At 64.9% G+C, this 204263-nt stretch carries 180 protein-coding genes and 1 other RNA gene (1 of these 181 only partly in view); 60 read left to right on the forward strand and 121 right to left on the reverse strand.

Features of this window, described 5'->3' with window-relative positions:
• A protein-coding gene (locus LK540_RS13825; protein WP_307729180.1) for a TonB-dependent siderophore receptor crosses the window boundary here: on the forward strand, positions 1–1616 show its 3' portion. The gene continues 454 nt to the left of window position 1, outside the view; the window shows 1616 of its 2070 coding nt (coding positions 455–2070); its start codon lies off the left edge, out of view; it ends in the stop codon at positions 1614–1616.
• 65 nt (positions 1617–1681) lie between these two features.
• On the opposite strand, the gene LK540_RS13830 is transcribed toward LK540_RS13825, so the two are convergent.
• From LK540_RS13830 to LK540_RS13845, 4 genes are all read right to left on the reverse strand, one after another.
• On the reverse strand, positions 1682–2755 hold the full coding sequence (locus tag LK540_RS13830) for a porin (RefSeq protein ID WP_229437875.1): 1074 nt from the start codon (positions 2753–2755) through the stop codon (positions 1682–1684).
• A gap of 121 nt (positions 2756–2876) precedes the next feature.
• Positions 2877–3179, reverse strand: coding sequence for a hypothetical protein (locus LK540_RS13835; protein WP_229437876.1), 303 nt, complete (start codon positions 3177–3179; stop codon positions 2877–2879).
• Positions 3180–3181: 2 nt separating this feature from the next.
• Positions 3182–4519, reverse strand: coding sequence for an acyclic terpene utilization AtuA family protein (locus tag LK540_RS13840; protein WP_229437877.1), 1338 nt, complete (start codon positions 4517–4519; stop codon positions 3182–3184).
• A 20-nt stretch (positions 4520–4539) separates the two neighbouring features.
• Positions 4540–5877, reverse strand: a complete 1338-nt coding sequence (locus LK540_RS13845) for a CitMHS family transporter (RefSeq protein WP_229437878.1) — start codon at positions 5875–5877, stop codon at positions 4540–4542.
• A 128-nt stretch (positions 5878–6005) separates the two neighbouring features.
• On the opposite strand from LK540_RS13845, the gene LK540_RS13850 reads away from it, so the two are divergent.
• Positions 6006–6911 carry a LysR family transcriptional regulator gene (locus tag LK540_RS13850; protein WP_229437879.1) on the forward strand — a complete coding sequence of 302 codons (906 nt, stop codon included), beginning with the start codon at positions 6006–6008 and terminating at the stop codon, positions 6909–6911.
• A gap of 3 nt (positions 6912–6914) precedes the next feature.
• On the opposite strand, the gene cydX is transcribed toward LK540_RS13850, so the two are convergent.
• From cydX to cydD, 5 genes are read right to left on the reverse strand one after another with little or no spacing between them, the layout of a single operon-like run.
• On the reverse strand, positions 6915–7019 hold the full coding sequence (gene cydX, locus LK540_RS13855) for a cytochrome bd-I oxidase subunit CydX (RefSeq protein ID WP_229437880.1): 105 nt from the start codon (positions 7017–7019) through the stop codon (positions 6915–6917).
• A gap of 26 nt (positions 7020–7045) precedes the next feature.
• A complete protein-coding gene (gene cydB, locus LK540_RS13860; protein WP_229437881.1) occupies positions 7046–8200 on the reverse strand; it encodes a cytochrome d ubiquinol oxidase subunit II in 1155 nt (384 codons plus the stop codon).
• A gap of 19 nt (positions 8201–8219) precedes the next feature.
• Positions 8220–9821: a cytochrome ubiquinol oxidase subunit I gene (locus LK540_RS13865; protein ID WP_229437882.1), complete on the reverse strand. Its 1602-nt coding sequence runs from the start codon at positions 9819–9821 to the stop codon at positions 8220–8222.
• Positions 9822–9858: 37 nt separating this feature from the next.
• Complete coding sequence (locus LK540_RS13870) at positions 9859–11550, reverse strand: amino acid ABC transporter ATP-binding/permease protein (protein ID WP_229437883.1); 1692 nt, start codon at positions 11548–11550, stop codon at positions 9859–9861.
• Positions 11547–13280: a thiol reductant ABC exporter subunit CydD gene (gene cydD, locus LK540_RS13875; RefSeq protein WP_229437884.1), complete on the reverse strand. Its 1734-nt coding sequence runs from the start codon at positions 13278–13280 to the stop codon at positions 11547–11549. Before cydD ends, LK540_RS13870 begins: the two co-directional genes overlap by 4 nt.
• 506 nt (positions 13281–13786) lie before the next feature.
• On the opposite strand from cydD, the gene LK540_RS13880 reads away from it, so the two are divergent.
• Entirely contained in the window at positions 13787–14302 is a 516-nt protein-coding gene (locus LK540_RS13880) for a GbsR/MarR family transcriptional regulator (protein WP_229438047.1), read from the forward strand.
• 129 nt (positions 14303–14431) lie between these two features.
• Positions 14432–14665 carry a hypothetical protein gene (locus tag LK540_RS13885; RefSeq protein ID WP_229437885.1) on the forward strand — a complete coding sequence of 78 codons (234 nt, stop codon included), beginning with the start codon at positions 14432–14434 and terminating at the stop codon, positions 14663–14665.
• Positions 14666–14976: 311 nt separating this feature from the next.
• Here LK540_RS13885 and LK540_RS13890 read toward each other — a convergent pair whose 3' ends face one another.
• The 7 genes from LK540_RS13890 to LK540_RS13920 all read right to left on the reverse strand — a co-directional run bounded on the left by LK540_RS13890 (position 14977) and on the right by LK540_RS13920 (position 25133).
• Positions 14977–17646 carry a nitrate reductase gene (locus tag LK540_RS13890; protein ID WP_229437886.1) on the reverse strand — a complete coding sequence of 890 codons (2670 nt, stop codon included), beginning with the start codon at positions 17644–17646 and terminating at the stop codon, positions 14977–14979.
• A gap of 10 nt (positions 17647–17656) precedes the next feature.
• Positions 17657–18871 carry an NAD(P)/FAD-dependent oxidoreductase gene (locus tag LK540_RS13895; protein ID WP_374041360.1) on the reverse strand — a complete coding sequence of 405 codons (1215 nt, stop codon included), beginning with the start codon at positions 18869–18871 and terminating at the stop codon, positions 17657–17659.
• Complete coding sequence (gene nirD, locus LK540_RS13900) at positions 18868–19209, reverse strand: nitrite reductase small subunit NirD (RefSeq protein WP_229437887.1); 342 nt, start codon at positions 19207–19209, stop codon at positions 18868–18870. Before nirD ends, LK540_RS13895 begins: the two co-directional genes overlap by 4 nt.
• Before the next feature lie 10 nt (positions 19210–19219).
• Positions 19220–21745: a nitrite reductase large subunit NirB gene (gene nirB / locus LK540_RS13905; protein ID WP_229437888.1), complete on the reverse strand. Its 2526-nt coding sequence runs from the start codon at positions 21743–21745 to the stop codon at positions 19220–19222.
• A gap of 10 nt (positions 21746–21755) precedes the next feature.
• Positions 21756–23051, reverse strand: coding sequence for an MFS transporter (locus LK540_RS13910; RefSeq protein ID WP_229437889.1), 1296 nt, complete (start codon positions 23049–23051; stop codon positions 21756–21758).
• A gap of 259 nt (positions 23052–23310) precedes the next feature.
• The gene (locus LK540_RS13915) at positions 23311–24474 is read right to left on the reverse strand and encodes a CmpA/NrtA family ABC transporter substrate-binding protein (protein WP_229437890.1); all 1164 of its coding nucleotides are present in this window, start codon (positions 24472–24474) and stop codon (positions 23311–23313) included.
• Entirely contained in the window at positions 24471–25133 is a 663-nt protein-coding gene (locus tag LK540_RS13920) for an ANTAR domain-containing response regulator (RefSeq protein ID WP_229437891.1), read from the reverse strand. The genes LK540_RS13915 and LK540_RS13920 overlap by 4 nt, the downstream gene beginning before the upstream one ends.
• Before the next feature lie 775 nt (positions 25134–25908).
• Between LK540_RS13920 and LK540_RS13925 the strand changes: the two genes are divergently transcribed.
• The 4 genes from LK540_RS13925 to LK540_RS13940 all read left to right on the forward strand — a co-directional run bounded on the left by LK540_RS13925 (position 25909) and on the right by LK540_RS13940 (position 33075).
• Positions 25909–28263: a S9 family peptidase gene (locus LK540_RS13925; protein WP_229437892.1), complete on the forward strand. Its 2355-nt coding sequence runs from the start codon at positions 25909–25911 to the stop codon at positions 28261–28263.
• Positions 28264–28386: 123 nt separating this feature from the next.
• Complete coding sequence (locus LK540_RS13930; RefSeq protein ID WP_229437893.1) at positions 28387–30672, forward strand: hypothetical protein; 2286 nt, start codon at positions 28387–28389, stop codon at positions 30670–30672.
• Positions 30673–30778: 106 nt separating this feature from the next.
• Positions 30779–32512, forward strand: a complete 1734-nt coding sequence (locus tag LK540_RS13935; protein WP_229437894.1) for a VWA domain-containing protein — start codon at positions 30779–30781, stop codon at positions 32510–32512.
• Positions 32513–32883: 371 nt separating this feature from the next.
• Positions 32884–33075 carry a YqaE/Pmp3 family membrane protein gene (locus tag LK540_RS13940; RefSeq protein ID WP_229437895.1) on the forward strand — a complete coding sequence of 64 codons (192 nt, stop codon included), beginning with the start codon at positions 32884–32886 and terminating at the stop codon, positions 33073–33075.
• Here the strand turns inward: LK540_RS13940 and LK540_RS13945 are convergent, their stop codons facing one another.
• From LK540_RS13945 to LK540_RS13955, 3 genes are read right to left on the reverse strand one after another with little or no spacing between them, the layout of a single operon-like run.
• Positions 33076–33318 (reverse strand): H-NS family nucleoid-associated regulatory protein, encoded by a 243-nt coding sequence (locus LK540_RS13945; RefSeq protein ID WP_229437896.1) that lies wholly within the window; start codon positions 33316–33318, stop codon positions 33076–33078.
• Positions 33319–33367: 49 nt separating this feature from the next.
• Positions 33368–34621, reverse strand: a complete 1254-nt coding sequence (locus LK540_RS13950) for a M20/M25/M40 family metallo-hydrolase (RefSeq protein WP_374041361.1) — start codon at positions 34619–34621, stop codon at positions 33368–33370.
• Positions 34618–35856 carry a urate hydroxylase PuuD gene (locus LK540_RS13955; RefSeq protein ID WP_229437897.1) on the reverse strand — a complete coding sequence of 413 codons (1239 nt, stop codon included), beginning with the start codon at positions 35854–35856 and terminating at the stop codon, positions 34618–34620. Before LK540_RS13955 ends, LK540_RS13950 begins: the two co-directional genes overlap by 4 nt.
• Before the next feature lie 120 nt (positions 35857–35976).
• On the opposite strand from LK540_RS13955, the gene LK540_RS13960 reads away from it, so the two are divergent.
• The 3 genes from LK540_RS13960 (at position 35977) to LK540_RS13970 (ending at position 39211) form a co-directional block, all read left to right on the forward strand.
• The gene (locus tag LK540_RS13960) at positions 35977–36915 is read left to right on the forward strand and encodes a LysR substrate-binding domain-containing protein (protein WP_229437898.1); all 939 of its coding nucleotides are present in this window, start codon (positions 35977–35979) and stop codon (positions 36913–36915) included.
• Positions 36916–36989: 74 nt separating this feature from the next.
• Positions 36990–38744: an allantoate amidohydrolase gene (locus LK540_RS13965; RefSeq protein WP_229437899.1), complete on the forward strand. Its 1755-nt coding sequence runs from the start codon at positions 36990–36992 to the stop codon at positions 38742–38744.
• The gene (locus LK540_RS13970; RefSeq protein WP_229437900.1) at positions 38741–39211 is read left to right on the forward strand and encodes a GNAT family N-acetyltransferase; all 471 of its coding nucleotides are present in this window, start codon (positions 38741–38743) and stop codon (positions 39209–39211) included. The genes LK540_RS13965 and LK540_RS13970 overlap by 4 nt, the downstream gene beginning before the upstream one ends.
• A 7-nt stretch (positions 39212–39218) precedes the next feature.
• Here LK540_RS13970 and LK540_RS13975 read toward each other — a convergent pair whose 3' ends face one another.
• The 11 genes from LK540_RS13975 to LK540_RS14025 form a co-directional block, all read right to left on the reverse strand.
• On the reverse strand, positions 39219–40085 hold the full coding sequence (locus LK540_RS13975; RefSeq protein WP_229437901.1) for a DMT family transporter: 867 nt from the start codon (positions 40083–40085) through the stop codon (positions 39219–39221).
• On the reverse strand, positions 40078–40887 hold the full coding sequence (locus tag LK540_RS13980; protein WP_229437902.1) for a DUF2182 domain-containing protein: 810 nt from the start codon (positions 40885–40887) through the stop codon (positions 40078–40080). Before LK540_RS13980 ends, LK540_RS13975 begins: the two co-directional genes overlap by 8 nt.
• A complete protein-coding gene (locus LK540_RS13985) occupies positions 40884–41486 on the reverse strand; it encodes a DUF1326 domain-containing protein (RefSeq protein ID WP_229437903.1) in 603 nt (200 codons plus the stop codon). Before LK540_RS13985 ends, LK540_RS13980 begins: the two co-directional genes overlap by 4 nt.
• 461 nt (positions 41487–41947) lie before the next feature.
• A complete protein-coding gene (locus LK540_RS13990) occupies positions 41948–42283 on the reverse strand; it encodes a hypothetical protein (protein WP_229437904.1) in 336 nt (111 codons plus the stop codon).
• Between the two features lie 75 nt (positions 42284–42358).
• Entirely contained in the window at positions 42359–43600 is a 1242-nt protein-coding gene (locus tag LK540_RS13995) for a Zn-dependent hydrolase (RefSeq protein WP_229437905.1), read from the reverse strand.
• Positions 43601–43706: 106 nt separating this feature from the next.
• Positions 43707–45086, reverse strand: coding sequence for a dihydropyrimidinase (hydA, locus tag LK540_RS14000; RefSeq protein ID WP_229437906.1), 1380 nt, complete (start codon positions 45084–45086; stop codon positions 43707–43709).
• Positions 45087–45122: 36 nt separating this feature from the next.
• Positions 45123–46613, reverse strand: a complete 1491-nt coding sequence (locus LK540_RS14005; protein WP_229437907.1) for an NCS1 family nucleobase:cation symporter-1 — start codon at positions 46611–46613, stop codon at positions 45123–45125.
• A gap of 87 nt (positions 46614–46700) precedes the next feature.
• Positions 46701–48065, reverse strand: coding sequence for an NAD-dependent dihydropyrimidine dehydrogenase subunit PreA (gene preA, locus LK540_RS14010; RefSeq protein ID WP_229437908.1), 1365 nt, complete (start codon positions 48063–48065; stop codon positions 46701–46703).
• On the reverse strand, positions 48053–49423 hold the full coding sequence (locus LK540_RS14015) for an NAD(P)-dependent oxidoreductase (RefSeq protein WP_229437909.1): 1371 nt from the start codon (positions 49421–49423) through the stop codon (positions 48053–48055). Before LK540_RS14015 ends, preA begins: the two co-directional genes overlap by 13 nt.
• 372 nt (positions 49424–49795) lie before the next feature.
• Entirely contained in the window at positions 49796–51310 is a 1515-nt protein-coding gene (locus LK540_RS14020; protein ID WP_229437910.1) for a CoA-acylating methylmalonate-semialdehyde dehydrogenase, read from the reverse strand.
• A gap of 12 nt (positions 51311–51322) precedes the next feature.
• Positions 51323–52639: an aspartate aminotransferase family protein gene (locus tag LK540_RS14025; RefSeq protein ID WP_229437911.1), complete on the reverse strand. Its 1317-nt coding sequence runs from the start codon at positions 52637–52639 to the stop codon at positions 51323–51325.
• 331 nt (positions 52640–52970) lie between these two features.
• Here LK540_RS14025 and LK540_RS14030 point away from each other — a divergent pair, with 331 nt between their 5' ends.
• From LK540_RS14030 to LK540_RS14045, 4 genes are all read left to right on the forward strand, one after another.
• Positions 52971–53558: a GNAT family N-acetyltransferase gene (locus LK540_RS14030; protein WP_229437912.1), complete on the forward strand. Its 588-nt coding sequence runs from the start codon at positions 52971–52973 to the stop codon at positions 53556–53558.
• Positions 53559–53654: 96 nt separating this feature from the next.
• Positions 53655–53906 (forward strand): hypothetical protein, encoded by a 252-nt coding sequence (locus LK540_RS14035; RefSeq protein ID WP_229437913.1) that lies wholly within the window; start codon positions 53655–53657, stop codon positions 53904–53906.
• 2 nt (positions 53907–53908) lie between these two features.
• On the forward strand, positions 53909–54799 hold the full coding sequence (locus LK540_RS14040) for a histidine kinase (RefSeq protein ID WP_229437914.1): 891 nt from the start codon (positions 53909–53911) through the stop codon (positions 54797–54799).
• Positions 54796–55569 (forward strand): LytTR family DNA-binding domain-containing protein, encoded by a 774-nt coding sequence (locus LK540_RS14045; protein ID WP_229437915.1) that lies wholly within the window; start codon positions 54796–54798, stop codon positions 55567–55569. The genes LK540_RS14040 and LK540_RS14045 overlap by 4 nt, the downstream gene beginning before the upstream one ends.
• A 237-nt stretch (positions 55570–55806) precedes the next feature.
• Here the strand turns inward: LK540_RS14045 and LK540_RS14050 are convergent, their stop codons facing one another.
• The 10 genes from LK540_RS14050 to xapA form a co-directional block, all read right to left on the reverse strand.
• Entirely contained in the window at positions 55807–56862 is a 1056-nt protein-coding gene (locus tag LK540_RS14050; RefSeq protein ID WP_229437916.1) for a DUF6708 domain-containing protein, read from the reverse strand.
• Positions 56863–56871: 9 nt separating this feature from the next.
• Positions 56872–59352, reverse strand: coding sequence for a T6SS effector BTH_I2691 family protein (locus LK540_RS14055; protein ID WP_229437917.1), 2481 nt, complete (start codon positions 59350–59352; stop codon positions 56872–56874).
• A gap of 2 nt (positions 59353–59354) precedes the next feature.
• Positions 59355–60230 carry a DUF4123 domain-containing protein gene (locus LK540_RS14060; RefSeq protein ID WP_229437918.1) on the reverse strand — a complete coding sequence of 292 codons (876 nt, stop codon included), beginning with the start codon at positions 60228–60230 and terminating at the stop codon, positions 59355–59357.
• Between the two features lie 10 nt (positions 60231–60240).
• Positions 60241–63051 carry a type VI secretion system Vgr family protein gene (locus LK540_RS14065; protein WP_229437919.1) on the reverse strand — a complete coding sequence of 937 codons (2811 nt, stop codon included), beginning with the start codon at positions 63049–63051 and terminating at the stop codon, positions 60241–60243.
• A 320-nt stretch (positions 63052–63371) separates the two neighbouring features.
• Positions 63372–63776 (reverse strand): cytidine deaminase, encoded by a 405-nt coding sequence (locus LK540_RS14070; protein ID WP_229437920.1) that lies wholly within the window; start codon positions 63774–63776, stop codon positions 63372–63374.
• Between the two features lie 5 nt (positions 63777–63781).
• Positions 63782–65107, reverse strand: a complete 1326-nt coding sequence (deoA, locus tag LK540_RS14075; protein WP_229437921.1) for a thymidine phosphorylase — start codon at positions 65105–65107, stop codon at positions 63782–63784.
• A 218-nt stretch (positions 65108–65325) separates the two neighbouring features.
• Positions 65326–67704 carry an aldehyde dehydrogenase family protein gene (locus LK540_RS14080; protein WP_374041362.1) on the reverse strand — a complete coding sequence of 793 codons (2379 nt, stop codon included), beginning with the start codon at positions 67702–67704 and terminating at the stop codon, positions 65326–65328.
• A gap of 18 nt (positions 67705–67722) precedes the next feature.
• A complete protein-coding gene (deoC, locus tag LK540_RS14085; protein ID WP_229437923.1) occupies positions 67723–68679 on the reverse strand; it encodes a deoxyribose-phosphate aldolase in 957 nt (318 codons plus the stop codon).
• Entirely contained in the window at positions 68676–69869 is a 1194-nt protein-coding gene (locus LK540_RS14090) for a phosphopentomutase (RefSeq protein WP_229437924.1), read from the reverse strand. The genes deoC and LK540_RS14090 overlap by 4 nt, the downstream gene beginning before the upstream one ends.
• 15 nt (positions 69870–69884) lie before the next feature.
• The gene (gene xapA, locus LK540_RS14095; RefSeq protein ID WP_229437925.1) at positions 69885–70730 is read right to left on the reverse strand and encodes a xanthosine phosphorylase; all 846 of its coding nucleotides are present in this window, start codon (positions 70728–70730) and stop codon (positions 69885–69887) included.
• A 340-nt stretch (positions 70731–71070) separates the two neighbouring features.
• On the opposite strand from xapA, the gene LK540_RS14100 reads away from it, so the two are divergent.
• From LK540_RS14100 to LK540_RS14110, 3 genes are read left to right on the forward strand one after another with little or no spacing between them, the layout of a single operon-like run.
• Positions 71071–72168, forward strand: coding sequence for a carbohydrate kinase (locus LK540_RS14100; RefSeq protein ID WP_229437926.1), 1098 nt, complete (start codon positions 71071–71073; stop codon positions 72166–72168).
• Positions 72169–72178: 10 nt separating this feature from the next.
• On the forward strand, positions 72179–73093 hold the full coding sequence (locus LK540_RS14105; protein ID WP_229437927.1) for a pseudouridine-5'-phosphate glycosidase: 915 nt from the start codon (positions 72179–72181) through the stop codon (positions 73091–73093).
• Positions 73094–73103: 10 nt separating this feature from the next.
• Positions 73104–74006 (forward strand): LysR family transcriptional regulator, encoded by a 903-nt coding sequence (locus LK540_RS14110; RefSeq protein ID WP_229437928.1) that lies wholly within the window; start codon positions 73104–73106, stop codon positions 74004–74006.
• A gap of 5 nt (positions 74007–74011) precedes the next feature.
• Here LK540_RS14110 and LK540_RS14115 read toward each other — a convergent pair whose 3' ends face one another.
• The 6 genes from LK540_RS14115 to LK540_RS14140 form a co-directional block, all read right to left on the reverse strand.
• Positions 74012–74623: a hypothetical protein gene (locus tag LK540_RS14115; RefSeq protein WP_229437929.1), complete on the reverse strand. Its 612-nt coding sequence runs from the start codon at positions 74621–74623 to the stop codon at positions 74012–74014.
• An 8-nt stretch (positions 74624–74631) separates the two neighbouring features.
• Positions 74632–74916: a hypothetical protein gene (locus LK540_RS14120; protein ID WP_229437930.1), complete on the reverse strand. Its 285-nt coding sequence runs from the start codon at positions 74914–74916 to the stop codon at positions 74632–74634.
• A gap of 73 nt (positions 74917–74989) precedes the next feature.
• Entirely contained in the window at positions 74990–75634 is a 645-nt protein-coding gene (pcp, locus tag LK540_RS14125) for a pyroglutamyl-peptidase I (protein ID WP_229437931.1), read from the reverse strand.
• 5 nt (positions 75635–75639) lie between these two features.
• Positions 75640–76596, reverse strand: a complete 957-nt coding sequence (locus tag LK540_RS14130; RefSeq protein ID WP_229437932.1) for a DUF979 domain-containing protein — start codon at positions 76594–76596, stop codon at positions 75640–75642.
• A complete protein-coding gene (locus LK540_RS14135; RefSeq protein WP_229438050.1) occupies positions 76593–77285 on the reverse strand; it encodes a DUF969 domain-containing protein in 693 nt (230 codons plus the stop codon). The genes LK540_RS14130 and LK540_RS14135 overlap by 4 nt, the downstream gene beginning before the upstream one ends.
• A gap of 99 nt (positions 77286–77384) precedes the next feature.
• Positions 77385–77687 (reverse strand): YciI-like protein, encoded by a 303-nt coding sequence (locus tag LK540_RS14140; protein ID WP_229437933.1) that lies wholly within the window; start codon positions 77685–77687, stop codon positions 77385–77387.
• A gap of 178 nt (positions 77688–77865) precedes the next feature.
• Here LK540_RS14140 and LK540_RS14145 point away from each other — a divergent pair, with 178 nt between their 5' ends.
• The 6 genes from LK540_RS14145 (at position 77866) to LK540_RS14170 (ending at position 85167) form a co-directional block, all read left to right on the forward strand.
• Entirely contained in the window at positions 77866–79059 is a 1194-nt protein-coding gene (locus tag LK540_RS14145) for a hypothetical protein (RefSeq protein ID WP_229437934.1), read from the forward strand.
• Positions 79060–79172: 113 nt separating this feature from the next.
• Positions 79173–80042 (forward strand): alpha/beta hydrolase, encoded by an 870-nt coding sequence (locus LK540_RS14150; RefSeq protein ID WP_229437935.1) that lies wholly within the window; start codon positions 79173–79175, stop codon positions 80040–80042.
• Positions 80043–80447: 405 nt separating this feature from the next.
• Positions 80448–81443 (forward strand): BMP family protein, encoded by a 996-nt coding sequence (locus LK540_RS14155; RefSeq protein ID WP_229437936.1) that lies wholly within the window; start codon positions 80448–80450, stop codon positions 81441–81443.
• Positions 81444–81577: 134 nt separating this feature from the next.
• Positions 81578–83107 carry an ABC transporter ATP-binding protein gene (locus tag LK540_RS14160; protein ID WP_267498787.1) on the forward strand — a complete coding sequence of 510 codons (1530 nt, stop codon included), beginning with the start codon at positions 81578–81580 and terminating at the stop codon, positions 83105–83107.
• A gap of 5 nt (positions 83108–83112) precedes the next feature.
• Positions 83113–84198, forward strand: a complete 1086-nt coding sequence (locus LK540_RS14165; RefSeq protein ID WP_229438051.1) for an ABC transporter permease — start codon at positions 83113–83115, stop codon at positions 84196–84198.
• Positions 84199–84201: 3 nt separating this feature from the next.
• Positions 84202–85167, forward strand: a complete 966-nt coding sequence (locus LK540_RS14170) for an ABC transporter permease (protein WP_229437938.1) — start codon at positions 84202–84204, stop codon at positions 85165–85167.
• Between the two features lie 70 nt (positions 85168–85237).
• Here LK540_RS14170 and LK540_RS14175 read toward each other — a convergent pair whose 3' ends face one another.
• The 12 genes from LK540_RS14175 to puuE form a co-directional block, all read right to left on the reverse strand.
• Positions 85238–86602, reverse strand: a complete 1365-nt coding sequence (locus LK540_RS14175; RefSeq protein ID WP_229437939.1) for a hypothetical protein — start codon at positions 86600–86602, stop codon at positions 85238–85240.
• A 96-nt stretch (positions 86603–86698) separates the two neighbouring features.
• Positions 86699–87556: a MipA/OmpV family protein gene (locus LK540_RS14180; protein ID WP_229437940.1), complete on the reverse strand. Its 858-nt coding sequence runs from the start codon at positions 87554–87556 to the stop codon at positions 86699–86701.
• A 429-nt stretch (positions 87557–87985) separates the two neighbouring features.
• Positions 87986–89038: a S1/P1 nuclease gene (locus tag LK540_RS14185; protein ID WP_229437941.1), complete on the reverse strand. Its 1053-nt coding sequence runs from the start codon at positions 89036–89038 to the stop codon at positions 87986–87988.
• 26 nt (positions 89039–89064) lie between these two features.
• Positions 89065–89241 carry a hypothetical protein gene (locus LK540_RS14190; RefSeq protein WP_229437942.1) on the reverse strand — a complete coding sequence of 59 codons (177 nt, stop codon included), beginning with the start codon at positions 89239–89241 and terminating at the stop codon, positions 89065–89067.
• A 2-nt stretch (positions 89242–89243) separates the two neighbouring features.
• Entirely contained in the window at positions 89244–90944 is a 1701-nt protein-coding gene (locus tag LK540_RS14195; protein ID WP_229437943.1) for a bifunctional UDP-sugar hydrolase/5'-nucleotidase, read from the reverse strand.
• Positions 90945–91112: 168 nt separating this feature from the next.
• Positions 91113–94523, reverse strand: coding sequence for a TonB-dependent receptor (locus LK540_RS14200; protein WP_229437944.1), 3411 nt, complete (start codon positions 94521–94523; stop codon positions 91113–91115).
• Between the two features lie 532 nt (positions 94524–95055).
• Positions 95056–96579, reverse strand: coding sequence for an adenosine deaminase (locus LK540_RS14205; RefSeq protein ID WP_229437945.1), 1524 nt, complete (start codon positions 96577–96579; stop codon positions 95056–95058).
• A 346-nt stretch (positions 96580–96925) separates the two neighbouring features.
• On the reverse strand, positions 96926–98230 hold the full coding sequence (gene guaD, locus LK540_RS14210; RefSeq protein ID WP_229437946.1) for a guanine deaminase: 1305 nt from the start codon (positions 98228–98230) through the stop codon (positions 96926–96928).
• The gene (xdhC, locus tag LK540_RS14215; RefSeq protein ID WP_229437947.1) at positions 98230–99231 is read right to left on the reverse strand and encodes a xanthine dehydrogenase accessory protein XdhC; all 1002 of its coding nucleotides are present in this window, start codon (positions 99229–99231) and stop codon (positions 98230–98232) included. The genes guaD and xdhC overlap by 1 nt, the downstream gene beginning before the upstream one ends.
• Complete coding sequence (xdhB, locus tag LK540_RS14220; RefSeq protein ID WP_229437948.1) at positions 99231–101567, reverse strand: xanthine dehydrogenase molybdopterin binding subunit; 2337 nt, start codon at positions 101565–101567, stop codon at positions 99231–99233. The genes xdhC and xdhB overlap by 1 nt, the downstream gene beginning before the upstream one ends.
• 10 nt (positions 101568–101577) lie before the next feature.
• The gene (gene xdhA / locus LK540_RS14225) at positions 101578–103044 is read right to left on the reverse strand and encodes a xanthine dehydrogenase small subunit (RefSeq protein WP_229437949.1); all 1467 of its coding nucleotides are present in this window, start codon (positions 103042–103044) and stop codon (positions 101578–101580) included.
• A gap of 99 nt (positions 103045–103143) precedes the next feature.
• Positions 103144–104091 carry an allantoinase PuuE gene (puuE, locus tag LK540_RS14230; RefSeq protein ID WP_229437950.1) on the reverse strand — a complete coding sequence of 316 codons (948 nt, stop codon included), beginning with the start codon at positions 104089–104091 and terminating at the stop codon, positions 103144–103146.
• 108 nt (positions 104092–104199) lie between these two features.
• Between puuE and uraH the strand changes: the two genes are divergently transcribed.
• From uraH to LK540_RS14270, 8 genes are all read left to right on the forward strand, one after another.
• Complete coding sequence (gene uraH / locus LK540_RS14235; protein WP_229437951.1) at positions 104200–104553, forward strand: hydroxyisourate hydrolase; 354 nt, start codon at positions 104200–104202, stop codon at positions 104551–104553.
• 117 nt (positions 104554–104670) lie between these two features.
• A complete protein-coding gene (locus LK540_RS14240; RefSeq protein ID WP_229437952.1) occupies positions 104671–105228 on the forward strand; it encodes a ClpP family protease in 558 nt (185 codons plus the stop codon).
• A 252-nt stretch (positions 105229–105480) separates the two neighbouring features.
• On the forward strand, positions 105481–106713 hold the full coding sequence (locus LK540_RS14245; RefSeq protein ID WP_229437953.1) for a hypothetical protein: 1233 nt from the start codon (positions 105481–105483) through the stop codon (positions 106711–106713).
• Positions 106714–106723: 10 nt separating this feature from the next.
• Positions 106724–107131 (forward strand): hypothetical protein, encoded by a 408-nt coding sequence (locus LK540_RS14250; RefSeq protein WP_229437954.1) that lies wholly within the window; start codon positions 106724–106726, stop codon positions 107129–107131.
• Positions 107132–107215: 84 nt separating this feature from the next.
• Entirely contained in the window at positions 107216–108784 is a 1569-nt protein-coding gene (locus tag LK540_RS14255) for a methyl-accepting chemotaxis protein (protein WP_229437955.1), read from the forward strand.
• Positions 108785–109110: 326 nt separating this feature from the next.
• A complete protein-coding gene (pilB, locus tag LK540_RS14260) occupies positions 109111–110841 on the forward strand; it encodes a type IV-A pilus assembly ATPase PilB (protein WP_229437956.1) in 1731 nt (576 codons plus the stop codon).
• A 47-nt stretch (positions 110842–110888) separates the two neighbouring features.
• Positions 110889–112124: a type II secretion system F family protein gene (locus LK540_RS14265; RefSeq protein ID WP_229437957.1), complete on the forward strand. Its 1236-nt coding sequence runs from the start codon at positions 110889–110891 to the stop codon at positions 112122–112124.
• A 1164-nt stretch (positions 112125–113288) separates the two neighbouring features.
• On the forward strand, positions 113289–114527 hold the full coding sequence (locus tag LK540_RS14270; RefSeq protein WP_229437958.1) for a hypothetical protein: 1239 nt from the start codon (positions 113289–113291) through the stop codon (positions 114525–114527).
• Between the two features lie 70 nt (positions 114528–114597).
• On the opposite strand, the gene LK540_RS25405 is transcribed toward LK540_RS14270, so the two are convergent.
• Together LK540_RS25405 and LK540_RS14275 are read right to left on the reverse strand one after the other, a co-directional pair.
• Entirely contained in the window at positions 114598–114771 is a 174-nt protein-coding gene (locus tag LK540_RS25405; RefSeq protein ID WP_374041363.1) for a hypothetical protein, read from the reverse strand.
• Positions 114772–114905: 134 nt separating this feature from the next.
• On the reverse strand, positions 114906–116330 hold the full coding sequence (locus LK540_RS14275) for a hypothetical protein (protein WP_229437959.1): 1425 nt from the start codon (positions 116328–116330) through the stop codon (positions 114906–114908).
• Positions 116331–116513: 183 nt separating this feature from the next.
• Here LK540_RS14275 and LK540_RS14280 point away from each other — a divergent pair, with 183 nt between their 5' ends.
• Entirely contained in the window at positions 116514–116825 is a 312-nt protein-coding gene (locus LK540_RS14280; protein ID WP_229437960.1) for a hypothetical protein, read from the forward strand.
• A gap of 396 nt (positions 116826–117221) precedes the next feature.
• Here LK540_RS14280 and LK540_RS14285 read toward each other — a convergent pair whose 3' ends face one another.
• The 7 genes from LK540_RS14285 to LK540_RS14315 form a co-directional block, all read right to left on the reverse strand.
• Positions 117222–117941 (reverse strand): hypothetical protein, encoded by a 720-nt coding sequence (locus LK540_RS14285; protein ID WP_229437961.1) that lies wholly within the window; start codon positions 117939–117941, stop codon positions 117222–117224.
• Between the two features lie 92 nt (positions 117942–118033).
• Complete coding sequence (locus tag LK540_RS14290; RefSeq protein ID WP_229437962.1) at positions 118034–118846, reverse strand: SDR family oxidoreductase; 813 nt, start codon at positions 118844–118846, stop codon at positions 118034–118036.
• Between the two features lie 12 nt (positions 118847–118858).
• Positions 118859–119611, reverse strand: a complete 753-nt coding sequence (locus LK540_RS14295; protein ID WP_229437963.1) for a haloacid dehalogenase type II — start codon at positions 119609–119611, stop codon at positions 118859–118861.
• A 211-nt stretch (positions 119612–119822) separates the two neighbouring features.
• The gene (locus LK540_RS14300) at positions 119823–121088 is read right to left on the reverse strand and encodes an NAD(P)/FAD-dependent oxidoreductase (protein ID WP_229437964.1); all 1266 of its coding nucleotides are present in this window, start codon (positions 121086–121088) and stop codon (positions 119823–119825) included.
• Between the two features lie 4 nt (positions 121089–121092).
• Entirely contained in the window at positions 121093–122025 is a 933-nt protein-coding gene (locus tag LK540_RS14305; RefSeq protein WP_229437965.1) for a quinoprotein relay system zinc metallohydrolase 2, read from the reverse strand.
• A complete protein-coding gene (locus LK540_RS14310) occupies positions 122026–122844 on the reverse strand; it encodes a quinoprotein dehydrogenase-associated SoxYZ-like carrier (RefSeq protein ID WP_229437966.1) in 819 nt (272 codons plus the stop codon).
• Positions 122845–123062: 218 nt separating this feature from the next.
• Positions 123063–124268, reverse strand: a complete 1206-nt coding sequence (locus LK540_RS14315) for a pyridoxal phosphate-dependent aminotransferase (protein WP_229437967.1) — start codon at positions 124266–124268, stop codon at positions 123063–123065.
• 148 nt (positions 124269–124416) lie between these two features.
• Here LK540_RS14315 and LK540_RS14320 point away from each other — a divergent pair, with 148 nt between their 5' ends.
• The 5 genes from LK540_RS14320 to yidD all read left to right on the forward strand — a co-directional run bounded on the left by LK540_RS14320 (position 124417) and on the right by yidD (position 127467).
• The gene (locus LK540_RS14320; protein WP_229437968.1) at positions 124417–125283 is read left to right on the forward strand and encodes an A24 family peptidase; all 867 of its coding nucleotides are present in this window, start codon (positions 124417–124419) and stop codon (positions 125281–125283) included.
• A gap of 5 nt (positions 125284–125288) precedes the next feature.
• Positions 125289–125930 carry a dephospho-CoA kinase gene (gene coaE / locus LK540_RS14325; RefSeq protein WP_229437969.1) on the forward strand — a complete coding sequence of 214 codons (642 nt, stop codon included), beginning with the start codon at positions 125289–125291 and terminating at the stop codon, positions 125928–125930.
• A gap of 93 nt (positions 125931–126023) precedes the next feature.
• Complete coding sequence (zapD, locus tag LK540_RS14330; RefSeq protein ID WP_229437970.1) at positions 126024–126779, forward strand: cell division protein ZapD; 756 nt, start codon at positions 126024–126026, stop codon at positions 126777–126779.
• 14 nt (positions 126780–126793) lie between these two features.
• Complete coding sequence (yacG, locus tag LK540_RS14335; RefSeq protein WP_229437971.1) at positions 126794–126994, forward strand: DNA gyrase inhibitor YacG; 201 nt, start codon at positions 126794–126796, stop codon at positions 126992–126994.
• A 2-nt stretch (positions 126995–126996) separates the two neighbouring features.
• Complete coding sequence (yidD, locus tag LK540_RS14340; protein ID WP_229437972.1) at positions 126997–127467, forward strand: membrane protein insertion efficiency factor YidD; 471 nt, start codon at positions 126997–126999, stop codon at positions 127465–127467.
• Positions 127468–127732: 265 nt separating this feature from the next.
• Here the strand turns inward: yidD and LK540_RS14345 are convergent, their stop codons facing one another.
• From LK540_RS14345 to secA, 9 genes are all read right to left on the reverse strand, one after another.
• The gene (locus tag LK540_RS14345; RefSeq protein ID WP_229437973.1) at positions 127733–129034 is read right to left on the reverse strand and encodes a D-amino acid dehydrogenase; all 1302 of its coding nucleotides are present in this window, start codon (positions 129032–129034) and stop codon (positions 127733–127735) included.
• A gap of 30 nt (positions 129035–129064) precedes the next feature.
• Positions 129065–129475: an NUDIX domain-containing protein gene (locus tag LK540_RS14350; RefSeq protein WP_267498788.1), complete on the reverse strand. Its 411-nt coding sequence runs from the start codon at positions 129473–129475 to the stop codon at positions 129065–129067.
• A gap of 254 nt (positions 129476–129729) precedes the next feature.
• Complete coding sequence (locus LK540_RS14355) at positions 129730–130638, reverse strand: ATP-binding protein (protein ID WP_229437974.1); 909 nt, start codon at positions 130636–130638, stop codon at positions 129730–129732.
• A 14-nt stretch (positions 130639–130652) separates the two neighbouring features.
• The gene (gene argJ, locus LK540_RS14360; protein ID WP_229437975.1) at positions 130653–131891 is read right to left on the reverse strand and encodes a bifunctional glutamate N-acetyltransferase/amino-acid acetyltransferase ArgJ; all 1239 of its coding nucleotides are present in this window, start codon (positions 131889–131891) and stop codon (positions 130653–130655) included.
• A gap of 162 nt (positions 131892–132053) precedes the next feature.
• Positions 132054–132758, reverse strand: a complete 705-nt coding sequence (locus LK540_RS14365; protein WP_229437976.1) for a hypothetical protein — start codon at positions 132756–132758, stop codon at positions 132054–132056.
• A 308-nt stretch (positions 132759–133066) separates the two neighbouring features.
• The gene (locus LK540_RS14370) at positions 133067–134110 is read right to left on the reverse strand and encodes an OmpA family protein (RefSeq protein ID WP_229437977.1); all 1044 of its coding nucleotides are present in this window, start codon (positions 134108–134110) and stop codon (positions 133067–133069) included.
• Between the two features lie 62 nt (positions 134111–134172).
• Positions 134173–134700, reverse strand: a complete 528-nt coding sequence (locus LK540_RS14375) for a hypothetical protein (RefSeq protein ID WP_229437978.1) — start codon at positions 134698–134700, stop codon at positions 134173–134175.
• Positions 134701–134723: 23 nt separating this feature from the next.
• Complete coding sequence (locus LK540_RS14380; RefSeq protein ID WP_229437979.1) at positions 134724–135722, reverse strand: OmpA family protein; 999 nt, start codon at positions 135720–135722, stop codon at positions 134724–134726.
• A gap of 159 nt (positions 135723–135881) precedes the next feature.
• Complete coding sequence (secA, locus tag LK540_RS14390; protein ID WP_307729181.1) at positions 135882–138665, reverse strand: preprotein translocase subunit SecA; 2784 nt, start codon at positions 138663–138665, stop codon at positions 135882–135884.
• Positions 138666–138918: 253 nt separating this feature from the next.
• Between secA and LK540_RS14395 the strand changes: the two genes are divergently transcribed.
• Entirely contained in the window at positions 138919–139425 is a 507-nt protein-coding gene (locus LK540_RS14395; protein WP_374041364.1) for a DciA family protein, read from the forward strand.
• A gap of 205 nt (positions 139426–139630) precedes the next feature.
• Here LK540_RS14395 and lpxC read toward each other — a convergent pair whose 3' ends face one another.
• The 3 genes from lpxC to LK540_RS14410 form a co-directional block, all read right to left on the reverse strand.
• Positions 139631–140566, reverse strand: coding sequence for a UDP-3-O-acyl-N-acetylglucosamine deacetylase (gene lpxC / locus LK540_RS14400; RefSeq protein WP_229437980.1), 936 nt, complete (start codon positions 140564–140566; stop codon positions 139631–139633).
• A gap of 95 nt (positions 140567–140661) precedes the next feature.
• On the reverse strand, positions 140662–141543 hold the full coding sequence (locus tag LK540_RS14405; protein ID WP_229437981.1) for a DMT family transporter: 882 nt from the start codon (positions 141541–141543) through the stop codon (positions 140662–140664).
• Positions 141544–141600: 57 nt separating this feature from the next.
• Positions 141601–142104, reverse strand: coding sequence for a peroxiredoxin (locus tag LK540_RS14410; RefSeq protein WP_229437982.1), 504 nt, complete (start codon positions 142102–142104; stop codon positions 141601–141603).
• Between the two features lie 221 nt (positions 142105–142325).
• Here LK540_RS14410 and LK540_RS14415 point away from each other — a divergent pair, with 221 nt between their 5' ends.
• Entirely contained in the window at positions 142326–142775 is a 450-nt protein-coding gene (locus LK540_RS14415) for a carboxymuconolactone decarboxylase family protein (protein ID WP_229437983.1), read from the forward strand.
• 19 nt (positions 142776–142794) lie between these two features.
• Here the strand turns inward: LK540_RS14415 and LK540_RS14420 are convergent, their stop codons facing one another.
• Positions 142795–143556, reverse strand: a complete 762-nt coding sequence (locus tag LK540_RS14420; RefSeq protein WP_229437984.1) for a LytTR family DNA-binding domain-containing protein — start codon at positions 143554–143556, stop codon at positions 142795–142797.
• Positions 143553–144677, reverse strand: a complete 1125-nt coding sequence (locus LK540_RS14425; protein WP_229437985.1) for a sensor histidine kinase — start codon at positions 144675–144677, stop codon at positions 143553–143555. Before LK540_RS14425 ends, LK540_RS14420 begins: the two co-directional genes overlap by 4 nt.
• A 139-nt stretch (positions 144678–144816) precedes the next feature.
• On the opposite strand from LK540_RS14425, the gene LK540_RS14430 reads away from it, so the two are divergent.
• Positions 144817–145701, forward strand: coding sequence for an RNA polymerase sigma-70 factor (locus tag LK540_RS14430; protein ID WP_229437986.1), 885 nt, complete (start codon positions 144817–144819; stop codon positions 145699–145701).
• 83 nt (positions 145702–145784) lie between these two features.
• Positions 145785–146249 (forward strand): carboxymuconolactone decarboxylase family protein, encoded by a 465-nt coding sequence (locus LK540_RS14435; RefSeq protein ID WP_229437987.1) that lies wholly within the window; start codon positions 145785–145787, stop codon positions 146247–146249.
• Positions 146250–146349: 100 nt separating this feature from the next.
• On the opposite strand, the gene ftsZ is transcribed toward LK540_RS14435, so the two are convergent.
• The 15 genes from ftsZ to mraZ form a co-directional block, all read right to left on the reverse strand.
• Complete coding sequence (gene ftsZ, locus LK540_RS14440) at positions 146350–147558, reverse strand: cell division protein FtsZ (protein ID WP_229437988.1); 1209 nt, start codon at positions 147556–147558, stop codon at positions 146350–146352.
• 182 nt (positions 147559–147740) lie between these two features.
• Positions 147741–148973, reverse strand: coding sequence for a cell division protein FtsA (gene ftsA / locus LK540_RS14445; RefSeq protein WP_229437989.1), 1233 nt, complete (start codon positions 148971–148973; stop codon positions 147741–147743).
• A gap of 12 nt (positions 148974–148985) precedes the next feature.
• Positions 148986–149804, reverse strand: a complete 819-nt coding sequence (locus tag LK540_RS14450) for a cell division protein FtsQ/DivIB (RefSeq protein WP_229437990.1) — start codon at positions 149802–149804, stop codon at positions 148986–148988.
• Positions 149805–149808: 4 nt separating this feature from the next.
• Positions 149809–150768: a D-alanine--D-alanine ligase gene (locus LK540_RS14455; RefSeq protein WP_374041365.1), complete on the reverse strand. Its 960-nt coding sequence runs from the start codon at positions 150766–150768 to the stop codon at positions 149809–149811.
• The gene (gene murC / locus LK540_RS14460; protein ID WP_229437991.1) at positions 150765–152162 is read right to left on the reverse strand and encodes a UDP-N-acetylmuramate--L-alanine ligase; all 1398 of its coding nucleotides are present in this window, start codon (positions 152160–152162) and stop codon (positions 150765–150767) included. Before murC ends, LK540_RS14455 begins: the two co-directional genes overlap by 4 nt.
• Entirely contained in the window at positions 152162–153244 is a 1083-nt protein-coding gene (gene murG / locus LK540_RS14465; RefSeq protein ID WP_229437992.1) for an undecaprenyldiphospho-muramoylpentapeptide beta-N-acetylglucosaminyltransferase, read from the reverse strand. Before murG ends, murC begins: the two co-directional genes overlap by 1 nt.
• Positions 153241–154458, reverse strand: a complete 1218-nt coding sequence (gene ftsW, locus LK540_RS14470) for a putative lipid II flippase FtsW (RefSeq protein ID WP_229437993.1) — start codon at positions 154456–154458, stop codon at positions 153241–153243. The genes murG and ftsW overlap by 4 nt, the downstream gene beginning before the upstream one ends.
• Complete coding sequence (murD, locus tag LK540_RS14475; RefSeq protein WP_229437994.1) at positions 154458–155954, reverse strand: UDP-N-acetylmuramoyl-L-alanine--D-glutamate ligase; 1497 nt, start codon at positions 155952–155954, stop codon at positions 154458–154460. Before murD ends, ftsW begins: the two co-directional genes overlap by 1 nt.
• A 3-nt stretch (positions 155955–155957) precedes the next feature.
• A complete protein-coding gene (gene mraY, locus LK540_RS14480) occupies positions 155958–157127 on the reverse strand; it encodes a phospho-N-acetylmuramoyl-pentapeptide-transferase (RefSeq protein ID WP_229437995.1) in 1170 nt (389 codons plus the stop codon).
• A 4-nt stretch (positions 157128–157131) separates the two neighbouring features.
• The gene (murF, locus tag LK540_RS14485) at positions 157132–158502 is read right to left on the reverse strand and encodes a UDP-N-acetylmuramoyl-tripeptide--D-alanyl-D-alanine ligase (protein ID WP_229437996.1); all 1371 of its coding nucleotides are present in this window, start codon (positions 158500–158502) and stop codon (positions 157132–157134) included.
• A 2-nt stretch (positions 158503–158504) separates the two neighbouring features.
• Positions 158505–160040, reverse strand: a complete 1536-nt coding sequence (locus LK540_RS14490; RefSeq protein WP_229437997.1) for a UDP-N-acetylmuramoyl-L-alanyl-D-glutamate--2,6-diaminopimelate ligase — start codon at positions 160038–160040, stop codon at positions 158505–158507.
• Positions 160040–161815: a penicillin-binding protein 2 gene (locus tag LK540_RS14495; RefSeq protein WP_229437998.1), complete on the reverse strand. Its 1776-nt coding sequence runs from the start codon at positions 161813–161815 to the stop codon at positions 160040–160042. Before LK540_RS14495 ends, LK540_RS14490 begins: the two co-directional genes overlap by 1 nt.
• The gene (gene ftsL, locus LK540_RS14500; protein WP_229437999.1) at positions 161812–162084 is read right to left on the reverse strand and encodes a cell division protein FtsL; all 273 of its coding nucleotides are present in this window, start codon (positions 162082–162084) and stop codon (positions 161812–161814) included. Before ftsL ends, LK540_RS14495 begins: the two co-directional genes overlap by 4 nt.
• Entirely contained in the window at positions 162081–163076 is a 996-nt protein-coding gene (gene rsmH, locus LK540_RS14505; RefSeq protein WP_229438000.1) for a 16S rRNA (cytosine(1402)-N(4))-methyltransferase RsmH, read from the reverse strand. Before rsmH ends, ftsL begins: the two co-directional genes overlap by 4 nt.
• A 7-nt stretch (positions 163077–163083) precedes the next feature.
• Positions 163084–163512: a division/cell wall cluster transcriptional repressor MraZ gene (gene mraZ, locus LK540_RS14510; RefSeq protein WP_229438001.1), complete on the reverse strand. Its 429-nt coding sequence runs from the start codon at positions 163510–163512 to the stop codon at positions 163084–163086.
• A 411-nt stretch (positions 163513–163923) separates the two neighbouring features.
• Here mraZ and LK540_RS14515 point away from each other — a divergent pair, with 411 nt between their 5' ends.
• Positions 163924–164874, forward strand: coding sequence for an AAA family ATPase (locus LK540_RS14515; RefSeq protein WP_229438002.1), 951 nt, complete (start codon positions 163924–163926; stop codon positions 164872–164874).
• A 79-nt stretch (positions 164875–164953) separates the two neighbouring features.
• On the forward strand, positions 164954–165652 hold the full coding sequence (locus LK540_RS14520) for a fumarylacetoacetate hydrolase family protein (RefSeq protein ID WP_229438003.1): 699 nt from the start codon (positions 164954–164956) through the stop codon (positions 165650–165652).
• Between the two features lie 158 nt (positions 165653–165810).
• On the opposite strand, the gene LK540_RS14525 is transcribed toward LK540_RS14520, so the two are convergent.
• From LK540_RS14525 to rnpB, 3 genes are all read right to left on the reverse strand, one after another.
• Positions 165811–166326: a PH domain-containing protein gene (locus LK540_RS14525; protein ID WP_229438004.1), complete on the reverse strand. Its 516-nt coding sequence runs from the start codon at positions 166324–166326 to the stop codon at positions 165811–165813.
• Between the two features lie 15 nt (positions 166327–166341).
• On the reverse strand, positions 166342–167829 hold the full coding sequence (gene glpK, locus LK540_RS14530) for a glycerol kinase GlpK (protein WP_229438005.1): 1488 nt from the start codon (positions 167827–167829) through the stop codon (positions 166342–166344).
• Between the two features lie 24 nt (positions 167830–167853).
• Positions 167854–168193: RNase P RNA component class A (gene rnpB / locus LK540_RS14535), an RNA gene on the reverse strand.
• A gap of 157 nt (positions 168194–168350) precedes the next feature.
• On the opposite strand from rnpB, the gene LK540_RS14540 reads away from it, so the two are divergent.
• Complete coding sequence (locus LK540_RS14540; RefSeq protein WP_229438006.1) at positions 168351–168725, forward strand: hypothetical protein; 375 nt, start codon at positions 168351–168353, stop codon at positions 168723–168725.
• 59 nt (positions 168726–168784) lie between these two features.
• On the opposite strand, the gene LK540_RS14545 is transcribed toward LK540_RS14540, so the two are convergent.
• Positions 168785–169465 (reverse strand): hypothetical protein, encoded by a 681-nt coding sequence (locus LK540_RS14545; protein WP_229438007.1) that lies wholly within the window; start codon positions 169463–169465, stop codon positions 168785–168787.
• Positions 169466–169675: 210 nt separating this feature from the next.
• On the opposite strand from LK540_RS14545, the gene LK540_RS14550 reads away from it, so the two are divergent.
• The 7 genes from LK540_RS14550 (at position 169676) to rpoH (ending at position 176793) form a co-directional block, all read left to right on the forward strand.
• Positions 169676–171373: a thiamine pyrophosphate-binding protein gene (locus LK540_RS14550; protein WP_229438008.1), complete on the forward strand. Its 1698-nt coding sequence runs from the start codon at positions 169676–169678 to the stop codon at positions 171371–171373.
• Between the two features lie 41 nt (positions 171374–171414).
• Positions 171415–172191, forward strand: coding sequence for a DUF4261 domain-containing protein (locus LK540_RS14555; protein WP_229438009.1), 777 nt, complete (start codon positions 171415–171417; stop codon positions 172189–172191).
• A 90-nt stretch (positions 172192–172281) separates the two neighbouring features.
• On the forward strand, positions 172282–172524 hold the full coding sequence (locus tag LK540_RS14560) for a hypothetical protein (protein ID WP_229438010.1): 243 nt from the start codon (positions 172282–172284) through the stop codon (positions 172522–172524).
• Positions 172525–172678: 154 nt separating this feature from the next.
• Positions 172679–173782, forward strand: a complete 1104-nt coding sequence (gene ftsY, locus LK540_RS14565) for a signal recognition particle-docking protein FtsY (protein WP_229438011.1) — start codon at positions 172679–172681, stop codon at positions 173780–173782.
• A gap of 9 nt (positions 173783–173791) precedes the next feature.
• Positions 173792–174502 carry a cell division ATP-binding protein FtsE gene (locus LK540_RS14570; RefSeq protein ID WP_229438012.1) on the forward strand — a complete coding sequence of 237 codons (711 nt, stop codon included), beginning with the start codon at positions 173792–173794 and terminating at the stop codon, positions 174500–174502.
• Positions 174499–175419, forward strand: coding sequence for a permease-like cell division protein FtsX (gene ftsX, locus LK540_RS14575; protein WP_229438013.1), 921 nt, complete (start codon positions 174499–174501; stop codon positions 175417–175419). Before LK540_RS14570 ends, ftsX begins: the two co-directional genes overlap by 4 nt.
• A 480-nt stretch (positions 175420–175899) precedes the next feature.
• Positions 175900–176793 (forward strand): RNA polymerase sigma factor RpoH, encoded by an 894-nt coding sequence (gene rpoH, locus LK540_RS14580; protein WP_229438014.1) that lies wholly within the window; start codon positions 175900–175902, stop codon positions 176791–176793.
• Positions 176794–177135: 342 nt separating this feature from the next.
• Here the strand turns inward: rpoH and pstS are convergent, their stop codons facing one another.
• Positions 177136–178164 carry a phosphate ABC transporter substrate-binding protein PstS gene (pstS, locus tag LK540_RS14585; RefSeq protein ID WP_374041366.1) on the reverse strand — a complete coding sequence of 343 codons (1029 nt, stop codon included), beginning with the start codon at positions 178162–178164 and terminating at the stop codon, positions 177136–177138.
• A 164-nt stretch (positions 178165–178328) separates the two neighbouring features.
• Between pstS and ggt the strand changes: the two genes are divergently transcribed.
• The gene (ggt, locus tag LK540_RS14590; protein WP_229438016.1) at positions 178329–180077 is read left to right on the forward strand and encodes a gamma-glutamyltransferase; all 1749 of its coding nucleotides are present in this window, start codon (positions 178329–178331) and stop codon (positions 180075–180077) included.
• Positions 180078–180291: 214 nt separating this feature from the next.
• Here ggt and LK540_RS14595 read toward each other — a convergent pair whose 3' ends face one another.
• The 7 genes from LK540_RS14595 to LK540_RS14625 all read right to left on the reverse strand — a co-directional run bounded on the left by LK540_RS14595 (position 180292) and on the right by LK540_RS14625 (position 186620).
• A complete protein-coding gene (locus LK540_RS14595; protein WP_229438017.1) occupies positions 180292–181716 on the reverse strand; it encodes a hypothetical protein in 1425 nt (474 codons plus the stop codon).
• Positions 181713–182585, reverse strand: coding sequence for an ABC transporter ATP-binding protein (locus tag LK540_RS14600; protein ID WP_229438018.1), 873 nt, complete (start codon positions 182583–182585; stop codon positions 181713–181715). Before LK540_RS14600 ends, LK540_RS14595 begins: the two co-directional genes overlap by 4 nt.
• Positions 182582–182980, reverse strand: a complete 399-nt coding sequence (locus LK540_RS14605) for a GntR family transcriptional regulator (RefSeq protein WP_229438019.1) — start codon at positions 182978–182980, stop codon at positions 182582–182584. The genes LK540_RS14600 and LK540_RS14605 overlap by 4 nt, the downstream gene beginning before the upstream one ends.
• 382 nt (positions 182981–183362) lie before the next feature.
• Complete coding sequence (locus LK540_RS14610) at positions 183363–183944, reverse strand: TerD family protein (protein WP_229438020.1); 582 nt, start codon at positions 183942–183944, stop codon at positions 183363–183365.
• A gap of 16 nt (positions 183945–183960) precedes the next feature.
• Complete coding sequence (locus LK540_RS14615; RefSeq protein ID WP_229438021.1) at positions 183961–184656, reverse strand: TIGR00266 family protein; 696 nt, start codon at positions 184654–184656, stop codon at positions 183961–183963.
• 57 nt (positions 184657–184713) lie between these two features.
• Positions 184714–185289 carry a TerD family protein gene (locus LK540_RS14620; protein ID WP_229438022.1) on the reverse strand — a complete coding sequence of 192 codons (576 nt, stop codon included), beginning with the start codon at positions 185287–185289 and terminating at the stop codon, positions 184714–184716.
• A gap of 263 nt (positions 185290–185552) precedes the next feature.
• Complete coding sequence (locus tag LK540_RS14625; protein WP_229438023.1) at positions 185553–186620, reverse strand: DUF475 domain-containing protein; 1068 nt, start codon at positions 186618–186620, stop codon at positions 185553–185555.
• A 106-nt stretch (positions 186621–186726) separates the two neighbouring features.
• Between LK540_RS14625 and nhaR the strand changes: the two genes are divergently transcribed.
• The 4 genes from nhaR to LK540_RS14645 are packed head-to-tail and all read left to right on the forward strand — an operon-like array spanning position 186727 to position 191458.
• Complete coding sequence (gene nhaR, locus LK540_RS14630) at positions 186727–187635, forward strand: transcriptional activator NhaR (protein ID WP_229438024.1); 909 nt, start codon at positions 186727–186729, stop codon at positions 187633–187635.
• A 47-nt stretch (positions 187636–187682) separates the two neighbouring features.
• Complete coding sequence (locus LK540_RS14635; protein ID WP_229438025.1) at positions 187683–189029, forward strand: hemolysin family protein; 1347 nt, start codon at positions 187683–187685, stop codon at positions 189027–189029.
• A 51-nt stretch (positions 189030–189080) separates the two neighbouring features.
• Complete coding sequence (locus LK540_RS14640) at positions 189081–189890, forward strand: alpha/beta fold hydrolase (RefSeq protein WP_229438026.1); 810 nt, start codon at positions 189081–189083, stop codon at positions 189888–189890.
• Complete coding sequence (locus tag LK540_RS14645) at positions 189887–191458, forward strand: ATP-binding protein (RefSeq protein WP_229438027.1); 1572 nt, start codon at positions 189887–189889, stop codon at positions 191456–191458. The genes LK540_RS14640 and LK540_RS14645 overlap by 4 nt, the downstream gene beginning before the upstream one ends.
• A 14-nt stretch (positions 191459–191472) precedes the next feature.
• Here LK540_RS14645 and LK540_RS14650 read toward each other — a convergent pair whose 3' ends face one another.
• From LK540_RS14650 to LK540_RS14675, 6 genes are read right to left on the reverse strand one after another with little or no spacing between them, the layout of a single operon-like run.
• Positions 191473–192549, reverse strand: a complete 1077-nt coding sequence (locus LK540_RS14650) for an AI-2E family transporter (RefSeq protein WP_229438028.1) — start codon at positions 192547–192549, stop codon at positions 191473–191475.
• 29 nt (positions 192550–192578) lie between these two features.
• Positions 192579–193163: an SCO family protein gene (locus tag LK540_RS14655; RefSeq protein ID WP_229438029.1), complete on the reverse strand. Its 585-nt coding sequence runs from the start codon at positions 193161–193163 to the stop codon at positions 192579–192581.
• A 2-nt stretch (positions 193164–193165) separates the two neighbouring features.
• Positions 193166–194056, reverse strand: coding sequence for a heme o synthase (cyoE, locus tag LK540_RS14660; protein ID WP_229438030.1), 891 nt, complete (start codon positions 194054–194056; stop codon positions 193166–193168).
• On the reverse strand, positions 194053–195201 hold the full coding sequence (locus tag LK540_RS14665; RefSeq protein ID WP_229438031.1) for a heme A synthase: 1149 nt from the start codon (positions 195199–195201) through the stop codon (positions 194053–194055). Before LK540_RS14665 ends, cyoE begins: the two co-directional genes overlap by 4 nt.
• A gap of 8 nt (positions 195202–195209) precedes the next feature.
• Positions 195210–195836: a cytochrome C oxidase subunit I gene (locus tag LK540_RS14670; protein WP_229438032.1), complete on the reverse strand. Its 627-nt coding sequence runs from the start codon at positions 195834–195836 to the stop codon at positions 195210–195212.
• The gene (locus tag LK540_RS14675; protein ID WP_229438033.1) at positions 195814–196584 is read right to left on the reverse strand and encodes an SURF1 family protein; all 771 of its coding nucleotides are present in this window, start codon (positions 196582–196584) and stop codon (positions 195814–195816) included. Before LK540_RS14675 ends, LK540_RS14670 begins: the two co-directional genes overlap by 23 nt.
• 35 nt (positions 196585–196619) lie before the next feature.
• Between LK540_RS14675 and LK540_RS14680 the strand changes: the two genes are divergently transcribed.
• Positions 196620–196820: a twin transmembrane helix small protein gene (locus LK540_RS14680; RefSeq protein ID WP_229438034.1), complete on the forward strand. Its 201-nt coding sequence runs from the start codon at positions 196620–196622 to the stop codon at positions 196818–196820.
• A 68-nt stretch (positions 196821–196888) separates the two neighbouring features.
• On the opposite strand, the gene LK540_RS14685 is transcribed toward LK540_RS14680, so the two are convergent.
• The 7 genes from LK540_RS14685 to LK540_RS14715 form a co-directional block, all read right to left on the reverse strand.
• The gene (locus tag LK540_RS14685; RefSeq protein ID WP_229438035.1) at positions 196889–197746 is read right to left on the reverse strand and encodes a cytochrome c oxidase subunit 3; all 858 of its coding nucleotides are present in this window, start codon (positions 197744–197746) and stop codon (positions 196889–196891) included.
• Between the two features lie 73 nt (positions 197747–197819).
• Entirely contained in the window at positions 197820–198032 is a 213-nt protein-coding gene (locus tag LK540_RS14690) for a DUF2970 domain-containing protein (protein ID WP_229438036.1), read from the reverse strand.
• Entirely contained in the window at positions 198029–198583 is a 555-nt protein-coding gene (locus LK540_RS14695) for a cytochrome c oxidase assembly protein (protein WP_229438037.1), read from the reverse strand. The genes LK540_RS14690 and LK540_RS14695 overlap by 4 nt, the downstream gene beginning before the upstream one ends.
• A 4-nt stretch (positions 198584–198587) precedes the next feature.
• Positions 198588–198701 (reverse strand): cytochrome oxidase small assembly protein, encoded by a 114-nt coding sequence (locus tag LK540_RS14700; RefSeq protein WP_229438038.1) that lies wholly within the window; start codon positions 198699–198701, stop codon positions 198588–198590.
• Positions 198701–200302, reverse strand: a complete 1602-nt coding sequence (gene ctaD, locus LK540_RS14705; protein ID WP_229438039.1) for a cytochrome c oxidase subunit I — start codon at positions 200300–200302, stop codon at positions 198701–198703. Before ctaD ends, LK540_RS14700 begins: the two co-directional genes overlap by 1 nt.
• 18 nt (positions 200303–200320) lie before the next feature.
• Positions 200321–201511, reverse strand: a complete 1191-nt coding sequence (gene coxB, locus LK540_RS14710) for a cytochrome c oxidase subunit II (protein ID WP_229438040.1) — start codon at positions 201509–201511, stop codon at positions 200321–200323.
• 361 nt (positions 201512–201872) lie between these two features.
• On the reverse strand, positions 201873–202790 hold the full coding sequence (locus LK540_RS14715; RefSeq protein WP_229438041.1) for a methyltransferase domain-containing protein: 918 nt from the start codon (positions 202788–202790) through the stop codon (positions 201873–201875).
• Positions 202791–202852: 62 nt separating this feature from the next.
• On the opposite strand from LK540_RS14715, the gene LK540_RS14720 reads away from it, so the two are divergent.
• Positions 202853–203599 carry a ComF family protein gene (locus LK540_RS14720; RefSeq protein ID WP_229438042.1) on the forward strand — a complete coding sequence of 249 codons (747 nt, stop codon included), beginning with the start codon at positions 202853–202855 and terminating at the stop codon, positions 203597–203599.
• Positions 203600–203616: 17 nt separating this feature from the next.
• Complete coding sequence (trmL, locus tag LK540_RS14725) at positions 203617–204087, forward strand: tRNA (uridine(34)/cytosine(34)/5-carboxymethylaminomethyluridine(34)-2'-O)-methyltransferase TrmL (protein ID WP_229438043.1); 471 nt, start codon at positions 203617–203619, stop codon at positions 204085–204087.
• The last annotated feature ends 176 nt before the right edge of the window (positions 204088–204263 follow it).

A 204263-nucleotide genomic window follows, 5' to 3' on the forward strand; every position in this document is an offset into this window, starting at 1 on the left:
CCAGCCGGCCGCTGACGCAAGTGACGGTGGGTGTCGAATCGGGTGGCCAGGGCTACGTGGCGGCCGACGTCTCGCGCCGCTTCGGCGAAGGCGAGCGCCTGGGCCTGCGCGTGAACGCCGCCCACCGTGACGGCGACACCGCTGTCGATCGCGAATCGCGCAAGCTGGATGTAATCGCGGTCGGCATGGACTACCGCGGCGATGGCTACCGGCTGTCGGCCGACATCGGTTACCAGGACCACTCGCTGAACAGCCCACGCCCGAACGTGACCCTGCTGGCCGCCGTGCCGATGATCGCGCCGCCTTCGTCGACCCGCAATTTCGCCCAGCCCTGGACCGTCTCCAGCGAGCACGACACCTTCGGCACCGTGCGCGGCGAAGTCGACCTGGCGCAGGATGTCGTGGCCTGGGCCGCCTTTGGCGCCCGCAGCGGCGACGAATACAACGAACTGGCGTCGCCACGGGTCAGCAATGCCGACGGCACGACCAGCATGTCCCGCTTCGACAACGTGCGCCACGATAACGTGCGCACCGGCGAGGTCGGCGTGCGCGGCATGCTGCGCACCGGCGGCGTCAAGCACACGGTCAGCGCAACGGCTTCGGCCTTCTCGCTCGATTCGCGCAACGGTTACGCCACCGGCCCGGCCCAGGCCACGAACATCTACCGCCCGGTCGACTACCCATCCGTCACGCCTAAGCCGACGGTGGGCGGCAGCATGAGCGATCCCCTGGTCACCGCGACCAGCGACCTGGCCAGCTATGCAATCGCCGACACCCTGGCCATGCTCGACGACAGCGTGCTGCTGACGGTCGGCGTGCGCCACCAGCGCATCCGCTCGGGCAGCTTCAGCTACACCACCGGCGCGCGCATCGGGCGTTACGACGAGACGGCGAACACCCCGGTGGCCGGCCTGGTCTACAAGCCGGTCAAGGGCGTGTCGCTGTATGCCAACTATATCGAGGCGCTGCAGCCCGGCCCTGTTGCGGCAGGAACCGATATCGACAACGTGGGCGAGGCATTCGCACCTTACCGCTCCAGGCAGAAGGAAGTCGGCGTCAAATACGACGCCGGCAAGCTCGGCATGAGCGCGGCCCTGTTCACGGTTGCGCAGCCCTCGGCCTACGTCGTGAATCGCCGGTTCGGCGTGTTTGGCGAGCAGCGCAACCGGGGCCTGGAACTGTCGGTGTTCGGCGTGCCGACGCGCGGCGTGCGCGTGCTGGGCGGCCTGACGCTGCTCGATACCGAGCAGGTCAGCACCTTGAATGGCGTCAACCAGGGCAAGGATGCGATCGGCGTGCCGAAGACCCAGCTGAACCTCGGGAGCGAGTGGGATGTGCCCTACGTCGATGGCCTGACCGTGGATGCGCGTGCGGTGTACACGTCGTCCCAGTTCGCGGACGGTGCGAATACGAAAGAGGTGCCGTCGTGGTCCCGTTTCGATTTGGGCGCCAGCTACGCGATGCGCATCATGGACCGTGCGGTCACGCTGCGCGCGCGCGTGAACAACGTGGCGGACCGCAGCTACTGGGCGTCGGCTGGCGGGTTCCCGGGTAGCGGTTACCTGGTGGTCGGGGCGCCGCGCACGTTTACGTTGACGGGTACCGTGAACTTCTGAAGCCCTTTGATTGAATTTGGCTGGCGCATCCCTCTGCGCCAGCCCATCGGCGAACGGGGCTACGCTCAGAACGCGTGACGTATCCCGAGGTTATACGCCTTGTCCCCCGTACCCGCATTCGAGTTGTTCCCGACGGTATAACCCGCTCCATTCTTGTTGATGATCCTGCCATACGATGCGTACACGCCGGTACGCTTCGACAGCGAGTGCAGGTAACCCACCGCATACTGCGACGCATCCTGGTTCAGCAGGGTCTTGTCGTTCTTGCGGATGTACGAGGTCATGACCGTGCCGGCCGCGCCGACCGGAATGCTGGCCCCGATCAGTGCCTCGTTGCCCTTCAGGCTGGGTTCGAAATCGCGGCCATAGGGACGCGGCGTGGAATTGTTGAGCGGCGCGCTGTTCAAGCCTTCGTCGTCGCTGTACGCAAAGTACATCTTGACGACGCGGAAATCGTAATTCGCCACGAGCATGATGTTACGTCCGCTCGGGTTGTCGACGCTGGCCGTGTCGTTGTTGCGGTTGTTGTAGGTGAGGCGGGCATTCAGCGGGCCGCCGGTGTAGTTGAGGCTCAGGTTGATCTGGCGCTGGGCCTTGCTGTTGCCGGAGACCTCGCCGAGCGCATACAGGACATTCGCATTGAAGCCGTTCCAGTTCGGGCTAGTGTACAGAATCGAATTATCGGCGCGCAGGTTGCGGCCGGCGACAGGGAACAGGTTCTTGGCGCTGCCCGAGTAACCGCTGCCGAAGGGGTCGCCCACCTGCCCCAGCGCGTTGTAGGTCGGCGTGTACTGGCGACCGACCGTGATCGAGCCGAGCGTCTTGCTCTCCAGGCCAACGAAGGCCTGGCGGTTGAAGGCCTTGCCGGCCGCGTCCTGGGCGCCGGTATCGATCAGGATGCCGGACTCCAGCGTGAACACGGCCGCTACGCCGCCGCCCAGGTCTTCCTTGCCCTTGAAGCCCAGGCGCGAGGCGGTGCCCACGCCGCTGCTCAACTTGGTCGAACTGCCGGCGGCACCGCCGCTTTCGTGCACGAGGCCTGCGTCCATCAGGCCGTAGAGCGTGACGTTCGATTGCGCCAGCGCGCCGTTGGCGAGCGTGAGCAGTATAGCGGCGGGAATGAGTCGGGATGTTTTCATGTTGTCTCCTTGTTTTTATGGGAAAAGCGGCCGGCGCGGCGTTTGACGGCGCCGCGCGGCCAAGGGGCGGCCTGCCCCGGGAATGGGCAAGCGCAAAATACGGTGGGATGAACAGCCGGACTTACTCGATTTCGATGTTGAGCAGGGCGGAACTCAGGGATTTGCCGTGGGCGTCCAGCGCCAGCGAGCGCGTCACGCCGCCACCGAGGGCGTTTTGCATGACGAAGTTCATCGCGCCCAACTGCGGCAACAGGTAGCGCTGCACCTCGCCGTGCACGACGCCCGCGAAATGCGCCTTCACCCGTTCGGCCGTCACCTGCTTTTCCAGCAGCGGGTAATCGTCAAGGCGATAGGCGATCAGCGACAGGTTAGAGATGTCGCCCTTGTCGCCGGCGCGGGAATGGGCGATGTCACGTAGCTTCATGTTCAGATCTCCTCGAAGTGGATCGCAGGCTGCACCTGCGCTGCGGCCAGCAGGGTGGAGCGGATCGCCACCACCTCGCGGCTCGACTTCGTGACCCCGCCCCCGCTGGCCGGGCCACAGGTGTACAGGGTCTCGACTTCGTTGCCGACCCGGATCGCCTCGCGCATGCTGTCGGCGCGGCCGGCAACCCGCAGGCGCACTTCGTAGGGTTCCGCCGATTGTGCGGCCAGCCCGGCGCCGTGGATGGCGTTCACGCCGATCAGCTCGGAGCGCACTTCGGTCAGCGCCGCGCCAATCATGTCCAGGCGCTCGGCGACGATCTCCTGCGCCAGCCGGGCACGCGCCAGCGCGCCGGAGCCGGCATACGAAATCTGGCCTTCGCCGACGTAGCTGTCGATGTAGCCCACCGACACCTTCAGCATGCCGCTGGGCGGATGCCCGGTGGCGCCGCTGACGGCAACGCGGTCGGGGCCAATCTGCGTCATCGTGACCCGCGAAAAATCGGCGACGACGTCCGGCGTCAGGTAGGCAGCCGGGTCGTGGATCTCGTAGAGCAGCTGTTCGGTGCAGGTGGCGGTGGTGATGCTGCCGCCGGAACCGGCCACCTTGGTGATCTCGATGCTGCCGTCCTCGCCGACCACCGCGATCGGAAAGCCCAGGCGCGCCAGGTTGCTCACGTCCTTGCAGCCAGGGTCGGCGAAGTAGCCGCCCGATACCTGGCCCGCGCATTCCAGCAGGTGGCCGGCCAGGGTGCCCTGCCCCAGGCGCTCCCAGTCGTCCATGGCCCAGCCGAACGTGTGGATCAGCGGCGCCAGCACCAGGGCCGGATCGGCCACGCGGCCGGTGACGACGACGTCCGCACCTGCGGCCAGCGCATCGACCAGCGGCTGCGCACCCAGATAGGCGTTTGCCGACAGCAGCCGGGCGCCCAGCGCGGCCACCGGTTCGCCGGTGTCGTCGCGGTAGTCGCCGGCTTGCAGCTGCGCGAGCACGTCGTCGCCGACCACGGCCGCGACTTTCAGCTTGGGCAGGCCGAGCGAAACCGCGATCTCGCGGATCTTCGCTGCCGCCGCGAGCGGATTCGCGGCGCCCATGTTGGTGACGATCTTGATGCCCTTTTCGGCGCAGGTCTTCAGCACCGCCAGCATGCGCGCTTCCAGCAGCGGATCGTAGCCGAGCGCCGGGTCCTTCATCTTCGCTTGCTGGGCCAGGGCGATGGTCCGCTCGGCCAGGCACTCGAAGACCAGGTAATTGATCTCGCCGTGTTCGGCCAGTTCGACCGCCGGCTCGATACGGTCGCCCGAGTAACCGGCGCCGCCGCCGATGCGCAGGGTTTTCATGCGTATACTCCTTGGATTCGTCACAGTGGGAACAGGCCGAACAGCACGCTCACGCAGGTCATGAAGACCGAGGCGGCGAACAGGAACGGAATCGTGAAGCGCTGGTGTTCGGCGAGGTCGATGCCGACCAGGCCGACCAGCAGGAAGGTGGCCGGGGTCAGGGGGCTGACCGGGAAGCCGGTGGTCATCTGCCCCATCAGCGCGGCCTGGCCCATCTGCACTGCCGGCACGCCGAGCGCGGTGCCTGCTTCGGCCAGCACCGGCAGCACGCCGAAGTAGAAGGAGTCCGGGTCGAACAGCAGGCTCAAAGGCATCGACACCAGACCCGTGACGAAGGGCAGATGGGTCGCCAGGCCGACCGGGATGCTGGCCGCGACCAGCTTGGCCATGGCGGCCAGCATGCCGGTGCCTTTCATGATGCCGGTAAAGGCCCCCGCCGCGAACAGGATACTGGCCATCATCAGCGCCGCCTTGGCATGGGCGTCGACGCGGGCGCGCTGCTCGGCCACGTTCGGATAATTCAGCAGCAGGGCGAGCACGGTGCCGAGCATGAAGCAGACCACCGGATCGAGCACGTTCGAGATCATGGTGCCGAGCACCACGAGCACGAGCAGCACGTTCGGGATGAAGCGTCCCGGGCGGCGCAGCTTCTGCTCTTCGTCGTTCAGTTCGCGCACATGGTGGGTAAGAGTACCGGTACCAACGCCGGCACCAGCACCGGCGCCCGCTGCAACGGCGCTGGTGAGGCCGAGACGGCGCTGCTCGCGGCGGCCCAGCATCCAGGCGCAGCCGAACACGAACAGCATGCCGCAGATCTGCACCGGCACCATCGGCAGGTACAGCTCGGAGATCGGAATATGCAGCGCCGCCGAAGCGCGCAGGGTCGGGCCGCCCCAGGGCAAGGCATTCGCCACGCCGGCCGCCATCGCCACGATGCAGGCGAGGATGCGCTTGTCCATGTTCAGCTTGATGTACAAGGGCAGCATGGCCGGCACCGTTACCAGGAAGGTCACCGCGCCGGAGCCGTCGAGATGGACGATGGCCGCCAGCATGGCGGTGCCGAGGGTGATCCGTACCGGGTTGGTGCCGACGACCTTCAGGATGCGGTTGACGATCGGGTCGAGCATGCCGGCATCGGTGAGGATGCCGAAGAACAGGATGGCGAACAGCAGCATGCCGGCGATCGGTGCGATCGCCTTGATGCCGGTGGTGATGAAGCCGCCGATCTCGGCGCCGAATCCCGCGAGCAGCGCGGTCAGCACCGGAATCGCGATCAGGGCGACCAGTGCGGACATTTTCTTGCCGAGGATGACGACGAGCAGCGCAAAAATGGTAATGAAGCCGAGCAAGGCCAGCATATTGTCTCCAGATGTTGTTGATGTGCTGATCGAGCAGCACTTGAACGCATTCTGGATCGCACGAATTCTCTTGTAAAATGGATTCTTGCGATTGATTATGCTGTTTTTCAGATAAATCTACATCAGCGATGCTGCCGAATATCTCCACCAAACAGCTGCAAGCCTTCCTGGCGCTGGACGAATGCCGCCATTTCACCCATGCCGCCGAGCGCTGCCACCTGTCGCAATCGGCCTTCAGCGCCGTGATCCAGAAACTGGAAGCGGCGACCGGCGCGAAGCTGGTCAAGCGCGACACGCGCAACGTGACGCTGACGACCGAAGGCGAGCTGTTCGTGGAAGTGGCGCGCGCCCTGCTCGCCGACCTGGACGCCGCCTTTACCGACATGGGCGACTTCATCGCGCGGCGCAAGGGCCGGGTGGCGCTGGCCGTGCTGCCCTCGCTGGCGGCGAACGGCTTGCCGGCCGTGATCGCGGAATACCGGAGCACATACCCGGGCATCGTGGTGAGCCTGTTCGATGCCCTCTCGGACCAATGCCTGCACATGCTCAGGCAGGGGAAGGTCGACCTGGCGCTGACCGCGCCGGGTGCGAACCTGTCCGAATTCCATACCAGCACCCTGTGCAGCGACCCCTTCTATCTCGTCTGCCGGCGCGACCATCCGCTGGCCAACAAGCGCACGATTCAAGTGGCCGACCTGGCCGGCTGCGAATTGATCCACCTGGCGCCGTCGACCAGCGTGCGCCAGCACGTCGACCAGCTCACGCGCGAGCTGCCGGTGCGCCACTCGGGGCTGGAGGTCGAACACTTGGCCACCGTCGCCGGCCTGATCGAACATGGCCTGGGCGTGAGCCTGGTGCCGGAACTGACGCTGTTCCAGTTCCGCAGCGCCGGCCTGGTGGCGATTCCGCTCGAGACCGACGCCGTGACGCGGCCCATCTTCATCGTGCAGCACAAGGAAAGGGCCCTGTCGATTGCCGCGCAGGGCATGCTGGAATTGATCGAAGCGCGCCTGGGTGGCGCGCGCCATCAATAAGCGTCAAGCCTTGCGCTTGTCGTCATCCACCAGCTCGAACCACATCGCGTTCAACACCGCGAAAGCGGCCGCCAGCGGCAGGCCGAGGATCCAGGCGAAATACCACATGATCAGACTCCTTCAATGTAAATAAGTTAGTAAGCGTGGCCCTTGCCATCGCGGATGCCGTCGGCATCGACCTTGCCCCACAGGACCTTGTAGACCCAGCTGGTGTAGCCGATGATGATCGGCAGGAAGATGCAGCTACCCACCAGCATGATGAACAGCGTCAGCTGGCTCGACGACGAATCCCACACCGTCAAACTGGCCGCGCCCTGGATCGACGACGGCAGGATGAAGGGAAACATCGATGCCCCCAAGCTGAGGATGATGCCGGCGATCGACAGGCTGCTGAACACCATGGTCAAGCCTTCCCAGCGGCGTGCCAGCCCAAGCAATGCCAGCAGCGCGCCAGCGAAGCCCAGCACCGGCGCCGCCACCGTCCACGGATGGGCGGCGTAGTTGGCAAACCAGGCGCCGCCCTCCCCCGCCACCGTCTTGAACAGCGGATTCGAGGCGCCGGTCGTCACGATCTCGCTCGTGATGCGGTAGCCGTCGACGAAGCGCCACAGCACCCAGCCGGCCAGCGCATACAGCACCACCACGGCCGCGGCAGCGCGCATGCCCCAGCTGCGGGCACGCCAGGCAACGGCGCCCTCGGTCTTCAACGCCAGCCAGCTGGCGCCGTGCATCACCAGCATCGCCACCGACACCAGGCCGCACAGCAGCGCGAACGGGTTGAGCAGGCCGAAGAAGCTGCCGTCATAGAAGATCTGCATGTCGGGTGCGAAGCGGAACGGCACGCCCTGCAGCACGTTACCGAGGGCCACGCCGAAGATCAGCGAAGGCACGAAGCCGCCCACGAACAGCAGCCAGTCCCAGGTCGCGCGCCAGCGGGCGCCTTCGCGCTTGCTGCGGTACTTGAAGCCCACCGGGCGCAGGATCAGCGCGAACAGCACCGCGAACATGGCGAGATAGAAGCCCGAGAACGACACCGCGTACAGCTGCGGCCAGGCCGCGAAGATGGCGCCGCCGCCGAGCACCAGCCAGACCTGGTTGCCTTCCCAGACGGGGCCGATGGAGTTGATCACGACCCGGCGTTCCAGGTCGTTTTTCGCCACGAAGGGCAGCAAGGTGCCGGTGCCGAGGTCGAAGCCGTCGGTGACCGCAAAGGCGATCAGCAGCACGCCCAGCAGGATCCACCAGATGACGCGCAATACGTCGTAGTCGAGCAGTGTATGAAGAATCATGGTTGTTGTCTCCGGAGTGTCAGGATGGCTGCAGGCTGGCGTTGCGCGGCGCCGCGACGCGGACTTCGCCGGCAAGCGGCATGTCCGGTGCATCGTCGGACTCGGGGCCCTTGCGGATGGCTTTCAGCATCAGCTTCATCTCGACGATGATCAGGATCGTGTACAGCACGACAAAGCCGAGCAGCGTGCCGAGCACGGTGCCGATGCCGAGGTTCGATACCGCCACCGCCGTCGGCAGCACGCCTTCGATGGCCCAGGGCTGGCGGCCCAGTTCGGCCACGATCCAGCCGGCTTCGGCGGCGATCCACGGCAGCGGCAGCGACCACACGGCCAGCTTCAGCAGCCACGGGTAGGTGTCGAGCTGGCGGCGCGCCGACAGCACGAAGAACACGGCGGTAAAGGCGATGAAGTAGATGCCCAGGCCGACCATCACGCGGAAGGACCAGAACAGCGGCGCGACCTGGGGCACGGTGTCGCCGGCGGCCAGCGCGATCTGCGCGTCGGTGGCCTGGCGCGGATCGTCGATGTAGCGCTTCAGGAGCAGCGCATAGCCCAGCTGCTGGCCGTGCGCCTCGAATGTGGCTTGCAGTTCGGCCGGGACCGGGCCCTTGCCGCCGAGCGCGCGGATCTGTTCCAGCGCGTCGTAGGCCACGATGCCCTGGCGGATGCGCGCCTCGGCCAGTTGCACGAGATCGTGGATGCCGGGAATCTGGCCGTCCAGCGAGCGCGTGCCGATCAGGCCCATCACCCAGGGGATGTGGATCGAATAATGGGTCTCGCGCGCGGCCTGGTCGGGGAAGCCGAAGGCGGTGAACGCGGCCGGCGCCGGCTCGGTGTGCCACATGGCCTCGATCGCGGCCAGCTTCATCTTCTGGTGTTCGGTCGACAGGTAGCCGCTCTCGTCCCCCAGCACCACCACCGACAGCGAGGCGGCCAGGCCGAACGAAGCCGCCACCGTCATCGAGCGCTTGGCGAGCTCGGCGTGGCGTTCCTTGAGCAGGAACCAGGCCGAGATGCCGAGCACGAAGAAGGCGGCGATCACGTAGCCGGCCGAGACGGTGTGCACGAACTTGGCCTGGGCCACCGGGTTGGTCAGCACGGCGTAGAAGTCGGTGACTTCCATGCGCATGGTTTGCGGGTTGAGGGCGGCGCCGACCGGGTTCTGCATCCAGCCGTTGGCGATCAAGATCCACAGCGCCGAGAAGTTGGTGCCGATGGCGGTCAGCCAGGTCACGACCAGGTGGGCGCGCTTCGAGAGCCTGTCCCAGCCGAAGAAGAACAGGCCGACAAAGGTCGCTTCGAGGAAGAAGGCCATCAGGCCTTCGAGCGCGAGCGGGGCGCCGAAGACGTCGCCCACGTAGTGGCTGTAGTAGCTCCAGTTCATCCCGAACTGGAACTCCATCACCAGGCCGGTGGAAACGCCGATGGCGAAGTTAATCCCGAACAGGACGCCCCAGAACTTGGTCATCTGGCGCCAGATGGGGCGGTTGGTCATCACATAGACCGTCTCCATGATGGCAACCAGCATCGACAGCCCCAGGGTCAGGGGCACGAACAAAAAGTGGTACAGCGCCGTGAGGGCGAACTGTAGCCGGGAGAGCCCGACGACATCGAGATCCATGGTGAGATCCTTTCTTTTCTTGTTGAAGTGGGTGGGTTCAGTGTTGGCGCAGGCGTGCAAGCGCCGCGTCGTAATCAGGGGTGCCGCACCGCAGGTCGGCCACGATGCGCCCGCCCTGCATCACGAGCAGGCGCTCGGCCAGCGCGGCTTCGCGGCGCAGATGGGTGGCGATCAGCAGGGTGCGGCCTTCGGCGTGGCGATTCAAACGCGCCAGCACGTCGGCGGCGGTGGCGCCGTCCAGGCCTTCGGTCGGCTCGTCGAGCAGCCAGAAGCCGGCATCGCGCAGCAGCAGGCGCGCCAGCGCCAGGCGCCGCGACTGCCCGCCCGACAGGCCCAGGCCGCCCTCGCCCAACGGTGTGTCCAGGCCCTGCGCCAGGCGGCGCACGTCTTCGGCCAGGCCGGCCGCCTGCAGCACGGCCCACAACTGGGCATCGCAGGCTTGCGGATCGGCCAGGCGCAGGTTGTCGCGCAGGCTGTCCTGGAACAGTTCGGTGCGCTGGGTCAGCCAGGTGCAAGGCGCCGCCGCCACCCCGCCCGACTGCGGCGCCAGTTCGCCGGCGGCCAGCGCCAGCAGCGTCGACTTGCCGGCGCCGCTGGCGCCGATCACGGCAACGCGTTCGCCGGCTGCGATGTGCAGGTCGATCGCATGCAGCGCGGGTTGGGCACGGCCGGCGTGGGTGACGCCGACCCGGTCCATGCGCAGTGCTTCGCTCTCTTCGGCGTGGCCGGCAGCCTGCGCCTGCATGGCGTCTGCGCGCAGGCGCGGCGCCAGGCGGCGTGCGGCCAGCGCGCTGCGCGCCGCCTCGATGGCGCCGCGGCGCAGCGCTGCGAACGGTTCCAGCGCGGCCAGTGCGGTGAGCAGGGCCAGCGCGGCCAGCGGCGCATCGAGCTTGCCCTGCCCTGCCAGCACGCCGGCCGCCAGCAGCACCAGCGCCACCGTCGCGTGGCCGGCCACGGCGTGCAGCCAGCCTGCGCGGGTCTCCAACCGGTGCAGCGCGTCGTCGCCGCGCGCCAGGCGGGCGTCGGTCTGCTGCAAGGCCGCACATTGCGCCGGCAGGCGGCCGGCCAGGGCCAGGTCGGTCTGGCCGGCGCTCAGGTCGATGGCGCCGGCGCGCAGGCGTTCGGTCAGCTGCACGCGGCGCAGCGCCAGCGGACGGGCGCGGCCTGCGGTCCAGGCGGCGACGCCCCAGCCGCATGCCAGCAGCCAGACGAATACACATGCGCCCAGCCGCCAGTCGAGGATGGCGAGCAGCAGGCCCGCCAGCAGCGCCGCGCCGAAGGTGGCGGCCAGCGGCACCAGCAGGCGCAGGTAGACCGATTCCAGTGCGTCGATGTCTCCGGTCAGGCGGAACAGCAGGCGGCCAGGGCGCTGCAGCAGCGCGCGTGCGGCTTGCGGTTCGGCCCAGCCGCGGAACAGTGTTACGCGCAGCGACGCCAGCACGCCCAGGGTGGCGTCGTGGGTGACCAGGCGTTCGGCATAGCGGCCGAAGGTGCGGCCAAGTGCCAGCAGGCGGATGCCGGCGCTCGGCACGAAGACGTTGAAGGCCAGGGCCGCTGCAGCCGACAGGCCGGCCAGGCCGGTCGCCGTGATGAACCACCCGGAGACGCCCAGCAGCGCGATCCCTGCCAGCACGGTGAGCGTGGACAGGCCCGCGCCCAGCAGCAGGCGGCGCGCGTCGCTGCGCATGAACAGGCGCAGCACGGTAACGAAGTCGTGGTGGTGTTTCATGCTGCTTGCTCCTGCATGGCGTGCTCGCCAAGACGGCCGACGTGCACGATGCGGCCGATGCGCGCCGCGAGCGCCAGGTCGTGGGTGGCGACGACCAGCGTGCGGCCGCGCGCCAGCTCAAACAGCGCATCGACGACGCCGGCGGCGGTGTCGCGGTCGAGGTGGGCGGTGGGTTCGTCGGCCAGCAGCAGGCTGGCGTGCGGGGCGACGGCGGCGCGCGCCAGCGCCAGGCGCACCAGTTCGCCGCCGGACAGGCCGGTGCCTCCCTCGCCCAGCGCCTCGTACGGCGCCGCGTGTTCGACGTCGGCCAGGCCGGCTCGGCGCACCGCCGCCGTTACCGCCAGCGGCGTCACGCCTGCGCGGCCCAGCGCCACGTTGCCGCGCACGGTGCCGGCGAACACGTGCGGCTTCTGGCCGACCCAGGCCATGCGCGTACGCAGGCCGGCGGCGCTGCCGTCGTCCAGCATGACGCCGCCGATGCGGATGCTGCCGCCTTGCGCCTGCGCCAGGCCGGCGACCAGCGACAGCAGCGTGGTCTTGCCGCTGCCGCTGGCGCCGACCAGGGCGACGTGTTCGCCCGGTGCGATATCGAGCGTGAAGCCGTCGAACAGCGGCGCCTCGCCGGGGTGGGCAAAGCGCAGGCCGCTAATCGCCAGGCCCGGTGCGGCGATGCTGCTTGCCGTTGCATCGTGCGCGTCGTGCAGGGCGCCGGGCAGGATCGGCGCTGGCGCTTGCAGCTTGTGCAGGGCGTCGAGAGCCGCAGCGCCTGCGGCCTTGTCGTGCCAAGCCGCGGCCAGGTCGCGCAGCGGCTCGAAAAAGGCCGGCGCCAGCATCAGGATGAACATGCCCTGCTCCAGGCTCAGGCGCACACCCCAGCTGCCGCCGTCGATCTGGCCGAGCAGGTGGAAGCCGACGTACACCGCTACCAGGGCGACGGCCAGCGCCGAGAACAATTCGAGTGCGGTGGACGACAGGAAGGCGATGCGCAGCACGCGCATGGTGCCCTGGCGCAGGGCCTGGGCGGTGTCGTGAAGGCGACGCGCGGTGGCGTCGACGGCGCCGAGCGCGCGCAGGGTCGACAGGCCGCGCAGGCGGTCGAGCAGGAAGCCGTTCATGCCGCCGGCGAGCTGCAGTTGCGCTTCGCTGGCGGCCTTGGCGCGCCAGCCGATGACGGCCATGAAGAGGGGGATCAGCGGCGCGGCCAGCACCAGGATCAGCGCCGCCAGCCACGACAAATAAGCCACCGCCAGCGCGATCACCGGCGGCACCAGCATGACGCGCCAGCGCGCGCCCTGGTAGCGCAGCAGCCAGGGCAGCACGGCTTCGGCCTGCTCGGCCAGGATGCTGGCGGCCTGGCCCGAGGCCGGACGCGTGCGGTCCAGCGGCGAGCGGCGCGCCAGGGCATCGGCGGCGCCAGCACGCAGGCCGCTCAGCCAGCTGCGCGCGGCGGCGAACACGCGGCGCGCGCCCCAGGCGTCGAGGCTGGCGCGGGCCAGGCCCAGCAGCAGGAAGCTGAGTGCGGGAAGGATCACCGCGTCCAGGCCGGCGCCGTCCGCCAGGCGGCCGACGGCCTTGGCCAGCAGTGCGGCCTGGGCGATCCACAGCAGTGCGGCAGCGCCTTGCGCCAGCGCGCCGAGGCGGCTGCCGGCGGGCTGGGAGCGTACATTGTTGGCGCTGTCCTGCGCTGCAGGGGCGTGCGGGACCGCGCCACGGCGTCTGTTCAAGAGCATGGTTCTTCTCCGGGGTTCTGGGGTGCGGCGCCTCTCGTTGAAGGGCCGCGTGTTCAGGTGTTACCGGGTCAGGGCGGCGGCGAGCAGCCGGCGTGGATCGCGCAGGCGGCGTTGCCGGTCCGCCGGCTCAGGCCGGGAAGAAGGTCGGGGAGGAGCAGAGCATGGCCTTGCGGGAGCGCCAGGGCGGCGGTCCGGAAAACGGTACGACGGGTACGATGCGAATCCATTCTCTCAGCTCTGCAGTGATACCGGCCGGGACGCAGCCCTTGCCGCACAGGTTTCACAACCTGTAAAAACTTCTGAATTTTCAGAAAACAGTGAAAGTATGCAGCAGAAGTTTTGTATTGTCACGAGAAGGCCAGCAACTTAGTCGGGAATTGGTGCGCCGCAGCGACCGCTGGCTGCATGACGGCACCCGGTGCGTGAGATAATCGACTTTTCCAAATTTCGAAAAGTTCTCGACCGTGACGCCATTAGTCCAGAGTTTTGTCAGCCATTTCGGCGAGATGGGTAGCCGTTGGGGCATCAACCGCACCGTGGGGCAAATCTATGCCCTGCTCTTCGTGACCGAGCAGCAGTTGCACGCAGACGATATCGGCGAAAAGCTGGGTATCTCGCGCTCGAACGTGAGCATCGGGCTGAAGGAATTGCAGTCCTGGGGCCTGGTGCGCCTGAGCCGCATTCCCGGCGACCGCCGCGAATATTTCACTTCGCTAGGCGACGTCTGGGAAATCTTCCGCGTGGTGGCGGCCGAGCGGCGCCGGCGCGAAGTGGCGCCGACCCTGTCGGTGCTGCGCGAATCGTTGCTGGTCAAGGCCAAGACACCCGAGGACATGTTCGCCCAGCAGCGCATGGGCGAGATGCACGAGCTGGTCGACCTGGCGAATAACTGGTTCGACGATTTGCAGCGCCTGTCGCCGGAATCGCTGGCGCAGCTGATGAAGATGGGGGCCAAGGTGCAGCGTTTATTGACTGTCAAGGATCGCTTGCTGGGGAACGGGAAGGCGAAAGAGGACGAGTGAACGGCTGAGTTGCGGCGCCGCAACATTATGCGGTTTTCGTATCGCTGGTATCACGAACCGAAAGTTTATTTATGGACTCAAGGAATTTATACTGCACCGCAACATCACAGTATATTTACGGAGTTCACCATGAACGCAGCAACGATCACCCAGGCTCAAGAGCCAACCCTGCGCCAGGATATCGGCGCCCTGTTCATTTCGGCACGCAGCTTCTGCGAGCAGCTGTTCACCGCACACGGCGGCTGGTTCGTGCGCAATAGCGATGAGATGGCAGGCCGCCGCGAGATGATGGCCCTGGCAGCCGAGTCGGATGCCCACTCGCCGAACCTGGCGGCGGAACTGCGCTACTTCGCTAACCGTTAATCGGTAGCTGGCAGGCAGTGAAGACAAAGCGCGGCTCAGGCTGCGCTTTTTTGCGATTGCCAGTTCAGCACGCGCCTTCTTTTTGAGCGTTGACGGCTGCGTTCGTAGGGTGGGCCGGGCCGCGCAAGGCACCCCGTGCCCACGCGGAACGATGCGTTACGTCAGCGCGAGTTCTGTCCCGCTCGACGCATATTGTTGGCAGCTCAAAAGCATTTCGTTAGCGTCGCCTTGCATGGATACGCCGCGGAGCGGGTCATCGCCGCCGCAGGCTCCGGACAAGCACGTAACCGCGTGGGCACGGGGTGCCCACCTTACGAGGGAACCGCTAGCAGCTTGCCGATCTCGGGTAGACACGAACCGCAATTCCCGCCCGCCTTCAGGCAAGCCGTCACCTCGGCCGTGCTGCGCAGGTTCCGTTCGCGAATCGCCGCGCAGATCGTGTTTCTCCCAACACCGAAGCACGAGCACACCGTCGGCCCCGCGTCGGAACCCGCCTGCGCCGGCTGTCCCGCCAGCAGCACCGCACGCTCCCCCGCCCCCAGAACCTCCTGCGCGAACAAGCCGCCCAGCCATTCGCGCGGCGGCAGCGTCCCCGCCTTTGCCACCAGCACGCATGCCTGCAAGCGCCCATCGACCAAATGCGCCGCCCGATACACACCTGCACTGCGGTCCTCGTACTCGATCCAGTCCGCGTCATCGTCCACGCCCAACAAGGCACGCGCCCACTCCGCCTCCACCTTGCCGCGCCCGCCAGCCTCGTAGCGCAGGAAGCCCTCCCCCTGCACCCGCGTCCACCAGGTCAGCGCATCGAGCTGCGGCGTACTGCGGCTCAGCACGAATGCCTGCCACTCCACCACGAAGGGCTCGACCTTCACCGGCGTGTGCTTGAATTCCGGCTCCCCCGACACCGGATCGACCACCGGATTGACCAGCGCCCCTACCCGCGCATCCGATGCCGTCGGCCCGCTCCAGTGGATTGGCACGAATACACCGCCACGCGCAATGCCGCCGCTGTGGCGCACGCGGCCGACCATGGCGCCCCAGCGGCTGCTCACGCGCGCCAGCTCTCCCTCGCGCACGCCGGACAAGAGGGCGTCGTGCGGATGCAAGTCGATGAAGGGTTCCGGCACGTGGCTGCCCAGGCGCGCCGACTTGCCGGTGCGCGTCATCGTGTGCCACTGGTCGCGTACGCGGCCGGTGTTCAGGGCCAGCGGATAGTCGGCGTCCGTTTGATTGACAGGCGCACGCGGGGCGGTGACGATGAAGCGCGCCCTGCCGTTCGCATGGGCGAAGACGCCGTCGCCGAACAGGCGCGTGCTGCCGCCAGGTGCCCGCGGCGTGACCGGCCACTGCACCGGCTCGAGCGCGTCATAGACCGCGCGACCGTGTCCCGCCAGGCCGGACACGTCGAACAGACGCGCATTATTTCCCCCGTTACGCCAGCTTGAGAGCCGCGCGTGCTCGTCGAAAATCTCGTGCGCCGACGTGTAGCCGAAGCCGGCATAGCCCATGCGCCGCGCCACGTCGCACAGCGCCTGCCAGTCGGCGCGCGCCTCGCCCGGCGCCGGCAGGAAGGCGCGCTGGCGCGAGATGCAGCGCTCGGAATTGGTCACCGTGCCATCCTTTTCGCCCCAGCCCAGCGCCGGCAGCAGCACGTCGGCGCAGGCATTCGTGTCGGTATCGAGCACGATGTCGCTGGAGACCACCAGCTCGCACTTGCCGAGCGCGCGGCGCACCCGGTCGGCGTCGGGCAGGCTGACCAGCGGATTGGTACCCATGATCCACACCGCCTTGACGGTCCCCTCTTCCACCGCGCGGAACAGATCGACCGCCTTCAGGCCGGGCTTGGAGGCGATACGCGGCGCGTCCCAGAAGCTGCGGACAAGCTCGCGGTGCTGCGCGTTGTCGAGCTCCATGTGCGCGGCCAGCATGTTGGCCAGGCCGCCCACTTCACGCCCGCCCATCGCGTTCGGCTGGCCGGTGAGCGAAAACGGCCCCATGCCGGGCTGGCCGATGCGTCCCGTGAGCAGGTGGCAGTTGATGATGCTGTTGACCTTGTCGGTGCCGCTCGACGATTGGTTCACGCCCTGCGAATAGGCGGTGACGACCTTGCGCGTGGCAGCGAAGCCTTGGTAAAAGGCCAGCACGGCGCGCGGGTCGAGGCGGCAGGCGCGCGCCACGTCCTCGATGCTCATATCTGCGGCAGCCAGCGCCGCATCCAGCCCTTCGGTGTGGGCGGCAACATAAGCCCCATCGGTCACGCCTTCGCGCGCCAGGTAAGCCAGCAAGCCGTTGAACAGCCACACATCGGTGCCCGGCTTGAGCGGCAGGTGCAGGTCGGCCAATTCGCAGGTGGCCGTGCGGCGTGGGTCGATGACGACGATCTGCAGCGACGGCTTCGCCTCTTTCGCGCGCAGGATGCGCCCGAACAGGGTTGGATGGCACCAGGCCGCGTTCGAGCCGGCCAGCACGATCATGTCGGCCAGCTCGAAGTCCTCGTAACAGCCAGGCACGATGTCTTCGCCGAAGGCGCGCTTGTGGCCGGCCACCGACGAGGACATGCACAACCGCGAATTCGTATCGATGTTGGCGCTGCCGATGTAGCCCTTCATGAGCTTGTTGGCGACGTAATAATCCTCGGTCAGCAGCTGGCCCGACACGTAGAAGGCCACCGCGTCCGGCCCGTGCTGGGCGATGATGCTGGCCAGTCCGCCGGCCACGTGGCCGAGCGCCTCGTCCCAGCTGGCGCGGCGCAGTTCGCCGTTTTCGCGCAGGTGTGGATACAGCAGCCGTCCTTCCAGGCCCAGGGTCTCGCCCAACGCCGCGCCCTTCACGCACAGGCGCCCGCGGTTGGCGGCGTGGTCCGCGTCGCCTGCGATGATCGGGATCGTGCCGGGCTTGATGCTGGCCTTCACGCCGCAGCCGACGCCGCAATACGGGCAGGTGGTGCGCACCGTCGATACGGGCAGGCTCATGTCCATGTGCTTCCTTTCAGGCGGCCTGCGCGCACAGGGCGCGGCCGAACAGCAGTTGCTCGCGGAAGGCCGAGACGTCGGCGCCGCGCTGGATCAGGTCGAAGTACCAGGGGCCATCGGCCACGTCGCCGACCAGCACGGCGCCCGACAGGCGCGCACCATCGAGCACCAGGCGCTTGTACACGCCGGCGCGGCGGTCGCGCAGCACCAGTTCCTCGCTGCCCTCGCGCCCGGCGATGTCGCCGGCCGAGTACAAGTCGATGCCCGTGACCTTCAGCTTGGTGGCGGTGGCGGCCTGCACGTAGCGGCGGTGGCCGGCGCCAGCCAGGTGGGCGGCGCAGACGCGCGCCTGCTCCCACACCGGCGCCACCAGGCCGAAGGTGGCGCGCCGGTGCTGTACGCATTCGCCGACGGCGTAGATGCGCGGGTCGTAGGTCTGCAGGGTGTCGTCGACGACGATGGCGCGTTCGCAGTGCAGGCCGGCGGAACGCGCCAGCGCCACGTTCGGACGCACGCCGGCGGCCATGACCACCAGGTCAGCCGCCAATTCGGAACCGTCGGCAAACTGCACCGCCTGCACCCTGCCCGCGCCGACGATGGCCGTGGTCTGGGCGTCGAGCAGGATGCGCAAACCGGCGCGTTCCAGCGAGTCCTTCAGCAGCCGGCCCGCCTCGCCGTCGAGCTGCTGGTTCATCAGGCTCGATGCCACATGCACCACGGTGACGTCCATGCCGCGCCGCTGCAGGGCATGCCCAGCCTCCAGCCCAAGCAGGCCGCCGCCGATGACCACCGCACGCCCTCCCCGGCGCGCCGCCGCCAGCATGGTGTCGACGTCGTGCAAGTCGCGGAAACCGACCACGCCGTCCAGGTTCGCGCCGGGAATGGGCAGCATGAAGGGCGTCGAGCCGGTGGCCAGCAGCAGGCGGTCATATGGCGCCTCGCGCCCCGACGCGGCCACCGCCACTCGGCGCTTGCGGTCGATGCGCAGAACCGGGTCGCCGGCGTGGAGGGTGATGCCGCGCTCGGCGTACCAGGCGCGCGGGTGGATCATGATCTCGTCGACCGCCTTGTCGCCGGCCAGCAGTGGCGAGAGCAGCACGCGGTTGTAATTCCCGTGCGGCTCGGCGCCGAAGACGGTGATGTCGTACAGGTCCGGGGCCAGCTTCAGCACTTCCTCGACCGTGCGCATGCCGGCCATGCCGTTGCCGACCACGACCAGGCGCGGCTTCACGTGGCCACCCACACGGTGCCGTTCTCGACCCGCACCGGATAGCTGGCCACCGAATGCGCTTCGGATTCCAGGCATTCGCCGGTCGCCAGGTCGAAATGCTGCTTGTAGATCGGCGAAGCGACGACGACCCGCTCGCCGATGCTGCCGACCAGCCCGCGCGAGAGCACGGCCGCATGCGAGTGCGGGTCGTAGTTATCGATGGCGAACAGGCGCTTCTCCCCTACCCGGAACACCGCCACCTGGCGGCCACCCAGCAATGCACACACGCCGGTATCCGGCACGATGTCCTCGATTGCGCACACGGCGCTCCACTCCTGCAATTGAAGGTCTCGATGCATGGCGTTCTCCTCAGGCCGACGCCACGATGGGAATCGTGCGGCGGCGTTCTTCGATCGTGGCCGGGCGGATCTGGCCGCGCTCCGGCATGAAGACGACGTTCGCATCCGGCGCGTCGCTGTTCACAAAGGTGCGGAAGCGCTTGCGCACTTCCGGGTCCTCGACCGCGTTCTTCCATTCGCAGGCATAGGTATCGACCACGTGCTGCATCTCGCTCTCCAGCTCCGCGCCGATGCCCAGGCTGTCCTGCACCACCACCTGCTTCAGGTAATCGAGCCCGCCTTCCAGGTTCTCGCGCCAGGTGCTGGTGCGCTGCAGGCGGTCTGCGGTGCGCACATAGAACATGAGGAAGCGGTCGACCAGCCGCACCACCGCCGCTTCATCCAGGCCGCCTGCCAGCAGCTCGGCGTGGCGCGGCTTCATGCCGCCATTCCCGCACACGTACAGGTTCCAGCCTTTTTCGGTGGCGATCAGGCCGACGTCCTTGCCCTGCGCCTCGGCGCATTCGCGGGTGCAGCCGGACACGCCGAACTTCACCTTGTGCGGCGTGCGCAAGCCCTTGTAGCGGTGCTCGAGGGCGATGGCAAATCCCGCGCTGTCGCCCACGCCGAAGCGGCACCAGGTCGAGCCGACGCAGGACTTCACCGTGCGCAGCGACTTGCCGTAGGCGTGGCCGGATTCGAAGCCGGCTGCGATCAATTCTTCCCAGATCGGCGGCAACTGCTCGACGCGGGCGCCGAACAAATCGACGCGCTGGCCGCCGGTGATCTTGGTGTACAGGCCGTACTTCTTGGCGATCTGGCCGACCGCGATCAGGCCGTCGGCCGTGACCTCGCCGCCCGGCATGCGCGGCACCACGGAATACGTGCCGTCCTTCTGGATATTCCCGAGGAAGTAATCGTTCGAATCCTGCAGGCTGGCGTGCTCGGGCTTCAAAACGAAGTCGTTCCAGGTCGAGGCCAGGATGTTCGCCGCCACCGGCTTGCAGACTTCGCAGCCCAGGCCGGAACCATGGCGCTCCAGCAGTTCGCCGAAACTGCGGATGCGCCCCACGCGCACCAGGTGGTGCAGTTCCTGGCGCGAGTACGCGAAGTGTTCGCACAGCGCCCGGCTCACCGCCACGCCCCCCTTCGCCAGTTCCGCGTTCAGCACCTGCGTCACCAGCGGCACGCAGCCGCCGCAGGCGGTGCCGGCGCCGGTACACTTCTTCAGCGCGCCGATGCTGGTGGCGCCGTTCGCCACCGCTTCGCACAGCGTCCCTTTCGAGACGTCATTGCAGGAGCAGACCTGGGCGCTGGCTGGCAAAGCATCGACACCGAGGCCGCGCACTGGAACACCTTCAGCCTGCGGCAGGATCAGGAACTCGGGCGCCGCCGGCAGCGGCATGCCGTTCAGCGCCATCTGCAGCAGCGTGCCGTACTGCGCGGCGTCGCCAACCAGCACCGCGCCCAGCAGGCGCTTGCCGCAATCCGAGACGACGATCTTTTTATACGTCTGCCTGCGCTCGTCGAGGAACTGGTAGCTGCGGCTGCCACTGGTTGTGCCATGGGCGTCGCCGATGCTGGCCACGTCCACGCCCATCAGTTTCAGCTTGGTGCTCAGATCCGCGCCGGCAAAGCCGCCCGGCGCACCCAGCACGTGACGCGCCGCGGTGCGCGCCATGTCGTAGCCCGGCGCCACCAGGCCGAACAGCTGGCCATTCCAGGCTGCGCATTCGCCGACGGCGTAGATGTCCGGGTCGGAGCTCAGGCAGTTGGCGTCGATGGCGACGCCGCCGCGCGGGCCGAGCGCCAGGCCGGCGGCGCGCGCCAGTTCGTCGCGCGGGCGGATGCCGGCCGAGAACACGATCATGTCGGTTTCCAACGCGCTGCCGTCGGCGAACTCCATGCGGTGCGTGGCCTCGGCACCGTCGACGATGGCGAGCGTATTCTTGCCCGTGTGGACGCGCACGCCGAGTTCTTCGATGCGCCCGCGTAGCACGCGCGCACCGGGATCGTCGACCTGCACCGCCATCAAACGCGGCGCGAACTCGACCACGTGCGCCTCCAGGCCGAGGTCGCGCAGCGCCTTGGCGCATTCCAGTCCCAGCAAGCCGCCGCCCACCACCACGCCGCTGCGCGAGCGTGCGCCGCACTCGCGCATCGCTTCCAGGTCTTCGATGGTGCGGTAGACGAAACAGTCGTGACGGTCGCGCCCCGGCACCGGCGGCACGAAAGGCGAGGAACCGGTGGCCAGCACCAGCTTGTCGTAGGCCAGCCGTTCACCGCTGTCCAGCGTCACGGTGTGCGCGGCACGGTCGATGCCGGTCACCTTGGCGTTCAGCTTCAGCTCCAGGTTCGGGCGCTCGAAGAAGCCGGGTGCGACCAGCGACAGGTCGTCCGCCGTTTTCCCGGCAAAGAATTCGGACAGGTGCACGCGGTCGTAGGCCGGGCGCGGCTCTTCGCCCAGCACCGTGATGTGCAGGTGCGGTGCCGCGGCGGCCAGGGATTCGACGAACTTGTGGCCCACCATGCCGTGGCCGATGACGATGATCTTCATGTTGCTCTCCTCAGGCGGCGCTGGCCGCCGGTGCAGCCACGGCTGCATTCCCAAACCTGGCGCCGAGCGCACACAGGCTCGACGCCGCTACCAGTACGCCCAGGATGATCAGGGTCTGGCGCAGGTCGCCCGTCCCTTTCATCAGGAAGCCCGCCAGCACGGCGCCCACGTTGCCACCGGCGCCGACGATGCCGGCCACGCCGCCCAGCGCCGTCGGCGCCACGAAGGGCACCAGCGCATAGGTGGCGCCGCAGGCCATGTGGGTGAACAAACCGAAGCACAGCATGGCGATCAAGGCAAAGGCGACGCCGTCGGCATTCGCGAACCACAGCAGGCCCAGTCCCTCGCCGATCATCAGCAGGAACAGCACGGTGACGCGGCTGTTCAAGTCGCCGCGTGCGGCAAAGCGGTCCGACATCCAGCCACCGAGTGCGCGGGCAAACAGCGCCAGCAGGCCGAAGCTGCCTGCCGCAAGACCGGCCGCACCGAGCGAAAGGCCGAAACGCTCGACGTAGTACACGGCGGCGATGTTGTGGATGAAGATCTCGATGCCGAAGCAGGCGCCGTAGGTGACGAACAGCAGCCAGGCGCGGTGGTTGCAGCAGGCGGCGCGGAAGCTCGCCCAGCCGCCCTTGCCGCCGGATTCAAAGGCGACGCCGGCCTTGCGCAGTTCGCTGAAGTTACCCGCCGGGCAGTCCTGCGTGTAGCGCCAGTAGACAAAGGCCATGACCAGCATCGCCACGCCCGGCACCACCAGCGCCACGCGCCAGCCCAGGGTTTCGCTGACCCCGGCCATGACGATGGCGCCCAGCAGCAGCGGCATCAGCGCCTGCGCCGCACCGCCGCCGGCATTGCCCCAGCCTGCCGCGGTGGCATTCGCCGTGCCGACCACCTTGGGCGCGAACATCACCGAGGTGTGGTACTGGGTGATGACGAAGCTGGCACCGACAGCGCCGATCCCGAGGCGAAACAGCAGGAAGCTTTCGTAGCTCTGGGCCAGCGCCACGCCGATCACGGGAATCGCGCCTAGCAGCAGCAGGCCGGTGTAGGTTTTACGTGGACCGTAGCGATCGCACAGCGGGCCAACCACCAGGCGCACCAGGATCGTGATGGCGACGGCGGCGATGTTGATATTGGCGATCTGCGCCATCGACAGGCCGAATTCGCCCTTAATGACCGGCATCAGCGGTGCGCAGGCGAACCAGGCGAAGAAGCAGACGAAGAAGGCCACCCAGGTCAGGTGGAAGGCCCGCATTTGCGGGGTGTTGAAGGAAAAGAGTCGGATACTGCTTGCTTTGCTGGCCATGATCGTCCCTCGTTTTTAGACTGACAGGCGAAAAAAAAGGCGTCCGCATCCCGAGGCCGTGGCCTGGAAAGCGGACGCCGTTGTCCGGGTGCCGGCCCCTCGCTGGGCTGGCTGAATGTAAAGGGATCGCCGTTGATCCTGCTGGTGGAGTTTGCAAGAGCCGTGCCAGCCAGCCAGCGGGGCATGGGCGCTTAGTGCGCGGCCGGCTGCGCCTCATTGCAGTGCACCATGCGCGAAAATGATGCGCTGCGGCGCACCGCTACCGCAAGTCGTGGATCGCGAACGCGCGTGCGTAAGCGGCGGGATCGCTGCCGTCCCACACCCGTCCGTCGATGAGGGTCGAACTGCGCATTGCCGTGTCAGGCAGGGCCACGCCGGCCAGCTGCGCCGCTTCGCGGTACAAATCGATATGGTTGACCTGGGCGGCGACGGCACGGTAATCCGGGTCCGCGGCCAGCAGGCCCCAGCGCCGCTGCTGGGTCAGGAACCACATGCCGTCGGACAGCCAGGGGAAGCAGGCGGCGCCCTCTCCGAAGAAGCGCAGCGACGGCCAGTCGCCCCGGCGCGGCAGCAGGCAGGCGCGCAGCAGTTCCACGCCCGTGTTGACGTAGGCGGCACTGGCCAGCACCTCGGCCGCCGCTTCGCGGTTCACCGGCGAGGCGTCGAGCCAGCGCGCCGTGTCGAGCAGGGCCGCCACCAGGGCGCGGCAGGCGTGCGGATGCGCCGCGACGAAATCGGCGCGCGCGCCCAGCGCCTTGCCCGGATGGTCGGGCCAGACCTGGCTGCTCGGCGCCACCAGCGCACCGGCGCCGCCCTGCAGCGCACGCCGGCTCCAGGGTTCGCCCGCACAGAAGCCGTCCATGTGGCCGGCCTCCAGGTTGGCCGCCATCTGCCCGGGCGGCACGGTGACCAGCGTGGCATCCTTCAAGGGATCGATGCCGGCGGCGGCCAGCCAGTAGCACAGCCACATGGCGTGGTTCCCGGTCGGGAAGGTGTGGGCGAAGGTGTAGCGGCGCGCCTGCGCACGCATCAGCGCGGCGAGCCCGGCGCCATCGCGTGCACCGCGTTCGGCGAGGGCGCGCGACAGCACGATGGACTGGCCGTTCTGGTTCAGGTTCATCAGCAAGGCCATGTCGCGCGGCGCCGAGCCGATGCCCATCTGGAGGCCGTACAGCAGGCCATACAAGGCCTGGGCCGCATCGAGCTCGCCCGTGTTCAGGCGGTCGCGCATGGCCGACCACGAGTGCTGGCGTTCCAGCACCAGGCGGATGCCGTACTTCTCGTCGAAGCCGAGTACGGAGGCCATCACCAGCGGCGCGCAATCGGCCAGCGGCATGAAACCGATCCGCAGTTCCGTCTTTTCCGGCTGGTCGCTGCCTGCCGCGTAGGCGCCCTGCCCGCCCTGCCCCAGCAAACCCGTCATGTATGTCCTTTCGCAGCCGGGGCCTGGCCCAGCAAATCCTCGACGTCGAGGATGCGCTGCGCGACCTCGGCCAGTCTCAGGTTCTTGTTCATCGCCAGGCTGCGCAGGCGGCCGTAGGCTTCTTCTTCCTTCAGGCGGTAGCGCGCCATCAGCACGCCCTTGGCGCGCTCGACCACCTTGCGCTCGGCCAGCTTCTGGCGCGTGTCGGCCAGTTCGCCCAGCAGTTGCTGCTCGCGCCGGAAGCGCGCCAGCGCCACGTCGAGCACGGGCCGCACGCGCTCGGCCTGCAGGCCAGCCACGATATAGGCCGAGACCCCGGCCGCCATCGCCGCCTCCATCGCCGGGGCGCTGTGGTCTTCGGTGAACAGGACGATGGGGCGGCGTTCGTCGCGGGTGGCGATCACGATGTGTTCGAGCACGTCGCGCGCATCGGATTCGCTGTCGACGATGATCAGGTCCGGCTGCAGCTGGGCCACGCGCTCGGGCAGGAAGATATCCGGCGGCAGCGAGGCGACGATGTCGTAGCCCGACTCCAGCAGCCCGATGCGCAGCGCCGTGTTGCGCTCGTGCCGGGCGGCGAGCGCGGCATCGTCGTGGCCGGATGTGTCGGCGGTGACGACGACGATGCGCAGGCTGCGGGGTGGGTGGCTGGATTTCATGCCGATGAGGAATGCAAGAAGCGGGCCACACGGGCCTAACCGCGTGCCCCATGATCTCACCGCGGCATTGACCGTACGGTGGGCACTCCGTGCCCACGCGGTACGAACGTCTCCTTTTGATCACGTGCCTCGGCTTGTCGCTCGCGAGGTATCACCTGGCCACGATCCGCCGGCGGCTCACGGCTATTGCGCGAGCGACACCTCACCGCACGTAGGCGCCGGATGTGTGCGTACCGCGTGGGCACAGAGTGCCCACCCTACGTCCATCATACTTCCAGGGTACAGAGGCCTCCCGTAAGCAATCGACGCATCATACGGTTTTGTTGCAGTCGAGATATATCAGCCGTAAATATCGCCGTGTATGACAAACGATAAATCATAAGCACAGCTTATCGCGGACATAATGAACATAAAGTTTATTTATGAGAATAGGCGTTCTATACTGCAACGCAACATCGCCGTATTGACCAACCACCGCGCTGACCAGCGCAAGAAAGGTTTGACCATGATCGCTCTCGAATACCTGCCAGTTGGCCTCGCCGTTCTCGCCGTCGTTGCACGCATCGCCATGTTCCTGCCGCGCCAGCCGAAGTCGCAGAACCAGGCTGCCTGAGCCGCTGTAATAGTTCGAACACCCGTGTAAACACAGCAATACGCGGGTAACAATTCTTGCGGATTATTCATCCGCGAACTGCCCTGTCGCATGGTGGCTGAGCTAGAATGCATTCGCAATTTCTAGCCAGAAAGCTATTTCGCTAACCAACCACCATTCACGATGCGACTTCCTGTACTGACGATTCTTGCCGCGTTCACCGCGCTGCCCGCGATGGCGGCGCCAACGCCCATCACCCTCGACCAGGCCATGGCCAACCCCGACTGGATCGGCAACCCCGCCGAACAGGCCTGGTTCAGCTGGGACGGCAAGCAGGTCTTCTACAAGCAGAAGCGCACCGGCTCGCAGCTGCGCGACACCTTCGAGGCCGTGCAGGGCGGCCAGCCGCGCAAGGTACAGGACGCTGAGCTGGCAAAGCTCGACAGCCCGAACGTCGTCTATAACCGCAGCCACACGCGCGCCGTCCTGGTGCGCAATGGCGACCTGTTCGAGCGCGACCTGAAGAATGGCGCCCTGGTCCAGATCACGCGCGGCGTGAAAGCCGAAGACCCGCAGTTCTCGAGTGACGAGCGCGCCGTGCAGTTCCGCGTCGGCCACGAGTGGTTCAGCTGGGACCGCGCCAGCCGCGTGCAGGGTCCCGTCGCCCTGCCGCGCGCCGCGAAAGACCCGGCCGCCAGCGACCCGGACACCCTGCGCGACATGCAGCTGCGCCTGATCGCCACCCTGAAGCGGGCCAAGGACGACCGCGACGCCGGCCGCGCACGCGCCGAGGAGGAGCGCCGCGCCGATCCGACCCGCGCCCCCGCCCCGATCTACCTGGGCGACAAGCTCACCATCGAAGGCAGCGCCCTGTCCCCGGACGGCCGCTGGCTGGTCGTGGTCACCGCGGCAAAAGGCGGCGACAAGGGCCGCGTCGGCAAGATGCCGCGCTACGTGACCGAATCGGGCTATGAGGAAGCCGACGACGAACGCACCCGCGTCGGCCGCAACAACCCGACGCCGCATGCGCTGAAACTGATCGACCTGGCCACGAATACGGTCAAGGACATCCCGTTCGACAGCCTGCCCGGCATCGCTACCGACCCGCTGGCCAAGCTGCGCGCCGACGCCAAGCTCGATCCACTGAAGGGCAACCGCCCGCTGCGCATCGCCGACCGTGCCGACGCCGTGCGCTGGACCTTCGACGGCAAACAGGCTGCCGTGATGCTGCGCGCGGTCGACAACAAGGACCGCTGGATTGCCACCATCGACCTGCCGAACGCCAAGCTGAAACCCGTGCACCGCCTGAGTGACGAAGCCTGGGTCAACTACGACAACGCCGATTTCGGCTGGCTGCCTGACAACCGCACGCTGTGGTACCTGTCGGAAGAAAGCGGCTACTCGCACCTGTACACGTCGAGCACCGACGGCCAGGCGCGCGCCCTCACCAGCGGCAAGTGGGAAGCCGGCGACGTGCAGTGGAACTTCGACGGCAGCACCGCCTACATGCTCTGCAACCGCAAGAACCCGGGCACCTATGAAGTGTGCGCGGTGAACGCGAAAGACGGCGCCACGCGCGAAGTGACGGGCCTGGAAGGCGTGGAGCGCTTCGCCCTGTCGCCGGACAACCGTAAACTCCTGGTGCACTACTCGACCAGCTACATGCCGATCCAGCTGGCCACGGTGCCGGTGGCGGGTGGCGCGGCGGCCAAACTGACCGATACCCGCACCGCCGAATACAAGGCGCGCGAGTGGATCCAGCCCGAATATGTGGCCGTGCCGTCGAGCGACGGCGGCGACCCGGTGTGGTCCAAGCTGTACCGCCCGGCCAAGCTGGAAGCCGGTAAAAAATATCCGATCGTGATGTTCGTGCACGGCGCCGGCTACCTGCAGAACACCAGCAAGCGCTACCCGAACTACTTCCGCGAGCAGATGTTCCACAACCTGCTGGTGGAGCGCGGCTACATCGTGCTCGACATGGACTACCGCGCCTCGAAGGGTTACGGCCGCAACTGGCGCACCGCGATCTACCGCCAGATGGGCCACCCGGAACTGGTGGACTACCAGGACGGCGTGAAGTACGTGGTACAGAACCTGCAGGGCGACGCGCAGAACGTGGGCATCTACGGCGGCAGCTATGGCGGCTTCATGACCTTCATGGCGCTGATGCGCGCACCGGAAATGTTCAAGTCCGGCGCCGCGCTGCGCCCGGTGACCGACTGGACCAGCTACAACCACGAGTACACCGCCAACATCCTGAACACGCCGGACCTCGACCCGCAGGCTTATAAAATCTCGTCTCCGATCGAGTATGCCGAGAATTTGCGCGGCAACCTGCTGATCGGCCACGGCATGGTCGACGACAACGTGTTCTACCAGGACTCGGTGCGCATGGCCCAGCGCCTGATCGAGCTGCGCAAGGATAACTGGGAACTGGCCAGCTACCCGCTGGAACGCCACGCCTACACCCAGCCGGAAAGCTGGTTCGACCAGTACCGCCGCATCCTGAAGCTGTTCGAACGCACGCTGAAGAACTAAGCGTTTCCATGGGCCCTGCGGGGCCCTTTTTGTTTGCCGGCCCGTGTGGTTGCTCTGCCTTGCGCAGGCTCCGGGCCGCTTTGCGTTACTCTTCGGCCTATGCTTTTCCATCGACGACTGAACATGACCGCCTGCGCTTCCCCGCTCCGCTCCCGCCTTTTCCGCTCCATCGCCCTCGCCCTGCTGTCCTGCGCCGGCGCGCAGGGGCAGGCACAGGACAAGCATGACCCGCCCGGCTTCGTCGGCCTGCCGCAGACCGGCACCATCGACGCCAGCCGGGTCGTCTCGGCGCGCCACGGCGATGCGCCATCCAGGGATGCGCCACCGGCAAAGGAGACGCCGAAGGAGGCGCCCGCGGCCAGGGAAACCCCGGCGGCCCGGCCTGCGCAGGCCACCGCGATTCCACGCGGCGGCATCACCGGCGTCGTGGTCGAGAGCACGGCGCGCGACGAGCAAAGCAAGGTCCCCGTCACTTTCGGCCAGGTGTTCGCGCCGGGCGACTTGCCGGCCGGCGCCAGCCTGTCGGGCAAGCTGGCCGATGGCGCGGCGCTGCCCTTGCAGGTCGACGTCAAGGCCACCCACCCGGACGGCTCGGTAAGGCACGCGGTGATCTCCGCCATCCTGCCGCGCCTGGCGCCGGGACGCCCGCTGGGCATTGCCCTGGTCAAGGGCAGTAAGGGTGCAGGCGAGAAGCCGGCCGCGCGCCTCGCCGCGCCGGCCACGACGGTGAACGTGACGCTCGACGGCGAACGCTATAGCGCCTCGAGCGAGGCCCTGTTGAAAGACGGCGAGCCAGGCAAGTGGCTGGACGGCCCATTGGTCACCGAAGTGCAGGTCGCGGCGCCGCTGCGCAACGCCAAGGGCGAAGCCCATCCGCACTTGGCAGCGCGCTTCGCGATCCGTTCCTACGGCACGGCCGGCAAGGCGCGCGTCGACGTGGTGGTCGAGAACGACTGGGCCTACGAGCCGGCGCCGCAGAATTTTACCTATGACGTCGAGGTGGTCGCGGGCGGCAAGCAGGTATATGCGAAGCAGGGCCTGGTCCATTACCACCATGCGCGCTGGCGCGTGCTGGCGTGGACTGGCGACGCACCGGACGTGCACCTGCGCCACGACACTGGCTACCTGATCGCCTCGCGCGCGCTGCCCAACTACGACCGCTCGGTGATCGTCTCGGACAAGGCGCTGGCGGCGCTGGCTGCGCGCTATGAAGGGCCGAACGCGGAGCCGATGGGCATCGGCGCGGCATCGCGCGGCATGCCGAGCACCGGCGGGCGCAACGACATCGGCCTGCTGCCGGGATGGGGCGCCATGTATTTGCTGAGCATGGACCCGCGCGCGAAGGAAGTCACGCTGGGCACGGCCGACCGCGCCGGCAGCTGGTCGATCCACTATCGCGACCGCCAGACCGGACGCCCGATCAGCCTGATCGACTATCCCTACATGACCATCCTCGGCAATCCGGGCGACACACGCAACCGCAAGACCGGCAAGCTCGAAGTCTTCCCGCGCTGCCCGAAGAGCGCCTGCAAGACGCCGTACGCGCACGACAGCGCGCACCAGCCGGCCTTTGCCTACCTGCCCTACCTCGTCACGGGCGACCACTACTACCTGGAAGAGCTGCAGTTCTGGGCCATGTACAACGTGTTCGCCACCAACCCGGGCTACCGCAAGAACATCGAGGGCCTGCTCCTGTCGCACCAGGTGCGCGGCCAGGCCTGGAGCCTGCGCACGCTGGGCGAAGCGGCCTACATCACGCCCGACAAACATCCGCTGAAGGACGACTTCCTCGCCATCCTGAAGACCAACCTGGCTTGGTACAACGCCACCTATACCGACAACCCGCAGGCGAACGGCCTGGGCGCGATCGTGCACCGGGCCGCGGCGTCCTACCGCAAGGACACGGCGATCGCGCCCTGGCAGGACGACTTCTTCACCTCCGCCGTCGGCCACCTGGTCGACCTCGGCTTCAAGGATGCCGGGCCGCTGCTGAAGTGGAAGGCGAAGTTCCCGCTCGCACGCATGGTCGGCGAAGGCACCTGCTGGCTGGCCGCGGCCAATTATTCGATCTCGGTGCGCGACTCGGCGACCGCGCCGATCTACAACACCATCGCCGAGTCGTATCCGAAGACGGTGGGGCCGGAAGTGGCCGCCCTGCCCTGCGGCAGCGAGCAGATGGCGGCGGCCACCAAGCGCAAGCCCGGCGACATGGGCGGCTATTCGGGTGCGCCGCTTGGCTTCCCGTCGAACCTGCAGCCGGCGCTGGCCTATGCGGCCGACATTGGCGGCAACGCCGGCCGCAAGGCCTGGGAGCGCTTCATGTCGCGCAGCGTCAAGCCTGACTACGGCCGCGCGCCGCAGTTCGCTATCGTGCCGCGCTCGATTGCGGCAGAGGACGGGGCGCGTTGAAAAGGCCCATGCCGGCCGCATAAAGGATTACAGGTTGTAAGTGCCGTTGCAATTCGGGCATCGCCGTTGCACCTTATCGGTATAACAAACCGAAGGAGGTCCAATCATGAGATGTCCCCTGAATACGCCCGCGCTCCTGGCGCTGGGCGCCCTGCTGCTGGCCGGCTGCAGCGTGCAGTCCCCTGGCCAGCAGGAAGCGCCGGTCCTGGCCGCGCCCGAAGCGGCGCCGGCGCCGGCTGCAATATCGCCTCCTGCGCCGCCACCGCCTCCCTCTCCTTCGTTCTCGGCCTACGCCTCGCAGCCGAAGCAGAGCGTGGTCGTGACCGGCTCGTCGATCTCGGGGCAGCACCAGGCGCTGCGGCGCGCGCCGCCGCCGGGCTTTGTCGTGATCGCCCCGCCGCAGGCCGACAAATTCCCAGACAAGGAAGCGAACGCCACCCAGCTGGTGGCCGAGCAGCCGGTGTCCACCTTCAGCGCCGACGTCGATACCGCCTCCTACGCCTTTGTGCGCCGCCAGCTCACGTCCGGCCGCCTGCCGCCGCCGCAGGCCGTGCGCGTCGAGGAGATGGTCAATTACTTCCCCTACCGCTACGCCGCACCGAAGGCGCGCACCGAACCCTTCGCGGTGACGACCGAAGTCATGCCCAGCCCCTGGAAGGCAGGCAACCAGCTGCTGCATGTGGCCGTGCGCGGCTTCGACCTGCAGCAGGCCGAGCGCCCGCCGCTGAACCTGGTGCTGCTGATCGACGTCTCCGGCTCGATGCAGGGGCCAGACCGGCTGCCGCTGCTGCAGCAGGGCCTGCGCCTGTTCGCCGACCAGTTGCGCGAGAACGACCGCGTGTCCATCGTCACCTATGCGAACGGCACCCAGGTGGCGCTCGAACCGACGCTCGGCCGCGACAAGCAGAAGATCGTCGATGCCCTCGACGGCCTGCGTGCAGCGGGCGGCACCGCCGGCGGCGACGGCCTGCAGCGCGCCTATGCGCTGGCCGAGCGTCACCGCGACCCGAAGGCCGTGAACCGCGTGATCCTGGCCACCGACGGCGACTTCAACATCGGCATCACCGATCCGAAGCAGCTGGAGCGCTTCATCGCCGACAAGCGCAAGAGCGGCGTCTACCTGTCGGTGTTCGGCGTCGGCACGGGCAACCTGAACGACGCCCTGATCCAGCGCCTGACCCAGTCCGGCAACGGCAACGCCGCCTACATCGACTCGCTGCTGGAAGCGCGCAAGGCCATGCAGGAAGAACTCGGCTCGACCATGTTCCCGATCGCGAACGACGTCAAGATGCAGGTCGAATTCAACCCGCGCCAGGTGGCCGCCTACCGCCTGATCGGCTACGAAACCCGCATTCTGGCGCGCCAGGATTTTAAAGACGACAAGGTCGATGCGGGCGACATGGGCGCCGGCCACACGGTCACGGCCATCTACGAGATCACGCCGGCCTCGGAAGCGGGCAAGCTGGTCGATCCGCTGCGCTATGGCGATGGCAAGAAGGCGGCGCCTGCCGGCAAGGGCGATGAACTCTGCTTCGTGAAGGTGCGCTACAAGCTGCCGGGCCAGGCCACCAGCCGCGAGACCTCGCATGCGGTGCGCGCGGCCAGTGTGCGCAAGGGATTGGACGCGGCGCCGGAAGATGCGCGTTTTGCGGTGGCGGTGGCGGCCTTTGGCCAGCGTTTGCGCGGGGAAGCGCCGGTGGCGGATTACAGCTATGCCGATATCGCGAATCTGGCGAACGATGCGCGCGGCAAGGATGCCGAGGGTTACCGCGCCGAGTTCGTGCGCCTGGTGCGGATGGCGGAAACGCTGGGTAAGACCGGACCGGTCGGACAGCCGTAGGGTGGGTTCTCGAACCCACCATGACGCTGCATGGCGGCCCTTGTTCGGTGGGTTCGAGAACATCCCGCCATCGTGGCGTTAACGATGCGGTAACGGTCTTCGTAGGGTGGGCACCTGTGCCCACGCGGTATCACCGGTGGATCTTGTGCGACAGAACCGGCAGATCGACGACACCTGCCTCTCGGGATACCTTTCGACAGGCCATTGTGTAAGCGCGTGGGCACAAGTGCCCACCCTACAACAGCCCCTCGCCCACAGTGACCGATAACGATGCGCCAACGGTGTGCTGAGCGCGGGCCTGCCTGTTATAAGATTTCGACAGACACGCCCCGTTGCACGGGCTCCACGATTCGACTATTCAAGGAAACCCCATGCGCCTGCTCATCGCCCTGATCCTTCCCTGGCTCACCTTCTTCACCATCGGCCGCCCGATCGCCGGCATCATCTGCCTGATCCTGCAAGTGACGCTGATCGGCTGGCTGCCCGCCGCCATCTGGGCCGTGTATGCCCTCAGCCAGTACAAGACCGACCAGAAGATCGAACGCTCGATGCGCGGGCGGTGATCAGGCTGCGGGGCCGGCCTTTTTGGGCCTGCCCTTGCCGGCGCCCTTGCCCGCAGTTTTTCCCTTGCCGCGCTCGGCCAGCAGTTCATCGACCGACATGCCGGCTTCCTGCACGATCGCCAGCACCTGCTCGCGCGCCTTGCGCAGGTCGTGCTTCTGGCGCTCCTTGAGTTCCTTCTCGACGTCGAACTGCAGGCCTTTCAGTTCGCCGAGGTTGTAGTTCGACAGATCGATCTGTGCCATCGCTTTCCCTCTGTTCGGTTGGAACCGCTAGCCTATCACGAGGCAGCGCTCAGGTAGCGCTCATGCAGTCCTTTCCCAGCAAATCGAACAGCGTCAGCGCCACCACCTTCGTCGCCTTGCGCAGGTCGTCCAGCGCCAGCTTTTCGTCGGCCTTTTTCGCATTCGATTCCGGCACCGTGCGCGGGCCGGCGCCGTACATCACGGCCGGGATGCCCTGCTCGCCGTACAGGCGCGCATCGGCGTACAGCGGCGTGCCCACGGCGGGAATGTCCTCGCCCAGGATGGCGCGGCCGTTGCGCCTCAGGCTGTCCACCAGCGCCTCGGAGCCGGGCAGCGGCCGCAAGGCATGCGACAGCAGCAAACGCCGGATTTCGACCCGGATGCCGGGCAAGCCGCGCACCGCATCCTCGATCAGGGCGCGCACCCCGGCCTCGACGGCCACCGGGTCTTCCTCGGGAATCATGCGCCGGTCCATCTTCAGTACCACCTTGCCCGGCACCACATTCGTGTTGGTGCCGCCATCGATGCGTCCGACCAGCATGGTGGGCGAATCGATGCCGGCCACCTTCGACTTGATTTTCTTCAGCTCGGGCAGCTGGCCGTAGATGGCGTTCAGGATGCGCGTGGCCGCCTGCAATGCGTCAATCGCCGTCTCGGGCATGGCGCCGTGGCCGGCCTTGCCGTGCACCGTGACTTCGAGCTGCAGGCAGGCGTTGTGGGCGGTGATGACCTGGTAGCTGAAGCCGGCCGCGATCACCAGGTCGGGCTTTGTGAGCTTCTGCTCCAGCAGCCAGCCTGGCCCCAGCAGGCCGCCGAATTCCTCGTCGTAGGTGAAGTGCAGCTCGACCCCGCCCTTCAGGGGCAGGCCGAGTGCCTCCAGCGCGCGCACGGCAAAGATGTAGGTGGCGAAGTCGCTCTTCGAGACCGCGGCGGCGCGGCCGTACAAATAGCCATCCTCGATCTCGGCGCCGTACGGCGGCTTGCTCCAGCCTTCGCCGGGCGGCACCACGTCGCCGTGGGCGTTCAGGGCGATGGTCGGGCCCTCGCCATACGGACGGCGCACGATCAGGTTGGTGATCGATTCCATGCCGTAGTCGGCGACAAGCTGCGCCGGCACCGCATGGCGCACGGCTTCCCAGCCAAAGGCGCGCACCATCTCGGCCACGGCCTCGGCATGCGGCGCGTTGTTGCCCGGCGGAGTATCGGTGGGAATGCGCACCACGCCCTGCAGGAAGGCGACCTGCTCGTCGAAGTGGGCATCGATCCAGTCGCGCAGCTGTTGTCTGGCCTGTGTATCCATCATTGGCTTCCTGTCCTGGCGCCGGCTTCGAACCAGGCGCCGATCTGCGCCCGTTCGGCGTCGGTCATGTTGGTGAGATTCGCCAGCGGCATCGCTTTCAGCTGGACGGTCTGCTGGTAGATGCGCGCGGCATTCTGGCTGATCAGTTCTGGCGATTCGAGCATCACGCCGGCCGGCGCGGTGGCAAAGCCGGGCTGCGTTGGCTTCGCGGCATGGCAGCTGACGCAGCGCTGGTCGACGATGTGCTTCACCTGCGTAAATTGGGCCGCCGTATCCACGCTAGGCGCCTGCGCCACCGGCGCCACCGGCGCCTTCGGCGCGATCAGCACCGCCAGCACGGCCAGCAGCGCGACGCCGGCCGCCGGGTACTTCCACTCGATGCGGCCCTTGTGGCGCAGATTGAAGAAGTGGCGGATCAACACGCCGGCCGCCATGATCACCGCCAGCACGGCCCAGGCGTGCTCGTGGCGGTAGGTCATCGCATAGTGGTTGCTGATCATGAGGAACAGCACCGGCAGCGTGAAGTAGTTGTTGTGCACCGAGCGCTGCTTGGCCTTGATGCCGTAGCTGGGGTCGGGCTTCTGGCCAGCCATCATCGCGTTCACCATCTTGCGCTGGCCGGGGATGATCACGTGGGCGACATTCGCCACCATGATGGTGCCGATCATGGCGCCGATGTGCAGGTAGGCCGCACGCCCGCTGAGCAAATGGGTGAGCACCCAGCTGCTCCCGACCAGGAAGGCGAAGATGACGGCGCCGAAGGCCAGGTCGCGCTTGCCAAGCGGGGACTTGCACAGCAGGTCGTAGACGAGCCAGCCGACCACCAGGCTGCCCAGGCCGATACCGACAGCCTGCCAACTGGAGAGATCGGCCACGCTGCGGTCGACCATCATGGCTTGCGCATTCAGGTAGTAGACGATGAACAGCAGCGCAAAGCCGGACAGCCAGGTGGAATAGGCTTCCCACTTGAACCAGTGGAGTTCCTTCGGCAGCGTGGCCGGGGCGACGAGATACTTTTGCGGGTTGTAGAAGCCGCCGCCGTGCACGGCCCAGAGTTCGCCGGCCACGCCCTTGTTCGCCAGGTCGGAACCCGGCGCCGGCGGCTTGATGGTGTTGTCGAGCCAGACGAAGTAGAACGAGGCGCCGATCCAGGCAATCCCCGTGATGATGTGCAGCCAGCGTACGAGCAAATTCAGCCATTCGAGGCCGTAGGGAGCCAGGTATCCGAACACGTCCATGCAGGGGTCCCTCATCTTAATCGGGGCAGTATTTCAACGAAGATACGCGGTTTTCATTTTCTACGACATGAAATATGCCGTATATTCGACATAACCGAACCGATATACACCTAACATCCCATGGCCAGCCTGCCCCAGCACCTCGACCTGCACCTGATCCGCATCCTCTACCTGCTGCTGGTGGAAAAGAACGTCTCGCGCGTGGCGCTGAAGCTGAACCAGCCGCAGCCCTCGATCTCGGCCTCGCTGCGCAAGTTGCGCGAGCTGACCGGGGACCCGCTGCTGGTGCGCGGCGCGCGCGGCATGGTGCCGACCCAGCACGGCGAAAGCCTGCTGAAACCCGCCAAGCGCATCCTCGACGAAACCGAGAGCCTGTTCATCAAGAAGTCGCCCTTCGTGCCCGAGGCGGCGGCGCGCACCTTCCACATCGCCGCGCCCGACTACCTCGACACCCAGTTCCTGCCGAACGTGGTGGCCTCGATCCGCCGCGTGGCGCCGAACAGCCGCGTGGCCATCCACAGCGTGGGACCGGGCACCGACTACCTGCGCATGCTGTCCGACGGCGAGATGGACCTGGTGATCGCCAACTGGGACGAGCCGCCCGCGCACCTGCACATGTCGAAACTGTTCGAGGACCCGATCGTCTGCACCATGCGCGCCGACAGCCCCTATGCCAAGCGCACCGATGCCGACGCCATGACGATCGAAGACTACCTCAGTTTGCCGCACGTGGCGCCGTCGCAGATGCTGCCCGGTTACCACGGCGTGATCGACTCCTTCCTGGCGCGCTCCGGGCTACACCGCAAGATCGCGGTCGAGTCGCCTTACTTCGGCCTGATCCCCTACATGCTGACCCAGACCGACCTGGTCCTGACCACCGGCCGCCAGTTCATGCGCTTTTATGAAAAGGCGCTGCCGCTGAAGACCTTCACCATGCCGATCAAGTTCCCGCCGATGCGCTTCTACCAGCTGTGGCACCAGCGCGTGCACCAGTCGACTGAACATAAATGGCTGCGCGACCAGGTGAGCCAGGCGGCGCGGGCGCTGGTGCAGAAGTGAGTATATTTGTGGCCGTATAGGCGCGGACGCCCTCCGGCCTTATCATCGAAGGTTCGAATCATGCGAGGCCGATCATGACTACCCTCTCCAGCCTGAATACACTTGACGCCGCCGGTTTCGTCGCGGCCCTGAACGGCATCTACGAGCATTCGCCCTGGATCGCGCAGCGCGCCGCAAGCGCGCGTCCCTTTGCCTCGCTGGCGGCGCTGAAGCTGGCCTTGCAGGATGTGGTCGATACCGCGAGCGAGGACGAGCGCCTGGGCCTGCTGCGCGCCCACCCCGAGCTGGCGGGCAAGGCGGCGATTGCCGGCGAGCTGACGGCCGAATCGACCGGCGAGCAGGCCGCCTCCGGCCTGAACCTGTGCAGTGCCGAGGAATACGCCACGCTGCAGCGTTTGAATGCCGAGTACAACGACCGCTTCGGCTTCCCCTTCATCCTGGCCGTGAAAGGCCCGACCGGGCGCGGGCTGACGCGCACGGCGATCATCGACACCTTTGCGCGGCGCCTGAAAAACGGTCGCGCGGACGAGATGGCCGAAGCCCTGCGCCAGGTGCACCGCATCGCCGAAATCCGCCTGAACGCCCTGCTCGGCGTGACGCCGTCGATCGGCGCGCAGGTGATGGACTGGGCCGAGATCATCGGCGCCTGGAGCGATGCGGACGAGGGCCTCACCTGCGCCTACCTGACGCCGGCGCACTGCCGCACCGCCGCCCAGATCGAGGCCTGGATGATGGACGCCGGCATGCAGACGCATATCGATGCGGTCGGCAACGTGGTCGGCCGCTACGCCGCGACGGACCCGAACGCGAAAACCCTGATGACCGGCTCGCACTACGACACCGTGCGCAACGGTGGCAAGTACGATGGGCGCCTGGGCATCCTGCTGCCGGTCGCCATCGTGCGCGCGCTGCACCTGCGTGGCGAGCGTTTGCCCTACCACCTGGAGGTGGTCGGCTTCGCGGAAGAAGAAGGCGTGCGCTTTCGCAGCACCTTCCTGGGCAGCAGCGCGGTCACCGGGCAGTTCGACCTGGACCGGCTCGATACCCAGGACGCGGACGGCGTGAGCATGCGCCAGGCGCTGCTCGAAACCGGCCACCATCCCGCGGCGATCCCGTCGATTGCGCGGCGGCCTGAAGACCTGCTCGGCTTCGTCGAAGTCCATATCGAACAGGGCCCGGTGCTGCTGGAGCGCGGCTTGCCGCTGGGCGTGGTGACGGCGATTGCCGGCAGCTCGCGCTACCTGGTCGAGTTGCGCGGCGTGGCCAGCCATGCGGGCACCACGCCGATGGGCATGCGCCGCGATGCTGCCGCGGCCGCCGCCGAAATCGTGCTGCTGGTCGAGTCGCGCTGCAGCGGCGTGCCATCGCTGGTCGGCACCGTCGGCCAGCTCGAGGTGCCGGCCGGTTCGGTGAACGTGATCCCCGGCGCCTGCAAGCTTTCGCTCGACATCCGCGCGGCCGACGACGCCGTGCGGCTGGCCGCGGTGGACGACATCCTGGCCGGCATCAGCGCCATTTGTGCACGGCGCGGCATCGACGAAAAGCTGTGGAAGATCGTGGAAGCCGAAGCGGCGCCCTGCTCGCCGCGCCTGATGGATGCGCTGGGCGCGGCCGTGGAGCGTGCCGGCGTGCCGCGTTTCGACTTGCTGTCCGGCGCCGGCCACGATGCGATGCAGATGGCGCAGATCACGGATGTGGCGATGCTGTTTACACGCTGCGGCAATGGCGGCATCAGCCACAACCCGCTGGAAACCATGACAGCCGACGATGCCGAGCTGGCCGGGCAGGTGCTGCTGGACTTCCTGCGCAGCCTGTCGGCTGGCGCATGATCGCCCTGCGGCCGGCACGCGGTGACGAGCTTGCCGCCTTGTGGGCGCTGCGTACGCGCGCCGTTGCCAATGGCTGCGCCGGGCATTATGCACAGGATGTACTGGATGTCTGGCTGTCGTCTCCGGCGCCGGACAGCTTGTCTCATTTGATTGCGACGGGCGGCACCACCGTCGCGGAGGAAGCCGGGCGCATGCTCGGGTATGCCGCAGTGGACGTGGTCAGCGGCGAAGTCGATGCGGTGTTTGTCGAGCCTGACGAACATGGGCGCGGCATTGGCGCGATGCTGCTCGCGGCGTGCGAAGACCTGGCGCGTGCACTTGGCTGCAAGCGCCTGTATCTGTCCGCGTCGCTGAATGCCGTGCCTTTCTACCGGCGCGCCGGATTCACCGCCCTGCGCGAAGCGCTCTACGCGCACCGTTCGGGCATCGGCATTCCATCCGTGTACATGGAAAAGCAGATCGGGTGATGCCTGGTTATTGTTTTGCACGCCCGGCCAGCACCAGCGCAATCCCGCCGAGGATCGCTACCGACGCCAGCACCAGCCGCAGGCTCAAAGGCTCGGCCAGGAACAGCACTGCGCCGAAGGCCGTGATCACCGGCACCGACAGCTGCACCGTCGCCGCGCGCATCGCGCTGAGTTCGCGCAGCGCCGTGTACCAGAGCGCATAGCCGACACCCGAGGTAATGGCGCCCGACGCCACCGCGAGCAGGATGCCGCCCACGTCGGCATGCGCAACGCCGACAAAAGGCATCCACAACACGAGCGCCATCGGTGCGGCGCGCAGGAAGTTGCCGGCCGTGGCGCCGAGCGGATCGAGCGCGCCGCGTCCACGCAGCGAATACACGCCCCAGGCCACCCCGGCCAATGCCATCAGCAACGCCCGCACGATGGGCGGTGCGCTGACGCCCGGCAGGACAAGATAGACCAGGCCCAGCGCCGCCACCGCCAGGCCGGCACAAGCCAAGGGCGCAAAGCGTTCGCCGGCGCGCAGGGCGGCGCCGAACATGGTCAGCTGGACGGCGCCGAACAGGATCAGCGCGCCCGTGCCGGCCGCCAGATTCACGTAGGCGAAGGAAAACAAGGCGACGTAGGCGAACAGCATCGCCGCCGATAGCCAGTCGCCACCGGCTTCCTTCGCGCCGCCCGCACGCCAGCGCACGATCAGCGCCAGCGCGATGGCGCCGGAAACGATGCGCACCGCGCCGAAGCTGGCCGGGTCGATCCCGCCCTGCAGCAGCGCTAGCCGGCACAGCAGCGAATTGGCGGCAAAGGCCAGCATTGCCGCCGCCGTGAACGCCAGCGTAGCCAGGCGCGGCCGGCCTGTTGCGAGGTCACGCATGGCTGGCCACCAGCAGTGCGGACCAGGCCAGCAAGGCCGCGCCCAGCGGCTTGCCGATGCGCCGGCCCCAGGGTGTGTTCTTCTCGATGGCCATCACGACGGCCAGCACCAGCATCCAGCCCAGGCTGCCGGCACCGACGGCGAACATCAGCAACATCAGCGCCCAACAACAGCCGACACAGAAGGCGCCATGGTGCAGGCCAAGCAGGATGGCCTGGCGGCCATGGTTGCGGCCGCGCCAGTGCGCCATGACGAAGCCGAGTGGCGAACGGCAGCGGTCGAGGCAAGCGTATTTCAGGCGGCTGAACTGGAAGGCGCCGGCGCCGGCAATCACGGCGGCGCCGACGATCCAGCCGTTCCAGGCCAGCTGCGGCGATTGGTTCAGGAGCGCCAGCAGGCCTTCGTGCAGGCCGTGCGCGAGGATGCCGAAGGCGCCCCAGGCGGCCATGTAGCCGAGGCCGAGCAGCGCCAGCAGGCGCGCGTGGTCGGGCCGGCCGCTGGTCAGGCGGTCGAAGGCATCAAACAGCGGCAATGTGGTGGGCAGCATCATCGCGGCGGTCATCAGGATCCAGGCTGCAGCATACAACAGCAGCGGCACGACGATGTCGCCGGCCGGCAGCGCGCGGCACAGCGCGGCGGCCGGGCCGGAGGCGGTCCAGTCGCCGTGGTCGAGATAGCGTCCCCAAGGACTGCCGGCCCAGATCCACAGGGTCAGCCAGGCCAGCGCCGCCAGCGCCAGCAGCAGCGGCGCGAACACGCGGGTGTGGCGCCGCACCTGCGGCGCATGGGCCGCTGCGCTCATGCTTCGAACACGAAGGTGCTCTGCAGCGCGTTATGGTCGCGCAAGTTCAGGTGGATGCCGAGGGTGTCGTTGCGCGAGCGGTAGACCGGCGCCTTGCCGACAAAAACCGGGGCGCCGGGCACGGTCGAGAAGATGGTTTCGGTGAGCGTGGTGGTATTGCCGCTAGGGCCGCGATAGGGCTCGAGCTCGGCATAGTAATCGCTGCCGATGGCCAGTTCTCCCCTGCCCTCGTTCACCGTAAATTTGATTGGTGCGCGTTCGATCGACACCACTTCGCCGATCAGCTTGGACAATTCGGCCACGGCGCCGCCGGACTTGCCACTGTAGACCTTCAGGAGCGCGTCCATTTGTTCGTCGCTGGCGCCGTCGTCGACGAAGAATGCCACGCGCCAGTTGCCCTTCAGGATGTTACCGGGCAGATGGGACACGGCGGCAAGCGTGTGACCGCCGACATCGATGCCGTCGATGGCGCCCTTGTCGATGTGCCAGGCGACGATGGTGTCGCAGGTGCCGTGGTCGGGGTCTTCGCCGATCCAGCACGGGCACAGAACCTTGCAGTTGCATACTTCCAGGAGCCTGCCTTCGAGACGGTAACTCATGACGGTCTCTCCTCGTCGTAAGGTCCGGCCGCGGAGTGCGAAGCGGCGCTATCTTTACAAGGTAGGACGGCAGATGGGCGGAGACAAGCGCAACATGATGCGGCGAATATGAGCTAAATCAAATGTAGATGGGGGCTGCAGAAACCAGCGGTAGGGGCGCGCCGAAATCTGCCCTCTAAAAAGCTGTCTCGTTTGCACCGTTATTGCTGTCGCGTTCTGTCGTTTTTTGTCTCGTTATTTTGCGCGACAAAACAAGGAAAAACGAGACACGATGCGCAGGCTGAACGAGACATGATTCCATAAGGCCTCATCAAGCGCCCCACCACGTCCTCGGCAGCCGCATTAACCCAGAACAATTGCTCTCGCTCAGAGCCGACGCCGACGCCACGCCTTGCCTTGCTAAACCGATTTTTGCCCGCTCAACGCGTGAGGCCGCTTATGACGTCTGAAGCCGCTTCTCTTTATTCGTCATCTTCGAGCCGTGCAACGCCACGCCGCGCCTGCCTGCGCGCGCGCAGCCAGTCGCGTCCTCCGCGCTCCAGGGCTTTGGCGATCACATTCTCTGGCAGGCTGTACACCGTGGCCCAGGTGGCGCGGCCATCGGCGGCGTTCGCCGGGAAGCTGTGGGTCTCGATCGGCCAATGGTATTTGCGCTTCAGGGTGCGCACGATGGCGGCCAGGGTCACGCGACCCTGCAGCGGTTCGGAACCGGTCTGGTCTTCATTCGACAGCAGCACCGCCAGCACGGCGCCGCGCGCGGTCAATGGACCGGGAAAGGTAGGAAGTTTGCTCGGCATGCGGGCATTCTAGCCGCGTTTGCCGGCATGCAGCGGACGCATCCCTGCCCTCACGCCATGATCGACTGCGCGACCTTACTCCACTACCCGCGCCCGCTCCAGCATCGCATGCAGCAGCACGTTGCAGCCGGCCTCCAGGTGCTCGGGCTTGGCATCCTCGATCTCGTTGTGGCTGATGCCGTCCTTGCAAGGCACGAAGATCATGCCGCTGGGCGCCACGCGGGCGGCGTAGATGGCGTCGTGGCCGGCGCCGGAGACCACGTCCATGACGGAGTAGCCCAGCTTGTCGGTGGCGGCGCGCACGGCGTTCACGCAGTCCGGGTGGAAGGGGCAAGGCGGATAATAGGAGACGCGCTCGACCTCGATGCCGAGGCCGGTCTCGCTGCGCGTTTTCGCGACAAAGGCGAGCATCTCTTCGTGCATGGTATTCAGCAGCGCGTCGTTCACATTGCGCAGGTCGATACTGAACTTCACCTGGCCCGGGATCACGTTGCGGCTGTTCGGGAACACCTGCACCATGCCGACCGTGCCGCGTCCATAAGGCGGGTAGCGGTAGGCAATCGCCACCACTTCTTGCATGATGCTTGTCGCCACCTGCAACGCATCGCGGCGCAGTCCCATCGGCGTGGGGCCCGCGTGCGCTTCCATGCCGCTGACCGTGCAGTCATACCAGGACAGGCCCATCACGGCCGGCACCACGCCGATCACCTTGTCGGCGTCTTCCAGCACCGGCCCCTGCTCGATGTGGGTTTCGAAGTAGGCGCCAATCGGGTGCTGGCCGGGTTCTTCCTCGCCCAGGTAGCCGATGCGTTCCAGCTCTTCGCGCACGCTCTTGCCCTCGACGTCCTTGGCGGCGTAGGCCGCGTCCAGGCTGAAAGCGCCGCAGAACACGCCCGAGCCCATCATCACCGGCACGAAGCGCGAGCCTTCCTCGTTGGTCCAGAAGGCAACCTCGATCGGGGCTTCGGTGACGATGCCATGGTCGTTCAGGGTGCGCACGACTTCCAGGCCGGCCAGCACGCCGTAGTTGCCGTCGAACTTGCCTCCGGTGGGCTGGGTGTCGACGTGGCTGCCGGTGACGATCGGCGCAAGGCTGGCGTTGCGGCCGGGGCGGCGCATGAAGACGTTGCCGATCTTGTCGACGGTGATCGACATGCCGGCTTCACGGCCCCATTGCACGACCAGGTCGCGGCCCTGGCGGTCGAGGTCGGTCAGGGCGAGGCGCTTGACGCCGCCCTTGTCGGTGGCGCCGATTTGGGCCAGTTCCATCAGGGAGTGCCAGAGGCGTTGGCCGTTGATGCGCAGGGTGTCGGGCATATCGTTCTCCGGGATGTGGACGCGCCGGCTTTCGATGCTGGTGGTGGGCCGGTGCTAATTGGACGCGTGGACGGCATAGCCGTCCACCCTACGGTACAGGTTCCGACTAAGCGAATGCCGGGCGGTCGATGTGGCGGCCGGCGCCCTCTTCGGCGCGCAGATCGCCGCGCTCGAAGACCAGCTTGCCGGCGGCGACCGTGTGGGTCGGGATGCCGCGCACGGTGCGGCCTTCGAAGACGTTGAAGCCGCCTTTCGAGAACTGGGTTTGTGCGGAGATGGTGCGGGTACCCTTCGGGTCCCAGACCACGAGGTCGGCATCGGCTCCGACCGCGATCACGCCTTTGCGCGGGTACATGTTGAAGATCTGCGCCGCGTTGGTCGAGGTGACTCGCACGAATTCGGAGGGCGTGAGGCGGCCGTTGTTCACGCCTGCGTCCCAGACCACCGCCATGCGTTCCTCGACGCCGCCGCAGCCGTTCGGGATGCGCGTGAAATCGTTCGCGCCCATCGCCTTTTGTTCGGCGCAGAAGGTGCAGTGGTCGGTGGCGGTGGTGTGCAAATTGCCGCCGGTAAGACCATTCCAGAGTGCGTCCTGGTGGTGGTGGCTGCGAAACGGCGGGCTCATGACGTGGCCGCGTGCGAAGTCCTCGTCGTCGCTTTGATACACGCTGTCGTCGATCACCAGGTGGCCGGCCAATGCTTCGCCAAACACGCGCTGGCCCCTGGCGCGGGCGCGCACGATGGCGTCCAGCGATTCGGCGCAGGACACGTGGACGATGTAGACCGGCGTGCCGAGCACGTTCGCAATCGCGATCGCGCGGTTCGCGGCTTCCGCTTCCACCTCGGGCGGGCGCGAGAGCGGATGGGCTTTCGCGCCCGTGATGCCCTTGGCCAGCAGTTCCTTCTGCAGCTGGAACACCAGTTCGCCGTTCTCGGCATGCACCGTCGGGATCGCGCCCAGTTCCAGCGCGCGGCGGAAGCTTTTTACCAGCGTCTCATCGTCGGCCATGATCGCGTTTTTATAGGCCATGAAGTGCTTGAAGCTGTTCACGCCATGCTCGCGCACCAGGGTGCCCATCTCGGCGTGCACCGACTCGTCCCACCAGGTGACGGCCACGTGGAAGGTGTAGTCGGCGGCCGACTTGCGCGCCCAGCCGCGCCAGGTGCGGTAGGCTTCCAGCAGCGATTGCTGCGGGTTCGGGATGACGAAGTCCATGATGGTGGTGGTGCCGCCCGCCAGGCCCGCCGCGGTGCCGCTGAAGAAATCGTCGGCGGTCACCGTGCCCATGAAGGGCAGCTGCATGTGCGTGTGGGTGTCGATCCCGCCTGGCATCACGTACTGGCCACCGGCGTCGATCACCGTGGCATTCGCCGGCGCGTCGATGCTGTCGCCGACGGCGACGATCTTGTCGCCAAAACAAAGCACGTCGCCGCGGAAGGCGCGGTCGGCGTTCACGATGGTGCCGCCACGGATGATCGTCGTCATGGATACGTCCCTTTCAGATGGACCCTGGCCCGGGTCTCAGGTTGGAGTATGCGGCGCCGCCCGCAGTGCCGGCGCCGTGCGGCCTTTCATCATCAGCCCGTACACCACCGCCGCGATCACGACGCCGACGAACCAGGCATAGGTATAGATGGTCTTGAAGGTCTCGCCCACGTTCGGGAACGAGGCCGGCAGCGCAGCGTTCAGGAAGCCCGGCAGGTTTGGCAGCACGCCGGCGGCAAAGGCGACGATGGCGGCGATGTTCCAGCCGCCCTTGTACGAGTAGGCGCCGCTGTCGCGGTACAGCTGGTCGACGTCGAGCCGGGTCTGGCGAATGAAGTAATAGTCGATGATCATGATGCCGGCGATCGGCCCGAGCAGCGCCGAATAACCGGTGAGCCAGATGAAGATGTAGTTCTGGGTCGTTTCCAGGATCTTCCACGGCATCATGGCCAGCGCGATGCCGGCCGTGATGTAGCCGCCGGTGCGGTAGCTGATGCGCTTCGGCGACAGCGCCGAGAAGTCATAGGCCGGGCCGACCAGGTTGGCGGCCAGGTTGACGCTGGCGGTGTCGATCAGCAGGATCAACAGGGCCACCAGCACGGCGATGCCGGTCATGCGGCTGGCCACGTCGACCGGGTCCCACAAGGCCTTGCCATACAGGACGATGGTGGCAGAGGTAACGGTGACGGCCAGCGCGGCGAGCAGCGCCATCGGCAGCGGCAGGCCCAGGGTCTGGCCGACCACCTGGTCTTTTTGCGTCTTCGCGAAGCGGGTGAAGTCGGGGATGTTCAGCGCCAGCGTGGCCCAGTAGCCGATCATGGCGGTGAGCGAAGGCCAGAACACGGACCAGAACAGGCCCGCTTTCGGGCCGCCCTGCACGAACTGTGAAGGTTGATCCAGCAGCGGACCGAAGCCGCCCACCTTGTCGTAGACCCACCAGAGCAGCAGGAAGCAGATCGCGATCTTCAGCGGTGCGGTATAGGTTTCAAGTTTGCGGATCGATTCCATGCCGTGCACGATGAAATACATCTGGATCGCCCAGAAGCCGAGGAAGCAGGCCAGCTGGCCGGCGTTGATGCCCAGGCCAGGCAGGTTGGCGCCGGCAATCGGGGCACCGAGCAGCACGCCGAGCAGCGTATAGATCATGCTGCCGCCGAACCAGGTCTGGATACCGTACCAGCCGCAGGCGACGATGGCGCGCATCAGTGCCGGCAGGCGTGCGCCGCGGGTGCCGAAGCTGGCCCGCGCCAGTACCGCATACGGAATGCCGTACTTGGTGCCGGCATGACCGATCAGGAGCATGGGCAGCAGCACGATCACGTTCGCCAGGAACACCGTCAGCACCGCCTGCCAGGCCGACATCCCGCTTTCGATCAGGCTGGCCGCCAGCATGTAGGCCGGGATGCTGATCACCATGCCGACCCAGAGCGCGGCGAAGTGGTACCAGCGCCAGGTGCGCTGGGCCGGGCTGGTGGGTGCGAGATCGTGGTTCCAGAGTTCGGTGCTGACTGCTTGGTGTTGCGTCACGTGGACTTCTCCTATCGGTTGCGGTGGATGCAACCCAGTGTAGCGCAAATGTTTACGGGTACGGGCCGGCGGCAGCCCGCACCCCGGTCAGGCTGGCAACCCGGCCAGCGCGGCGCTTCCATCTGTCGCGGCCGCCGTGCTCGCGGGCACCGCAGCAGCCGGCAACGTACACGACGGCGCCAGGTTTTCCGCACGCGGATTGCGCGGGTCCTGAGTCCAGTTCATGTAGGGCTGCGTGGCTGGCTGCGGCACCATGGTGATGCAGGCCTCGACCGGACAGGTGATCTCACACAGGTTGCATCCCACGCATTCCGAGCGGATCACCTCGTAGCGGCGCGCACCGTTCTCCGCCACCAGTTGAGCGATGGCCTGGTGCGAGGTGTCTTCGCAGGCCACGAAGCACTTGCCGCACTTGATGCACTTGTCCTGGTCGATGTCGGCAATCACCTGGTAATTCATGTCCAGGTATTTCCAGTCCGTGGTGTTCGGCACCGCCTTGCGCGAGAACGCCGCGATGTTGGCGTAGCCCTGCGTGTCCATCCAGCGCGACAGGCCATCCTTCATCTCGTCGACGATGCGGAAGCCATGCAGCATGGCCGCCGTGCATACCTGCACGCACCCGGCGCCCAGCGCGATGAACTCGGCCGCGTCGCGCCAGTTGCCGATGCCGCCGATGCCGGAGATGGGCAGCCTGTTTGTCGCCGGGTCGCGCGCGATCTCGGCCACCATGTTCAGGGCGATCGGCTTGACCGCCGAGCCGCAATAGCCGCCATGGGTGCTGGCGCCGCCGACAATGGGGTAGGCCACCATGCGGTCGAGGTCGAGGTGGGTGATCGAGTTGACGGTATTGATCAGCGAGACGGCGTCCGCCCCGCCGGCCAGCGCGGCGCGGGCCGGTGCGCGCACGTCGGTGATGTTCGGCGTCAGCTTGACGATGACCGGCAGGCGCGTGTGCTTCTTGCACCAGCTTGTGACCATCTGCACGTACTCGGGCACCTGGCCGACGGCCGCGCCCATGCCGCGTTCGGGCATGCCGTGCGGGCAGCCGAAGTTCAGCTCGATGCCGTCGGCGCCGGTGGCTTCCACCAGCGGCAGGATCGCGGCCCAGGGCGCTTCTTCGCAGGGCAGCATCAGCGATACGATCATCGCGCGGTCGGGCCAGGCCTTTTTCACCGCCGTGATTTCGCGCAGATTAATTTCCAGGCTGCGGTCGGTGATCAGTTCGATGTTGTTGAATCCGATGACTTCGCGATTCTTGCCGTAGTGGGCCGAATAGCGCGAGGACACGTTCACCGCCGGCGGGTCTTCGCCCAGCGTCTTCCACACCACCCCGCCCCACCCCGCCTCGAAGGCACGCACGACGTTATAGGCCTTGTCGGTCGGCGGCGCCGAGGCCAGCCAGAAGGGATTCGGCGACTTGATGCCGCAAAAATCGATGCTCAGGTCGGCCATGCTGCCCCCGCTTGGAAGTCGTTGTGGATGGCCAGCGCGGCCAGCTTGCCGTGCTGGACTGCCTGCACCGTCAGGTCCTGGCCCAGCGCCACGCAGTCGCCGCCGGCGTAGATGCCGGGCACGCCGGTGCGCAGCGCGGCATCGACCTGGATGCGCTCGCCCTCGCGCCACAGCGTCTGCGCGAACTGGTCGGATGGGGGCGGCGCTTCGATCGCCTGGCCGATGGCCTTGAACACGGCGTCGGCGGCGATGTCGATGAAGGCGCCGGTGCGCTCCAGGCGGCCATCGTCGATCCGCGTCTCCTCGAAGCGCATGCCGGCCACGCGGCCGGCGTCGTCGAGCAGCACCTCCAGCGGCGCGGCCCAGGTGCGGATGCGCACGCCGTTCAGCTTGGCGATCTCGATTTCGTGGCCGGTGGCGCTCATCGCCTCGTAACCGCGGCGGTAGACCAGGGTCACTTCATCGGCGCCGAGGCGCTTGATCTGCACCGCCATGTCGATGGCCGTATTCCCGGCGCCGACCACGATGGCGCGGCGCGGCACCGGCAGGCGCGACAAATCGTCGGCCTGGCGCAGCGCGGCGATGTAGTCGGTGGCGGCCAGCAGGCCGGGCGCGTCTTCGCCGGTGAGGCCGAGGCGGCGGCTGGCGCCCAGGCCGAGGCCGAGGAAGACGGCGTCGAAGCGCGTGTGCAGGTCGCGCAGTTGCAGGTTGTCGCCGAGGGCCTGGCCGTACTGGATGTCGATGCCGCCGACCGACAGCAGGAAGTCGACTTCCTGCTGGGCGAATTCGCCCGGGAGCTTGTACTTGGCGATGCCGTATTCGTTCAGGCCGCCGGCTTTGGGACGGGCTTCGAACACCACCACGTCGTGGCCGAGCATGGCCAGGCGGTGCGCGCAGGACAGGCCGGCGGGGCCGGCGCCGACCACGGCGACTGTCTTGCCGGTGCTGGGGGCTCGGGTGAAGGGGTGGGCGGTGAAGCCGGCGTTGTCGATGGCGTGGCGCTGCAGCAGGCCGATCTTTACCGGCTCGCGCTCGGCGTAGTGGTTGCGCACGCAGGCGTCTTCGCACAGGATTTCGGTGGGACAGACACGGGCGCAGCTGCCGCCGAAGATGTTCTGCTTCAGGATGCCGACGGCGGCGCCGGTGACGTTCTGGTCGTGGATGTTGCGGATGAAGCTGGCGACGTCGATGCCGGTCGGGCAGGCGCGGGTGCAGGGGGCGTCGTAGCAGTACAGGCAGCGCGCCGCTTCGATGGCGGCCTGGCGTGCGGTGAGCGCGGGCGCCAGGTCGGTGAACTGGGTGGCCAGTGCCGTGTGCGAATCGGCTGCCGGCGGCAGGTGCTGGAGAGTCTCGATCATGTGCATCCCTTCTTGTTGTAAGGTGAAATGCTGGTGTTCGAACTGCTGGTGCGGGTAATGCTGGTGGCAATGTTGCTTTTCGTAGGGTGGGCACCTGTGCCCACGCGGTCGTACTCATGCATGCCGCACGGTTGATCCCGGAACGATTGTCTGCACGACGATCACGGCCATTTCGGGTATATCGACTATCAAACGCCGCACCGCGTGGACACAGGTGTCCACCCTACGGAATTGCACGACAATGTTGGCGAGATCGCCTATATCGACCATCAAACGTGGTACCGCGTGGGTTCGATAGCCATTCGTGGCCCGGCCCACCCTACGACCGCGTAATGAAGCAGGACACCGGTGGGTACGAGTACCCACCCTACGTTATTTCATCTGCGGGAACGCGAACTCGACGCCGGCACTCGCCGTGTTCGGCCAGCGCTGCATCACCGCCTTGTGCCGTGTATAGAAGCGCACGCCTTCCGGCCCGTACGCATGGTGGTCGCCGAACATGCTGCGCTTCCAGCCGCCGAAGCTGTTGAAAGCCATCGGCACCGGCAGCGGCACGTTCACGCCCACCATGCCCACCTGGATCTGGCGCACGAATTCGCGCGCCACGCCGCCGTCGCGCGTGAACACGGCCACGCCGTTGCCGTACTCATTGGCGTTGATCAGCTCCACCGCGCTGCCCACGTCGGGCAAACGCACCACGCACAGCACCGGCCCGAAGATTTCTTCCTTGTAGATGCTCATCTCAGGCTTGACGTGATCGAACAACGTGCCGCCCACGAAGAAGCCGTTTTCAAACCCTTCGACCTTGTGGCCGCGACCATCGACCACCAGCGTCGCGCCCTGCTCCACACCTTCACCGATCAAGCGTTCGATGCGCTGGCGCGCTGCCTGCGTGACCACCGGCCCCATCTCCATGCCCGCGCTCATGCCCTCGCCGATTTTCAACGACGATGTACGCTCGGCCAGCGCGGCTACCAGCTTGTCGCCAGCATCGCCAATCGCCACCGCCACCGAAATCGCCATGCAACGCTCGCCGGCCGAACCGTAGGCCGCGCCGATCAGCGCGTCGACCGCCATGTCCATGTCGGCGTCGGGCATCACCACCATGTGGTTCTTGGCGCCACCCAGGGCCTGCACCCGCTTGCCGTTGGCGCTGCCGCGCGCGTAGATGTACTCGGCAATCGGCGTCGAGCCGACAAAGCTGATCGCCTGCACCTCCGGGTTGTCGAGCAGCGCATCGACCGCCGTTTTATCGCCCTGCACCACGTTAAACACGCCGTCCGGCAGCCCGGCTTCCTTCAGCAGCCGCGCATGCAGCAGCGACGGCGACGGGTCGCGTTCCGATGGCTTGAGCACGAAGGTATTCCCGCAGGCGAGCGCCACCGGGAACATCCACATCGGCACCATCACCGGGAAGTTGAACGGCGTGATGCCGGCCACCACGCCGAGCGGCTGGCGCATCGACCAGGCGTCGATGCCGCGTGCGATCTGGTCGGTGAATTCGCCCTTCAGCAGTTGCGGAATGCCGCAGGCGAATTCCACCACCTCGATGCCGCGCGCGACTTCGCCCTGGGCGTCGCTGAAGGTCTTGCCATGCTCGCGCGTGATCATGGCCGCGAACTCGTCGGTGTGCTGCTGGCACAGCTGCAGGTACTTGAACAGGATGCGCGAACGCGCCAGTGGCGGCGTCGCCGACCAGGCCGGGAAGGCGGCGGAGGCTGCGAATACGGCGGCATTGACTTCGTCCACGCCACCCAGGGTCACACGCGCGCAGGGTTCGCCCAGCGCCGGGTTGAACACGTCGGCATAGCGCTCGCCGGCGCTGTCGACCACGTGGCCGCCGATGAAGTGGCCGATGACGTTGACCGTACGATCGAGGTGATTCATGGTTTGTCTCTTCTAGTCCAGGTTTTTCAGTATGTTGGCCAGCTTGCCGAACAGGTCGTCGATGTGCTGTTTCTCGAGGATGAGGGGCGGCGACAGGGCGATGATGTCGCCCGTCGTGCGGATCAGGATGCCGTCGGCAAAGGCCTTCTTGAGCGCCTGGAAGGCGCGCGCGCCGGGCTTGCCGGGAATCGGTTCGAGCTCGATGCCGGCGATCAGGCCGATGGTGCGCAGATCGATCACGTGCGGCAGGCCTTTCAAGGAGTGCACCGCATCCTCCCAGTAAGGCTGGATGCCCCGTGCGTGTTCGAGGATCTGCTGCTCCTTGAAGACTTCGAGCGTGGCCAGCGAAGCGGCGCAGGCCACCGGGTGGCCCGAATACGTATAGCCGTGGAACAGTTCGATGCCGGCCGGCGCATCCATGAAGGCGTCGTGGATGTGCCTTTTGCTGAACACGGCGCCCATCGGGATCACGCCATTGGTCAGGCCCTTGGCCGTGGTCATCATGTCCGGCTCGACCTCGAAGTAATCGGCCGCGAAGGGCGTGGTCAGGCGCCCAAAGCCGGTGATCACCTCGTCGAAGATCAGCAGGATGCCGTGCTTGTCGCAGATCTGGCGCAGCTTCTTCAGGTAGCCTTTCGGTGGCACCAGCACCCCGGTCGAACCCGAGACCGGCTCGATAATGACGGCCGCAATGGTGGACGCATCGTGCAGGGTGACCAGGCGTTCGAGTTCGTCGGCCAGTTCGGCGCCGAAGTCCGGCTCGCCGCGCGAAAACGCATTCTTCAGCAGGTTGTGCGTGTGTGGCAGGTGGTCGACGCCCGGCAGCAGCGGGCCGAAGGCCTTGCGGTTCGGGCCGATGCCGCCCACCGACAGGCCGCCGAAGCCGACGCCGTGATAGCCGCGTTCGCGCCCGATCAGCCGGGTACGCCCGCCCTCGCCGCGCGCCTTGTGGTAAGCCAGCGCGATCTTCAGGGCGGTGTCGACCGCCTCGGAGCCCGAGTTCGTATAAAACACGTGGCCGAACTTGTGGCCGGTATAGTCCATCAGCTTCTCGGCCAGGTCGAAGGCGGCCGGGTGGCCCATCTGGAAGGTGGGCGCGAAGTCGAGCTGGCCGATCATCTCGCGCACCGCGCTGACGATCCGCGGTTGGGCGTGGCCGCAGGGGACGCACCAGAGGCCGGCGGTGCCGTCGAGGATCTGGTTGCCGTCAACGTCCTTGTAGTACATGCCTTCGGCCGACACCAAGAGGCGCGGGTCGGACTTGAAATCGCGGTTGTTCGTGAATGGCATCCAGAATGCGGACATCGATTCGGGTCTGGCTTCGTTCATGCAGGCTCTCCCTTGTTTGCAGCCCTATGGCGGACCGTCAGTCAAAACAATGATGCAAAACGATGAGGCGTCATAGCAATGTGCGCGACCGCGCCCGGAAAGTAAAGCCGGCCGCGCCAGACCCGGCAACTCCATGCATGCCGCGTTGCAAACATGCAAAAGAGTCAACCGATCCGTTAATATAAACGTAGCCTGAGAACCCGTCATATGAAATTGCGTATATGCGAAGTCAGCCACGGGAACTGGACAATGCTAGTGCACTTGAGTATGTGTTCGTAACAGAATGCCAAGGTGTTTGATCTAGCGCAAACCATTTAGCTTCGGAGAGCTCATGTCAGCGTTCCTGCCACCCATCTTGCGTACTGCCCGCCTGGTCCTGCGTCCGTTCGAGCGCAGCGACGCCCCGGACCTGCTGCGCGTGTTCGCCGACGCCGAAGTAGTGCGCTATTGGTCGAGCGGCGCCTGGACCGACATCGCCCAGGCCGAGGCCATGATCGCAGAAGCGCACCAAGCCTACCTGGACGGCGGCCTGTACCGCTATGCGATCGCGCTGGCCGACACCAACCGGCTGATCGGCATCTGCAACCTGCGCGGCCACTTCGAACAGAACCGCCGTTGCGAACTCGGCTACGCCCTGGGACGCGCGCACTGGGGACAGGGTTATGCAGGCGAAGCGCTCGAAGCCCTGCTCGGGCACGCCTTCCATGCGCTCGACATCAACCGCATCGAAGCCGACATCGACCCGCGCAACGAGGCCTCGGCGCGGCTGCTGGAAAAGCTCGGCTTCCGGCAGGAAGGCTATATGCCGGAACGCTGGATCGTCCATGGCGAAAAGGCGGATACGGCGTTCTATGGCCTACTCAGGCGCTACTGGGACGAGCGTGCGGCCACCCATTCATCGGCCCACGCTACCGGTTAAGCCATGAATTCGGCCATTCGTCGCCCCGATATCGCGCGGACGCGGCAGTGGTTTTACAGTGCACCTATCCGAACTTCTTTTGAGAGGAGCAGTCGCATGAAAACCACCACCTTCCGTAGCCTTGCCGCCGAACTCGAAGACGCCGCCGAGGCCTGCCTGCGCACCCTGCGCGGCGGCCTGCGCACTTTCTCGGCCCTGCCCTGGCCGGCCCTGCTGCTGGCAGCCGTGCTGGTGGCGTGCGCGATCACCGTCATCCCGCTGGCCCTGATGCTGTTTGCGATCTTCCTGGCCATCAAGTACGCGGTGCTGGCCATTAACAACGACAAGACCACCCCAATCGAGGACTGAACGTGCAGGCAAGCCAGATCAACCGGACGCTCGACTTCATGCGTGAAGCCATCAGGGAAGCGAGCAAGCTCTGGTGGGCATTTTTCGACTGGCTTGCCGTCGTCGAATGGCGCCGGCTGTACCTCACCTGGTTCCTCGCGGTCGTGTTCTTCATCATGGTGAACACGCCCGAGCCGGCCTTCTGGTACGTGTTCATCTCCTTCGGCGTCAAGGTGCTGGCCGGCGGCAAGCGCCGCGCCGAACTCGTCGCGCGCGACGCCACCCTGAAAGCCGATGTCGCCACGCTCGAACGGCGCCTGACCGAAGCGCAGATGGCCGCGCTCCAGGCGCAGGTCGAGCCGCACTTCCTGTTCAATACCCTGGCCCTGATCGGCCGCCTGATCGAAACCGACCCGCCTGAAGCGGCCAAGGTGCATGCGCACCTGATCGCCTACCTGCGCTCGGCCCTGCCGCAAATGCGTTCCTCGGGCGGCGCCACGCTCGGCAAGCAGCTGGAACTGTCGAAAGCCTATCTCGCCATCATGCAGGCGCGCATGAAGGAACGCCTCGCGGTGCGCTTCGAGGTGCCTGATTTCCTCGGCAGCGCGCCCTTCCCGCCGATGATGCTGCAGACGCTCATCGAGAACGCCATCAAGCATGGGCTGGAACCGAAGATCGCCGGCGGCACCATTCTCGTGCGTGCGCGGGTCGAAGGTGCGACGCTGGTCGTGGACGTATGCGACGACGGCGTCGGCATCGACCTGCATGCGGACGAAGGCGTGGGGCTGGCGAATATCCGCGAACGCCTGCAACTGCTGTATGGCGCCCAGGCCGAGCTGGTGATCGAAGCGCCGGTAAGCGGCGGCGCCTGCGCCTCGGTGCGCATACCCTACAAGATGATGGAGGACGCATGATGGCGACCGTGACCACTGCACTGATTGCGGACGATGAGGAACCGATGCGCGAACAGCTGCGTGCTCGCCTGCTCGAAGTCTGGCCCGATTTGCAGATCGTGGCCATGGCCTCGAACGGCGTGGAGGCCGTGGAGATGGCCACGCGCTTCAAGCCGCAGATCGTGTTTCTCGATATCCGCATGCCGGGCATGGGCGGCATCGAGGCGGCGCGCCAGTTGTACGACCGCTGCCATATCGTATTCGTCACGGCCTATGACCAGTATGCGGTGGACGCGTTCGAGCAGGGGGCGATCGATTATTTGCTGAAGCCGGTCACAGCCGAGCGGCTGGTGACGACCTGTGAACGGCTGCGTCGGCGCTTGTCGCAGGCGCCGCAGGATATCGGAGCGCAACTGGCGCAGCTGGGCAGTTTGCTGCAGCAGCAGGGATCGGCGCCGAAGCGCAGCTTCCTGCGCTGGATACAGGCACAGGTAGGCAGCAACCTGCGCATGATCAGCACGCGCGAGATTTTGTTTTTCCAGTCGGATGAAAAGTACACGCGGGTGCAGACGGCGACGGCCGAGCTGTTGATCCGCAAGACGCTCAAGGAACTGGCGGATGAGCTGGATCCGGATGAGTTCTGGCGGATTCACCGTTCGACGCTGGTGCGCGTGGATGCAATTGCCGAGGTGTCGCGGGATATGCGCGGGCGGCAAATGCTGAGGGTAAGGAATTATCCGAACGAGCTGGAGGTCAGCAGGAATCATTCGCACTTGTTTCAGCAAATGTAATTTAATGGTACGGCAGCCATTTGCCCGTGCGTGCCGGACGCCGATGGCGTATGCGAGCGGGCCGTGGAGACCGGTGCCGAAGTCGTCATCGCACTTGCGGATGCGGAATATGGCGGACGCGGATTTACGTGCTGCGATCTGGAGGGCATGTGTGGAGTGTGGGACCTACGATCTGTGGCAGCAAACTGCTTGATTAGCATGGAGCGTATCGGCGCTATCCCCCACACACCGTCGTGATTACGTCTTGGGGTTCGTCGAATCTGGACATGCCTTTGGTCGAAAGCCTACTCCTGCAGCTAACGCCGCTTCAGGGAACAAAGCCATGCGGTCTCCTTTCGGCGTACCTTCGATCGCGAAAGGATCACCGGGTTCGACCTTGCTACTCGCTTCTATATCGTCCGGCCATACAGGAATTTTGCTGGTTCGTACCGCAATCAGTCTGAACAAAAACGCTATTGTGCAGTATGGGATAAGCATAAGAAAGACCGGGATAGGCGCGCCGGATATATTGGCGAAAGTGCGTTCCAAACTTATCCGAACACTTTCTCTGCGCTTATCAATCGGCATACAGAACTGCACCTGGTTCGATACAGATTGCGGGCCGTCCTCCATGTAGCGACGAACAAACTCCCAGTGCGCACGTACGAAGTCAGTGGATGAGATATGGTCTGCTTGTGCAGCGAGATCTACTGGGCTAATTGAACCATAATAACTAAGAGCAAAACTTTCCCTTATCGTGACGTTATCTGAATCCATGATATGGCCACGCACTTCCCAGTCATTCGCCACAGGAAGATGACCTAAAGTAAAAAATATTTTATTCCACGGGGCGGACAATACTGACCCATCAGCTCGAAAGACGTGCACCATCTGCGTTTTGTAGTTGAAACGGATTGGAAAATGGGTATAAGCGAAAGATTCCTTCCTAAGCCCCCATACACCTATGAGGATAGGCGGAAGAGAAATTGAGAAAATAACGCAAGAAAAAATGATTTGCTCCAACTTCTCATCCGCATTCATATTTCCCCATGAGACAGGACCTGCCGCCAAAGCCATAGTTACCCCGCCGTAACCAAACATACAAATTAACAATAAAGAGGCGGCTGTTATCAATCCTTTCCAACCAAACCACCTATCGACAGAATCCATAAAAGTTGAATTCATCTTAATAATGCTCAACTGATAATGAGGCTCTAAAGCAAGGCGCTTTTTCTGTCTCAGATGATGCCTACGCTCCTGCTCAGTGAGCATCCGTTTTTTCGGATATGTGCTAACCAGACTCGTAAAGTTCATTTTTCGCCTCTATTTAAATGCCAAATCCAACTGATCCTGTAGTGTTTTGAGATCAGGATAGCGCTGTGAAGTCAATTTACCCCAAGGGCATCGCTCCAACCAATCCTGTATTGGATTGTCCTTTAAAAATTCAATGAGCAGTGCAATTGTGATCACTGCAAGAACCAAAAGCCCAATTATAGGAAACAGAGAAGCACCGGCTATCCAACCGATGCTACTTGCCAACATGGTAAAAGCAAGAATTCCTCCGGTGACAGCTGATGCAAAATATAGAACCGCCACTCCTTTATTTCCTTCCTGCATTTCCTCTTTTCCCGTCTTATAGTCCAGAAACGCCACATACAATCCAACCGCCAGTCCTCCGGCAATTCCCGTTATTTTCATAAGATTCGCTGCAGCCGTTGCCAAACCCTGCCCAAGACGAAGTGTTGTCGCACGCCCGGCGACAGCGTTACCTAGCGCTTCTGACGTCGTCGCAGCAATCGTTCCCAAACCAGCATAAACGCGCCCCGCAGCGTCAGATTTATTATTTGAAAGACTACTTTTTTCATCGTCGTACAGCTTGGTCAAGCAGATAGCCTGAAGAATTCCGGCAACAACACCTGAGCGCACCTTCCCATTAATGACGACTCGCCATCTCTCTAGATTGAGGTCATCGAGATCTTCAACTCTTTTCAGACACCCAGCTAACCATTCAGCGCGCTTTTGAGGGCTAAGACCGCTAGGCATTCGAGCAATCATTTCCTCATCAGCAATCACCAGCCATCGTTTGGCTGTCGTACCTTCCAACGGTACCCCGTGAATTTGCAGGCGCCTCAACTCAGCATTGACAGCACGGCGCATTTGACCTGAACTTAATGACTGCCCGCTTTTTGTTATAAGTTGACGAACCAAATGCGCACGAAATTGTCCGCGACTCCCAGTTAGATCACACATCACTATCGGATGTCCAGAAATCAGGCCTGTCGCAATCACCGCCGCTCGGAATTTCGAACTACCATCCATTACTTTTCCAAACATCTTTGCTATCGAACCACTTATTTGAATAACTAAACGCGCTACGACGTTTTGCGTCTGTTGATTGAGTCTTTCAACCACACCGGTAAAGACAGAAAAGACGTTATCCCACGGTATTTGCCGAAAATCAAACTTCCCCTTGACTGCTTCTTTAACCGCTCTAGCATTGACATCCTGATTAAGCAGCATTGCCCGTAACAGGATATTCGTTTCAATAATTTCCCCTTCAAGCCATTTCTCATAAAGCTGAGCACAAATTCGTTTGTCTTCGGTACCGGCGATGCAACGCGTAATAAGGGCAGTGTAGACTGCTCCTGACTCCGGATCGTGCGCATCAAAGTTACACGCCAAATAGTCGGCCAAATCCGCACTTTCCATCCACGCCGCGTGACTTATTGCCAAAGGATAGATAAATACAGCATCAAAAGCGTCAAGTTTTTTACTGAACGGGCCATACCAGTCCTTGCGCGCTTTGTCATCGAATTTTTCTGTGTATTTCTTCCACTCGCGATCAGCAGAACTTTTTATCTGGGCCTGATTAAGATTGCGCATTGCCTTAGTCCGTTCGCGAGTGGCCTGTGAAAACAAATGACCGAGTGGATTAGCCTTTTCCTGATCATTGGCATGTTTCTCAGCTGTAAAAATCTCCACATGTTCCGATCGCGTACGTACGGCCTCTTCAATACTGTCTATTGCCAAGCTTGCTACGAGGTTGCGCCTATCCTCGGGGCGACTTGCCAGAAACAATTCGGCATTTCGACGCATCAAACATGCAAGTTCCTGTGCAATCCCAGCCGGATCAGGCAAGGTTACGATGAGCGCACTTCCTGGACGCAGGGCTTCACATTCGCGCTGCAAACGGTTTGCACCGTCATGCCTGATAGCGAATGCAAACGGCGCCCAGCTGAAGTTCGCTTTCACCAGATGTGGCACCATGGCGTATTCAGCGACTACGGCTGAGACCTGCGCAATGGGACGATGCGGATGTTGTTTTCCGCTCAACGCAGCTTTAATATCAATCTCTACCATATGACGCTTACGATAAGCTGGGTCGTCATGCAATTTGCGTACTGCCTCAGTCCAAACCACATCACTGAAACCTATCCATATTTTGGAAGCATTGACCGGATCAGGGACAGTGATGCAGCTTGCCACTGCACGATGACCTTCATCTGGGCAGTTAAACGGTTTTGAAGGCACGACAGGAATAGCGCCAGGGGTTTGCAACAACTTGAAGAAATAACCGTCGTCTGTAACGAAATACGCCTCCCATCTTCTGCGTGCCTCATCGAAAACATTGACATAGCCACTTCGAAGCAAGCGCTTGGTGTAATGCGCGGCGCCTGGTGAAAGCTCGATTGGCAAACCGGGAGCTAACGGAGCACCAGCCCCTGCAGATGCTACTGCGTCCCGCACGAGCAAAATCGGCAAGCCGCGCTTGTCGCAAAACTCGCATTTGGTTGGCGTCGTCATCGTTACATTTCTCCCTGCAGCGTTGTGGATAGACGCACCTCGGCCCAGACATGCTCCGGCACCAAGGCAAATCGGTCGGATAGACCGGAATCCCCATTCCGTGAAGGCTTGATCGCGCGTGCGATGTCGGGATGCCGGTCGAACCCGGAATGGCTGACCAATCCCCGGGTAGCGAACTCGACAAGATCGGCTTGCTCGACAAGACCGTGCTCGACCGCGCGTTCGATCAATCGCTCGGCCAACAATGCCTGGCTATCCAGTGCAGACGCAGTGAACACAGCAGCACCGTGTAGCGCACGATTAACCATACCGATGCTTTCGATACGTTCCCAGTCCCACATGAGTGCGCCGGCATACGACGGCACGACACCATTCCCTTCGAGGTGCGTGTCGGTTTGACCAGGAATTTCTCGCGCCGCCATTACCCAGGTCCCGCCAACCCAATAGGTAAAGGCTTGCGCCATACCGAACATCTTCTTGCGCTGGGCCGGACGCAATATGCGTAGCAACTGATGCAGGACGCGCGGGTCGTGCAGCCGCAGCCATAGCCGGCGCCCAGGTTGTGGCTTGGCCAACTGCATGGCATTCCAATGCCTGATGGTTGCCGATGCATCTGCGCTGGTCCGGATTAATACAACCGCTCGCAGTGACCGGGCCGCTGGTGACTCATCGCACAGAAATGCGAACAACTCCGCTGCACGGGCGTGCGGCGTACGGCGCAGATCGATCAGCCTGGGCATCAAATGCGAGCTTGGCACCAGTTCCTTGGGAACCAGCGTTTCCATGACCAGCCCAGCAGGAAGTTCCTCCAACATCGACGCATCGGCGATTGCAAAAGCATGTTCCTGGTACGCCTGGTAATCGAGGTTTCCGTTCATGGCGCACCCATCACGACAGAGGAACAGTACTGTCGCCGGCAGCCGCAGCGCCTGCTGCACGGTACTCGCACAGCTTCAGCTCACCAGGTTTCGGCAGCGTTTTTTCCTGGCCGGCGCTTTGCGGCCCTGCCAATTCCTTTTTGCTCGCCTTGAAATCCACCTTGCCGGGCGCGTGGACCTCGATGTTCCCGCCTTCCAGCTTGATGTACGCGCCTTGCGCGGTCAGCAGCACATGCTTTGTGGGAGCCGCGACCGCGACTGACTTGCCGACACTGGCAACCGTCACCAGCTTGTCGGCCACCAAGGAGCTCGCACCCGACTGGCTTTGGCTGCTCAGCTTTCCGCTGGCCGCATGCAGCTTCAGGCCGGCCTCCTGGTTCGGCTTCTTGCTGTTGGCGACTTTGCCGTAGCTGAACAGGCTGATGCCGCGAATGACGGCAATGCCTGTATTCCCCTGTGCAGCGAAGTTGATGTCCTGCCCGGCGCTCATGCTGGCGGTCGCTTCGGCAGTAACCGTCACGCTTCCGGATGTTCCGGCAACGATCCCGGCAGGCGCCGACAACTGCATATGCGGTTCACTGAAAGCCGTCACTTTGCCCTGCCCACCCACATCACTGCTACTGCCGTTCTCCATACTGCCGAGCACCTCGACACTGCGTCCGAGGGCTTTGAATACGGCCAGACTCTCCGCTTCCGGCTCATTTTTCAGCTTCGCGTGATGCTTCTGCGCCTGCGTTGCCAGGCCAAGCGCCATCTGCCGGCTCGACTCGATCTGCCCGACCGCTTCCCGCGCATCCAGCTGCCCACTACTGCCGCCATGGCGCCCATCGCAAGACAACAACACACCCTGCCCAGCCCGAAGCGCAGCACTCTGCTCGCTCTTCAACTCCGCCCCGAATCCCACCCCTTCCAGCCGCCCGTTATCGCTCTGATGCCGCAAATGCCCCAGGTTCAGCTCCGCCGACCCATCGTGCGCCTTGCCATGCCGCTGTAATACAAGCCGCGCCTGCTCCGCGCTGTCATCGAACACCAGCTGGTTATAGGCCCCGCTCCCGCCCTGGTTATCCCGCATCGCCTGCGACTTGATCCCCGACAGCACCGCCGGATGCGCATGCGCCCCGCCCTCGCCTGGGAACCACGCCGGCGCATTGCCCGTCACCGCGCCTGCGCCATACGCCATGCTGTTGTGCTGGGCATCGGCCTGCCCACGCCCGTTGTACAGCGCACCAATCACTACCGGCCGGTCGATATCGCCATCCATGAAATCGACCAGCACTTCCTGCCCGACGCGCGGCAGCATGTTGCTGCCCCAGTTGGCGCCGGCGAGCGGCGTCATCACCCTCACCCAGGTGCCTGCCGAGTCATTGCCGGGTGCGCCGGTATGTCGTTCAGGAGACGGATGCGCCAGCCGGCTATGGCTGGCCTCGCCACGCTGCCAGTGAAATTGCAGCTTGATGCGGTGATCGCGGTCGGTATGGACGGTGGCGCCGGCTGCACCGACCACGATCGCCGTCTGCTGCCCGCGCACCGTGGGACGCGGATGCAGCAGCTGGCCGTGCGCATCGACGCCGCTGCTGCGGTAGGGGATGCTGGCCAACAAGGCGTCGAAACGGTTGCGATACAGGGGGCGTTCGCCGATGCCGGCCCCGGCCACACGCATGCCGGCTTCCGCATCGAGGGTTGCGGCCACGGCGCCTTTTCCCAGCAGGGCATGCACGCTGCCGTTCACCTCCGCCGACAAATTGTTGTGCATCAGGTGCACCGTGCGCACGATGGTGAAGCTGCGCCCGGCATCGTCGCGCGCTTCGTCGAAGCGGGCGTGACCGTGCAGCGCAAACGTGGTGCCGGGCGCAAAGGTGCGCACCGTCCCCGCGCCCACATGCACCTGGTGCGTGGCTTCCAGCGCCTCGATCTGCCTGGTGACGATGCGCTGCCCGTGCTCGCGGTCGGTCCAGGCATAGGTGCCGGGCGCGTCGCGGCTGCTCAGGCTGGCGTCGCCACCCACGCCGGCGGCGCTTACCTGGCGTTGGCCTGCGCTGCGATAGTCCCAGCTGCCCATCTCCACGGCATCGGTGCGCAGGCGCGATTCGGTACGCCAGCGGTCGATGCTGTCGGCGCGCATCACGGCGCTGGCTTGCGTGAAGCGCACTGCCGCCTGCGCATTCGGCTGGAAGGCGCCGTTGTGGTCGGCAATCACCATCGTGTGGCAACCGAGCGCGGCGTTGCGCGGGTCGCCGTCGTGCTCGAAGAAATAGAACAGGCCTTCCTCGTGCATCAGGCGCTCGGCAAAGGCCAGGTCGCTTTCCTGGTATTGCGTCGTCAAGCTGCGCCGTGGATAGATGCGGCGGTCGGCAATCTCGTAGCGCCATGCCGGCATCAGCCGGCCTTTGCTCTGGTATGCGGCGAACACGGCGTCGAGGATGTCGAAGACCGTCATGTCCTGGAAGATGCGGCTGTCGCGGCCCAGGCCGAGAAAGCTGCTCCAGGGTTGCAGGGTGAGGTGGTAGCGGGCCAGGCCGCCGTTCGCGCCGCTGATCTGCGCTGCCGCGATGTGCCCGTGAAACGGCCGCAGCGCATCGCGGCTGGCGGCGGTCAGCAATTGCAGCAGGGCCGGCTGGCCGAGCAGGGTTTTCAGCGGCAGGTGGGCATCCTCGCACAAGACGTCGATGCGGAAGGTGAATCCCGTGCTGATACCCTCTTCGCCGCGCACGCATTCGGCCAGCAAGTCCTCGCCGAGCGGCGTCGTCAGCCTGACCAGGCGCGTCGTCTGGGTAGTACGCGCGAACGCTGCGAGTAGGCCTGCCTGGATGTGTTGCCGCATGCGCGAGCTCCCGTGGAATGCAGGCTGCATCGGCGCACAGCGGTAGCGTGCACGGCAGCCCGAACCCAGCGATTACACGTCGAGTCTGCCATGCGGAAATTGCGCAAGATCAGGCCACTTGCCGCCGTAACATAGTTCGGCAAATCAGCAACAGTACGTCGGCGCTCGCATTCGGAAAACCACGCCAGACGAAGTCAGAACAATCCGAACACTTGCGCAATAGACGAAAAAAGCGCTGCTCCGCTTGCGCGGGCAGCGCTCCAAAACGATGCGACAAGCCCCGTGCCTTCCAGCACGGCGCCCATTACCTCATCGAAGCATCACTTGTTCAGGTCCCAGCTACCAAAGGCATTCGGCAATTGCGCCGCCGCCGTGGTTTCGAACACATCGCCCTTCAGGTTGGTGAGGACGACCGGCAACGCGTTGCCGCCCAGTTCCAGTACGACCTGGCGGCAGGCGCCGCATGGCGCGATCGGGCCGTCGGTCTGGCCGATCACGGCCAGCGCCGCGAAGTCGCCCGGCTTGTAGCCGTGGGCAATCGCCGAGAAGAAGGCGGTGCGCTCGGCGCAGTTGCACAGGCCGTAGGACGCGTTTTCGACGTTACAGCCACGGAAGATGCGGCCGTCCTTGCATTCCAGGGCGGCGCCGACCTGGAAGTTCGAATACGGCACGTAGGCCAGTTCGCGTGCGGCGCGCGCTTCTTCGATCAGCTTGTCGTATTTCACGGTGCTTACTCCGGACGAATGGTGCGGTGGATCATCGGCTGCACGGCTGCCTTCTCGGCACCGATCTGGTACGCGGCCTGCACCTGGCGCACGGCCTGCTCGGCGGCGGCCTGGGTGCGCGCATGCACGGTGCCCAGCGGCTGGCCGACTTCGATCCGGTCGCCCAGTTCCACCAGGTTCGTCAGGCCGACGGCGAAGTCGATCGCGTCCTGCGGACGCACGCGGCCTCCGCCCAGGGCAACGACAGCCAGGCCCAGGCCACGGGTATCGACCGAGGTGGCGTAACCGGCTTGCAGGGCCGGTACCGGCACGATGATTGGTGCGGTTTCCAGGTAGGCGTCCGGCTTGTCCATCAAATCGGCCGGGCCGCCGAGGGCGGTGACCATGCGCGCGAAGCGTTCGGCGGCTTCGCCCGAATCCAGCGCGGCTTGCAGCTTGGCGCGGGCTTCGACGTCGCTCGTGGCCAGGCCGGAGATCACCAGCATCTCGGCGCACAGCGCCATCGTCACTTCGTGCAGGCGTGCCGGGCGTGCCTTGCCGGTCAGGTAGTCGATGGCGACGCGCACTTCGACGGCGTTACCGGCGGCGTGGCACAGCGACTCGTCCATGCCGGTCAGGATGGCCGAGGTGCGGGTGCCGGCGCCGTTGCCGACGGCGACGATGCTCTCGGCGAGTTCCAGCGATTTTGCCGGGGTCGGCATGAAGGCGCCGCTGCCGACTTTCACGTCCATCACCAGCGCATCGAGGCCGGCCGACAGCTTTTTCGACAGGATCGAGCCGGTGATCATGGCCACCGATTCCACGGTCGCCGTGGTGTCGCGGATGCTGTAGAAGCGCTTGTCGGCCGGCGCCAGCTGGGCGGTCTGGCCGATGATGGCGACGCCGACTTCCTTGACCACCTTGCGGAACAGTTCAGGGTCGGGCACGGTGCTGTAGCCCGGGATCGAATCGAATTTATCGAGGGTGCCGCCGGTGTGGCCCAGGCCGCGGCCCGAGATCATCGGCACGAAGCCGCCGCAGGCTGCGATCATCGGTCCCAGCATGAGCGAGACCACGTCGCCGACGCCGCCGGTCGAGTGCTTGTCGACCACGGGGCCGGGCAGGTTCATCGATTTCCATTCCAGGACCTGGCCCGAGTCGCGCATCGCCAGGGTGAAGGCAACGCGTTCGTCCATGCTCATGTCGTTGAAGTAGACGGCCATCGCGAGCGCCGCGATCTGGCCTTCGGTGACGCTGCCGTCAGGGATGCCGCGCACGAAAAACTGGATTTCTTCCGCGGTCAGGGTGCCGCCGTCGCGCTTCTTGCGGACGATTTCTTGGGGGAGGAACATGGGACGTTCGCCTCTCTAAATCAAATAGTTCAAATGGACGCGAGCGTAAGGATCGCGCCGAAAACGACGTAGGGTGGACGGGTTCCCCGTCCACGCGGTGATCTCTGTCGCCTGCCGTTTCGTGCTCGAACCGGCGACTGCTAACGATCGACGCGTGGACGGAAAGACCCGTCCACCCTACCCGTTGCATTCACACGCAACGGTTTATTCATGCCATCTCAAACGCCGTACGGAATCCAGATGTTTTTCACCTGGGTCGCGTGCTGCAGCACGGCGCGGCCGCAGGCCTGTTTCGCATCGAACCAGTCGCGGCCCTTGCCGCCGCCGACCCAGGTGCGCTTCAGCGTTTCGCTCGACAGGCGCTCGACTTCGGCGCAACCTTCCGCCGAACCGTCGTGACGCCACACCGCATCGATGTCGCCGTGGGTGGCCAGCGTGCGCGCCAGCTCGTCGGCCGAACCGGTAACGATGTTCAGCGCGCCGCCCGGCAGGTCCGAAGTGTCCAGCACCTGGTACAGGTCGGTGCTCGAGAGCGGATGCGCTTCCGACGGCACCGCCACCACGCGGTTACCCATGGCCAGCGCCGGCGCCACCAGCGAGATGAAGCCCAGCAGCGGGTTCTCGTTCGGGCAGACGATGCCGATCACGCCGACCGGTTCGTTCAGCGCCACGGTGACGCCGTGCATCGGCGGCTGGTGCGCCAGGCCGTCGTACTTGTCGGCCCATGCCGCCCAGTAGAACAGGCGCTCGATCGACGCCTGCACTTCGCGTGCGGCGTCCTTCGAGCCGGTCTGTGCGGCGATGCGCTGCGCGAATTCGTCGGCGCGGATCGCCAGGTTCTCGGCGATGTAGTACAGCACCTGGGCGCGGTTGTGCGCGGTGGCCTTGCTCCAGCCGGCCGCCTTGTGCGCCGCTTCCACGGCATTGCGGATGTCCTTGCGGCTGCCTTCGCCGATGTCGGCCAGGAAGCTGCCGTCCGCGCCGTGGATGGCGCGGCTGTAGGCGCCGTCCGGGCGGGCCTGCTTGCCGCCGATGTAGAGCTTGGCGGTGCGGTCGACGGCGAACGGGCTGTCGCCGGCTGCCGGCTTGGCGGCGACCTTGGCTGCCACGACTGGTGCGCTTGGGCGTGCATCTTCCGACAGCGCGGTCAGGTACTCGTACATGCCTTCCTTGCCGCCTTCGCGCCCGAAGCCCGATTCCTTGTAGCCGCCGAAGCCGCAGGCGGCGTCGAACTGGTTCGCGGTGTTGATCCACACCACGCCGGCCTTGATCTGCGGCGCCACGTCCAGCGCCAGCGAGATCGATTCCGACCACACGCAGGCAGCCAGGCCGTACACGGTGTTGTTGGCCAGCTGGACGGCTTCGCCCGGGGTGCGGAAGCTCATGGCGACCAGCACCGGTCCGAAGATTTCGGTCTGGGCCACGGCGGCCGAAGTCGAGGCGCCGGTGATCAGGGTCGGCAGGTACCACGAGCCGGCTTGTGGGGCTTCGCAGCTTGGTTGCCAGATCTCGCAGCCTTCGGCGCGGGCGGCTTCCACCAGGCCGTGGATGCGCTGCTGCTGCACCGGGTCGACCAGGGCGCCGATGTCGTTCGATTTGTCGAGCGGCGAGCCGACGCGCAGGTTCTGCATGCGTGCCTTGACCTTGGCGATGAAGCGGTCGTACACCGATTCCTGCACCAGCAGGCGCGAACCGGCGCAGCAGACCTGCCCCTGGTTGAACCAGATCGAGTCGACCAGGCCTTCAACGGCGGCATCCAGATCGGCGTCGTCGAACACGATGAACGGCGACTTGCCACCGAGTTCCAGCGACAGCTTCTTGCCGCTGCCTGCGGTGGCTTTGCGGATGATGCGGCCGACTTCGGTCGAACCGGTAAAGGCCAGCTTGTCGATGCCAGGGTGGTTCACGATGGCTTCGCCCACGCGGCCGTCGCCGGTGACGATGTTCACCACGCCGGCCGGCACGCCGGCCTGCTGGCAGATCTCGGCGAACAGCAGCGCGGTGAGCGAGGTGAACTCGGCCGGCTTGAACACGACCGTGTTACCGGCGGCCAGGGCCGGGGCGATTTTCCACGCCAGCATCAAGAGCGGGAAGTTCCACGGCACGATCTGGCCGACCACGCCCACGGCGCGGTAGTCGGCGAATTCTTCGGCCTGCAGCGCGGCCCAGCCGGCGTGGTGGTAGAAGTGGCGTGCGGCCAAAGGCAGGTCGGCATCGCGGGTTTCGCGGATGGTCTTGCCGTTGTCCAGGGTTTCGAGCACGGCAAACAGGCGCGAGTGCTTTTGCAGCAGGCGCGCGATCGCGTACATGACCTTCGCGCGGCCGGCGCCGCCCATGGCCACCCAGCCCGGCTGGGCACGGCGTGCGGCAGCAACGGCGCGCTCTACGTCGTCGCTCGTGGCTTGCGTGATCTGCGCCAGTTCCACGCCGTCGGCCGGGTTGGTCGAGGCGAAGGTGTCGCTAGCGTCAGTCCATTCGTTGTCGATGAAGAGGCCGAAACGGCGTCCATGCTGGTCCAGCCACGCTTGTGCTTCTTTGGTGGTTTCAAGAGCGGGGCCGTAATCCATAGTTTGCAGAATCTCTTTAATTGTTGGCATGACGAATCCGTTCGGTGTTTAAGGTTGCGCGTGGCGGTGGGCGGCCGAGTAGGCGCCGGTCACGTAGTGCTCGAGCTGGCGTTCGATGTCGGTCAGGAGGCTGGAGGCACCAATGCGGAACAGGTGCGGCTGCAGCCATTCGTTGCCCAGCTCTTCCTTCATCACCGTCAGGTACTGGAGCGCGCTCTTGGCGGTGCTCACGCCGCCGGCCGGCTTGTAGCCGACCATGAAGCCGGTCTGCTCGTAGTATTCGCGGATCGCGCGCACCATCACCAGCGACACCGGAATGGTGGCGTTCACGCCTTCCTTGCCGGTCGAGGTCTTGATGAAGTCGGCGCCGGCCATCATGCAGACCCACGAGGCTTTCGCCACGTTGTCCAGCGTGACCAGGTCGCCGGTGGCGAGAATGGCTTTCACGTGCGCTTCGCCGCAGGCCTTGCGGTAGGCGAGCATCTCGTCGTACAGGGCTTGCCAGTTACCGGTCAACACGTGCTGGCGGGTGATGACGATGTCGATCTCGGTGGCGCCGGCGGCGACCGAAAGTTCGATTTCGCGCAGCTTGGTTTCCATGCTCGACAAACCGGCCGGGAAGGCGGTCGACACGGCGGCGATCGGCAGGCGGCCCTGCAGGATCTTGCCGGCCGGTTCGATCATCTCGTGGTACACGCAGACGGCGCCGGTTTGCAGCGTGTCCAGGCCCAGGGCCTGCATCAAATCGGTGCGGATCGGACGCATCGCCTTGCGGCACAGGCGCTCGACGCGGCCCGGCGTGTCGTCGCCCGACAGCGTGGTCAGGTCCATGCACTCGATGGCGCGCACCAGCCAGGCGGCCTGGTATTCCTTCTTCACCGTGCGGCGGTTCGCCAGGCTGGCGGCGCGGCGGTCGGCCGCGTTGCGGTTCACCTTCAGGCTGTTGACCCAGCCGAGGTCGAGGCCGACGGCGGTGTTACGTTTGAAGTCCAGGTTCTGGGTCATAGCAGTGCGGTTCCGTTGGAGAGGGGTTGGACGCCGAGGTGGCTGGCCAGCGTGGCGCCGATGTCGGAGAAGGTCGATGCGGTCGGCAGCTCCTGCGCCTTGACGTTCGGGCCGAAGAAGATCATCGGGATGTGCTCGCGCGTGTGGTCCGAGCCTGGCGCGGTCGGGTCGCAGCCGTGGTCGGCGGTGATCACGACCAGGTCGCCGTCCTTCAGCTTGGCCATGAACTCGGGCAGGCGCGCGTCGAGTTCGTGCAGCGCGTTCGAATAGCCGGCGACGTCGCGGCGGTGGCCGAAGTGCATGTCGAAGTCGACGAAGTTCACGAAGCTCAAGGACTTGGCTGGCGCTTCGTCGGCCACTTCCAGCAGGCGGTCGAACAGGGCCATGTTGTCCGGGCCCTTCACCAGGCGGGTCACGCCCTGCGCCGCGAAGATGTCGCTGATCTTGCCCAGGGCGATGACTTCGCCGCCGGCTTCCTTCACGTGGTCCAGCAGCGTCGGCGCGGTCGGTGGCACGGCGTAGTCGTGGCGGTTGCTGGTGCGCTTGTAGTCGCCGTTCGCACCCACGAAAGGACGCGCGATCACGCGGCCGATGTTGTAGGGCTTGACCAGCTCATAAGCCGCTTCGCACACTTCGTACAGGCGGTCCAGGCCGAAGTGCTCTTCGTGCGCGGCGATCTGCAGCACCGAGTCGGCCGAGGTGTAGAGGATCGGCTTACCGCTCGCAACGTGTTCGTCGCCCAGCTCGTTGATGATGGTGGTGCCCGAGGCGTGGCAGTTACCCAGCCAGCCCGGCACGCCCGTCAGCTCTTGCAACTTGTCGGTCAGCTCTTGCGGGAAGCTCGGTACGGTCTTCGGGAAGTAGCCCCAGTCGAACAGCACCGGCACGCCGGCGATTTCCCAGTGGCCGCTCTGCGTGTCCTTGCCGGTCGACTGTTCGCGGGCGACGCCCCAGGCGCCGGTAAAGCCGTCGCGCTGGTCGAAGCCGGCGGCCCATTCGCCGCTGGCTTTATGGGCGGCGGCGGCCAGGCCCAGGCGTTCCAGGTTAGGCAGCGACATCGGCTTGCCCTCTTTCGCGGCCCACTCGGCGATGTGGCCGAAGGTGTTGGCGCCGGTGTCGCCGTATTTGTCGGCGTCGGGCAGCGCGCCCAGGCCGAAGGAGTCCAGCAGGAGGATGAATGCGCGTGACATAAGATCGCTCGTGGTTTAGTTGGCGGTGGCGCGTGGCACCGAGGCCAGGCGCTCGACGAAGGAATGGATCAGGGTGACCAGGTCCTTGGCGGCAATCGCCGCGTACTTCAGGGTCTGCTCGTGCGACAGCGGGAACGGCGACAGGCCTTCGGCCAGGTTGGTGATCGCCGAGACGCCCACCACTTTCAGGCCGCAGTGGCGCGCCGAGATCACTTCCGGCACCACCGACATGCCGACCACGTCGGCGCCCAGGGTCTTGAAGGCGTGGATTTCGGCGGCGGTCTCGAAGTTCGGGCCTGGCGCTGCCAGGTACACGCCTTCGGCCAGGGTGATGTTCTTCGCAGCTGCCGTTTCCTTCACCAGCGCGCGCAGGTCGGCGTCGTAGGCGTTGGCCATGCTGAAGAAGCGCGGGCCGAAGCGGTCGTCGTTCGGGCCGGCCATCGGGCTGCCCGGCAGCAGGTTGATGTGGTCGGAGAGGACGACGACGCTGCCGGCATCGACTTCAGGACGCAGCGAGCCGGCGGCGTTCGTCACCAGCAGCATCTCGCAGCCGAGCAGCTTGAAGGTGCGCACGGCCGAGGTCATCACGTGGGCGCCATAGCCTTCGTAGAAGTGGCCGCGGCCCTTCATGCAGACCACCGGCACGCCGGCCAGGGTGCCCAGCACCAGCTCGCCCGCGTGGCCGTGCACGGTGCTGATCGGGAAGCCCGGCAGGTCGGCATAGCTGATCGAGACGGCATCAAGCATCTGCTCGGCCAGCACGCCAAGGCCGGAACCGAGGATCATGGCGACGCGCGGCTCGAAGCCCGGCTTGCGGGCGCGGATGACGTCGGCGGCTTCGAATGGGGTATTGCTGGACATGGTTTTCCTTCGTATGAATCTAATGGATAGGCGTGAATGCGATGGCTGTCGTGAGGACGTGTCGTGGAGAGCGGCGCGGAAGAGGCAGCGCCCGAGCGGAGCGCTCGACACTGATAAGCCAAAAATTATTCTAACTATGCATTATCGGCGATATGTATGGCAAATACCATTTTTCTTCAGCATTTATATGTCTGACAAATAAATCCACGTAAATTTATGTCCGCTGCATGTTGGCTTACAGATACAATTTAGCTAACAGGACAATATTGTCGCGGCAGTGTATTGACTGCTGGCAAACATTTGTCTAGTATCGAACAACATTTGTTTATAAGTGCCGACCGTGACTGAACTCTCCAAGAAAGAACAGTTGTACGAGCTGATCCGTGCGAACCCCTTCATTTCGCAGCAGGACCTCGCCGCCGAACTCGGGCTCTCGCGCTCGGCCGTTGCCGGCTACATCGCCACCCTGGTGCGCGAACGCCGCCTGCTCGGGCGCGCCTACGTGCTGCCGGACAACCGCCCGATCCTGTGCGTGGGTGCCGCGAACCTCGACCGCAAGCTGCGCGCCGAAGGCACGCTGGCGATGGGCACCTCGAACCCGGCCAGCGGCGTCGAGTCGTTCGGCGGCGTGGCCCGCAACATCGCCGAGAACCTGGCGCGCATGGGCGCGGCAGTGTCCCTGATCACGGCGGTCGGCAACGATTCTTCCGGGCGCGCCCTGCTCGCCCACGCCGACAGCGTCGGCATCGACACCCGCGGCGCCTTCAAGCTCGACGACGCCGGCAGCGGCACCTACACCGCGGTGCTCGACGGCGACGGCCAGATGGTGGTCGCCCTGGCCGACATGGCCTTGTACGACCGCATCACCCCGGCCTTCCTCGACACGCGCCAGCAGCAGCGCACCGGCGCCTCGCTGATCGTGGCCGACCTGAACCTGACGCATGACGCCATCGCCACCCTGCAGCTCGGTGCCGCGCGCGACAGCGTGTCGCTGATCCTGGTCGCCGTGTCGGAGCCGAAGATGAACCGCCTGCCGGCGTCGCTGGCCGGCGTGCGCCTCTTGATCCTGAACGAAGGCGAACTGGCCGCCCGCGTCGGCCGCGCACTCGAGGGCGAAGCCGACCTGGCCGCCGCCTGCCGCGAAGTGCAAGCGCAAGGCGCCGAAGACGTGGTGGTGACGCTGGGTGCGCGCGGCGTGCTGTTCACCGTGCCGGGCGGCGCCGAACGCCTGGACGCGCCGCCGGCCGAGGTGGTCGACGTCACCGGCGCCGGCGACGCCTTTGCCGCCGCCCTGGTGCTGTCGCTGCACAGCGGCGGCGCCGACCTGGCCCTGGCCTGCCGCCGCGGCCTGCAACTGTCGGCCATGACGGTCGAGTGCCGCCAGACCGTTTGCCCGCAACTAGCGCCCGATACCTTCGGCGCATTGATTCAAGAATAAAGGTCTACCCATGCAATCCTTCCTGCTGTTCTCCCCCGAAGTCGCCGCCGCGCGCAACGCCGGCCTGCCTGTCGTCGCCCTCGAATCGACCATCATCTCGCACGGCATGCCCTACCCGCAGAACGTGCAGACCGCGCGCGAAGTCGAGCAGATCATCCGCGACGCCGGCGCCGTGCCGGCCACCATCGCCATCATCGACGGCAAGATCTGCGTCGGCCTGAACGACGAGCAGCTGGAACGCCTGGGCACCGCGCAGGACGCGATCAAAGTCAGCCGCCGCGACCTGGCCTACGTGCTGTCGCAGCGGCTGCTCGGCGCCACCACCGTGGCCGCGACCATGATCTGCGCCCAGCTGGCCGGCATCGAAGTGTTCGTCACCGGCGGCATCGGCGGCGTGCACCGCGGCGCCGAGACCAGCTTCGACATCTCGGCCGACCTGCAGGAACTGGCACAGACCAACGTGGCCGTGGTCTGCGCCGGCGTCAAGTCCATCCTCGACATCGGCCTGACCCTGGAATACCTGGAAACGAACGGCGTGCCGGTGGTGAGCGTCGGCCAGCCCGGCTTCCCGGCCTTCTTCACGCGCGAAAGCGGCTTCAAGGCCGACTTCCAGCTCGATACGCCGGAAGCGCAGGCGTCGTTCATCCGCACCAAGTGGCAACTCGGCCTGGATGGCGGCGTGGTGGTCAGCAATCCGGTGCCGGCGGAATCGGCCATGCCGAAGGAAGAGATCGACCGCATCACCGAGCAGGCGCTTGGCGAGGCTGAACAGCAAGGCGTGACCGGCAAGCTGGTCACGCCCTTCCTGCTGGCGCGCATCAAGGAACTCACCGAAGGCCGCAGCCTGGTCACCAACATCGCCCTGGTCAAGCACAACGCCCTGGTCGGCGCGCGCCTGGCCGTGGCGCTGAACGGCAACGCGTAAGCACAAGCTTATGTCGATCGATCTGAAACAGCTGAAGTACTTCCTGGCCGTGGCCGAGGAAAAGAGTTTCAGCCGCGCCGCCGAGCGCCTGCACATTTCGCAGCCGCCGCTCTCGCAGCAGATCATGAAGCTCGAGTCCGAGCTCGGCGTGCGCCTGTTCGCGCGCACCACGCGCAGCTTCGAGCTGACGGTGGCCGGCAAGGCGCTGATGGCGGAAGCCTCCGAGCTGCTGGGCCGGATGCGCATGACAATCGACACCATCCGCCAGATCGACCGCGGCGAAGTCGGCCGCCTGCGGGTGGGCATCGTCGGCTCGGCGATGTGGGGGCCGATCCCGAGTTTGCTGGAGCGCTTCCAGACCGAGTTCCCGCGCGTGACCTGGACCCTGCACGAGCTGGGCCCGGACCAGCAGCTCGAAGCGCTGCGCTCGAAGCAGATCGACGTCGGCTTCTGGCGCGAGCCGAGACTGGACGACGAAGAACTGAAGGCGGCGCACCTGCGCCAGCAGCTGTGCTTCCGCGAGAATTTCTGCGTGGCCGTGCACAAGGAACACCCGCTGGCGCGCGAGGAAGCGATTGAACTGATGGACATCGCCCAGGAGCCGATGCTGACCCTGCACCTGCACCAGTCGGCCGAACCGCGCTACCTGATCCAGTGCTGCGTGAACGCGGGCTTCCAGCCGGCGATCTTCCAGGAAGCGGCCGAGCCGCAGACCCTGCTGGCGATGGTCGGCGCGCGCCTGGGCGTGGCTCTGATGCCGCAGACCACCAGCCGCATCGGCTGGCCGGGCGTGGCTTTCCTGCCGATCCGCACCAATCCGCCGTCGGCAAACCTGTACATCACCACCACCAGCCAGGACGATGCGCCGGTCGTGCGCGCCTTTTTGAAGATCCTGAATCCCGACGGGGAGTGACCAGATTACTCAAGGTAAGCCAGCGTTCGCAATTCTCCAAGCACAGCTGGATTTTCACCATCGACGATCTGGCGTTTGATTTCGCCAACAACCTGTTTCAGCACGTCCGTCCGCGACATGGCGGTCTGTGTCACGACTTTGCTGAAATCCGCGGCCAGGCGCGTCGATACCTTCATCGATAAGCGACGCCTGCGCACGGCCTGCCCCCTCTGCAAAGAAAAGAAAGGCTTTGTGCTACGAAGCGCCTCGATATCGAAGCTGCCGTCGGCGAATTTGTGGACATAGAACAGCACGATTTTCTTGCGCAGCTCGGTTGTCGCGGCCGGGTCGACCGTGAAGCAGGCAAGATCGAGCGCGTCGACGTAGGGTGCCGGCAAGACAGCCTCGATCGATTCGGTCGCGCTGCTGCGCGCCCGTTTGATCGCCGGGGTCGATTGCGGGGGGATGGACAACACGGCATCGCAGGAGTCGCACACGCCGACCAGGATATCGCTGGCCCGGCCTTTTCCATCCGAAAAAGGCACGTCGCGGTAGGCGTACGTGGTCGTGGCGACGCCCGCGCACGCCGCGCAGATGGCCTGGCCCTTGTCGCCTGCGGATAAGATGCGCACCGTCATTACTTGCCTCATTGATGAACGCTGATGAACCAGGTGTCCGGGTCCAGGAAATAGAACTTGATGTACCAGCCCTTGGTAATAATGCAGTGAACGGGTATGGTCTTGAGAACATGGTGAGGGCTCTCGGTATGCTCAGTGCCGGAACTGCGCGCGATCAGCGCCATCACATCCTCGACGGATATTTCCCCCATGGCCAGCAGGTTCTTCACATCGATCCCGCTGCGGGACTCATGGAGGTAAGCACCGGTTTTCAAGGCTTGCAGAACACGCGCTTTCGCAACTTTGTAAGCCAAGGGTGTCCCCGCATTATACGATAGACTTCGTAAGAATCAAGCTGGCATCATCATGCTGTTGCAAATGTTGTGCTCAATGGGTTGCACCGCTTATCAGACCGATATCACCGCCGCCTCGCACTGCCACCTCGACCGCCGCCCGCAGCCCTTCGACAATCTCGTCCAGCGCCATCCCCGGCGCCCCGGCAAACGCCGCGGCCTGCTCAGGCAGGTAGGGCACGTGGATGAAGCCGCCGCGGATGGCGGTGCCGGCGATCCGGTGCATCAGGCCATAGAACACGTGGTTGCAGACAAAGGTGCCGGCCGTCTGCGATACCGAGGCGCGCAGGCCGCGCGCGCGCATTTCCGCCACGATGGCCTTGATCGGCAGGGTCGAGAAATAGGCCGCCGGGCCGTCTTCGGCGATGGCTGCGTCGACCGGCTGCTGCTGGCCGTTGTCGACGATCGGCGCATCGTCGACGTTGATCGCCACCCGTTCCACGGTAAGGTCGGCGCGCCCGCCGGCCTGGCCCACGGCAATCACCACGTCCGGCTTGATCTCGTCGATGGCGCCGGCCAGCACCCGGTTGGCGAAGCCGAACACGCAGGGCAGCTGCAATACCTCGACCAGGAAATCGTCGCCGCTCCAGCCCTTGAGCGCGCGCACCGCTTCCCAGGCCGGGTTGACGCTGGCGCCATTGAAAGGCTCGAAACCGGTCAGCAGGACAGTTTTTTTCATAGTGACTAGCGATTCATGAGGAAGTAGAGGAGGACGATGTTCGCCGCCAGCAGCGGCAGCGCGGTCGGAATCTGCGCCTTGATCACCGCGTTTTTGTCAGGCAACTCCAGGAGCGCCGCGGGGACGATATTAAAGTTCGCCGCCATCGGTGTCATTAATGTGCCGCAATACGCGCTGAACATGCCGATGGCAGCCATGACGGCCGGATCGGCGCCATACACCTTCACCAGCACCGGAATCCCGATGCCGCCGGCAATCACCGGGAACGCTGCAAAACCATTGCCCATGATGATGGTGAACACCGCCATGGCGATGCAATACAGGGCCACGGCGGCGAAGCGCGAATCGACGTCGAACCAGCTGGTGCTCACTTGCGCCACCGCCTTGCCGACGCCGGCCTCGGTGAACAGCAGCCCGAGCACGGCCAGCATGTGCGGCAGGGTCACCGCCCAGCTCATGGCGTCGACCAGGCGCCGCGCCTCGCGCACGCCCTGCACCGGGCTTGCTTTCGTGAGCCAGCAGGCGGCGCCGATGGCCAGCAACGAACCCAGGCCCAGGCTGGCCAGGGTCAGGTGCGACTGGTCGAACAGCAGCCAGCCGCCGATGCGCACTTCCTTCAGCACGGTGGCGCCGAGCACGGTCACGATCGGGATCACCAGCGCCGGCAGGAACAGCTTGTTGCCCAGGCGTGCGGCGCTGGCGCGGCGGGTGGCTTCGTCCAGCGTGCCGTGCCTGCCCTGGCGTACCAGGCCGCAGCCGGCCAGCAGCGCCATCGCGATCATGACCGCGCCGGCCGCTGCCGCCGGGATGAAGTCACCGGCGAGATAAATGAAAGCGTACAGCCCCCAGAACAGCGCGCTGGTGAAGCGGCGCGGGTGGTCCCTGTCGAGCAGGGTCAGCAGTGCGACCGTGCCCAGCAGCAGGCCGACAAGAACATACAGAAATCCCAGCGAAAAAATCACTTGCCTTCCCCTTCGCGGCGGATCGCGGCGTCCAGGCGGCGCAGGTTCCAGCTATGGATGACAAAAGCGCAGATGGCGGTCGGGATGCCCCACAGCGCCATGTGCAGCGGATCGACCTCGATGCCCTCGGCGCGCAGGATGGTCTGCATCAGCACGATGGCGCCAAAGGCGACAAAGATGTCTTCGCCGAAGAACAGGCCGACGTTGTCGGTGGCCGCGGCCATGGCGCGGATGCGGTAGCGCAGCTTGTCGGACAGCGTACCGTTGCGTGCCTCGGCCGCGCCTTCGGCCAGCGGCGCCACGAGCGGGCGCACCATCGACGGCTGGCCGCCCAGGCTGGTGAGGCCGGCGGCGGCCGTGGTCTCGCGCAGGAAGAGGTAGACGATCAGCAGGCGCCCGGCGGTGGCCGAGCGTATCTTCGCGATGCTGGCCATCGCATGCTCTTTCAGGCCGAAGCGCTCGAGCAGGCCGACGGCCGCCAGCGGCAGCAGCAGGACCAGCGGCAGATTACGGGTCTTCACGAAGGCCGTACCGAGCGACTCGAGCAGGTGCAGGAAGGGCATGGCGGCGGCGGCGCCGGTGACGCCGCAGGCGGCGACCACCACCAGCACGGGATTGGCGCGCAGCAGGAAGCCGGCGGCGATGACGGCCACGCCCAGCAGCGGCCACAGATTGACAGCGGTTTGCAACATTGTCTCCGGCTTGTGATTAGCCGGATGAGTTTAACCGAAGCCAGATTGCATTAGTGAAACCGCAAGACCGCGGGAAGCCTGCTTATGCGGCGGTGCTCACTCCGGCCGCACCGGATTGCCGGCCAGGTCGCCGACCACCGTGTTCCAGCGCCGCACGTGGAAGGCGCGCACCAGGCCATGCGTGACGTACGGGTCCCTGGCGGCGAACAGCTGCGGCACCTGCGGACTGTCGACATCGAACAGGAGCATCGCGCGGTCGGCCGGTTCGTCGAGGGCGCCGGCCAGCACCATCTCGCCGCGCTCCTGCGCTTCCCAGGCCAGGCGTAGGTGTTCGTTGCGGAACTCGGCGCGGCGTTCGAGATAGTCGGGAGCGAGATCATAGATGAGCAGGTAATGCACGGCGACTCCGGTGTTATTGGATAGTAAGGAGCCATAGTAACCCACCTGCAGCCCGCTGCGCAGTTCTGGCGTGCACCCGCGCACGCTTGATCGCGCTCATACTTGGAACGTCCCGCCCCACTAATCTCGATACGGTCACGAACGGCAAGCCGCCGACGTCCAGCCAAAAGGAGATGCCATGTTCCCGACCATGTTTGCTCCGCTCTTGCGCTTCCTGTGCCGATCCGGCGTGCGCATCGGGGCGCTGCTCCTGTCCGCCACCCTCGCCGCCTGCGGCGGAGGCGGCGTCTCGCTCGGCTTCGGCTACGTCGACTACGACGACGACTACGACGACTACCCCTACCAGCCGGGTTGGCCGGGCGGCGGCACGTCGTCCGATCCCGGCATCTTCCTGATCGCCGGCGGCCTCTGCCCCACCTGCGGCGGCGCGCTCGACGGCTCCGGTTCCGCCGCCCGCTTCGATGCGCCCGAAGGCATCGTGCTCGGGCCCGACGGCAACCTGTACGTGGCCGAACGCACGAGCGGCACCATCCGCAAGGTTTCGCAGCAGGGCGTGGCGGTCACCCTGGCCGGCAGCGCCGGGGCCAGCGGCAGTAGCGACGGCGCCGGCGGCGCGGCGCGCTTCAACGGGCCGACCCGGCTGGAGGCCGACATCGACGGCAACCTGTACGTCACCGACAGCGGCAACTCCACCATCCGCCAGGTGAGCGCGGGCGGCGCCGTCACCACGCTTGCCGGCGCCGCCGGTCAGTGCGGCAGCGCCGACGGCAGCGCCGGCAATGCACGCTTCTGCAACCCGCAGGGCATCACGCTCGACCGCAACGGCAACCTGTTTGTTGCCGACACCATGAACCACACCATTCGCCGCATCGACCGCAACAACGCCGTCACCACGGTGGCGGGCGTGGCCGGCGCCTGCGGCAGCGCCGACGGGCGTGGCAATGCCGCCCGCTTCTGCGAGCCGCGCGACATCGAGGTCGACGACGACGGCTATCTGTACGTGGCCGACACTGCCAACTCCACGATCCGCGAAATCTCGCCTTCCGGCGAGGTGCGCACCATCGCCGGCGCCGCCGGGCAATGCGGCACCGCCGACGGCCCGGGCGCCAGCGCGCGCTTCTGCAACGCCGCCGCGCTGACGATGGACGGCGCCGGCACCCTGTTCGTGGCCGATACCGGCAACGGCACCATCCGCCGCATCGGCGCCTCGGGCGCGGTGAACACCGTGGTCGGCACGCCGGGCACCCAGAACGTGGTGCTCGGCCCCCTGCCCGGCAGCCTGAACGCGCCGCGCGGCATCACGGTGCTGGCGGGCGGCGCGCTGGCGGCCACCTCGCAGAACATGGTGCTGAGGCTGGTGCCGGCGCGCTGAGCGCGGCAGGAACTGTTGCGCAAACCATACTCTCACGCCAGCTCAGCCATTTGCTGCAGTGCATGGCGACTTGCCGCACAGAAGAGTTAGCGCCGTGGGCGTAGACTGGCGCCATGAACACATCGAAAAAAATGGCGGCAGGGATGGCGGGATTCGCCAGCGTGTTGTGGCTGGGCCTCACGGCTGCGGTGGCAGCCAACCAGCGCCGGCTGGTGTTCAACCCGACCATCATCCCCGAGGTTAATAGCCCGCGCAGCAGCGGCCATCGCACTCGCCCGATCGTCCTGCGCGCCAAGGACGGCACCCGCCTCTGCGGCTGGCTGATGACGCCGCGCACGCCGGGGCCGCGCCCGGCAGTGCTGTATTTCGGCGGCCGCTCCGAAGAAGTATCCTGGGTGGTGCGCGATGCCGGCAATCTGTTCCCGAACATGACCGTGCTGGCGATGAACTACCGTGGCTACGGCAATTCCCAGGGCATTCCCGACGAAACCCTGATGATCGACGACGGCTGCACCCTGTACGACTGGCTGGCCGCCCTCGGCCAGGTCGACGCGCGCCGCATCGCCGTGGTCGGGCGCAGCCTCGGTTCCGGCGTGGCCGTGCAGGTGGCCAAGGAACGCGCCGCCCACTCGGTGGTCCTGATCACGCCCTACGATTCCATCCTGGCGATCGCCAAGCGCAAGTTCCGCGCCATGCCGATCGAGTACATGCTGCGCCACCGCTTCGAGTCGATCAAGTACGCGCCCTCGCTCAAGGTGCCCACCTGCGTGCTGCGTGCGGAGAGCGACGACATCGTGCCCCACTCGCATACCGACCAGCTGTGCGGCAAGCTGGCCAACCTGATCGCCGATGAGATCGTGCCCGGCTCGGACCACCTGAACATTCCCTACCTGGAAGCGACCCAGGCACGCATCGCCGGCTTCCTGACCGAGCGCTTCAGCCAGCCCCTGCCCACCCCGCAACTCCTGGAAACTGTGGCGTGAAGGAAAAAAGATGCCGAATGTTGTCGGCATTTATATTTCCTTCGAATAAATTGCCAAGTAAAATCGTATTTGTCATGCATCCATCGGCTGATGCATATTTGACAGGTTGAGCTGCGCAGGTTTTCCGATACCCGGCGCCACGCAGCGCATGGCCGGGCTACCCTCCCCGTTTGCTGTTGCGACGCTGCGACATTCGCGCGCGTAATGCACAGGTTGAGCAGGCCGCGATACAAATCGTAACCCCATGAAACGTTCGGGGCTGACACAATCCGCACGGTAAAAAAATTCGTGCTGGCATGGCACTGTGCAGGGCACAGCGGCATGCCGCACAGCCTTGCCTTTATGCCGCCCTTCCCAACGCAGCCGTTGCGCCGGGTACAATATCGAAATTCCAGGAGCTATTTCATGAAATTCAAGCAACTCAGCATGACGATTGCAGCACTGTGCATCGCCGGCACGGCAAGCGCAGCCAATCCGAAACTGGGCATCGTCTACGATGCCGGCGGCAAGTTCGACAAGTCGTTCAACCAGTCCGCTTTCGAAGGCGCCGAGCGCTTCAAGAAGGAAACGGGCATCTCCTACATCGAAGTCCAGGCCAACAGCGATACCCAGGCCGAGCAGGTGATGCGCGGCCTCGCGCGCAAGAAGCTCGACATGATCGCCGCCATCGGCTTCTCGCAGACCCAGGCCGTGGCCAAGGTCGCCAAGGAATTCCCGAAAGTCAAATTCGTCCTGATCGACTCGATCGCGCCGGGCGCGAACGTGAACTCGATCATGTTCAAGGAACAGGAAGGCTCCTACCTGGTCGGCGTCGCTGCCGCCATGGCCTCGAAGTCGAAGAAGATTGGCTTCGTCGGCGGCATGGACATCCCGCTGATCCGCGCCTTCTCGTGCGGCTATAACCAGGGCGCCAAGGCGCAGCAGCCGAAGATCGAGATCATGTCGAACATGGTCGGCACTACCGCCGCGGCCTGGAACGACCCGGCCAAGGGCGGCGAGCTGGCACGCCAGCAATTCGACCGCGGCGCCGACGTCGTGTTCGCCGTGGCCGGCGGCTCGGGCATGGGCGCCCTGCAGATGGCCAAGGAAAAAGGCAAGCTGGCGATCGGCGTCGATTCGAACCAGAACTACCTGCACCCGGGTAACATGCTGACCTCGATGGTCAAGCGCGTCGACATGGCGATCTACGACTCGTTCATGCAGGTCAAGAACAACACCTGGAAGGGCGGCACCACCTACAAAGGCCTGAAGGAAGGCGGCGTGGACTGGGTGCTGGACAAGGACAACCGCAAGGTCGTCACCCCGGAAATCGAAAAACGCGTGAACGGCGTGAAAGCCGACATCATCAACGGCAAGATCAAGGTCATCGACTACCGCGCAGGCAGCAGCTGCCCGGTCTGATTTTCATATTGTTGTAACGACAAGCGCGCCGCGCCGGAGAACCCGGCGCGGCGCGCTTTTAATGCGTTGGGCTGGCTGCTCCGCCACCCAATGCATTCATCATTTTTAAGCAAACATTTTTACTACTGATCGCTATGCAGCCAGCCGTAGAATTTCGCAACATAAGCAAGGCCTTCGGGCCGGTGCAAGCGAACGCTGACGTCAGCTTCACGATCGCCAAGGGTTCCATCCATGGCGTCATCGGGGAGAACGGCGCCGGCAAATCCACCCTGATGAGCATCCTGTACGGCTATTACCACGCCGACAGCGGGCAACTCCTGATCGATGGCCAGGCGCGGAATATCCGCACCAGCCAGGAAGCCATCGATCTCGGCATCGGCATGGTCCACCAGCACTTCATGCTGGTCGAAAACATGACCGTGCTCGACAACGTGATGCTCGGCGCCGAGGGCGGCTTCAAGCTGGCTGCGAAACGCAAGGAAGTCGAAAACAAGCTGCGCGAAATCTGCACGCGCTACCGCCTGGACGTCGATCCGCTGGCCACCATCCACGATCTGTCGGTGGGCGCCCAGCAGCGCGTCGAGATCCTGAAGCAGATCTACCGCAGCGCGAATATCCTGATCCTGGACGAACCCACCGCGGTATTGACCGCCCAGGAAACCGCGTCCCTGTTCGAAATCCTGCGCCTGTTCAAAGACCAGGGCAAGACCATCATCCTGATCACCCACAAGCTGGGCGAGATCATGGACATCACCGACCAGGTGACGGTGATGCGCGCCGGCCGCGTGGCGGGCGCCGTCACCACGGCAGAGACCTCGAAGGAGCAGCTGGCCAACATGATGGTCGGCCGTCCGATCGAAGGCAACCTGCCGCGCAAGCCCTTCAATCCGGGCGCGCCTGTCCTGAAGGTGAACAACCTGCAGCTGCAGGATGCAAACAAGGTGCAACTGCTGGCCGACATCAACCTGACCGTGCGCGCCGGCGAGATCGTCGCGATTGCCGGCGTCTCGGGCAATGGCCAGAGCGAGTTGATGGAAATCCTGTCCGGCATGCGCCTGCCGACGTCCGGCCAGGTCGAGCTCGACGGCAAGCTCCTGCCCTACGCCGGCCGCTCGAACGCCGACGGCCTGCCTGCCACCTTCCGCCAGCTCGGCATCGGCCACGTGCCGGAAGACCGCCTGCGCGACGGCGTGATCAAGGATTACTCGGTGATGCAGAACACCGTGTTCGGCTACGAAAGCCGCGTGAAGAACCGCTGGGGCCTGTTCGATTTCGAGGCGATCGCCAAACGCTGCGCGCACCTGCTGCAGGCCTTTGACGTGCGCCCGAACAACCCGGACATGCGCATCGGCCTGCTCTCGGGCGGCAACCAGCAGAAGGTGGTGATCGCGCGCGAAGTCTCGGCCCAGCCGAAACTGATGCTGGTCGGCCAGCCGACCCGCGGCGTCGACATCGGCACCATCGAGTCGATCCACACCCAGCTGCTGCGCCTGCGCGACGAAGGCGTGGCGATCCTGCTGGTCTCGACCGAGCTGGAAGAAGTGCGCGCCCTGGCCGACCGTATCGTGGTCGTATCCGGCGGGCGCATCACCGGCGAACTGGCCATCGACGAATTCGACACCACCCGCATCGGCCTCCTGATGGGCGGCATGCACAAGTCATGAAACAGATGAAACTCACCGAACTTCCACGCTGGGCGACCGGTATCGCCCTGCCGCTCCTGAACCTGCTGTCGGCGCTGCTGGTCGCCGCGCTCGTCATCCACCTGCTGGGCGAAAGCCCGGTCGAGTCGATGAAGATCCTGATCGACTCGGCCGTCGTCAATCCGGAAGGCCTGGCCTACACGCTGTTCTATGCCAGCACCTTCATCTTCACCGGCCTTGCCGTGTCGATCGCCATGAAGGCCGGCCTGTTCAACATCGGCGCCGAAGGCCAGATGTACTTCGGCGGCCTGGGCCTGACCCTGGCCGTGCTGGCTTTTGATGCCACGCTGTCGCCCTGGCTCCTGATTCCGCTGGCCATGCTCGGCGCCGCCGTGTTCGGCGCGCTGTGGGCCTTCCTGCCTGGCTACCTGCAGGCCAAGCGCGGCAGCCACGTGGTGGTCACGACCATCATGTTCAACTTCATCGCCGCCAGCCTGATGAACTTCATCATCGTGAAGTACCTCATTCCCGAGGGCGAGCAGAACCCGGCCAGCCGCGTGTTCGCCGACAGCGCCATGCTGCCGACCCTGAACACCTGGTTCCCCTTCTTCGGCGACACCCCGCTGAACATCGGCTTCCTGGTCGCCATCGCCGCCCTCGTGATCTACGGCGTGGTGGTGTCGCGCTCGACCTGGGGCTACCAGCTGCGCGCCACTGGCCTGAACCAGCACGCGGCCCACTACGCCGGCGTGCGCATCAGCCGCATGATCATCGTCGCCATGCTGATCTCGGGCGCCCTGGCCGGCCTGGCCTCGGTGAACTCGATCATGGGTTCGACCCACTACCTGAGCCTGAACTTCCCGGCCGGCGCCGGCTTCATCGGCATCGCCATCGCCCTGATGGGCCGCCAGCATCCGGTCGGCATCTTCCTGTCCTCGGTGCTGTTCGGCGCGCTGATCCAGGGCGGCTTCGATTTGTCGCTGGAAAAACCGAACATCCCGGTCGAGACCTTCGTCTTCATCCAGGGCCTGATCATCCTGTTCTGCGGCGCAATGGAAAACCTGTACGGTCCGGCGCTCCTGAAACTGATCAACGCAACACGCAAGGGTTAAATCATGGAAGGCTTTGATATCGCCAACATCGTCGTCTCGACGATCCGCAACGCGCCGGTGCTGATGTTCGCCGCGCTGGCCGGCCTGTTCGCCGAACGCAGCGGCGTGGTCGACATTGGCCTCGAGGGCAAGATCCTCGCCTCGGCCTTCGTCTCGGCCGCGGTCGGCTACACGACCCAGAACCCGTGGCTGGGCATCGCCGCCGGCATCGCCGTCTCGGTGGCGCTGGCCATGGTCCAGGCATTCGTGTCGATCACCCAGAAGGGCAACCAGCTGGTGGCCGGCATCGCGATCAACATCGCCATGAGCGGCCTGACCTTCGTCGTCGCCCAGTACATCTTCCAGCAGGGCGGCCGCACGCCAGACCTGGGCGCGGCGCGCCTCTCCAGCGTGACCCTGCCGGGCGCCGAAGCCGTGGCTGGCGTCCCCGTGCTCGGCTGGATCTGGAACAGCCTGCTCGGCGGCCACTCGCCGCTGGTCTACCTGGCCTTCCTGCTGCTGCCGGTCGTGCACTGGGTGGTCTACCACAGCCGTTTCGGCCTGCGCCTGCGCGCCTGCGGGGAAAACCCGCACGCCGCCGATGCTGCCGGCGTCTCGGTGGAGCGCACCCGCTACATGGCGATGCTGGTGGCCGGCGTGCTGTGCTCGTTCTCGGGCGCCTACCTGTCGATCGTGCAAAGCGGCTTCTTCCTGCGCGACATGTCGGCCGGCGCCGGCTACCTGGCCCTGACGGCCCTGGTGTTCGGCAACTGGCGTCCGCTGCAGACCGTGCTCGGCTGCCTGATGTTCGGCTTCTTCTCGGCGGTGCAGATCCAGATCGAAGGCGTCGATTTGCCGGTCGTGGGTCGGATTCCGGGCTCGCTGATTCAGATGATTCCGTACGTCGTGACCGTGATCGTGCTGGCCGGGCTGATGGCCAAGTCGGTAGCGCCGAAGGCGGTGGGCAAGCCGTTCGTGAAGTCGCGCTGATCGCATTCAGCGTAAAACAGAAGGCGGCCGATTGGCCGCCTTTTTTATTGTCGACGCCGGCGTGTGAATATCACTTCTGCGCCTTGCCCGCCGCATCGAGCTTGCGCAGCGCATGCTCCTTGCCCGTCATCGCCTCGTGCCAGGCCGGCAGCACGCGGAAGGTCAGCGCCAGGTCGTAGTCGCCGGGGATGCTGCCGGTGTCCATCGGCACGTTGCCGGCGCGGTTCTGGAACCAGCGCAGCCATTCCACGGACCCTGGCGCCGGCGAATTCATGTAGGGCGCGCCGGCGTTGGCGGCAGCGCCTTCGCCCGGTGCGGCCAGCGGCATGAAGAACGATGCCATGCCCTGCTTCGGATTGGCCGCATTCCACTGCGCGGCGCCGTGGCAACTCAGGCAGGACGAATTCGCGGCGTTGCGGGTCAACACGCGCCCGCCCTCGCCCGCCACCGAGATATCGTTCAGCGCATGGTCGTTCGGCCCCGACAGGCGCCCGCCCCAGCCCAGGGTCTCGAGGGCGTACACGGGCGCGTTCGGATTGACCCAGGTTTCCTGCAGCGCGGCGCCCGGGTTCAGCGCGCTGTTGGCCTGCGGGTCGTTGCCCCACTGGGCGCCGAGCGGCACCATCTGGTCCCACACGCCGGCGCTGCCGGGGCGCGTGTCCTTGTCGTAGACCAGGGTCGTGAATACCCACCCGGTCTGCGGCGCCGATCGCGTGTCCTTCACCACGATGTCGACCTGCATCAGGTACGCCTTGTCCAGCTTCGGCCTGTCGTTGTGGCCGGTGGTGGCATTCGCCGTCATCATCATCGGCCAGGCCAGCGCACCTTCCATGGCCGGCCAGGTGGCGGGGTCGGCGGTGGTGAAGGCCAGCTTGACGGTGATCGAACCCTCGGCGTACTGGGTCGCACCGCCGTCCAGCACCGGGGCGTTCGGGTTGCCGCTCCAGATCTTTCCCAGCGTTTGCGCAGCGGTGCGGTTGTAGTAGGTCAGCACATAGGTCGTGAAGGGCTTGCTCAAGCCGCTTTTCGGGAACAGGGTGTTGTCGACCTTTTCGATCCCGACCAGCATGCCGTGCACCGGCTCGCGCTGGGCGCCCAGCCAGGGATCGTTATACCGGCCGCGCTGGGCGGCGTTCCAGTCCTCGTAGTCGGTCAGCAGCGTGGCCATGTCGCGCGCGATGCTGTCCTTCAGGGCCTGGGTGTAGGCCGGTGCAGTGGCGGTGGTGATGGCGCCGTTGCCGATCGCCGCGCGCCAGGGCATGTAGGGCGCCGGCAGGCCGGCCGGATAGTTATAGCTGAGCCTGAACAGCGGCCCCGTGTAGTCGGCGGGCGGCAGCTTGCCGTTGTGGTCGGCGTAGGGGTTGACGCTGGCAGCGAGCGCGCCGAGCGCGAGCAGGCTGCCGGCCAGGCAGAGGCATGCGTTGCGGATGAGCATGGTCGATTCCTTGTGTGGAGGGCGAACAGCTCATCTTCCGCGCGGGCGGGGGCCACGGTTTGTGGCCGGACAATGGTTACCGATTAATCGAAGTGATCAGTCGCGTGCCATTGCCGCCGAGCGCCACAGCGTCCACGACAAGCCGATGCCGCCCGATACGCCATTGTTCTTGCGATGCAGCGGGCTGTCGTCGTTGGCGCCGACGCCGTAGTTCTCGGCGCGCACGAAGCCGAACACGCGCAGGTCCGGATTGATCTGGCGCGCGGCAAAGGCGCCCAGGCGCACCAGGATCAGGCCGGACTTGGCGGCATAGGCCGGGCGGTCGGCCGTCGCGTACTGCGGCGCCACTTCGTAGAAGTAACGGTTGATCTTGCCGTCGCCGACGACGGTGGACAGCTGGGTATCGAACAGCCATTTGCCGTCGGCGGTGCGGCGCTCGTAGACCAGGCGCGGCTCGAAGGTGTAGCCCTGGTGGCGCACGCCGCTGCGCACCTCGAACACCGCGCGCAGCGGCAGCTCGGCGCGCAGGCCGCTGTAGGCGTCGAAGCGCGCCAGGCGCAGTTTCAGGCGCGGGCCGAACTCGCCCAGGGCGCCGAGGTCGGACATGCCGGCACGGGCATCGACGTCGTCGGACTTGGCCGGCAAGGACGCCGCCAGGCCGACGTCGAGCTCGGCGTTCTCGCTGCGGAACAGGCGCGCACCGATGCCGGACTGGTCGGCCCGGAAGATCTTGCCGCGGTAGATCACGGTGGGAATCGCCAGCACGCAGATTTCGCGGTCATCCGCGCCGGGATAGGCCGGGGTGCTGATGACACCGCCGCCCAGGCCGAGTTCCCACAGCGGACGGCCGGGCGGTTCGCTTGGGGACGCAGCCGAATCGATGATCTGGGCGGAAGCGTGCAGCGAGCAGGCCAGGCCTGCGAGGCCGGCAATGGCGGGCAAGATTTTGTTCATGTGAAAAGGGAAAAGGCGCGGGGCGCGGGGCTTGTTATTTTAGCAGCAGAATGGGCGGGATTTGCGGGTCCCGGTTGCTGGCGGTTGCGTCAACGTCGGGTGGTCCGGACTGCGCCAATCATGGCCGGATGGGTCGCGCTACGATAGGCATCGTAGGGTGGGCACTCCGTGCCCACGCGGTACGTGCGTGTCTGGAGTTACGTACGCAAACGTGTCGCTCGCGAGGTATGCAACGGACGGCAAATTGGCTTCGCTCGTTGTTTCGAGCGATGGGTTACGGCAGCAGGTGCAAGGATACGTGCGTACCGCGTGGGCACGGAGTGCCCACCCTACGTTTGATTCTCGGATAAAACGGCGGTACCGGCTCGCCAATAAAAAAGCCGCAGCTTGCGGCTGCGGCTTTTCTTCAATACGTCAACGGCGGAGCAATCAACCGTAAATCGCCTTCAACACCTCGGCCAGCTTGTAGCCGCCCTTGATCAATTGTTCCTTGGCCACCTGCGAGCTCGGCACTGGATAGTTGTCCGGCACTTCCAGGGTGAAGGTGTAGTAGGTGTCGCCCTTCTTGCTGGTCTGCGGCACGAGCTTGCCCGGCACCACGTCGCCGTAGGCGATCTTCGACGCCACCAGGCTGTCGTCGGCCCACTGGTAAGGCCAGGTCGCCAGGTCGCCCGTGTTCGCCTTGATGGCCGGCTTGCCGGCAATCGCCGCGTCGGCAAATTGATCCGGGGTCTTGGTGCGGATGCGGCGGAAGGCGTAGTCGACCGTGGTGCTGTCCCAGTAGGAGTGGAAGGGCTTGGTCAGCGCCTTCGGCACGCCTTCCCTGATCGGCTTCGGCTCGCCCGGCGGGATCACCGCGTCGCTCAGGCGGGTCAGGCGTTCGTCGTCGAGCAGCAAATTGTTGCCGCCGCGCGAATCGAAGATCGCCGCTTCGTCGACCTCGGCATGGGTCTTCGGCACCACGAACTTGCCGTCCTTGCTGACGAATGCCGCGCCCACGTGCAGCGGCTGGTGGATGTCGCCGACCATGTGGGTCAGCAGGATCAGCGCCTGGCGCTTGGTGAACTTGTGCGGGTTCAGGGCCGGGTCCGTCTTGCCCTGCAACACGGCGATAGCCTGCTTCAGCGTCTGCACGATGTCGTGCTCGCTCGTGCCCACGCCGTGGTCATGGTAGTGCTCGAGCTGGAACGGCACGTCGGTGTAGTGGTACTCGCTGTGCTTCGGGTTGGCATTCGTGTACTCGACCATTTCCGGCGACTGCGGGCCGCAGTAGGTGCCCTTCACGCAGTCCGGCCAGTTGGCGATCGATTGCAGGGTTTCGCCCGGCTGCAGCAAGGCGGCGATCTGCTTCTCGGCATTCGTGCCCTTCAGCAGGCGGTCGGCAATCGCGCCCACCGCGCGGTGGCCGTCGCCGCCCCAGGCGGCCGCGTCGAGCGACACGAAGGCGCTTGCCAGCGCCAGTACACAAGCTAGTTTTTTCATGACATTCCTTGGGTTAGTGCATTTGTTTATTGCTGCGTCGCGAGCAGGAGCGACATGACAGCCATGATCGCGGCCGCCAGGGCGCCCAGCATCAGCAGGCGCCGGCCCGGCGACAACGAGGATTTCAGCAGCAGGCGCTTGACCACGGTGACGCCGATCACGGCCAGCGCGATGGCAACGATGACAACGGTGTTCTGGTCCATGCTCAGTTCCTCGCGCCGGCTTTGTCGATGCGCACGCTTGACGCCATGCCGGCCGCCGGTGCGCCCGCGCCCGGGTTCTTCGCAATGAAATCGCTCAGCGCGTCGAGGTCGACCAGCTGGGTATCCACGCGGTTCGTGCCCTTGGCGAATTCCAGAATATTGTCGCCGCCTTCGGCCAGGAAGTTGTTCGCCACCACGCGGTAGGCCTTGCCGTCCTCAATCGGCGCGCCGTTCAGCTTCAGGCTGCCCGGCAGCACGCGGCTGCCCACCGGGCGGCTGGCGTCCCAGCTGTAGGTAAAGCCTTGCGACACCTGCAGGATGGTGGCGCTGGAGCTGCTGGGGCGGTCCCACTGCTGCTCGAGCAGGCGGCGCAGCTGGGCGCCGCTCAGGTCCATCACCACCAGCGTATTCCCGAACGGCAGGACGGCCTGGGCATTGCCGAAGGTGGCCACCTGCCCGTCCGCGGTTTCCAGGTCCTTGCGGATGCCACCCATGTTCATGAAGCCGATCTGCACGCCCAGGTTGCGGGTGGCGGCGACGATGGCATCGGCAACCAGGTTGCCCAGCGGGGCCTCGCCGGCATCGTTGGCCTTGCGCGCCACGACCGCCGTGCCGAGTTTCCCCAGCGGACGCGCCAGCGCCGCGCGGCTGCGCTCCTTCACGCTGGCCAGGTAGGCGGTAATCCGCGGGTCGGCCGTGAACTTGCTCGGGTCCATGACCACGTTGCGCACGTCGATGTCGGCAACGGCGCCGCTCTTCGGATCGACCTTCAGGGCGATGCGCGACAGCAGGTGGCCGGCGGCGTCGGCCTGCGTGACCACGCGGCCGTCGACCTGGCACAGGTATCCCTGGTGCGAGTGGCCGGTAATCACCAGGCGGATTGCCGGGTCGAGCTTCTTGACGATGTCGACCACGCCGCCGGTCAGGCCCTTGCAATTGGGCTGCTCGGGCGATTCGTCGGTGCGGCCGCCCTCGTGCACCAGGGCCAGGATCACCTGGGCGCCTTCGGCGCGCATCTGCGGCAGCGTGCGGTTGATGGCCTCGGCTTCGCCGATGAAGTCCAGGCCGGCGATGGCCGAGCTCATCGCCACCGAGGCGGTGTCCTGCAGCACCACGCCGACGATGCCGACCTTCACGCCCTTGACGGTCTCGATGCGGTAGGCCGGCATGAAGGGCTTGCCGGTGGCCTTGTCCAGCACATTGGCGGCGAGGTAGGTGAAGCGCGCGCCCTTGAAGTCCGGCGCGAGTTTGCAAGCCTTGTTCGGGCGCGGCGAATCGCAGCCGCCGTGCTGCTGGCGCAGCAGTTCCTTGCGGCCCTGGTCGAATTCGTGGTTGCCGACCGAGCTCACGCGCAGGCCGAGCAGATTCATCGCTTCGATGCTCGGCTCGTCGGCCCACATCGAGGACAGCGCCGGGCTGGCGCCGATCAAGTCGCCGGCGCCGATGAACAGCAGCTCCTTGTCTTCCTTGCGCCAGGCGGCCAGCGCGCCGCTCAGGGCTTCGATGCCGCCGGCGCGCAGGGTTTCGCTTTGTCCGCCGGCACTGGTGTAGGTGTACTTGCTCGGTTCGAGGTTGCCGTGGAAATCGTTGATGGCGACGAGATTGAGGGTAATCGGTTCTTGTGGCGCCGTGGCGCAGCCGGCGGCGGCAAGCGCCAGCACGAGGGTGGAGAGAACGGCGCGGGCGCGCGGGGAAACGATCATGGATTACCTTTGGTCGACGAAAACGGATGCCCTCGCAGGGCGACCCGGATTATTGCACGTAGGGGGACGCGAGGCCATCCTTACAACTGCCCTACCCGCTCACGTAAACAAAAAAACGGCCGGTGTTGCCACCGGCCGTTCATCACCCTACAGGCAGGGAATCAAGTATTAGAACTCGTACTTGACGGTTGCCTGGATGGCCCACTGCGACTCGCCCTTGGCTTGACGCACGTTCAGGTCTTCCACGTTGTTACGCACGGCGTAGACGTACTTGCCGTCTTGCAGACCGACGTAGTCGACGAAGCTGCGCGCCTGGGCGCCGGCCGACTGGAAGCCTACTTCCTCGATACGGCCCCACTTCTTGTTCAGCAGGTTGCCGAAGTTCAGGATGTCGAGCGAGAAGCTGGCCTTGTGCTTGTCCGAGAAGCCAGGGATTTCCTGGGTAACTTTCACGTCGAAGCTGTTGGTCCATGGCGAGAAGGCGCTGTTACGCTCGACCACGCCACCCTTTGCATTGCGCAGGGCCTTGTTGCCGTTGACAACTTCCCAGAAGCGACGCTCTGCATCTTCGCGGGCTGCGGCGGTTGCACCGTAGAACACGACTTCGCCCGAACCTTGGGCGCTCGGGATGTACATCAGGTCGTTGCCTGCCAGGCCGTCGCCGTTCAGGTCGTTGTTGATGGTCCAGCTGTACGGCTTGCCCTTGCGGCCTTCATAGAAGACGCCCAGGCGGGTGCGGTAGTTGCCGAAGAAGCGCTTCTCCCACGACAGGCGGGCATTGATACGGTCTTTCACCAGGTACGAGGAGTTGGCGGCAACGTCTTCGTTCGGGTTAAAGACCGAGCGGCCGGTCCAGTTCGAGTTCGAGGTCGACGAGGTCAGCGGCGAGACTTCGGTCGCGTTGGTGTGGGTGTAGGCCACCGACCAGCCGAAGCCCTTGCGGGTCGGGCTCGTCAGGGACAGGGTCACCAGTTGCGCATCGCCCTTGTCGGTTTCCTTGGCCAGCAGCACGTTACCGTAGTTCAGGTTCGAACGGGCCTTGGCAGTGGTCTGGCAGCGGCTTGCCACGCTCACGGCGTTGTTGGTGAACGAGTAGCAGGAAGCGTCATAACCCTGTGGACCGTAGAACAGTGCGCGGCCATCGCTGCCGGTTGCGCTCGGCGCGCCGATGTTCAGGTTCTGGTAGTAGATCGCGTTCTTGTTCTGGGTCGCCAGCAGCTCGGCGCCGAACACCAGGCCGTACCATGGCAGCTCATGCTCGAATGCCAGGTTGGCTTTCCAGATCGACGGTTGCTTCAGGTTCGGCGACAGGATGTCGACGTTTGCCGCCGGGGTCGCGCCAGGCACGGAGCGCTGTGCGGTCACGTCCGGGGTGAAGGTGCCGTCGGTGGTCGGGCAACGGACTGCGCCGGAACCGGCTGCGCAGTTGATGATGCGGGTAGCGACGCCCGGGTTCGAGAACGGGTTCGACATCCACACGGTTGCGGCCGCGCCCTGGAACAGGCCGAAACCACCGCGCAGCTGCATCGGACGGGCCGAGTCGAACTTGTAGTTGAAGCCGACACGCGGCTGCCACAGTTTCTGGCCGTCGAAGGTCTTGGTGTTGTCGTAGCCGTAGCCACCCGACTGGCGGCCGTACTGGCCGGCGCCGTCGATGGTTGCCGCAGCCACGGCAGCATTCTGCAGCGGACGGTTGTTGACGTCGGTCATGTCGACACGGACGCCGGCGCTGATGGTCAGGTTGTTGTTGACCGACCAGTTATCCTGCAGGAACACACCGGTGTTCTTCATCTTGAACTGGGCAACGGCATTGTCCAGCGAACCGCCGGCGACTGGCACCTGCACGGTGTAGGCGGTCGGACGGCCGCGCGAGAAGTTCTCGTAGAGGGCAGCGTCGATCTGGGATGCGCTTGCGGTAGCGCAGTTGATCGAACCGAAGCTGTACGAGAAGTTGCTATCGCACTGGAAGGTGTAGTTACCGAAGATGTTCTGCAGGAAGGCGTTGTACACCTCGTTCGAGGTGTAGTCGGCGCCGACCTTGAATTCGTGGTCGCCCAACTTGTAGTTGGCGCCCGCGTACAGGTCGAGGGTCTTGGTGCCCAGGACGTTGTTGTGGCGGCTGTTTTCGGTACCGGTGTTCAGGAAGCGGTTGCCGGTACGGGTGCCGGCAGGCGCGTCCGGCGGCAGTGCGCCGCTGAACTGGAACGACATCGTCGGCAGACGGGCGTTGTTGATCGGCACCGAGTCGTAGTCACGGGTCGAGGCGCGGAATTCGGTCGAGAATTTCTCGGTCCAGTCCGAGAACACCTGGGCGACCGCGGTCTCGATGCTCTTGTCCTGGTTGTAGAACTGCGAGGTCAGGGCCACGCCGCTCTGCGAGAAGCCAGGGTAGATCGGCTCGTTCTGGGTGGTCTTCGAGTAACGGAAGCTGGCGCGGTGGTCGTCGTTGATGTTCCAGTCGACCTTGAAGGTGCGCTCTTCGGTCTTCATCTTGTTGTTCGACGGGATGTCGCTGCTGCCGATGTCGAAACCATAGCGGTTCTGGGCGATTTCCTGGATGCGGGCGATCTGGGTCGGGCTGATGCCGACGGTGGTGCCGGTGCCCGAGCCGATGGCGCCGTATTCCGGACCGCTGCGGCTGCTTTCGTAGTTTTCAGCCAGGGCGAAGAAGAACAGCTTGTCCTGGATCAGCGGGCCGCTGACCCACGCGCCCTTGGTGTTGTCCTTGAATTCAGGCGCGTCGTTGTACGTGTCGGTGGCCTGGTCGTAGCGCTTGCCGACCAGACGGTCGTCACGGGTGATATAGTAGACGCCGCCGTGGTACACGTTGGTACCCGACTTGGTGACGGCGTTGACGTTGGCGCCGGTGTAGCCGCGCTGGGTCACGTCGTAGTTGGCAACGTTCACCTGCACCGAGGCGATGGCTTCCATCGAGATCGGCTGGCGGGCGGTCGGGCTGCCGTTGGCTTCCAGGCCGAAGGTGTCGTTGATGGCGACGCCGTCGATGGTCATCGAGTTGTAGCGCGAGTTCTGGCCGGCCACCGACATCTCGCCGCGTTCCTTGTCGGTCTGCGAGACGCGCGGATCGATACGCGCGAAGTCCTGCAGGTTGCGGTTGATCGATGCCTGGGTTTCCAGGTCGGCGCGGGTCAGGGTGGTGACCGAACCCATGGCGCTGTTCGAGAAGATTTCCGAGCGTGCGCGCGAGCCGCTGACGGCCACGGTTTGCATCTGCTGGCCCAGGGTTGCGTCGACGGCGGCGGTTTCAGCCAGCTCGACGAAGACGTTGTCACGCTTTTCGGTGATACCGTTTTTGGTAATAACGATCGTGTATGGACCACCAACACGCAGGCCACGTGCGACGTAACGGCCTTCGGCGTCGGTCACCACGTTGCTGACGGAGCCAGACTCCGTGTGGATGATCTGCACCTGGGCGCCCGCTGCCGGCGTACCGTCTGCACCCGAAACACGGCCGCCAATGGCCGAGGTGGTGTTCTGTGCGAAAGTCGGCGCAGCCGACAACGCAATCGACAAAGCCAGCGCCAGCTTGGTCAGCCGGATCTGATGTTGAGTGATCATTGTTAAAACCCCAAAATAGACTTTAGTTATTTTGGACATCCGAAGATGTCCCTCTTTACAAGTACTGCAACCTGGTTGCTGCGAACCGCAGCGGCACAGCGCGCCATCCCTGGACCGGCGATTGTAGACAGGAAAGATGTCATCCCTGTTACACGTCGCCCTTGAAAAAACTTCAAGCATATTTACTAACGTCAACAAATATGCATGAGCCCCATCGGCCAGACAAATACGTTTTCCCTTCGCCATTTATAGGCTAGGCGTCTGAATCGCCCGAAAAACGTGCATCTTGTGCACCGCAGCGAGGTTTCTCGCGCAAAATCACAAGGCGCGATTATACGGAAGGCATTCTTTGATGAAATATTTAGATAAGCATTTTCGGAAAACGCAGGGGCGCCCCTGTAAATCTGTGGTGAGGAGGCCACAAATGTTAGCTCAGCACTAACTTCCGTCCGCTCCAGGGCAGTGCAAGGCATGGTGCACTTGCAAAAACGGCAGCCTTGCGCTGCCGTTATCGAAACCATTTATTTGTTGCTTATTTGATTTTTGCGCGTGGTGCCGGCACAACGGTTTTCGCCAGTCCCGCGATGTCGGCCTCGAACTTCGCATAGCGCGCGTCGAGCTGGCGCGTCAGGCGCGACTTCTCCGCAGCGGGCAGGAAGGCGTAGCGGATGCTGTTGTACGAGGCCTTTTTCATCTCCGCATAGTCCGGCTTGTAGCGGCTGGCGAACAGCACGTACTCGTTGCTCAACGTGTGACGGGTGACGCCGGCGTCATCGGTCGAGATCACGTAGGGCACGCCGTACTTGCGGTACAGCGTGATCGGGTGGTTCTCGTCCTTCAGGCCATTGATGAAATCGTTCGAGGTCAGGTTGATTTCCACCGGCACGTCGTCCTTGCGCATCTTCGCCATGATCGCCAGGGCATTCGTTTCATGCGCCAGGTCGATGCCGTGGCCGATGCGGTCGGCATTGGCCACCACCAGCGCCTCGTCGATGTGGAACTTCAGGCCTTCCGGCGGCACGTCGCCCATCGCCAGCTCGCCGGCGTGCATGGCCACCTTCACGTCTGGATACACCGACTTCAGGAAGCCGAACATTTTCATGTGCAGCGTGTAGTCGCGCATCGAGACGGCCGTGCTTTCCTGGCCGACGATGTTCACGCCGACGATCTTGCCATTGGCTGATGCCGCCTTGAAGGCGCCGATCATCGAGGAAAACACCTGCGACGGGTTCAGCAACCGCAGCACATAGGTCTGGTAGCGCATGGTGAAGCGCTCGTCGTCGATGCCCTGCGCCGCTTCGTCGATCCTGGCGACGAAGTCACCCAGGGTCTTGTTGAAGGCCGGGTCGCGCGCCAGGGTTTCCATCCACTTGTTCAGTTCGACCTTCAGGCCCGCGTCGTCGTTCACCAGCTGCCAGGCGCGCGCGTCGAACTCGGGGTTGGCGACGGCCGGCGCCATCTTGAACATGGTCTCGATGTAGCCGACGTTCTCGGCGATCGCGCGCTTTTTCAGCTCCTGCAGGCCTTCGACGAAGTTGGCGTTCGAGACCGGGCCGAAGAAGCTGAAGGTCTGGAAGAACAAACGGTCCGGCGGCGGCTGGAGCGCGCCGTGGTTGTCGAAGTCCTTGTTCGACCAGCGCTGCACCAGCTCGCGCCAGGTGTGGTCGTCGGCATAGACTTCGGCGCTGGACAGGCAGTTGCGCTCCTTGGCCGGCTTCGCGCGCTCGGCGGCGATGACCTCCTTGTTGGTTTCGATGCGGTAGGTCTGCTTGTTCACGCACAGGCCCTGCTTGTCGAGGAAGTCGACGTACTGCTCGGCATAGATCGAACCAGAGTAGTGGTGGTGCAGGTCGCCGCCCTTCGGCATCTGGGTGAAGAACATGGTCAGCTCGGCCAGCTTCGGCTCGCTGCCGGCGATCAGGCCGGCGTAGTGGCGGGCGGTGGCGGCTTCGTTGGCCTGGCGCGTGGCGCTCGCGGGCTCCTTGGCGGCCACGGGCGCGGCCGAGGCGGCAGCACAGGCGAGCGCGATCAGGAGGCTGCTCAGTTTCTTCTGCATCGTGATTCTTTCGTAACGGTTGGTTGGTGCGGACCGCGAAACTCTAACCGTTTTCGTGCGGGGTTGGCAATGGATGGGGTTGTGTGGTTTGGTGCGGGAGGTGTGCGCCAGCGTTATCGGGGCTGTTGCCTGCGCGGTTATTGGTGGGTTGAATCCGCGTGGGCACGGGTGCCCACCCTACGGATAGCGCCGCGGGTTCGGCACTTCGTGCCTCGGCCACAAAACCATTTGGGGTTTTCGGCCCGGAACGTTTCCCGTAGGGTGGGCACTCGTGCCCACGCGGATCAAAGGGGCCGATAACAGAACAGGCAACAGCCCCACTAACGTCAATCCACGGGTTGAAAAGTCACCGCTGGTGAACGAGCTTCCCCATCGCATACGTCGCAAAAATGGTCCGGTCATCCCCCAACAACGCCAGCGCAAACAACTGCTCCTCCAGCGTATTGCAATGGCTACTCCGCCTTGCCATCAAGGGCGTGGCCTGCGGGTCGAGCACCACGAAATCGGCTTCGGCGCCGGGAGTAAAACTGCCGATCGTCCCTTCCAGGTCCATCACCCGCGCCGCACCCAGCGTGGCAAGATAGAACATGCGCAGCGCCGGCAGATAACTCCCCTTCAGCCGCGCCACCTTGTACGCTTCGTTCATGGTCTGCAGGATCGAGAACGAGGTCCCCGCCCCCACGTCCGTCCCCAGCGACAGCAGCGCCCTGGCCCCATCCGCCTTCTCGAAATCGAACAACCCGCTGCCCAGGAACAGGTTCGAGGTCGGGCACACCGCTGCCGCCGACCCGGTGGCCGCCATGCGCGCAAAGTCCTCGTCGTCGAGCCAGATGCAGTGCCCGAACAGCGCGCGCGGGCGCATCAGGCCGAAGTCCTCGTACACGCCCAGGTAGCTGCGCGACTTAGGGTACAGCTCCTTCACCCAGCTGCACTCGTCCTTGTTCTCCGACACGTGGGTCTGGATGAAGGTGTCCGGATAGCTGGCCGCCAGTTCGCCCGTCAGGCGCAGCTGCGCCTCGCTCGACGTCGGCGCGAAGCGCGGCGTGATCGCGTACAGCGCGCGGCCGCGCTTGTGCCACTTGTTGATCAGGGCTTCGCTATCGCCGATCTGGCCTTCGGCGTCGCGCAGGAAGTCGGGGCAGTTGCGGTCCATCAGCACCTTGCCGGCCACCATGCGCAGGTTGCGCGCTGCGCTCGCCTCGAAAAAGGCGTCGACCGAACCCGGATGCACGGTGCAGTAGACCACCGCCGTGGTGGTGCCGCAGCGCGCCAGTTCGTCGAGGAAGAACTCGGCGGTGGCGCGCGCATGCACCGGGTCCTCGAAGCGGCGCTCGGTCGGGAAGGTGTAGGTCTCCAGCCAGGGCAGCAGGCCCTCGCTGGGCGAGGCGATCATGTCGGTCTGCGGGTAATGCAGGTGGGTGTCGATGAAGCCGGGCGTGATGATCTTGCCGCGGTAGTCGACCGGTTCGACGCCCGGCGGCAGGGTCGCGCTCAGTTGCGCGTAGTCGCCGGCCGCCTTGACGCGGCCATCCTCGATGACGAGCAGGCCGTCCGTGTGCCAGGAATAGGCCTGCTCGGCGAAAGCCGGGTCGGCGTGAAAATGCAGCAAGCTCGCACGGTAGGCTTGCACGGTAGGGTGTGCGGTGGACATCAGTTGGATTCCGGAGAAGCGTCAAGAAGGCTGGAGGCCTGGGCGGTCTCCCAGACGGTCAGCAGCTGGGCCGCGACGGCGACGGCGATCACGGCCGGGGCCTTGCCGGCAATGCCGGGCAGGCCGATCGGGCAGACCATGGCGCCAATGCGCTCGTCGGCGATGCCGCGCTCGCGCAGGCGGTGCTCGAACTGGCGGCGCTTGGTGTCGGAGCCGATCAGGCCGAACCAGTCGGCATGTTCCAAAGTTCGAACGCGCGACAGTATCGCAATCGACAGGCGCAGGTCAAGTGCATGACTGTGTGTCATCACCAGGAAGGTCGTGCCGGGGGCGGCCCGGGCAACCAGTGCTTCGGGCGTGTCGGTGGCTTCGATGCTCACGTTTGCCGGCACCTCGGCCGGGAACATGTCGTCGCGCTCGTCGACCCAGGTAACGCGGCAAGGCAGCTCGGCCAGCGCACGCACAATGGCCGCACCGACGTGGCCGGCGCCGAACAGCATCAGGTGGGCGCGCGGGGCGAAGACGGCGTCGGCCAGCCAGCGGCGGCCGGATGCGTCGGTGAAAACGTGGGTGCCAAGGCCAGGGTCGAAGTCAGGCGCGGCATCGCCTGCCAACAGCCGGCCCGCGCCGTCGAACAGCGAGGCGAGCGTTCCGCCAATATCGATGAGACGCCAGGTGTCCTCGTTGCGCCGCTTGTCGAGCAGCGCCATCTGCTCGCGGTCCACGACCTCGAACACCAGGTGCGCGATCCCGCCGCAGCACTGTCCCAGGCTCGGCCCCAATGCAAATCGCTCGATCCGCGCTGGCCCGCCCTCTTCCAGCATCGTGCGCGCCATGTCGATCGCGCGGTGCTCGAGATGCCCGCCGCCGACCGTGCCGGCAAAGCCATCACGGGTGACCAGCATCTTCGCTCCAGGCTCCCGCGGCACCGAACCTTCGACGATGGCGACCGTGACCAGCACGGCCGGCGCGCGCAGCGCGGCTGTCAGCCAGTCGTCCATCACGCGCTCGGGTGGGCAGCTTCCACCGCGGCGATGGCATCCAGGATCGCTTCGCTGGTCGCCGGCGCATTCAGCGGCGGATTCACCTTGTGTCCGCCGACGCTGGAAATCGCATCGCGCAGCGCAAAGAAGACCGAGAACGGCAGCAGCAGAGGCGGCTCGCCGACCGCCTTCGAGCGGTGGATCGAATCCTCGACATTCCGGTTCTCGAACAGGCGCACGCGGAAGTCGCGCGGGCAGTCCGACACGCCCGGGATCTTGTACGTCGACGGCGCATGCGTCATCAGCTTGCCGCCGGCGTTCCACCAGAGTTCCTCGGTGGTGAGCCAGCCCATGCCCTGGATGAAGGCGCCTTCGACCTGGCCGATGTCGATGGCCGGGTTCAGCGAATTGCCGGCGTCGTACAGCGCATCGGCGCGCAGCAGCTTCCATTCGCCGGTCAGCGTGTCGATTACGACCTCGGCCACCGCCGCGCCATAGGCGAAGTAGGAGAAGGGCCGCCCGCTCATGGTCTTCGCGTCCCAGCTCAAACCCGGGGTGGCATAGAAGCCGTCGGACCAGAGCTGCACGCGCGCCAGGTAGGCCTTTTGCACCAGGTGCTCGAAGGGGATTTCCATCCCGCCCGCGAACACGGTATCGGCCGCGAAGCGCACGTCCTCTACCGCGCATTCGTAGGTGGTGGCGGCAAACGCGGCCAGGCGCTCCTTGATCTGGCGCGCCGCATCCTGGGCCGCCTTGCCGTTCAGGTCGGCGCCGGTGGATGCCGCCGTGGCCGAGGTGTTCGCGACCTTGCTGGTGTTGGTGGCAGTCGCGCGCACACGCTCCACATCCACGCCCAGTTCGTGGGCGACCACCTGCATCACCTTGGTGTTGATGCCCTGCCCCATCTCGGTGCCGCCATGGTTCACCATGATGGAGCCGTCGACGTACACGTGCACCAGCGCGCCGGCCTGGTTCAGGTGGGTGACGTTGAAGGCGATCCCGAATTTCACGGGCGTGAGCGCCAGGCCTTTTTTCAGCACCGGGCTGCTGCGGTTGAATTCGGCAATCGCCTCGCGCCGCACGCGGTATTCGCTCGAGGTTTCGAGTTCGGCCACCAGTTCGTGGATGACGTTGTCGACCACGGCCTGGCCGTAGGGCGTGACGTTCCGCTCCGTCTTGCCGTAGAAGTTCAGCTTGCGGATGTCGAGCGCATCGGCGCCCAGGTTGCGCGCGATCTCGTCGATCACGTATTCCATGGCGATGGCGCCCTGTGGGCCACCGAAGCCGCGGAAGGCGGTGTTCGACTGGGTGTTGGTCTTGCCGCAGGCGGCGCGGATATCGACGTCGCTCAGGTAGTAGGCGTTGTCGTAGTGGCAGACCGCGCGCGTGGCGACCGGGCCGGATAGGTCGGCCGAGTAGCCGGCGCGCGAGACCATGTCGATCTTCGCGGCCAGGATGCGGCCGGCTTCGTCGTAGCCGACTTCGTAGTCGTAATAGAAGCAGTGGCGCTTGCCGGTGACCAGCATGTCGTCGTCACGGTCGGCGCGCAGCTTGACCGGGCGCTTCAGCTTGGCCGCCGCGATCGAAGCCGCCGCCGCCCACAGCGCCGACTGCGATTCCTTGCCGCCGAAGCCGCCGCCCATGCGCCGGCACTCGACCACGACGTGGTGCGAATGCAGGCCGAGCGCGTGCGCGACCACGTGCTGCATCTCGCTCGGGTGCTGGGTCGAGCACTGCACCAGCATGCCGCGGTCTTCGCCGGGGATCGCGTAGGCGATCTGGCCTTCGAGATAAAACTGTTCCTGGCCGCCGACGAAGAGCTGGCCCTTCACCTTGCGCGGCGCGTTCGCGAACGCGGTCTCGGCATCGCCGCGCGCCAGGCGCATCGGCGGCACGACATACGATTGCGCGGCGTGCGCTTCCTGCGGCGTGAGGATGGCCGGCAGTTCCTCGTATTCGATCTTCGCCAGGCGCGCGGCGCGGCGGGCGTTGTCGTGGCTGTCGGCAACGACGATGAAGACCGGCTGGCCGACGTACTCCACCTTGCCGTCGGCCAGGATGGGATCGTCGTGGATGATGGGGCCGCAGTCATTGGTGCCGGGGATGTCCTGCACCGTCAGCACCGCCACCACGCCGCGTGACGCGCGTACGGGCGCCAGGTCGATGGAGACGATGTTAGCGTGCGGCTTGCTCGACAAACCCAGCGCCGCGTGCAGCGTGCCCGCGACCTCTGCGATATCGTCGGTATAAGTGGCCTGGCCGAGCACGTGCAGCGTGGCCGATTCGTGCGGCCGCGAGCGGCCGACCGCGCTCCACGCCGCCGCCTTGATTTCAGGTGCGCCTGCGTCGTTCATGGTGATCTCCTTACGCCGTGGCTGCGAATGCGTTGACTGCGCCCTGCGGCAGCGGGTTGTCGAGGCGGGTCTCCAGCCAGAAGCGGCGCAGCAGATTCTGCGCCGTCTTCATGCGGTAGCCGCTGGAGGCGCGCATGTCGGACAGCGGCTGGTAATCCTGGGTCAGCGCGGCCATGGCTTCCTGCAGCGCGGCTTCGTCCCAGGCGCGGCCGCTCAGCACCGCTTCGGCCGCGGCGGCGCGCTTTGGCGTGGCCGCCATGCCGCCAAAGGCGATGCGCGCTTCCTTGACGATGTCGCCGTCCAAGGCGAGCGCAAACGCCGCGCACACGGCCGAGATATCCTGGTCGAAGCGCTTTGCCAGTTTGTAGGTACGGAAACGCACGCCGGCTTGCGGCAGCGGCACGCGCAGGCCGGCCACGAATTCGTCGGGCCGCATGTCCTTCTGCTGGTATCCCAGATAAAAATCTTCGAGCGCCAGTTCGCGTTCGCCTCCCGGGCCACGCAGCACCAGGCGGGCGCCGAGCGCGATCAGCCAGGGCATGGAGTCGCCGATCGGCGAACCGTTGGCGACATTCCCGCCCAGGGTGCCGGCATTCCGGATCGGCAGCGAGGCGAAGCGCTGCCAGAGTTCGTTCAGTTCCTCGGGATAGTGGCGGCAAATGGCGGCGTAGGCGTCCTGCAAGGTGACGCCGGCGCCGATGACTAGCATGCCATCGCGCTCGCTCACGCTTTTCAGCTCGGCCACATGGCCGAGGTAGATGATGTCATTCAGCTCACGCATCTGCTTGGTGACCCACAGGCCGACGTCGGTGGAGCCGGCCAGGATCAGCGCTTGCGGGTTGGCGGCGCGCAGCGCTACCAGCTCGTCCAGCGTACGCGGCGCGTGGAAGCTGCGGCCTTCGTACACATAGGTCGCACCGTTCGCGCGTTGCAGCGAACGCAGGGCGTCGGCCACGGCGGCGCGGTCGAATTCGGCGCGCGGCAATTCGGTCATGCGCACGGCAGCGTCGATGATGGGCCGGTAGCCGGTGCAGCGGCACAGGTTGCCCGATAAGGCATCGTCGATCTGGCAGCGCGAAGGTGCTTGCCCTTCCTGCTTCAGGTACATGCCCCACAGCGACATCGCAAACCCCGGCGTGCAGAAGCCGCACTGCGAGCCGTGGCATTCGACCAGCGCCTGCTGCACCGGGTGCAGGCGGCCATCCGGCAGCTGCAGGTCCTCGACCGTGAACAGGGCCTTGCCGTCGAGCGTGGGCGTGAACTGGATGCAGGAGTTCACCGCCTTCAGTTCCAGCTCGCCGTTTTCCAGCGAACCGACCACCACCGTGCAGGCGCCGCAGTCGCCTTCGGCGCAGCCTTCCTTGGTGCCGGTGCAGCGCAAGTCCTCCCGCAGGTGCTGCAGGATGGTTTGCGTCGGCGCCACGCCGGTCACTTCGTGGACGGCGTTGCGGAAATAGAAGCGGATCGGTTCGGCCATGGCTAGTCTCGGATTGGTCCAAGGGTGAAGAGTACCCCATCGGGGCAGCCGACAACTATAGCAGAAAAATGATATTGCTTATCACCAAAACAATATGCCTTACCCTATGAACGGATGCGTGGCCCGCCAGTGGTTCGCAATGTCGATCCGGCGCGTGATCCACACATGCTTGTGCTGCAGCACATAGTCGAGGAAACGGGCCAGCGCGGCAGCCCTCGCCGGGCGTCCGGCCAGGCGGCAGTGCAGCCCGATCGAAAGCATTTTAGGCGCATCCAGGCCATTCGGGTCGCCTTCCGCGTACAGCACGTCGAAGGCATCCTTCAGGTAGTCGAAGAACTGGGTGCCGGAATTGAAACCCTGCATGGCGGCAAAGCGCATGTCGTTGGTGTCGAGCGTGTACGGCACGACCAGGTGGCCGCGTTCGTCCGGCGCACCATCGGCGCTGGTTACGCTGACGGTCTGCCAGAACGGCAAGTCGTCGCCGTAATGGTCGGCGTCGTAGACGAAGCCGCCGTGCTCGACCACCAGGCGCCGCGTGTTCGGCGAGTCGCGCCCGGTGTACCAGCCGAGCGGCGCCTCGCCCGTGAGCGCGCGCATGATCTCGACCGCCTCGCGCATGTGGGCGCGTTCCGTGGCCTCATCGGTGTTCTGGTAGGAGATCCAGCGCAGGCCGTGGCAGGCGATCTCGTGGCCCAGCTCGCGGAAGGCGGCCACCGCCTCGGGGTTGCGCTGCAGCGCCATCGCCACGCCGAACACGGTGAGCGGCAGCTTGCGGTCCTCGAACATGCGCAGCAGGCGCCACAGGCCGGCGCGCGAGCCGTATTCGTAGAGCGATTCCATGCTCATGTGGCGCATCGGGAACGCCTGGGCGCCGATGATCTCCGAGAGAAACGTCTCGGACGCCGGATCGCCGTGCAGCACATTGTTCTCGCCGCCCTCCTCGTAGTTCAGCACGAACTGCAGGGCGATACGGGCGCCGCCGGGCCACTGCGGATGGGGCGGGTTGCGGCCGTAGCCGATCATGTCGCGCGGGTAGCTGGTGTCCATGGGCTTTTCGGCAGGATGAAGGGTATATGGCCGATCTTATATTGACGAAGGTGCAAAGGTATATGATCCGAACGATAGCCACCTTCACCAACTCCGTATAGGGGACACATGGGCAAGCTCAGCACCCACGTACTCGATACCGCGCACGGGCGCCCGGCCGCCGGCGTGGCCATCGAACTGTATGCCATCGACGCCGGCGGGCGCAGGCTGGTCAAGACCGATGCCACCAACCACGACGGCCGCTGCGACGCGCCCCTGCTCGAAGGCGAGGCCCTGCATGCCGGCCTCTACGAGCTGGTGTTCGCGGCCGGCGATTATTTCGCGGCCCAGGGCGTGGCCCTGCCGGAACCGCGCTTCCTCGACCGCGTGACCATTGCCTTCGGCGTGGCCGACGCCGGCCAGAACTACCACGTGCCGCTGGTGGTCACGCCGTGGTCGTACTCGACCTATCGAGGCAGCTGAGGGGCAGCTGCGAGGTGGCTGAACACGTAGCTGAGGACGCCCGGCAACACCCGCCGGTTTCGATTGCTGCCGCCCGCTCGAACTTGCTATCCTGTCCGCACACGACAGGAGACGCCCATGTCCTTGCACATCGTCCACTTCATCGGCCCGATCAACCACAATGCCGCCTGCGCGGTGCGCAACCTGTGCCTGCAGGCCCTGCAAAGCGGCGCCAGCGAAATCGAACTGCACATGTCCACCGAAGGCGGCAACATGACGGCCGGCTTTGCCCTGTATTTCTTCCTGAAATCCCTGCCGATTCCCCTGCACACCCATAACATCGGCAGCGTCGAATCGGTGGGCGTGGTGATTTTCCTGGCCGGGCAAAAACGCTATGCCTGCCCCGGCGCACGCTTCCTCATCCATCCTTTGCACTGGGGCTTCGGCAACCTGGTGGCGGCCGACCATGCGCGTGTGTCGGAATGGCGCGAATGCCTGGACTTCGATGCCGAACGCTATGCGGCAATCGTCGACGACGCCACGCGCGGCGCCCCGGAAGCTGGCGACATCCGCCCTCACCTGTTCGGCAATGCGCGCATCTACACGGCCGAGCAGGCCGTGCGCGCCGGACTCATCCACGAGGCCGTCCAGGCCCGCCTGCCCGCCATGGGCGCCACCACGCACTGGTGGAATTAGCCAACACATAACAGTTTATACTGTTTCTTTAAAGAAACTTAGAAGAATTTCATTATCTCAGCTCATCTGTTTCACCAAAACAACGCATTGATCTAGCGCAATGTCCTGTTTTTGGTGCAGTCCGTCCTTTTCCTTGTCTTTACTTTTGCTCCATGGATAGAATCATTTCGTTCTATTCATGCCGGGTGCATGCAGACAACACAATAACTAGAAGCAAATCTAATAAACGGAATTCCTGTAAGAGCTTATCTTATGAATAACAAGCACATCCTTGCCGCCATGCTGGCCCTGCCGCTGGCGCTGTCGTCGGCATTCGCACAAGAAGCGCAGAGTCCGACCGTCAAGATCAGCGGCTTCGGCACCGGCGCCCTGACCTGGACCAACACCAACGATGCCGAATTCGGCCGTCCGAACCAGGCGTCCGGCGCGAAGAAATCGCCGCGTACCGGCGTCGATTCGAACCTCGGCCTGCAGGCCGATGTGAGCGTCAACAGCTGGCTGTCGTTCACCGGCCAGGGCCTGGTGCGCCGCGATGCCGAAGACGACTTCGGCGCGGAACTGATGCTGGCCTTCGCCAAGGCGCGCATCAACGACGAAATCTCCGTGCGCGTGGGCCGTACCGGCCTGCCGGCCTTCATGATCTCGGACTACCGCAACGTCGGCTACGCGCACACCTTCCTGCGCCCGCCCGGCGAGATGTACTCGCAAGTCCCGTTCGACAAGCTCGACGGCATCGACGCCACCTGGCAGCGCAGTTTCGGCGACACCACCGTCACCGGCCAGCTGGCCTACGGCCGTTCCGAAGGCCGCCTGGCCGGCGGCGTGATCAAGGCCGAAGGCAAGGACGTGCTGGCCCTGAACGTGGTGGCCGAACACGGCCCGTTCACCGCCCGCTTCGGCCGCGTCGACGCCAAGGTCTCGGTCAAGCATTCGGCCAGCCTGGATGCCCTGCTCGGCGGCCTGCGCAACGCCGGCGCCGCCCTGCGCCAGCCGCAGCTGACCGCCATGGCCGACCAGCTCGACCCGACCGAAAAGGATGCCTCCTTCACCTCCTTCGGCCTGGCCATGGACTGGAACAACATCGTCGCCCAGTCCGAGTTCGCCAAGCGCAAGACCGACACCTACGTCAACGACACCACCTCGTGGTACCTGATGGGCGGCTACCGCTTCGGCAAGGTCCTGCCTTACGTCATCCACGGCAAGGTCTCGATCGACGGGCATCCGGCCAACGTGGTGCCGGCCGGCGTGCCGGCATTGGCGGCACTGCGCGCCGGCGCCGCTTCGCTGCCGTACATCGGCATCGGCCAGGGCGAGCAAAGCACCACCTCGCTCGGCGTGCGCTGGGACTTCCACAGCTCGGCCGCACTGAAGGTCCAGTTCGATCGCGTCAAGCCGGGCGTCGGCAGCGGCCTGCTGCTCAACGCCAAGCCGGGCTTCAACCGCGACGTCACCGTCGGCGCCGTTGCCGTCGACTTCCTCTTCTAAGGAGCGCAGCATGAACAAACTGATCTCCGCAGTGGTGGCCGCAGCCGCCCTGGCCGCCTCGGTCCCGGCCCTGGCCGAAGTGGTCGTGGTGGTGAACCCGAAGGCCGCCGAGGCTTCGATGACGAAGGACCAGGTCGCCCAGTTCTTCCTCGGTAAATCGAGCGCCATGACGCCGATCGACCAGTCGGAAGACTCGCCGCAGCGCGCCGAGTTCTACAAGAAGGTGACCGACAAGGACGCCTCGCAGGCCAAGGCCCTGTGGTCGAAGCTGGTCTTCACCGGCAAGGCCACGATGCCCAAGGAAGTCGCCAACAGCGCCGCCGTCAAGGCCGCCGTTGCCGCCAACCCGAAAGCGATCGGCTACATGGACAAGGCGTCGGTCGACGCCAGCGTGAAGGTGGTCTACACGGCGCCGTAACAGGGGCCGACAAGCTGTTTTCGACGATTTCCGCCCCGCCGGCCCTGCCTGCGGGGCGGTTTCATGAATAGTGAGAGACAAAACATGAGCATCAAGCGCAGGATTTGGGCACTCCCGGTCATTTCGACCCTGATCTTCGGCCTCGGTATCGGCGTGAGCGCGATGATCGCGACCGACGCCCTGAAGTCGATCAATTCCACCGAGAGCGTGGATTACCCGGTGCTGGACGCGTCCAAGGCATTGACCCTGGAAATCGGCGACGTCACCGACGCCCTGCGCGACGCCGTCACCGAAGGCGACAAGGCGCGCATCGAGGAAATCGGCAAGCAGGCCGACAAGGTGCGCACGCACCTGCAGCAGTTCGGCGCCATCGACGGCCAGGCCGCCAACGGCGCGCGCTTGCTGAAGGAATTCAACGACTACTATGCGCCGGCCCTGTCGGCCGCGCGCATCATGCTCGAGATGGAAGAAGGCGATCCGCAGGCCGTGGTCGGCAAGATGCAGAGCAGCCTGGCCACCCTGAACGCCGACCTGGACAAGACCCAGGCGCAGGCGAAGGAGCAGTTCAAGGCCGGCATCGCCAGCAGCGAAGGCAATGTGCGCCGCGTGCTGTGGACCATGATCCTGACCGCGCTGATCGTGATCGCCAGCCTGGCCGCGGTCTCGTGGTTCGTGGTGCGCGCCATCTGGCAGCAGCTGGGCGGCGAGCCGGAATACGCGCGCGAGATCGCCCGCGCCGTCGCGGCCGGCGACCTGGCGATGGACATCCGCACCGACGCGAAAGACAGCACCAGCCTGCTGGTGGCGCTGAAGGAAATGCGCCTGCGTCTGGCGACGATGGTGGCCGAGATCAAGGGGTCGGCCGAGACGATCGCGGTGGCCAGCGCGGAAATCGCCAGCGGCAACGCGGACCTGGCCGGCCGCACCGAATCGCAGGCCGCCAGCCTGGAACGCACCGCGCGCGCCATGGACGAACTGACCGGCGCCGTACGCCAGAACGCGGCGAACGCCAACGAGGCGAACGCGCTGGTGGTGAACGCCACCGACATCGCCACGCGCGGCGGCGAAGTGGTGGGCGGCGTGGTCGCCACCATGGGCGACATCAACACCTCGGCCAAGAAGATCGTCGAGATCATCGCGGTCATCGACGGCATCGCCTTCCAGACCAACATCCTGGCGCTGAACGCGGCAGTCGAGGCGGCGCGCGCCGGCGAACAGGGCCGCGGCTTCGCGGTCGTGGCCGGCGAAGTGCGCAACCTGGCCCAGCGTTCGGCGGCGGCGGCCAAGGAGATCAAGGAACTGATCGGCGACTCGGTGTCGAAGGTGAACGCCGGCAGCGCGCTGGTCGACCAGGCCGGCGAGACCATGGGCCAGATCGTGGCATCGGTGAAGAAGGTGCACGATATCATGCTCGAGATCACCATGGCCGGCCAGCGCCAGAGCGAAGGCATCGAGGACATCGGCCGCGCCATCGGCAGCATGGACGAGATGACCCAGCAGAACTCGGCCCTGGTCGAGGAAGCCTCGGCGGCGGCCGAATCGCTGACCGAGCAGACCGGGCAGCTGACCGGGGCGCTGTCGGTGTTCAAGCTGGCCGAGCAGGGTTCCGGCCCGGCGCTGGGCAAGCGCGCGGCGCCGCTGGCCTTGCGCTGATCGGTTTGCGTTCTATATAAGAGACAGGCGCCTGCGGGCGCCTGTTTTTATTTCTGGCGGCATCACGGCGGCAAGTCCATCCATGCGACACGTCAACGCATACTCGGGATATAACAGCCGCTCAGTCTGGTCAAATCGTCCACAAGCGTTATCCGGCCATCAACACGCACCGCCGCGTGCCAATTCGTCTACGTGGCGCGCACGCATCTGTCTCAATTGGATTCGCTTTACAAATTTGATGCCCATAGGCATCATCCGAAGAGTTCTCCCGCGTGGTTCAGGCCCCCGCGCGGCTCCTTTGTCCTTCCTCTAACACCACAGCGCATATGGCAGCAGTCCTCCCGAACGCGACTTCAGGCACACCGATGTCGGGTTTGGCGCGCGCGTTGGTCCAGGCTGGCCGCCTGACCGCGAGCCAGGCCGATACGCTGCAAAAGAAGGCCACGCTCGAACGCGTTTCCTTCATCGACGCCCTGGTGGTGGGTGGTGCGATCGATTCGCAATCGCTGGCCGTGTTCTGCGCCGAGACCTTTGGCTACCCGCTGTTTGACTTGTCCAGCTTTAACCTGGACGCCCTGCCGGCGGGCGCCATCGACGCCAAGCTGATGGCGGCCCAGCGCGTGGTGGCCCTGGCCAAGCGCGGCAACCGGCTGTCGGTGGCGATTTCCGACCCCACCAATTCGCAGGCCCTGGACCAGATCAAGTTCCAGAGCGAGGCGGCTGTCGAGCCGGTGATCGTGCCGCACGATGCCCTGCTCAATTTGCTGGCTAGCCTGGCCAAGGGCGCCGAGCAAAGCCTGGCCGAACTGGCCGGCGAAGACGGCGAGATCGAATTCGCCGAGGAAGAAGCGGCAGCCGCCGCGGCCCAGCCGGAAGCGGCCAACGAAGTCGAGGACGCGCCCATCGTGCGCTTCCTGAACAAGATCCTGATGGACGCCGTGAACCTGGGCGCCTCGGACATCCACTTCGAGCCCTACGAAAAATACTACCGCATCCGCATGCGCGTGGACGGCGTGCTGCGCGACCACGCCATGCCGCCGCTGTCGATCCGCGACAAGCTGGTCTCGCGCATCAAGGTGCTGGCCAAGCTGGATATTTCGGAAAAGCGCGTGCCGCAGGACGGCCGGATGCGCCTGATTTTATCTCCCACGCGCACCATCGACTTCCGCGTCAGCACCCTGCCTACGCTGTTCGGCGAAAAGACCGTCATGCGTATCCTGGACGCAACCCAGGCGCAGATGGGCATCGACGCCCTCGGCTACGACCCCGACCAGAAGGCCATCCTGCTCGACGCCATCTCGCGCCCTTACGGCATGGTGCTGGTAACGGGACCGACCGGTTCCGGCAAGACCGTGTCGCTGTACAGCTGCCTGAACGTGCTGAACAAACCGGGCATCAACATCTCGACCGCGGAAGACCCGGCCGAGATCAACCTGCCCGGCGTGAACCAGGTAAACGTCAACGACAAGGCGGGCCTCACCTTCCCGGTGGCGCTGAAGTCCTTCCTGCGCCAGGATCCGGACATCATCATGGTCGGCGAGATCCGCGACCTGGAAACCGCCGACATCGCGATCAAGGCCGCGCAAACGGGCCACATGGTGTTCTCGACTTTGCACACCAACGACGCGCCCTCGACCCTGACGCGCTTGATGAACATGGGCGTGGCGCCTTTCAACATCGCCTCGTCGGTGATCCTGATCACCGCGCAGCGCCTGGCGCGCCGCCTGTGCACCTGCAAGCAGCCGCTCGAGATGAGCCGCGACGCCCTGCTCGGCGCCGGCTACCGCGAGAGCGACCTGCAGGACGACTGGAAGCCCTACGGCCCGGTGGGTTGCGAACGCTGCCTGGGCTCGGGCTACAAGGGGCGCGTGGGCATCTACCAGCTGATGCCGATCAGCCCGGCGATCGAAGCCCTGATCCTCGCGCACGGCAACTCGATGCAGATCGCCGCTCAGGCCGAGAAGGACGGCGTGAATTCGCTGCGCCGCTCGGGCCTGATGAAAGTAAAGCAGGGGCTGACCAGCCTCGAAGAAGTGCTCGGCTGTACGAACGAGTAACGCGCAGCACGTAACGAAGACACAAGCAAGCGACAGACAGGATCAATATGGCTACCTCCCTCCCCACCCGCAGCCGCGGCGGCGCACAGGTCAAGGAATCGGTCTACGCCTGGGAAGGCAAGGACAAGACCGGCAAGACGGTGCGCGGCGAGCTGCGCGCCGGCGGCGAAGCCATCGTCAACGTGACGCTGCGCCGCCAGGGCATCATGGTCACCCGGGTCAAGAAGAAGATCTACCGCTCCGGCCGGAAGATCACCGACAAGGACCTGACCATGTTCACGCGCCAGCTGGCCACCATGATGAAGGCCGGCGTGCCGCTGCTGCAGTCCTTCGACATCGTCGGCAAGGGCCATGCGAATCCGTCGATGTCGAAGCTGATCCTCGACCTGCGCGCCGACATCGAGACCGGCACCAGCCTGAACAACGCCTTCCGCAAGTACCCGCGCTATTTCGACCCGCTGTTCTGCAACCTGGTCGGCGCCGGCGAACAGGCCGGTATCCTGGAAGAGCTGCTGCACCGCCTCGCCGTGTACAAGGAAAAGACGCTGGCGATCAAGGCCAAGATCAAGTCCGCCCTCACCTACCCGATCGCGATCCTGGCGGTCGCCTTCATCGTCACCGCGATCATCATGATCTGGGTGGTGCCGGCCTTTAAATCCGTGTTCTCCAGCTTCGGCGCCGACCTGCCGACGCCGACCCTGGTCGTGATGAGCATCTCGGAATTCTTCGTGCAGTGGTGGTGGGCGATCTTCGGCTCGATCTTCGCCTCGCTCTACTTCTTCTTCCAGTCCTGGCGCCGCTCGCTCAAGATGCAGCAGGGGATGGACCGCCTGCTGCTGCGCCTGCCGATCTTCGGCAGCGTGATCCGCAAGGCGACCATCGCGCGCTGGACCCGGACGCTATCGACCATGTTCGCGGCCGGCGTGCCGCTGGTTGAGGCCCTGGATTCGGTCGGCGGCGCCTCCGGCAACAACGTCTACCTGGAAGCGACCAAGCGCATCCAGACCGAGGTGAGCACCGGCACCAGCCTGACGGTGGCAATGCAGAACGCGAACGTGTTCCCCAGCCTGGTGACGCAGATGGTGGCCATCGGCGAGGAATCCGGCGCGCTCGATTCGATGCTGGGCAAGGTGGCGGATTTCTTCGAAGAGGAAGTCGACGAGGCTGTCAGTGCTCTGTCGTCGCTGATGGAGCCGCTGATCATGGTGATCCTGGGTGTGCTGATCGGTGGGCTGGTGATTGCGATGTATTTGCCGATCTTTAAGTTGGGGTCGGTGGTGTAAGGAGCTCTCTGTAGCGGCTCACGCAATCGTTCAGTGAATCACGATACTTTTCAATATGAGGTGTACTTCGAAAAGACTTGGGATCGTTTACTGCAGAACTGCAGAAGTACGTCAACGAGGAAGGTAGGGCGTGTCGGGAGGCGGCGCTGAAACAGCCAGGCTCTAAAGGATCTTCAAGATGAAGTGCTCAGATCGATCTGAGCACTTTCCTGCTGAGTAACAGTGCACCCGGCTTATGCGTGACCGGGCGCGAACAGCCAGACAAAAACTGCGGCTGGCATTAGATGCCAGCGATGCTCTTTCACATCAGCATGTGGCGAACGAAATGCCAAGCATGGTCAAGGTATGTGAACGCCCAATACAACATCGTGGCGAGGGCACCGACCCATCGGAACTTAAGACTGAATTTCTTGAGGAACTTCAGGAATTTCATTTTTCTACTCCATTGAAAGCACGATCTACGTGCCGTCTATTGAGACCAGCAGAGCGGTAAGGGAACCGTCCACCACCGTGCTCGCACACTTCCGCGTACCAGCCCCTAGCCTTTACAGCTTCCGATTCCGAGCTTCGAAATCGCTTTGATAAGGGTAGGAAGCAGCCTTTAGCCTTCTCATCCGGCCTTTTCCAGGCCTAGACTAAAAATTTTTCGGAACGTTGAATCGGCTAACCGCACAGGCAGTAAAGCGAGTGCGTCAAGCCGTTAGCGAACTGGCCGATACAAGGTTTCAGCTCGGCACAGCGTCGAACCGTGGAGGTCATGATGTATACAGTGAACTTGCTCGACCGCCAAAGATGTGGCGTCTCCAAAAAGAGATAGAGTGACAGTTGGGGTCGCGGCGGTCAGTGATTGCGTTTGGAGGAAGCTACGTTTGAGTCTGCAGGATTTGGTGGACGAGTAACGCTGAAGCCTGGCCAACTCGCTTTAACGCGTCGGCAAAGTAGTTGTATGGATTCACGTCATACAGTCGACGAGTCGCGTCCAAACAATGCACAATGCCGACATGCTTGACGCCCAGTTCCGTCAACTGAATAGCCAGTTCTTCTTGCTCATCGAGATGATCGGTAAGGTGCGTTAGAGGTAATTCGTGTTGATCAACACCTCTGGACCGGCGCCTATGTGGACCGACAGCTCGACCCAGCGTTCGCAGATATATCTAACTAATCATGTTCAACCAGTTCTCCATCACTATTCTTGAACGCCTTATTGGCAAGAAGTTTGCCGTGCTGCTTGATGAGCTTTCTGGGACGACAGAACGCACTTGGAGGAACCGGTTCAAACGTGGTTGGGAGCCAACCGAAGAGGAGCGTGAGAATTTAGCCGAGCGGATGACAGCTGAGCTCACTGAGAGAATGATGCGCATTGGTGAGTGGACACGCGAGGAAGCGGGCAAAATTCTCGCTGAGCGTCCTTCTCATGTAGCCAGAGTTTTCTTGCCGACCGCCGACCTGATCTATCAGTTCAGCCCTCAACACGCCACTTACTGTCAAGACGCAATCATCTTGGCATCACATTTCGACCGGAAGTGCGAGTCTCTCGCCGAAGCCGTACGACTAGGTGAAGTCGATGGGGTACGCAAGGTATTGATCGCCATGCTGGACTGGTTGCGAACATTCTGTTCGAGCGAGATGGACGATGCCGATGCAGTAGCGTTGCAGCGCACGTTTGAAACAAGCCAGGATGTCCAAGCACTACTTGAGGCTTCTAAGCCTTTGGGTGAAGCGTTGATCTTCCATGTGTTGTCGTGCTGGGATGTTGAATTTTGCGCGGTCTACTTTGGAGGTACGATGCAGGCTTATCCGCTGTTTGAGCTGGTGATGCCTCGCTTCGCCCCTGATATCGAAATTGAACCAGAAACAGGCCGGCTACTGAGGGAAGGACGTCAACCTCGCAAAAAAGTGTTTGAGACCGCAACCTCGCGTCTGTTCGACTTTCTCTCTACGCTGATAGCGTGGCGGCGCTCTCGGCACCTGCCCGATAGTGTGCCAAGAGTGAAAGATTTCGCTGCCTGGTCACGTCAAGACGAGACTCGCGTCATTAGCTGGCGCGACGAGACAACACGATTTACAGCGCGCCAGCTTGAGCACCTGTGGACGAGGTCGATTGAACCTGATAGCGATGGAATTTATCCAGCAATCCCGTCGCCTATGTTCGTCTGCGCTCATCTTTGGAGTCCTTTGTTAGTGCGACAGGACGGCCGCACCACCCACTTCGTTGAATGCACTGCTAGTTACAGAATATGGTGGGAGCGAAATCGCGACCGCTTGATAGCAAAGGGCCTGCAGTTTGGTTCGCAGGCCTGGCCAAATTATTTGACTGGCGAACGAACAGACAAGGCGTCGCTTGCTTCCGTTTTTTGCTTCCAATCTGCTGGTCGATCTTCCAACCCACGTGACTGCCAGTAAGCAGCATTATTTGGGTTGAGCTGGTTGCTATGGTTATTCAAATCCTGTTGGGTAGCCACTGTTGCACTCCTCACTTCGCGCCTGACTTGCCTTGGTTGCGAACTGCAGCTGCTTGCAAGCGTCCGACGTAACTCCCTTTAGGCACAGCGCCACCGGACGAGCGGGCAACTGTTGCTTGCACGCGGGAGGCGTCGCGAGGCGTTGTCGGCGACGATGATTTCTGACTGTGTTGTGATTTGCTCATGTTGTTCTCGAAAGCTCGGTTAAGTAGATGTGCTGGGATCAGCAAACATAGTGTGCCGGACCTCGGACAAAAATTAGTTCCAAATTTCGGAAAGGCTAGTTGCCAGATTGGCAGCCGCAACAAGTTTCATAGTGTTAACTGTTGCTTTCTGAACGTTTCGATCTACCGCTCCAAAGGTCGAGTTTATTGATCACAAAATTTCTAAACTTGACAGCGTTCTCTAGTGCCTCTTCTATTGCATCACGTTTTAGATCGAATCCAAATTTCGTAAGTTCAGCATGAATATTGATAATCAAACTAGTTTTCGGTTTGCCTTCTTCTTCTGGCCTATCATTTTCGAATGATCGCAATGCCGCTAGATGCATGGGGATGCTGGTAACTCGTTCCACAATAACACGCTCAACTTTTTGTTCTGGTATTATCTTTTTTCGTCGAACGTCACGCTCATGCTCGCGAGCCCCGCCATCACCCAAATCTGCTCGATGTGTGGCTGACCGACTAAGGAAATATTTTTCAAACCGCGACAATGCCTGTTTCAAATCTGGAAATGGCCGATCATAAGGCAACACCATAATGAGTCGATTCTGCAGTGGCACCCCTTCAAGGGTTAGTTTAGTATGCTCACTTGAGAAATAAATAGGCCCACTGGCGGAGCGAGGCTCTACCTTCGGAGCACTCCCGAGTAAAAAATCGACAGATGAAGTATCTTGAAGATACTCTGCCTTTACATTCTTTGAACTCCACTTACCAAACCCTATCTTATCTTCACTGATCAAGGAAACGAAATCGACTAGGATTCTGTGCACTGAACGAGGTGGAGCAATAAGCACGCCCCATGGGTAATAATTACCAATGGGAATCTGGAATGTTCGTGCTTGCGAGATAAATCTAATAAACATCCGCTTACAAAATTCGTCATATATCGCATCGATCCCGGCCTGGAGTGCGAGATTGCGATAGTGCTCTAGAGCATTCTGCAGAAGTTTTTCAGGATCATTTTTTACGGAGGAATTGCTGTGCCGCTCAACAAATGCCGCATGCATCGCTGTTGCCATTGAGGGCATGTGCACAGGACAGCGCATAAGCATACCGAGTTCATCCAATACTTCGAATGCGACAGCAAAAATTTGATCAAAGCTTGTAAATGGTTTTACCGATTGCGGTAGAACTTTCTCCAGTCTCGCTGACAAGGCTTCAAGAAGCATCCACGGAGCGTTCATCTGGAAGGTCAAGTGATGAACTATTCCCTGATATTTCCAATTATCTGGGATGTAACGCCATCCATTATCAGTCGTATCGCTCTCTAAAGAATAATCCTGATTTTGAACTGCTCTTTGCAGAGTGTTGACCACGGAATACTGAATTCGATCGTGATAAGGTGCTGGTAGGGACATGAACCTGGGGTCCGATTGAGCTTCTCGAATTACTTCCACTGCTAAAGCAGATAGGCTGCTTAAATGATCGTTCAGTGCTTCCTGGTATCGGTAAGCGTAACCGAAAGCAATTTCGTTGTCGAAAGAATCAATGAGTAGTTCTTGCTCAGGGGAATTACGTGGCATGTTGAACCGTTCACAGCGTCAGCGCACAGCCTGTCGCCGCGCTGCGGGTTTATGGGAGCGTCCCGTAACCTACGTTGAATTGCTTTGTCAGGGACGGGCAATCTCGCCATTATAGTTCCGCTGCCACCCGGCAGCCCCAGTTCAGTGTCTTTCGCTGGGTCACCACATCATCTGGAGCTAACTATGAAGAAATTGACCAATGCTGCACGTGCGGCCAACGCCGTTTATGAATGCGGCGGCGAGATCTATCACCTCGAAGCACTGCGTCTCGAGAAAGGTGATAAATTTGTTGTCAACCACTTGGCGGGCCACTATCAGGAGAAGGAAGGACTGTCAGTTTCGGACTCCCACATCCGCGCAGGCCGTTTCATCAATGATGTCGATGCGTTGAAGGTTGGCAGCTTCGATTTCAAGCACGTACGCGAGCGGATCGCAGAGAGCGCTAAGACGCAGTTCGGTAAGCCCGGCGACGACTGCGCCTTCGCTGGTGCATAAACGAACACGTCACTTCCTGACGGAGGCCGACGAAACTTGTCGGCCTTTTCCCTTTTAGATAAGGACATCACCAGCCAATCGTCTCATCGAAGGGCTTTGTTCCGCCATCATAATGGTTGGGGATACTGACGCTTACGCAACTCAATAATTCCACGTCCCGTCAAAGGCATTGTCGACCTCGCGTCGTTCCGCCGGCAACGCAAGGACATGTGCTGCTACCTCCAGGGGTACATCGCAAGATGCTTGAACGAACCCAAGAAAAACTGAATGAAATCAACGGATATGACTGCAGGATTGCGTGAGTCCCTACAGGTTGCGAGATGCGGTAAGTTCCTGCACTTTCCAGTACCGATGCCTGCAGCACTGCCTGCAGGCGCGAATACCAGATCCGGCTTGTCAGTGCGGAATGATGTTTTTGTGCGGAAGCTGGCCTGCAGCCCAGTCATAAATCTCCCGCGCTTTCGGGCACAATTGCGCCAGTAGCGGGAATGCAGCGCGCTGATTTGCCGCTTCCGGGCCGTATTGTATTGTTTCGCACGTCGCGAATCGTTTGGAATCAGCCTGCCATTGCAGCAGCGTGTATTCCTTGACCAGGACGGGCAGTCTTTCGCCAGACACGGTGAGTGGAATGTAGGGCACCACCGTGATGCTGCCTTCCATGTACCTGTGATCCGAGTCGATCAGCTGGAAACTCCCTTTTCCCAAACCGCGAAACAGGAACATCCGGTCGATCGAGCGCATTCCCCCAACCCCAGTCGAAGCGGTGAAATCGCAGACGCCATCGTCGTCGATGTCCATCCATGTAATGACACTTTCCTCGGTATTCGGGTAACGGAAGCCCGCTTCGACGAGACCGTTCTTTATCAACCGAATATCTTCTTTTGTGTACGGCGTTTCGTCGTTCGCATCCTGCTTCGCCTCCCAGGTCGGATCATACTGGCGTAGATACCTGGCCAGCTCCCGACCTGGACGATGAACCGACGAACATTTTCCCGGCCCCGCGATGATGATCGTTTTTCCACCGATGGTCAGCGCTTTTCCCTTGGCCGCAGCCGTGTAAGCAACACAGGCCGTACCGAGCGCCAGGCCGAGGGCAATGATATGAAAGATCTTCATTTGGTGACCTTCAGTTGCTCCATGCGCAGGTAGCCACTCGTGCTGGCAGTAGCTCTACCTCTGGCTGAGGTAGCGCTACTGCCAGCAACCATTTAGTCTTTCAACCCCGATCCCGGCTCAGCATCCGCAGCGTGCAAATCAGCCTTCACCGTATCCGGCGCCAGGTTATTCACGATATTCCCGATCACCTTGCTGCTCGTCATGCCGGCGACGACACGGTCCTTCCCGGCCTTCATGGCCTCGTAACCCTCCGCCGCAACCTTGCTCGGGGCCGCCTTCTCACCCATGCCGAGCTTGTTGGTATCCATGCCGGCGCGGTGCCAGAACGGCGTGTCGACCTGGCCCGGCAACAGCAAGGTGATCGTCACGCCGCTGTCCTTGATCTCCGACTTCACCGCTTCCGCAAACGAAATCAAAAAGGCCTTCGTGCCGCCATACACGGACTCGTACGGTGTCGGCATGGTGCCCGAAATCGACGCCGTGTACAGCAGCTTGCCGGAACCTTGCGCCACCATGTCCGGCAAGATGCGTTTCGTCAGGTGCACCTGGGAGACGATGTTCAACTGGATCATGTTCAACTCCGCTTCCAGGTCGGTGCCGCCGATGAAGTAGCCGCCCAGGCCGACACCCGCGTTCAGGGCTGCCGCAGCCAGCGGCCGGCCGAGAGCGGTAACCGCAGCGTACAGCGACTCGACGCCATCGAACTTCGTCAGGTCGGCAACGACGATCTCGGCGCCGGCGCCGGTGGCGCGGACGGCTTCGGCGGTGCGTTCGAGCAGTTCGCCATTGGTGGCGGTGAGGACAAGGTCATAGCCGTCGGCTGCGAAAAGCCGGGCCAGTTCATAGCCGATGCCGCTGGAGGCGCCGGTAACCAGGGCGAGCGGGCGTTCATTCGGTTGCGTCATGTGCAGGTTCCTTTATCGTGAAAGTTGAGGGCAGCCGAGCAGGTCGGCCAATTCGATGAGACTGTCGGCGACCGCATCCCAGTCGTGTTCCGGTACCAGGTCGGTGCTTTGCTTCGGGCCGTGCTCCCGGGGCCGCCGTACGAACACGGTCCTGAAGCCGCAGGCACGTGCCGCTTGCAGGTCGTCGTTGTGGGCGGCGACGAGCGCTACCTCGTGCGGCGGCAGTCCGATCGCTTCCGCCGACTTCAGGTAGGCCTGGGGCTGCGGCTTGTAGCTCCTGGCGATCTCGGCGCCGAGAATGGCGTCCCAGGGAAGTCCGCCAAAGCGCGACAGGTACAGCATGCCCGCGATATGGCTGTTCGACAGGGCGCCGATCGGGAAGCGCCGCTTCAGCCGGGTAAGGCCTTCGACCGCATCGGGCCATGGATCGAGCCGCTCCCAGGCGCGATTGAGGTCGGCCAGATCGGCGCCTTCAATCGCACCAAATTCCGCACCGAAGTCCGCACCATGCCGCGCCAGGACGGTTTCAAGATTTTCCCGTTGCAGCACATCCAGCCGCACCCACGGACGCTCGCCTGAGCGGACGGCCTGCATCGCGGGCTGGTACAGCGACCGCCATTCGTCGGCAAAGTCGAACGGATCGACGTCGATGCCGTAGCGTTCGAGGAAGGGCCGGGCGGCACGCGCCACCCCCGAGCGCCAGTCGACGACGGTGCCGAACACGTCGAAGCCGAGAAAGCCGATGTGTTGAAGCGATGTAGTCATGAAGCTTTCCTTGTAGCGCTGCCTGGCTCCCCGTGGAGGGAAGCGGACAGCATGTTTCGATTGCATCGAATGAAGAACAAGAAGGCTTAGTCTGACTAAAATCGGCCATGGGAAGCGCATCATTGAATGCGGCTATCATGCGAATCGATGAAGGGTGTATTCCTGGATGCCGGCCTGCGTCGCGGCGTGCGTCCCTGCAGCTTGCCGCCCGCTAGCCCAGCACATCGCCCCAGATCTGCCGCGCCCACGCATCGGCATCCCTGCCCTCCTGCGCGGACGGATGGCCCGACAAGATGCCGCTGCCCTCGGCCCGCATGCTGCCGGTGGCCGGGTCGTAGCGGTACAGGGTCGAGATGTGCATCGCCTGCCTGTCGTCGACGTAGCTGTAGCAGGTATTGGCAAAGGCCGGCGCCGGATCAGGTGCCTGCCCCAGCATCAGATCCACGATGGCGCGCGCGCAGACCTTGGCCTGGGCATTGGCCATGTGCGCCGACTTGGGCAGGCCGGCGTCGATGGCATCGCCGATGACATGCACGCGCGGCACGACCTTCGATGCATACGTGAGAAAGTCGACTTCGCACCAGCGCCGCTCCACGTTGGCCAGGCCGCACTGTTGCGCGATCCGGCCCGCCCGCTGGAGTGGAATGACGTTCAGCACATCCGATTTCACCGTATCGAAGGCGGTCCTGACGGTCTTCGTCGCCACGTCGACTTCCCTCGGTTCGCTGCCCGGCACGTAGTCGATCATGCCCGGATACAAATCGCGCCAGGCCCGCTCGAACAGCGCGCGTTTCGAGGTGATGACGGGATTGGCGTCGAGCACCACGACCTTGGAACGGGGCTTGTGCGTCTTCAGGTAAAAGGCCACCTGGCACGCGCGCTCGTACGGTGCGGGAGGACAGCGGTAAGGCTGGGCCGGCACCACGATCGTGAACACCCCGCCGTCGCGCATCGTCGCCAATTGCCGCTGCAGGTTGCGCGTTTGCGGACCGGCTTTCCACGCATGGGGAATGCGTTCCTGCGCCTTTGCCAGCATGGGAAAATCGTCGTAGATGAAGTCGATGCCGGGCGCGACGACCAGCCTGTCGTACGACAGCCTTTGTCCTGCCACCACGATCTGCGAGCGGTCGGCATCGATCGCCGTCACGCGTCCCCGCATGAACCGGACGCCATGCTCCTGCCGGAGCACATCGTAGCCGAACGTGAGTTGCTCCAGTGTCCTTTGCCCGCCCAGCACGCGGTTGCTCACCGGGCAGGAAACGAAATCGGCGTTCTGGTCGACGAGAATGACTTCGATGCGCCCGGCGCCCAGGAGCCGCACATACCTGGCCGTGGTGGCGCCGCCATAGCCGGCGCCCACGATCACCACCCGCCCCAGGCGTGCGTGGCTTTTGTGGCGGGCAGGGCCGGCCCATGCCGCCAGCGACGGCCAGGCCGATCCTGCCAGTGCCAATTCGAGAACGTCGCGCCTGCGCATCGCCCTACTCCCATTCCAGAATTGGGTAGAGCAGGTTGACGTTGCGGCGGTTGACGATGTCGAAGAGTTGCCAGCGGCTGCGCTCGGAGGCCGCCGCCGTGGCCATCGTGGTGGGCATGTCGGCGCCCTGCCGGATGCCGGCGCGCACGTCGTGCAGCAGGGTCGCCAGGTAGTGGCGCTGCCTGGCCAGCGCCGCCTTCCTGTCGCGCGTCACGGGGCCGTGGCCCGGGATGGTGAGCCCGGCCGGCATCTTGTCCAGGGCATCCATCGCGGCGAGCCAGCCCTGGAGGTCGCCATCGATGGCCGGCGTGCGCTCGATGAAGAGCAGGTCTCCCGTCCACAGCGTGCCGCTGGCGGCGTCGAACACGCTCAGGTCGTTGTCGGTGTGCGCCTTCGGCCAGGCCCGCAGTTCCAGCTTGCGTCCGCCCAGGTCGAGGGTCAGCCGGTCCTGTACGGTCTCACCCGGCGCCACCAGCCTGCTCGCGCCGGCCCCGGTGCCGAGTTGCTGTTTCAGGTTGCGCACATAGGCATCGCCGCGCAGGGCGAGGAAGCGCGGCAGCGTGGCATGGCCGACCAATCGCGGCTGCCCCTCTCCCGCAGTGGGATCGGCCTCGGTGAAGGCAGCGTTGCCGAACACGTGGTCGGGATGCCCATGCGTGTTGATGACGTAGCGAATCGGCAGTTGGGTGACGGCGCGCAGCGCCTGCTTCAGGGCCATGCCGACGGCATACGAGCCGCCCGTATCGATGACCGCGACCGCGTCGCTGCCGACCACGAAGCCGATATTCGCGATGTCGCCGTCGTAGCCTTCCTCGAAATCCTTGTGCTGCCCGATGTGCACATACACGCCCGGCGCGATCTGGTCGATGCGTAGCGGCGCTGCTACGGCAAGCTGCGCCGCCGCCAGCAGCCAGACCACGTGGATCAGGCGCCGCATCTAGCCGCCCACGTCGATCGACTGGCGGAAGCTGGCGCCCTGGCTATCGCGGATCAGGACTTCCAGGGTGCCGGCCCGGCTGGGGACGAATCCGAACCCAATCGAGGGATTTTCGCTGATGCCGATCGACGTATCGGCCGTCATCACCGGCTTGCCGTCGTAGGTGATGTCGATCTTGTCGATGAAGAAAGCGGGACGGAAGCCATGCGTGGCCAGGTCGCGCTGCAAACCGGTGTACATCGGGTGCCGGATCAGGAGCCGGGCCTTGTTGAGCTCGCCGCGCCTGAATGGCCCGTCGAGCGCGATCTTCATTTTTCCCGCTTCCGCCAGTGCCTGCGCATTGTCGCCCGGGATCGTGCCGCCGCAACCGCCGGATGCTTTCACGGTAAGGCTATTCACATACAGGCGGCCGTCGTTCGATTCGGCAACGACGTGCACCGGCGAATCGGATTCGAAACGGATCCTGGTGGCCACTTCCGCCTTGCCGCTCTCCGGACGAAAACGAAATACCGCCGTCAAGGGCACCGGATTGGCGTCGACGAACAGGGTGACCGACTTGATGTACTGCGTCGCCGTCATCGGATGGTCGATGCTGAACGCGAAAGGTACCTGGTCGCCGCTGGCTGCGCGCGCGGGCGCCGTCAGACGGATAAAGGAGGCCTGCTCCAATTGCTTGCCGGGGAAGTAAGACTGCTGCAATGTGGCCCAGGGCGCATCGGCGGCCTGGGCGCTTGCCGCCGGCGGGCAGGCCAGCCAGGGCAGCATTATCAGGCTGAGGAACACATGAGGGCAGACGCTACGCTGTGGACGAGTGTTCATCATGTCAGCCTTTATCCATCACGGATGCACGGTGTCATTGCTTAGACAGACTGCGCAGACTGCGCGCGGCCTCGCCGCCAGGACGACTATAGCGCGATTTTACGCCGTCGGGTACAAAGCTGGCAAAGCCGGGGTCAGGTCTGACATTCAGACACGGCCTCAGCCTTAATCCGCATGAAACGGCGTCTGCCTCACGCAGCGACTGCAGGAGAGGATGGCTAGCGCTGAGCTCGTGTCCGAATGTCAGACCTGACCCCGGCTGTTTCCATGAATACGCCAAGCCGGCGAATCGCTTCGGTGAGCTGTTCGGCGCTGGCCGCATACGACAGCCGCACGTAGCGGTCGGCGCCGCAGTGGCCGAAGTCCTTGCCCGGCGTGAGCGCCACCTGCACCTCGTCCAGCACGCGCTCGCAGAACTGCCACGCCGTCAGCCCGGTCCCGCTCACGTCGAAGTAGACGTAGAACGCCCCATCCGGCGGCACCGGCACCGGCAGCCCGATCCCCGCCAGCCCGTCCAGCACCAGCGCGCGGCGGCGCGCGAATTCCTGGCGCCGCTCCTCGCACACGGCCAGCGACGCCGGCGTGAAGCAGGCCAGCGCCGCCTGTTGCGACAGGCTGGACGCGCAGATGTAGTAGTTCTGGGCCAGGCGCTCCATGGTCGGCACCAGCGCTTCCGGCACCACGGCCCAGCCCAGGCGCCAGCCGGTCATGCCGAAGTATTTCGAGAAGCTGTTGATGACGATGGCGTCGTCGTCGACCGACAGCACCGTCTGCGGGGCGCGGCCGTCGGCATCGCGGTCGCCCAGGTTCAGGTAGATCTCGTCGACGATGCGCCAGGCGCCGCGCTCGCGCGCCCAGTCGCAGATCGCGCGCAGCTCGTCCAGCGGCACCGAAGTGCCGGTCGGGTTCGAGGGCGTGGCGATCATCAGGCCCTGCGTCGCATCGCTCCAGTTGGCGCGCACGCTGGCGGCATCGAGCTGGAAGCGCGATGCGGCGTCGGTGGCCACCAGTTTCACCCGGGCGCCGAAGCTGCTCAGGAACTGGCGGTTGCAGGGGTAGGAGGGGTCGCCGACCAGCACTTCGTCGCCGCTGTCGACCAGGGCGGCCGTTACCAGCAGCAGCGCGGCCGAGGCGCCGGCGGTGACGATGATGCGGTTCGGCGAGATCGTCACGCCATGCTCGCGCAGGTAGAAGCCGGCAATCGCCGCGCGCAGGGCCGGCGTGCCGAGGGCGCCGGTGTAGGGCAGCGGGCCGTCGACGGCGCTGCGTGCGGCATCCAGCACGGCGGGCGGCGGACCGAAGTCGGGCTCGCCCAGGCTGAGCTTGATGACAGGCTGGCCTGCCGCCTCCATGGCGGCGGCGCGTTTGCCGAATTCCATGGCGAAGAAGGGGTCGATGGCCTGGGCGCGTTGGGATATTTTCATGTCGGTTTCTCGGGTGTTTTGGTGCGGAATGGATTTTATCTGGCCGGCGCGCGGATCACACGTTTCACGAAGCGCGGAAAACCCCTAAAATAGGTTGATCTACGGCACCACTGCCCGCATCGACGCCACCTAACCGGAAGCTAGCTCTTTGGAAACTCTTCTCTTCGCCGCCCCCGCATCGCTCGGCCCCACCATCGTTGCCGGCATCTTCGGCCTGTTGATCGGCAGTTTCCTGAACGTGGTCATCCATCGCCTGCCGAAGATGATGCAGCGCGAGTCCGACAATTATGTGGCGCACGAGAGCGGCAAGGAGCTGCCGCACACCGACCGCTACAACCTGATGGTGCCGCGTTCCTGCTGCCCGCACTGCGGCCACCAGATCAGCGCGCTCGAGAACATCCCCGTCGTCAGCTGGCTGGTCCTGCGCGGCAAGTGCCGCAACTGCAAGGCGCCGATCTCGCCGCGCTACCCCATCGTCGAGCTGATCACCGGCCTGCTGTCTGCCCTGCTGGTCTGGACCTTCGGCTCGGGCCTGGCGGGCATGGGCGCGCTGCTGTTCGTGTACCTGCTGATCGCCATGACCTGGATCGACTACGACACCAAGCTCCTGCCCGACGACCTGACCCTGCCCCTGCTCTGGGCCGGCCTGCTGATCAACGTCAACGGCACCTTCGTGCCGCTGCAGGACGCCGTGATCGGCGCTGCCGCCGGTTACCTGGTGCTGTGGTCCGTGTACTGGCTGTTCAAGCTCGTCACCGGCAAGGAAGGCATGGGCTACGGCGACTTCAAGCTGCTCGCGGCGCTGGGCGCCTGGATGGGCTGGGCCATGCTGCCGACCATCGTCCTGCTGTCCTCGGTGGTCGGCGCGATCGTCGGCATCAGCCTGATCGTGTTCGCCAAGCGCGGGCGCGACAACCCGATTCCCTTTGGTCCCTACCTGGCGGCGGCCGGCCTGATCGCCCTGCTCTGGGGCAAGGACTTGAGCGCCGGCTTCATCAGCGGCCTGCTGGGCTGACGGGCATGGAGCCGGCGCCTGTTACTGCATTCTCCATCGGCCTGACCGGCGGCATCGGCTGCGGCAAGACCACGGTGGCCGACATGTTCGGCGCCCTCGGCGCGACGCTGGTCGACACCGACGCCATCGCCCACGCGCTGACCGCTCCGCACGGCGCGGCGATGCCGGCCATCCTGGACGAATTCGGGCAGGACTTCGCCACGCTTGAGGGCGCCATGGACCGCATCAAGATGCGCGCGCTGGTGTTTTCCGATTCCACCGCCCGCGCCCGCCTGGAAGCCATCCTGCACCCGCGCATCCGCGACGCCACCGCCGCCGCGGCGGCCATGGCCACCGGCCCCTACACGATCTTCGTCGTGCCGCTGCTGATCGAGTCCGGCACCTGGCGCCAGCGGGTCACGCGCGTGCTGGCCATCGACTGCCCCGAGGAATTGCAGGTGGCGCGCGTGATGGCCAGGAACGGCATGACCGAACAGCAGGTACGCGCCATCATGGCGGCCCAGGTCACGCGCGCCCAGCGCCTGGCGGCGGCCGACGACGTGGTCCTCAACGACGACGGGCTGGACGCCTTGCGGCCGCAAGTCGAACGCCTGCATGCGTTTTATCTCGACGAATCGCGCCGCGCTCATGCTCCATTCGGCGCCTGATCCGGACTTCTACAATCGAAGGTTTGTAATTTTGCGTCGCATGGTTCAGAATCACGAAGTTGCCTGCCAGCCCACATTCAGAGGAATGTCACTTTGATCGTCTACGAATATCCTTTCAACGAGCGGATTCGCACGTTGTTGCGGCTGGAAGACCTGTACGAGAAATTCAAGTTCTTTGTGCGCCAGGAACACCCGATGCAGCACCACGTCGCCCTGGCGACGATCTTCGACATGCTGGAAGTGGCCGGCCGCGCCGACCTGAAGTCCGACCTGCTGCAGGAACTCGAGCGCCAGAAGCAAAGCCTGCTGGCCTACCGCAGCAACCCGAATGTAGCCCCGGAAGCGCTGGACGCCGTCCTCGCCGAACTCGACCAGGTGAGCAGCGCCCTCGGCGCCGCCCAGGGCAAGACCGGCCAGAACGTGCGCGACAACGAGTGGCTGATGAGCATCCGCGGCCGCACCATCATCCCCGGCGGCGCCTGCGAATTCGACCTGCCCTCCTACTACGCCTGGCAAAAGCGCCCGGCCGAGCAGCGCCACGCCGACATCATGGCCTGGTTCGGGCCGCTTGCTCCCCTGTTCGACGCCCTCGCCCTCGTGCTGCGCCTGCTGCGCGACTCGGGCGGCCCGGCCAGGATGGTCGCCACCGGCGGCAGCTACCAGCAAATGTTGCAGGGAAAGGTGTACCATATGCTGCGCCTGGGGCTCGACGAATCGCTCGGTGCGATTCCCGAAATCTCGGCCAACAAGTACATGCTGTGGGTACGCTTCACCACCCAGGACGGCGATCTGAAGCCGAAGTCGCTGGAAGAAGACGTGCCCTTCGAGCTGACCCTCTGTAATTTCTAAGTTTAAGTATTGCCATGACCGTTGTAGCCTGCCCCACCTGCGCCAGGAAAGTCGAGTGGACGGAAGCGAATAAATACCGCCCGTTCTGCTCGGAGCGCTGCAAACAGATCGACCTGGGCGCCTGGGCCGAAGAGAAGTACACCATCCCCGCCGCCGCGCCGAACGAGTCGCTGGACGACCCGCTGGCCGACCCGCAGGCCAACGACCGGCACTGATCTTGGAGCGGCCATCCGGATTCCTCGTCCGTGTGGCCCTGGCCGCGATCCGCGGCTACCAGCGTTATCTCTCTCCCCATAAAGGTTTTTCCTGCGCCTACCGCTGTGCAACCGGGCGCGACAGCTGTTCGCGCCATGGTTACCGGGTGATCGAACGGTTCGGGCTGTGGTCCGGGCTGGCGCTGTTGCGGCGCCGCTTGCGGTTGTGCGGGGAGACTTACCGCAGCCGGCGTGTCCACGTTCCCCATCCGCTCCTGCACCACCAGCGCGGCGATTGCGTGCCCTGCGATTGCGATGCGAGCTGTCTGCCGGATCTGCACTGCGATATGCCCAGCGTGTCATGGCGCGATGCCGACTGCGTGTGCGATGCCTGCCAGTGCATCGATTGCGGTAACTGCGGCGATCCGAAGCAGGCGTGGCGCGACTGGAAGGAACGGCGCCGCCAGCGCAGGATAAGGCGCCTGTTCTCGTAAAACGGCACCTCCGTATTCGACAGTTGTCGGCCTCAACCGTACGGTGGGCACGCTGTGCCCACGCGGTTACGTGCGTATCCTTGCACCTGCTGCCGTGGGGTGTCGCCCCCAAAATGCAAAAACGGACACGACAGGTGCGTGTCCGTTTTTGACGTTTGCGAGCGATGTTTCGCCGCAGCGGGTGCAGTGAGACGTGCGTACCGCGTGGGCACGGGGTGCCCACCCTACGGTTTAGCGTTCAGGGCAAGTCCACCTTACCCGGCAATCAAGCTGTAACGACAATCCCACCCGGCATCTGCACCGGCTTGTTACCGCTGCCATACCGGTCCATGAACAGGCCTTCCAGCCCGATCTCCGGCTGGCGGCCCGAGACCATGTCGGCCAGCACGCGCCCCGAACCGCAGGCCATGGTCCAGCCCAGCGTGCCGTGGCCGGTGTTCAGGAACAGATTGCGGTACGGGGTCGGGCCCACCACCGGGGTGCCATCCGGCGTCATCGGACGCAGGCCGCACCAGAACTCGGCCTTGCTCACGTCGCCGCCCTGCGGGAACAGATCGGTCACCGAGTGCTCCAGCGTGTCGCGGCGCGCCTGGTGCAGGGTCAGGTCGAAGCCGGCCAGTTCGGCCGTGCCGCCCACGCGGATGCGGTCGCCCAGGCGCGTGATCGCCACCTTGAAGGTCTCGTCCATCACCGTCGATTCCGGCGCGCCGGATGCGTCGGTGATCGGCACGGTGATCGAATAGCCCTTGACCGGATACACCGGGATGCGGATGCCGATCTGCTTCAGCACGAAGGGCGAATAGCTGCCCAGCGCCAGCACGAAGGAATCGGCCTTCAGTTCGCCCTGCGAGGTGACCACGCCGGTGACCTTGTCGCCTTCCACGGACAGGCGCTTGATCTCGACGCCCTGGCGGAACTTCACGCCCAGGGCTTTCGCCATCTCGGCCAGCTTCTGGGTGAACTTGAAGCAGTCGCCGGTTTCGTCGTTCGGCAGCAGCAGGCCGCCGACGAACTTGCCGCGCACCCTGGCCAGCGCCGGCTCGTAGGCCTCGCAGCCGGCCGGGTCCAGCACCTTGTAGGGCACGCCGTACTGTTCGAGCACGGCGATGTCGGTGGCGGCGCCATCGAGCTGCTTTTGCGTGCGGAACAGCTGCAGGGTGCCCTGGCTGCGCTCGTCGTAGGCGATGCCGGTGTCCTTGCGCAGTTGCACCAGCACGTCGCGGCTGTACTCGGCCAAGCGCACCATGCGGCCCTTGTTGATCTGGTAGCTCTTGTGGTTGCAGTTGGCCAGCATGGACAGGATCCAGCGCCACTGGTTCGGGTCCATCTTGGGGCGGATGACCAGCGGGCTGTGCTGCATCATCAGCCATTTCACGGCTTTCGCGGGCACGCCGGGACCGGCCCACGGGGACGCGTAGCCGGGCGAGATTTCGCCGGCGTTGCCATAGCTCGTTTCCATGCCGGCGCCCGGCTGGCGGTCGATGACGGTGACGTCGTGCCCTGCCTGGGCCAGGTAATATGCCGTGGTGGTGCCGATGACACCACTACCCAAGACGATGATTTTCACAGGAGTCCTTGAACAGAGATTGACTGCTTTTTACCTTGCGTAGCGCAGCTGATCGAGCCACTCGAGCAAGGGGATGGTTGCGGGCAGCAGCGGGGTAACGCCGACTGCCCCTTGCCACGCAAAGGCCTGGCCTTCCAGGCTCTGCGGTTCGCCGCGCCAGTCGCGGCTGATATAAAAATGGAGCCGCACATGGGCGTGCTCGTAGACGTGTTCGACGCAGCACCACGGGTCGGCTGCGATGATCTCGATGCCGAGTTCCTCGACGAATTCGCGCTGCAGGGCGGCGAAAATGCTTTCGCCCGGCTCGACTTTACCGCCCGGGAATTCCCAGTAGCCGGCATACGGTTTGCCCGCCGGGCGCTGGCCGAGCAGCACGTCGCCGTTCGGGCGCATCACGATCCCGACTGCCACGTCGATAGGCCTGCTGGCGGCTTGCTGCATGAGAGAGTCCGGTTGGAAAACCCGATATTGTACGCCAGGCGCGGGCGTAGAAAATCATGGGTGTTGTGTTCCCGCCGATAGAAAATTGCGTGGGGGGATAACCCGGGTGTATGGGATGGGGCGGTTATCGCGACGGGGTTCGTGGGGTGGGCACCTGTGCCCACGCGGTATGGCACGGCTCCGTTGTCGAAACGATTATTCGATATGCAAACGTGGCACCGCGTGGACACAGGTGTCCACCCTACGAAAAGCAGTTAGCGTTCCGTATCAAATCCGGCATCGGCGGGTAATTTGCCGGCGTAGTCTTTCGCAAACTGCCACGCCACCCGCCCCGACCGAGAACCACGCCCCAGCGCCCATTGCAGCGCCAGCGGCCGGGCCGCCTCGATCTGCTGCGGCGTGCAGCCGAAGCTGGCCAGCCAGTGCGCGACGATGCCCAGGTAATCGTCCTGGCGGAAGGGATAAAACGACAGCCACAAGCCAAACCGCTCGGACAGCGAAATCTTCTCTTCCACCGTTTCGCCCGGATGCAAATCGCCATCCTCGCCGTGTTTGTAACCGGCGTTATCCGACATCTTTTCCGGCATCAAATGGCGCCGGTTCGAGGTCGCATAGATCAGCACATTGTCCGACTGCGCCGAAATGCTGCCGTCCAGCGCCACCTTCAGCGCCTTGTAGCCGGCCTCGCCTTCCTCGAACGACAAATCGTCGCAGAAAATGACAAAGCGCTCCGGGCGCGCCGCCACCAGGTCGACGATGTCCGGCAAATCGGCCAGATCCGCCTTGTCCACTTCGATGAGCCTGAGCCCCTGGTCGGCAAAATCGTTCAGGCAAGCCTTGATCAGCGACGACTTGCCAGTGCCGCGCGCGCCCGTCAGCAGCACGTTGTTGGCTGGACGGCGGGCGACGAACTGGCGCGTGTTCTGCTCCAGCTGGCGCTTTTGCGCCTCCACGTGCTGCAAGTCCGCGAAGCGGATGGTCGACACATGCGCCACCGGCTGCAGCCACGCATTGCCTCCACCCGCGCCATTTCCCCGGCGGCGCCAGCGGAAGGCGAAGCTGCGCTTCCAGTCCGGCTCGCGCGGGACCGCAGGCGGCAGCACCGCCTCGAGCCGCGTCATCAAACCCTCGGCGCGGTGCAGGAACTGTTCGAGTGGCGTCATGCGCGTGCGGACAATTACGAGCGGTAGTCGGCGTTGATGCTGACGTAGTCGTGCGACAGGTCGCAAGTCCAGACCGTGGCCGTGGCATCGCCGCGCGCGATCTTCACACGGACCAGGATTTCGGCCTGCTTCATCACGCGCTGGCCATCGGCTTCCTGGTAATCCGGGTTGCGTCCGCCGGCCTTGGCGACCCAGACGTCGTCCAGGTAGAGGTCGAGCTTGGTGACGTCGAGGTCGTCCACGCCGGCATAGCCGACCGCGGCCAGGATGCGGCCCAGGTTCGGGTCCGAGGCGAAGAAAGCGGTCTTCACCAGCGGCGAGTGGGCGATCGCATAGGCGATCTTGCGGCACTCTTCCAGGTCGCGGCCCTCTTCCACCGTGATGGTGATGAACTTGGTCGCGCCTTCGCCGTCGCGGATGATCTGCTGCGCCAGGTTGCGCGAGATGTCGGTGACGGCATCGCGCAGCGCTTCATAGTCCGCGCCCGATGCTTCGTTCACTTCCAGGCCGCCGGCGCCGGTGGCAACCAGGATGAAGGAATCGTTGGTCGAGGTGTCGCCGTCGATGGTGATCGAATTGAAGGAGCGGTCGGCCGCGTACTTCACCAGTTCGTCGAGCACCGGCTGCGCCACCTTCGCGTCGAACGCCAGGTAGCCGAGCATGGTGGCCATGTTCGGCTTGATCATGCCGGCGCCCTTGCTGATGCCGGTCATGGTCACTTCGTGGCCGCCGATGGTCACCGTACGCGAGGCAGCCTTCGGCTGGGTGTCGGTGGTCATGATCGCTTCGGCGGCGTTGAACCAGTTGTCCGCGGTCAGATTGCTGACAGCGGCCGGCAGACCGGCGACGATCTTCGCGATCGGCAGCTGTTCCAGGATCACGCCGGTCGAAAACGGCAGCACCTGGCCGGCTTCGCAGCCGAGCAGCTTGGCCACTTCGGCGCAGGTGGCCTGGGCGTTGGCCAGGCCGGTCTCGCCGGTGCCGGCGTTCGCGTTACCGGTGTTGACCACCAGCGCGCGGATCGGCGCGCCGCCGTTCGTCACGGCCGCCAGGTTGGCCTTGCTCACCTGGACCGGCGCCGCGCAGAAGCGGTTCTTGGTGAACACGCCGGCGACGGTGGCGCCATCGGCCAGGCGCATGACCAGCAGGTCCTTGCGGTTGGGCTTCTTGATGCCGGCTTCGGCAAAACCGATCTCGATACCGGCAACCGGCTTCAGGTCGGCGGCGACGGGCAGGGGGGAATTCACGGCCATGGTGGTCTCTATGAAAAGATTACGAATCCAATATTGTACTGCGCACGCGGGCAAGCTGGCGCAGTACTCCCCTGCCTGGCAACGCAGCGGACCGCCGCGGCAGGCTGGTCGCGTGTCCAATCGATGTCATTTCCGGAGCGCGGTGCATGCGCTGCTCCCCGTTCAACCCTTGCAGTCTCCCAGCCGGGTCAAACGGATCACGCTTTTCTCCTCGAACAGGGGCGCGCCCTTCGGGTCCGCCGGCGCGAGGACTGTCTTCGGCATTGTCTTCCTCTCGGCCTCGTATTTCCTTGCTTCGGCCAGCAGGCGCCGTCCTTCGGCCTTTTCCTCGGCGCTGCCGTTCTTCACCCAATCTTCGTAGACCTCGCGCAGCGGATGCTCGTCGGCGGCGTCATCGGACCCGTCCACGGTTTCGACGACCTGGGTGGTGGTCTCCCAGGTCCTGGCGTCGACCTTGCGCAGCGTGATCTTCATGTCGCCCCAGGGGCAGCTGTGCACCGCCACCATCTGGCCGCCGATCACCTGCCCCTTGGACGCCTTGCAGCCGTCAATGGCCAGGTTCTTCGGAAGCGCACCAGGCCTGGTCGCGGGCATGCATACCTGCATCGGGCCCTTTCCCTTTGCGGCAAAGCTGCCGCTGGAGCCGTCCTTGCGGCGCGACCGGCTGTTCAGGTCGCCCGTTGCGCCGTCCTGGGTCTCGTGGCTGAACGTATTCCCGCCGATGTTATGGTTGGTCAGGTCGCTGACGACATCGAACTGGTAGAGCCCAGGGGGCGGAAGGTAGGCGGGATCGGGGGCAGCGGCTGCTGCGGCTGCGGCTGCGAGCAGCAGCGCGGCGGCGCCGGCAAAGGTCGAGCGATATTTCATTACTTCTCCTGACAATTGAAAACGTAGCGTGGGCTGCGGGTCCGCTGCAATCTGCGCCGTATAGGGGTCGCGAAGGCCAGCGCCTATCCGGCTTACCCGCCTCGACCTCTACCAGGCAGGTAAAGCCAAGCAGGCGCGTAGCGGTCCGGCTCCCTTAAACGGATATCCGGGCCCGGCCGGATGGATCCAGCGCTTGCTCCTTGCAGTCGCCAATACGGGTCAGGCGCTGCACGACTTTTTGCTGCAGCGGCGCCACGCCGCCGGTGCACGGCAGGTGCGCAGCAGATGAACGGCCGCTGCGCCCCCGCTCAGCGCAGCACCAGCTCGACGCGGCGGTTGCGCGCGCGGCCGGCTTCCTCGTCGTTCGGGGCCACCGGCGCCAGGTTGGCGACGCCGCGCGCCGTCATGCGGTTGGCGGCGATGCCGAAGCGGGTGCTCAGGGCGTCCGCCACCGCCTGGGCGCGCCGCTGCGACAGGCCCAGGTTGTTCTCGAAGTCGCCCTGGTTGTCGGTGTGGCCGACGATGAACACCCTGGTGTCGCGCGCCGTGCCCAGGGCCTGGGCCATCTGTTTCAGCTGCTCGTCCGACTCGGGTTTCAGCACTGCCTTGTTGGTGTCGAAGTGCACGCCGTACAGGGCGATCCTGCCGTCGCGCCTGAGCGTGTCGCCGATGGCCTTGGCGTCGACCGTGACCTTGCCGGTCCGGGCAGTCGCCGGCTCCACCACCTGCAGCAGCTGCTGCACGCGGCCGGCCGTGGCGCCCGAGCCGGAGTCGACCGACATCGCGACCTGCACGCGGATGTCGCCATTGGGGCCGGCCTTGCGCGCGCTGATCAGGTTGAAGCCGGGCTGGTAACCGTTATTGAACATGCTGCGGGCCAGGGCATTCTCGCCGACCCCGCGCGCCTCGCGGGGCAGGTTCCCCACCAATGGCTGGGTCCTGTCCTTCTTGCATTGCGGCTCCTCGCAGGCATAGACCACCTGGAAACCGGCCGCCTCCAGCGCCTGCCGGTAATCGCGGAACACCTCGAGCGCGCCCGTGCCTTTCGGCCCGAAATAGAAGCGGTTGGTGATGCGGCCTTCCACCTGGCGCAGCACCGGCTTGCCCGCCTCGACGTCGACCAGGCGGGTGAAGCCGAGCGGATCGTCGCCGGCCGCGCTCAGCACCGAGCCTTCGTAGCGCGACAGCAGCGGACTGTCTTTCGCGCCCGGGATGTCGCGCATCGGCTTGTCGGCGGCGCCCACGGGCAGCGCCAGCGGCAGCGCGGCGGCCAGCAGCAGCGCCATGCCGGCACGCAGGAAATGCGCCGGGCGGCGCTGTAGCGATGGATGAATGCGGTGTGTGTTGTGCATGCGATTTGTTTTTCTGGTTTGAACGGTCCCGCTTCCTGTCTGCAGCCGCAGCGGCCTGCCGGTCAGCCCTTGCAGTCGCCCACGCGGGTCAGGCGCATGACCGTCTTCTGCTCGTTGCGCGCGGTACCGGCTTCCGCATTGCCGTTCTGTACGCGCTCGACCGACGTCTGCCAGGTCTGCGCATCGACCTGGCGCAGGTGGATCTTCATGCTCCCCCACGGGCAGGTGTGCAGCGCCACCATCTCGCCGTTGACGACCTGGCCCTTGGTGGCCTTGCATCCATCGATGGCCAGGCCCTTCGGCAAGGCGCCGGGTGGGGTCGGCCCGATGCAGGTGCGGTGTGGCCCGGCGCCCGGGATCACGTTCTTCGCCGGGCTGCCGCCGTCGCGTTTGTACTCGCTGCTGATGCTGCCGCTTGCGCCATCGTAGGTGTCGTTCCGTTCCAGGGTATGCGTGGGCGACTGGATCTTGAGGCCGCCGACGATGTCGACCTGGTACAGGCCGGGCGGCGGCAGGTAGCGGGTATCGGCTGCCAGGGCGGCGCCGGCGGCTCCAAGGCCGATCGCGATAGCGCTCAGAATGCGTTTCATGCTTTCTCCTCGATGCAGGCGGGTCAGCGCACGACCATCTCGACGCGCCGGTTCCTGGCGCGCCCTTCTTCGCTGGCGTTGCTCGACACCGGCGCAAAGCTCGACACGCCGCGCGCGCTCAGGCGGGCCGCGGGAATGCCGTACCTGGCGGCGAGCGCTTCCACCACGGCCTGGGCGCGCTTCTGCGACAGCGCCAGGTTGGCCTCGATGTCGCCCTGGTTGTCGGTGTGGCCGACGATCAGCACCTTCATGGCCGGCTGGGCCTTCAGGGCATCGGCCATGCTTTGCAGCTGCGCCGCGGAATCGGCACGCAGCACCGCCTTGTTGGTATCGAAGTTCACGCCGTACAAGGCGATCTTGCCGTCGCGCTGCAGCCCGGCGCCGATGGCTTTCGCGTCGACCGTGACCTTGCCCATTTCCGCCTGGGCCGGCTCGACGATCTGGATGAACTGGCGCGTCCGTCCAGCGGTTTCGCCATCGCTCCTGGGTCCGGCCAGCGCCACCTGGACATAGGTGAAGCCGGAACCGGTCTGCTTGCGTGCGCTGATGTAATGGAAGTCGCGCTGGCTGCCGCTATTGAAAATATTCACCATCGCATCGTTGCCGACCCATTTCGCTTCGCGCGGGAGGTCTTCGATCATTTTCTGGATGCGCAGCTTTTCGCATTCGGCGGTCTCGCAGCTGAACAGCGTTTCGAATCCGGCCGTGCGCAAGGCCTGCTGGTAGTTGCGGAAGACCGCCAGCGCACTGGCGTCCTTCGGCCCCCAGTACAGGCGATTGCTGAGCCGGCCTTCGACCGGGCGCAGTACCGGCTCGCCCTTGGCGCGCTCGACCAGGCGCGCCGTTCCCAGCGTATTGCTGCCGTAGTCGTACAGGATGCCGCCTTCGTAGCGGGAAATCAGGGGATGGTCCTTGCCTCCCGGGCGCTCGGTCAGCAGGGATGAAGCCAATGCGCCGGCGGTGGACAGGGACAGCGTGACGGCAATGAGGAATCGGGTGCCGGTCGTGAAAACAGCATGCATCACAATAAGCTCAGCGAGTGAATAATGCTGAGCATTGTAAGGACGTTTCCGGCGCACACTTTAGCGGCTTGAAAAAAACCCGCAGCGCATAAGCACGCGATAAGGCAGGCGAAAAAAACGGCCGGATCGCTCCAGCCGTTTTTTCTTTCGCGGTTCAGCTTACGCCAGCTTGCCGTGACACTGCTTGAACTTCTTGCCGCTGCCGCAAGGGCAAGGGTCGTTGCGGCCGACCTTCACGCCCATGTAGGTGCTGTGGTCTTCGGCGGCGACCGGCGCTTCCGAGGACGACACCGGGTTCGGCGCCAGCAGTTCTTCCGGCGCGGCCGACGGGTTGAAGTCGGCGTGCTGGAAGTTGATGTTTTCCAGGTGCGCCTGCTGGGCCGCCATGGCCGCTTCCGCCGCCTCGACTTCCTCGCGGCTCTGGATGCGCACGGTCATCACGGTGCGGATGACTTCGTTCTTGATCTGGTCCAGCATGCTGCCGAACAGCTCGAAGGCTTCGCGCTTGTATTCCTGCTTCGGGTTCTTCTGCGCATAGCCGCGCAGGTGGATGCCCTGGCGCAGGTGGTCCAGCGCGGCCAGGTGTTCGCGCCAGTGGGTGTCGACGCTTTGCAGCATGACGTTGCGCTCGAAGCCGCCGAACGATTCCTTGCCGACGATGCCGACCTTGCCGTTGTACGACTCGTCGGCCGCCGCCAGCACCTTTTCCAGGATGTCGTCGTCGTTCAGGTTCGGTTCGTCCTGCAGCATCTGCTGCAGCGGCACGTTCAGGCTCCACTCGGCCGCCAGCACGCTTTCCAGCGACTTGATGTCCCATTGCTCTTCGACCGATTCGGCCGGTACATGGGCGCGCACGACGTCGGTGAAGGTGCCGGTGCGCAGCGAGGCGATCAGTTCCGAGATGTCGGCCGCTTCCAGCAGTTCGTTACGCTGGGTGTAGATCACCTTGCGCTGGTCGTTGGCGACGTCGTCGTACTCCAGCAACTGCTTGCGGATGTCGAAGTTGCGGGCCTCGACCTTGCGCTGGGCGGTCTCGATGGAACGGGTGACGATGCCCGCCTCGATCGGCTCGCCTTCCGGCATTTTCAGGCGTTCCATGATGGCGCGCACGCGGTCGCCGGCGAAGATGCGCAGCAGCGTGTCGTCCAGGCACAGGTAGAAGCGCGAAGAACCCGGGTCGCCCTGGCGGCCCGAACGGCCGCGCAGCTGGTTGTCGACGCGGCGCGATTCGTGGCGTTCGGTGCCGATGATGTGCAGGCCGCCGGCGTTCACCACGTGGTCGTGCAGCGACTGCCATTCGTCGCGCAGCTTCTGGGCCTGGGCGGCCTTGTCGGCGTCGCTCAGCGAAGCATCGGCTTCGATGATCTGGATCTGCTTCTCGACGTTGCCGCCCAGGACGATGTCGGTACCGCGGCCGGCCATGTTGGTGGCGATGGTGATCATCTTCGGACGGCCGGCCTGGGCGATGATTTCCGCTTCACGGGCGTGCTGCTTGGCGTTCAGGACGTTGTGCGGCAGCTTGGCGCCGTTGAGGATGCCGGACAGGAGCTCCGAGTTCTCGATCGAGGTCGTGCCGACCAGGACCGGCTGGCCACGCTCGTAGCAGTCCTGGATGTCCATCAGCATCGCGTTGTACTTTTCCTGGGCCGACTTGTAGACCTGGTCCTGGCGGTCCTTGCGCTGGGACGGGCGGTTCGGCGGAATGACCACGGTTTCGAGACCGTAGATTTCCTGGAATTCGTAGGCTTCCGTGTCGGCGGTACCCGTCATGCCGGACAGCTTGGTGTACATGCGGAAGTAGTTCTGGAAGGTGATCGAGGCCAGGGTCTGGTTCTCGTTCTGGATGCGCACGCCTTCCTTGGCTTCCACGGCCTGGTGCAGGCCGTCGGACCAGCGGCGGCCCGTCATCAGGCGGCCGGTGAATTCGTCGACGATGGTGACTTCGCCGTTCTGCACCACGTAGTGCTGGTCCTTGTGGTACAGGACGTGGGCGCGCAGCGCCGCGTACAGGTGGTGGATCAGGGTGATGTTGGCGGCGTCGTACAGCGAGGCGCCTTCCGGCAGCAGGCCCATCTGGGTGAGGATGGCCTCGGCCTTTTCGTGGCCGGTTTCGGTCAGCAGCACGGTGTGCGCTTTTTCGTCCTTGGTGTAGTCGCCCGGGACTTCGATCTTGCCCTTGCCGTCAGGCGTTTCCTCGCCGATCTGCAGGGTCAGTTGCGGCGGCACTTCGTTGATGCGGTGGTACAGGTCGGTGTGGTTCTCGGCCTGGCCGGAGATGATCAAAGGCGTACGCGCTTCGTCGATCAGGATCGAGTCGACCTCGTCGACCACGGCGAAGTTCAGGCTGCGCTGCACGCGTTCGCGCGCATCGTAGACCATGTTGTCGCGCAGGTAGTCGAAACCGAATTCGTTGTTGGTGCCGTAGGTGATGTCCGAGCCGTAGGCCTGCTGCTTGGCGTCGTGCGGCATCTGCGACAGGTTCACGCCGGTGGTCAGGCCCAGCCAGCTGTACAGGCGGCCCATCGACTCGGCGTCGCGCTGGGCCAGGTAATCGTTGACGGTAATGACGTGCACGCCCTTGCCCGACAGCCCGTTCAGGTAGACCGGCAGGGTTGCCATCAGGGTCTTGCCTTCACCGGTGCCCATCTCGGCAATCTTGCCTTCGTGGATGACCATGCCGCCGATCAGCTGCACGTCGAAGTGACGCATCTTCAGCACGCGCTTCGCGGCTTCGCGGCAGACGGCAAATGCTTCGGGAAGGATGTCGTCGAGCGTGGCGCCGCCGGCGATGCGGGATTTGAATTCCGGGGTCTTTGCCTGAAGCTCGGTGTCCGACAGCTTTTCCATCTGCGGCTCGAGCGCGTTGATCTGACGCACGGTTTTTTGATACTGCTTGATCAGCCGCTGGTTGCGGCTGCCGAAAATCTGGGTCAGGAATGACATGCTAAGTTTCTTATAAAGACGCCGCGAAAAGAGCCAGGGATGATATCAAAAAGATACCCATCGAAGACCGCCCAAGGCAAAAAGCGACTGATTTTATCATGCGATGCGGCCACACTTGGGGCTTATAGGCCAGATAACAAGTGTGGTTCCAGAAAGAATGTTATCAAATTGCATCGCTTCGCACATGTCTGGTAGCCTGTCGTGCGTCCTGCGCTGCGCCCGGCGTGCGTTGCGCCATGCGCTGTGGTATGTTGTGGCCTTATCGACCTCCCTGAGTTCCACCAGCCTGATGCATATCTACGGCACCCGCAACAACCCGACTTCCTTCGAAGCGACCGACTTCCTGCGTTCCAACGAGCGCATGGCGCGGCTGCTGCCGGCCGCCATGCGCATGGCCGACCTGCAGCGCGACGTCGGCGCAGCCCTGCCCGCGATGGCCGGCAATTGCGACGTGCTGTCGTTCCAGGAGGGGGTATTGGTGCTCGCCGTGCCGAGCTCGGCGGTGGCGGCAAGGCTGAAGCAGGGATTGCCCAAGCTGCAGTCCAGCCTGCTGGCGCGCGGCTGGCAGGTCAATTCGCTGCGCCTGAAGGTGCAGGTGATGCGCGCCATGCCGGAACAGGTGCAGATGCGCACGCTGGCGTTGCCGGAGCGGGCCGTCGCGGCCTTCGAGGAACTGGGGGATGCGCTGCCGGATACGCCGCAGAATGCGGCGCTGGTGGCGGCGGTGAAGCGGCTGGCGGAGAAGCGGCGCAAGGGTTGATGCGGGCGGCGGCTGGATTGCTGCCGCTGGACGTTGACTTTCGTAGGGTGGACACCTGTGTCCACGCTGTCTCACCGTTCGCGTCCCCGCAAACGCTGCACAGCATCGCCAACGTTACCGGATTTGAACGAACGTTGCGGTATGCATGGGTACGACCGCGTGGACACGGGTGTCCACCCTACGCCCTCCCCCGCGCCGCGAGCAATCAGGTCAGCGCCCACTCCTCGCGCATCTGGCGCACGTACGACGGCGGTGCGCTGTCGACGGCGTCGAAACTCACGATCTCATACGCATCCGGCCGCGCCAGCAATGCGCGCAGCAGCTCGTTGTTGAGCGCATGGCCCGATTTGTGCGCCTCGTACGCGGCCAGCAGCGGATGCCCGACCAGGTACAAGTCGCCGATCGCATCGAGGATCTTGTGGCGCACGAATTCGTCGTCGTAGCGCAGGCCGTCGGCGTTCAGGATACGGTACTCGTCCATCACGATCGCGTTTTCCAGCGAGCCGCCACGTGCCAGGCCCATGCCGCGCAGGCTTTCCACGTCCTGCATGAAGCCGAAGGTGCGGGCACGCGCCACGTCGTGCACGTAGGACACCTGGGCGAAGTCGACCGAGGCGTTCTGCATGGTGCCGTCCACCGCCGGGTGGTTGAACTCGATGAAGAAGTCGAGCTTGTAGCCGTCGTGCGGCTTCAGGCGCGCCCACTTCTCGTTGTTGCCGGAACCCTGGCGCACTTCGACTTCCTTCAGCACGCGGATGAATTTCTTCGGCGCCAGCTGGTCTTCCACGCCGGCCTGCTGCAGCAGGAACACGAACGAGGAGGCCGAGCCGTCCATGATCGGAATCTCTTCAGCCGTCACCTCGATGTAGAGGTTGTCGATGCCCAGGCCGGCGCAGGCCGACATCAAATGTTCGACGGTGGAGACGCGCGCCGAGTCCTTGATCAGCACCGAGGCCATGCGCGTGTCGCCGACCACGTCGGCGCTGGACGGGAATTCGACCACCGGGTCGAGGTCGACGCGGCGGAACACGATGCCGGTGTCCGGCGCGGCCGGACGCAGCGTCAGCTCGACCTTGCGGCCGGAATGCAGCCCGACACCAGTCGTGCGCACCAGTTGTTTGATGGTTCGTTGTTTGAGCATGGGTCGATTATATCTGCGCTTTTCAAAGCCTGCCGAAGCCGGCTATTGCAATATAGAAACATCAACAAGGAAGCGATGCGCCCGTACCACATGCCTCAGGGGTGCTCGGATTCCGCATGGCTTTTTTCGTGCCGGATCAGGTACAGGCCGCTGCCGATGATGATCGCCGCGCCAATCAGCGTGTACTCGTCAGGCAGGGTTTGCCACAGCATCCAGTCGATCGCCACGCCCCAGGCCAGGGCCGAGTATTCGAAAGGCGCCACCACCGAGCCCTCGCCATGGCTGAAGGCCTCGGTGATCGCCAGCTGGCCGAAGAAGCCGCTCACCGCCAGGCCGCACAGCAGCAGGATGTGGCCGGGGTCGATGCTAACCCACTCCGGCGCGGCCAAGGCGGTGGCGCCGATCGACATCAGCAGCATCAGCCAGAACATCATTTGGCGCGTGCTGTCGGTGCGCGCCAGGATGCGCGCGGCGATCGCGGAAATGGCGTAGCACACGGCCGAGCCCAGGATGGCCAGGCCGCCCAGCGTCAGGAAGCCGCCGCCTTCCGGGCGCAATACGACCAGCACGCCGGCCAGTCCGACGACGATGGCGATCCAGCGCGCCAGGTTGACCCGCTCCTTCAGGAAGAACACCGCCATTGCCGTGATCAGGGCCGGCGCGATAAAGAAGATGGAATAGGCCTCGGCCAGGCTGAGGCGCTTCAGGCCATACGCGAACAGCGCCAGCATGCCGATGCCGAGCACGCCGCGCAGGACGTGCAGCGAAAAACGCGCGCGCATCATGCTGGCGAAGCCGCCGCGCCAGGCGACGTACAGCACCACCAGCGGCAGCGAGGACAGCGAGCGCAGGGCCGCAACCTGCATCGCCGGATAATGGGCGGCGAGCAGTTTCATTGCCGTGTCCATCAGCGAGAACATGAAGACGGCGATCAGCATCGCGTAGATGCTGCGCAGGTTGCCGGAGACTTTACTCATACATCACTTGGAATAAAAAACGGCGCCGCAGCGCCGTCGGGTGCGAAATGAAAGCGATCAGCCCAGTTGCGCCAGCAGCGCTTCGGCCTTCGAGACCTCGAAGCCGCCCTGCTCCACGTTCAGCTGCTTGACCACGCCGTCGACCACCAGCATCGAGTAGCGCTGCGAGCGGGTGCCCATGCCATGCTTCGAGAAGTCGGCGTCCAGGCCCAGGGCCTTGGTGAAGGCGGCGTTACCGTCGGCCATCATGCGCACGGTGCCGCCGGCCTTCTGGTCGCGGCCCCAGGCGCCCATGACAAAGGCGTCGTTCACCGAGATGCACCAGATTTCGTCCACGCCCTTGGCCTTGAAGGCCTCGGCATTCTGCACGAAGCCCGGCACGTGCTGGGCCGAGCAGGTTGGCGTGAATGCGCCCGGCAGGCCGAAGATGGCGACGGTCTTGCCCTTGACCAGGTCGGCGACCTGGAAGGTGTTCGGGCCCAGGGTGCAGCCTGCGGTCTCGGTTTCGACGAATTCGGCCAGGGTGCCTTCCGGCAGGCGCTCGCCAATCTGGATAGTCATGGTGTGCTCTTTCAGTGTTGTTGTCAGAATCCCGGCAGTATGCACTATCCCCACCTTTCCTGCACTGTCCCGCCGGCCGCCTCCTGCGCCGCCAACGCGGTTGCGCATGCCGGATCGCCCTCGGTATTTGTCACAGAAACGCCATGCGGCACGTCTTGTGAAAAGCGGCGGGCAAGTCTTGCCAGCCGCACGGCCAATCACTCACGAAGGGAATACGAACAATGAATCGCGCAAACTGGTTTCAAGTCTCGCAGGAAGGCGCCAAGGCGCTGGGAGTGCTCCATCATTACGCGACGACGGGCACGGGCCTGGAGCCCGGCCTTGTTCACCTCGTCTTTCTCAGGGTCTCTCAATTAAATGGTTGCGCACACTGTATCGATGTCCATACCCGCGATCTCATCAAACACGGAATGTCCGTCGACAAGATCGTATTGGTACCGGTATGGGACGAGGTCGCCTATTTATTTCCAGACCGGGAACGGGCGGCCCTCGCGTGGACGGAAGAGGTAACACGGGTGAGCGAAACCCATGCGTCGGACGAGGCATACTCGGCGGCCTTGACCGCGTTTGGAGAAAAGGCCCTGGTGGAACTGACGATCGTGATCGCCGCCATGAACGCGATCAATCGCATGGGTATCAGTTTCCGATTGAAACCACGTGCCAGGGCTTAGAAAAATGCGTGGACAGTACCTACATCGCCGCGAACAGGGGCACGTAGGCGCGGCTCACCGCCAGCTCGGTCTCGATGCCGCGCATGCGCAGGAACAGGCGGCTCGTTTCGTCGCGCCGGGTCCCGGCCAGGTGGGCCAGGTTGACGATGGTGGCGCGGTGCACCTGGCGGAATTCCTCGGGGTCGAGGCGCGCCGCGAGTTCCGCGATCGGCGTGCGGATCAGGTATTCGTCACGCGCGGTGCGCACCACCGTGTACTTGTCGTCGGCCTGGAAGAACAGGACGTCGCCGACTGCGATGTTGTGGACGCTGCCGCCCTTGCCCGCGCGCAGATAGCGCAGGCGTTCGCCTTCCGGCTGTCCCATCAGGCGGCGCAGCGTTGCGGCCAGGCTTGCGTCGTCCGGCGGCGGCGCGACCAGGGCTGCCTGCACGCGTTCGATCGTGCGCTGCAGGCGCTCGCTGCGCAGGGGCTTGAGCAGATAGTCGAGCGCCGCGTGCTCGAAGGCCTGCACCGCGTATTCGTCGTAGGCGGTCACGAAAATGGCGCGCGTGCGGCCTTCGATGCCCTGCGCCACTTCAAGCCCGGACAGGCCCGGCATGCGGATGTCGAGGAAGGCGAGATCGGGATCGTGCTCGGCGATGAGGCGCGCAGCGTCGATGCCGTTGCTGGCCACGGCCACGATCTCGAGCGCCGGCCAGAGCTTGCCGAGCTGCCCCTTCAGGTGCTCGGCGAGATGGGGTTCGTCGTCGGCGAGGATGGCACGATGCGGGACGTGGTTCATGGCGTGGCTCGATAAGGAAGTTCGATGGTGGCGTCGGTGCCCGCGGCGTGCAGCAGGGTCAGGCTGGCGCGCTCGCCGTAGCGGTGCCGCAGGCGCGCGCGGATGTTCGCCAGCGCCATGCCGGCGCCTTGTACAGCGGACGGCGCGCCGCCCCCGAGGCCGTCGTCGAGCACGCGGATGCGCAGGCGGCCATCGTCGACGGCGGCCACGATGCGCACTTCGCCGCCTTCGACCTTCGGCTCGAGGCCATGGCGGATCGCATTCTCCACCAGCGGCTGCAGCAGCAGCGGAGGCAGCAGCGCGGCGCGCGCATCCTGCCCCGCGTCGACCGCGAAACGCAGGCGCGGCCCCATGCGGATCTGCAGCAGGCGCAGGTAGTTCGCCGCCATGTCGAGTTCGGCGCCGAGCGTGGTTTCCTGGACCCGCAGCTGGCCCATGCCGGCGCGCAGGTGGTCGGAGAAGGCTTCGAGCATGGCGCGGGCGCGCGGCGGATCGGCCTCAAACAGGCTTTCGATGTTGGCCAGCGTGTTGAACAGGAAGTGGGGTTCGATCTGGGCCTGCAGCAGGCGCAGCTGGGCCTCGGCGGCCTGGGCCTGCATTGCCTGGCGTTGCAGGCGCCCGCGCCAGAAGAGGCCGGCCACGATGGCGAAAAAAGGCAGGAGCTGCAGCACGCGCAGCTGGCGCCGCAGCGTCGACGAGGCGAAGAACTCGGTAACCGGAAAGACCAGCGCCAGCAGCGCGCTGCCGAGCAGGTTGCCGAGCATCAGGCCGGCCAGCAGGAGCAGGCTGACGCATGCCGCCGCGCGCCAGTCGCGCACCGGCGACAGCCGCATCAGCATCGCTTCCGGCAGCACCCCTTCGGCCAGGCGCAGCACGGCCAGCATGCTCCAGGCGATTGCCAGGAACAGCAGCAGCATGCCAGACAGCAGGCGCTGCAGGAAGCCGGCGTCGGGCACGTTCATGGTGATCACGCCGGCCAGGCCGAGCAGGCAGAGCGCCGCCCAGGCCAGCAGCGCCAGCGCGGCGGCGATGAGGACGTCCGCCCACAGGTCGGCGGCGCGGCGCTTGCGCAGGGTCCAGAATACGCGCCAGGCCTGCGCGAGTGTAGACGAAAGGATCATCTTTCTAGTCTACAACACAGGCGCACCGCTGCTGCAAGACAGGCGACGGATCGACAGCCGGGCCGACGAACGGCAAGCTGTCACAAACGCGCTGCACCGGCCGTCTTGCATGGATCGTCAACCCCATCGAGAATGCAGCATGACCCTCCCCTCTTCTCTTGCGCCGGCCGACAGTTTCGATGCCGTGCGTCCACGCCTGTTCGCCATCGCCTACCGCATGCTCGGCACGCGCGCCGATGCCGAGGACGTGGTGCAGGATGCCTGGCTGCGCTGGAACGGCAGCGAGCGTGCGAACGTCGCCACACCCGAGGCCTGGCTGGTGACCGTAACGACTCGCCTGGCCATCGACCGCCTGCGCAGCCGCAAGCTGGAACGCGAAGCCTACGTCGGCTGGTGGCTGCCCGAGCCGCTCATCGAGGATGCACACACGCCGGAAGCGGCGGCCGAACTGGCCAGCGACGTGTCGGTGGCCTTCCTGTGGGTGCTGGAACGCCTGGCGCCCGAGGAGCGCGCCGCTTTCCTCCTGCGCCAGGTGTTCGATCAGGATTACCCGGACATCGCCGCCATGCTCGGCAAGTCGGAAGCGGCCTGCCGCCAGCTGGTGCACCGGGCCCAGGCGCGCGTAAAGCAGGAACAGCCGCGCTTCGACGTGCCGCAGGAGGCCCACCGCGCACTGCTGGCGCGCTTCATGCAGGCGGCCGGCGCGGGCGACCGCACGGCGATGAAGGCGCTGCTGGCCGACGACGTGCAGCTGGTGTCCGATGGCGGCGGCAAGGTCAAGTCCTTCCTGCGCGTGCTGGAAGGGGCCGGGCGCGTGGCCGGGGTCTACTGGTCGGTCGAGCATGCCTTCCCGGGACGCGTGGCCTACCGCGAGGCGCTGGTGAATGGCGAGCCGGGGCTGCTGCGCTATGTGGATGGGCGGATCGAGTCGGCGCAGTCCTTCATCGTGGACGCCGGGCGCATCGTGGCCGCCTTCGTGATCCGCAATCCGGACAAGCTGGCGGGAGCGCCGCAGACGATTTAGGCTGTCACAAACGGCAGCGCCGGGCCGTCTTGGGGAGAAGGAGCGCGCACGGTGCGCCTCCCTTTCCTGAAAGGACCCATGCCATGTCTCACGCTGCACGCATCGATTTCTACAAGCTGGCCCATCCGAACCTGCAGGCGATGATTGCGCTGTCGGCCAGCGTAAAAAAGAGTTCGCTCGGCCCGCGCCTGGTGGAGCTGGTCAACTTGCGGGTCTCGCAGATCAACGGCTGCGGGGTCTGCATCGACATGCACTGGCGCGACCTCGTCAAGCAGGAGGCCGATCCGCGCCACCTGAACGCGATCGCCGGCTGGCGCGAGGCGCCGTTCTTCAGCGCACGCGAACGGGCGGCGCTGCGCTGGGCGGAAGCGGTGAATGCGATTCCGGGGTCGGCACCGACAGACGAGGATTTTGCGGAACTGCGTGCGCAGTTCAGCGATAACGAGATCGCGGAACTGGGCTATGCGATCGCGGTGATCCGGGGTTGGAATATGCTGAATGTCAGTTTGCGCAATCCGATTCCCGAAGTGCCGGCACCGGGGTTTTAAGCGTGTAGATGGACGGCAAAGCCGTCCACCCTATAAAAAAACGGGACCGGAGCGCAAGCCCCGGTCCCGTTTTTGGGTACGACCCCGATCGTTTAGCCGATCAGTCGGCCTGCTTGCGCAGGAAAGCCGGAATGTCGTAGGTCTCGACGCCGTTGCGCTGCATCGCCTGCACCTGTTCCGATGCCTGCTCGCGGCGCCACACGGCCGGCTGCTTCATGCCGTCGTTGCCGCCGAGGTTGCCGGCGTGGCCAGCGTGGCCGGTGTTCAGGCCTGCCGGCAGGGTGCCAGCGCCCATCATCGGGGTGTTGTAGGTGCCGGTGCGCAGGACTTGCTGCGGCTGCTGGACCAGCTGCATCTTCTGCGCCTTGCCCAGGCCGGTCGCGACCACGGTCACGCGGATCTCGTCGCCCATCGCGTCGTCGTAGGCGATGCCTTGCGCGATCGATGCGTCGGGAGCGGCAAAGGCGCGCACGGCGGCCATGACTTCCTTGATTTCCTTACCCTTCAGGCCACGCGATGCGGTCACGTTGACCAGCACGCCCTTGGCGCCGGACAGGTCGATACCGTCGAGCAGCGGCGAAGCCACGGCCTGTTCGGCGGCGATGCGCGCGCGGTCCACGCCGGCGGCGGTGGCGGTGCCCATCATGGCCTTGCCCTGCTCGCTCATGATGGTCTTCACGTCGTTGAAGTCGACGTTGATGTGGCCCGGCACGTTGATGATCTCGGCGATACCGGCGACTGCGTTGTTCAGCACGTCGTCGGCATGCTTCATCCATTCCAGCATGGATTCGTCTTCGTAGATGTCTTCCAGCTTTTCGTTGAGGATGATGATCAGCGAGTCGACGTGCTTCGACAGTTCCTCGAGGCCGGCTTCGGCGACGTCCATGCACTTCTTGCCTTCGTACGAGAACGGCTTGGAGACCACGGCGACGGTCAGGGCGCCCATGGTCTTCGCGACTTCGGCCACGATCGGTGCGGCGCCGGTGCCGGTGCCGCCGCCCATGCCGGCGGCGATGAAGACCATGTGCGCGCCGCGCAGCGAATCCTCGATGCGCGAGCGGGTCTGCTCGGCCAGCTGGCGGCCGATTTCCGGACGCATGCCGGCGCCCAGGCCGGACTCGCCGATCTGGATGATGTTGTTCGCGCTCGATGCCGCAAGTGCCTGGGCATCGGTGTTCGCGGCGATGAACTCGACGCCCGAGACGCCTTTGTTGATCATGTGCTGCACCGCGTTGCCGCCTGCACCACCCACGCCGACGACCTTGATCACCGTTCCCAGTGCTGCGTTATCGACCATATCGAACTCCATGATGTGACTCCTCATCTTCAAATTGCAGCACCCAAGCGCCAAACCTCACAAGGTTATCAGGACTGGCCCATGGATACTGCTATGTATTGTAAAAATATGTGTGTTTGTATCGAATCAAAGACGCTTGTTGAGGCCGCCCATTGCTGCTCAGAAATCTACTTTGTAAACCGTTACAACTGCATTCAGAAATTCCCCAGGAACCATTCCTTCATGCGCTGCCAGACCGCCTTCACCGAACCATCCTGGCGCGTCACGATATGGCCTCGCAGGTACTGCTTTTTCGCTTCCAACAGCAATCCCAAAACGGTCGCGTAGCGCGGGCTGCGCACCACGTCGGCCAGCTGGCCGCGGTAGTCCGGCGTGCCGAGGCGGGTCGGCTTCAGGAACATGTCCTCGGCCATCTCGATCATCCCCGGCATCATCGCGGTGCCGCCGGTGAGCACGATGCCCGACGAGAGCACGCCCTCGTAGCCGGACTCGCGCACCACCTGGTGCACCATCGCGAACAGTTCTTCCACGCGCGGCTCGATCACGGCCGCCAGCGCCTGGCGCGAGAGCGCGCGCGGACCGCGGTCGCCCAGGCCCGGCACTTCCAGGGTCTCGCCCGGATCGGCCAGCACCTGCTTGGCCACGCCGTAGCGCAGCTTGATTTCCTCGGCTTCGCCGGTCGGCGTGCGCAGCGCCATCGCGATGTCGCTGGTGATCTGGTCGCCGGCGATCGGGATCACGGCGGTGTGGCGGATCGCGCCGTCGGAAAAGACCGCGATGTCGGTGGTGCCGCCGCCGATGTCGATCAGGACCACGCCGAGTTCCTTCTCGTCGCCCGTCAGCACGGCGTCGGCCGAAGCCATCGGCTGCAGGATCAGGTCCGACACTTCCAGGCCGCAGCGGCGCACGCACTTGACGATGTTCTGCACTGCCGACACCGCGCCGGTGACGATATGCACGCGCACTTCCAGGCGGATGCCGCTCATGCCGATCGGCTCGCGCACGTCTTCCTGGTTGTCGACGATGAACTCCTGCGGCACCGTGTGCAGCAGCTGCTGGTCGGTCGGGATGTTGACCGCCTTGGCGGTCTCGATCACGCGCGCGACGTCGGTGGCGGTGACTTCCTTGTCCTTGATCGCGACCATGCCGCTCGAGTTGAACGAGCGGATATGGCTGCCCGCGATGCCGGCGTAGACATTGCGGATCTTGCAGTCGGCCATCAGCTCGGCTTCCTCGAGCGCGCGCTGGATCGATTCGACGGTGGCCTCGATGTTGACCACGACGCCCTTCTTCAATCCCTTCGACTCGTGCTGACCGAGGCCGATGACCTCGTGGCGTCCGTCGGACATCACCTCGGCCACGACGGCCACCACCTTCGAGGTGCCGATGTCGAGGCCGACGATCAGGTTTTTCGCGTCTTTTGTCATTGCTCGCCTGCTTTAGATATGCTTGGTTGTTTTGTTGGTTGTTTTTTTCTTCACCGTCGGCTTCACCGGCTTCGTTGCATCCGCAGGCACGGTAAGTGCCGCCGACGACAAGGCCAGGCCGTTCGGGTAACGCATGTCGATCGTGTCGATCCGGCCTTCCTGCAGCCGGGCGACCAGCTGCGGGTAGACCCCGACCAGGCGCGACACGCGCGCCTTGACGGAATTCTTGTCCTGCTCGCGGCCGAGCTCCACGCTCATGCCGTTGTCCAGCTTCACGGTCCAGGCATAGCGCGAGGACAGCGCGAGTTCCTGCGGCACCAGCTTCACCGGCGCGAACCAGGCGCGCAGTTCGGCAAAGCGCGCCAGCACTTCCTTCTCGCTACCGGCCGGACCGCTGAACGCCGGCAGCTCGTGGTCGTCGTCGGCCTCGGCCAGGTTGGCGGTGAAGACGTCGCCTTTCACCGACAGCAGCCGCCCTTCGCCCCAGGTGCCGAGGGCCTCGTGTTCCTCGACCTCGACGATCAGTTGGTTCGGCCACTCGCGCCGCACGGTGGCGCGCCGCACCCAGGGCACGGCCTCGAAGGTCGTGCGCACCTGGTCCAGGTCCGTGGTGAAGAAATTCCCGCGAATCTTGCCCAATACGCTGTTCCGCACCGTGAGCTCGTTCACGTGGCGCAGGCCGATGCCGTACAGGCTCTCGATCTTCACCGCGCGCAGCGTGAACATCGGCCGCTGGCTCAGCCACCACACGCCACTTGCCACACCGGCGAGCAGCGTCGCCGCCAGCAGCGTGCTGGCGGTGGCGTTCAGGGCGCGTACGTCATGCCACATCTTCTTAGCCTTGTGCCTTCACCATCTTGCAGCGCGCCGAACGCAGGATCTCGACGCACAGCGCTTCGTAGTCGATGCCCACCGCACGCGCCGCCATCGGCACCAGCGAGTGCCCGGTCATGCCCGGCGAGGTATTGACTTCTAACAGGAACGGACGCATGTCGCTCTCGCGCACCAGCACGTCGACCCGGCCCCAGCCTTCGCAGCCCAGCGCGCGGTAGGCGTTCACGGCGTGCTTCTGGATTTCCGCGGTCAGTTCAGCCGGCAAATCGGCCGGGCAGTGGTACTGGGTATCGTCGGTAAAGTACTTGTTCTGGTAGTCGTAGTTGCCGGCCGGGGCCACGATCTCGACGATCGGCAGCGCGCGCGCATCCTTGCCCGAGCCGAGCACGGCGACCGTGAACTCGCGGCCGGTGACGAATTCCTCGGCCAGGATGACTTCGTCGAAGCCGGCTGCCAGGCTGACTGCGGCTTCGAATTCCTCGGCCTGTTCCACCTTGGTGATGCCGATGGTCGAGCCTTCGAGTGGCGGCTTGACGATGAGCGGCAGGCCGAGTTCGGCCACGACGGCATCGAGGTCGTCGCCCGGCGTCACGGTGGCGTAGCGCGGGGTCGGGATGCCCTTCGACAGCCAGATGATCTTGGTGGTGATCTTGTCCATGCCGACGCTCGACGCCATGACGCCGCTGCCGGTGTAGGGAATGCCGAGCTGCTCGAGGGCGCCCTGCAGGCTGCCGTCTTCGCCGTAGCGGCCGTGCAGCGCGATGAAGACGCAGTCGAATTTCTCTGCCGCGAGTTCGGCCAGCGAACGTTCGGCCGGGTCGAAGGCGTGGGCGTCGATGCCGCGGCTCTTGAGCGCCTGCAGTACGCCGGTGCCGGACATGATCGATACGTCGCGCTCGGCGGAGCGGCCGCCCATCAGGACGCCGACCTTGCCGAAGTTGGTGAGGATAGGTGCGCTCACGATGCAACCTTTTGGGAAGAAGTTAACAAATGCGGAACGCCGCTGATCGAGCCCGCGCCCATGGTCAGCACGACGTCGCCGTCACGCACCGCCTGGCGGATCGCGTCGGGCATCCCGGCGATCGTTTCCACGAAAATCGGTTCGGTCTTGCCGCCGGTGCGCAGTGCGCGCGCCAGGGCCCGGCCATCGGCCGCGACGATCGGCGCCTCGCCGGCCGGGTAGACTTCGGCCAGCAGCAGCACGTCCGGCGTCGACAGGACCTTGACGAAGTCCTCGAACAAATCGCGCGTGCGGCTGTAGCGGTGCGGCTGGAAGGCCAGCACCAGGCGCCGGCCCGGGTAGGCGGCGCGCGCGGCGGCCAGCGTGACTTCGGTTTCCACCGGGTGGTGGCCGAAGTCGTCGACCAGGGTGAAGCTGCCGCCGCCCTCGATCGCGACTTCACCGTAGCGGGTGAAGCGGCGGCCGACGCCGCGGAACTCCAGCAGGCCCTGGGCGGTGGCGTCGTCGTCGATGCCGATTTCGCGCGCGATGGCGATTGCCGAGCAGGCGTTCAGCACGTTGTGCATGCCGGGCTGGTTCAGTACGAATTTCGTGTCCGGATAGCCTTCCTGGCGCACGGTGAAATGCATGTGCACGCCGTCGGCATAGGCGTCCAGCGCGCGCACCTGTGCGTCCTCCGAGAAGCCGTAGGTGGTCACCGGTTTCGTTACCTGCGGCAGGATGGCGCGCACGTGGCGGTCGTCGATGCACAGCATCGCGCGGCCGTAGAACGGCAGGCGGTGGGTGAAATTGACGAACGCGCCCTTCAATTTCTCGAAGTCGTGCTCGTAGGTTTCCATGTGGTCGGCGTCGATGTTGGTGATCACCTCGATCATCGGCGACAGGTTCAGGAACGAGGCGTCCGACTCGTCGGCTTCGGCCACGATGTAGTCGCCGGTGCCTAGCTTCGCATTCGCGCCGGCGGCGGTCAGGCGCCCGCCGATCACAAAAGTCGGGTCCAGGCCGCCCTGGGCCAGCACGGACGCGACCAGGCTGGTGGTGGTGGTCTTGCCGTGGGTGCCGGCAATCGCGATGCCGCGCTTCAGGCGCATTAGTTCGCCCAGCATGATCGCGCGCGGCACCACGGGAATCTGTGCGGCGCGCGCGGCCATCACTTCCGGGTTGGCTTCGTTGACGGCGGTCGAGGTCACGACCGCGTCGGCACCAGCCATGTTCTCGGCGGCGTGGCCGAGATACACACGCGCGCCCAGGTCTTTCAGCCGTTGCGCGGCCGGGTTATTCGACAGGTCCGAACCCGACACCTTGTAGCCGAGGTTGAGCAGCACCTCGGCGATGCCGCTCATACCGCTGCCGCCGATGCCTACGAAGTGGATGTGCTTGATCTTGTGCTTCATTATTTCTTGTTGTTGGCGAGTTGTTCGAGTACGTTGGCGATCGCTTCATTCGCGTCGCGCTTGCCCACTTTTTGCGCCGCCTCGGCCATCGCCAGGCATTGCGCACGCGTGGTGTTCATCAGGAGTTGCGCCACGCGCTCGGCGGACAGCTCGCCCTGCGGCAGGTGGATCGCCGCCTGCTGTTTGTCCATCCACACCGCGTTGTCGCGCTGGTGGCTGGTGGTCGATGCCACGAAGGGCACCAGCACGCTGGCGACGCCGGCGGCGGTCAGTTCCGACACGGTGATCGCACCGGCGCGGCAGATCACGAGATCGGCTTCGGCATAGGCGGCGGCCATGTTGTCGATGAAGTCGACCACGTTCGCCTGCACTTCCGCTGCCGCATAGGCTGCACGCAAGGCGTCGATGTTCTTCTTGCCCGACTGGTGGGTGACGATCGGGCGCACGTTCGCATCGATGCGCGCCAGTGCGGCCGGCACGCTGTCGTTCAGGACTTTCGCGCCCAGGCTGCCGCCGACCACCAGCACGCGCAGCGGGCCGGTACGGCCGGCGAAGCGTGCGGCCGGCGCCGGCAGATCGAGGATGGCCTGGCGCACCGGGTTGCCGGTGACGACCGCCTTATTCGCGGCGCCGCCGAAGTCGGCCGGGAAGCCGAACAACACGCGGCTCGCCAGCGGCGCCAGGGTCTTGTTCGACAGCAGCAGCGCGGCGTCGGCATTCACCAGGGCCAGCGGAATGCCGCGCGTGCGCGCCATCATCCCGCCCGGCACGGTCACGTAGCCGCCCATGCCCAGCACCACGTCGGGCTTGCGGCGGCCGAGCAGATTCAGGCAGGTGGCAAAGCTGGCCGCCATCTTGAAGGCGCCCTTCACGGTATGGCCGAGGCCCTTGCCGCGCAGGCCGGCGAAGTCGATGCTGTCCATCTCGATGCCCTGCTTCGGCACGAACTCGCGCTCCATGCCGTGGGCGGTGCCCAGCCAGGTGACGGTCCAGCCGCGCGCGCGCATGGTCTGGGCAATCGCGATGCCGGGGAAGATGTGGCCGCCGGTGCCGGCGGCCATGATCATGAGTTTCTTGGTCATATGCGTCCTCCGCGCATCAGGACGCGATTCTCGTAGTCGATGCGCAGCAAAATCGCCAGGCCGACGCAGTTGATCATGATGCCGGTGCCGCCATAGCTCATCAAAGGCAGGGTCAGGCCCTTCGTCGGCAGCAGGCCCAGGTTCACGCCCATGTTGATGAAGGTCTGCACGCCGAGCCAGATGCCGATGCCCTTCGCGGCCAGGCCCGCGAAGAACTGGTCGAGCGCGATGGCCTGGCGGCCGATGTCGAAGGCGCGCTTGACCAGGAAGTAGAACAGCGCCAGCACCACCAGCACGCCGGCCAGGCCCAGCTCTTCGCCGATCACGGCCATGATGAAGTCGGTGTGCGCTTCCGGCAGGTAGTGCAGCTTCTCGACGCTGTTACCCAGGCCCACGCCGCCCAGCTCGCCGCGGCCGAATGCGATCAGCGAATGGGTCAACTGGTAGGCCTTGTCCAGCGCATTGTCTTCCTGCCAGGGGTCGAGGTAGGCGAACATGCGCGCGCGGCGGAACGGCGACAGCGCGATGATCGACGAGAACACCACCACCAGGATGGCGCCGATGCCGCCGAACCAGACCATGTTGAAGCCGCCCAGGAACAGGATGCCCATGGCGATGCAGACGATGACGCCGAAGGCGCCCAGGTCGGGCTCGAGCAGCAGCAGCATGCCGACCACGCCGACGGCAAAGGCCATCGGCATGAAGCCCTTGGTCAGCTTGTGCATGTACTGCTGCTTGCGCACCGTGAAGTCGGCGGCGTACAGCACCACCACGATCTTCATGATCTCGGACGGCTGCACCTGGAACAGTTTGAGCGACAGCCAGCGCCGTGCACCGTTCACCGACACGCCGACGCCCGGCACCAGCACCAGGATCAGCATGAAGAGCGTGACCACGAACATCAGCGGCGCCAGCTTCTGCCAGGCGGCCACCGGAATGCGGAAAGCAAAATACGCGGCCACCACCGACACCGAAATGAAGATGGCCTGGCGCAGCAGGAAGTATTCGTGCTTGCCCTGCAGGTAGGAGAATTTGGGCGAATCCGGCAGCGCGATCGAGGCCGAATACACCATCACCATCCCGAACAGCATCAGGATCAGCACCACCCACACCAGCGGCTGGTCGTAGTCCATCATCTTCGACGGACGCGCGCGTTCGGCAATCGCCGCCTCGCCTTTCGGCGCCGAAAACTTGAACGGGATCTGGAAAGCCATCAGAGCTCCACTCCCCGGTCCAGCGCCACGTCGCGCACGGTGTCGACGAACACCTGGGCGCGGTGCGCATAGTTGGTGAACATGTCGAGGCTGGCACAGGCCGGCGACAGCAGCACGCAGTCGCCCGCACGCGCGAGACCCGCAGCGCGGCGCGTGGCCTGCGGCAAATCGTTCATGTCGAAGCACGGCACGCCGGACGGCTCGATGGCCGCTTTCACGGCGGCGGCATCCTTGCCGATCAGGAGCACGGCGCGCACGTAGCGCGACACCGGCTCGGCCAGCGGCGTGAAGTCCTGCCCCTTGCCGTCGCCACCGGCGATCAGCACGATCTGCTGGTCGGCGCCGGCGAATGCCTTGCCCAGGCCCTGCAGCGCGGCGACGGTGGCGCCGACATTCGTGCCCTTGCTGTCGTCGTAGAAATCGACGCCGTCGATGTGCGCCACCAGTTCCACGCGGTGCGGCTCGCCGGCGTATTCGCGCAGGCCGTGCAGCAGCGGCGCCAGCGGCAGGCCGGCGGCGCGGCACAGGGCCAGCGCGGCCAGGGCGTTCGAGGCGTTGTGCAGGCCGCGGATTTTCAGGGCGTCGGCCGGCATCAGGCGGTTAATACTGATGTCGACCGGTTCCGGGACTTCGCCTTTTTTGAGTTTCTTTTCGCTGGCTTCACCGGCAACGGCGGTGGCGAGCCACAGCACGCCGCGCTCGTTGACCAGGCCCATGGCGTTGGCTGCGTCAGGCTCGCCGGTACCGAAGGTCACGAACGGCGCGTCCGGCGCCGTCATGCCCATCACGGTCGCGTCGTCACGGTTCAGCACGCGGATGGTGTCGGCGCCAAAGATGCGTGCCTTATCCGCCGCATAGGCCGCCATGTCGCCATGCCAGTCCAGGTGGTCCTGGGTGATGTTCAGGACCGTGGCGGCGTCGGCGTTCAGGCTGAAGGTGGTGTGCAGTTGGAAGCTGGACAGTTCCAGCACCCAGGCTTGCGGCAGCTTGTTCTCGGCAAGCGCTTCGCGCAGCACGTCCAGCGCCGCCGGGCTGATGTTGCCGGCCACGCGGGTATCGAAGCCGGCGCGGCGGCACAGCAGGCCGGTCAGGCTGGTGACGGTGGTCTTGCCGTTGGTGCCGGTAATCGCGATGACTTTCGGGCTGTAGCCCTGGCTCTCTTTCAGCGACGCCAGCGCCTGGGCGAACAGCTCGATCTCGCCCCACAGCGGAATGTCTTGCTCTGCAGCGGCCGGCGCGATAACCGCCAGCTCGCGGTTCGGCGCCAGGCCCGGGCTGATGGCGACAAAGCCCACACCGTCCAGCAGCGCGGCATCGAACGCGCCGGCCACGAACTCGGCGCCCGGCACGGCGTCGCGCAATGCGGGCAGGCGTGCCGGCTCGGCGCGCGTGTCGGCCACGCGCACGCGCGCGCCGCAGCGCGCCAGCCATTGCGCCATCGCCAGCCCGGATTCGCCGAGCCCGAGCACCAGTGCGAGTTTGCCGTTGTAGTCCATGGATCAGCGCAGTTTCAGGGTGGAGAGACCGACGAGGACCAGGATCATCGTCACGATCCAGAAGCGGACCACGACCTTGGTCTCCTTCCAGCCTTTTTGTTCGAAATGGTGGTGCAGCGGCGCCATCAGGAACACGCGGCGGCCGACGCCATAACGCTTCTTGGTGAACTTGAACCAGCTGACCTGGATGATCACCGACAGGGTTTCGGCCACGAACACGCCGCCCATGATGAACAGCACGATTTCCTGGCGCACGATGACGGCGATGGTGCCGAGCGCGCCGCCCAGGGCCAGCGCGCCGACGTCGCCCATGAACATCTGGGCCGGGTGCGCGTTGAACCACAGGAAGGCCAGGCCCGCACCGGCCATGGCGCCGCAGAAGATCAGCAGTTCGCCGGCGCCGGCGATGTGCGGGATGAACAGGTACTTCGAATACGTGACGTTACCGGTCAGGTAGGCGATCAGGCCGAGCGCGCCGCCGACCATCACGGTCGGCATGATGGCCAGGCCATCGAGGCCGTCGGTGAAGTTCACCGCGTTCGAGGTGCCGACGATCACGCAATAGGTCAGCGCGATGAAGCCCCACACGCCCAGCGGATAGCTGATGGTCTTGAAGAAGGGGACGATCAGGTCGGCTTTCGGCGGCAGGTCCATCGAGAAGCCCGACTGCACCCAGGCCCAGAACAGCTGGCCGACTTCCCACGGCGTCGGGGCCGAGACCGAGAACGCCAGATACAGCGAGGCGGCAATGCCGATCAGCGACATCCAGAAGTATTTCTCGCCCGAGCGCATGCCTTCCGGGTCCTGGTAGACCACCTTGCGGTAGTCGTCGACCCAGCCGATGGCGCCGAAGCCGAGGGTCACCACCAGCACCGGCCAGATCAGGCGGTTCGACAGGTCGCACCACAGCAGCGTCGAGATGGCGATGGAAATCAGGATCAGCACGCCGCCCATGGTCGGGGTGCCGTGTTTTTTCAGGTGGGTCTGCGGACCCTGGGTGCGCACCGCCTGGCCGACCTTCAGTTCGGTGAGTTTGCGGATCACGGCCGGTCCCGTGAACAGGCCGAGCGCGATCGCGGTGATCGCCGCCGATACCGCGCGGAAGGTGATGAAGTTAAAGATGCGCATCGGACCGATATAGTCCTGCAGGTATTGTGCAAGCCAGAGAAGCATGGTGTTAGTGGGCGTCCTTGCCAGTGTTTGTTGAACCAATCAGGTGATTGACCACGCGTTCCATCTTCATGAAGCGCGAGCCCTTCACCAACACAGTTGCATCAGAATTGCCGCCCAGTTGCTTGTCCAGTGCTGCCAATAATGCGTCAAACTGCTCGAAATACTCGGCGCCCGCCGCTGCCAGGTGGCGCGACAGGTCGCCTGTTGCCAGCACGTGCTCGATGCCGCGTGCCTGCGCATATGCGCCGATCTCTTCGGTGAATTCCTTGCCCTGGGCGCCGACTTCGCCCATGTCGCCGATCACCAGGAAGCGCGGCGCCGGATAGCTTGCCAGCACGTCGATGGCGGCGCGCATCGAATCCGGGTTCGCGTTATAGGTGTCGTCGATGACCAGCGCGCCGTTGGCGGCCTGCTTGCGCTGCAGGCGCCCGCCCACCGGCGCAAAGCTTTCCAGGCCGCGCACGATGGCGCCCGGTTCGATGCCGGCGGCCAGCGCGCAGGCGAATGCGGCCAGCGCATTGCGCACGTTGTGTTCGCCCGCGGCCGCCAGTGTCACGGCGAACGGGCCGGCCGGGGTGATGATTTGCAAATTGTTACCGAAGCCGCTGGCGGTGTAGGTAGCGCGCACGTCGCAGGCGTCGGCGAGGCCGAACGTCAGGCTGCGGCAGTGCGACGCCAGCCCCTGCCAGATCGGCGTATAGGTGTCGTCGCCCGGATACACGGCCACGCCGTCGCTTGGGAGCGCGGTGAACACCGAGCCGTTTTCCAGCGCCACCGCTTCCACGGTGTGCATGAATTCCTGGTGCTCGCGCTGGGCATTGTTGACCAGGGCGACCGTTGGCTGGGCGATCGCGGCCAGGCGGCCAATCTCGCCCGGGTGGTTCATACCGAGTTCGACCACGGCGGCGCGGTGCGACGCTTCCATCCGCATCAGGGTCAGCGGCACGCCGATCTCGTTGTTCAGGTTCCCCTGCGTGGCCAGGCGCTCGTTCTCGCCAAAGGCGGCGGCCAGGATGGACGCGATCATTTCCTTGACCGTGGTCTTGCCGTTGCTGCCGGTGACGCCGATCAGGGGCACGCCGTACTGGCGGCGCCAGCTGTTGGCGATCCGGCCCAGGGCCGTGAGCGTATCCGGCACCACGATGGCCGGCAGGGTCCAGCCTTCCGGCAGGCGTTCAACCACGACCCCGGCCACGCCGCGCGCGGCAACCTGCTCCAGGAAATCGTGGGCATCGAAAGTCTCGCCGCGCAATGCGACGAACAGCGCGCCGGCGGGAGCCGTACGGCTGTCGGTCGAGACGCCGTTGAAGCTGGTGTCAGCGCTGAGCTGCGAGCCAGGCATCGAAGCGATCAGTTGTGCGAGCGAACCGCGCATGCTTAGTGTGTCCTCATCATGGTGAGCCGCGCCGTCAGGGCCAGCGCGGCGTGGTCTGCATCGGAGAACGGCAGCTTCTTGCCCTTGATCTCCTGGTAGGGCTCGTGGCCCTTCCCGGCCAGCAGGATCACGTCCTGCTTGCCTGCGTGCTTGACGGCCGACAGGATGGCCGCGGCCCGGTCTTCGATAGCCTGGTGGCGCGCATCCGGATTCATGCCGGCCACGACCTGGGCGATGATGGCGCCCGGTTCTTCGCTGCGCGGGTTGTCGCTGGTGACGATCACCTGGTCGGCCGCCTGGGCAATGGCGCCCATCTGCGGGCGCTTGCCCGGGTCGCGGTCGCCGCCGCAGCCGAACACGCACCACAGGGCGCCGCCGCGTTCCGTCGCCACCTGGCGCAGCGCGGCCAGGGTTTTTTCCAGCGCGTCCGGCGTGTGCGCGTAGTCGATCACGACCAGCGGCGCATCCTGGCCGCCGACCTGTTGCATGCGGCCCGGCGCTGGCGTCAGGGCTTCGACCGCCTCGGCCGCGCGCTTGATGTCCACGCCCTTGGCCAGCAGCGTGCCCAGCACGGCCAGCGCATTGCTGATGTTGAAGTGGCCGACCAGGCGGGTCTTCACGAGCAGGCTGGCGCCGGCCGCTTCCAGGGTGAATTCGGTGCCGGCCGGGCGTGCGCGCTTGTGCGCGGCGCGCAGGATGGCCACGCCTTCGATGGCAGGCTGTTCCGCCTCGTTCTGCAGGGTATAGCCGGTGACCGCCACCTGCGGCAGCTGCGTGGCCAGGTAATCGACCAGGCGCGCGCCGGCCGGATCGTCGAGGTTGACGACGGCGCTCCTCAGGCCCGGCCATGCGAACAGCTTGCGCTTGGCCGCTTCGTAGTTCTCCATGTCGCCATGGAAGTCGAGGTGGTCGCGCGTCAGATTCGTGAAGACGGCGACGTCGAAATGCATGCCGTTCGTGCGGCCCTGCTCCAGGCCGATGGACGAGACCTCGATGGCCAGCGCGCGGGCGCCGGCCTCGCGCACGGCGGCCAGGTTGGCGGCCAGCAGCACGGCGTCGGGCGTGGTGTAGCCGGTCTCGATGAATTCCGGTTCGGCGCGGCCGCTGAACAGGCCCACGCCGAGCGTGCCGATGACGGCGGCGGTTTCGCCGAGTTTCGCCAGCGCCTGGCCCAGCCAGACCGCGATCGAGGTCTTGCCGTTGGTGCCGGTGACGCCGACGGTGAACATGCCGGCGTCGGGCTGGCCGAGGCAGGCATGGGCGATGGCGCCGGCCTGCGCCTTCAGTCCCGGCACGGCCAGGTGCCGGACGTCGAGGCTGTCATCCCAGGCGAAACCGCTGTCGTCATGGACCACGGCGGCGGCGCCGGCAGCGACGGCGGCCGCGATGTAGCGGCGGCCGTCCTGGGCGTCGCCCGGATAGGCGAAGAAGACGTCGCCGGCCTGCACGCGGCGCGAGTCGGAAACGAGTTTGCCGCCCGGTGCTGCGGCGGCAATCCAACGGCAGATGTCTTCGAGCGGATGGATAGTCGGCGCCATCACAAGCTTTCCTCCAAAGGCTCATCGGGAATGATGATGTCGGTGACCGAGGAGTCGGGCGGCACGTTGGCCGCGCGCAGCGCGTTCGCGGCGAGGTCGGCCGCGGTCGGCGCCGCCACGCTGCCGCCGGTGCGCAGCGCGCCCCGCGGGTTGTCGACCATGACCGCGATGATGAAGCGCGGCTTCGACATCGGCGCGATGCCGACGAAATAACCGATGTTGTCGGTGCGCGAGTAGCGGCCGTTGACGATCTTCTCGGCGGTACCGGTCTTGCCGCCCACGCGGTAGCCCGGCACCTGCGCCTTGGAAGCGGTGCCTTCCGGGCTGACCACGGATTCGAGCATGGTGCGCACTTCGGCCGCGGTCTTCGGCGAGATGACCTGCTGGCCGACCGGCTTCTCGTCCACCTTCACGAACGACAGCGGGATGATGTCGCCGTTGCGGGCGAAGATCATGTACGAGCGCGCCATCTGCAGCAGCGAGACCGACAGGCCGTGGCCGAAGGCCATGTTCGCGTACTCGATCGGGCGCCACGATTTCCAGGGTCGCACGCGGCCGGCTGTCGGGCCGGGGAAGCCGAAGCGCGGCGCCTGGCCGTAACCGAGCTTGGTGTACATCTCCCACATTTCCTGCGGCGGGATCAGCTGCGAGATTTTCACCACGCCGATGTTCGAGGACTTCTGGATGATGCCGCCCACGGTGCGCACGCCGTAGTTGTGGGTGTCGCGGATGGTTTTACCCGTGACGACCATGCGGCCCGGCGAGGTGTCGAACACCGTGTTCGGGGTGATGCGCTTGGTTTCCAGGCCAAGCGCCACGGTCACCGGCTTGATCGTCGAGCCGGGCTCGAAGGTGTCGGTGATGACGCGGTTGCGCAGCTGGGCGCCGGTCAGGTGGCGGCGGTCGTTCGGGTTGTAGCTCGGGTAGTTGGCCATGGCCAGCACTTCGCCGGTCTGCACATCGAGCACCACGGCGCCGCCGGCCTGGGCGTTGAATTTCTCGACCGCGTTCTTGACGCTGTTGTAGGCGATGTATTGCAGTTTGCTGTCGACCGACAGCACCAGGTCCTTGCCGTCGTGCGGCTCGCGCGACAGGCCCAGGTCTTCGACGATGCGGCCCAGGCGGTCCTTGATCACGCGGCGGCTGCCGGTGGTGCCGACCAGCGACTTCTGCTGCGCCAGCTCCATGCCCTCCTGGCCCACGTCTTCGACGTTGGTGAAGCCGACCACGTGGGTCATGACTTCGCCCTGCGGGTAATAACGCTTGTATTCCTTGCGGGTGTCGATACCGCCGATCTTGAGTTTTTCGATCTGGGCCACGACGTCCATCTCGACCTGGCGCTTCAGGTAGACGAAGGTGCGGTCGGAGTCGAGCTTCTTGCGCAGTTCGGATTCCGGCATCTCCAGCAGGCGCGCCAGTTCCGTGATTTTTTCCGGCGGCGACTGCAGCACGTCTTCGGGGATCGCCCACACGGCGCGCACCGGCAGCGAGGACGCCAGCACCTCGCCGTTGCGGTCCATGATCTTGCCGCGCGTGGCCGGCAGTTCCAGCGTGCGCTCGTAGCGGCTCTTGCCCTGCTTTTGCAGGAACTGGGTCGACATGCCCTGCAGCCAGAGCGCGCGGATGCCCAGCGCGGCAAAGGCGGCGAACAGCACGAACAGCATTACGCGCGAGCGCCAGTCGGGCAGGCGCACGGCCAGCACCGGGCTCTTCGAAAAAGCCATGCCTTTCGAGGCGGCCACGCGGCCGGTGGTGAAGGGCTTGTCGCGCTTCATCGCGCACCCTCCGTCAGGTACTGGGTGCGGGCCGGGGTCAACGGGGTCATGTTCAGTTGCGTGCGCGCGATCTGTTCGATGCGCTCGTTCTTGCCGAGGGTGGACTGGTCGAGCTGGAGCTGCGACCAGTCGATGTCGAGCTGGCGCGACTGCTGTTGCAGGCGTTCGAGCTCGATGAACAAATGGCGCGACTGGTAGCGCGCGTTAACGAGCGTCAGGCCGCAGGCGATCAGGCCGACAGCCAGCACGGCGTTGAGCTTGTTGCTCATCGAGCGCTACCTTTTGCCACAGCGGCCACATCGGCCACATCGCCCAGGCGCTCGGCCACGCGCAGCACCGCCGAGCGGGCGCGCGGATTCGCGTCGACTTCAAGCACGCTCGGCTTGATCTTGGCGATCAGCTTCATCAGCGGCTGCGGCAGATCGACGGCGCGGATCGGCAGGCGGCGGTCGGGCTGAGCCACCTTGGCTTTGCTGGCCAGGAACTGCTTGACGATGCGGTCTTCCAGCGAGTGGAAGCTGATCACCGACATGCGCGCACCCGGCGCCAGGAGATCGTAGGCCGCGCTCAGTCCGGCTTCGAGATCCTCAAGCTCTTTATTGATGAAAATCCGGATAGCCTGAAAGCTGCGGGTTGCCGGATCCTTGCCTTTTTCCCGAGTCTTGACCGCGTCTGCCACGATTGCGGCAAGCTGGCGTGTGGTTGAAATTGGCTCGACTGCCCGGCGAGCAACAATCGCCTTTGCAATCTGAAAAGCAAACCGTTCTTCCCCATAATCGCGTATGACCTTTTCCAAATGTTGTTCGGTGGCGCTGGCAATCCATTCGGCGGCGGAGATGCCGCGCGTGGTGTCCATGCGCATGTCGAGCGGGCCATCGTTGCGGAAGCTGAAGCCGCGGCCGGCGTCGTCGACCTGGGGCGACGAGATGCCGAGGTCGAGCAGGATGCCGTCGACTTTATCGATGCCGCGTGCGCGCAGGGCCTCGCCCATGGTGGCGAAACTGTCGTGGACGATACTGAAACGCGGGTCCGTGATCTGTTCGGCGGTGGCGATCGCCATCGGGTCCTTGTCGAAGGCGACCAGGCGGCCGTTCGCGCCCAGGCGCGACAGCAGCAGGCGGCTGTGGCCGCCGCGGCCGAACGTGCCGTCTATATAGATGCCGTCTGCGCGCTGGCCCTCGTCGAGGTTCAGCGCATCGATTGCTTCGTCAAGCAGTACGGTGCGATGCTGCAGTGCTGGCACCGTATCGGGTGTAATCATCGGTGCCTCAGAAAGAGAAATTGGAAAGGACATCCGGCATGCCGCCGGCAACCGCCTCGGCCTCGTCCGCGGCCAGCTTGGCGGCGTCCCAGATTTCGAAGTGGGTGCCCATGCCGAGCATCATCACTTCCTTTTCCAGCCCGACCGCGCCGCGCAGTTCGGGGGAAATCAGGATGCGGCCGGCGCTGTCGACCTCGACATCGCAGGCGTTACCGAGGAAAATGCGCTGCCACGCGCGCGCCGACATCGGCCAGGCGGCGATCTGGTCGCGGTGGGTTTCCCAGACCGGGCGGGGGAACAGCAGCAGGCAGCCGTGCGGGTGGCGGGTGAGGGTCAGGCGGCCTTCGCACTGAAGTGCAAGGGCGTCACGGTGCTTTGCCGGTATTGACATCCGGCCTTTCGCATCGAGATTGATCGCTGACGCGCCTTGAAACACGTAGGTACCTAGTTTGGAGAGTTATCAGTCTAGTTGTTTTGCGCGCCGGGAGACCTGAATTTCTCCCACAAAACTGCACTTTTTCACACCGTTTCCCACTTTAGAGGAAGCGTTGTTGCTGGTCAAGCGAATTCCGTGAGGAAACTTTCCGATTTTGCCAATGAAACCAAGGACTTAGCGCGCTTCCCTGAAGTGAGTTCCAGACAAAATGTCCCGATAAATGAAGCACTTAGCTAAAACACTGAATGTGCTACCTCATCTAGACAAGCTGTCTTTACGTTTGAGCTAGCTCAATAATTGGGCAGCATCCGAGCCATCCTGGTGGGGTGCTGAGGGGCGCACGCGACAGTGCCGACAAAATTGCGCAAGCAGCGTGCACTGGGTTAGGATTTGTGCATAAAAGGAGCCGCCGTGAGCATCGCCCTTGCCCGTACCCGCCCCGTGTATGACCTGATCGACGTCCAGGATGCGCTCGAGCGCAGCCGCGGGCGCTCGCCGGAACTCGACGCCTTCTACGAGCGCATGCTCGAAACCGGCCCCGAGCGCTTCGTCACCACCCCCTCCTCGCTTGACGCCCTCGACCCGCTGCGCGACGAATGCCCGAATTTCGACGAAGTGCTGGACGACCTGGCGCGCTACCTGCGCCTGGCGCATGCAGGCAACCGCGGCTTCAATTTGATGCCGATCCTGCTGCTGGGCGGGCCTGGCGTGGGCAAGACCCACTTCGCAAGGCGCCTGGCGCGGGCCATGGGCACCGAGTTCGAGCTGATCGGCATGAACGCGCTGTCGGCCGGCTTCGTCATCACCGGCAGCTCGGCCAGCTGGCGCGGCGCCAAATGCGGCAAGGTCGCCGAGCGCCTGGTGCGCGGGCAGTTCGCCAACCCGGTGGTGGTGCTGGACGAAGTGGAAAAGGCCAGCGGTTCCTCGCAGTCCGATCCGCTGGCGGCGCTCTACCAGTTGCTGGAGCCGGAAACGGCGCAAGCCTTCCGCGACGAATACATCGACGTCGAGATCGACGCCAGCCAGATCTGCTGGGTGCTGACGGCCAATTCCACCGAGGGGATACCGGCGCCGCTCCTGAACCGGATGGCGGTGTACGAGGTGCCGGCGCCGACGCGCGAGCAGGCGGCCGGCATTGCGCGGCGCATGCTGGCGGCGCTGGTCGTGGAACTGAACCTGACGGACTTCGACGATAGCCTGGACGACGCCGTGCGCGACAAGCTGGTGCCGGTGGCGCCGCGCGAGCTGCGCAAGACCCTGCTCGACTGCCTGGGCTATGCGGTGGCCGACGGGCGCCGCCACCTGACGGCCGCGGACGTGCGCCTGCGGCCGGGGCCGGGCAAGGGGCGGATCGGGTTTTGATCTTTGATGCGAGCGACAGGCGCCTTGTTTCGCGCCCCAGCATTAGAATGGCAGCAACCGTGCCAACCAGAGAGCTTTCATGACCGACTACGCCTTCACGCCGCCCGCCCTTCCCTCGCTCGCCATCTTCGGCAGCAGCGAACGCTTCCCGATCCGCCGCGTGTTCTGCGTCGGCCGCAACTACGCCGCGCACGCACGTGAGATGGGCAGCAATCCGGACCGCGAGCCGCCCTTCTTCTTCACCAAGCCGGCCGATGCCGTGGTGCCGGCCGAGGGCGCGCTGCCCTATCCGCCGGCCACGGAAGACCTGCACCACGAGATCGAGCTGGTCGTGGCCCTGCGCAGCGGCGGCGCCGACATTCCGGCGGACGAGGCGCTGGCCAAGGTCTGGGGCTATGGCGTGGGCCTGGACCTGACCCGGCGCGATTTGCAGTCCGTGGCCAAGGAAAACGGCCGCCCCTGGGACATGGCGAAAGGCTTCGACGCCTCCGCCCCCTGCTCGCCGCTGCGCCCTGTGAGCAGCTTCGGCCATCCGTCGGAAGACGCCTGCATCCGCATTTCGGTGAACGGCACGGTGCGCCAGGAAGGCACGCTGGACGAGATGATCTGGCCGATCCCGGACATCATCGCCCACCTGTCGCGCCTGGTGACGCTGGCTCCGGGAGACCTGATCTTCACCGGCACGCCATCGGGCGTGGGTGCGCTGAAGCCGGGTGACCGCGTGCACGGCGAGATCGCCGGCGTCGATGAATTCGACCTGGAAGTCGTCGAAAGGTAGGGTGGCCGGCTCCACCCTGCACGACGCACTGACGCGCCGTGTGCGCCGCCCACGCGTTTAACGCACGGTGGCATAGGCGCGGAGTTTCAAGCGCTAACTGAACGCGTGGACGGCGCTACAGCCACGGGCCGGCGGGCGCCCGGGAATAGCCGTCCACCCTACTTGCCGCGCAGCGCCGCCAAAAACGCTTCCGGCTGCTCCACGCTCACCAGCAGCGACGGCCCGACCCGGGCCGGCAGATACACTACCTGGCTGCGGTCGGTCATCACCGCGAACACCACGCCGTCGCCCGCCCCCTTGAAGCGGCCGGCCGTATAACCCGGCATGTGGATGCCGTTGCGGCGCGCGCCGAGCCGCGCTTCCTCGATGGCGCCATAGCTGCCGACCTTTGCCGCATCCAGCCTGAAATCCGACAGCGGCCGGTCGTGCTCGTAGAAATGGGCGGCGCGCAGCATGATCTTGCCGCCCTCGACGCGCAGCGCGTTGTCGTGCACCGAATACGCCAGCGTCACCGTGAACGGCAGGATCAGCAGCGCCGACAGCGCCACGTTCTTCATGCTGACGGCCAGGCCGTCGCGGCGGATCACCAGCAGCGGCGCGGCGCAGGCCAGCAGGGTGATGGCCGCCATGGTCCAGAATACGCCGTTGCCCACCGGGGCGATTGCAAACTGCATCCTCTCTCCATCCAGTCAATGTTCGGCCCAGGCCTTGGCATGCGTTACCGCCCTGGCCCAGCGCGCCATCAGTTCGGCGCGGCGCTCGGCAGGCATGCCCGGCTCGAAGCGGCGCGCGGCGCGCCACAGCGCGGCAATCTCCTCGCGCGAGGTCCAGAAGCCCTGCGCCAGGCCGGCCAGGTAGGCCGCGCCGAGCGCCGTCGTTTCCGTGACCGCCGGGCGCACCACCGGCACGCCAAGCAGGTCGGCCTGGAACTGCATCAGCAAGTCGTTGCGAGCGGCGCCGCCGTCGGCACGCACCTCGGTCACCGGGCAGGCGGCGTCCTTCTGCATGGCGTCGAGCAGCTCCGCGCTCTGGTAGGCGATCGCCTCCACCGCGGCGCGCGCGATGTGGGCGGCCGTGGTCCCGCGCGTCATGCCGACGATGGTGCCGCGCGCATACGGGTCCCAGTGCGGCGCGCCGAGGCCGACGAAGGCCGGCACCAGCATCACGCCGCCGCTGTCGGTGACCGACATCGCCAGCGGCTCAACGTCCTTTGATTCCTTGATGATGCCGAGGCCGTCGCGCAGCCACTGCACGGTGGCGCCGCCCATGAACACGCTGCCCTCGAGCAGGTAGTCGGTGCGGCCGTCGACCTTCCAGCCGATCGTCGCCAACAAGCGATTCCGCGACACGGGCGCCATGTAACCGGCATGCATCAGCATGAAGCAGCCGGTGCCATAGGTATTCTTGACCATGCCCTTGTCGTAGCAGGCCTGGCCGAAGGTGGCGGCCTGCTGGTCGCCGGCGATGCCGCTGACCGGGATCGCGCGCCCGAACCATTCTTCCTTCGCCCGCCCCACTTCGCCGGCGCTGCGCACGACTTCCGGCAGCACCGCTTCCGGAATGTTGAACAGCGCCAGCAGGGCCGGGTCCCAGCGCATCGTGTGGATGTTGTAGAGCATGGTGCGCGAAGCGTTGCTCACATCGGTGACGTGGCGCCCGCAGAGCTGGAAGGCGAGCCAGCTGTCGACCGTGCCGAAGCACAGTTTGCCGCGCTCGGCCCGTTCGCGCGCGCCGGGCACGTTGTCCAGCAGCCAGGCCAGCTTGGTCGCGGAAAAATAGGCGTCGAGTTCGAGGCCGGTGCTGCGCTGAATCAGGCGGGCGTGGCCTTCGGCGCGCAGGCGGTCGCAGGCGCCGGCGGTGCGGCGGTCTTGCCAGACGATGGCGCGGGAGATCGGTTCGCCGGTGGCGCGGTCCCAGACCACCGTGCTTTCACGCTGGTTGGCGATGCCGATGGCGGCGATCTGCGCAGCGTCGACGCCGCCGTCGCGCAAGACCTTGCGCGCGCAGGCGAGCTGGCTGGTCCAGATGTCGAGCGCGTCGTGCTCGACCCATCCGGGCTGGGGGAAATGCTGGGGAAATTCCTGCTGGGCGCAGGCGAAGACCTGGCCCTGGCGGTCGAACAGGATGGCGCGGGAACTGGTGGTTCCCTGGTCGAGCGCCAGGATGTATTGCGGCATCGATCCTCCGCGCGTGTGTATTCAGTGTAAAGCAGGCCGATAGGCCGGATTCTGTTGGCTGGTCTCCCCGAAGGGACTCCCGCCACGACAATCATTCCTCTAGGCGCCGAATTACTCCGGCGCTCAAGCTTCCTACCCGCACGCTCCGCGAGCAACATCAACGCGTGCCTATTTGGAATTGCTCCGAGTGGAGGTTACCGCGTTTCACCGTAACTAAATACGCTCGTCTCTGTGGCCCTATTCCTCGCCTTATACCTTGCGGCTTTCGGCGGACGGCCGTTAACCGTCACCCTGCTCTGTGGAGTCCGGACCTTCCTCCCGCCAGCGCCTTGCGGCGCCAGCCAGCGACTGTCTGGCCTGCTTCACGGGCATCATTGTAACCGATGGGGGGCGCTGCTCCTAGCGTGTGCATTCCAGGCCACGGCTTCATGTGCAAGACAGGACTTTGTTCCTGGATAATCCAGGCGGCGCCGGGACCAGCATGATGAGCATTTTCATGTTGGTTTGAAGTTGGGGGAAAGATGACCTACCTGGCTGCAGTCATTGCCATGCTCTTGATGACGCATTCACATGCCGACGACAAAGGCAAATGGACGGGGATGAACAAGCCGTTGACGGATGCTACCTATCTTGTCTACTCGGGCGAGTCCGGTGATCGTAGGCCACCAACGAATACGGACAGGAAGCTTGCGATTGCCATCAGGGGGCAAGCTGCCAAAGAGATTTTTGACGCAATCGGTCCGGATGCCAAAGGGGTCACTTGTAGTCTTGAGGACGGTGAACGAATGAGGAGCAAGGGCGAGGTCTGGTGCTCTTATACGCCGAGTGATGGATACATGTGCTTTTTGGGATTCAACCTTCGTACAGGGAAGCCGCATTCAGGTGGAACTTGCTAATGCCGGTAGAAGCCCAAAAACCTCCCGCTGGGCGTTTGCCAGTCCAATCTCGCTGAAAATCAGGTTGCAATCAGCGTCCCGCCCTTGCGCGGCGGGCTGGACGGCGCGGCAGGCGGCGGTGCCTGCGGCGCCTCCTCCCGATGCTCATTCCCGATCCGATCCAGATCCTCGAGCCCCATCAGCGGCGCATACATCAAGTCCTGCGGATCGGTCGAGCGCTTCCAGCCCAGGTGCAGCTCGCCCACTGCGCGCTTGGCCAGCTTGACCGTGCGCTCGCCGGTGCGGTCGGTCAGGCGCGGCTCGCCGTTTTCGTATTCGAACAGGCGCGCCATCGACACCACCGAGCAGTGCAGGTTCGGGCTGTGCATCGAGAACTGGTAGCGGAAACCGCCCGACTGGGCATTGATGTCGCGCGCGGTAATGAACAGGCGGTAGGTTTTTGGTCCCAGCCCCGGCAGGCGGGCGCTGGCGCGCACGGCCTGTTCGAGCAGCGCTTCGGCGGCATATTGCTCCGTGCCCGGCAGCCTGGGCAGACGCAGCGGCGGCAGCCGCATCGCGGCACGTACCCGGATGCCGAGCTGCCGTGCCAGTGCACGGGCGACAGTCGCCGACAAGGCTTCCGGCACGTCATCGAGCGGCACCACATACACGGCAACAGACTCGTCGCCCGACTTGAGCGCAAGCGCGGCCCCGCTGCCCAGCAGCGCAACCGCCGACAACAGCACATGACGTCTCTGCATGGACTTCCCCGATAAGGATCGCTATTTAATTTTTGGCAAGTTTATCTTGAGCAAATCCTGTCGTCCATGCCAATTGCATACAGGGCAAGATTGTTCGCCCAACATTTCTGAAAATCGGTGTCGCCATTTGAAAAGCCCGGGCCCAGCCGCTGGCATAGAATATTTCGATACCCGGCCACGCTTGGCGAAACCAACAAGGACCACAGAGACATGACGCACCCTTCCCGCACCGGCGGCCAGATCCTGGTCGACGCGCTCCACGTCCACGGCGTCGAGATCGCCTTTGGCGTTCCCGGCGAAAGCTACCTCGACGTGCTCGACGCGCTGCACGATTCCAGCATCCGCTTCGTCATCAACCGCCAGGAAGGGGGCGCCGCGTTCATGGCCGAGGCCTACGGCAAACTGACCGGCAAGCCCGGCATCTGTTTTGTTACGCGCGGCCCGGGCGCCACGAATGCCTCGATCGGCGTGCATACTGCCTACCAGGATTCGACGCCGCTGATCCTGTTCATCGGCCAGGTCGGCAACGACTTCGTCGACCGCGAAGCCTTCCAGGAAATCGACTATCGCCGCATGTACGGCGAAATGGCAAAGTGGGTGGCGCAGATCGACCGCGCCGATCGCATCCCCGAATACATCGCGCGCGCCTTCCAGGTGGCCACCAGCGGCCGTCCGGGTCCGGTCGTGCTGGCCCTGCCGGAAGACATGCTGGTGTCGCTGGCCGAGGTAGCCGACACGCGCCGCTACCAGCCGGTGCAAGCCGCCCCCTCCTCCAGCCAGATCGACACGCTGCGCAGCATGCTGGGCGAGGCGAAGAAGCCGGTCGTCCTGCTCGGCGGCGGCAGCTGGAACGCGCAGGCCTGCGCCGACCTGGCGACCTTCGCCGAAACGAACGCGCTGCCGGTCGGCTGCACCTTCCGCTTCCAGGACCTGCTGGACAACGCGCACCCGAACTACGCGGGCGACGTCGGCATCGGCATCAACCCGAAGCTGGCCGCGCGCGTCAAAGACGCCGACCTGGTCATCGCCATCGGCCCGCGCCTGGGCGAGATGACCACCGGCGGCTACACCCTGCTCGATTCGCCAGTGCCGAAGCAGCGCCTGGTCCACATCCACAACGATCCCGAGGAACTGGGCAGCGTCTACCAGGCCGAACTCATGATCGCCAGCGGCGCCCCGCAAGCCTGCGCCATGCTGGCCGCAATGGAGCCGGTCGACAGCAGCGCCTGGCGCCACACCGTGGAGGAAGCGAAAGCCGACCTCGCCGCCTGGCAGGCGCAGCCGCCGATCTTCAAGGATGGCCAGGCGCCGCTCGACCTGTGGCAGGTGGTGCAGGACCTGCAGGCCGCCCTGCCAGCGGACACCATCATCACCAACGGCGCCGGCAACTACGCGAGCTGGGCGCACCGCTTCTGGCGCTACGGCGGCATGCGCACCCAGCTGGCGCCGACGAATGGCGCGATGGGCTATGCTGTGCCCTCGGGCGTGGCGGCGAAGATCGTCGATCCGCAGCGCACCGTGGTGACCTTTGCCGGCGACGGCGAGTTCATGATGACGGGCCAGGAGCTGGCCACCGCCGTGCAGTACGGCGCCGGCGTCGTGATCCTGGTCTTCAATAACAGCATGTTCGGCACCATTCGCATGCACCAGGAAAAGACCTATCCGGGCCGCGTGTCCGGCACCACGCTGCACAACCCCGACTTTGCGGCGCTGGCGCGGGCGTATGGCGGGCACGGCGAAATCGTCGAACGCACGGCCGACTTCGCACCGGCGCTGGCGCGCGCGCTCGAACACGCGAACGGCAAGGGGCTGCCGGCGCTGATCGAACTGCGCTACGACGGCAACCTGATTACGCCGAATGCCACGCTGGAGAGCATGCGCAAGGCGGCCGAGGCGGCGAAATGTTGACCATGGCGGCCCAGGCACGAGAGGATTTTGAGAGGAGAACGATGAGCGACACGCCCGAACTTGTCCTGTGCATCCCGGGCCTCTGGAAACACCGCGAGGAACTGATACAGGCCATCTCGGAATGCGACGCGGGTTATGTGTATGCCGGCCACCTGCTGCTGGAAATCGAAACCGGTTTCACCTGCGAAGTGATGTTCGAAGGCGCCGACCCGGCGCTGCCGGCGGCCTTTGCCGCGGTGGGCCCGCACTGGGCGCAATCCGAGGCGATGATGGACGTGGCGCGCCACGCCTCGGTGGTCTACCTGTCCGGCAAGGGCGGCTCGCGCGACGCCGCCGAAGCCATGATGCGGGCGGCAGCCGCGCTGATCGATGCGGGCGGCCTGGGCGTGAAGGTGGAAAGCACCGGCATCGCCCACGGCCCGGCCTACTGGACCGAACTGTGCGAACAGCTGCACCTGCAGACCGCGCACCGGGCGCTGGTGGTCTACGTGACCGGGCGCGACGTCTACTCCTGCGGCATGCACAACTTCGGCCTGCCGGAAGCGATCGTCACGCCGCCCGATGGCGACTTGCAGGAAGCCGCCGATTTGCTGCGCACCTTTACCCATTACCTGTTCGCGCAGGGGCCGGTGCTGGAAGATGGGCACACTTTTTCGGTGAGCGAAGGCGCACCGGTGTACCGGGTGCGCACCGCGCCGGCCATGGATTACGGGGCGGAGTCGCTGTTCAACAATCCGTATGGCGCGTGGCGGCTGGAGCCGGAAGTGCTGCAGAAGGCGGAGAAAAAGGCGGGGTGGTGGAGCCGGCTGCGGCATTGAGCCTGGCGTTTCAAGCAGTCGAAATATTCCCTCAGGGTAACTAAATTATCCTATCATCTGTTGCTATCGAAGCCTGGACCGGAGCGTTAGATGAACCAGCCTGTAGCAGCAGCGCCGCGCATTGCGGTGCTGGTCGATTGCGATAACACCTCGCCCGAGGCGCTGGAATACCGCATCGTGCCCAAGCAGCAGGGCTATGCAAGCCTCGGCAAGATGATCGCGGATTGCGCCGCATTGCAGACGCAGACCACGAACGGAACGACGACGGTGCGGCTCATCAATGCGCCGGGTAACCCGGCGAATGTCACCGCGATCCGGCCCACAGCCAAATAAGAAGCCAGCTTTTCCCTCCTCCCGGCCAACGCCTCGCGCACGGCCGGGACTTGCGTATTCGTCATTACTGTGCTCTGGTAAAATACTGCGATCCTTTTCGTCGTGCCGGCACTGAATGCCGGCATGTGCATGCAGTCGCTCCCACCACATACCCATGTTTAGTTTCTTCAAGAGAAAAAAAGCCGAAGCAGACACCCCGGCGCCGGTCGAGCCTGTCGTAGATGTGCCGAAGCCTGCGCCGGCACCGGCCGCGCCCGCGCCAATCGCGATTCCTGAACCCGCCCCGGCGCCTGCGCTGAGCGCCGAACCCGCCCTCATCATCGAGGAAACCGCCGAACGTCCGACCTCCCCGGCCGAGCAAAAGAAATCCTGGATGGCGCGCCTGAAGGCCGGCCTGTCCAAGACCTCCAGCAATTTGTCGCTGCTGTTCGTCGGCGCCCGCATCGATGAAGACCTGTACGAGGAACTCGAATCCGCCCTGCTGATGTCCGACGCCGGCATGGATGCCACCGAGCACCTCCTGAACAACCTGCGCCGCAAGGTCAAGGAAGAGAAATTGCTCGACGCCGCCGCCGTGAAGGCTGCGCTGAAGGAATTGATGGTCGAGATGCTGACGCCGCTGCAAAAGCCGCTGGAACTCGGCCGCCACGCGCCGCTGGTGATGATGATCGCGGGCGTGAACGGCGCCGGCAAGACCACCACCATCGGCAAGCTGGCCAAGCACATGCAGCGCTTCGACCAGTCGGTGCTGCTGGCCGCGGGCGATACCTTCCGCGCCGCCGCGCGCGAACAACTCATGGTTTGGGGCCAGCGCAACAACGTCACCGTGATCTCGCAGCAGTCGGGCGACCCGGCGGCCATCGCCTTCGATGCGGTGCAGTCGGGCAAGGCGCGCGGCGTGGACGTGGTCATGGTCGATACCGCCGGCCGCCTGCCGACCCAGCTGCACCTGATGGAAGAGCTCAAGAAGATCAAGCGCGTGATCGGCAAGGGCGCGGATGGCGCGCCGCACGAGACGCTGCTGGTCATCGACGGCAACACCGGCCAGAACGCCCTGGCACAAGTGAAAGCCTTCGACGACGCCCTGCAACTGTCCGGCCTGGTGATCACCAAGCTCGATGGCACGGCCAAGGGCGGCGTGCTGGCGGCGATCGCGCGTACGCGTCCGGTGCCGGTCTATTTCATCGGCGTGGGCGAAAAGCTGGACGACCTGCAGCCTTTCAATGCAGAAGAGTTCGTTGAAGCGCTGCTGGGGTAATCAGACACGATGATCGAATTCCACTCCGTATCCAAGAAGTATTCCGCCGATGCGACCGCCCTGCGCGACGTGTCGCTGAACATCGGCAAGGGCGAGCTGGTGTACCTGGCCGGCCCGTCCGGCGCCGGCAAGTCGACCCTGATGAAGATGGTGGCCGCCATCGAGCGCCCCAGCAGCGGACGCGTGATCGTGTTCGGGCAAGACATCGGCAAGATCAGGAAGCCCGGCATCCCTTTTCTCCGCCGTAACCTGGGCCTGATCTTCCAGCACCAGCGTTTGCTGAACGACCGGAATATCCTGGCCAATACCATGCTGCCGCTGCTGGTCACTGGCGCGCCCAAGGCGCAAGCCGAGCAGCGCGCCCGCGCCGCCCTCGACAAGGTGGGTCTGCTGGAGCGCGCCAAGGCGCATCCGCTGGAATTGTCCGGCGGCGAGCAGCAGCGCGTGGCGATTGCCCGCGCCATCGTGAACCGTCCGCAGATCATCCTGGCCGACGAACCCACCGCCAACCTCGACCGCGTGGCGGCCGACAAGGTGCTCGACGCCCTGCGCGCCTTTAACTCGGTCGGCGTGACCTGCCTGATCTCGACCCACGACGAGCAGGTGCTCGACGGTGCGGCGCGCGTGATCCGCCTGGAGCATGGCCAGCTGGTGTCGAGCGGAGAGCCGACCAGCCCCGCCACCGGGGAATTCGACGTCGATACGGGAGGTGCAGCATGAGCCCATGGTTCCGCCAACACCGCTTCGCGCTCGGCGCGGCGCTGTCCACCGTGCGCAAGGCGCCGGGCAGTTTCCTGTTCAACGTATTGGTCGTCGCGGTGGCGCTGGCGCTGCCGTTCGCCGGCATCACCCTGCTCGACAATGTACGGCCGATGTCGGAACAGCTCTCGGTCGATCCCGAGGTCAGCCTGTTCGTGAAGCCCGATGCGACGCGCGAGGAAGCGCAGGCACTCGGTCCGCAACTGCGCCAGATCATCGACGACAACAAGGCCAGCATCACCTTCATTCCGCGCGAACAGGCCCTCGACGACCTGAAGGCGCGCAGCGGCCTGTCCGCCGCGCTCGACACGCTGGGCGACAATCCCCTGCCCGACAGTTATGTGATGAAGCTGGCCGGCTCGGCCAGCGCGGCGGATGCCTCGCGCATCGACGCCGTGGTCGAGCAGTTGCACCAGCTGCCGCACGTGGACACCGTGCAGGTGGACTCGGCCTGGGTCAAGCGACTGGCCGCCTTGCTGGGCGTGCTACGCCTGGTGCTGCTGTTGCTGGCGGTAACGCTGGGTGTGGTGGTGATTGCGGTGGTGTTCAATACCATCCGCCTGCAGGTGCTGACCCAGCGCGAGGAAATCGCCGTGTCGAAGCTGCTGGGCGCGACCGACAACTTCATCCACCGGCCGTTTTACTATACCGGCGCCCTGCTCGGCCTGTGCGCCGGTGCGGTGGCCCTGGGCGGCGTGGCGCTGGCCCTGCAGCCGCTGAACGCGGCCATTGCCGAGTTTGCCCGCCTGTATGCGTCGGAATTCCAGCTGGCGCCGCTGAGTGCGCCGGAAGTCGCCGGTTTGCTGGCCATCAGCGCCGGCCTGGGCCTGATCGGCGCCATGCTGTCGGTGCAGCGTCACCTGGCGCGCCTGAAATGACGCCCTCTTCCTCCGGACAGGCTGCTGCTGTGGTCTGTCCGGGCGGAATCACCTTCTTCTTTTTCAAGTCCCCGGCTTGTGCGTCTACTTCCATTCGCGAAGTAGGACTTTGCCTCGCCCGATTCCGAACGCGCCCCTTTGTGAGGCAACTAACAGAAACGGGCTTCCGCGCGCCTTTACGCTGTGTCTCAAGGTCACACGCAACAGCCACACGTTTGAGATAACTCAATAGCAAAGCAACGATTCGCTCTACAGTAGACCGGGCGCAAATTGATGCTTAATAGCAATACTTTAGCCAGACTTAAACACCCCTGCCATTCCGAGGGGGTCGCTAGCACTCCCCCTCGGAGAGTGCTAAACTGTAGCTCAAGTGAATGGTAAATGGGTTCGCTTGCATCCGGATTCAAGGCCGAAAAAATCATGGGGTGGGGTTGTCCCGCCGCTGAGATGCAGCAGAAATTACTCTACGAGGAAAAGATAATGTCCGCACAATCCGCATTGGTTCCGACCACCAGCAGCCGTGCCCTGGGACTTGGCTTCACCGGCAATCTCGGTAACATCGACGCGTATATTTCCGCGGTGAACCGTCTGCCGATGCTGACCCACGAGGAAGAGGTGTCGCTGGCGAAGCGGCTGCGCGAGGCAAACGATCTCGACGCCGCACAAAAACTGGTCCTGTCCCACCTGCGCCTGGTGGTGTCGATCGCGCGCGGCTACCTGGGCTACGGCCTGCCGCACGCCGACCTGATCCAGGAAGGCAACATCGGCCTGATGAAGGCCGTGAAGCGCTTCGACCCGAACCAGGGCGTGCGTCTGGTGTCGTACGCGATGCACTGGATCAAGGCCGAGATGCACGAATACATCCTGAAGAACTGGCGCCTGGTGAAGGTCGCTACGACCAAGGCCCAGCGCAAGCTGTTCTTCAACCTGCGCAGCAACAAGGTGGGCCTGGACGCGATGACGCCGACCCAGGTCGACGAACTGGCCAAGATGCTGGACGTCAAGCGCGAGGAAGTGATCGAGATGGAAACCCGCCTCTCCGGCCGCGACATCGCCCTGGAAGCGCCGACCGACGACGAAGACGACAAGTTCTCGCCGATCGCCTACCTGTCGTCGGACCAGCAGGAACCGACCAAGGTGCTGGAAGCCGAGCAGGTCACGCGCCTGCAGTCCGAAGGCCTGGAAACGGCGCTGGGCAAGCTCGACCCGCGTTCGCGCCGCATCGTGGAAGCGCGCTGGCTGGCGAATGACGACGGTTCGGGTGCCACGCTGCATACGCTGGCGGAAGAGTTCGGCGTGTCGGCGGAGCGGATTCGCCAGATCGAATCGGCGGCGTTGAAGAAAATGAAGGGTGCGCTGGCGGCGTACGTGTAAGCCAGCAGCAGCATCTTTGTAAAAACGGCGGTTCCTTCGGGGCCGCCGTTTTTTATTGGCGTTGCATTCATCGATAACGATGGCATTGGCGCCGATTTCGTAGGGTGGGTTCTCGAACCCACCATGCGGCGGTTGGTCATCGATTGCGTCCGGATCGTACGGCGCAGTGTATCCAATGATGAAATCGGTGGGTTCAAGAACCCACCCTACGACCTCATAATCAAAACCAAAAAAAAGCGGCGGCCCCATTCCTGGAACCGCCGCTAAAACCTGGCCGCAAAGTCACCCACGGCCAGCCCGACACGGGGCTTGTCGCCCCGTCCTGTGATCGATCAGTTCAGATCAGTAGATCGCCTTGCCCGATGCATCCTTCAGGTTGGCCTTCCACGAATCCTGCACCAGCTTGACGACCGATGCCGGCATCGGCACGTAGTCCAGCTCGGCGGCAGCGGCGGCGCCGTTCTTGTAGGCGTAGTCGAAGAACTTCACGACTTCCTTGCCCTTGGTGGCGTCGGCCTGGGCCTTGTGCATCAGGATGTACGACACGCCGGTGATCGGCCAGCTGTTCTTGCCGGCGGCGTCGGTCAGGATGACGGCGAAGCCCGGGGTCTTGGTCCATTCGGCGCTCGATGCAGCGGCCTTGAAGTTCTCGTCGTCCGGCTGCAGGAACTGGCCGTCCTTGTTCTTCAGCTGGGTGTGCGACAGCTTGTTTTTCTTGGCGTAGGCCCACTCGACGTAGCCGATCGAACCCTTGATACGCTGCACGTTGGCGGCGACGCCTTCGTTGCCCTTGCCGCCCACGCCGACTGCCCATTTCACGGCGGTGTTGGCGCCGATTTTTTGCTGGAATTCCGGGCTGGTTTTCGACAGGAAGTCGGTGAACAGGAAGGAGGTGCCCGAGCTGTCGGCGCGGTGGACGACGGTGATGTCGGTGTCCGGCAGCTTCACGCCCGGGTTCAGGGCGGTGATTTCCGGCGCGTTCCACTTGGTGATCTTGCCCAGGTAGATGTCGGCCACGACCGGGCCGGTCAGCTTCAGCTGGCCTGGAGCCACGCCGTCGACGTTCACCACGGTGACCACGCCGCCCATGATGGCCGGGAACTGCATCAGGCCTTCGGCGTCGAGTTCAGCGGCTTTCAGGGGCATGTCCGAGGCGCCGAAGTCGACGGTCTTGGCCTTGATCTGCTTGATGCCAGCGCCCGAGCCGACCGACTGGTAGTTCAGGCCGGTGCCGGTGGCTGCCTTGTACGACTCGGCCCACTTGGCGTAGATCGGGTACGGGAAGGTTGCGCCCGCGCCGGTCACGTCGGCAGCGAAGGCCGACGACATCACCATTGCTGCAGCGGCGCCAGCGATCATCGTTTTGAACATGTGCTTGATTTTCATATTGTCGTAACTCGGGGTTGGTTAAGTGACGAGCGGAAGTCTAGCCAGCGAATATGACGGCTGTATGACGCGGATGAGCTAGATCAAACAACGGCGGTTTTGCTTTCTTGCTATGCTGACCCGACTTCTTCACCTCGCCGCCTTCGTCCATGAACAAGACCCTGCTCGTTTCCACCCTCGTCTTCTCCATCGTCCTGCACGCGCCGCTCGCCATCGCAAAAACCCCGGTCGCCACCGGCAGCGGCGGCGCCGTTGCCACCATCAGCGAACAGGCCTCGGCGTCGGCGCTTGCCATCCTGAACAAGGGCGGGAACGCGGTCGATGCCGCCGTGGCCGCGGCGGCCACGCTGGGCGTGACCGACCCGTTCAGCTGCGGCATCGGCGGCGGCGGCTTCATGGTGATCTACCTGGCCAAGGACAAGCGCGTGATCACGGTCGATCACCGCGAAACGGCCCCAAGCGCCTTTACCCCGGCCGTGTTCCTGGAAAACGGCAAGGAAATCGACTTCGAGACGGCGGTGGCGAGCGGCGCCGCTGTAGGCGTACCGGGCACGGTGCGCGGCTGGCACGAGGCGCTGGAGCGCTACGGCACGATGGGGTTTAGGCAGGTACTGGCGCCGGCCATCGATGTGGCCGACAAGGGCTTCACGGTCAATGAAACTTTCTCTCATTTAACGCGCGAAAATGAAAGAAAATTTCAGCAGTTTTCGACGACGAGCGCACTGTATTTGCGGAACGGGAAAGCCGTTACGCCCGGCACCCGGTTACGTAATCCGGACATGGCCAAGGCCTACCGCGAGATCGCCGCACGCGGCTACCAGGCCTTTTATGCAGGGCCGATGGCGCGCGCCATCGTCGAGGCGGTGAACCAGCCGCCGCTGGCTCGGGGTGCAAGCGTCCGCGCCGGCCAGATGACGCTGGCCGACCTGGCCAACTACGAAGCGCGCATCCGCCAGCCGGTGGTCAGCAGCTACCGCGGCTACCAAGTTTATGGCATGCCGCTGCCGAGCAGCGGCGGCGTGGCGGTGGCCGAGGCCCTGAACATCCTCGAAGGCTACGACCTGAAGGCCCTGCCGCGCGCGCAGGCCGAGCACCTGTACCTGGAAGCGAGCCGCCTTGCCTTTGCCGACCGCAACGCCTATCTCGCCGATCCGGAATACGTCGACGCGCCGGTGGCGGGGCTGCTGTCGAAGGATTTTGCAGCCCGGCGGCGCGCGCTGATCGACATGAAGCGTGCGGCGTCCGACGTGGCGGCGGGCGACCCGTACGCCTTCCAGGATGACCCGAGCATTCCGCTGCGCCCCGCGCAACGCCCGCTGCAGAAGGAAAGCCCGCACACCACGCACCTGACGGTGTCGGACAAGGAAGGCAATGTCGTCTCCTATACGTTCACCATCGAATCCTGGGGCGGCAGCGGCATCGTGGTGCCGGGTTATGGCTTCTTGCTGAACAACGAGATGACCGACTTCGATTTTTCCGGCCCACGCCCGAACGTGCCCGAAGCGGGCAAGCGCCCGCGCAGCAGCATGGCGCCGACCATCGTGCTCAAGGACGGCAAGCCGGCCTTCAGCATCGGCAGCCCGGGCGGCGCGACCATCATCACGACGGTGCTGCAGACCATCGTCAATCATGTGGACTTCGGCATGCCGATGAACGAGGCGATCGATGCGCCGCGGCTGTCCGAGCGTAATGGCGCATCGACGTCGGTGGAGCCGGGCTTTGCCGGCAGCGCCCAGGCGAAGGCCCTGGAAGCCTTTGGGCACAAGTGGGAGGCGCCGGCCGAGGAGATCGGCGCGGCGAATGCCATCGTGTTCAATCCGGATGGGACGGTGACGGCAGTCAGTGAAGGCAAGCGGCATGGGGTCGGGACCGCACTGGTGCAGCGCCGCGCGCATTGAATCGGCTTACGCGGCTTTGACGGTTCGTGTTTGGCCGTTGTAGGGTGGGCCGGGCCGCGCAGGCACCTGTGCCCACGCGGTACGGCATCTCCCCGTCGACAACGCACCGACAGACCGCGGAAGGCGATTGGCTCGATCGCTCCGCGGCACCATTTCGACCGATCGCGTGCCGTACCGCGTGGACTCAGGAGTCCACCCTACAACACCCTCCACCTCAAGCCAGGCGCCCCGCCGGGAAGACATACGGCGCCGTCTCCGCACGCCGGAACGCGCGCCCGACCAGGGCTGCGGCAATCGCCATGCTGGCCAGCGCCGCACCCGCCGCGTACGGCAAGCCGCTCGCCCGCTCCAGCGCCATGCCCGCCGCCAGGCTAAGGCCGAACGACAGCGCACAGCCCAGCAGCAGCCGCCAGCCCAGCAGCCCGCTGCGGTGCGCGTGGTCGCGCAAGGTGGCGGCTACCAGCGGCAGGGTCAGGCAGCACAGGCAGGCTTGCTTGAACAGGTTGGCCGCCGAGGCGCCGGTCATCATGCCCAGGCACAGCACGGCGCCCGCCAGCATCGCCCACTCGAGCAGCGCGGTGCGCAGCAGCGTGACGGCGACCTTGCGGTTGAAGGCGGAGGCGCCGGCCGGCAGCGGCGGCGCCAGGCGCAGCAGGGCCTGTTCGCCCGCCGTGTCCTTCAGGCGCACGTTGCGCTTCTCGGTGTCGAACATGGCGCCCAGCAGCAGCGGCAGGGCGAATAGCCAGCCGAGGTCGGCGATCAGCTGCTGCGTGTCGGGACGGGCATTGGCACGCAGGATGAGCAGCGCCACGCCGGCCAGGGCCAGGATCGACACCAGCACCACGGACCGGTTGACCCAATGGTTGCGCGCGCCCAGCAGGTGCACCAGCAGGCGGGCACTATTGCGCGCCGCCGTGTCGCGCGCCAGGACCCAGCGGTAGAGCGAGGCATCGAACCGGTTCTGCTTGCGTTCCTTGAACTGGCCCGCGGCCGTCGTGCGTTCCAGCTGCAGGGCCTGGGCTTCGCGTGCCACGTAGTGCCGGTCGCCGCCGGCCATGAACATGTGCTGCAGCGCGTAGGCGCCGAAGGCCAGCATCAGCAGGCACCCAATCGCAAAGCCGATGCCGTGCTGGATACCGTCGACCAGCGCCGGCGGCAGGCTGCGGCTGAAGAAGAACACGCCGGCAAAGGCGACCTGCATCCAGCTGCCCGCGCGGTGCCCGCTCTGCCCCAGGCCATACGCGGCAAGCCAGGTGCCGGTGGCCAGCAGGACCAGCGCCGGCGACAGCTTGGTGCCAAGCGACACCAGCGTGGCAAACGCGATCATGCATGCCCAGGCCAGCACCGTCGATTCGATCAGGCGGCGGCGCAGGCGCGGCACCAGGCAGGCGACGGACGGCGTGTTCAGCTTGACGGCGCCAGGCACGAAGTACAGCAGCCAGCCCATCATCGCGCCGCCTACCGCCACACGCAGCGCCGTACTGGCGGCCAGCACCGCATCGTCCTTCATGACCATGACCAGGAAGGCCACGAGCAGCGTCAGGAAAGCCGTGAATCCGAGGATCAGCACATCGGCGCGGGAACGGGCACTGAGCGCCATGCGCCACACCAGCCAGTAGTCCTTCAGCAGGGTTTTCATTGCGTCACCTCGATGAACAGGTCTTCCAGGCTGAGCGCCTCCACGCGCACGCCGCTCTCCTTGCCCAGCTGCGCCAGGCCGGCGCCGCCGTGGGTGATCACGCTGACGCTGCCGTCCGGCGTGCGCTGGCGCCGCAGTTCGCCGGCCAGCTGCCTGCCGTCGAGCAGCGACGCCGGCCCCACCACGCGGCGCGCGCCTTCGAGCAGCTCGTCGAGACGGCCCTGCAGGGCGATTTTGCCGTCCTTCAGGAAGGCGAGGTCCAGCGCCACCCGTTCCAGGTCGGACAGGATGTGGGTCGAGAACACCACCGTGGTGCCGCGCTCGATCACGCCGTCGATCAGCTCGCGCAGGAATTCGCGGCGGCCGACCGGGTCCAGGGCCGACACCGGCTCGTCGAGTACCAGCAGTTCCGGGTCGTGGGCCAGCGCGCGGATGATCGACAAACGCTGCTGCTCGCCGCCAGAGAGCTTGCTGATCGGTTTATTTTGCATGAGCTGGTCGAAGCCCCAGCGCGCCAGCAGGCCGTCGACCTTGGCACCGTTCCAGCGCGGGTACAGGGCCCTGAAGTAATCGAGCATCTGGCGCGGCGTCATCCACTCGAACAGGTCCGACTTCTGCGGCACGTAGCCGATGCGGGCGCGGGTGGCGTCGGACAGGTGGGCCACGTCTTCGCCATAGACGTGCACCGTGCCCGCATCCGCTTCGCGCAGGCCGAGCAGGCATTCGAGCAGGGTCGACTTGCCGGCGCCGTTGCGGCCCAGCAGGCCGATCACCTGCCCCGGCATGACCTGCCAGTCGAGCTTGTTGAGGATGGGGACGCTGCCGAACTGCTTGCTGATCGCGGCGCTCTGGATGATGGCGTTGGTCATGCTTGTTCCTTCAGGATCTGGGTGAAGAGGGAAAGGACGGTGTCGGAATCGAGTTCGAGCTGGCGCGCTTCCATGGCTGCGCGCTCCAGGGTGGGACGCAGCAGTTCGGCGCGTTCGTGCGCGCCCGGGGCAGTGCCGGCGCGGGCGGCCACTTCCATGCCCAGGCCGCGGCGGCGGGTGAGTACGCCTTCCATCTCGAGCAGGCTGTAGGCCTTCGAGACGGTCATCGGGTTCAGGGCCAGGGCCTGGGCGACCTCGCGCACCGAGGGCATGCCGTCGCCTGGGGCCATCTGGCCGGCGGCGACCAGGCGTTTGACCTGGTCGACCAATTGGCGGTAGATGGGCTCGGCGGAGCCGGTGGCGATGAAAAACAAGTGGGCGGCGTGGGTGGTCATGGTGTATAGCTGTATTAGTTACTTAATACAGTAGACGTTTACCAAGAGCATGTCAATATGAAATATCAGCAGATCTTGTCTTAGGTACGCGCCCTCAACGTAGGGTGGGCACTCCGTGCCCACGCGGTTACGTGCGTGGCTGGAGGACATGTGCGGGGAGGTATCGCTCGCGGTGCATGCAACGGCCGATACAGCATCTGGCCGGGCTTGAGGATTGGGGGCGAGAGGTCGCGGCTAACGTAGAAAGGAGACGCACGTACCGCGTGGGCACGGAGTGCCCACCCTACGGGAAACGCTGCGTCCAACTGCAGATAGCGCTGCAGCACAGGCGAAAAAAAACCGGGGCATCGGCCCCGGTTCTTGGTACTACACCACCCGCAGATTACAGATGCGGCGTAATCGACGGCATCAGATCGTCAAACGTACGCCCGCTGGCGTTCTCGCCGATCGCGTGCATCTTCCACTCGCCGTTGTGGCGGTACAGCTTGGCCATCACCTGCGCGGTGTGGGCGCCCTGCACCGACAGGTCATAGCGCGCCACTTCCTTGTTGCCCGACGCATCGACCAGGCGGCAGTAGGCATTCTGCACCTGCGAGAAATTCTGGCCGGTGAAGCTGTTCACCGTGAACACCAGCGACTTCACGTTTGCAGGCACGGCGGACAGATCGACGTTGATCTGCTCGTCGTCGCCATCGCCGGCGCCGGTGCGGTTGTCGCCGGTGTGGACAATGCTGCCGTCCTTGCTCTTCAACTGGCGGAACCAGACCACGTCGACCGGGCGGTTCGATTCGTCGAACATCACCACCGAGGCGTCGAGGTCGACGCTTTCGGTCTTGCTGCCGAAGCCGAGGAAGCCCTTGGTCTTGATGGCGTCCCAGCCCAGGCCCATGGTGACACGGGTGAGTGCACCGCCGCCCTCTTTCGAGAGCGAGATTTTCTGGCCTTTTTGCAGACTGACTGACATTGTGTTGCTCCTTTAATTATTTACCGGGGGTTTGCATCCAGGCCTTGAAGGCGGTGCGGTTACGCGAACACACGTAGACCTTGCCCTTGCCCGAAAAGCGCAGGACCATCCCCTCGCCACTGGTTTGGCTGTTGATCAGGTTACCCAGGAAGCCGCCGCTGGTGCCGGTCGTGATCGAGATCTCATAGCGCAGCGTGCTGTCCCAGCACACCACGTGCGAGTTGTCGATGATCGCATCCTTGCCCGGTTCCACTTCCAGCATCGACATCGACCCGAAGCCCGACACCACCACCTGGCCCTGCCCCGTCGTCTCGGTGACGAAGAAGCCGCCGCTGTTGGCGAACAGCGCATTGCCGATGCTCTGGGTGCGCACCTTCAGGTCCACGCCCGAGCTGGCGGCGACAAAGGCGCCGTCGCTGATGATGTAGTGGTTCGGACCGCAGTCGACGATCTGCATCGCGCCCGGCAGGGTCGGCGACAGCAGGCAGTCGCCGTCGCCGCGCGCGGCTTCGATGTGCTGCTGGAAGAAGGATTCGCCGTTGGCGAAGGTGCGCATCAGTGCGCTGCCGAGCCCGCCCTTCATCTTGCCTTTCAGGTCGAGCGTCGATTCCATCATCACCATCGCGTCGGATTCGCAATAGATGGTCTCGCCCTTCCTCATCGACACGTGCAGGAAGGGGTCGACATCCCCGGTCACGGTAAAAGTTGGCATTGCTAGACTTCCTTTCATGGTGCGGCCCCGGTCGTGGGACCGCGAACCTGTTTTTGATTAAACGTTGACGCCGTAGTTCTTGGCGAGTGGCCCCAGGCCGCCCTGGAAGCCTTGGCCAATGGCGCGGAATTTCCAGTCGGCGCCGTTACGATACACCTCGCCGAAGATCATTGCCGCTTCGGTCGAGCCGTCTTCCGACAAATCGTAGCGGGCGATTTCCGCGTCGCCGTTGGCGTTGATGCAGCGGATGAAGGCCTTGCCGACCATGCCGAAGTTCTGGCGGCGTGCGTCGGCGTCGTGGATGGTCACGGCCAGCACGATCTTGTCGACGTCGGCCGGCACCTTGGTCAGGTCGACCGACACGGTTTCGTCGTCGCCTTCGCCGGCGCCGGTGGTGTTGTCGCCCGAGTGGACGACCGAGCCGTCGGCCGACTTCAGGTTGTTGTAGAAGATGAAGTCGGCGTCGGAACGCACCTTGCCGGACGAGTTCAGCAGGAAGACGGCGCCGTCGAGGTCGAAGCCGGCGCCATCGGTGGCGCGGGTATCCCAGCCGAGGCCGACCTTCAGGTTGGTCAGGCCAGGGGCTTCTTTCGACAGGTTGACGTTGCCGCCTTTTTGCAGACTGATTGCCATGATGTGTTTCTCCTAAAGTTGAGGACTACTTTTTTGAACACCGGGTTATACGCGCAGCGAGCTGGTGTTCTGCCGCTCGCCGGGCGGTTCTGTGCGGCGTGGCCGCGTTAATCTGTAACGCTGTGCTACTGGTGAGACAGCGTGAACACAGGTGTCCACCCTACAACTGCGGGGGTTTCGTAGGGTGGACACCTGTGTCCACGCGGTACAACTTTTCCGCTATCGAGACGGTGGCAACCAACCGCCACCGTCCCCTCCCACGATCAAGCCAACTGCTTCGCTTCCGCCGCTTCCAGCGCGGCATGCTTCTTCTTGTACCGGATCGACGACCACAGCGAGGCGACAATGAAGGCCACACCCGTCAGGCCGGTGATCAGCTCAGGCACATGCACATGCATACTCACCAGCATGATCACGGCCAGGATACCGATCGCATAGTGCGCGCCGTGCTCCAGGTAGACGAACTCGTCCAGCGTGCCCTTGCGGACCAGGTACACCGTCATCGAACGCACGAACATCGCACCGATCGCCAGGCCCAGCATGATGATCACGACATCCGAGGTGATCGCAAACGCGCCGATCACGCCGTCGAAGGAGAACGATGCGTCCAGCACTTCGAGGTACAGGAAGCCGCCGATACCGCCGCGCTTGACCATGTCGCCCACGTTGCTGCTCTCATCGGACTCGCTCTTTTCCAGCAGGCTGCTGATCATGTCCACGCCGACGTAGACCAGAATGCCCCAGATACCTGCGACCAGGACAATCATCCTTTGGCCGGCATCAACGAAGGTCGATGCGAACAGCAGCGAAGCCAGGGCCACCATCACCGAGATCGACGAGACCTTGCCCAGTGCGCCGAGCTTTTTCTCGAAGTTGCCCAGCCAGTGGGTTTCCTTTTCATCGTCCAGCAGGAAGTTCAGGAAGACCAGCAGCAGGAACATGCCGCCAAAGGCTGCCACTTCCGCATGGTGCGCCGTCAGGTGGCCGGAGAAGGCCTTCGGATCGGTCAGCGCCAGGTTCCAGACTTCGGTGGCACCCAGGTCGGCCGCCACGGCCACGATCACCAACGGGAACACCAGGCGCATGCCGAACACGGCAATGATCATGCCCAGGCCCAGGAACAGCTTCAGCCAGAATTCATCCCAGCCCTTCAGCACGGACGCATTCACGACCGCATTGTCGAACGACAGCGACACCTCCATGATCGACAGGATGGCGGCAACGCCCACCGCCGTCAGCATGCCGGACATGCCGCCATGGTCGTAACCCCACCAGGCCGCGAGGCCCATACAGATGACTGTAACGAGGAAAGATCCCCGGAAATGCTTCATGTTGTTATCCCTTCTATGTGAAAGTTGATACAACGCAGTGTAGAGCTGGACGCCTCATAGAAAAAGCGAAGATAATCGAAGTATTACTTCGGAAAAACGGAAGAGTATGAAAAACACCGTCACCAATTTCCGTCACCTGCACTATTTCTGGGTGGTGGCCAAGGAAGGCAGCATCACGCGCGCCGCCGAGCGCCTGGGCCTGGCGGTGCAGACCGTCAGCAGCCAGATTACCCTGCTCGAGCAGGCCGTGGGAAAATCATTGTTCACCCAGCAAGGCCGACGCTTGACCCTGACCGAAGCCGGCCGCCTGGCACTGGGCTACGCCGACCAGATCTTCCTGCTGGGCGAGCAGATGCAGGAAGCGCTGGACGGCGCCGGCAATCTGCGCACGCGCCTGACGGTGGGCATCGCCGACTCGCTGCCGAAGCTGACCGCGTTCCGCTTACTGGAAGTGACCACCCAGCTGAGCACGCCGGTGCGCCTGGTCTGCTACGAAGACCAGCACGACGCTCTGCTGGCCGACCTGGCCCTGCACAAGCTCGACGTGGTGCTGACCGACCACCCGCTGGCTACCGGCAGCACCCTGCGCGTGTTTTCCCACCTGCTGTTCGAAAGCGAGATGCTGGTGGTCGGCACCAAGGCACTGGCCGCGCAATGGGGCACGAATTTCCCGCAAGGCCTGAAAGGCGCGCCGTTCCTGCTGCCTACGCGCAATAATGCCCTGCGTGGCCGGATCGACGCCTGGCTCGACGTGCACGGCGTGCAGCCCGACGTGGTCGGCGAGTTCGAAGACAACGCCCTGCTGAACACCTTCGGCCGGCGCGGACTCGGGCTGTTCTTCGCCCCGGCGGCGCTGGCCGCCGACCTGGCCGAGCAGCTCGAAGCCGCGGTCGTGGGCCGCGTGCCGGGCGTGCGCGAGCAGTTCTATGCGATCTCGAACGAGCGCAAGATCCAGCACCCGGCCGTCGAAGCCATCCTTGCTGCCGTGCATGAAGGAATGCTCGGCGCCGCTTGAGTTGTACAATGCACATCGGCTACGCCTTTTATTCACTCACCTTTTATATGGAAAATATTTTATTTGTCGTTCTGGCGCTGTTTCTCGTTGCACTGAACGGCTTCTTCGTGGCGGCGGAATTCGGCATCGTCACCCTGCGCAAGACGCGCGTACGGGCAATTGCCAAGACCACCGGCCTGCGCGGCAGCATCCTCTCGAAAGTCCACGGCCAGCTCGACGCCTACCTGTCGGCCTGCCAGCTGGGCATCACCCTGGCTTCCCTCGGCCTGGGCTGGGTCGGCGAACCGGCCTTTGCCAGCCTGCTCGAACCCGTGTTCGCCTTTGTCGGCGTCACGTCCGAGAAACTGATCCACGGTATTTCCTTCGTCATCGCCTTCAGCGTCATCTCCTTCCTGCACATCGTGGTCGGCGAACTGGCGCCGAAATCGCTGGCGATCCGCATTCCCGAGTCCGTCGCGCTGTGGTGCGCCCTGCCGCTCTACGGTTTCTACTGGGCCATGTACCCCTTCATCTTCGTGCTCAATGCCAGCGCCAACATGGTGCTGCGCCTGGCCGGCCTGTCCGGCGCCGGCAGCCACGACACGCATTACTCGACCGAGGAACTGAAGCTGATCCTGCGCACGAATACCAGCACCGGCAAGGAAAAGTTCACCCACGACGAGCGCCACATCCTGGCGCAGTCGCTGGAATTCTCGGAAATGGCCGTGTCCGACCTGATGCGCCCGATTAACGAAGTCATCGCCCTGCACGAAGACCTGTCGATCGAGGAAAACCTGGACACCGTGCGCCGCAACCGCTTCTCGCGCTATCCCTACTTCGACGAAGAAGGCGAGGAAGTGCTGGGCGTGATCCACCTGAAGGATCTGTTCTTCGCCCAGCAGTCGGGCAAGGACATCGCCGACCTCTCGCAGTTCCTGCGCCCGGTCGAGACGATCTCGGCGCGCACGCCGGCCCAGGACATCTTCCGCCGCTTCCGCACCGGCGCCCCGCACTTCGCCCTGATCGGCGAAAAAGGCAAGCGCCCGGTCGGCTTCATCACGCTCGACAATCTGCTGGGCGCGATGGTCGGCGAGATCCGCGACGAATTCCGCCTCAACGAAAACGACTGGCTGCCCCAGGCCGACGGCACCTACATCGGCAAGGCCAGCCTGCCGATCTATTCGCTCGAGCGCCTGCTCGGCATCGACATCGACAACGAAGAGATGGGCCTGGACGACGTCGAATCCGTCGGCGGCCTGTTGATGGCGAAGCTGGGCGACATTCCGAAGCAGGGCCAGCGCATCGAATTCCCGAAATTCGACGTGGTGGTGAAGAAGACGAACGGTCCGCGCATCCTGCTGGTGAAAGTCATTCCGCGCCTGGAACGCGGCGAGGACGAGGACGAGCACAACTGACGTTATAATCGTTCCATCCGCCCGTCAGCGATTTCCCAGTTCGAGCAACGCATGAGTGTCCGCCAGCGCAACAACGTCACGGTCTCCGGCCGCGGCGCCACCACCGTGGTCTTCCTGCACGGCTTCGGCTGCGACCAGGCGGTCTGGCGCTTCCTGTCGCCCGCCTTTGAAGAACGCTACCGCATCGTCGCCTTCGACCTGGTCGGCAGCGGCAATTCCGCCCTCTCGGCCTACAGCCGCAGCAAGTACGGCACCCTGCAAGGCTATGTCGACGACTTGCTGGAAGTGATGGACGAGTTCGCCGACGGCCCGGTGATCTTCATCGGGCATTCGGTCAGCGCCATTACCGGCATGCTGGCCGGTATCCAGGCGCCCGGGCGCTTCCTGGCGCAGATCATGCTGTCGCCCTCGCCCTGCTACATCGGCAACGACGACTACCGCGGCGGCTTCACCCGCCACGACATCGACGAGCTGCTCGAGACCATGGACGCCAATTACCTCGGCTGGTCGAGCAACGTGGCGCCGGTCATCATGGGCGCGCCCGACCAGCCGCAACTGACGGCCGAGCTGGAAAGCAAGTTCTGCCGCAACGACCCGGACATCGCGCGCCACTTCGCCCGCGTCGGCTTCCTGGCCGACCATCGCGCCGACCTGCCGCGCGTGCGCGTACCGACCCTGATCGTGCAGGCCAGCGACGACGCCCTGGCCCCGCTCGAAGTGGGCGACTACATGCACCGCCACATGCCGGGCAGCCAGCTGCAGGTCATCCGCAACATCGGCCATTGCCCGCACATGAGCGCGCCCGAGGAAAGCGCGCGCGTCGCCCTCGCCTTCCTCGACGCCGTGGAGGCCCGCGCTTGAGCGGCCTGCCCGACGACGCCTCCCTTTACCAGCAGGCCCCCTGCGGCCTGCTCGTCACCGACGCCGCCGGCCTGATCCTGCGCGTGAATGCCACCCTCTGCCGCTGGCTGGGCTATTCGCAGGCGGCGCTGGTGAACAAGGTGAGGATCCAGGACCGGCTGCCGGTCGGCGCCCGCATCTTCCACCAGACCCATTGCCTGCCGATCCTGCAGGTGCAGGGCTCGGTCGGCCAGCTGCAGATGGAAATCCGCGATGCCGGCGGCCAGCGCGTCCCGGTGCTGGTGAGCATCGGGCGCCGCACCGTGGACGGCCGCATCTTCGACGAATGGTCGCTGCAGGCCATGAACGAGCGCCGCTCCTACGAGCGCGAACTGCTGGCCGCGCGCAAGACCGCCGAGCAGGCCCTCGACGCGCGCCTGGAAGCCGAAGCCCAGCTGCGCAGCCTGAACGAAGAACTGTCGGACGCCGACCGCCGCAAGGACGAATTCCTGGCCACGCTCTCGCACGAACTGCGCAACCCGCTGGCGCCGATGCGCAGCGCGCTCGAGGTGCTCAAGCTCGGCCCGGCGCGCCCGCCGCGCGAAAACCAGCTACTGGACGTGTTCGACCGCCAGCTGCGCCACATGGCGCACCTGGTCGACGACCTGATGGAAGTGTCGCGCATCACCCAGAACCGCATGGAACTGCGGCGCGAGCCGGTGGCGCTGGCCGACGTGGTGCACGCGGCGGTGGACGACGTCGGCAACATGATGCGCGCGGCCTCGCACACCCTCGACGTGCACCTCGAGGCGCAGGGCGTGGTGGTCGATGCCGACCCGACCCGCCTGGGCCAGGTGCTGGTGAACCTGCTGACGAACGCCTGCAAGTACACGCCGAACGGCGGCATCGTCTCGCTCACCCTGCGCGTCGAGAACGAGCAGGCCGTGATCGCCGTGCGCGACAACGGCATCGGCATTCCCGAGCATGCGCTGGGGACGATCTTCGGCATGTTCTCGCAGCTGGAACCGGCGCTGCAGCGGGCCAAGGGCGGCCTGGGCATCGGCCTGGCCCTGGTGCGCGGCATCGTCGCCCTGCACGGCGGCACCGTGGAAGCCTGGAGCGCCGGCGAGGGCCTGGGCAGCACCTTCACGGTACGCCTGCCGCTGGCACCGGTCCAGGGCAAGCCCGATAGCGCCGGCAACCTTCAGGACACGGTGGCGCCCACAAGCGTGCTGGTAGTCGACGACAACGTCGACGCCGCCGAGATGCTGGCAATGTTCCTGTCGATGAGCGGCTGCACGCCGCAGACCGTGCACACGGCGACCGCCGCGCTGAACCTGCTGGAAACCTTCCAGCCGCAGGTGGCGCTGCTCGACATCGGCTTGCCGGACCTGACCGGCTACGAGCTGGCGCGCCGCATCCGCCTGCTGCCCGGCGGCGAAGACATGCTGCTGATCGCCGCCACCGGCTGGGGCCAGGCCAGCGACCGCCAGCTGGCCTTCGAAGCCGGGTTCGACCACCACCTCACCAAGCCGATCGACTTCGACCGCCTGCGCGCGCTGCTGGCCGAACCGAAGCGGCCGGGTTGACCACGGCCGCCGGCCTACTCCGTCACCTGCTCGTTATTCGCCCGCACGATTGGATCGCGCGTGCCGGTCCACTCGCTCATCAGCGAGTAGCCCACCGCCAGCAGCACCGGCCCGATGAACATGCCGACGAAGCCGAAGGCAATCACACCGCCCAGCACACCGAGCAGGGTGAGCAGGAAAGGCAGGCTGGTTCCGCGGCTGATCAGCATCGGCCGCACCACGTTGTCGACGCCGCTGATCAGGACCGTGCCCCAGATCACCATGAACACGCCCCAGCCCGTCTCGCCCTGGGAAAACAGCCAGACCGCGGCGCTGCCCCAGACGATCGGCGGGCCGACCGGGATCAGCGACAGCACGAACACCAGCACCGACAGCAGCGGCACCGCCGGCACCCCGGCGATGAAGAAACCGATCGCGGCCACCAGGCCCTGGGCCAGCGCCGTGCCCAGCAGGCCGTACATCACGCCGCGCGTGGTCTGGCTGACGGTGTCGGACACCGATTCGGCGCCCTCGCCCATCACCTTGGCCATCGCGACGGCGATCACGGCGATCAGGGACTTGCCGTCGCGGTAGAGGAAGAAGCTGACGAATGCGGCCAGGCTCATCTGCACGACGCCGGTGCCGAGCATCAGGCCGCCGGCCAGCAGCCAGTGGCGCGCCGGCTCGATCATGCGCTGGGCCAGGGCCAGCATCTGCTCGCGGCTGGCCACGAGTTCGCGCAGGTAGGCGTCGATCGTATCGCCAAGAAAAGGAATCTCCCTGATCCACGCCGGCGGCAGCAGCTCGCCGTGTTCCAGCGCATTGCGCATCTGGCCGAAGGTGGTGGCGACGTCGTCGGCCAGGTTGTAGGCGACGATCGCCAGCGGGATGATGACCAGCAGGGTCAGCGACAGCGTCATGGTCAGCGCCGCCGGCGTGCGCCGCCCATGCATGGCCGTGAGCAGGCGCAGGTACAGGGGCCAGGAGGAAATGACGACGGCGGCCGCGAACAGGATCGCCGGCAGGAAGGGCTTGAGGACGTACAAACAGCCCAGCGTGAGCAGGACGACGGTGGCGATGCGGGCGTAGTTTCTACCTGAACGTGGTTCCATGCCGTTCCTGCTCGAGGGTTGTCTTTACATCATAGCAGTTGGCGCAGATCGTGAACAATCGGCGCCGGGCCGCCGCCATGGCGCACGAACAGGCGGATGCGGCCTTCCTTGTCGAACACGTAGCTGCCGGCCGTGTGGTCGACCGTGTAATTGTCCGGCGTGCTGCCGGGAACCTTGGACACGAAGACCTTGAATTCCTTGGCCGTCGCCGCCGTCTGCTCCGGCGTGCCACGCAGGCCGATGAAGCGCTTGTCAAAGGCCGGCACGTAATGGGCCAGCACTTCCTGGGTATCGCGCTCCGGGTCCAGCGTCACGAACAGCACCTGCACGTCGTTCGAGGACGGGCCGAGTTCCTTCATGACGGCGGCCATCTCGGCCATCGTGGTCGGGCAGACGTCCGGGCATTGCGTATAGCCGAAGAACAGCACCACCAGCTTGCCGCGGAAGTCGGCCAGGGTACGCGGCTGGCCGGTGTGGTCGGTCAGCGAGAAACCCTTGGCGTAGTCGAGCCCGGTAAGGTCGGTGTTCTTGAATGCCGGCGGCGACGACAGTTTGTCGCAGCCGGCAAGGAGCAGCGCGGTGGCGAGCAGCGCCAGGGACAGCAGTTTTTTCATCGTCAGAACCTGAAGTAATGGTCGACCAGCAGCGCCGCGAACAGCAGCGACAGGTACAACACCGAGTAGGCAAAGGCCTTGCGCGCCACCTGGTCGGTATAGTGCTTGTGCACGCGCCAGGCATGGCGCAGGAATTCGGCGTTCAGGATGACGGCGGCCACCAGGTAGATCAGGCCGCTCATGCGCACCGCGTACGGCAGCAGGGTCGTGGCGGCCAGCGCCAGCGAATACAGCCACACCTGCTGGCCGGTATACGCCATGCCGTGGGTGATCGGCAGCATCGGCAGGCCCGAGCGCGCGTAATCCTCGCGCCGGTACATGGCCAGCGCCCAGAAGTGCGGCGGGGTCCACACGAAGATGATCAACACCAGCAGCCAGGCCTGCATCGGCACTTCGTTGGCGACCGCCGCCCAGCCCAGCGCCGGCGGCATTGCGCCCGACAGGCCGCCGATGACGATGTTCTGCGGCGTGGCCGGCTTCAGGTAGATGGTGTAGATGACGGCGTAGCCGACGAAGGTGACGAAGGTCAGCCACATCGTCAGCGCATTCACGAAGGCGTACAGCACCCACATGCCCAGGCCGCCGATGATGGCGGAAAACACCAGGGTCTGGTTACGCGTGAGTTCGCCGCGCGCGGTGGCGCGCCGTGCGGTGCGGGCCATGCGCGCGTCGATCTCGGCCTCGATCAGGCAGTTCACGGCAAAGGCGGCGCCGGCCAGCAGCCAGATGCCGATCGTGCCGGCGATCAGGATGCGCCAGCCGGGGAAGCCGTCGGTGGCGAGGAACATGCCGATCACGGCGCAGAAAACGGCGAGCTGGGTGACCCGGGGCTTGGTGAGCGTCCAGTACTGGGCGATGCGGCTGGTCGGTTGGAGAGCGGTAGAGGTGGTCATCGATACGAGTTCGCAGGGACGTCCGCATTCGCGGGGCTGCGCTGCGACACTTCGAGAAGGTACTTGACCTTGTAGTTTAACATGGTCACCGTCAGTACGAGGAGAGCCGCCCCTGCGTTATGCAACACGGCAATAGCAAGAGGGAAATCAAAGAACACCGTTGCCACACCCGTGAACAATTGTGCAAGCAGGATGGCGGCGATCAGTTTGCCGGTCTTGCGCAGCTGCGGCTGGCGCATCGCGCGCCAGGCGGCCAGGCCGAGCACGAGGGCCACGATCACCGCGAAATTCCGGTGCACCCAGTGAATCGCCACCAGCGCCGAGAACTGCAGGTAGTGACCGGCGGCGGTCTTGCCGAGTTCGCGCCACAGCGTGAAGCCGTGCTCGAAGTCCATCTCGGGGATGAACTTGCCGTCGCACAGGGGGAACTCGTCGCAGGCCAGGGTGGCGTAGTTAGTGCTCACCCACCCGCCGAGTGCGATCTGCACGACCAGTACCACGGCGGCCACCAAGGCCAGCGTGCGCAGTCCCTTCAAGCTGGCGATGTCGCGGCTCGGGGCCGGCGGCTTCATCAGGTAATCCTCGCGTCCGCCCAGCCAGACCAGCATGGCCAGCAGCGCCATGCCCAGCAGCAGGTGGATGGTGACGATCACCGGCTGCAGCTTCAGCGTTACGGTCCAGGCGCCAAACGCGCCCTGCACGCAGACGAACAGGAACAGCGCCACCGGCATGGCCGGCTTGAAGGCGTCCTGCTTCGTCTTGCGCCACTGGCGGATGGCCTGGAACATCAGCGCCATGATCAGCACGCCGATGCCCATCGCCAAGTAGCGGTGGATCATTTCGATCCAGGCTTTCACTTTCGTGACCGGACCGGTCGGCATCAGCGCCTCGGCGGCGGCGATCTGTTCGTGGGCGATGAAGGGATTCGCGGCGCCATAGCAGCCCGGCCAGTCCGGGCAGCCCAGGCCGGAATCGGTCAGGCGGGTAAAGCCGCCGAACACGATCAGGTCGAAGGTGAGGAAGGCCATCACCCACACGAGCTTGCGGTACTTGTTGGCGTCGGACGACAGCCAGACCATGGTGAGCGGAATACTGGCAACGAACAGGCCCATCAGGGCCAACTGGAACAGGGTAGACGGGTGCATACTTCTTTCTAGCCGATGGCCGAGGCGCGTAGCAGCTTGGCGATGTCCTTGTGGACGCGCGCCGGCTCGGGGTTCTTCGGGAAACGCATCATGAGGTTGCTGCGCGGGTCGACCAGGAAGATGTGGTCCTCGACTTTGCCGCCCTGGTCCAGCGGCAGCCATTTGCCGAGTTCTTCCGGTTTCACGCGCAGGATGTGCATGTCGTCGTACATGCGGATCAGCATGGTGTCGATGGGTTGCTGGTCGGTGACCAGCCAGACGCGCTCGACGCGGTCCATGTTCTTGCCCTGCATGGTGCGCAGCTGGCGCATCGCATAGATCTGGTTTTGGCACGCCTTGTCGCAGGCGCCGCCGCCGACCTTCACCATGATCCATTTGCCGGCGTAGTTTTCCAGCGTTTCCGGGCGGCCGTCGAGCGTGGTGCTGCTCAGCTTCGGCATCGGGTGGGTGCGCTGGTCGATCAGGGTGCCGTAGTTGGTGCGCCCTTCCGGCTTGATCACGTAATAGCTCAGGTAAGAAGCCATCAGCGGTGCGGCGCAGACCAGCAGCACGGCAAACAATTTCCAACGGCCGCTGCGGCGTTGGCGCACGGTGGCGTCTTCGCGCACCGGCTTACTCAACTTGTTTTCTTCCACTGCGAAATCCTGTGATCACAAAAAATAAGGCCGCCATTGCCGCCAGCGCATACCACTGGACGGCATAGCCGCGGTGCTTGGCTATGCCGGTATCCGGCGCCGGCCAGTCGCGCACGATGGGGTCGCCCGCCGCCTGCGGCCCGGTCTGCTGGACAAGGAAGGGCTCCAGGCGCAGCCCGCTGGCGCGCGCCATATCGCTCACTTCCAGGTTCTGGACGATCGCGCCCGGTTTCACGGGCGCCGCCGTCCCCAGCTGCATCACGTGCCCCGCCCCGGCAACCACGATCCCTTCCACCGTGGTCGTCCCGGCCGGCGTGGCATAGTCGGGCACGCGCCCATACTCGCGCGGATCGCGCGGCAACCACCCGCGCAGCACCAGCACGTTGCGGTCCGAACCCGCTATTTTAAACGGCATCGCCAGATAAAACCCGGCCCTGCCCGCATGCGGCCGGTTGTCGAGGAAAACCGGCCATGTTGGTACGAACTCGCCGGTAACCCTGATACGGCGATATTCCGTAGGGTGGGCCGGGCCGCGCAAGGCACTTGTGCCCACGCGGTCGTCCTGTTGCGCACCACCACCGGCTCCCAAAATAATGGGTGCCTGCATCCCACGTTCACGCAACTGCGCCGCCACCGCAATCTTCTCTTCCGCCCGCCTCGTCTGCCAATTCCCCAACGCGATCCCGATAGCCACGACAACAACGGTCGCCAACAACGGAATCCCCCGAAACCTGAACCTTAAACGCATTACAATGAATTCCTTCCCGATCCTGCGTGCCGACCATGAAAATCTTCGTTGCCATCGCCTTCATCCTGATCATCGCCAGCCTCGGCTCGGCGCTGTTCTTCCTCATGAAGGACAAGGGCCGCAGCAACCGCACGGTGCAGGCGCTGGCGATGCGGGTCGGCCTGTCGATCACCCTCTTCCTGATCCTGCTCGGCTCCTACAAGATGGGCTGGATCGCCCCGACCGGCATCCGCTGATCCACAAACAAAACGGGGACAGCCGCGCCAAGGCGACTGTCCCCGATATCAGCTTGAACTAGCCAGCCTTACAGCCAGTACACGACAACGTACAGGCCCAGCCACACCACGTCGACGAAGTGCCAGTACCAGGCCGCGCCTTCGAAACCGAAGTGGTTATCGGAAGTAAAGTGCCCGCGCAGCACGCGGTACAGCACCACCGACAGCATGATCGCGCCCATGGTCACGTGGAAGCCGTGGAAACCGGTGAGCATGAAGAAGGTCGAGCCGTAGATGCCCGAGGTCAGCTTGAGGTTCAGTTCCTGGTAGGCGTGGATGTATTCGTAGGCCTGGAAGCCCATGAAGATCGCACCCAGCAGGATGGTGGCGAACAGGAACACGGCCGTATTGCGGCGGTGGCCGGCGCGCAGCGCGTGGTGCGAAATCGTCAGCGTCACGCCCGACAGCAGCAGCAGCGCGGTGTTGATCGTCGGGATGGGGAACGGCCCCATGGTGTTGAAGGTGTCCACCGTGCCGGCCGGGCCGATGTTGCCCCAGTGGGCGGCAAAGTCGGGCCACAGGATCTTGTGGTCGAGGTCGGCCAGCCAGGGCATGGAGATCACGCGGGCATAGAACAGCGCGCCGAAGAAGGCGGCAAAGAACATGACCTCGGAGAAGATAAACCAGCTCATCGACCAGCGGTAGGACGAGTCGATGCGCTTGCTGTACTGGCCACTTTCCGACTCGCCGATGGCGTCGCCGAACCAGAAATACAGCACGGTCAGCATGGCCACGATGCCGGCCAGGCAGACCGCCGGCCCCCAGGCGGCGCTGTTGACCCAGCCCGAAGCGCCGGCCATGGTCACCAGCATCGAAATGCCGCCGGCCATCGGCCACATCGAAGGGCCGGGCACGAAATAGTGCGGCGCGGTTTTTGACACACTCATCTTCATCTCCTAAATCATTCTTCTAATACGTTGAATTGCGAAGCTTGAAAAACGTTGTACCTGTTATTGCCGTTTACTGCGATACCGCGAACCGCACCACCATGACCAGCACCCCGATGAAGATCGCCACCCCGATCAGCGCCGCCAGAATCACGTGGAAGGGATTCAGGTTGGCCGCGTCGTGCTCGTAGTCGCGGCGCTTGCGCACCCCGAAGAAGGACCAGAACACCGCCTTCATCGAGGCCGCGAACGAAGACTTGCGTGGCTCGCCTGGCACCTGCGTCATTTCGCCGCCACCGCCCCGGCGATTTCAAAGAAGGTGTACGACAGCGTGATGTTCTTCACTTCCTTCGGCAGCGCCGGGTCGATGAAGAATACCACCGGCATCTGGCGCGCCTCGTTTGGCTGCATCATCTGCTCGCGGAAGCAGAAGCACTCGACTTTCTTGAAATGCGGCGTGGCCGATTGCGGCGCATAACTCGGAATCGCCTGCGCCTTGACCGCCCTGCCCTGCGTGTTCACCACCTCATAAGTGACGGTGGCCAGCTCGCCCGGATGCACCTGGATGCTGCGCTGGGTCGGGCGGAAGCGCCACGGCCCCTGGGCATTGCCGTCGAGCTCGATGGTGACCGTGCGCGTCAGGTCCACCTGCGTGTTCGCCGGGCGCTCGACCGTGCCGTCCTTCTGCGTCAGCACGTTCACGCCCAGCACCTCGCAGATCTGGCGGTACACCGGAATCAGCGCATAGCCGAAGCCGAACATCACCACCGCCACCACCACCAGTTTCTTGAAGGTGGAGCGGTTCAGGCGCAGGCGCGTGCTTTCGTCGTAGGCCATGGGCTTACAGCCAGAGCCGCTTGAGGATCACCGAGGCGAAGAAGAACAAGGCGATCGCTCCCAAAATAAGGGCAATGCGCAGGTTCCCCTTCTGCGGCGGCTTGCGTTGGGCATTCATCATTTCACCAGCGGCGGGTTTTCGAAGGTGTGGAACGGCGCCGGGCTCGGCACGGTCCACTCCAGGCCCTCGGCGCCTTCCCATGGTTTCGCTTCCGCTTTCGCGCCGCCACGGATGGTCGGCAGCACGACGGCGAACAGGAAGTACACCTGCGACAGGCCGAAACCGAAGGCGCCGATCGACACCAGCATGTTCCAGTCGGTGAACACGCCGTTGTAGTCGGCGTAGCGGCGCGGCATGCCGGCCAGGCCCAGGAAGTGCATCGGGAAGAAGGTGATGTTGAAGGTGACCAGCGACAGCCAGAAGTGCATCTTGCCGCGGCCTTCCGGATACATGTGGCCGGTCCACTTCGGCGCCCAGTAATAGAAGCCGGCGAACAGCGCGAACAGCGAACCGGCCACCAGCACATAGTGGAAGTGGGCCACCACGTAATACGTGTCGTGCACCTGGATGTCGATCGGGGTCACGGCCAGGATCAGGCCGGTGAAGCCGCCCATGGTGAAGACGAAGATGAAGCCGACCGCGAACAGCATCGGGGTCTCGAAGGTCATCGAGCCGCGCCACATGGTAGCCACCCAGTTGAACACCTTCACGCCGGTCGGCACCGCGATCAGCATGGTGGCGTACATGAAGAACAGCTGCGAGGTCACCGGCATGCCGGTGGTGAACATGTGGTGGGCCCAGACGATGAACGACAGCACCGCGATCGAGGCGGTGGCGTAGACCATAGAGGCATAGCCGAACAGTGGTTTGCGCGCGAATGCCGGGATGATCTGCGACACGATGCCAAAGGCCGGCAGAATCATGATGTAGACCTCGGGGTGGCCGAAGAACCAGAAGATGTGCTGGTACATCACCGGGTCGCCGCCGCCGGCCGCGTTGAAGAACGAGGTGCCGAAGTGGCGGTCGGTCAGGGTCATGGTGATCGCGCCGGCGAGCACAGGCATCACGGCGATCAGCAGGAAGGCGGTGATCAGCCAGGTCCAGCAGAACATCGGCATCTTCATCAGCGTCATGCCGGGCGCGCGCATGTTGAGGATGGTGACGATGATGTTGATCGAGCCCATGATCGACGAGGCGCCCATGATGTGCATGGCGAAGATCGCCATGTCCATGCCCGGGCCCATCTGCGTCGATAGCGGCGCATACAGGGTCCAGCCGGCGGCAGTCGCGCCGCCCGGCGCCAGGAAGGAGCCGGCCAGCAGGATCGCCGCCGGCGGCAGCAGCCAGAACGAGAAGTTGTTCATGCGCGCAAACGCCATGTCCGACGCCCCCACCTGCAGCGGGATCATCCAGTTGGCGAAGCCGACGAATGCCGGCATGATCGCGCCGAACACCATCACCAGGCCGTGCATGGTGGTCAATTGGTTGAAGAACTCGGGGCGGAAGAACTGCAGGCCGGGCTGGAACAGCTCGGTGCGGATCATCAGCGCCAGCACGCCGCCCGAGAGCAGCATGACGAACGAGAACCAGAGATAGAGCGTGCCGATGTCCTTGTGGTTGGTGGCGAACAGCCAGCGCCGCAGGCCGTGCGGGTGGTCGTGGGCGTGGTCGTGGCCGTGGTGGTCGTCGTGGACGTGGTCGAGAGTGCTGGTAGTCATGTCAGTATCCTGGGAAACTTATTGCTTGCTACGTGCAGCCAGAACCTCGGCCGGTTGAACGATGTTTTCCGCGGCCTTGTTCGACCAGTTGTTACGGGTATAGGTGATGACGGCGGCGATGTCGGTGTCCGACAGCTGCGGCCACGGCGGCATGGCGCCCGGGTAGGCCGGGGTGTCCTGGCCGTGCAGCAGCACGTCGATCTGGTGGCCCCTGGCGCCGTTCACGACCGCCGAACCGTCGAGCGGCGCAAAGGTGTTCGGCAAGCCCTTGCCGTTGACCTGGTGGCAGGCGACGCAGTTGGCGGCGTACACGGCTTCGCCCTTGGTCTTCAGTTCGTCGATGGTCCAGACCTTGGTCGGATCGTCGGCCAGCGCGGCCATGCGTTTCTGTTCGCCGGCGACCCATTTGGTGTAATCCTCGGCCGAGACAACGCGCACCACGATCGGCATGAAGGCGTGGTCCTTGCCGCACAGCTCGACGCAGTTGCCGCGGTAGACGCCGACCTGGTCGGCCTTGAACCAGCCGTCGCGCACGAAACCGGGAATCGCATCCTGCTTGATGGCGAATGCCGGAATGGTCCAGGCGTGGATGACGTCGTTGGCGGTGAAGACCATGCGGATCTTCTTGCCGACCGGGACCACCATTTCGTTGTCGACTTCGAGCAGATAGTTTTCGCCGCGCGCCGCGGTGGGGGCCACGCCGGGCTCGCCGATCTGGCTGCGCGGGGTGGACAGGTTCGACAGGAAGCTGATGCCCGCGCCCTCGCCGTTCAGGTAGTCGTAGCCCCATTTCCACTGCATGCCGGTGGCCTTGATGGTGATGTCGGCGTTCGAAGTGTCCTTCAGGGCGATGACGGTCTTGGTGGCGGGCAGGGCCATGCCGATGACGATCAGGAAGGGAACGATGGTCCAGGCGATTTCGACGGTGGTCGATTCATGGAAGGTGGCGGGTTTGTGGCCGAGGTCCTTGCGGTGCTTGAACACCGAATAGAACATGACGCCGAAGACGCCGAGGAAGATGACCAGGCAGACGATCATCATCCAGTTGTGCAAGCTGTAGATATCCGCACCGACACCAGTCACGGGCGTTTGCATGTTCAACTGGTGTTCTACCGGCCGCCCTGTTATTTCCTGGGCTGCCAGCGCCGGGATGCAGGCCGATACGGCGAGACCGAGCATCAAGGCGTGAAGTCGCTTTGCATATGTCATGAATTGTCCCCAACCACCCAAAATAAGAATATTTTTAAACGGTCAGCAATTCCATGAACGAACCGCCGCCGCTCCGAAACCTTGCGCAGCAAGTGGCTCCCGGACGGCACGCGATTCTGTGGACGCGCTAGTACGATAACCGTACCGCGGCCACCAGCAAAGCAAAACACACTGTGGGGCGCGGAACTTGCTGATGCTGCTTTTTATTGTTCTATTTTCAGCGCCTTTCTGCCTGGTTTTTCAGCGAATACAGGGCTTGGGGCGAAAAAATAGTTATTGATTATACTCAAATCGCTAATTTTTATTCAAGGAAAATCCTTGCCATGCCGCATGCATGTGACGCGTGCGCGCATCAGCGGCGTCACGGCTTGCGCGGCCGGAACTGGATGATCGCCTCCCCCGCCGCCGTGGTCTTCGGCACCGGCCGGAAGGCATGCCCATAGATCACCTCGAAGCTGAGCGGAATCTTGCCGTCCGCCCCGCGCTGCGCCTCGAGCGCCGCCAGCATGCGATCCCAGGCCTTGCGGCCGACCAGCCCGCGCCGCCGCGTTGCCAGCGGATTGCCGCCGATCGCCCGCACATCCGCCAGCAGCGCCGCAGCCGTCCCATAGGTCACGGTGATGCGCTCGACATCCATCACCGGCGTCGAGAAGCCGGCTTCCACCAGCTGGTCGCCGAAGTCGTGCATGTCCACGAAGGGCAGCGTGTGCGGCGTTTCGTCGATCGCGGCAAATGCCGTGCGCAGTTCCTTGAACGTATCCGGCCCGAAGTTGGAGAACATCAGCAAGCCCTCGACCCGCAGCACGCGGCGCCACTCGGCGAACACGCGGTCGGGCTGGGGGTGCCAGTGCAGCGCCAGGTTCGACCACACCAGGTCGAGCGAGTTCGGGCCGAACGGCAGGGTGCCGAAGTCGCCGCAAACGAGGTCGACGCCGGTCTTGGCCGGCATCAAGCGGCTGAGCATGGAGCCGAGCGAACGCGGCGCCGGCGCGGGCGTACCGGCCTGCGCCAGCATGCCGGGTACGGCATCGAGCCCGACGATGTGGGCAGCCGGGTAGGTTTTCTGCAGCACGGCCAGGTCCGGCCCCGTGCCGCAGCCGGCGTCGAGCACGCGCTGGGGCACGATCTTCACCAGCGACAGGCGCTCGTGCATGCGGCTGGCGATCTCGCGGCGCAGGAAGTCGGCCGGCGCCACACGGGCTGGATCGGCGAACAGGGCGCGCACGCGTTCCTGGTCGATCGGCGCGCTCATTTTCGACGGTGATTGGGGAGATGCCATGGTTCTATTGCGTTCAAATGAGATAATGGCGGGAGTGTACATGTTTGTAGGGAGTCGAGCCGATGACCGGGCGCCTGCGACTGTGGAGCTACCGCTGGCCGCATGCGTTGATGAATGCGCTGCTGCCCTGTTCCTGCGCGCTGTGCGGCGAAACCGCCGGCGCCGTCGTCTGCCTGCCCTGCCAGCGGGACCATGCGGCCCCGGGCGGCGCGCGCTGCCCCTGCTGCGCCAATCCGCTCGGCGCCCATGAAGTGGCCGGCCAGCGCTGCGCCGGCTGCATCGCCGCGGCGCCGGCGTTCGACGCCACGCTGGCCGCCGCCGATTACGCCGCGCCGCTCGATTCCCTGGTGCTGCGCCTGAAGTTCGGCGCCCAGCTGCCGCTCGCGCCCTGGTTCGCGGCGCGCATGGTCGACGCCGTGCTGGCCCAGCCCGGCTGGCCCTTGCCCGAGCTGCTGTGTCCGGTGCCGCTGGGGCCGCGCCGCCTGGTCGAGCGCGGCTTCAACCAGGCGCTGGAAATTGCCCGGCCGCTGTCCGCAGCGCTCGGCGTGCCCTTGCAGCCGCGCCTGCTGGTGCGTGCCGTCGACACGGCCGCCCAGTCCGGCGTGGCGCCGAGCGAACGCGCAGGCAATATTCATGGCGCTTTCGAGGTTGCCAACGATGCGCTGGGAAAGATACAGGGCCGCCACATCGGCGTCGTCGACGACGTCATGACCAGCGGCCACACATTGAATGAAATCGCGGCCACGCTGAAGCGGGCCGGCGCGGCGCGCGTGTCGAATCTCGTATTCGCACGCACCCCGCCTCACTAATATTGAAGGAGAAGCACTTGTTCCACGTCGTCCTGGTCGAACCCGAAATCCCGCCGAATACGGGCAACGTCATCCGCCTGTGCGCCAACACCGGCGTGCAGCTGCACCTGGTCGAACCGCTCGGCTTCCCGCTCGACGACGCCAAGATGCGCCGCGCCGGCCTCGACTACCACGACTACGCGACCATGAAGGTGCACAAGAACTGGGACGCCTTCCTGGCCGATACCCAAGCCGACCCGTCGCGCATGTTCGCCATGACCACCCACGGCTCCTCGCCGTTTGCGAAAGTCGACTTCAAGCCGGGCGACGTGTTCGTGTTCGGCGCCGAATCGCGCGGCCTGGATCCGGCCCTGCGCGAAAGCTTCCCGCCCGCCCAGCGCATCCGCCTGCCGATGATGCCCGACAACCGCAGCCTGAACCTGTCGAACACGGTCGCCGTGGTGGTGTACGAAGCCTGGCGCCAGAACGGCTACGCCGGCGGCGCCTGAACAGCGGGGGGCAGGCGTTCGGCCCGAATCCGGGCGGTACAGCCGAGGCCGTGTCCGAATGTCAGACCTGAGGTGATCCGGATATCCTGGACAGTTATTTAGGCACACGGTATGCAGCGTCGACGGCGGCAGGCGTTTGGTAGCCCAAGGTCTGATGTAACCGCCGCGTATTGTAG

This window comes from Massilia sp. IC2-278, assembly GCF_020708045.1.
Lineage (GTDB): Bacteria > Pseudomonadota > Gammaproteobacteria > Burkholderiales > Burkholderiaceae_D > Telluria.

Bases quoted from the DNA above. Each gene is read 5' to 3' on its own strand.
- LK540_RS14570 (WP_229438012.1), top strand. From the start codon at position 173,792: ATGATCGAATTCCACTCCGTATCCAAGAAGTATTCCGCCGATGCGACC.
- LK540_RS14525 (WP_229438004.1), bottom strand. From the start codon at position 166,326: ATGCAGTTTGCAATCGCCCCGGTGGGCAACGGCGTATTCTGGACCATG.
- LK540_RS14050 (WP_229437916.1), bottom strand. From the start codon at position 56,862: ATGAACTTTACGAGTCTGGTTAGCACATATCCGAAAAAACGGATGCTC.
- ftsW (WP_229437993.1), bottom strand. From the start codon at position 154,458: ATGGCTTTCCAGATCCCGTTCAAGTTTTCGGCGCCGAAAGGCGAGGCG.
- LK540_RS14255 (WP_229437955.1), top strand. From the start codon at position 107,216: ATGAGCATCAAGCGCAGGATTTGGGCACTCCCGGTCATTTCGACCCTG.
- ftsX (WP_229438013.1), top strand. From the start codon at position 174,499: ATGAGCCCATGGTTCCGCCAACACCGCTTCGCGCTCGGCGCGGCGCTG.
- ggt (WP_229438016.1), top strand. From the start codon at position 178,329: ATGAACAAGACCCTGCTCGTTTCCACCCTCGTCTTCTCCATCGTCCTG.
- LK540_RS14045 (WP_229437915.1), top strand. From the start codon at position 54,796: ATGATGGCGACCGTGACCACTGCACTGATTGCGGACGATGAGGAACCG.
- deoC (WP_229437923.1), bottom strand. From the start codon at position 68,679: ATGACCCAGAACCTGGACTTCAAACGTAACACCGCCGTCGGCCTCGAC.
- LK540_RS14190 (WP_229437942.1), bottom strand. From the start codon at position 89,241: ATGGACCAGAACACCGTTGTCATCGTTGCCATCGCGCTGGCCGTGATC.
- LK540_RS14450 (WP_229437990.1), bottom strand. From the start codon at position 149,804: ATGTGGCATGACGTACGCGCCCTGAACGCCACCGCCAGCACGCTGCTG.
- LK540_RS14245 (WP_229437953.1), top strand. From the start codon at position 105,481: ATGAATAACAAGCACATCCTTGCCGCCATGCTGGCCCTGCCGCTGGCG.
- nirB (WP_229437888.1), bottom strand. From the start codon at position 21,745: ATGAAGATCATCGTCATCGGCCACGGCATGGTGGGCCACAAGTTCGTC.
- ctaD (WP_229438039.1), bottom strand. From the start codon at position 200,302: ATGACTACCAGCACTCTCGACCACGTCCACGACGACCACCACGGCCAC.
- ftsL (WP_229437999.1), bottom strand. From the start codon at position 162,084: ATGAGCAACAAGCTCAACGCCGTGCTGGCTGTCGGCCTGATCGCCTGC.
- LK540_RS14160 (WP_267498787.1), top strand. From the start codon at position 81,578: ATGCAGCCAGCCGTAGAATTTCGCAACATAAGCAAGGCCTTCGGGCCG.
- LK540_RS14170 (WP_229437938.1), top strand. From the start codon at position 84,202: ATGGAAGGCTTTGATATCGCCAACATCGTCGTCTCGACGATCCGCAAC.
- LK540_RS14605 (WP_229438019.1), bottom strand. From the start codon at position 182,980: ATGACCACCCACGCCGCCCACTTGTTTTTCATCGCCACCGGCTCCGCC.
- cyoE (WP_229438030.1), bottom strand. From the start codon at position 194,056: ATGACCACCTCTACCGCTCTCCAACCGACCAGCCGCATCGCCCAGTAC.
- LK540_RS14640 (WP_229438026.1), top strand. From the start codon at position 189,081: ATGAGTGTCCGCCAGCGCAACAACGTCACGGTCTCCGGCCGCGGCGCC.
- LK540_RS13970 (WP_229437900.1), top strand. From the start codon at position 38,741: ATGATCGCCCTGCGGCCGGCACGCGGTGACGAGCTTGCCGCCTTGTGG.
- LK540_RS14620 (WP_229438022.1), bottom strand. From the start codon at position 185,289: ATGGCAATCAGTCTGCAAAAAGGCGGCAACGTCAACCTGTCGAAAGAA.
- LK540_RS13985 (WP_229437903.1), bottom strand. From the start codon at position 41,486: ATGAGTTACCGTCTCGAAGGCAGGCTCCTGGAAGTATGCAACTGCAAG.
- LK540_RS14240 (WP_229437952.1), top strand. From the start codon at position 104,671: ATGTCCTTGCACATCGTCCACTTCATCGGCCCGATCAACCACAATGCC.
- LK540_RS13880 (WP_229438047.1), top strand. From the start codon at position 13,787: ATGGGTAGCCGTTGGGGCATCAACCGCACCGTGGGGCAAATCTATGCC.
- LK540_RS14550 (WP_229438008.1), top strand. From the start codon at position 169,676: ATGACGCACCCTTCCCGCACCGGCGGCCAGATCCTGGTCGACGCGCTC.
- LK540_RS14380 (WP_229437979.1), bottom strand. From the start codon at position 135,722: ATGCATGCTGTTTTCACGACCGGCACCCGATTCCTCATTGCCGTCACG.
- LK540_RS14110 (WP_229437928.1), top strand. From the start codon at position 73,104: ATGTCGATCGATCTGAAACAGCTGAAGTACTTCCTGGCCGTGGCCGAG.
- LK540_RS13935 (WP_229437894.1), top strand. From the start codon at position 30,779: ATGAGATGTCCCCTGAATACGCCCGCGCTCCTGGCGCTGGGCGCCCTG.
- LK540_RS14015 (WP_229437909.1), bottom strand. From the start codon at position 49,423: ATGATCGAGACTCTCCAGCACCTGCCGCCGGCAGCCGATTCGCACACG.
- LK540_RS13920 (WP_229437891.1), bottom strand. From the start codon at position 25,133: ATGAAATCCAGCCACCCACCCCGCAGCCTGCGCATCGTCGTCGTCACC.
- LK540_RS14180 (WP_229437940.1), bottom strand. From the start codon at position 87,556: ATGAACAAAATCTTGCCCGCCATTGCCGGCCTCGCAGGCCTGGCCTGC.
- LK540_RS14150 (WP_229437935.1), top strand. From the start codon at position 79,173: ATGAACACATCGAAAAAAATGGCGGCAGGGATGGCGGGATTCGCCAGC.
- LK540_RS13930 (WP_229437893.1), top strand. From the start codon at position 28,387: ATGACCGCCTGCGCTTCCCCGCTCCGCTCCCGCCTTTTCCGCTCCATC.
- pstS (WP_374041366.1), bottom strand. From the start codon at position 178,164: ATGTTCAAAACGATGATCGCTGGCGCCGCTGCAGCAATGGTGATGTCG.
- preA (WP_229437908.1), bottom strand. From the start codon at position 48,065: ATGGCCGACCTGAGCATCGATTTTTGCGGCATCAAGTCGCCGAATCCC.
- LK540_RS14700 (WP_229438038.1), bottom strand. From the start codon at position 198,701: ATGAATGCCCAACGCAAGCCGCCGCAGAAGGGGAACCTGCGCATTGCC.
- LK540_RS14115 (WP_229437929.1), bottom strand. From the start codon at position 74,623: ATGACGGTGCGCATCTTATCCGCAGGCGACAAGGGCCAGGCCATCTGC.
- LK540_RS13915 (WP_229437890.1), bottom strand. From the start codon at position 24,474: ATGACGGGTTTGCTGGGGCAGGGCGGGCAGGGCGCCTACGCGGCAGGC.
- LK540_RS14185 (WP_229437941.1), bottom strand. From the start codon at position 89,038: ATGAAAAAACTAGCTTGTGTACTGGCGCTGGCAAGCGCCTTCGTGTCG.
- cydX (WP_229437880.1), bottom strand. From the start codon at position 7,019: ATGTGGTATTTCGCCTGGATCCTCGGCCTGCCGCTGGCGGCCGCTTTC.
- LK540_RS14675 (WP_229438033.1), bottom strand. From the start codon at position 196,584: ATGCGTTTAAGGTTCAGGTTTCGGGGGATTCCGTTGTTGGCGACCGTT.
- LK540_RS14540 (WP_229438006.1), top strand. From the start codon at position 168,351: ATGACCTACCTGGCTGCAGTCATTGCCATGCTCTTGATGACGCATTCA.
- LK540_RS13955 (WP_229437897.1), bottom strand. From the start codon at position 35,856: ATGGACGTGTTCGGATACCTGGCTCCCTACGGCCTCGAATGGCTGAAT.
- LK540_RS14315 (WP_229437967.1), bottom strand. From the start codon at position 124,268: ATGAAAATATCCCAACGCGCCCAGGCCATCGACCCCTTCTTCGCCATG.
- murC (WP_229437991.1), bottom strand. From the start codon at position 152,162: ATGAAGCACAAGATCAAGCACATCCACTTCGTAGGCATCGGCGGCAGC.
- glpK (WP_229438005.1), bottom strand. From the start codon at position 167,829: ATGCCGCAATACATCCTGGCGCTCGACCAGGGAACCACCAGTTCCCGC.
- LK540_RS14350 (WP_267498788.1), bottom strand. From the start codon at position 129,475: ATGCAGCAAGCCGCCAGCAGGCCTATCGACGTGGCAGTCGGGATCGTG.
- nhaR (WP_229438024.1), top strand. From the start codon at position 186,727: ATGAAAAACACCGTCACCAATTTCCGTCACCTGCACTATTTCTGGGTG.
- LK540_RS14370 (WP_229437977.1), bottom strand. From the start codon at position 134,110: ATGCACAACACACACCGCATTCATCCATCGCTACAGCGCCGCCCGGCG.
- coaE (WP_229437969.1), top strand. From the start codon at position 125,289: ATGGAGCCGGCGCCTGTTACTGCATTCTCCATCGGCCTGACCGGCGGC.
- LK540_RS13925 (WP_229437892.1), top strand. From the start codon at position 25,909: ATGCGACTTCCTGTACTGACGATTCTTGCCGCGTTCACCGCGCTGCCC.
- LK540_RS14720 (WP_229438042.1), top strand. From the start codon at position 202,853: ATGACCGGGCGCCTGCGACTGTGGAGCTACCGCTGGCCGCATGCGTTG.
- LK540_RS13830 (WP_229437875.1), bottom strand. From the start codon at position 2,755: ATGAAAACATCCCGACTCATTCCCGCCGCTATACTGCTCACGCTCGCC.
- LK540_RS13845 (WP_229437878.1), bottom strand. From the start codon at position 5,877: ATGCTGGCCTTGCTCGGCTTCATTACCATTTTTGCGCTGCTCGTCGTC.
- pcp (WP_229437931.1), bottom strand. From the start codon at position 75,634: ATGAAAAAAACTGTCCTGCTGACCGGTTTCGAGCCTTTCAATGGCGCC.
- LK540_RS14595 (WP_229438017.1), bottom strand. From the start codon at position 181,716: ATGAAAACCCTGCTGAAGGACTACTGGCTGGTGTGGCGCATGGCGCTC.
- cydB (WP_229437881.1), bottom strand. From the start codon at position 8,200: ATGATTCTTCATACACTGCTCGACTACGACGTATTGCGCGTCATCTGG.
- xdhA (WP_229437949.1), bottom strand. From the start codon at position 103,044: ATGGCCGAACCGATCCGCTTCTATTTCCGCAACGCCGTCCACGAAGTG.
- LK540_RS14035 (WP_229437913.1), top strand. From the start codon at position 53,655: ATGAAAACCACCACCTTCCGTAGCCTTGCCGCCGAACTCGAAGACGCC.
- LK540_RS14065 (WP_229437919.1), bottom strand. From the start codon at position 63,051: ATGCGGCAACACATCCAGGCAGGCCTACTCGCAGCGTTCGCGCGTACT.
- LK540_RS14295 (WP_229437963.1), bottom strand. From the start codon at position 119,611: ATGACTACATCGCTTCAACACATCGGCTTTCTCGGCTTCGACGTGTTC.
- LK540_RS13885 (WP_229437885.1), top strand. From the start codon at position 14,432: ATGAACGCAGCAACGATCACCCAGGCTCAAGAGCCAACCCTGCGCCAG.
- secA (WP_307729181.1), bottom strand. From the start codon at position 138,665: ATGTCATTCCTGACCCAGATTTTCGGCAGCCGCAACCAGCGGCTGATC.
- LK540_RS13950 (WP_374041361.1), bottom strand. From the start codon at position 34,621: ATGATGGATACACAGGCCAGACAACAGCTGCGCGACTGGATCGATGCC.
- argJ (WP_229437975.1), bottom strand. From the start codon at position 131,891: ATGGCCGTGAATTCCCCCCTGCCCGTCGCCGCCGACCTGAAGCCGGTT.
- LK540_RS14300 (WP_229437964.1), bottom strand. From the start codon at position 121,088: ATGCGCAGGCGCGACGTTCTCGAATTGGCACTGGCAGGATCGGCCTGG.
- puuE (WP_229437950.1), bottom strand. From the start codon at position 104,091: ATGGACACCAGCTACCCGCGCGACATGATCGGCTACGGCCGCAACCCG.
- LK540_RS13840 (WP_229437877.1), bottom strand. From the start codon at position 4,519: ATGAAAACCCTGCGCATCGGCGGCGGCGCCGGTTACTCGGGCGACCGT.
- LK540_RS14685 (WP_229438035.1), bottom strand. From the start codon at position 197,746: ATGAGTGTGTCAAAAACCGCGCCGCACTATTTCGTGCCCGGCCCTTCG.
- LK540_RS14275 (WP_229437959.1), bottom strand. From the start codon at position 116,330: ATGCCACGTAATTCCCCTGAGCAAGAACTACTCATTGATTCTTTCGAC.
- LK540_RS14205 (WP_229437945.1), bottom strand. From the start codon at position 96,579: ATGCAGAAGAAACTGAGCAGCCTCCTGATCGCGCTCGCCTGTGCTGCC.
- LK540_RS14635 (WP_229438025.1), top strand. From the start codon at position 187,683: ATGGAAAATATTTTATTTGTCGTTCTGGCGCTGTTTCTCGTTGCACTG.
- ftsZ (WP_229437988.1), bottom strand. From the start codon at position 147,558: ATGGAGTTCGATATGGTCGATAACGCAGCACTGGGAACGGTGATCAAG.
- LK540_RS14435 (WP_229437987.1), top strand. From the start codon at position 145,785: ATGTCTCACGCTGCACGCATCGATTTCTACAAGCTGGCCCATCCGAAC.
- LK540_RS14545 (WP_229438007.1), bottom strand. From the start codon at position 169,465: ATGCAGAGACGTCATGTGCTGTTGTCGGCGGTTGCGCTGCTGGGCAGC.
- LK540_RS14175 (WP_229437939.1), bottom strand. From the start codon at position 86,602: ATGCTCATCCGCAACGCATGCCTCTGCCTGGCCGGCAGCCTGCTCGCG.
- murF (WP_229437996.1), bottom strand. From the start codon at position 158,502: ATGCGCGGTTCGCTCGCACAACTGATCGCTTCGATGCCTGGCTCGCAG.
- LK540_RS14665 (WP_229438031.1), bottom strand. From the start codon at position 195,201: ATGCACCCGTCTACCCTGTTCCAGTTGGCCCTGATGGGCCTGTTCGTT.
- LK540_RS13870 (WP_229437883.1), bottom strand. From the start codon at position 11,550: ATGAAACACCACCACGACTTCGTTACCGTGCTGCGCCTGTTCATGCGC.
- xapA (WP_229437925.1), bottom strand. From the start codon at position 70,730: ATGTCCAGCAATACCCCATTCGAAGCCGCCGACGTCATCCGCGCCCGC.
- LK540_RS14420 (WP_229437984.1), bottom strand. From the start codon at position 143,556: ATGAACCACGTCCCGCATCGTGCCATCCTCGCCGACGACGAACCCCAT.
- LK540_RS14655 (WP_229438029.1), bottom strand. From the start codon at position 193,163: ATGAAAAAACTGCTGTCCCTGGCGCTGCTCGCCACCGCGCTGCTCCTT.
- LK540_RS14165 (WP_229438051.1), top strand. From the start codon at position 83,113: ATGAAACTCACCGAACTTCCACGCTGGGCGACCGGTATCGCCCTGCCG.
- mraY (WP_229437995.1), bottom strand. From the start codon at position 157,127: ATGCTTCTCTGGCTTGCACAATACCTGCAGGACTATATCGGTCCGATG.
- LK540_RS13890 (WP_229437886.1), bottom strand. From the start codon at position 17,646: ATGGACATGAGCCTGCCCGTATCGACGGTGCGCACCACCTGCCCGTAT.
- LK540_RS13910 (WP_229437889.1), bottom strand. From the start codon at position 23,051: ATGGCCAGCAAAGCAAGCAGTATCCGACTCTTTTCCTTCAACACCCCG.
- LK540_RS14405 (WP_229437981.1), bottom strand. From the start codon at position 141,543: ATGAGTAAAGTCTCCGGCAACCTGCGCAGCATCTACGCGATGCTGATC.
- LK540_RS14025 (WP_229437911.1), bottom strand. From the start codon at position 52,639: ATGAACGAAGCCAGACCCGAATCGATGTCCGCATTCTGGATGCCATTC.
- LK540_RS14560 (WP_229438010.1), top strand. From the start codon at position 172,282: ATGAACCAGCCTGTAGCAGCAGCGCCGCGCATTGCGGTGCTGGTCGAT.
- LK540_RS14290 (WP_229437962.1), bottom strand. From the start codon at position 118,846: ATGACGCAACCGAATGAACGCCCGCTCGCCCTGGTTACCGGCGCCTCC.
- LK540_RS14430 (WP_229437986.1), top strand. From the start codon at position 144,817: ATGACCCTCCCCTCTTCTCTTGCGCCGGCCGACAGTTTCGATGCCGTG.
- LK540_RS13865 (WP_229437882.1), bottom strand. From the start codon at position 9,821: ATGGATCTCGATGTCGTCGGGCTCTCCCGGCTACAGTTCGCCCTCACG.
- LK540_RS14375 (WP_229437978.1), bottom strand. From the start codon at position 134,700: ATGAAACGCATTCTGAGCGCTATCGCGATCGGCCTTGGAGCCGCCGGC.
- LK540_RS13835 (WP_229437876.1), bottom strand. From the start codon at position 3,179: ATGAAGCTACGTGACATCGCCCATTCCCGCGCCGGCGACAAGGGCGAC.
- deoA (WP_229437921.1), bottom strand. From the start codon at position 65,107: ATGTTCCTCCCCCAAGAAATCGTCCGCAAGAAGCGCGACGGCGGCACC.
- LK540_RS13995 (WP_229437905.1), bottom strand. From the start codon at position 43,600: ATGCCCGACACCCTGCGCATCAACGGCCAACGCCTCTGGCACTCCCTG.
- LK540_RS14080 (WP_374041362.1), bottom strand. From the start codon at position 67,704: ATGCCAACAATTAAAGAGATTCTGCAAACTATGGATTACGGCCCCGCT.
- LK540_RS14305 (WP_229437965.1), bottom strand. From the start codon at position 122,025: ATGCGGCGCCTGATCCACGTGGTCTGGCTGCTGGCGGCGGCGCAGCTT.
- LK540_RS14355 (WP_229437974.1), bottom strand. From the start codon at position 130,638: ATGACGCCACTCGAACAGTTCCTGCACCGCGCCGAGGGTTTGATGACG.
- LK540_RS14490 (WP_229437997.1), bottom strand. From the start codon at position 160,040: ATGGCGCCGACTATCCATCCGCTCGAAGACATCTGCCGTTGGATTGCC.
- LK540_RS14250 (WP_229437954.1), top strand. From the start codon at position 106,724: ATGAACAAACTGATCTCCGCAGTGGTGGCCGCAGCCGCCCTGGCCGCC.
- rpoH (WP_229438014.1), top strand. From the start codon at position 175,900: ATGTCCGCACAATCCGCATTGGTTCCGACCACCAGCAGCCGTGCCCTG.
- LK540_RS14285 (WP_229437961.1), bottom strand. From the start codon at position 117,941: ATGAAGATCTTTCATATCATTGCCCTCGGCCTGGCGCTCGGTACGGCC.
- LK540_RS14090 (WP_229437924.1), bottom strand. From the start codon at position 69,869: ATGTCACGCGCATTCATCCTCCTGCTGGACTCCTTCGGCCTGGGCGCG.
- lpxC (WP_229437980.1), bottom strand. From the start codon at position 140,566: ATGCTCAAACAACGAACCATCAAACAACTGGTGCGCACGACTGGTGTC.
- LK540_RS14270 (WP_229437958.1), top strand. From the start codon at position 113,289: ATGTTCAACCAGTTCTCCATCACTATTCTTGAACGCCTTATTGGCAAG.
- LK540_RS14155 (WP_229437936.1), top strand. From the start codon at position 80,448: ATGAAATTCAAGCAACTCAGCATGACGATTGCAGCACTGTGCATCGCC.
- LK540_RS14105 (WP_229437927.1), top strand. From the start codon at position 72,179: ATGCAATCCTTCCTGCTGTTCTCCCCCGAAGTCGCCGCCGCGCGCAAC.
- LK540_RS13975 (WP_229437901.1), bottom strand. From the start codon at position 40,085: ATGCGTGACCTCGCAACAGGCCGGCCGCGCCTGGCTACGCTGGCGTTC.
- LK540_RS25405 (WP_374041363.1), bottom strand. From the start codon at position 114,771: ATGAGCAAATCACAACACAGTCAGAAATCATCGTCGCCGACAACGCCT.
- murD (WP_229437994.1), bottom strand. From the start codon at position 155,954: ATGGACTACAACGGCAAACTCGCACTGGTGCTCGGGCTCGGCGAATCC.
- LK540_RS14145 (WP_229437934.1), top strand. From the start codon at position 77,866: ATGTTCCCGACCATGTTTGCTCCGCTCTTGCGCTTCCTGTGCCGATCC.
- LK540_RS14410 (WP_229437982.1), bottom strand. From the start codon at position 142,104: ATGACTATCCAGATTGGCGAGCGCCTGCCGGAAGGCACCCTGGCCGAA.
- LK540_RS14265 (WP_229437957.1), top strand. From the start codon at position 110,889: ATGGCTACCTCCCTCCCCACCCGCAGCCGCGGCGGCGCACAGGTCAAG.
- xdhB (WP_229437948.1), bottom strand. From the start codon at position 101,567: ATGAACGACGCAGGCGCACCTGAAATCAAGGCGGCGGCGTGGAGCGCG.
- LK540_RS14690 (WP_229438036.1), bottom strand. From the start codon at position 198,032: ATGACGCAGGTGCCAGGCGAGCCACGCAAGTCTTCGTTCGCGGCCTCG.
- hydA (WP_229437906.1), bottom strand. From the start codon at position 45,086: ATGACGACGATCATCCGTGGCGGCACCATCGTGAACGCCGACCGCGCC.
- rsmH (WP_229438000.1), bottom strand. From the start codon at position 163,076: ATGATTACACCCGATACGGTGCCAGCACTGCAGCATCGCACCGTACTG.
- LK540_RS14650 (WP_229438028.1), bottom strand. From the start codon at position 192,549: ATGGAACCACGTTCAGGTAGAAACTACGCCCGCATCGCCACCGTCGTC.
- LK540_RS14715 (WP_229438041.1), bottom strand. From the start codon at position 202,790: ATGGCATCTCCCCAATCACCGTCGAAAATGAGCGCGCCGATCGACCAG.
- LK540_RS13940 (WP_229437895.1), top strand. From the start codon at position 32,884: ATGCGCCTGCTCATCGCCCTGATCCTTCCCTGGCTCACCTTCTTCACC.
- LK540_RS14055 (WP_229437917.1), bottom strand. From the start codon at position 59,352: ATGACGACGCCAACCAAATGCGAGTTTTGCGACAAGCGCGGCTTGCCG.
- cydD (WP_229437884.1), bottom strand. From the start codon at position 13,280: ATGCTCTTGAACAGACGCCGTGGCGCGGTCCCGCACGCCCCTGCAGCG.
- guaD (WP_229437946.1), bottom strand. From the start codon at position 98,230: ATGTCCACCGCACACCCTACCGTGCAAGCCTACCGTGCGAGCTTGCTG.
- LK540_RS14625 (WP_229438023.1), bottom strand. From the start codon at position 186,620: ATGAAGCATTTCCGGGGATCTTTCCTCGTTACAGTCATCTGTATGGGC.
- LK540_RS14695 (WP_229438037.1), bottom strand. From the start codon at position 198,583: ATGGCCTACGACGAAAGCACGCGCCTGCGCCTGAACCGCTCCACCTTC.
- LK540_RS14520 (WP_229438003.1), top strand. From the start codon at position 164,954: ATGACCGACTACGCCTTCACGCCGCCCGCCCTTCCCTCGCTCGCCATC.
- LK540_RS14495 (WP_229437998.1), bottom strand. From the start codon at position 161,815: ATGAAGCGCGACAAGCCCTTCACCACCGGCCGCGTGGCCGCCTCGAAA.
- uraH (WP_229437951.1), top strand. From the start codon at position 104,200: ATGGGCAAGCTCAGCACCCACGTACTCGATACCGCGCACGGGCGCCCG.
- LK540_RS14020 (WP_229437910.1), bottom strand. From the start codon at position 51,310: ATGAATCACCTCGATCGTACGGTCAACGTCATCGGCCACTTCATCGGC.
- LK540_RS14680 (WP_229438034.1), top strand. From the start codon at position 196,620: ATGAAAATCTTCGTTGCCATCGCCTTCATCCTGATCATCGCCAGCCTC.
- xdhC (WP_229437947.1), bottom strand. From the start codon at position 99,231: ATGGACGACTGGCTGACAGCCGCGCTGCGCGCGCCGGCCGTGCTGGTC.
- LK540_RS14060 (WP_229437918.1), bottom strand. From the start codon at position 60,230: ATGAACGGAAACCTCGATTACCAGGCGTACCAGGAACATGCTTTTGCA.
- LK540_RS14610 (WP_229438020.1), bottom strand. From the start codon at position 183,944: ATGTCAGTCAGTCTGCAAAAAGGCCAGAAAATCTCGCTCTCGAAAGAG.
- LK540_RS13945 (WP_229437896.1), bottom strand. From the start codon at position 33,318: ATGGCACAGATCGATCTGTCGAACTACAACCTCGGCGAACTGAAAGGC.
- pilB (WP_229437956.1), top strand. From the start codon at position 109,111: ATGGCAGCAGTCCTCCCGAACGCGACTTCAGGCACACCGATGTCGGGT.
- LK540_RS14415 (WP_229437983.1), top strand. From the start codon at position 142,326: ATGAATCGCGCAAACTGGTTTCAAGTCTCGCAGGAAGGCGCCAAGGCG.
- LK540_RS13965 (WP_229437899.1), top strand. From the start codon at position 36,990: ATGACTACCCTCTCCAGCCTGAATACACTTGACGCCGCCGGTTTCGTC.
- LK540_RS14310 (WP_229437966.1), bottom strand. From the start codon at position 122,844: ATGAACACTCGTCCACAGCGTAGCGTCTGCCCTCATGTGTTCCTCAGC.
- LK540_RS13990 (WP_229437904.1), bottom strand. From the start codon at position 42,283: ATGCCGAGCAAACTTCCTACCTTTCCCGGTCCATTGACCGCGCGCGGC.
- LK540_RS14280 (WP_229437960.1), top strand. From the start codon at position 116,514: ATGAAGAAATTGACCAATGCTGCACGTGCGGCCAACGCCGTTTATGAA.
- nirD (WP_229437887.1), bottom strand. From the start codon at position 19,209: ATGCATCGAGACCTTCAATTGCAGGAGTGGAGCGCCGTGTGCGCAATC.
- LK540_RS13960 (WP_229437898.1), top strand. From the start codon at position 35,977: ATGGCCAGCCTGCCCCAGCACCTCGACCTGCACCTGATCCGCATCCTC.
- LK540_RS14425 (WP_229437985.1), bottom strand. From the start codon at position 144,677: ATGATCCTTTCGTCTACACTCGCGCAGGCCTGGCGCGTATTCTGGACC.
- coxB (WP_229438040.1), bottom strand. From the start codon at position 201,511: ATGACATATGCAAAGCGACTTCACGCCTTGATGCTCGGTCTCGCCGTA.
- LK540_RS14365 (WP_229437976.1), bottom strand. From the start codon at position 132,758: ATGAAATATCGCTCGACCTTTGCCGGCGCCGCCGCGCTGCTGCTCGCA.
- ftsA (WP_229437989.1), bottom strand. From the start codon at position 148,973: ATGACAAAAGACGCGAAAAACCTGATCGTCGGCCTCGACATCGGCACC.
- LK540_RS14615 (WP_229438021.1), bottom strand. From the start codon at position 184,656: ATGCCAACTTTTACCGTGACCGGGGATGTCGACCCCTTCCTGCACGTG.
- ftsY (WP_229438011.1), top strand. From the start codon at position 172,679: ATGTTTAGTTTCTTCAAGAGAAAAAAAGCCGAAGCAGACACCCCGGCG.
- LK540_RS13850 (WP_229437879.1), top strand. From the start codon at position 6,006: ATGCTGCCGAATATCTCCACCAAACAGCTGCAAGCCTTCCTGGCGCTG.
- LK540_RS14030 (WP_229437912.1), top strand. From the start codon at position 52,971: ATGTCAGCGTTCCTGCCACCCATCTTGCGTACTGCCCGCCTGGTCCTG.
- yacG (WP_229437971.1), top strand. From the start codon at position 126,794: ATGACCGTTGTAGCCTGCCCCACCTGCGCCAGGAAAGTCGAGTGGACG.
- LK540_RS14200 (WP_229437944.1), bottom strand. From the start codon at position 94,523: ATGATCACTCAACATCAGATCCGGCTGACCAAGCTGGCGCTGGCTTTG.
- LK540_RS14555 (WP_229438009.1), top strand. From the start codon at position 171,415: ATGAGCGACACGCCCGAACTTGTCCTGTGCATCCCGGGCCTCTGGAAA.
- LK540_RS14600 (WP_229438018.1), bottom strand. From the start codon at position 182,585: ATGACCAACGCCATCATCCAGAGCGCCGCGATCAGCAAGCAGTTCGGC.
- murG (WP_229437992.1), bottom strand. From the start codon at position 153,244: ATGACCAAGAAACTCATGATCATGGCCGCCGGCACCGGCGGCCACATC.
- LK540_RS13980 (WP_229437902.1), bottom strand. From the start codon at position 40,887: ATGAGCGCAGCGGCCCATGCGCCGCAGGTGCGGCGCCACACCCGCGTG.
- LK540_RS14195 (WP_229437943.1), bottom strand. From the start codon at position 90,944: ATGATCGTTTCCCCGCGCGCCCGCGCCGTTCTCTCCACCCTCGTGCTG.